207 protein-coding genes, 2 tRNA genes, 3 rRNA genes and 2 pseudogenes (2 of these 214 running past the window's edge) are annotated in these 230686 nt (G+C 67.3%); 133 read left to right on the forward strand and 81 right to left on the reverse strand.

The window, feature by feature from the left end:
* Positions 1-531: the final stretch of an acyl-CoA dehydrogenase family protein gene (locus DBO33_RS07025; protein WP_107654292.1), read on the forward strand. It extends 732 nt beyond the left edge of the window; 531 of the gene's 1263 nt are visible here — the last part of the coding sequence; its start codon lies off the left edge, out of view; the stop codon is at positions 529-531.
* A 127-nt stretch (positions 532-658) separates the two neighbouring features.
* Complete coding sequence (locus DBO33_RS07030; protein WP_107654293.1) at positions 659-1516, forward strand: alpha/beta fold hydrolase; 858 nt, start codon at positions 659-661, stop codon at positions 1514-1516.
* Between the two features lie 162 nt (positions 1517-1678).
* Here DBO33_RS07030 and DBO33_RS07035 read toward each other — a convergent pair whose 3' ends face one another.
* Complete coding sequence (locus DBO33_RS07035) at positions 1679-2464, reverse strand: hypothetical protein (protein WP_159080141.1); 786 nt, start codon at positions 2462-2464, stop codon at positions 1679-1681.
* 87 nt (positions 2465-2551) lie between these two features.
* Complete coding sequence (locus tag DBO33_RS07040) at positions 2552-3466, reverse strand: alpha/beta fold hydrolase (protein ID WP_107654295.1); 915 nt, start codon at positions 3464-3466, stop codon at positions 2552-2554.
* Positions 3467-3593: 127 nt separating this feature from the next.
* Between DBO33_RS07040 and DBO33_RS07045 the strand changes: the two genes are divergently transcribed.
* The 3 genes from DBO33_RS07045 to DBO33_RS07055 are packed head-to-tail and all read left to right on the forward strand — an operon-like array spanning position 3594 to position 5268.
* Complete coding sequence (locus tag DBO33_RS07045; protein WP_234391336.1) at positions 3594-4313, forward strand: exodeoxyribonuclease III; 720 nt, start codon at positions 3594-3596, stop codon at positions 4311-4313.
* Positions 4310-4783, forward strand: coding sequence for a ribonuclease domain-containing protein (locus tag DBO33_RS07050; RefSeq protein ID WP_107654297.1), 474 nt, complete (start codon positions 4310-4312; stop codon positions 4781-4783). Before DBO33_RS07045 ends, DBO33_RS07050 begins: the two co-directional genes overlap by 4 nt.
* Positions 4783-5268 carry a barstar family protein gene (locus DBO33_RS07055; RefSeq protein WP_107654298.1) on the forward strand — a complete coding sequence of 162 codons (486 nt, stop codon included), beginning with the start codon at positions 4783-4785 and terminating at the stop codon, positions 5266-5268. The genes DBO33_RS07050 and DBO33_RS07055 overlap by 1 nt, the downstream gene beginning before the upstream one ends.
* A 13-nt stretch (positions 5269-5281) precedes the next feature.
* Here DBO33_RS07055 and DBO33_RS07060 read toward each other — a convergent pair whose 3' ends face one another.
* Complete coding sequence (locus DBO33_RS07060; RefSeq protein WP_107660044.1) at positions 5282-5917, reverse strand: TetR/AcrR family transcriptional regulator; 636 nt, start codon at positions 5915-5917, stop codon at positions 5282-5284.
* Between the two features lie 165 nt (positions 5918-6082).
* Between DBO33_RS07060 and DBO33_RS07065 the strand changes: the two genes are divergently transcribed.
* The 3 genes from DBO33_RS07065 to yhjD are packed head-to-tail and all read left to right on the forward strand — an operon-like array spanning position 6083 to position 9138.
* Positions 6083-7015, forward strand: coding sequence for an oxygenase MpaB family protein (locus DBO33_RS07065; RefSeq protein ID WP_107654299.1), 933 nt, complete (start codon positions 6083-6085; stop codon positions 7013-7015).
* A 21-nt stretch (positions 7016-7036) separates the two neighbouring features.
* Positions 7037-8068, forward strand: a complete 1032-nt coding sequence (trpS, locus tag DBO33_RS07070; RefSeq protein WP_107654300.1) for a tryptophan--tRNA ligase — start codon at positions 7037-7039, stop codon at positions 8066-8068.
* 41 nt (positions 8069-8109) lie between these two features.
* Entirely contained in the window at positions 8110-9138 is a 1029-nt protein-coding gene (yhjD, locus tag DBO33_RS07075; protein WP_107654301.1) for an inner membrane protein YhjD, read from the forward strand.
* Between the two features lie 16 nt (positions 9139-9154).
* On the opposite strand, the gene DBO33_RS07080 is transcribed toward yhjD, so the two are convergent.
* On the reverse strand, positions 9155-10441 hold the full coding sequence (locus tag DBO33_RS07080) for a serine hydrolase (protein WP_107654302.1): 1287 nt from the start codon (positions 10439-10441) through the stop codon (positions 9155-9157).
* A gap of 121 nt (positions 10442-10562) precedes the next feature.
* On the opposite strand from DBO33_RS07080, the gene DBO33_RS07085 reads away from it, so the two are divergent.
* The gene (locus tag DBO33_RS07085; RefSeq protein WP_107654303.1) at positions 10563-12134 is read left to right on the forward strand and encodes a DHA2 family efflux MFS transporter permease subunit; all 1572 of its coding nucleotides are present in this window, start codon (positions 10563-10565) and stop codon (positions 12132-12134) included.
* Positions 12124-12741, forward strand: a complete 618-nt coding sequence (locus DBO33_RS07090; RefSeq protein ID WP_107654304.1) for an acyl-CoA-like ligand-binding transcription factor — start codon at positions 12124-12126, stop codon at positions 12739-12741. The genes DBO33_RS07085 and DBO33_RS07090 overlap by 11 nt, the downstream gene beginning before the upstream one ends.
* Before the next feature lie 7 nt (positions 12742-12748).
* Here DBO33_RS07090 and DBO33_RS07095 read toward each other — a convergent pair whose 3' ends face one another.
* Positions 12749-13648, reverse strand: coding sequence for a phenylalanine 4-monooxygenase (locus DBO33_RS07095; RefSeq protein WP_107654305.1), 900 nt, complete (start codon positions 13646-13648; stop codon positions 12749-12751).
* 346 nt (positions 13649-13994) lie between these two features.
* Between DBO33_RS07095 and DBO33_RS07100 the strand changes: the two genes are divergently transcribed.
* Positions 13995-14198, forward strand: coding sequence for a type II toxin-antitoxin system VapB family antitoxin (locus DBO33_RS07100; protein ID WP_107654306.1), 204 nt, complete (start codon positions 13995-13997; stop codon positions 14196-14198).
* Here DBO33_RS07100 and DBO33_RS07105 read toward each other — a convergent pair whose 3' ends face one another.
* A complete protein-coding gene (locus DBO33_RS07105; RefSeq protein WP_107654307.1) occupies positions 14199-15734 on the reverse strand; it encodes an alpha/beta hydrolase in 1536 nt (511 codons plus the stop codon).
* A gap of 161 nt (positions 15735-15895) precedes the next feature.
* Between DBO33_RS07105 and DBO33_RS07110 the strand changes: the two genes are divergently transcribed.
* Positions 15896-16594 (forward strand): JAB domain-containing protein, encoded by a 699-nt coding sequence (locus tag DBO33_RS07110; protein ID WP_107654308.1) that lies wholly within the window; start codon positions 15896-15898, stop codon positions 16592-16594.
* Positions 16595-16614: 20 nt separating this feature from the next.
* Here the strand turns inward: DBO33_RS07110 and DBO33_RS07115 are convergent, their stop codons facing one another.
* Positions 16615-17304 carry a TetR/AcrR family transcriptional regulator gene (locus tag DBO33_RS07115; RefSeq protein WP_107654309.1) on the reverse strand — a complete coding sequence of 230 codons (690 nt, stop codon included), beginning with the start codon at positions 17302-17304 and terminating at the stop codon, positions 16615-16617.
* A gap of 98 nt (positions 17305-17402) precedes the next feature.
* On the opposite strand from DBO33_RS07115, the gene DBO33_RS07120 reads away from it, so the two are divergent.
* On the forward strand, positions 17403-18107 hold the full coding sequence (locus DBO33_RS07120; RefSeq protein ID WP_107654310.1) for a DUF4386 domain-containing protein: 705 nt from the start codon (positions 17403-17405) through the stop codon (positions 18105-18107).
* Positions 18108-18170: 63 nt separating this feature from the next.
* Here DBO33_RS07120 and DBO33_RS07125 read toward each other — a convergent pair whose 3' ends face one another.
* Positions 18171-19823, reverse strand: coding sequence for an alkaline phosphatase D family protein (locus DBO33_RS07125; protein ID WP_107654311.1), 1653 nt, complete (start codon positions 19821-19823; stop codon positions 18171-18173).
* 154 nt (positions 19824-19977) lie between these two features.
* Between DBO33_RS07125 and DBO33_RS07130 the strand changes: the two genes are divergently transcribed.
* Positions 19978-20784, forward strand: coding sequence for an LLM class flavin-dependent oxidoreductase (locus DBO33_RS07130; RefSeq protein ID WP_107654312.1), 807 nt, complete (start codon positions 19978-19980; stop codon positions 20782-20784).
* Between the two features lie 96 nt (positions 20785-20880).
* Here DBO33_RS07130 and DBO33_RS44410 read toward each other — a convergent pair whose 3' ends face one another.
* On the reverse strand, positions 20881-21792 hold the full coding sequence (locus tag DBO33_RS44410) for a hypothetical protein (protein ID WP_107654313.1): 912 nt from the start codon (positions 21790-21792) through the stop codon (positions 20881-20883).
* Between the two features lie 172 nt (positions 21793-21964).
* Here DBO33_RS44410 and DBO33_RS07140 point away from each other — a divergent pair, with 172 nt between their 5' ends.
* Together DBO33_RS07140 and DBO33_RS07145 are read left to right on the forward strand one after the other, a co-directional pair.
* Positions 21965-22360, forward strand: a complete 396-nt coding sequence (locus DBO33_RS07140) for a PPOX class F420-dependent oxidoreductase (RefSeq protein WP_107654314.1) — start codon at positions 21965-21967, stop codon at positions 22358-22360.
* 106 nt (positions 22361-22466) lie between these two features.
* Positions 22467-24290, forward strand: coding sequence for a hypothetical protein (locus DBO33_RS07145; RefSeq protein WP_234390722.1), 1824 nt, complete (start codon positions 22467-22469; stop codon positions 24288-24290).
* 15 nt (positions 24291-24305) lie between these two features.
* On the opposite strand, the gene DBO33_RS07150 is transcribed toward DBO33_RS07145, so the two are convergent.
* From DBO33_RS07150 to sdhC, 5 genes are all read right to left on the reverse strand, one after another.
* On the reverse strand, positions 24306-25745 hold the full coding sequence (locus DBO33_RS07150) for an alpha/beta hydrolase (protein WP_234390723.1): 1440 nt from the start codon (positions 25743-25745) through the stop codon (positions 24306-24308).
* A gap of 273 nt (positions 25746-26018) precedes the next feature.
* Positions 26019-26792, reverse strand: coding sequence for a succinate dehydrogenase iron-sulfur subunit (locus DBO33_RS07155; RefSeq protein WP_107654316.1), 774 nt, complete (start codon positions 26790-26792; stop codon positions 26019-26021).
* Positions 26792-28543 carry a succinate dehydrogenase flavoprotein subunit gene (gene sdhA, locus DBO33_RS07160; protein WP_186818323.1) on the reverse strand — a complete coding sequence of 584 codons (1752 nt, stop codon included), beginning with the start codon at positions 28541-28543 and terminating at the stop codon, positions 26792-26794. Before sdhA ends, DBO33_RS07155 begins: the two co-directional genes overlap by 1 nt.
* Before the next feature lie 108 nt (positions 28544-28651).
* A complete protein-coding gene (locus tag DBO33_RS07165) occupies positions 28652-29083 on the reverse strand; it encodes a succinate dehydrogenase hydrophobic membrane anchor subunit (protein ID WP_107654318.1) in 432 nt (143 codons plus the stop codon).
* A 1-nt stretch (position 29084) separates the two neighbouring features.
* A complete protein-coding gene (gene sdhC / locus DBO33_RS07170; protein WP_107654319.1) occupies positions 29085-29483 on the reverse strand; it encodes a succinate dehydrogenase, cytochrome b556 subunit in 399 nt (132 codons plus the stop codon).
* A gap of 277 nt (positions 29484-29760) precedes the next feature.
* Between sdhC and DBO33_RS07175 the strand changes: the two genes are divergently transcribed.
* Positions 29761-30162, forward strand: coding sequence for a cytidine deaminase (locus tag DBO33_RS07175; protein WP_107654320.1), 402 nt, complete (start codon positions 29761-29763; stop codon positions 30160-30162).
* 12 nt (positions 30163-30174) lie between these two features.
* Here the strand turns inward: DBO33_RS07175 and DBO33_RS07180 are convergent, their stop codons facing one another.
* Positions 30175-30444, reverse strand: coding sequence for a hypothetical protein (locus tag DBO33_RS07180; protein WP_107654321.1), 270 nt, complete (start codon positions 30442-30444; stop codon positions 30175-30177).
* An 8-nt stretch (positions 30445-30452) separates the two neighbouring features.
* Entirely contained in the window at positions 30453-30692 is a 240-nt protein-coding gene (locus DBO33_RS07185; protein WP_107654322.1) for a hypothetical protein, read from the reverse strand.
* Between the two features lie 99 nt (positions 30693-30791).
* Here DBO33_RS07185 and DBO33_RS07190 point away from each other — a divergent pair, with 99 nt between their 5' ends.
* The 3 genes from DBO33_RS07190 to DBO33_RS07200 all read left to right on the forward strand — a co-directional run bounded on the left by DBO33_RS07190 (position 30792) and on the right by DBO33_RS07200 (position 34453).
* Positions 30792-32081 (forward strand): thymidine phosphorylase, encoded by a 1290-nt coding sequence (locus DBO33_RS07190; RefSeq protein ID WP_199856545.1) that lies wholly within the window; start codon positions 30792-30794, stop codon positions 32079-32081.
* Between the two features lie 387 nt (positions 32082-32468).
* Positions 32469-33566, forward strand: coding sequence for an adenosine deaminase (locus tag DBO33_RS07195; RefSeq protein ID WP_107654323.1), 1098 nt, complete (start codon positions 32469-32471; stop codon positions 33564-33566).
* 230 nt (positions 33567-33796) lie between these two features.
* The gene (locus DBO33_RS07200) at positions 33797-34453 is read left to right on the forward strand and encodes a hypothetical protein (RefSeq protein WP_107654324.1); all 657 of its coding nucleotides are present in this window, start codon (positions 33797-33799) and stop codon (positions 34451-34453) included.
* Positions 34454-34535: 82 nt separating this feature from the next.
* Here DBO33_RS07200 and DBO33_RS07205 read toward each other — a convergent pair whose 3' ends face one another.
* From DBO33_RS07205 to DBO33_RS07225, 5 genes are read right to left on the reverse strand one after another with little or no spacing between them, the layout of a single operon-like run.
* Positions 34536-35786: a primosomal protein gene (locus tag DBO33_RS07205; protein WP_107654325.1), complete on the reverse strand. Its 1251-nt coding sequence runs from the start codon at positions 35784-35786 to the stop codon at positions 34536-34538.
* 26 nt (positions 35787-35812) lie between these two features.
* Positions 35813-36160: a YbaB/EbfC family nucleoid-associated protein gene (locus DBO33_RS07210; RefSeq protein WP_107654326.1), complete on the reverse strand. Its 348-nt coding sequence runs from the start codon at positions 36158-36160 to the stop codon at positions 35813-35815.
* Positions 36157-36498: a hypothetical protein gene (locus tag DBO33_RS07215; protein ID WP_107654327.1), complete on the reverse strand. Its 342-nt coding sequence runs from the start codon at positions 36496-36498 to the stop codon at positions 36157-36159. The genes DBO33_RS07210 and DBO33_RS07215 overlap by 4 nt, the downstream gene beginning before the upstream one ends.
* Positions 36495-37610 carry an NlpC/P60 family protein gene (locus tag DBO33_RS07220; protein ID WP_107654328.1) on the reverse strand — a complete coding sequence of 372 codons (1116 nt, stop codon included), beginning with the start codon at positions 37608-37610 and terminating at the stop codon, positions 36495-36497. Before DBO33_RS07220 ends, DBO33_RS07215 begins: the two co-directional genes overlap by 4 nt.
* Before the next feature lie 4 nt (positions 37611-37614).
* Positions 37615-37938 (reverse strand): DUF2563 family protein, encoded by a 324-nt coding sequence (locus tag DBO33_RS07225; RefSeq protein WP_107660047.1) that lies wholly within the window; start codon positions 37936-37938, stop codon positions 37615-37617.
* A gap of 147 nt (positions 37939-38085) precedes the next feature.
* On the opposite strand from DBO33_RS07225, the gene upp reads away from it, so the two are divergent.
* Positions 38086-38709, forward strand: coding sequence for a uracil phosphoribosyltransferase (gene upp, locus DBO33_RS07230; RefSeq protein ID WP_107654329.1), 624 nt, complete (start codon positions 38086-38088; stop codon positions 38707-38709).
* Positions 38710-38836: 127 nt separating this feature from the next.
* Here the strand turns inward: upp and DBO33_RS07235 are convergent, their stop codons facing one another.
* From DBO33_RS07235 to DBO33_RS07245, 3 genes are read right to left on the reverse strand one after another with little or no spacing between them, the layout of a single operon-like run.
* Positions 38837-39061, reverse strand: a complete 225-nt coding sequence (locus DBO33_RS07235; protein WP_107660048.1) for a hypothetical protein — start codon at positions 39059-39061, stop codon at positions 38837-38839.
* 21 nt (positions 39062-39082) lie between these two features.
* Complete coding sequence (locus DBO33_RS07240; RefSeq protein WP_107654330.1) at positions 39083-40579, reverse strand: phospho-sugar mutase; 1497 nt, start codon at positions 40577-40579, stop codon at positions 39083-39085.
* Positions 40580-41359, reverse strand: coding sequence for a purine-nucleoside phosphorylase (locus tag DBO33_RS07245; RefSeq protein ID WP_107660049.1), 780 nt, complete (start codon positions 41357-41359; stop codon positions 40580-40582). It lies immediately after the preceding gene.
* A gap of 130 nt (positions 41360-41489) precedes the next feature.
* On the opposite strand from DBO33_RS07245, the gene DBO33_RS07250 reads away from it, so the two are divergent.
* The 3 genes from DBO33_RS07250 to DBO33_RS07260 all read left to right on the forward strand — a co-directional run bounded on the left by DBO33_RS07250 (position 41490) and on the right by DBO33_RS07260 (position 44839).
* Positions 41490-42194 (forward strand): enoyl-CoA hydratase-related protein, encoded by a 705-nt coding sequence (locus DBO33_RS07250; protein WP_107654331.1) that lies wholly within the window; start codon positions 41490-41492, stop codon positions 42192-42194.
* A 213-nt stretch (positions 42195-42407) separates the two neighbouring features.
* On the forward strand, positions 42408-43580 hold the full coding sequence (locus tag DBO33_RS07255) for a M20 family metallopeptidase (RefSeq protein WP_107660050.1): 1173 nt from the start codon (positions 42408-42410) through the stop codon (positions 43578-43580).
* 107 nt (positions 43581-43687) lie between these two features.
* On the forward strand, positions 43688-44839 hold the full coding sequence (locus DBO33_RS07260) for a M20 family metallopeptidase (protein WP_107660051.1): 1152 nt from the start codon (positions 43688-43690) through the stop codon (positions 44837-44839).
* Positions 44840-44894: 55 nt separating this feature from the next.
* Here the strand turns inward: DBO33_RS07260 and DBO33_RS07265 are convergent, their stop codons facing one another.
* Positions 44895-45368, reverse strand: a complete 474-nt coding sequence (locus DBO33_RS07265) for a gamma-glutamylcyclotransferase (RefSeq protein ID WP_107654332.1) — start codon at positions 45366-45368, stop codon at positions 44895-44897.
* Between the two features lie 359 nt (positions 45369-45727).
* On the opposite strand from DBO33_RS07265, the gene DBO33_RS07270 reads away from it, so the two are divergent.
* The 4 genes from DBO33_RS07270 to DBO33_RS07285 all read left to right on the forward strand — a co-directional run bounded on the left by DBO33_RS07270 (position 45728) and on the right by DBO33_RS07285 (position 50821).
* The gene (locus DBO33_RS07270; protein WP_107654333.1) at positions 45728-47131 is read left to right on the forward strand and encodes an NAD(P)H-quinone dehydrogenase; all 1404 of its coding nucleotides are present in this window, start codon (positions 45728-45730) and stop codon (positions 47129-47131) included.
* Between the two features lie 250 nt (positions 47132-47381).
* Positions 47382-48458, forward strand: coding sequence for a hypothetical protein (locus DBO33_RS07275; RefSeq protein WP_234390724.1), 1077 nt, complete (start codon positions 47382-47384; stop codon positions 48456-48458).
* 78 nt (positions 48459-48536) lie between these two features.
* Positions 48537-49553 (forward strand): hypothetical protein, encoded by a 1017-nt coding sequence (locus DBO33_RS07280; protein WP_107660053.1) that lies wholly within the window; start codon positions 48537-48539, stop codon positions 49551-49553.
* Positions 49554-49645: 92 nt separating this feature from the next.
* A complete protein-coding gene (locus DBO33_RS07285) occupies positions 49646-50821 on the forward strand; it encodes an aminotransferase-like domain-containing protein (protein WP_107654334.1) in 1176 nt (391 codons plus the stop codon).
* 4 nt (positions 50822-50825) lie between these two features.
* Here DBO33_RS07285 and glpK read toward each other — a convergent pair whose 3' ends face one another.
* Positions 50826-52325: a glycerol kinase GlpK gene (gene glpK, locus DBO33_RS07290; RefSeq protein ID WP_107654335.1), complete on the reverse strand. Its 1500-nt coding sequence runs from the start codon at positions 52323-52325 to the stop codon at positions 50826-50828.
* 323 nt (positions 52326-52648) lie between these two features.
* Between glpK and glpD the strand changes: the two genes are divergently transcribed.
* On the forward strand, positions 52649-54412 hold the full coding sequence (gene glpD, locus DBO33_RS07295; RefSeq protein ID WP_107654336.1) for a glycerol-3-phosphate dehydrogenase: 1764 nt from the start codon (positions 52649-52651) through the stop codon (positions 54410-54412).
* Positions 54413-54419: 7 nt separating this feature from the next.
* On the opposite strand, the gene DBO33_RS07300 is transcribed toward glpD, so the two are convergent.
* The 8 genes from DBO33_RS07300 to DBO33_RS07335 all read right to left on the reverse strand — a co-directional run bounded on the left by DBO33_RS07300 (position 54420) and on the right by DBO33_RS07335 (position 64668).
* A complete protein-coding gene (locus DBO33_RS07300; RefSeq protein ID WP_107654337.1) occupies positions 54420-55718 on the reverse strand; it encodes a sensor histidine kinase in 1299 nt (432 codons plus the stop codon).
* Positions 55715-56389, reverse strand: a complete 675-nt coding sequence (locus tag DBO33_RS07305; protein WP_107654338.1) for a response regulator transcription factor — start codon at positions 56387-56389, stop codon at positions 55715-55717. Before DBO33_RS07305 ends, DBO33_RS07300 begins: the two co-directional genes overlap by 4 nt.
* A gap of 64 nt (positions 56390-56453) precedes the next feature.
* Positions 56454-56675, reverse strand: a complete 222-nt coding sequence (locus DBO33_RS07310; protein ID WP_107654339.1) for a hypothetical protein — start codon at positions 56673-56675, stop codon at positions 56454-56456.
* 92 nt (positions 56676-56767) lie between these two features.
* Positions 56768-57337 carry a TetR/AcrR family transcriptional regulator gene (locus DBO33_RS07315; RefSeq protein WP_107660054.1) on the reverse strand — a complete coding sequence of 190 codons (570 nt, stop codon included), beginning with the start codon at positions 57335-57337 and terminating at the stop codon, positions 56768-56770.
* A gap of 98 nt (positions 57338-57435) precedes the next feature.
* Positions 57436-58797 carry a hydroxysqualene dehydroxylase HpnE gene (hpnE, locus tag DBO33_RS07320; protein WP_107654340.1) on the reverse strand — a complete coding sequence of 454 codons (1362 nt, stop codon included), beginning with the start codon at positions 58795-58797 and terminating at the stop codon, positions 57436-57438.
* A gap of 54 nt (positions 58798-58851) precedes the next feature.
* A complete protein-coding gene (locus DBO33_RS07325; protein ID WP_107654341.1) occupies positions 58852-59034 on the reverse strand; it encodes a hypothetical protein in 183 nt (60 codons plus the stop codon).
* 198 nt (positions 59035-59232) lie between these two features.
* Positions 59233-60015 (reverse strand): DNA-formamidopyrimidine glycosylase family protein, encoded by a 783-nt coding sequence (locus DBO33_RS07330; protein ID WP_107654342.1) that lies wholly within the window; start codon positions 60013-60015, stop codon positions 59233-59235.
* 18 nt (positions 60016-60033) lie between these two features.
* Positions 60034-64668, reverse strand: a complete 4635-nt coding sequence (locus DBO33_RS07335; protein WP_107654343.1) for an ATP-dependent helicase — start codon at positions 64666-64668, stop codon at positions 60034-60036.
* Between the two features lie 140 nt (positions 64669-64808).
* Between DBO33_RS07335 and DBO33_RS07340 the strand changes: the two genes are divergently transcribed.
* Positions 64809-65354, forward strand: a complete 546-nt coding sequence (locus tag DBO33_RS07340; RefSeq protein WP_107654344.1) for a histidine phosphatase family protein — start codon at positions 64809-64811, stop codon at positions 65352-65354.
* On the opposite strand, the gene DBO33_RS07345 is transcribed toward DBO33_RS07340, so the two are convergent.
* Positions 65344-65970 (reverse strand): TetR/AcrR family transcriptional regulator, encoded by a 627-nt coding sequence (locus tag DBO33_RS07345; RefSeq protein ID WP_107654345.1) that lies wholly within the window; start codon positions 65968-65970, stop codon positions 65344-65346. The genes DBO33_RS07340 and DBO33_RS07345 overlap by 11 nt on opposite strands.
* Positions 65971-66038: 68 nt before the next feature.
* Between DBO33_RS07345 and DBO33_RS07350 the strand changes: the two genes are divergently transcribed.
* Positions 66039-66986: a patatin-like phospholipase family protein gene (locus DBO33_RS07350; protein ID WP_107654346.1), complete on the forward strand. Its 948-nt coding sequence runs from the start codon at positions 66039-66041 to the stop codon at positions 66984-66986.
* A complete protein-coding gene (locus tag DBO33_RS07355) occupies positions 66983-67819 on the forward strand; it encodes an SDR family oxidoreductase (protein WP_107654347.1) in 837 nt (278 codons plus the stop codon). The genes DBO33_RS07350 and DBO33_RS07355 overlap by 4 nt, the downstream gene beginning before the upstream one ends.
* 61 nt (positions 67820-67880) lie before the next feature.
* Here the strand turns inward: DBO33_RS07355 and DBO33_RS07360 are convergent, their stop codons facing one another.
* Together DBO33_RS07360 and DBO33_RS07365 are read right to left on the reverse strand one after the other, a co-directional pair.
* Positions 67881-68714: a hypothetical protein gene (locus tag DBO33_RS07360; protein WP_159080142.1), complete on the reverse strand. Its 834-nt coding sequence runs from the start codon at positions 68712-68714 to the stop codon at positions 67881-67883.
* Positions 68715-68897: 183 nt separating this feature from the next.
* Positions 68898-70064: a lipase family protein gene (locus DBO33_RS07365; RefSeq protein WP_456093893.1), complete on the reverse strand. Its 1167-nt coding sequence runs from the start codon at positions 70062-70064 to the stop codon at positions 68898-68900.
* Positions 70065-70739: 675 nt separating this feature from the next.
* On the opposite strand from DBO33_RS07365, the gene DBO33_RS07370 reads away from it, so the two are divergent.
* From DBO33_RS07370 to DBO33_RS07415, 10 genes are all read left to right on the forward strand, one after another.
* Positions 70740-74213 (forward strand): indolepyruvate ferredoxin oxidoreductase family protein, encoded by a 3474-nt coding sequence (locus tag DBO33_RS07370; RefSeq protein WP_107654349.1) that lies wholly within the window; start codon positions 70740-70742, stop codon positions 74211-74213.
* A gap of 378 nt (positions 74214-74591) precedes the next feature.
* Entirely contained in the window at positions 74592-75350 is a 759-nt protein-coding gene (locus tag DBO33_RS07375) for a helix-turn-helix transcriptional regulator (RefSeq protein ID WP_107654350.1), read from the forward strand.
* Positions 75351-75520: 170 nt separating this feature from the next.
* On the forward strand, positions 75521-76237 hold the full coding sequence (locus tag DBO33_RS07380) for an ABC-2 family transporter permease (RefSeq protein ID WP_234390725.1): 717 nt from the start codon (positions 75521-75523) through the stop codon (positions 76235-76237).
* A 2-nt stretch (positions 76238-76239) separates the two neighbouring features.
* Positions 76240-76950 (forward strand): ABC transporter ATP-binding protein, encoded by a 711-nt coding sequence (locus DBO33_RS07385; protein ID WP_107654352.1) that lies wholly within the window; start codon positions 76240-76242, stop codon positions 76948-76950.
* A gap of 50 nt (positions 76951-77000) precedes the next feature.
* The gene (locus DBO33_RS07390; protein WP_107654353.1) at positions 77001-77570 is read left to right on the forward strand and encodes an RNA polymerase sigma factor; all 570 of its coding nucleotides are present in this window, start codon (positions 77001-77003) and stop codon (positions 77568-77570) included.
* Positions 77567-78457: a hypothetical protein gene (locus tag DBO33_RS07395; RefSeq protein WP_107654354.1), complete on the forward strand. Its 891-nt coding sequence runs from the start codon at positions 77567-77569 to the stop codon at positions 78455-78457. The genes DBO33_RS07390 and DBO33_RS07395 overlap by 4 nt, the downstream gene beginning before the upstream one ends.
* A 77-nt stretch (positions 78458-78534) precedes the next feature.
* Positions 78535-79077 carry a hypothetical protein gene (locus tag DBO33_RS07400; protein WP_107654355.1) on the forward strand — a complete coding sequence of 181 codons (543 nt, stop codon included), beginning with the start codon at positions 78535-78537 and terminating at the stop codon, positions 79075-79077.
* Positions 79074-79862, forward strand: coding sequence for a hypothetical protein (locus DBO33_RS07405; RefSeq protein ID WP_107654356.1), 789 nt, complete (start codon positions 79074-79076; stop codon positions 79860-79862). The genes DBO33_RS07400 and DBO33_RS07405 overlap by 4 nt, the downstream gene beginning before the upstream one ends.
* On the forward strand, positions 79859-80752 hold the full coding sequence (locus DBO33_RS07410; RefSeq protein WP_107654357.1) for an ABC transporter ATP-binding protein: 894 nt from the start codon (positions 79859-79861) through the stop codon (positions 80750-80752). Before DBO33_RS07405 ends, DBO33_RS07410 begins: the two co-directional genes overlap by 4 nt.
* 88 nt (positions 80753-80840) lie before the next feature.
* The gene (locus DBO33_RS07415) at positions 80841-81209 is read left to right on the forward strand and encodes a DUF2511 domain-containing protein (protein WP_107654358.1); all 369 of its coding nucleotides are present in this window, start codon (positions 80841-80843) and stop codon (positions 81207-81209) included.
* A 184-nt stretch (positions 81210-81393) separates the two neighbouring features.
* Here DBO33_RS07415 and DBO33_RS42605 read toward each other — a convergent pair whose 3' ends face one another.
* Complete coding sequence (locus tag DBO33_RS42605) at positions 81394-81651, reverse strand: hypothetical protein (protein ID WP_159080143.1); 258 nt, start codon at positions 81649-81651, stop codon at positions 81394-81396.
* A gap of 255 nt (positions 81652-81906) precedes the next feature.
* On the opposite strand from DBO33_RS42605, the gene DBO33_RS07420 reads away from it, so the two are divergent.
* Positions 81907-82539, forward strand: a complete 633-nt coding sequence (locus DBO33_RS07420; RefSeq protein WP_107654359.1) for a Clp protease N-terminal domain-containing protein — start codon at positions 81907-81909, stop codon at positions 82537-82539.
* A gap of 117 nt (positions 82540-82656) precedes the next feature.
* Here DBO33_RS07420 and DBO33_RS07425 read toward each other — a convergent pair.
* Positions 82657-82730, reverse strand: a tRNA-Met gene (locus DBO33_RS07425).
* 302 nt (positions 82731-83032) lie between these two features.
* Here DBO33_RS07425 and DBO33_RS07430 point away from each other — a divergent pair.
* The 4 genes from DBO33_RS07430 (at position 83033) to DBO33_RS07445 (ending at position 88639) form a co-directional block, all read left to right on the forward strand.
* Positions 83033-84736, forward strand: a complete 1704-nt coding sequence (locus DBO33_RS07430) for an MDR family MFS transporter (protein ID WP_107660056.1) — start codon at positions 83033-83035, stop codon at positions 84734-84736.
* Positions 84737-85176: 440 nt separating this feature from the next.
* Positions 85177-86001: an acyl-CoA thioesterase gene (locus DBO33_RS07435; protein ID WP_107654360.1), complete on the forward strand. Its 825-nt coding sequence runs from the start codon at positions 85177-85179 to the stop codon at positions 85999-86001.
* Entirely contained in the window at positions 86001-87389 is a 1389-nt protein-coding gene (locus DBO33_RS07440) for a hypothetical protein (RefSeq protein ID WP_107654361.1), read from the forward strand. Before DBO33_RS07435 ends, DBO33_RS07440 begins: the two co-directional genes overlap by 1 nt.
* Positions 87386-88639, forward strand: coding sequence for a cytochrome P450 family protein (locus DBO33_RS07445; protein WP_107654362.1), 1254 nt, complete (start codon positions 87386-87388; stop codon positions 88637-88639). The genes DBO33_RS07440 and DBO33_RS07445 overlap by 4 nt, the downstream gene beginning before the upstream one ends.
* A 53-nt stretch (positions 88640-88692) precedes the next feature.
* Here DBO33_RS07445 and amaB read toward each other — a convergent pair whose 3' ends face one another.
* Complete coding sequence (gene amaB / locus DBO33_RS07450) at positions 88693-90222, reverse strand: L-piperidine-6-carboxylate dehydrogenase (protein WP_107654363.1); 1530 nt, start codon at positions 90220-90222, stop codon at positions 88693-88695.
* A gap of 112 nt (positions 90223-90334) precedes the next feature.
* Here amaB and DBO33_RS07455 point away from each other — a divergent pair, with 112 nt between their 5' ends.
* Together DBO33_RS07455 and lat are read left to right on the forward strand one after the other, a co-directional pair.
* Entirely contained in the window at positions 90335-90787 is a 453-nt protein-coding gene (locus tag DBO33_RS07455; protein WP_040732134.1) for an Lrp/AsnC family transcriptional regulator, read from the forward strand.
* 63 nt (positions 90788-90850) lie between these two features.
* A complete protein-coding gene (gene lat, locus DBO33_RS07460; protein WP_107654364.1) occupies positions 90851-92185 on the forward strand; it encodes an L-lysine 6-transaminase in 1335 nt (444 codons plus the stop codon).
* Between the two features lie 83 nt (positions 92186-92268).
* Here the strand turns inward: lat and DBO33_RS07465 are convergent, their stop codons facing one another.
* Complete coding sequence (locus DBO33_RS07465; protein ID WP_107654365.1) at positions 92269-92613, reverse strand: hypothetical protein; 345 nt, start codon at positions 92611-92613, stop codon at positions 92269-92271.
* Positions 92613-93032: a DUF1707 SHOCT-like domain-containing protein gene (locus DBO33_RS07470; RefSeq protein WP_107654366.1), complete on the reverse strand. Its 420-nt coding sequence runs from the start codon at positions 93030-93032 to the stop codon at positions 92613-92615. Before DBO33_RS07470 ends, DBO33_RS07465 begins: the two co-directional genes overlap by 1 nt.
* Before the next feature lie 30 nt (positions 93033-93062).
* On the opposite strand from DBO33_RS07470, the gene DBO33_RS07475 reads away from it, so the two are divergent.
* Together DBO33_RS07475 and DBO33_RS07480 are read left to right on the forward strand one after the other, a co-directional pair.
* Positions 93063-94697, forward strand: coding sequence for a serine/threonine-protein kinase (locus DBO33_RS07475; protein ID WP_107654367.1), 1635 nt, complete (start codon positions 93063-93065; stop codon positions 94695-94697).
* Between the two features lie 217 nt (positions 94698-94914).
* The gene (locus DBO33_RS07480; RefSeq protein WP_107654368.1) at positions 94915-96624 is read left to right on the forward strand and encodes a serine/threonine-protein kinase; all 1710 of its coding nucleotides are present in this window, start codon (positions 94915-94917) and stop codon (positions 96622-96624) included.
* A gap of 76 nt (positions 96625-96700) precedes the next feature.
* Here DBO33_RS07480 and DBO33_RS07485 read toward each other — a convergent pair whose 3' ends face one another.
* From DBO33_RS07485 to DBO33_RS07495, 3 genes are all read right to left on the reverse strand, one after another.
* On the reverse strand, positions 96701-97639 hold the full coding sequence (locus DBO33_RS07485; RefSeq protein ID WP_234390726.1) for a patatin-like phospholipase family protein: 939 nt from the start codon (positions 97637-97639) through the stop codon (positions 96701-96703).
* 128 nt (positions 97640-97767) lie between these two features.
* On the reverse strand, positions 97768-99573 hold the full coding sequence (locus tag DBO33_RS07490; RefSeq protein ID WP_107654370.1) for an acetyl/propionyl/methylcrotonyl-CoA carboxylase subunit alpha: 1806 nt from the start codon (positions 99571-99573) through the stop codon (positions 97768-97770).
* 159 nt (positions 99574-99732) lie between these two features.
* Entirely contained in the window at positions 99733-100647 is a 915-nt protein-coding gene (locus DBO33_RS07495) for a sulfurtransferase (RefSeq protein ID WP_107654371.1), read from the reverse strand.
* 166 nt (positions 100648-100813) lie between these two features.
* Here DBO33_RS07495 and DBO33_RS07500 point away from each other — a divergent pair, with 166 nt between their 5' ends.
* A complete protein-coding gene (locus DBO33_RS07500) occupies positions 100814-101674 on the forward strand; it encodes a helix-turn-helix transcriptional regulator (protein WP_107654372.1) in 861 nt (286 codons plus the stop codon).
* Here the strand turns inward: DBO33_RS07500 and DBO33_RS07505 are convergent.
* The 3 genes from DBO33_RS07505 to DBO33_RS07515 form a co-directional block, all read right to left on the reverse strand.
* Complete coding sequence (locus tag DBO33_RS07505) at positions 101600-102232, reverse strand: Maf family protein (RefSeq protein WP_107654373.1); 633 nt, start codon at positions 102230-102232, stop codon at positions 101600-101602. The genes DBO33_RS07500 and DBO33_RS07505 overlap by 75 nt on opposite strands.
* Positions 102229-102567: an acyl-CoA carboxylase subunit epsilon gene (locus tag DBO33_RS07510; protein ID WP_107654374.1), complete on the reverse strand. Its 339-nt coding sequence runs from the start codon at positions 102565-102567 to the stop codon at positions 102229-102231. Before DBO33_RS07510 ends, DBO33_RS07505 begins: the two co-directional genes overlap by 4 nt.
* A gap of 161 nt (positions 102568-102728) precedes the next feature.
* The gene (locus DBO33_RS07515; protein ID WP_107654375.1) at positions 102729-104369 is read right to left on the reverse strand and encodes an acyl-CoA carboxylase subunit beta; all 1641 of its coding nucleotides are present in this window, start codon (positions 104367-104369) and stop codon (positions 102729-102731) included.
* A 207-nt stretch (positions 104370-104576) separates the two neighbouring features.
* On the opposite strand from DBO33_RS07515, the gene DBO33_RS07520 reads away from it, so the two are divergent.
* Complete coding sequence (locus DBO33_RS07520; RefSeq protein WP_107654376.1) at positions 104577-104762, forward strand: hypothetical protein; 186 nt, start codon at positions 104577-104579, stop codon at positions 104760-104762.
* Positions 104763-104813: 51 nt separating this feature from the next.
* The gene (locus tag DBO33_RS07525; protein WP_234390727.1) at positions 104814-105614 is read left to right on the forward strand and encodes a biotin--[acetyl-CoA-carboxylase] ligase; all 801 of its coding nucleotides are present in this window, start codon (positions 104814-104816) and stop codon (positions 105612-105614) included.
* 91 nt (positions 105615-105705) lie between these two features.
* Here DBO33_RS07525 and DBO33_RS07530 read toward each other — a convergent pair whose 3' ends face one another.
* Entirely contained in the window at positions 105706-106659 is a 954-nt protein-coding gene (locus DBO33_RS07530; protein WP_107654377.1) for an acyl-ACP desaturase, read from the reverse strand.
* A 219-nt stretch (positions 106660-106878) separates the two neighbouring features.
* Here DBO33_RS07530 and DBO33_RS07535 point away from each other — a divergent pair, with 219 nt between their 5' ends.
* The 3 genes from DBO33_RS07535 to DBO33_RS07545 are packed head-to-tail and all read left to right on the forward strand — an operon-like array spanning position 106879 to position 109420.
* Positions 106879-107424 (forward strand): PH domain-containing protein, encoded by a 546-nt coding sequence (locus tag DBO33_RS07535; RefSeq protein WP_107654378.1) that lies wholly within the window; start codon positions 106879-106881, stop codon positions 107422-107424.
* Between the two features lie 9 nt (positions 107425-107433).
* Positions 107434-108111, forward strand: coding sequence for a response regulator transcription factor (locus DBO33_RS07540; RefSeq protein WP_107654379.1), 678 nt, complete (start codon positions 107434-107436; stop codon positions 108109-108111).
* A 1-nt stretch (position 108112) separates the two neighbouring features.
* Complete coding sequence (locus DBO33_RS07545; RefSeq protein ID WP_107654380.1) at positions 108113-109420, forward strand: sensor histidine kinase; 1308 nt, start codon at positions 108113-108115, stop codon at positions 109418-109420.
* A 24-nt stretch (positions 109421-109444) separates the two neighbouring features.
* Here DBO33_RS07545 and DBO33_RS07550 read toward each other — a convergent pair.
* A pseudogene (locus DBO33_RS07550) lies at positions 109445-109969 on the reverse strand (GtrA family protein); the annotation flags it as partial.
* Between the two features lie 109 nt (positions 109970-110078).
* On the opposite strand from DBO33_RS07550, the gene DBO33_RS07555 reads away from it, so the two are divergent.
* The 4 genes from DBO33_RS07555 (at position 110079) to DBO33_RS07570 (ending at position 113876) form a co-directional block, all read left to right on the forward strand.
* Positions 110079-111302 carry a 5-(carboxyamino)imidazole ribonucleotide synthase gene (locus DBO33_RS07555; protein ID WP_107654382.1) on the forward strand — a complete coding sequence of 408 codons (1224 nt, stop codon included), beginning with the start codon at positions 110079-110081 and terminating at the stop codon, positions 111300-111302.
* 48 nt (positions 111303-111350) lie between these two features.
* Complete coding sequence (purE, locus tag DBO33_RS07560) at positions 111351-111851, forward strand: 5-(carboxyamino)imidazole ribonucleotide mutase (protein WP_107654383.1); 501 nt, start codon at positions 111351-111353, stop codon at positions 111849-111851.
* Positions 111852-111906: 55 nt separating this feature from the next.
* On the forward strand, positions 111907-112587 hold the full coding sequence (locus DBO33_RS07565) for a TetR family transcriptional regulator (RefSeq protein WP_107654384.1): 681 nt from the start codon (positions 111907-111909) through the stop codon (positions 112585-112587).
* A gap of 131 nt (positions 112588-112718) precedes the next feature.
* Positions 112719-113876, forward strand: a complete 1158-nt coding sequence (locus DBO33_RS07570; RefSeq protein WP_107654385.1) for an acyl-CoA dehydrogenase — start codon at positions 112719-112721, stop codon at positions 113874-113876.
* Positions 113877-113964: 88 nt separating this feature from the next.
* Here the strand turns inward: DBO33_RS07570 and DBO33_RS07575 are convergent, their stop codons facing one another.
* Both DBO33_RS07575 and DBO33_RS07580 read right to left on the reverse strand, forming a co-directional pair.
* Positions 113965-114249, reverse strand: coding sequence for a GNAT family N-acetyltransferase (locus tag DBO33_RS07575; RefSeq protein ID WP_107654386.1), 285 nt, complete (start codon positions 114247-114249; stop codon positions 113965-113967).
* Positions 114250-114290: 41 nt separating this feature from the next.
* Positions 114291-115649, reverse strand: a complete 1359-nt coding sequence (locus tag DBO33_RS07580) for an FAD-binding oxidoreductase (RefSeq protein WP_107654387.1) — start codon at positions 115647-115649, stop codon at positions 114291-114293.
* Between the two features lie 96 nt (positions 115650-115745).
* Between DBO33_RS07580 and DBO33_RS07585 the strand changes: the two genes are divergently transcribed.
* Positions 115746-116249, forward strand: coding sequence for a GtrA family protein (locus DBO33_RS07585; protein WP_234390728.1), 504 nt, complete (start codon positions 115746-115748; stop codon positions 116247-116249).
* Positions 116250-116295: 46 nt separating this feature from the next.
* On the opposite strand, the gene DBO33_RS07590 is transcribed toward DBO33_RS07585, so the two are convergent.
* From DBO33_RS07590 to DBO33_RS07600, 3 genes are read right to left on the reverse strand one after another with little or no spacing between them, the layout of a single operon-like run.
* Positions 116296-116949: a Type 1 glutamine amidotransferase-like domain-containing protein gene (locus DBO33_RS07590; protein ID WP_107654389.1), complete on the reverse strand. Its 654-nt coding sequence runs from the start codon at positions 116947-116949 to the stop codon at positions 116296-116298.
* 1 nt (position 116950) lies between these two features.
* Complete coding sequence (locus DBO33_RS07595; RefSeq protein ID WP_107654390.1) at positions 116951-117790, reverse strand: maleylpyruvate isomerase family mycothiol-dependent enzyme; 840 nt, start codon at positions 117788-117790, stop codon at positions 116951-116953.
* Complete coding sequence (locus DBO33_RS07600) at positions 117787-118278, reverse strand: HIT family protein (protein WP_107654391.1); 492 nt, start codon at positions 118276-118278, stop codon at positions 117787-117789. Before DBO33_RS07600 ends, DBO33_RS07595 begins: the two co-directional genes overlap by 4 nt.
* Before the next feature lie 406 nt (positions 118279-118684).
* Here DBO33_RS07600 and DBO33_RS07605 point away from each other — a divergent pair, with 406 nt between their 5' ends.
* From DBO33_RS07605 to DBO33_RS42610, 6 genes are all read left to right on the forward strand, one after another.
* Complete coding sequence (locus DBO33_RS07605; RefSeq protein ID WP_107654392.1) at positions 118685-119803, forward strand: Re/Si-specific NAD(P)(+) transhydrogenase subunit alpha; 1119 nt, start codon at positions 118685-118687, stop codon at positions 119801-119803.
* Entirely contained in the window at positions 119803-120117 is a 315-nt protein-coding gene (locus DBO33_RS07610; protein ID WP_107654393.1) for an NAD(P) transhydrogenase subunit alpha, read from the forward strand. The genes DBO33_RS07605 and DBO33_RS07610 overlap by 1 nt, the downstream gene beginning before the upstream one ends.
* Before the next feature lie 17 nt (positions 120118-120134).
* Positions 120135-121550, forward strand: a complete 1416-nt coding sequence (locus DBO33_RS07615) for an NAD(P)(+) transhydrogenase (Re/Si-specific) subunit beta (protein ID WP_107660058.1) — start codon at positions 120135-120137, stop codon at positions 121548-121550.
* 144 nt (positions 121551-121694) lie between these two features.
* Positions 121695-122285, forward strand: a complete 591-nt coding sequence (locus DBO33_RS07620; RefSeq protein WP_107654394.1) for an LppU/SCO3897 family protein — start codon at positions 121695-121697, stop codon at positions 122283-122285.
* A 90-nt stretch (positions 122286-122375) separates the two neighbouring features.
* Positions 122376-123503 (forward strand): DUF5925 domain-containing protein, encoded by a 1128-nt coding sequence (locus tag DBO33_RS07625; RefSeq protein WP_107654395.1) that lies wholly within the window; start codon positions 122376-122378, stop codon positions 123501-123503.
* A 112-nt stretch (positions 123504-123615) separates the two neighbouring features.
* Positions 123616-124395 (forward strand): LppU/SCO3897 family protein, encoded by a 780-nt coding sequence (locus DBO33_RS42610; RefSeq protein ID WP_159080144.1) that lies wholly within the window; start codon positions 123616-123618, stop codon positions 124393-124395.
* On the opposite strand, the gene DBO33_RS07635 is transcribed toward DBO33_RS42610, so the two are convergent.
* On the reverse strand, positions 124384-125670 hold the full coding sequence (locus DBO33_RS07635; RefSeq protein WP_234390729.1) for an MFS transporter: 1287 nt from the start codon (positions 125668-125670) through the stop codon (positions 124384-124386). The two genes, DBO33_RS42610 and DBO33_RS07635, sit on opposite strands and share 12 nt — an antisense overlap.
* Positions 125671-125855: 185 nt before the next feature.
* Entirely contained in the window at positions 125856-126701 is an 846-nt protein-coding gene (locus DBO33_RS07640; RefSeq protein ID WP_107654397.1) for an SDR family oxidoreductase, read from the reverse strand.
* An 81-nt stretch (positions 126702-126782) separates the two neighbouring features.
* Between DBO33_RS07640 and DBO33_RS07645 the strand changes: the two genes are divergently transcribed.
* Together DBO33_RS07645 and DBO33_RS07650 are read left to right on the forward strand one after the other, a co-directional pair.
* A complete protein-coding gene (locus tag DBO33_RS07645) occupies positions 126783-127736 on the forward strand; it encodes an AraC family transcriptional regulator (protein ID WP_107654398.1) in 954 nt (317 codons plus the stop codon).
* Between the two features lie 26 nt (positions 127737-127762).
* Positions 127763-128158: an acyl-CoA thioesterase gene (locus tag DBO33_RS07650; RefSeq protein WP_107660060.1), complete on the forward strand. Its 396-nt coding sequence runs from the start codon at positions 127763-127765 to the stop codon at positions 128156-128158.
* Positions 128159-128238: 80 nt separating this feature from the next.
* Here the strand turns inward: DBO33_RS07650 and DBO33_RS07655 are convergent, their stop codons facing one another.
* From DBO33_RS07655 to pdhA, 3 genes are read right to left on the reverse strand one after another with little or no spacing between them, the layout of a single operon-like run.
* On the reverse strand, positions 128239-129753 hold the full coding sequence (locus DBO33_RS07655; protein ID WP_107660061.1) for a dihydrolipoamide acetyltransferase family protein: 1515 nt from the start codon (positions 129751-129753) through the stop codon (positions 128239-128241).
* Between the two features lie 31 nt (positions 129754-129784).
* Positions 129785-130768, reverse strand: coding sequence for an alpha-ketoacid dehydrogenase subunit beta (locus tag DBO33_RS07660; RefSeq protein WP_107654399.1), 984 nt, complete (start codon positions 130766-130768; stop codon positions 129785-129787).
* Entirely contained in the window at positions 130765-131877 is a 1113-nt protein-coding gene (gene pdhA, locus DBO33_RS07665; RefSeq protein WP_107654400.1) for a pyruvate dehydrogenase (acetyl-transferring) E1 component subunit alpha, read from the reverse strand. The genes DBO33_RS07660 and pdhA overlap by 4 nt, the downstream gene beginning before the upstream one ends.
* Positions 131878-132011: 134 nt before the next feature.
* On the opposite strand from pdhA, the gene DBO33_RS07670 reads away from it, so the two are divergent.
* The 3 genes from DBO33_RS07670 to DBO33_RS07680 all read left to right on the forward strand — a co-directional run bounded on the left by DBO33_RS07670 (position 132012) and on the right by DBO33_RS07680 (position 134855).
* Positions 132012-132503, forward strand: coding sequence for an Lrp/AsnC family transcriptional regulator (locus DBO33_RS07670; RefSeq protein ID WP_107660062.1), 492 nt, complete (start codon positions 132012-132014; stop codon positions 132501-132503).
* A 39-nt stretch (positions 132504-132542) separates the two neighbouring features.
* Positions 132543-133349, forward strand: a complete 807-nt coding sequence (locus DBO33_RS07675; RefSeq protein ID WP_107654401.1) for an SDR family oxidoreductase — start codon at positions 132543-132545, stop codon at positions 133347-133349.
* A gap of 84 nt (positions 133350-133433) precedes the next feature.
* Entirely contained in the window at positions 133434-134855 is a 1422-nt protein-coding gene (locus tag DBO33_RS07680) for a uracil-xanthine permease family protein (protein WP_107654402.1), read from the forward strand.
* 82 nt (positions 134856-134937) lie between these two features.
* Here DBO33_RS07680 and DBO33_RS07685 read toward each other — a convergent pair whose 3' ends face one another.
* The gene (locus tag DBO33_RS07685; RefSeq protein ID WP_107654403.1) at positions 134938-136161 is read right to left on the reverse strand and encodes a benzoate/H(+) symporter BenE family transporter; all 1224 of its coding nucleotides are present in this window, start codon (positions 136159-136161) and stop codon (positions 134938-134940) included.
* A gap of 261 nt (positions 136162-136422) precedes the next feature.
* On the opposite strand from DBO33_RS07685, the gene DBO33_RS07690 reads away from it, so the two are divergent.
* Positions 136423-137241 (forward strand): sulfurtransferase, encoded by an 819-nt coding sequence (locus DBO33_RS07690; RefSeq protein WP_107654404.1) that lies wholly within the window; start codon positions 136423-136425, stop codon positions 137239-137241.
* Between the two features lie 2 nt (positions 137242-137243).
* On the opposite strand, the gene DBO33_RS07695 is transcribed toward DBO33_RS07690, so the two are convergent.
* Entirely contained in the window at positions 137244-137942 is a 699-nt protein-coding gene (locus DBO33_RS07695; RefSeq protein ID WP_107654405.1) for an HNH endonuclease family protein, read from the reverse strand.
* Between the two features lie 79 nt (positions 137943-138021).
* Complete coding sequence (locus tag DBO33_RS07700) at positions 138022-138384, reverse strand: hypothetical protein (protein WP_107654406.1); 363 nt, start codon at positions 138382-138384, stop codon at positions 138022-138024.
* Positions 138385-138499: 115 nt separating this feature from the next.
* Between DBO33_RS07700 and DBO33_RS07705 the strand changes: the two genes are divergently transcribed.
* Both DBO33_RS07705 and DBO33_RS07710 read left to right on the forward strand, forming a co-directional pair.
* A complete protein-coding gene (locus DBO33_RS07705; RefSeq protein WP_107654407.1) occupies positions 138500-141421 on the forward strand; it encodes a DEAD/DEAH box helicase in 2922 nt (973 codons plus the stop codon).
* Positions 141418-142185: an SWIM zinc finger family protein gene (locus DBO33_RS07710; protein WP_107654408.1), complete on the forward strand. Its 768-nt coding sequence runs from the start codon at positions 141418-141420 to the stop codon at positions 142183-142185. Before DBO33_RS07705 ends, DBO33_RS07710 begins: the two co-directional genes overlap by 4 nt.
* Positions 142186-142379: 194 nt before the next feature.
* On the opposite strand, the gene DBO33_RS07715 is transcribed toward DBO33_RS07710, so the two are convergent.
* Positions 142380-142853 (reverse strand): LIC_13387 family protein, encoded by a 474-nt coding sequence (locus DBO33_RS07715; protein ID WP_107654409.1) that lies wholly within the window; start codon positions 142851-142853, stop codon positions 142380-142382.
* Between the two features lie 67 nt (positions 142854-142920).
* Here DBO33_RS07715 and DBO33_RS07720 point away from each other — a divergent pair, with 67 nt between their 5' ends.
* Complete coding sequence (locus DBO33_RS07720; RefSeq protein WP_107654410.1) at positions 142921-143448, forward strand: TetR/AcrR family transcriptional regulator; 528 nt, start codon at positions 142921-142923, stop codon at positions 143446-143448.
* Between the two features lie 40 nt (positions 143449-143488).
* Complete coding sequence (locus tag DBO33_RS07725; protein ID WP_107654411.1) at positions 143489-144313, forward strand: helical backbone metal receptor; 825 nt, start codon at positions 143489-143491, stop codon at positions 144311-144313.
* Here the strand turns inward: DBO33_RS07725 and DBO33_RS07730 are convergent.
* Both DBO33_RS07730 and DBO33_RS07735 read right to left on the reverse strand, forming a co-directional pair.
* Positions 144298-144705 (reverse strand): DUF3224 domain-containing protein, encoded by a 408-nt coding sequence (locus DBO33_RS07730; protein ID WP_107654412.1) that lies wholly within the window; start codon positions 144703-144705, stop codon positions 144298-144300. The two genes, DBO33_RS07725 and DBO33_RS07730, sit on opposite strands and share 16 nt — an antisense overlap.
* Positions 144706-144746: 41 nt before the next feature.
* The gene (locus DBO33_RS07735) at positions 144747-146240 is read right to left on the reverse strand and encodes a flavin-containing monooxygenase (protein WP_107654413.1); all 1494 of its coding nucleotides are present in this window, start codon (positions 146238-146240) and stop codon (positions 144747-144749) included.
* A gap of 144 nt (positions 146241-146384) precedes the next feature.
* On the opposite strand from DBO33_RS07735, the gene DBO33_RS07740 reads away from it, so the two are divergent.
* Positions 146385-147041, forward strand: coding sequence for a TetR/AcrR family transcriptional regulator (locus DBO33_RS07740; protein ID WP_107654414.1), 657 nt, complete (start codon positions 146385-146387; stop codon positions 147039-147041).
* Between the two features lie 47 nt (positions 147042-147088).
* On the opposite strand, the gene DBO33_RS07745 is transcribed toward DBO33_RS07740, so the two are convergent.
* On the reverse strand, positions 147089-148171 hold the full coding sequence (locus DBO33_RS07745; protein ID WP_107654415.1) for an amidohydrolase family protein: 1083 nt from the start codon (positions 148169-148171) through the stop codon (positions 147089-147091).
* 148 nt (positions 148172-148319) lie between these two features.
* A complete protein-coding gene (icmF, locus tag DBO33_RS07750) occupies positions 148320-151538 on the reverse strand; it encodes a fused isobutyryl-CoA mutase/GTPase IcmF (RefSeq protein WP_107654416.1) in 3219 nt (1072 codons plus the stop codon).
* A gap of 234 nt (positions 151539-151772) precedes the next feature.
* On the opposite strand from icmF, the gene DBO33_RS07755 reads away from it, so the two are divergent.
* The 11 genes from DBO33_RS07755 (at position 151773) to DBO33_RS07805 (ending at position 162684) form a co-directional block, all read left to right on the forward strand.
* Positions 151773-152795, forward strand: coding sequence for a hypothetical protein (locus DBO33_RS07755; RefSeq protein ID WP_199856548.1), 1023 nt, complete (start codon positions 151773-151775; stop codon positions 152793-152795).
* The gene (locus tag DBO33_RS07765; RefSeq protein WP_107654417.1) at positions 152792-153835 is read left to right on the forward strand and encodes a hypothetical protein; all 1044 of its coding nucleotides are present in this window, start codon (positions 152792-152794) and stop codon (positions 153833-153835) included. Before DBO33_RS07755 ends, DBO33_RS07765 begins: the two co-directional genes overlap by 4 nt.
* A 44-nt stretch (positions 153836-153879) precedes the next feature.
* A complete protein-coding gene (locus DBO33_RS07770) occupies positions 153880-154695 on the forward strand; it encodes a hypothetical protein (protein ID WP_107654418.1) in 816 nt (271 codons plus the stop codon).
* Positions 154696-154717: 22 nt separating this feature from the next.
* Entirely contained in the window at positions 154718-155674 is a 957-nt protein-coding gene (locus DBO33_RS07775) for a hypothetical protein (protein ID WP_107654419.1), read from the forward strand.
* 63 nt (positions 155675-155737) lie between these two features.
* Positions 155738-156682, forward strand: a complete 945-nt coding sequence (locus tag DBO33_RS07780) for a DUF2157 domain-containing protein (RefSeq protein WP_107654420.1) — start codon at positions 155738-155740, stop codon at positions 156680-156682.
* 198 nt (positions 156683-156880) lie between these two features.
* Entirely contained in the window at positions 156881-158380 is a 1500-nt protein-coding gene (locus tag DBO33_RS07785; RefSeq protein ID WP_107654421.1) for a CoA-acylating methylmalonate-semialdehyde dehydrogenase, read from the forward strand.
* Positions 158381-158383: 3 nt separating this feature from the next.
* Entirely contained in the window at positions 158384-159523 is a 1140-nt protein-coding gene (locus DBO33_RS07790) for an acyl-CoA dehydrogenase family protein (RefSeq protein ID WP_107654422.1), read from the forward strand.
* Positions 159520-160581, forward strand: coding sequence for an enoyl-CoA hydratase/isomerase family protein (locus tag DBO33_RS07795; RefSeq protein ID WP_107654423.1), 1062 nt, complete (start codon positions 159520-159522; stop codon positions 160579-160581). The genes DBO33_RS07790 and DBO33_RS07795 overlap by 4 nt, the downstream gene beginning before the upstream one ends.
* On the forward strand, positions 160574-161473 hold the full coding sequence (gene mmsB / locus DBO33_RS07800; RefSeq protein ID WP_107654424.1) for a 3-hydroxyisobutyrate dehydrogenase: 900 nt from the start codon (positions 160574-160576) through the stop codon (positions 161471-161473). The genes DBO33_RS07795 and mmsB overlap by 8 nt, the downstream gene beginning before the upstream one ends.
* A gap of 76 nt (positions 161474-161549) precedes the next feature.
* On the forward strand, positions 161550-161735 hold the full coding sequence (locus tag DBO33_RS42615) for a DUF6374 family protein (protein ID WP_159080145.1): 186 nt from the start codon (positions 161550-161552) through the stop codon (positions 161733-161735).
* A gap of 121 nt (positions 161736-161856) precedes the next feature.
* On the forward strand, positions 161857-162684 hold the full coding sequence (locus DBO33_RS07805) for an enoyl-CoA hydratase (protein WP_325050701.1): 828 nt from the start codon (positions 161857-161859) through the stop codon (positions 162682-162684).
* Positions 162685-162725: 41 nt separating this feature from the next.
* Here DBO33_RS07805 and DBO33_RS07810 read toward each other — a convergent pair whose 3' ends face one another.
* Together DBO33_RS07810 and DBO33_RS07815 are read right to left on the reverse strand one after the other, a co-directional pair.
* Positions 162726-163784, reverse strand: coding sequence for an Hsp70 family protein (locus DBO33_RS07810; RefSeq protein ID WP_107654425.1), 1059 nt, complete (start codon positions 163782-163784; stop codon positions 162726-162728).
* Positions 163785-163910: 126 nt separating this feature from the next.
* Positions 163911-164462 (reverse strand): MarR family winged helix-turn-helix transcriptional regulator, encoded by a 552-nt coding sequence (locus DBO33_RS07815; protein ID WP_107660064.1) that lies wholly within the window; start codon positions 164460-164462, stop codon positions 163911-163913.
* Positions 164463-164632: 170 nt separating this feature from the next.
* On the opposite strand from DBO33_RS07815, the gene DBO33_RS07820 reads away from it, so the two are divergent.
* Positions 164633-164707 (forward strand) — tRNA-Cys (locus tag DBO33_RS07820).
* Positions 164708-164726: 19 nt separating this feature from the next.
* Here DBO33_RS07820 and DBO33_RS07825 read toward each other — a convergent pair.
* The 5 genes from DBO33_RS07825 to DBO33_RS07845 form a co-directional block, all read right to left on the reverse strand.
* Positions 164727-165788, reverse strand: coding sequence for an ABC transporter ATP-binding protein (locus DBO33_RS07825; protein ID WP_107654426.1), 1062 nt, complete (start codon positions 165786-165788; stop codon positions 164727-164729).
* The gene (locus tag DBO33_RS07830; RefSeq protein ID WP_107654427.1) at positions 165785-167338 is read right to left on the reverse strand and encodes an ABC transporter permease; all 1554 of its coding nucleotides are present in this window, start codon (positions 167336-167338) and stop codon (positions 165785-165787) included. Before DBO33_RS07830 ends, DBO33_RS07825 begins: the two co-directional genes overlap by 4 nt.
* A gap of 2 nt (positions 167339-167340) precedes the next feature.
* On the reverse strand, positions 167341-168360 hold the full coding sequence (locus DBO33_RS07835) for an iron ABC transporter substrate-binding protein (RefSeq protein ID WP_107654428.1): 1020 nt from the start codon (positions 168358-168360) through the stop codon (positions 167341-167343).
* A gap of 119 nt (positions 168361-168479) precedes the next feature.
* Entirely contained in the window at positions 168480-169901 is a 1422-nt protein-coding gene (locus tag DBO33_RS07840) for a metallophosphoesterase (RefSeq protein ID WP_107654429.1), read from the reverse strand.
* Positions 169902-169931: 30 nt separating this feature from the next.
* Positions 169932-170525: an Rv0361 family membrane protein gene (locus DBO33_RS07845; protein ID WP_107654430.1), complete on the reverse strand. Its 594-nt coding sequence runs from the start codon at positions 170523-170525 to the stop codon at positions 169932-169934.
* 182 nt (positions 170526-170707) lie between these two features.
* On the opposite strand from DBO33_RS07845, the gene DBO33_RS07850 reads away from it, so the two are divergent.
* From DBO33_RS07850 to DBO33_RS43875, 4 genes and pseudogenes are all read left to right on the forward strand, one after another.
* The gene (locus DBO33_RS07850) at positions 170708-171079 is read left to right on the forward strand and encodes a hypothetical protein (RefSeq protein WP_159080146.1); all 372 of its coding nucleotides are present in this window, start codon (positions 170708-170710) and stop codon (positions 171077-171079) included.
* A gap of 110 nt (positions 171080-171189) precedes the next feature.
* On the forward strand, positions 171190-172002 hold the full coding sequence (locus DBO33_RS07855) for a CPBP family intramembrane glutamic endopeptidase (RefSeq protein WP_234390730.1): 813 nt from the start codon (positions 171190-171192) through the stop codon (positions 172000-172002).
* A gap of 518 nt (positions 172003-172520) precedes the next feature.
* Entirely contained in the window at positions 172521-179933 is a 7413-nt protein-coding gene (locus tag DBO33_RS07860) for a type I polyketide synthase (protein ID WP_107654433.1), read from the forward strand.
* Between the two features lie 4 nt (positions 179934-179937).
* Positions 179938-180726: pseudogene (locus DBO33_RS43875) on the forward strand (SDR family oxidoreductase); the annotation flags it as partial.
* 206 nt (positions 180727-180932) lie between these two features.
* On the opposite strand, the gene DBO33_RS07870 reads toward DBO33_RS43875, so the two are convergent.
* Together DBO33_RS07870 and DBO33_RS07875 are read right to left on the reverse strand one after the other, a co-directional pair.
* On the reverse strand, positions 180933-181643 hold the full coding sequence (locus tag DBO33_RS07870; RefSeq protein ID WP_107654435.1) for a DUF305 domain-containing protein: 711 nt from the start codon (positions 181641-181643) through the stop codon (positions 180933-180935).
* Entirely contained in the window at positions 181643-182572 is a 930-nt protein-coding gene (locus DBO33_RS07875) for a DUF3105 domain-containing protein (RefSeq protein WP_107654436.1), read from the reverse strand. The genes DBO33_RS07870 and DBO33_RS07875 overlap by 1 nt, the downstream gene beginning before the upstream one ends.
* Positions 182573-182686: 114 nt before the next feature.
* Between DBO33_RS07875 and argS the strand changes: the two genes are divergently transcribed.
* From argS to DBO33_RS43880, 35 genes are all read left to right on the forward strand, one after another.
* Positions 182687-184345 (forward strand): arginine--tRNA ligase, encoded by a 1659-nt coding sequence (argS, locus tag DBO33_RS07880; protein WP_107654437.1) that lies wholly within the window; start codon positions 182687-182689, stop codon positions 184343-184345.
* Positions 184346-184468: 123 nt separating this feature from the next.
* The gene (lysA, locus tag DBO33_RS07885) at positions 184469-185890 is read left to right on the forward strand and encodes a diaminopimelate decarboxylase (protein ID WP_107654438.1); all 1422 of its coding nucleotides are present in this window, start codon (positions 184469-184471) and stop codon (positions 185888-185890) included.
* A complete protein-coding gene (locus DBO33_RS07890; RefSeq protein WP_107654439.1) occupies positions 185887-187239 on the forward strand; it encodes a homoserine dehydrogenase in 1353 nt (450 codons plus the stop codon). Before lysA ends, DBO33_RS07890 begins: the two co-directional genes overlap by 4 nt.
* Positions 187236-188330 carry a threonine synthase gene (gene thrC / locus DBO33_RS07895; RefSeq protein WP_107654440.1) on the forward strand — a complete coding sequence of 365 codons (1095 nt, stop codon included), beginning with the start codon at positions 187236-187238 and terminating at the stop codon, positions 188328-188330. Before DBO33_RS07890 ends, thrC begins: the two co-directional genes overlap by 4 nt.
* 49 nt (positions 188331-188379) lie before the next feature.
* Complete coding sequence (gene thrB, locus DBO33_RS07900; protein ID WP_107660065.1) at positions 188380-189345, forward strand: homoserine kinase; 966 nt, start codon at positions 188380-188382, stop codon at positions 189343-189345.
* Between the two features lie 287 nt (positions 189346-189632).
* Positions 189633-191777 carry a transcription termination factor Rho gene (gene rho, locus DBO33_RS07905; protein WP_107654441.1) on the forward strand — a complete coding sequence of 715 codons (2145 nt, stop codon included), beginning with the start codon at positions 189633-189635 and terminating at the stop codon, positions 191775-191777.
* 718 nt (positions 191778-192495) lie between these two features.
* Entirely contained in the window at positions 192496-192741 is a 246-nt protein-coding gene (gene rpmE, locus DBO33_RS07910; protein ID WP_107654442.1) for a 50S ribosomal protein L31, read from the forward strand.
* A 93-nt stretch (positions 192742-192834) separates the two neighbouring features.
* Entirely contained in the window at positions 192835-193905 is a 1071-nt protein-coding gene (prfA, locus tag DBO33_RS07915) for a peptide chain release factor 1 (RefSeq protein WP_107654443.1), read from the forward strand.
* A gap of 31 nt (positions 193906-193936) precedes the next feature.
* Positions 193937-194809, forward strand: a complete 873-nt coding sequence (gene prmC, locus DBO33_RS07920) for a peptide chain release factor N(5)-glutamine methyltransferase (RefSeq protein ID WP_107660066.1) — start codon at positions 193937-193939, stop codon at positions 194807-194809.
* Positions 194810-194889: 80 nt separating this feature from the next.
* Complete coding sequence (locus DBO33_RS07925) at positions 194890-195555, forward strand: L-threonylcarbamoyladenylate synthase (protein ID WP_107660067.1); 666 nt, start codon at positions 194890-194892, stop codon at positions 195553-195555.
* Between the two features lie 16 nt (positions 195556-195571).
* Positions 195572-196729: an MraY family glycosyltransferase gene (locus DBO33_RS07930; RefSeq protein WP_107654444.1), complete on the forward strand. Its 1158-nt coding sequence runs from the start codon at positions 195572-195574 to the stop codon at positions 196727-196729.
* A gap of 11 nt (positions 196730-196740) precedes the next feature.
* Entirely contained in the window at positions 196741-197199 is a 459-nt protein-coding gene (locus DBO33_RS07935) for a hypothetical protein (RefSeq protein ID WP_107654445.1), read from the forward strand.
* 249 nt (positions 197200-197448) lie between these two features.
* Positions 197449-198297 (forward strand): F0F1 ATP synthase subunit A, encoded by an 849-nt coding sequence (gene atpB / locus DBO33_RS07940; protein WP_199856549.1) that lies wholly within the window; start codon positions 197449-197451, stop codon positions 198295-198297.
* A 75-nt stretch (positions 198298-198372) separates the two neighbouring features.
* Positions 198373-198621: an ATP synthase F0 subunit C gene (locus tag DBO33_RS07945; protein WP_107654446.1), complete on the forward strand. Its 249-nt coding sequence runs from the start codon at positions 198373-198375 to the stop codon at positions 198619-198621.
* 5 nt (positions 198622-198626) lie between these two features.
* Positions 198627-199190: a F0F1 ATP synthase subunit B gene (locus DBO33_RS07950; protein WP_107654447.1), complete on the forward strand. Its 564-nt coding sequence runs from the start codon at positions 198627-198629 to the stop codon at positions 199188-199190.
* Between the two features lie 19 nt (positions 199191-199209).
* The gene (locus tag DBO33_RS07955) at positions 199210-200019 is read left to right on the forward strand and encodes a F0F1 ATP synthase subunit delta (RefSeq protein WP_107654448.1); all 810 of its coding nucleotides are present in this window, start codon (positions 199210-199212) and stop codon (positions 200017-200019) included.
* Positions 200020-200065: 46 nt separating this feature from the next.
* The gene (gene atpA, locus DBO33_RS07960; RefSeq protein ID WP_107654449.1) at positions 200066-201703 is read left to right on the forward strand and encodes a F0F1 ATP synthase subunit alpha; all 1638 of its coding nucleotides are present in this window, start codon (positions 200066-200068) and stop codon (positions 201701-201703) included.
* A 66-nt stretch (positions 201704-201769) separates the two neighbouring features.
* A complete protein-coding gene (locus tag DBO33_RS07965) occupies positions 201770-202741 on the forward strand; it encodes a F0F1 ATP synthase subunit gamma (RefSeq protein ID WP_107654450.1) in 972 nt (323 codons plus the stop codon).
* A gap of 16 nt (positions 202742-202757) precedes the next feature.
* A complete protein-coding gene (atpD, locus tag DBO33_RS07970; RefSeq protein ID WP_107654451.1) occupies positions 202758-204206 on the forward strand; it encodes a F0F1 ATP synthase subunit beta in 1449 nt (482 codons plus the stop codon).
* A 6-nt stretch (positions 204207-204212) separates the two neighbouring features.
* Positions 204213-204590, forward strand: coding sequence for a F0F1 ATP synthase subunit epsilon (locus DBO33_RS07975; RefSeq protein WP_107654452.1), 378 nt, complete (start codon positions 204213-204215; stop codon positions 204588-204590).
* Positions 204591-204784: 194 nt separating this feature from the next.
* Positions 204785-205201, forward strand: a complete 417-nt coding sequence (locus DBO33_RS07980; RefSeq protein ID WP_199856550.1) for a DUF2550 domain-containing protein — start codon at positions 204785-204787, stop codon at positions 205199-205201.
* Between the two features lie 65 nt (positions 205202-205266).
* Positions 205267-205848 (forward strand): cob(I)yrinic acid a,c-diamide adenosyltransferase, encoded by a 582-nt coding sequence (locus tag DBO33_RS07985; RefSeq protein ID WP_107654454.1) that lies wholly within the window; start codon positions 205267-205269, stop codon positions 205846-205848.
* 201 nt (positions 205849-206049) lie between these two features.
* Positions 206050-207309 carry a UDP-N-acetylglucosamine 1-carboxyvinyltransferase gene (gene murA / locus DBO33_RS07990; protein WP_107654455.1) on the forward strand — a complete coding sequence of 420 codons (1260 nt, stop codon included), beginning with the start codon at positions 206050-206052 and terminating at the stop codon, positions 207307-207309.
* A gap of 473 nt (positions 207310-207782) precedes the next feature.
* Positions 207783-209301: ribosomal RNA gene (locus tag DBO33_RS07995) — 16S ribosomal RNA — on the forward strand.
* 335 nt (positions 209302-209636) lie between these two features.
* A 23S ribosomal RNA gene (locus tag DBO33_RS08000) occupies positions 209637-212773 on the forward strand.
* A gap of 280 nt (positions 212774-213053) precedes the next feature.
* Positions 213054-213170: ribosomal RNA gene (gene rrf, locus DBO33_RS08005) — 5S ribosomal RNA — on the forward strand.
* Together the 16S, 23S and 5S rRNA genes form the textbook arrangement of a ribosomal RNA operon.
* Positions 213171-213668: 498 nt before the next feature.
* A complete protein-coding gene (locus DBO33_RS08010; protein WP_107654456.1) occupies positions 213669-214310 on the forward strand; it encodes a hypothetical protein in 642 nt (213 codons plus the stop codon).
* A 105-nt stretch (positions 214311-214415) separates the two neighbouring features.
* Positions 214416-216683, forward strand: a complete 2268-nt coding sequence (locus DBO33_RS08015; protein WP_159080147.1) for an MMPL family transporter — start codon at positions 214416-214418, stop codon at positions 216681-216683.
* Positions 216684-216729: 46 nt separating this feature from the next.
* Positions 216730-217815 (forward strand): fatty acid desaturase, encoded by a 1086-nt coding sequence (locus tag DBO33_RS08020; protein WP_107654458.1) that lies wholly within the window; start codon positions 216730-216732, stop codon positions 217813-217815.
* Positions 217812-218027: a rubredoxin gene (gene rd, locus DBO33_RS08025; protein ID WP_407670496.1), complete on the forward strand. Its 216-nt coding sequence runs from the start codon at positions 217812-217814 to the stop codon at positions 218025-218027. The genes DBO33_RS08020 and rd overlap by 4 nt, the downstream gene beginning before the upstream one ends.
* A 398-nt stretch (positions 218028-218425) precedes the next feature.
* Positions 218426-218872, forward strand: coding sequence for a hypothetical protein (locus DBO33_RS08030; RefSeq protein WP_159080148.1), 447 nt, complete (start codon positions 218426-218428; stop codon positions 218870-218872).
* 107 nt (positions 218873-218979) lie between these two features.
* A complete protein-coding gene (locus DBO33_RS08035) occupies positions 218980-221262 on the forward strand; it encodes an MMPL family transporter (protein WP_159080149.1) in 2283 nt (760 codons plus the stop codon).
* A 209-nt stretch (positions 221263-221471) separates the two neighbouring features.
* Complete coding sequence (locus DBO33_RS08040) at positions 221472-222188, forward strand: rhomboid-like protein (RefSeq protein WP_107654461.1); 717 nt, start codon at positions 221472-221474, stop codon at positions 222186-222188.
* Positions 222189-222257: 69 nt separating this feature from the next.
* Entirely contained in the window at positions 222258-222944 is a 687-nt protein-coding gene (gene nucS / locus DBO33_RS08045; protein WP_107654462.1) for an endonuclease NucS, read from the forward strand.
* Between the two features lie 232 nt (positions 222945-223176).
* Positions 223177-223485, forward strand: a complete 309-nt coding sequence (locus DBO33_RS43880; protein ID WP_107654463.1) for an ATP/GTP-binding protein — start codon at positions 223177-223179, stop codon at positions 223483-223485.
* 101 nt (positions 223486-223586) lie between these two features.
* Here the strand turns inward: DBO33_RS43880 and DBO33_RS08055 are convergent, their stop codons facing one another.
* The gene (locus tag DBO33_RS08055; protein ID WP_107660070.1) at positions 223587-224588 is read right to left on the reverse strand and encodes a coiled-coil domain-containing protein; all 1002 of its coding nucleotides are present in this window, start codon (positions 224586-224588) and stop codon (positions 223587-223589) included.
* 86 nt (positions 224589-224674) lie between these two features.
* Positions 224675-225136: a methylmalonyl-CoA epimerase gene (gene mce, locus DBO33_RS08060; protein ID WP_107654464.1), complete on the reverse strand. Its 462-nt coding sequence runs from the start codon at positions 225134-225136 to the stop codon at positions 224675-224677.
* Between the two features lie 109 nt (positions 225137-225245).
* Here mce and DBO33_RS08065 point away from each other — a divergent pair, with 109 nt between their 5' ends.
* From DBO33_RS08065 to DBO33_RS08075, 3 genes are all read left to right on the forward strand, one after another.
* Positions 225246-226424 (forward strand): acetyl-CoA C-acetyltransferase, encoded by a 1179-nt coding sequence (locus DBO33_RS08065; RefSeq protein ID WP_107654465.1) that lies wholly within the window; start codon positions 225246-225248, stop codon positions 226422-226424.
* Positions 226425-226559: 135 nt separating this feature from the next.
* The gene (locus DBO33_RS08070) at positions 226560-226937 is read left to right on the forward strand and encodes a DUF3817 domain-containing protein (RefSeq protein ID WP_107654466.1); all 378 of its coding nucleotides are present in this window, start codon (positions 226560-226562) and stop codon (positions 226935-226937) included.
* A 61-nt stretch (positions 226938-226998) separates the two neighbouring features.
* On the forward strand, positions 226999-227850 hold the full coding sequence (locus DBO33_RS08075; protein ID WP_107654467.1) for a tetratricopeptide repeat protein: 852 nt from the start codon (positions 226999-227001) through the stop codon (positions 227848-227850).
* Between the two features lie 122 nt (positions 227851-227972).
* Here DBO33_RS08075 and glgB read toward each other — a convergent pair whose 3' ends face one another.
* Both glgB and DBO33_RS08085 read right to left on the reverse strand, forming a co-directional pair.
* Positions 227973-230111, reverse strand: coding sequence for a 1,4-alpha-glucan branching protein GlgB (gene glgB / locus DBO33_RS08080; RefSeq protein WP_107660071.1), 2139 nt, complete (start codon positions 230109-230111; stop codon positions 227973-227975).
* Between the two features lie 14 nt (positions 230112-230125).
* On the reverse strand, positions 230126-230686 hold the 3' end of the coding sequence (locus tag DBO33_RS08085) for an alpha-1,4-glucan--maltose-1-phosphate maltosyltransferase (RefSeq protein ID WP_107654468.1). The gene runs 1440 nt beyond the window's last position; 561 of the gene's 2001 nt are visible here — the last part of the coding sequence; its start codon lies beyond the right edge, outside the window; it ends in the stop codon at positions 230126-230128.

Consider the following 230686-nt stretch of genomic DNA (forward strand, 5'->3'; position numbering starts at 1 on the left):
GGCGAGCTGTTCTTCGACAATGTTCGCCTCGGCAAGGACCGGCTGCTCGGCGAGACCGAGGAACACAAGGGTGGCGACGGCCGGGAGAGCGCCCGGTCCAGCTTCACCGCCGAACGCGTCGGCGTGGCCTTCATGGCGTTGGGCATCATCAACGAATGTCACCGGCTCTGCCTGGATTACGCCAAGAATCGCAAGCTCTGGGGCCAGGAGATCGGTCGTTTCCAGCTCGTCCAGCTCAAGCTGGCCAAGATGGAGATCGCCCGGATCAACGTGCAGAACATGGTGTTCAATACGCTGGAGCGGGGTCGCGCCGGTAAACCGCCGACGCTCGCCGAGGCGTCGGCCATGAAGCTCTACGCGTCCGAGGCAGCCACCGAGGTCGCCATGGAAGCGGTGCAGCTGTTCGGCGGTAACGGGTACATGACCGAGTACCGCGTGGAACAGCTTGCGCGCGACGCCAAGTCGCTGATGATCTACGCGGGCAGCAACGAGATCCAGGTGACGCACATCGCCAAGGGTCTGCTGGCGTAACGGTTTTCACCGAGTCCCGGGTGCGCTACAACGGCGTGCGCGCCCGGGATTTCTTGTCCTGCCTTCGAAACGCCGTTAGTCCTGCGCGCCTTGCGTTGGGTGCGTGCTCGTAAGGGGTGACCGGCCGATGATCACTGAAACCACCGCCCGCTACAACGACGTCGGCACCCGAGTGCTTTCCGTATCGGGGACCGGCACGCCCATTCTGCTGTTGCACGGTTACGCCGACAGCGCCGACACCTGGCGCGGCGTGCTCGCCGGCTTGGCGGCAGCGGGCCGTGCGGCCTTCGCCGTCGACCTGCCCGGCTTCGGGCTGGCGGACCAGCGCGCACCGGGGCCGTTGACGCCGCAGTTCGATGCCTTCGTGGACGCGATCATCGCGGAGCATGGTCCTTTGACTCTGGTTGGCAACTCTCTCGGTGCGGCAACCGCTTTGCATGCTGCCGCACGTCATCCGAGTGGGGCGGTCATCGCGGTGGTCACCCTCGACGAGCCACTGCTGGCCCGCCACTGGCTGGCCCGGGTGGGGCGGCTGCGCGAATACCGGCGGTTCTTTCGTCTGGTCGGATCGCTGCCGATCCCGGCCGCCCTGGTGCGCTGGGCGGTACGGCGCGCGGTAGCGCTGTTCGTCTATGGCCCAGGCATTGTCGCCGACTCTGAATTCCTCACCTCCGCAACACGTTCGGTTCCCGACATGGCCGCCGTCGCTGCCCGTGGTCGTGACGCCGTCCGCTACGCCCGCGAACACCCGTCCGGCCACACCGATCTCGTCCTCACCTGCCCCGTCCTCATCGTGCACGGCACCGAGGACCGCATCATCCCGTTGTCCGCCGGCCGCGCCCTGCACGCGTTGCTGCCCGGCAGCGAGTTCGTCGCACTCCCCGGTGTCGGCCACTGCCCACAACTCGATGTCCCCGACGAGGTCTGCCGACTGCTACTGGGATTTCCCCGCAGCAACAGCAAGCAGACCGACGTCGCATCCTGAGCTCAAGCACCCGACAGCGGCAACCGAGTCGAGTTGTCTCCGTGGCGGACCGGCCGCACCCGATGCCCGACGCAGCCCTTCCATTCCAGGTGAGCCAGCGCGGAGGCCTTCCCACTGTGCCGGCAACCAGCCGAGCGCCCATCGGCAGACCGACGTCCTGTCCTACCCACCAGCTACCCCGTCGACCTCATGCGGCACGAACTGCTGCTTGCGCAGTAGCTCCACCACCAGGTCGAGCGTCACCGAGTTCTGGTGCACCGCCGCCGTCAGCTGAACCATCTGATCTTCGAGTCGGCTCACTCGCACTATCAGGCCGTCCACTTTTTCTGTGAGGTCGTCGACTCGTCCCGTGAGCCCATCCACCTGCTCCGCCAGGCCATCGACGCGTTCCGTAAGCCCGTCCACCTGCCCCGTCAGGCCATCGACCCGTGCCGTGAGCCCGTCGAACCGTTCCGTGAGGCCATCCACTCGCCCCGTCAGACCGCCTACGCGTTCCGTGAGCCCATCCACTCGCCCGGCCAGGCCGTCGACGCCTTCCGTGAGCCCGTCCATTTGTCCTGTCAGGCCGTCGATTCGACCTGAGAGGCCGTCCACTCGGTCGGTCAAGACGTTTGTCCGCCCTGCTACACCGCCCACCACAACCTCGAGCGTCGCCAGCCGACTCACCGTCTCGTCGAGGATCTCCGAGTGCCGGCTCATAGCTGTCCCGACGTCTCCGAAGCCGGACTCCATGCCTTCCAAGCGATGCCCGTGCTGTCGTTGCGTGACCAGTAGTAGGCCGAACTGGCGTCCGCTGGTCTTCTCCAATCGGCGCAGCCGTTGGTCGACGCCGCGGGCTAGGCCGTTCGTACTCTTGACCTCTCGGTTGGTGTTGTTGGCCAGTTCGTACAGCCCGTCGACGTCGCCGCGAAGTTGATGCACCACGCGATCTACTGGTGTGCTCCCCATGCCTCGAACAGTAGGCCGCCGATCAAACCGGATCGAGGCCTATTGTCGATCTGTGGATAACTTCCTGACCTGTGGATATCCCGTGCCTCAGACCGCGCGGAGGCGGTTGCGGCTGGCGTAGACGTGCTCGGCGATGAGGGTCGCGATGCGGTCCGGCGCCTCGAGCATGGGCACGTGCCCGACGCCGTGCACGACGATGCGGTCGGCCGACTCGGGGAGTTCCTTCAGGTAGCGGCGGGCATAGACGCGGTTGGGGATGACGCGGTCGTACTCGGAGAGCAGTAATCGGACCGGCGTCTCCAGGGTGGACAGGTCGGCCTGCCCGGGACCGCGCATGCTGGTCACGACGAACGGCAGCATGGACGGGCAGTGCAGCGCGGCCATGATGGCGGTGGCGGCGTCACGCCGGGAGACCGCGGCGGCGTTCTTGCTCAAGAACAGCAGTGCGAAGCGCTGGGCGATCGGGTTGTTGACCGCGAAACCACCCAGCCGCTTGCCGATTTCGACGATCGGAACCAGCGACAGGAACTTCAGATTGCTGCGCAGCGAGGTGAGCGACGGTGCGTGCCAGCCCCCCGCCGGTGCGACGAGGGTGAGCGTGCGGGCCCGGCCGCGCCTGGCGAGTTCGACACCGACCCAGCCACCGAGCGAGTTGCCCGCGATATGGCAGGTGCGCCAGCCGAGGTCGTCGAGCTGATCCTCGATCCGGTCGGCCAGCAGGTGCACGTCGACCGACCAGCCGTCCACCCGCTCGCCGCCCCAGTGCCCCGCGAAGGCGGGCGCGTACACCTCGCACTGGCTCGCGAGCCGCGCCGCGGTCTGCTCCCAGCAGTGCGGCGACATCATGAAGCCGTGCAACAGGAGCAGCGGGTCACCGGAGCCCAGATGCAGGGCTTTGACGGCCTTCGGCAGCTCCGATTCGGGCTTGCTGGTGACCGGCTTGCGGGCGGCGCTGGTGGCGCGTTGCGCGGCGGCGGGGGACTTGGGGGTGTCGGACGACATGTCATCACTCTTTCCTGGACGGCGGTGTCCGAGGGAGTTCATCTGACCAGCATTGTACGGTCGTCCGGTGGCCTACATCATTTCGACTGTGAACGTAAATGGCGTCCGCGCGGCCGCGGGCAAAGGCATGCTGGCCTGGCTCGCCGCCACGGAGGCCGACATCGTCTGCGTCCAGGAGACGAGGGCCACCGACGAGCAGACCAGCGCGGCGCTGGCGCCCGCATTGGCCGAGGGCTGGTGCCTGGCGCATGCCGAGCCGGAGTCCAAGGGCAGAGCGGGCGTCGCGATCCTGTCCCGGCGTGCACCGGACGCGGTCCGAATCGGTTTCGGCAGTACCGAATTCGGCGCATCCGGCCGCTACCTGGAGGCGGACTTCGGTGACGTCACCGTCGCGAGTGTGTACGTGCACTCCGGTGACGCGGGTACGCCGCGCCAGGACGAAAAGTACCGGTACATGGCCGAACTCGGCGCCTATCTCACCGCACGCACCGGTGACTTCGTGGTGAGCGGCGACTGGAACATCGCGCACACCGAGCGGGACCTGAAGAATTGGAAAGGCAACTTGAAGTCCGCCGGTTTCCTGCCCGAGGAACGGGCCTGGATCGACGAACTGCTCGCCGCCGGCTACGTCGACGTGGTGCGCAAGCTGCATCCGGAGGTCGACGGCCCGTACAGCTGGTGGTCCTATCGCGGCCGCGCCTTCGACAACGACACCGGCTGGCGCATCGACTACCAACTCGCCCGCGGCGACCTCGCGGCGCGCGCCAAACAGGCCGTGGTGGACCGCGCCGCCGCCTACGACCAGCGCTGGTCCGATCATGCGCCGGTCACGGTGCAGTACCGATGAACTTGTCGCCGAAGGCCGTTCGCGCGCTGGCGGGTCTGGGCGCGGTGGTGCTCGCGCTGATCGTCGTCGCGGTGCTCGGGCTGCGCGATGGTGGCAACGACACCGCCACGACAACGGCCCGCCCCACCAGCAGCGCGCCCGCCGCGGGCACGCCACGGCCTGCGGAGGCGCCGGCCAGTCGCGCACCGGGCATACCCGACCGCGCCTACACCACCCTGCGCGAAATCGACGCGGGCCGCTGGCCTGATTCGGCGAACGCGCCGGGCACCAAGGGTGGCGACCGCTGGATGAATCGCGCGGGCACACTGGCCGCCAAAGACGCTGCGGGCAAAGCGATCACCTACCAGGAATGGGACGTCAATCCCAAGGAGCGCGGCCGGTCCAGGGATGCCGAACGCATCGTCACCGGCAGCGACGGATCGGCCTGGTACACCGGAGACCATTACGAGACCTTCACGAGGATGCGCTGATGTCCAAGGCAATGCCGTTGTCGCAGTTCTTATCTCGCCCCGTCGAGGTGGCCTCGCGCGCCCAGCAGGTGGCCGCGCCCGCCCTCGGCGCGGTCACCGTCGACGCCGCCGAACTGAGCGGACTGCGCTACCGCGCGCCGTCCGGTTACCTGGTCCGCGAGCTACGCGGCGCGAAAATGCAGACCGTCGCGCGGGTGTTCGACGAGGTCGCCGCCGCCCTCCAGTTCCCGTACTACTTCGGCGAGAACAAGGACGCCTTCGACGAATGCCTGCGTGACCTGGACGATTTCGTCGGTGAGGGTGCGGGATACGTTGTCGTGCTCCGCGATTCGGCCCACCTGCTGGCCGACGAACCGGCCGAGCGGGCCTGGTTCGCCGAGGCGATGCGCGACTGTGCCGACCACTGGGCGCGCAAGGGCATCGCGTTTCGTGTTGTCCTGCAAGGCGAAACGACGGGACTGCAGGACGTTTCGCTGGAACTCTGACCCGGGCGCGGCGTCACGCCAATCGGCGCGCCAGATCCTCGCCGAGCAGCACGAACACGTCGGTGGTGTGCTCGATCAGCTCGTCGCGGGTCAGCGGCAACTCGCCCTGTAGCCAGGCGGTGAGGGTCTGCACCAGGCCGCCGACGAGGTAGTTGGCCCGGAAGTCGATCGCCGGATCCGAGTCCGGGTCGTCGATTCCGTAGAAGTCGATGCCCTCGGCCGCGACCATGCGCGCGAACACCCGGACGGTTTCGGTGGTGCGGGCGCGCAATTCCGGCGTCGCCATGCCCGCGACCAAAGCGACCTTGGCCTTGCGTGGGTCGTCGGTGAGCAGGTGGATGCCCGCGGCGATCGCGGCACGCGCGGTACTCCTGGAGTCCTTCGGCGCGGTGCCGACCGCCGCGACGATCGCCAGCGCGAGTTCCTCGGCGATCGCGTCTATGAGCGCCGTCAGCACCGCATCGCGGCTGTCGAAGCTCTCGTAGTAGTACCGCTCGTTGAGCCCGGCTTGGGCACACAGTCCCGACACGGTCAGCTTGGCGAGCCCCTGGGTCCCGATGATCTCCAGCGCCGCCTCCAACAGTGCCGCGCGCCGTTGCGCCCGGCGTTCCTCCGCGGAGACCCCGCCGTAGGTCCGCTGCGCTGGCACGGAATCGCCAGGCCCCCGCGTCGCCCGACCGCCGCCCTTCACGGAATCGCTTCGCGATGTAGTCACGACACCGATTCTGGCACGCCTCAATTCTGGCAGAGAGTATTGCCAGAATGGGAAATCTGGCGGATGCTATTGCCAGATGCTCTCGACGAGGAGGCAGTGATGTCCGAGCCCGGCTACTTCAGCGACCACTCGATGGCCCGGCGGGTGATGAGCAAGCGCGCGGTCGGCCTGACCTATGGCCAGCGCGCCCTGGTCATCGGTGCTGTTCATCCGCTGCTCTACGTCGGCACGGCGGAGAACACCGAGCATCGGATGACCCCGTACACCCGGCTCTCGCTCACCGGCCACCTGTTCGAGGCGGTGTTCCTCGGCAGCAAGGCCGAGGCGGACCGGGCGCTGGCGTTCACCACGAAGAAGCACACCAAGGTGCGCGGCACGCTGCCCGAGGACGCGGGGGCGCACCATCCCGCGGGCACCGGCTACTCCGCGCTGGACCCGCACCTGATGTACATGACCATGGCGTTCACCTTCGACTCCGCCGAGGTGATGTACGACCTGCTGGTCCGCCCCATGACCGACGGCGAGCGCGAGGGCCTCTATCAGGACTACGTGCGCTGGGCGGAGCTGTTCGGCATGCCCGTCGAAGCGGCGCCGGCCAGTTACCCCGAGTTCCGCGCGTCCTTCGACGCCTACCTCGCCTCCGACGAACTGTTCCTCACCGACGAGGCGCGGCTGGTCGGCTCCTACCTGGCCGGGCAGCGCGTGCCGTATCCGCAGCGGATGCCGCTGCACCAGGTCACCTCGGCCTTCTTCCTGCTGGTGCAGGGCAGCCTGCCGCCGCGGATCCGGCAGATGTACGGGATGCGCTGGGGGCGCACCGACCAGATCGCCTATCGGGCGCTTGCACAGGCCGTGCGCACCGCACATCTGGCGCCGCCGTTGGTGCCTCCGGTGCTGCGCGGCACCCTGGCCGGGCCTAGTGCCCCGGTCTACAAGCTGGTCTCGCGGCGCGAACACCAGCTCGTCGACGCCGGACGGCCGAGCATGCCGGGTGTGGATCCCCGAAACTGGGTGGAGCGAAATACCGCTTGAAGGGCATGAAAAGATCGGGGTATGTCCGTTCCTGCAGAAACCCCGGCCGCTGAACGCAAGCAGCGGGTCCTGTCCGGGATCCAGCCCACCGGCACCTCGTTCCACCTCGGCAACTACCTTGGGGCGCTGCAGTACTGGGTGACCATGCAGGACGACTACGACGCGCTGTACTTCATCCCGAACCTGCACGCGATCACCGTGCCGCAGGACCCGAAGGCGCTGCGGGCGCAGACCAGGGCCGCCGTGGCGCAGCTGCTCGCCATCGGCATCGACCCCAAGAAGTCGACGCTGTTCGTGCAGAGCCAGGTGCCCGAGCACGCCGAGCTGGCCTGGGTGCTCAGCTGCATCACCGGTTTCGGTGAGGCCAGCCGGATGACCCAGTTCAAGGACAAGTCGGTCAAGCAGGGTTCGGAGAACGCGTCGGTCGGGCTGTTCACCTATCCGGTGCTGATGGCGTCGGACATCCTGCTCTATCGCCCGCATCAGGTGCCGGTCGGCGAGGACCAGCGCCAGCATCTGGAGCTGACCCGAAATCTGGCGCAACGCTTCAACACCCGATTCAAGAAGACGTTCGTGGTGCCGGAGGCGCACATCGTCAAGGGCACCGCCAAGATCTACGACCTGCAGGATCCGACCTCGAAGATGAGCAAGTCCGCCGCCTCCGACGCGGGCCTGATCAACCTGCTCGACGATCCGAAGATCAGCGCCAAGCGGATCCGCTCGGCCGTCACCGACACCGAGCGCGAGATCCGCTACGACCCGGAGCAGAAGCCGGGCGTGAGCAACCTGCTGGTGATCCTGAGTTCGCTGACCGGCAACCCGATCGTGACGCTCGAACAGGATTACGCGGGCAAGGGTTACGGTGATCTGAAAGCCGACGTCGCCGACGCGCTGGTCGAATTTGTCACGCCATTGCAGGCGAAGGTGCAAGAGTATTTGTCGGATCAGGGCGAACTCGACCGTATCCTCGCCGCCGGTGCCGAGCGCGCGCGAGAGATCGCCGGCAACACCCTCGCACAGGTATACGACCGCATGGGCCTGCTGGCCCGGTAGCGGTCGGGCGCCTGCGAGATCTCTCCTGAAGGGGCGAACAGGTGCAGGTGATCGACAACATCAAGGCGTGGCTCGAACGGCGAATCCAGGCCCGGCCATGGCTGGACCATCTGGTGCGCGCGGGCGGGCGGTATCAGCGGCAGCGTGGCGACTACTACGCGGCGGGCATCACGTATTTCACCGTGCTGTCGCTGTTTCCGCTGCTGATGGTCGCCTTCGCGGTCGCGGGTTTCGTGCTGTCGAGCCACCCGGAGTTGCTCGGTGAGCTACAGACCAAGATCGTGGACAACATTCCGGGTTCGCTCGGCACCCAGCTGAACGATCTCGTCGACCAGGCCGTCGACTCGCGCGGCACCGTCGGCATCCTCGGCCTGCTCGCGGGGTTCTATACCGGCCTCGGCTGGATGGCGAACCTGCGCGCGGCGCTGACCGAGCAGTGGGAGCAGAAGAGCGAGGAGCAGAACTGGTTCCTGGCCAAGCTGTCCGACCTCGGCGCGCTGCTCGGCCTCGGCCTGGCCTTCGTTGTCTCCCTGGGCCTTTCCGCGCTCGGCTCCAGCACCCTCGGCGCCCGGTTGCTGGTCAGCCTCGGGCTCTCGCACCTGCCCGGCGCGCGTTTCCTGCTGGCCATCGTGTCGATCTTTCTCGGCTTTCTCGCCTCCTGGGCGGTGTTCGCCTGGATCATCGCCCGCCTGCCGCGCGAACCGGTCACCCTGGCCAGCGCCGCCAAGGCCGCCGCGCTCGCCGCCGTCGTCTTCGAGATCTTCAAGTTCGTCGCGTCGATCTATCTGCAAACGGTGCTGAGCAGCCCGGCGGGCGCCGCCTTCGGCTCGATCATCGGTCTGATGGTCTTCAGCTACGTCACCTACCGCATCATCCTGTTCGCCACGGCCTGGGCCGCCACCGCCTCGGACAACGAACCCGAAGCGGATATCCCCGCACCGCCCGCCGCCGTCATCAGCCCGCGCACGTCGGTCCGCGAACTCTCCGTCGGCGCGGGCGCGACCTTCTTCGGTGCGGGAGCCCTTGCCGCGCTTGCCCTCTCGCTGCTGCGTCGACCACGCGGTCGCTGACCCGACGTCGGCGTAGTCAGCGCCGCCGGTTCATCCGGCGCGCACCGAGCAGCAGGGCGAGCACCAGAATGACGCCGCCGACGACCCACACGGTGCGGTCGTCGCCATGGTCCTCGTCGGCCAGCGGCTGCGTCTCCTGCTCCTTGGGTGGCGGGGAGGCAAGGGTCGCACCAACTTTCGGTTGCTTGCGGTTCGGGTCGGGGAGTTTGCCGACCGACGTGCCACGGGGTAGTGCGAAGCCGTAGTCGAGCAGGCGGGCCGCCTGATCCGAGGGGCGCAGCGGGCGCACGTCGGCTTTGAGCAGGGTGACCACCAGTCGGCGGCCGTCGCGTTCGGCGGCGGCGACGAAGGTCTGCCTGGCGTCGTCGGTGAACCCGGTCTTGCCGCCGATGGCGCCGTCGTAGTCGTAGAGCAGGTGGTTGTCGTTGCCGATCGGGAAGCCGGGATGGTCCTTGTCGCCCTCGATCTTCGGGTTGGCGGGGTAGCCGGGGAAGTCCACCTGTTCGGTGTGGATGAGCTCGGCGAACAGCGGGATGGTCATGGCCTCGCGGAACAGCACCGACAGGTCGTAGGCCGAGGTGCTCATGCCGGGGCCGTCGAGGCCGGAGGGGGTGGCCGTGCGAGTGTCCAAGGCTCCCAGCGATTTAGCGAGCTCGTTCATCTTCGCCACCGTGGCCGCCTCGCCGCCCAGCTGGTTAGCGATGGCATGAGCCGCGTCATTGCCGGAGGCCATGATCAGGCCCTGCATGAGCTGGCGGTTGGTGTAGCGGCCGCCGGGCCCGATGCCGACCCGGGTGCCATCCGCGTTCGCATCGTCCTGGGTGCCGATGACCACCTTGTTCAAATCCAGTGTGCGCAGGGCGATCGTGGCGAGCAGCACCTTGATGGTGCTGGCGGGCCGGGAGCGGCCGTGTGGGTCCTTGGCCACCAGCACCTCGCCGGAGTCCAGGTCCGCCACCTGCCAGGCGGTCGCCGAAATGTCCTGCGGCACAGCGGGTGCGCCCTTGGGTAGCACCAGGCCGCATTCACCCAGCCGGCCACCGCCGACCGGCGGCGTCGGGATGGGCAGCGCGGTGGGCGTCGGCTCCCCGGGCGCCGGGACCTCGGACTCGTCGACCGGCGCGGGCGGGCGCGTTTTCTGCGGGCAGCCGTCGGTGTTCGGGGTGCTGAACGGCGTCGTCGTCGGACTCGACGACGGCGCGGCGAACGACGGTGTGGCGGCCGAGCCCGCGATCACGGCCACTGCGGCCAGTGCGGAACCGAGGCGAAGTGTGGCGCGGCGGCGCGAGTCCCGGATCTTCATCGTTCGCGAGCCTAGCGATTTCGCGGCGAGTCGGCCGCGCACGCGCCGAAGCAGGGTATTGACAGCAACTACTAAATGAGAGTCACTGTCAAAAAGTAGTTACTATCAATTTGGAGGGGTCATGAAGACCGACTCGACTCGTCGCTGGCTCGCGCTCGGCGCGCTGTCGGTGGCGATGCTGACCATCGGGCTCGACGTCACGGTGCTCACCGTGGCGCTGCCGACACTCGCCGTCGACCTGAATGCGAATACCGCTGCGCTGCAATGGTTCAGCAGCGCGTACACGTTGGCGCTGGCCGGTGTGATGCTGCCCGCCGGTGCGCTCGGCGATCGCTACGGGCGCAAGAAATTCCTGCTCGTCGCGCTACTCGTCTTCGGTGCCGCGTCACTCGCCTGCGCGTTCGCCGCCTCGGCCGGTCAGTTGATCGCCGCACGGGTGGTGCTCGGCATCGCGGCCGCGGCGATGATTCCGCTGTCCATGTCCGTACTGCCGTCGCTGTTTCCGGAGCAGGCGGCCCGGCAGCGCGCGCTCACCATCTGGATCACCTCGACCGCGATCGGCCTGCCGCTCGGTCCGATCGTCGGTGGCTGGCTGCTGCGGAACTTCTGGTGGGGGTCGGTGTTCCTGATCAATGTGCCGATGGTGATCATCGGTGCGCTGGCCGTTTTCGCGCTGGTCCCGGAGTCGCGCAGCGAGAACAGATTCCGCGTCGATGTGCCCGGCGTATTGCTGTCGGCGGCCGGAATGCTCGGGCTCACTTACGGATTCATCCGGATCGGTGAGTACGGCTGGGGCAACGGGCTCGGCTGGGCCATCGTCGTGGCCGGCCTGCTGCTGCTCGGCGCCTTCGTGGGCTGGCAGCGCAGGACGACGCATCCGCTGGTCGATCTCAGCCTGTTCGAGTCTGCCGGATTCCGCTGGGGCACCGCACTTTCCATCATCGTCAACTTCGCGATGTTCGGCATGTTCTTCACCGCGCCGCAGTATTTCCAAGCGGTGCTCGGCACGGACGCACTCGGCAGCGGCCTGCGCCTGCTGCCGCTGATCGGCGGGTTGATCGTCGGCAGCAGGATCGTCGACCGGGCGTTGCCGAAACTGGGGACCAGGGTGATGCTCGGACTGGGCTTCGCTCTGCTGGCGGGTGCGCTCGCACTGGGCGCGCTGACCTCGGTGGACAGCGGCTACGGCTTCACCGCGCTGTGGACCACCCTGCTCGGCGTGGGTATGGGTCTGGCAATGCCGACCGCCATGGGGCTGGCGATGGGTGAGCTCACCGAGGAACGTTCCGGCTCCGGTTCCGCGTTGATCCAGGCGCTGCGCCAGGCGGGCGGCACCATCGGCGTCGCGATCCTCGGCACCGTGCTGGCCACGCGGTACCGCTCGGAGCTCGGCTCGCTGAACCGCGATCCGATCTCCGACGGCGTGAACGCGGGTGTCGCGGTGGCGCACCAGCTGGGTGACTCGGCGATGCTGCATCAGGTGCAGAGCGCGTTCGTCGGTGGCATGGCCGCGATGCTCTGGGTCTGCGCCGCGCTGTGTGCGGTAGCGGCTGCGATCGCCGTTGTTTTCCTGCGCGCGAAGCAACCTGTCGAGGTGGCTGCGGCGGGCCCGGTTCCGGCCGTTGAGCGGCTCGACGGCGGACGTGGCGGCGTCGAGGGAACCGATACGTCAGAATCGACGCATGTCGGTTGACTTGTCCGGAGAAGAACCAGCCGTGCGCGGCCTGCGTGAGCGGAAGAAGGAGCGGACCCGCCGGACGATTCGACTGGAAGCGTTCCGGCTGTTCCGCGAGCAAGGGTACGGCGAGACCACCGTCGAGCAGATCGCGGCGGCGGCGGAGGTCTCGCCGAGCACGTTCTTTCGCTACTTCCCGACCAAGGAACAGCTGGTGCTCGCCGACGACCTCGATCCGGTACTGATCGAGGCATTCCGGGCGCAACCGCCCGACCTCGCACCGCTGACCGCCTTCCGCCATGCGATGGCGGCGGTTTTCGCGGAGTTACCCGCCGAACAGCAGGCTTTCGAACAGGAACGTCAGGCGCTGATCTACCACGTGCCCGAGTTGCGGTCGGCCATCGGACTGGAGATGGAACGCAACATCGACATGGTGTCCGCCGTCATGGCCGAACGGGTCGGCGGCACACCCGACGATTTCGACATCCGGGTCCTGGCGGGCGCGCTGACCGGCGCGGGGCTCGCGATCGCGCGCATCACGCCGTTGAATCTCGACAATGTCGGCCGGATGCTGGATCTGCTGGAGGCCGGGCTGCCGCTGGGCCAGGACCGAGCAGGCAGCTAGGCCGAACCTACTGCGCCCCAGCGGCACTCGAATGCCGCAGCCGGTCCGGCGTCTCGTCGTCCATCGCCGCGAAGAATCCGCCGATCACGTCCTCGATCTCGGCGATCGACTCGGCGCAGTACAGAATCGGCTGGTAGTGGGTGATGTCGTAGACCGCGGTGCCCATCGCGGCGACGTCGAGCGGGCGCAGGTCGGCCTGGCGGAACTCCTCGATCTCGCCGTAGGAGGACAGCAATCCGGCCCCGTAGCAGCGGACCTCGCCTTCCTCCCGGACCACGCCGAACTCCATGGAGAACCAGAAGACATTCGCGAGGAACTTCAGCGCGGGCTCGGTCTCCAGCCGCCCGACCGCCGCGCCGACCGCCTCGTAGATGGCGGCGAAGCGCGGACTGGCGATCTGATTGGCGTGCCCGATGATCTCGTGGATGGCATCGGGCTCCGGGGTGTACAGCGGCGCCGAATGATGCCGGATGTACTGGGTGGAGTGGAAGGTCCGATCCGCGAACGAACCGAAGAACTGGCGCAGCGGCACCAAACCGGCCGCCGGGGCGTAGCGGAATCCACTCAGCGGCACCAGCGCCGCCGAGACCTCGTCCAACTGGGGGATGTGGTCCGTGGGTAGCGCGAGGCGCGCCGAGGCCGCCAGCACCTCGGTGCAGGCATAGGTCTGGTGCTTGCGGGCCAGTTCGGCCGAGGCGATGCGCCAGACCTGCTGTTCCTCGTCGGTATAGGCGATCTGCGGAACGGGTTTACCCGGTGCGTAATCGAGCGCGAGCGCGGCGATGTCATTGCGACGGGCCCGGTAGTCCGAGTCGTGCACACCCGGGTGCTCGTCGCTCAGGTGGACGGTCACATCGCCGTCGCCGGACCGGGTCACCGGTGAGTACAGCTGAGCTTCGGTGAACATACCTCGATGCAAGCACCGCTCGGGCCCGGCGACAACAAAAGGCCGCGCAGCTTGGCAAAGTGTCTAGCTGGCCCCGCTGTGCTGCGCACTTACCGGCATCGGGCGGCGGATTCGGGCGACGAGCTGACCAGTGCCCGTCGGCGGCCGTACACGCCGCGTCCGGCCCGCGCCGGCGACGATGCCAAGTGTGTGCGGAGCGTGCTGTGACGGCCCGGTGATAGCCGCCGAACATGCTGTGGCCGAGAAATTCTCGTGGTGGGGGCGGTCGATCCGGCGAACTCTGCACGATTTGCCAGACATGAGCGAGCGGAATAGCGCAAAATGGCGAATGTACGAAGGAGGACGCATGAAATCCGTGCGGATCGATCTCGACCAGAAGTTGCTCGCCGCCGCGGCCGCCGTGATGGGCACCTCGACGAGCAACGCCACGATCAACGAGGCACTGCGCCGGATCGTCGTGCACGAGCGTCAGCTGCGCCATCTCGAAAAGCTGGCCGCCACCGCATTGTTCGCCCTGCCGCGCCCGGAAGTCGTGGTTGTGGACGGATAGTCAGCGACGCACGGCCGGGCAGCGCAGGTCATCGGCCGGCGGTGTCAGGTCGATCAGATACTTCAGTACCGGCTCGTCGACGCAGGCGATGCCCTCCAACGCGGCACCGTGCTGGGTGCCGTCATAGGTGATCAGCGCCGCGCCAAGGGTTTTGGCGAGCGTGACACCACCCGCGTACGGGGTCGCCGGATCGCCGGTCGCCGCGACGACCACCAGTTTCGGCAGGCCCGCCGCGTTGGGCACGTGCGGTTGAGTGGTCGGCGGGACCGGCCAGAACGCGCAGGCGTCCAGGGGAGCCGTGTCGGTGGGCAGGCCATCGTCGAAAGCCGGGGCGGCGGCGCGGGATCGGCGATCGATATCGGCCGCGACGGCCCGGTCGGTCACCCGGACCTCCTCCAGGCAGAGCACCGCCCGGTGCACGTCGTCGGAGGAGGCTTGTTCATAGGCTCCGGCGTCTCCGAGCAGCGCGTCACCACGGCCCCTGGCGAGTTCGGCCAAACCCTGGGTGAGGCTCGGCCAGGACGTGGGGTGGTAGAGCGAGGCGATCGTCGCGGTGACGACGGCGCCGTAGTCGAGCCCACGGCGATCGGCGGTGACGATCGGTCGCTGGATCAGCGGGTTCACCAGATTGCGATAGACCTCGTTCGCCTTCTGCGGGTCGGTGCCGAGCGGGCAGTCCGGCGCCTTGGCGCAGTCGGCGGCGTAGGCGTCGAACGCCTGCTGGAAACCGGCGGCGGTGATCACCGGATCGCCGATGTTCGTGGTGGGATCGACCGGTGCGTCCAGGACCATCGCGCGCACCCGATCCGGAAACAGCTCGGCGTAGGTCGAACCGAGGCGGGTGCCGTAGGACCCGCCGAAGTAGGTCAGTTTCTGCTCGCCGAGCGCGGCCCGCACGACGTCCAGATCGCGGGCGACGTCACCGGTGCCGACATGCCCGAGCAGCGTCAGCCCGGTCCGCCGCGCGCACGAGTTGGCGTATTCCTCGTTCTCCTCTTCGATCTGGTCGATCTCCGCGAGCGGGTCGGTCCGGCCCAGCACCCGCTGCGCCGTCCGGAATTCGGCGTCCGAACGGCAGGTGACGTGCGGGGTCGAGGCGCCGAGCCCGCGCACGTCCATCCCGATCACGTCGAAACGCTCGGCCACCGGCGACTTCGACAGGGCCAGCGGCAGACTCAGCCCCGGCGCGCCGGGCCCGCCGGGGTTGGTCACCAGCGACGCGACCTTGGTGCCGGTGGCGCGCAGCCGGGAGATCGCGATCCGCGCGGTCTCGCCGTCCGGCCTGCCGTAGTCGATCGGCACCGTCACCCGCGCGCATTCGATGCCTGCCGCGCCGAGCTCGGCGCCGCCCTGATAGCCCTCGCACGAGCCCCGCGCCAGGGTTTGCTGGTAGTACCGATCAAGGGTGGGGGCGGGCGGCGCGACGGGGTCCTGGTCGGCGGTGCAGGCCGTCGCCAGCAGCGCGAGCGCGGCGATCAGCACGGCCGGCGGCGTGACGCGCGTCGATGCCGCGGTTCCTTTGCGCGGTGTGAACATTCATTGCCCCTGTACTCGTTCGACGCACTCAGTCTGCCCGACGGACGCCGATGTGCAATCGGCAGGATCGGACAACTCGGGCGCCCCCGCGTCCGTGGCCGACATGTCGGTAGGGCCTGGCAGACTCCGTGACACTGTCGCCGTGACCAAGGGGTGGAACGATGCCGGTCTCTCTCCTCGATGTACCCGTCGAGCAACGGCCACGCGAGCGCCTGCTCGCCCTCGGCCCGCAGTCGCTCAGCGATGTCGAATTGCTGGCCTTGCTGTTACGGCACGGCAGGCCCGGCGCCAGCGCGCTGGACCTCGCGGTGGAGCTGCTCGTCGAACACGGCGGGCTGGCCGGATTGGCGGCGGCCAGGCCCGAAGAGTTGTCCCGTCGGGCCGGCGTCGGCGTGGCGAAGGCCGCGGCCGTCATCGCCGCGTTCCACCTCGGCGCCCGCGCCCGCGGCGGCACCGACACCCTGCCTCGGCTCGGCGACGCGGCGGATGTCGCCGCGGCGGCCCGCCCCCTGTTCACCGGCGCCCGCGTCGAGCGGCTACTCGTGCTGGTCTGTGACGCCCAGAACCAGTTGCGGCAGAAGGTATTCGTCGCCGAGGGCGCCGTCGACCAGGTGGCGGTCCCGGTCCGCGAAATCCTGAACACCGTGCTGCGCCACGACGGCCGCGCTTTCGCCGTCGTGCACAACCACCCCTCCGGCGATCCGACCCCCAGCCTCGACGACCGCCGCGCCAGCACCCTGCTCGCCGAAGCTGCCCGCACCGTCGGCCTCCGCTTTCTCGATCACGTGGTGATCGCGGGCGAGGACTGGGCCAGCGCGCCGACCCTCACCCTCGGGCACCGCCCTGGAAATACGGGCTGATCGCCGCGGGCGAGGCGGTCTCACGCGGTAGAACTCCAGCCCTGCCGCCATAGCCGCTCGAAACCGTCCAGTAGCAGGTCGAGGGCGAATTCGAACTCGAACTGATCGTCACAGCCCGGACCGACCACGGACTGGTCGTCGTGTGCGGCCCGGGCCGCGATCTCGGCGATGTGCGGATATCTGGACGACAGGTCGTGCAACGGGGCGGCTTGCGTCTGCGGGTCCGGGCTCGGTGCGGTGTCGAACAGTTCCTGGGTGAAGCCGAACGCACGGCTGCCCAGTGTGTGCATCACGTGATGGGTCAGGTCGACGGAGAGGCCGCCCGCCCGGAACATCCCGATCATCGAATCCAGGTACGCCAGTACGGCCGGGGTCGGTGCCGGGCGGGACTCGATCACCCGGGACGCCCACGGGTGCCGCTGAAGGGTGCGCCGCGCCACCAGGATTCGCCGCCGCACCGCGGGCTTCCAGTCGAGCCCGGCCTCGGGTGGCCCGATCTCCGCGACGAGCAGATCGACCATGCCGTCGAGCAACTCGTCCTTGTTCGCGACGTGTTTGTACAGCGCCATCGGCACGACGCCGAGTTCCTGCGCGAGGTTGCGCATGCTCAGGGTGTCGATGCCCGCCGCGTCGGCGAGCGCGACGGCGGCGCGCAGCACGCGCTCTCTGTTCAGCGGGGTGCGGGGTACGGCGGTGTCCCGGTTGGCCATTCAGCGCTCTCCTCTTGACGAGTGTACAGCGTACACCTTAGGGTTCTCGACAGAAGAGGTGTACGTCGTACACCTCGGTGTGCAGTGGAGGAGTCCCCATGAACTCGATGAGAACGACGGCGGTGGTCGCGGGTGTGCTCTTCCTGATCACCGAGGTCGCTGCGGTGGCCGCCCTGCTGCTGTATCAGCCGGTGCTGTCCGATGCGAATTACGTTGTCGGCGCAGGCTCAGACGGTCGAGTGCTGCTGGGTGGGCTGCTCGAACTGGTCCTCGTCGCGGCCGTCATCGGCACCGCGACCGCGCTGTATCCGGTGCTGGAGCGGCACGGCAAAAGCTTGGCGCTCGGCTATCTATGCGCTCGGCTGCTCGAGGGTGCTGTCATCGCCGTAGGCACCGTGAGCGTGCTGTCGGTCGTGACATTGCGCAGAGATAGTGCGGGCATCGATGATCCAGCACTGATCACCGTGAGCAAAGCCCTTGTCGCCGTCCATGATTGGACCTTCTTGCTCGGGCCGAACTTCATCCTCGGTGCGAACAGTCTGTTGCTGGCCACCCTGATGTACCGCTCCCGGCTGGTGCCACGGCCCATCGCCGTCCTCGGGTTGATCGGTGGCCCGCTCATCTGCCTGTCGGCGACCGCCGTGCTGTTCGGGCTCTACGACCAGCTCTCCGCATGGGGATCCGTCGCCGCGCTGCCCGTCTTCGCGTGGGAGGTGAGCCTGGCGGTCTACCTGATCGGCAAGGGGTTCGGACGGTCTGCGGGCGACACCCAGCCGGTGGCACGCCAGCTGGCTACCGCGTGAAACTCCTTGGCTCAGTAGGCATTGAGTTCCGGTACAAGCTACTGCCGTAGCCGAATGCCACGGTTATCGCGGACCGTTGTCCGGCGGGCTCGCCGTGACACCGGGGTCGGGTGGCTGAGACGAGCTGTCCGACTCCGAGGCCTGCGTGACGCCCGGAATCCCGTCCTGCACCACGAAACTGGCGCGCGTGTGGATGGGGGCGCCTGGGCGGCGAATGTAGGGGACGACCCGGAAGTCGTTGCGCCACAGGGTGTGGTCCAATTCGACGCGGACATAGCCGCGTTGGGAGTTGAAGAATTTCAGGTCGGGGTTGGCGGCGAGGAGGTTGCGGCCGGATTCGGTCATGTCGGCACCGTCGCCGCCGCTGGAGATCGACGTTCCGATGAATTCCGATGCCACGACGGGGGATCGGGGGTCGGCGAAGTCTCGGCGCAGATCGGCCGCGTGGTTCTGGTGGCGGTCGCCGGTGATCACGACGAGGTTGGCCACGTTGCGGTCGGCGGCGGCGCCGAGTACGGCGTTGCGGTCGGCGACGTATCCGTCCCAGGAGTCGGTGCCGACGGCGGTGACCGGGCCGGCGTCCTGGTCGGACTGGCCCATCGATACCTGGTTGCCGATGATCTGCCAGCGGGCCGGCGAGGTGGTGAAACCGTCGATCAGCCAATCGCGTTGCCGTGCACCCAATATCGTGCGATCGGCAGCGAACCGGTCGGTGCAGTCGATGACGGTGTTGCCGTCGCCGCAGGCCTGCTTGTCCCGGTATTGCCGGGTATCGAGCATGGTGATCTGGGCCAGGTCACCGAAGCCGTAGCGGCGGTGCAGGTGCATGCTCGGCCCGGCGGGCAGCTGGGCGATGCGCAGCGGTTGGTGTTCGTACATGGCTTGCAAGGCAGCGGCTTTGCGTCGGCGGAACACCGCCGGGATTCGATAGATGTCGAAACCGAGTCCCGGTGCCTCGCCCGCCCAGTTGTTGTCGATCTCGTGATCGTCCATGGTGACCAGCCAGGGAAAGGCGGCGTGCGCGGCCCGCAGCGGTTCGTCGGCTTTGGTCTGGGCGTACCGCAGCCGATAGCCGGCCAGGTCAACGGCTTCGGCTTGCAGATGGGGTTCCATCGACATCCCCGCACGGCCGCGATTCCAGCCACGTTCGTAGATGTAATCACCGAGATGCACCACCAGATCGAGGTCTTCGTCGCTCATGTGCTGGTACGCGGTGTAGTAACCGGAACTCCAGGACTGGCACGAGGCGAAGGCGAACCGCATCCGTGCGGTGGGCTGCCCCGGCTGCGGTGCGGTACGTGTTCGCCCGACCGGCGAGAGCACCGACCCGGCCCGAAACCGATAGAAGTACCAGCGATCCGGCGCCAGCCCGGTGACCTCCGGGTGCACGCTGTGCGCCAATTCGCGCGTCGCGACCGCGGTCCCGCGCGTCACCACCTGCCGGAAGTTCTCGTCATGCGCGACTTCGTATTCCACGGTCACCGGCCGTAACGGCATGCCGCCCAGCCCATCCGGCGCGAGCGGGTCCGGTGCGAGCCGCGTCCACAACACCACCCCGTCGGCCGTCGGTTCCCCCGACGCGACACCGAGACTGAATGGATCATCGGACCAGCGCGGCACCCGGAACGGCCCGCTACTGGCCGCCGCGGCACCCACCAGCACCGCAGCCGACCCGGCACCCCCGAATCTCAACAGTTGCCGTCGCGACAGACCCATACGTCAGGGTATATCGGCGGGCGGGGTGGCCGATCACCATCGTCGGATTCGATGAGCGTTTGCGACATGACCGTGAGCCAACAGGCCATTGGGACGCTCACTGTCGGCCCGTAGCGTGGCATACACCAGCCGATAGCGAGTGATTGGACGAAAGATGACCATCGAAATCGGGGTAATTCTGCCCACCTCCGCCCCTGATCCCGCACAGCCGATCCTGGGGGATGTGCGGGCGAGTGCCCGTCTCGCCGAAGAGCTCGGCCTCGATTCGATCTGGTCCACCGATCATCTGGTGGCGAGCGCGCCGATGCTGGACAGCACCGTCACGCTGGCCACCGCCGCTGCGGTCACCGAGCGCATCGGTATCGGCTTCAATGTCATGCTGCTGGCACTGCGTCCGGTCGCCTGGGCCGCCAAACAGATCAGTACCCTGCAACAGCTGTCCGGCAACCGGCTCGTGGTCGGTGTCGGCACCGGGAATCCGGCGCACGGCGACATCGGGTGGCGCGCGGCGGGTGCCTCTTACGCCGACCGTGGCCGGCGCACCGACGGGGCGTTGCGGGTGCTGCCCGGGCTCGTCACCGGACAGCCGACCGTGTTGGACGACGGGCTGGAGGTGACCCTCGCGCCCGGTTCGGTGCTGCCGCCGGTTCTGGTGGCGGGCAACAGTGTCCGGGCGCGGCGCAGGGCAGCTACGTACGCCGACGGATGGATCACCATCCAATCGGATCTGGAGCAGTTGACCAAAGACGTTGCCGAGCTGCAGGAGTTCGCCGCACAGCGCGAACGCGCGCCGCTGTCGGTCGCCGCCGTGGTTCCGGGGTTGCCCTCGGATGTCGACGAGGCGGCCGCCCAGCTGTCCGCCTTCGCGGCGCGGGGCGTAGGGCGAGCGATTCTTGTTCCGACCGGACCAGAATGGCAGCGGGACTACGAGTTCGCCGCGAAAGTTCGTGCGGCGCTGTAGATCCGCGGTTACTTCTGGAAAGCCGAAGGCCGCCGACATCTTTCGGCGCGGACGGCCTTCGCCTTCAGTGCGAAAGGGCGAGGTGAGCTGGGGCGCTCAGCGTTCTGAACCACGTCGTGGCGGTGGCGTCGAAGTTCGCTGCCCAACAGGTCCGGTCGCTGGCCCCAACTTCAGCGGGCGGTATCCGGATGCCGTTGATTCGGTGCCCGCCGAAGTGTCGTCCTTGTCGGCTTTTTCGCCCGCGACGGGAGACGCGGCACTGAGCGAGGCCATTCCCGCACTGCCGGTGGCGATTCCGGCGGCGACACCCGCGCCGAGCGCGACGCCGAACGGGACGGCCGCGACGCTACCGGTGCCCGCCATCGCACTGCCGGTGCCCGCCATCGCGGCGAAGGGTGCTGCGGCCGCGCCTGCACCGGCCAGGCTCGCGCTACCGGTGCCCGCGGCCGCGCTGCCCGCGCCGAGCACGGCCAGCGGGGTGCCGAGTCCGCCGGTGGCGACGCTGCCGGAGGCGCCTGCCGCGGCGCTGCCGGTGCCGAGCAGTGCGGCGCCCGCACCGAGGACCACCCCGAGGGGTGCGAGGGCGGCGCTGCCGGTGCCTGCGGCCGCGCTGCCGGTGCCGAGGAAGGCGGCCCAAGGTGCGGCGGCGACGCTGCCGGTCCCCAGGGCCGCGCTGCCGGTGCCGATCAGGGCGGCAAGGCCGAGTCCGAATGCCGCGCCACCGGTGCCGAGTGGGCCCGCGGTGTCGACGAGCCCCGGAAACAGCACGGAGTTGAGCACCGTGCGGCGGGGGCCCGCGGTGTCGACGAGCCCTGGAAGCAACACGGAGTTGAGCACTGTGCGGCGGGGGCTCGGAGCGTGTGTCGTGACGACCGCCGAGGTCGCGTAGGCCGCGATCGAATGCTGGTGCGGCACGGTGCTGGTCGGGGCCGACGCGGTGGCCGCCGCCGCGACGAGCGCGGGGCAGGTCAGCATGGTGGTGGCGATCGCCGTTCGGAGCACGTACATGGGTTGAGCGCCTTCCTCCCGGGCCTGCGCACGACGGCGTCGTGGCGTGGCCGACGATGTGTCCGGCGAGCACGTTCAAGATCAACCTACCGGCAACCTTCCGGGATTGATGGCACATTGCTATCGCAAAGACGGCGAGCCGGTTGTCCGGCGCGCCGTTACTGTCCAGGGCATGGGAATCACGCTCAGCGACGCCACCATCGCCCTGCTCGACGGCAAGAACTACGCGGTACTGGCCACGCTCAACGCCGACGGCAGTCCGCAGACCTCCACGATGTGGGTGCTGCGCGACGGTGACGACCTGCTGTTCTCCACCCTGGAAGGCAGGCTCAAGCACCGCAACATGCTGCGCGACCCACGGGTCAGCGTCACCGTGCTCGACTTCGCCGACGGCCAGAACTACGTCGAGCTGCGCGGCCGGGCCACCATCACCCACGACGACGACCTCCGGGTCGGCCACCGGCTGTCGTGGAAGTACGACGGAAAGGACCACGACGAGCCCGCGCCGGGTCAGGTCCGGGTCGCGGTCCGCGTCGAGATCGACAAGGCGACCGGGTACGCAGCCTGACAACGGCGCCGCCGTTGGGCATGGTCGACACGCCATCAGACGCTGTGTCGAAGTCCTGTCCGGCGCCTCCGGCCGGACTTCGATCCAGGGCCTAGGGTGAGTCGGCATGGACACCGCCGCGATCGCGCCGACGAGGGTTGTGCCCATCGAGCGTTCGACGGTGCCGCCGGTTCGGCGTCGGCCCGGGCGCGTGCCACCCGTTGTCGCCGCGGCGGGATGTTTGATCCTGCTGCAACTCGCGCTGCGCGGTTGGGTGGCGGGCAGCGGCTACTTCTACTGGGACGACCTCATCCTGGTCGGCCGGGCGGGCCGATATCCGCTGCTCTCGGCGGACCTGCTGTTGCACGACCACGACGGGCATTTCATGCCGCTCGCCTTCGCCACCGCCTGGGTGGTGACGAAGGTGGCGCCCTTCGTCTGGGCCGTGCCGGTGATTTCGCTGCTGGTGTGGCAGCTCGCGGTGTCGCTGGCGATGCTCCGCGTGTTGTGGATCCTGCTCGGCGCCCGATGGGTGCTGCTCGTACCGCTCACGTTCTATCTGTTCTCACCGGTGACGTTGCCTGCGTTCGCCTGGTGGGCGGCCGCGTTGAACGCGCTGCCACTGCAATTCGCACTCGCCTGGGTCATCGGGGACGCGCTGCTCCTGATGCGCACCGGGCGCCACCGCTACGCCTGGTCCGGGATCGTCGTGCTCGCGGTGGCGTTGTTGTTTTTCGAGAAGTCGGTGATCGTCCCGTTCGTCGCCTTCGCCGTCGCGGTGCTCGCCCACTACGTCGACGGGCGGGAATCCGTTCGCGTGGTGCTGCGGCGTGGCCTGCGATTGTGGGTGGGTTCGGGCCTGGTGTTGCTCTGTTGGCTGGCCGGGTATCTGGCGGTGGTCGGTGTTTCCGGGGTGCACAACAACCCGCAGGGCATGCGCGACTGGCTGCCCAATACGACCTCGCTCGGTGTGGTGCCCGCACTGATCGGCGGACCGTGGCGCTGGGAGCGTTGGTTGCCCGCCGCGCCGTGGGCCGATCCGCCGAGTGGAGCGGTGATCGCGGCGTGGGTGGTGCTGATTTCGTTGGTGGCCCTGTCGATTCGGGTACGCCGCCGGGTCTGGCCGGTCTGGCTGCTCGCCGCTGGGTATGTGCTGCTGATGCAGTTGCCCGTGGCGCTTGTTCGCGGCGGCCCGAACACCGCGGCCGAACTCATGCAGTCGCTGCGTTACTTCGCCGACCTCGGCGTGACATTGGCAGTCCTGGGTGCATTGATACTGCGGGCGAGTCCGCGCGGCAGCACGCGCCTCGGCCCGCGTTTCGCAATTCCGCTGGTGGTGCTGTTCGTCGTGAGCAGTCTGTGCTCCACCTACACCTTCGTCCGATCCTGGCGCCCCAGCCCGGCCAAAACCTATGTCACCAACGTGAAGTCGGCCCTCGAGCACTGGGACGGCGTGCCACTGCTGGAACAGGAAGTCCCCTGGGACGTCCTGAATCCGCTGGCCTACCCGCAAAACCTGACCAGCCAGGTCCTCGCACCCCTCACCGCACCGGGCACCTTCGCCGACTCGACCCCGTACCTGCGCATGATCACCGACAGCGGCACCCTCGTCGAGGCACAGGTCTGGTGGAACCGCCACATCATCCCCGGCCCGGACCCCCACTGCGGCTACCGAATCGAGGGCGGCGCCAAAGTCCCTATTCCACTCGACGGCCCCATGCTCGAGCACGAATGGACCGCCCAACTCAACTACCTCGCCAGCCGAGACGGGCAACTGGCCGTAGCTTTCGAACACGGCAAAACCGTCGCCGTCCCGGTCCGTCAAGGACTCAACACCGTCTTCGTCCGACTGGTAGGCAGCGGCTCGGCCCTCCAAATCTCCTCCCGCACAGAGCACCTCGTCGCCTGCCTGGGTTCCGGACCGGTCGGCGTCGCCTCCTACGACAACTAGGGAGATGGGCCTGCCTCAGTTACCTCCGCAGGTGATGTCCGCGGGCGGGACCAAGTCGATCAGATACGTCAGTACCGGGCCGTCGATGCACGAGTTGCCCTGCAACGCGGCACCGTGCACGAAACCGGTGTTGGTGATCAGTGCGGCGCCGAGATATTCGGCCAGGTTGCGTCCGCCTGCGTAGGCAGTGGCCGGATCGCCGGTCGTCGCCACGACCACGGTCTTCGGCAAGCCGGATACCGCAGGCACATGGGGCTGAGAGGTCGGTGGTACCGGCCAGAAGGCGCAGAAGTTCAACGGTGCCTGGCCGGTGCCGGGGCCGTCGAAGAAGGCCGGCGCGGCTTCGCGGGCCCGGCGGTCGGCGGCAGCGGCGGCGGCTCGATCGTTATGCCGAAACCCATCGAGGCACTTCACCGCGTTGTGCAGGTCGGTGTCGGCAACGTCTGCCCACTTGTCCGCAACGGTCAGCAAGGTGTCGCCGCGTCCCTGCGCCAGCTCGGCCAGACCCTTCGTCAGCACCGGCCAGGTCTGCTCGCTGTACAACAAACCGGTCACCGCTTCGAGCGCGTCAGGATAGGCGAGCCCGCGCGGATCGGCGGTGGCCGCGGGTCGCTTGATCAAGGGGTTGAGCAGGTTTCGCAGTCCGGTTGTCGCCTCAGCGCCGAGTGGGCAGCCCGGGTGCTCGGCGCAGTCGGCCGCGTAGGCCTCGAATGCTCGCTGAAAGCCCGCCACTGCGTACCGAGGATCGAGGAAGTCCGCCGCAGGGTCCATAGCCGCGTCCAGGACCATCGCACGCACCTGATTCGGAAACATCTCCGCGATGGCTGCGCCGATCTTGCTGCCATAGGAGCCCCCGAAGTAGGTCAGCTTCTCGTCACCGAGCACGGCGCGGATGACGTCGAAATCGTGGGCCACCTCTCTGGTTCCGACGTGGCCGAGCAATTCGAGGCCGGTGCGTTGCACACACTTCGCGGCATAGTCGGCGTGCTCCCATTCGGTCTGCGCGATACCCGTCGGTGACGTGTCGATATCGAGGTCTTGTCGCTGTGCCTGAGATTCCTCGGGAGTCAGGCACTCCACCTTCGGGGTCGATGCGCCGAGTCCGCGCACGTCGACCCCGATGACATCGAACCGTTGCGCCAACGCGGACTTTTCGGCCAGCCGGCGCGGAAAAGCCAGTCCTGCGGCGCCCGGCCCACCCGGATTGGTCAGCACCGAGGCGACGCGCGCACCGCCGGCCCGCAGCCGCGAGATCGCGATCCGAGCGGTAGGTCCGTCGGGCCTGTCGTAATCGATGGGCACGGTTACCCGCGCGCACTCGATCCCCGCGGCAGTCAACCCCGCACCGCCCGCGTACTCGTCACACGAACCCCACTCCAGCGACTGCTTGTAGAACCGGTCCAACTCCGGATTCGAGGCGGCATGGACCGCACCGCCGCCGGTGACGACGAGCATCGCGGCGACCACACCGACCCGAATCGAAGCTCGTGCCGATCGGCTGCTTCCGCTGGGCCAGCTGAACATTCATACCCCTGTCGACTCGACCGCGGCGTACCGGATCGATCACGCCAGAAACGTATTCGTCGCGCAGCGACCGCTGGATGAGTGCGGACTCACGATCGAGGAGATCTCGGTGCCATTTGGTTGGCAGGCGTCAGTCGAGGTGTGCGCTAACGACGAAGGCCGTCCGCATCTTTCGATGCGGACGGCCTTCGGGTGCCGGGAAGGTCAGCGGGCGAACAGGAGTGCGCGCTTGACTTCTTGGATGGCCTTGGTGACCTCGATGCCGCGGGGGCAGGCGTCGGTGCAGTTGAAGGTGGTGCGGCAGCGCCAGACACCTTCGACGTCGTTGAGGATGTCGAGGCGTTCGCGGGCGCCTTCGTCGCGGCTGTCGAAGATGAAGCGGTGGGCGTTCACGATCGCGGCCGGGCCGAAGTAGCTGCCGTCGCTCCAGTACACGGGGCAGGAGGTGGTGCAGCAGGCGCACAGGATGCACTTGGTGGTGTCGTCGAAGCGGGCACGGTCGGCCTGGCTCTGGATGCGCTCGCGGGTCGGCTCGTTACCCGAGGTCATCAGGTACGGCTTCACGGCACGGAACGCGTCGAAGAACGGCTCCATGTTCACCACGAGGTCCTTCTCCACGGGCAGGCCGCGGATCGGCTCGACCGAGATGGTGATGGACTTGCCGCCCTTGGGCAGCATGTCCTTCATCAGCACCTTGCAGGCCAGCCGGTTCACGCCGTTGATCCGCATCGCGTCGGAGCCACACACACCGTGCGCGCAGGAGCGCCGGAAGGTGAGTGTGCCATCGAGGTAGGACTTGATGTAGATGAGCACGTTGAGGAAACGGTCGGTCGGCAGGACCGGCACCTGGAACGACTCCCAGTGCGCGCCCTTGTCGTCCTCCGGATTGAACCGGGCGACCTTGACGGTGATCATCACCGAGCCCTCGGGAACCGGGGCGGGATTGGCCGGGGGTGTCTTCTCGAGTACGGCAGTCATCAGTACTTACGCTCCATCGGCTCGTAACGGGTCTGCACCACCGGCTTGAAGTCGAGGCGGATATCCGAGATGAGATCCGGGCTCTCCTTGTAGGCCATCGTGTGCCGCATGAAGTTCACGTCGTCGCGGTCCGGGTAGTCCTCGCGGGCGTGGCCGCCGCGCGATTCCTTACGGTTGAGCGCACCGACGACGGTGACCTCGGCCAGCTCGAGCAGGAAGCCGAGCTCGACGGCCTCGAGCAGGTCGCTGTTGTAGCGCTTGCCCTTGTCCTGCACCGTGATCCGGCTGTAGCGCTCCTTGAGCACGTGGATATCGGTGAGGGCTTGCTTGAGGGTGTCCTCGGTGCGGAACACGGCGGCGTTCATGTCCATCGTGTACTGCAGCTCGGTGCGGATGTCGGCCACCCGCTCGTTGCCGTGGTCGGACAGGATCAGCGCCAGCCAGTCCTGCACCATGCGCGCCGGCTGCTCCGGCATCTCCACGAACTCGGTGCGGTGCGCGTACTCAGCGGCGGCGATACCCGCGCGGCGGCCGAACACGTTGATGTCGAGCAGCGAGTTGGTGCCGAGGCGGTTGGAGCCGTGCACCGAGACGCACGCGCACTCACCGGCCGCGTAGAGGCCGGGCACCACGTCGGTGTTGTTGCGCAGCACCTCACCGCGGATCTTGGTGGGGATGCCACCCATCACGTAGTGGCAGGTCGGCATGACCGGAACCAGCTCGGTCACCGGGTCCACACCGAGGTAGGTGCGGGCGAACTCGGTGATGTCGGGCAGCTTCTCCTCGAGCACGTCCGCGCCGAGGTGGGTCACGTCGATGTAGACGTAGTCCTTGTTCGGTCCGGCGCCGCGGCCCTCGAGCACCTCGAGCACCATCGAGCGGGCGACGATGTCACGCGGCGCGAGGTCCTTGATGGTGGGGGCGTAGCGCTCCATGAACCGTTCGCCGCTGGCGTTGCGCAGGATGCCGCCCTCGCCGCGGACCGCCTCGGAGATGAGGATGCCGAGCCCGGCCAGACCTGTCGGATGGAACTGGTGGAACTCCATGTCCTCCAGCGGCAGACCCTTGCGGAATACGATCGCCATACCGTCGCCGGTCAGCGTGTGCGCGTTGGAGGTGGTCTTGTACATCCGGCCCGAGCCGCCGGTGGCGAACACGATCGACTTCGCGTGGAAGACGTGGATGTCGCCGGTGGCCAGCTCATAGGCGACCACGCCGGTCGCGACCTGACCGCGGTCGGTCTCGCTCATCACCAGGTCGAGCACGTAGAACTCGTTGTAGAACTCCACGTCGTGCTTGACGCAGTTCTGGTACAGCGTCTGCAGGATCATGTGGCCGGTGCGGTCGGCGGCGTAACACGCGCGGCGCACCGGCGCTTTGCCGTGGTCGCGAGTGTGCCCACCGAAGCGGCGCTGGTCGATCTTGCCCTCGGGCGTCCGGTTGAACGGCAGGCCCATCTTCTCCAGGTCCATCACCGCGTCGATGGCCTCCTTGGCCATGATCTCCGCGGCATCCTGGTCGACCAGGTAGTCGCCACCCTTGACGGTGTCGAAGGTGTGCCATTCCCAGTTGTCTTCTTCGACATTCGCCAGTGCGGCGCACATGCCACCCTGCGCCGCGCCGGTGTGGCTGCGGGTCGGGTAGAGCTTGGTCAGGACGGCGGTGCGCGCCCGGGGCCCTGCCTCGATCGCCGCGCGCATGCCGGCGCCACCGGCACCGACGATCACGACGTCGTAGCGATGCTCCTGAATCCGCGATTCACTCATGCCTGCACCTCGCTCCGCTCAGTTCCGGCATGTGTGAAACACGCTGTGTCGATGATTCGTTCGCTGCGCTCACTCATGGGAAGTGGCCTGTTCCTAACTGATGTTGGGGTCGAAGGTGAAGATGACGTAGGTGCCGACGGCCAGGATCAGGATCATCGAGATGGCCAGCAGCGTGTTCAGCCAGAATCGAGTCGAGTCCTTGCGGGAGTAGTCCGCGATCACCGTGCGCAGGCCGTTGCCGCCGTGCAGCTGGGCCAGCCAGAGCATGGACAGGTCCCACAGCTGCCAGAACGGGCTGGCCCAGCGGCCGGCGACGAAGCCGAAGTTGAGCCGCTTCACGCCGCCGTCGAGCAGCAGCATGATCGACATGTGGCCGAGCACCAGAATGATCAGCAGCAGGCCGGAGAAGCGCATGAACAGCCACGCGTACTTCTCGAAATTGTTGTTCGCGCGGGCACGTGGCGAGCGCGGCGAGTCCAAGCTGGCCGGTCGGTCATACGACTTACCGAGAACAGGTGCGCTCATGTCAGTGCTCCGTGAACAAGTAGAAGAACATGCGCCCGATCGCGGGCGCGGCCACCACGAACACCACCGCGAGAACGACCCACAGCATCACGCGCTGGTACTTCGGGCCCTTGGCCCAGAAGTCGATCAGGATCACGCGCACGCCGTTGAATCCGTGGAACAGGACGCAGACGACCAATCCCATTTCCATCAGCGCGACGATGGGGCTCTTGTAGGTCTCGATGGCCCGGTTGTAGGTGTCCGGGCTGACCCGGACCAGCGCGGTATCCAAGACGTGCACGAAGAGGAAGAAGAAGATGGTGACACCGGTGATCCGGTGCAGCGCCCAGGACCACATGCCAGGGTCGCCTCGGTACAGCGTCTTCCGCTTCGGCTGTGCCGGAGCTTCTATCGTGGTCATAGAGTGCGGTGCCTCCAACGTCGTTGATGGACCCGGTTCATTGATCCGAGGCCGGCTGCGTTGGGCGCAAATGCCCAGGTGGCTGCGCTGCGGCCCGCTGCCGGGAACCTGAACCGATCTGTTCTGGACTCTAATCCTCTAGGTTTGCCGGAACTAATTCGGCGTGCCGTGCGTTGCGCTACAGTCTGGCGGGTTAGGTTTACCTTTCTTGATGCGTGAAGGGTTCCTGCGAGGGCCCCGCACGGCCTGGTTCGGCTTGCTCCAGAAGAGGTTCCCGATGTCGCAAATCGACTGGAAATCCCTGCACGACAACGCGATTCAAGTTATGCGCAACGCCTATGCGCCGTACTCGCGGTTTCCGGTCGGTGCGGCGGCTCTCAGCACCGACGGCCGAATTGTGAGCGGGTGCAATGTGGAAAATGTCTCATATGGTTTGGGCCTGTGTGCCGAATGTGTACTCGTCGGTAACTTGCATTCGGGTGGGGGTGGTCGGTTGCTGGCCATCTCGGTCACCGATTCCCGCGGCGAAATTCTGATGCCCTGCGGGCGCTGCCGCCAACTCCTCTACGAACACGGTGGGCCCGACCTCCTGGTCGACCACAAGGACGGACCCGTTCCGCTCCGCGACTTACTGCCCCATGCCTTCGGCCCCGACGACCTGGACGCCGGTCAGGTGTGACCGGCGCAGGCTTCAGCAATCCGCGTCGATAATCGCGTCGATCTCGGTTTCGGTGGCGCGAGCCACCGGCGGGAACTCGATCGGGGGAATCCCCAGCCGTTCCATGATCAGGGTAAAAGCTCGACTCACGCTGTTGGCGTGGTCGATCAGCCTGCCGGTCTCGATCCGGCAGCCCGTAGTACTTCTGGTGAGCTGGTAGAGCGACTCGCTGTGGGTGTCTTCGATGTCGGTGACCCGTGTCTCGAGCATCGCCAGGCGGTGTTCGACGTGTATGGATGTCATCGTCGGCCTCAGCAGTCCGCGTCGAGTGCCGCGTCGACTTCGGCTGCGGTGGCGGTGGTGATCTCCGCGACGCGGTTCGGCGGGATACCGATGTGCTCCAAGAGAAGCGCGAAGCTGCGTTTCTGCACGATCCTGACTTCGCAGACCTCCCGCTTCAGGTCGTACAGCGCGTCGCCGTGCGTCTCCTCGATGTCGGCGACGCGCGCTTCGAGCTTCCCCACGCGCCGGTCGATGTGTACGGATGTCATTGATGCCCCCTAGCCCCTCGAAAGATTGATGCGGTGAGGCTATCGAACCTGTCCGACAAGAACCAGACTTGGCAGCGTTCTCATGCCAGACTGGCGAATGTGACGGCACTGGACGCGGTTTCGATCATCACGACCAAGCGGGACGGCGGCGAGCTGTCGGACGCGCAGATCGACTGGGTGGTCGATGGTTTCACCCGGGGGGCGGTGGCGGACGAGCAGATGTCGGCGCTGGCGATGGCGATCGTGTGGCGCGGGATGACGCGGCGGGAGACGGCGCGCTGGACCGGCGCGATGATCGCGTCGGGCAGTCGGCTGGACTTCACCGATCTGCCGCGCCCGACCGTCGACAAACACTCGACCGGCGGGGTGGGGGACAAGATCACGCTGCCGCTGGCGCCGCTGGTCGCGGCGTGCGGCGCCGCGGTTCCGCAGCTGTCGGGGCGCGGGCTCGGGCACACCGGTGGCACGCTCGACAAGCTGGAGGCCATTCGGGGTTGGCAGGCCGACGTCTCGGTGCCGCGCATGCGCGAGATCCTGGCCGACCCCGCGATCGGCGCGGTGGTGTGCGCGGCGGGCGCCGATCTCGCACCGGCCGACAAGCGGCTCTACGCGCTGCGTGACGTCACCGGCACGGTCGAATCCATTCCGCTGATCGCCAGCTCGATCATGAGCAAGAAGATCGCCGAGGGCACCGCGGCACTGGTGCTGGATGTGAAGGTCGGCGCGGGCGCCTTCCTGAAAACGCTCGACGGTGCCCGCGAATTGGCAACGGCCATGGTCGAATTGGGCACTGATGCCGGGGTGCGAACGGTGGCGCTGCTCACCGCGATGGACACCCCGCTCGGCCGCACCGCGGGCAACGCCCTGGAGGTCGCCGAGTCGGTCGAGGTGCTGGCCGGCGGCGGACCCGCCGACATCGTCGAGCTCACCATCACGCTGGCCCGCGAGATGGTCGCCCTCGCGGGCCTGGACACCGACCCCGCCGACGTGCTCGCCGACGGCCGGGCAATGGATCAGTGGCGCGCGATGGTCCGCGCCCAGGGCGGCGACCCCGACGCGCCGCTGCCGACGGCGCGGCACACCGAGGTCGTGCGGGCCGAGCGCGACGGCGTGCTGACCCGCCTCGATGCGATGGGTGTCGGCATCGCCGCATGGCGTCTCGGTGCGGGCCGGGCCCGGCAGGGCGATCCGGTTCAGGCCGGGGCCGGCATCGAAATGCATGCCAAGCCAGGCGATTCGGTGACCACGGGCCAACCGCTGCTGACCTTGCACACCGATACACCGGAGGCTTTCGCCGGTGCCCTGGCCGCGTTGCAGGACGCCTTCGCCGTTGGTGAGTCCGCCGAAAAACCCTCCACTCCACTGGTACTCGGACGCATCGACGCCTGACCGCTGAGTGGCATACGAATTTGCTTGCTGTGCAGCGTTTCCGGTTGCTGCTGATCGACGGTGGCATACCGCGCCGTGTGCCGTGGTCATGCAAATCAAGGCACGCTGGGCGGCAAACGAGTGCAAATCCTTGCGGTGCGCCGAGCCCAAGGAAGTAGCTGCGGTCGCACGTGAATTGGTGTGCGGCGCAGATCGTCGGCGATCTCACGTGCCGGTACCAGCGTGTGTTCTGTGCCGCACACAACCGTTGTTATCGGAGGTCGGCCGGGTATGCGGCGAGGGCAGTTGGTGTCCAGCTATGGGACGGCGCAGGGTAGGTCGGCAACGAGATGGTTGCCACTTCGGCAGTCTGGTGCCGTTCCGGCGCGGTGCGGCTACCGTCGTTACATGACTGGACCGACCGCATTGACCCTTGCCTCGATCCGCCAGGCGCCAAAAGCGCTGCTGCACGACCACCTCGACGGTGGTCTACGGCCTGCCACGGTGCTGGAGCTGGCCGCCGAGTGCGGTTACGAGGACCTACCCGCCAACGATGAGGTAGCGCTTGCCAACTGGTTCCGGGACGCGGCCGACAGTGGCTCGCTGGAGCTGTACCTCGAGACCTTCGCGCACACCGTCGCCGTCATGCAGACGCCGGAGGGCCTGCGCCGGGTCGCCCGGGAATGCGCGGAGGACCTGTCCGCCGACGGCGTGGTGTACGCCGAGGTGCGCTTCGCCCCCGAACAACACCTGGAACGGGGACTGACGCTCGACGAGGTGGTGGAACACACCCTGGCGGGTTTCCGCGAGGGCGAGGCGGCGGCCGCGGCGGCCGGACGGCCGATCGTGGTCACCTGCCTGCTCACCGCCATGCGGCACGCGGCACGCTCGCGCGAGATCGCCGAACTCACTGTGCGCTTCCGCGACCGGGGCGTCGGCGGCTTCGACATCGCGGGCGCGGAGGCCGGGTACCCGCCCAGCAGGCACCTCGACGCCTTCGAATACATGCGAGCCAACAGCGCGCACTTCACCATTCACGCGGGTGAGGCGTTCGGCTTGCCGTCGATCCACGAGGCGCTGGCCTTCTGCGGCTGTGATCGGCTCGGCCACGGCGTGCGGATCACCGACGACATCAGCGTGCCCGGTGCGATCGAGGACGCGCGCCTGGGCCTCGTCGCGAATTACGTGCGCGACATGCGTATTCCGCTCGAGTTGTGTCCGTCGTCGAACGTGCAGACCGGCGCGGTGCCCTCGCTGGACAAGCACCCGTTCGACCTGCTGGCCCGGCTGCGCTTCCGCGTCACGGTGAACACCGACAACCGTTTGATGAGCGACACCACCATGAGCCAGGAGATGCTCAAGCTCTCCGACACCTTCGGCTACGGCTGGACCGATCTGGAGCGCTTCACCATCAACGCGATGAAGTCGGCGTTCATCCCGTTCCCGGAGCGGCTGCGCATCATCGACGACATCATCAAGCCCGGCTACGCGGTGCTGCTCGGATAGCCAAGGGACGCAACAGAGCCCGACCCTGTGCCAGGGGGAACTGGTGGTGTGCTCACTCGGGCGATGCCGTCACCAGTTCCCCCTCGGCCGGGCATGCGACCGCTCGGCGGGTCGACGAGGGGCGTTCGGCGAGGGTCTGGGGTGAGAACGTCGGCGGTGCGGACGTTCCCGCTCTGGTGGTGATGGGGGCGCGCGGGTGGCTGTGCACCGGTTCGCTAGCGTGGCGAACTATGGCGACATTGCGGATCCCCAGTCGGTTCAACGGCCCGCCCGACTCCGGCAACGGCGGCTACGTGGGTGGACTGCTGGCCGAGCAGCACGGGGATGCCGCGGTCACGGTGATCCTGCGCAGCCCGCCGCCGCTGGACAAGCCGCTCGAAGTGCGTGCGGGGGAGTTGTACGACGGCGACACCTTGCTCGCGGAATCCCGAGTTGGCGAATTCGACCGGGACGCACCGTCATCCGTCCCCTTCGCGACCGCGGCCGAGGCGGCGAGCTCCTACCGGAGCAACGAGATGTTCGCGTCCTGCTTCGTCTGCGGCAGCGGTCGCCCGGACGGGCTGCGCATCGAGGCCGGCGCGGTCGGTGATGGCCTGGTGGCGGCACCGTGGATCCCCGACGACTCGCTCCCGCTCGGTCACGCCGTGCTGTGGGCCGCGATGGACTGCCCCGGCGGCTGGTCGCTGCCCGACATGTTCGACCGCCCCGCCCTGCTCGGGTCCATGACCGCCGCCGTGCACGACCTCCCGGAGGTCGGCGAACAGTGCGTCGTCGTCGGCCAGAGCCACGGCGAACAGGGCCGCAAAGCCTTCTCCTCGACCGCCGTCTACGGCTCCGACAACCGCCTACTGGGCCGGGCGGAGCAGATCTGGATCCGCCTGAAGTAAGACCCACCGCCGGTCGCCCACCCCCACTTCCGGTGCACCTAAGTCTGGCCTGAATACCCGGAGAGGCGGAACAGCGTGCCTCCTACTGCGGGTTCAGCCGGGATTCGAAGTTGCGCTCCAGTTCCCGCCAGGACTGCGCTTCCGCGGCGAACGGCGGGTTGGGCGCCATCCGGTTGGGGTCCGGGTTGAGCAGGTACGAGACGTACCAGCCGAGCGGATTGGACTGGGCCAGTGCCTGTTCCACGACGTCGTCGCCCGCGTAGTCGGAGGCGTCGGTGAACAGTTCGACCGCGAGGTCGAGCTGCTCGATGTCGACGGCTTCCGGTCCTTCGGCGAGGTCGTCGGCGAGGCCGGGCAGCACGTAGACGTTTTCGTCGCTGACCTCGACCTCGAGCGAACCGTCCACCGCGGCGGTCTGCACGTCGGTGAAGGTGCTGACCCGGGCGAGGTCGTGTTCGTGGTCGTCGGCCAGGTACCTGGCCAGTGCGCGCTCGGAGTTGAACACCGTGATGGCGTTGTCGGAGCCGAGGAAGATCGGCTCGTCGTCGAGGTAACAGCGCAGCGTGAAGTAGGTGCCGTCGGAGGTGATGATCTTGACCGGGTCGATGCCGACCTCGTGCCAGAACGTCTCGTCCTCGTCTTCTTCGTCCTCGTCGTCCGCGTCGAGGTCGACGGGTTCGAACTCGTCTTCTTCGTTGTCCGCGGCGTCGTCGGCGTCGACCACGTTCTCCTCGGCGGCCAGCAGTTCGGCCTCCGCGACGGAGACGGCTTCCGCGTCGACCTCGGGGGTGTGCACGACGGAGTCGATGGCGTCGAGCACGCTGTCCCAGCCCTTGGCGATGGCGGCGCCGATCTGGTCCCAGAGTTCCTCGCCGTCGCGCCCGATGAACGCGTTCACGCCGCCGGGCAGCGCGCCGAGGACCGGGTGCGACCCGAAGAACTTGGTCACCGTCTCTAGCTCGCACACCTCGCCGATGTTGCGCACCATGCTGAGGGTGTCTTCGAGCTCGGCGATGGTGTCCACGTCGGGGTCACCCGCGGCCAGTTCGGGCACCGCGACCAGATCGAAGGAGAAGTTCTCCTCCGGCTCCAGTTCGACCGCCGACAGCGCGACGACGACCTTCCATGCCGGATGCTCGACGAGGTCGTTGTCGGAGTTGGTCCGGATGAACGCGGCCAGCTCCGCAACGGTCTCGAAACCGTAGAGGGAGTCCTCGTGTCCGAGGAACGCCTCCCACTCGTCGTCACCGTCTCGCCAGCGCGGTGCCCACAGGGTGACGAGATCGCCGTCGGTCAGGCCGAGCTCGATCGGGACGATGTCTCCAGAAGCCATGAGCGGAAGCCTATCGACCTTCCGCGTCAGGCACTATCCGGCCCGCCCCCAACGGTTCCTTGGGCGTCGTTCGCCGCGGGAACGAATGACTCGTTCAGTGTCGCAACGACCTTCGAGCGCTGGTTGCCCGCGTCCTCGGCGGCCTGCCGGCAAGCCCAGACGATCAGCTGTCCGACCTCGGCGGGTGGCAGCGAGGTGACCGTCTCGGCGAGGCTCAATGCGACGAGCGCGCCGTCGCTGTCGACCTCGACGGTGACCGTGCCATCCTCGGTGGTGTGCCGCCCGCGCACCTGCTTGAGGCCGTACAGCGCGGCCTCGAGTGCTTCCAGCTTCTGCGTCGCGTTAGCGACGAGCGCGTCCATCTCCGCACTCATACTGGCCTCATCCAGGTCGTAGGTCCGGTGTCCGCGTCGTCGATCCGGTCCAGCTCGTCCACCGCCGCCTGGCGGGTGGGCAGGCCGAGCCGGTCCAGGATGTCGGCGGGCATGCCTGCCTCGGCGAGCAGCTCGCGGCGGCGCGCCTTCGCGGCGACGGTGGAGCGCTTGGTGAGCCGCATGATCTCGTTCGCGAGAGATTGTGCGCCGTAGCGGTATTCGCTGCGCTCGAACTTGATCTCCACCGGCATGCCCTGATCGGTGGCCCGCACTGAGATGGTGCCGGAGCGATTGGTGCTGGCCGCGACCGTGACGTTGGGAACCTGCGGTTGAGTCATGACGTCGGCCTGTAGAAGCCGTAGAAGCCCATCCCTGAGTTCTCCGTTCGAATCGAGCTGATCTGGACCGGGTCGCCGGCCTCGACGAATTGACCGTTGCCGATCACCATCGCGACATGGCCATCCCAGATGGCCAGATCGCCGGGCATCAGGTCGCCGGGGGAGACCGAGGTGCCGGTGGCCTGCTCGGCGGCCAGGCGCGGCAACTCCACGCCCGCCTCGCCGTAGGCGAATTTGGTCAGCCCGCTGCAGTCCAGGCCGGCGCCGGGGGTATTGCCGCCCCACACGTACGGCGTGCCGACCGCGCTGATCGCCGAGCGCACCGCGGTCGCCGCCTTCTCGTTCGGCGCCTCGACGGTGCTGCCGTCGGGCAGCGTGATCTTCACGCCGGTGCCGTCGGGCATGCCCGAGGAGCCGGTGTTGGGTGTGCCCGACGGGCTCGGTGTGGCGGACTTGGTGCCGACCGTCGTCGAGTTGGTGGTCGAGGGCATCGCGGTGCTCATCAGGCTGCTGGCCATCGAACCGACACCGCTCAACGCGCTGGTCGCGGTCGAAGCCAGCTGCTGCGCGCCCGCGGTGGAGGTGGCCGTGCCCGCGAGCGACGGAGTGGGCGGCGGCGGGGTGAGTTCGGACATCGACGCGGTGTGCGTGCCGAGTTCGTTCTGCACCCGGCCGACCACGTTGAGCGCCTGGCCCAAATGGTCGATCGCGGAGCCGACGATCATCGTCAGGCCCGCGGGGGTGGCCAGGGCCGGGCCCGCGCTCGCCGCGGTGTTCACGAACGACTGGGCGATGCCCGCGAGGTCTTTCTGACCCGTTTCGACCTCGGCCGCAGCCTGATTCACCACGGTTGCCATGTCGTTGCCGCGGTCGGAAATGGTGGCGGCGGAGGTCTGCACCCGCAGCGCCTTCGAGGTGGCGGCGTCGGCGGCCTGGCCGTCCCACGCGGTGTTCATGCCGTTGATGCTGTCGCGGCCCATCTGGTGGATCTGATCCACCACGCTCGACGTGCTGCGCAGCGCGTCGGAGGGGCCGCCGGTGGGCAGCACGCCGGAGCCGAAGCTGGAAAGCAGGTCGAATATCGGCTTGGCCAGTGCGTTGATATCGATCACAGGCTCAGCCGTCCAATTCGGTGGCCACGGTCCGCAGCGCTCCCGCGTTGTTCAGGTCCGTCTCGGTGAGCACCGTCGCCGCGCCGGTGGCCGCGCCACCCATGCTGGCGAGTACCGCCGACAGCTGGCCGATCGAGGCGACATGTCCCGCGTGCGCGGCGGCGTAGGCGGCCATGAAATCACCACCGATCAACCCCATGATCGGGCCGAGCAGCGCGGGCTCGGCCGCCACGGCGCCGGCACCGGCCGTAGCCATCTCCCCGGCCATCACATGGGCGGTCGCGCCGTAGGCTGCGATGCCCTCGGTGTCCGCCGACATCTTCCGCATCAGAGCTTCCCCCATCTGTTGTTCCCAGGCAGAGTACGTCATTCACTTGGTTCGACGCGCCCTCTTCCCGTTCGGTTCCCACCGATCCGAAAAAACTTTCGGGTAGAGCGTCGGCGGCGGACCCACCGGTCACTTTATCGTTCCCTCATGCGCACTCACACCGTGGACCATCCGCTCGCCGCTGCCTTGTTGACCACGATGCGAGACGAGCGCACCGACAATTCCGCCTTCCGCGCCGCGCTGCGCGACCTCACCAGGATCCTCATCTACGAGGCGCTGCGGGAGGCGCCGGTGCGGCGGTTCGAGATCAGCACGCCGGTGGCGGTGACAGAGGGCGCGCGACTGGCGCAACCGCCGCTGCTGGTGCCGGTGCTGCGGGCCGGCCTCGGCATGGTCGACGTGGCCGCCGAGCTGATTCCGGACGCCCGAATCGGCTTCGTCGGCATCGCCCGCGACGAGGACACCCACGAGCCCGTCCCGTACATGGAGTCGCTGCCCGCCGACCTGGCCGGACTCCCGGTCTACGTGCTCGATCCGATGCTGGCCACCGGCGGCTCGATGCGGCACACCCTCGAACTCCTGGTCGCCCACGGCGCCACCGACATCACCGCGGTCTGCGTCGTCGCGGCACCGGAAGGGGTTGCCGCACTGACCGATTCGGGCCACCCGGTGCGCCTGGTCACCGCCGCCGTGGACGCGGGCCTGAACGAGCACGCCTACATCGTCCCCGGTCTCGGCGACGCGGGCGATCGCCAGTTCGGCCCGCGCTAGGCCCCGTGTCGAAGTCCCATCCAGCCCCCGGATGCCTCCGGCCGGACTTCGACACCGGGCCTGGGCCGCCGGTGTCACTCCGCTCGGTGTTGCCGGGTGCCCGGCCCGGTGCGCCGCGCGCGTGAGTTCACCCGTCCTGGGCTCGGGTGAACAGCTCGAGGTGGAAGCAGTCCTTGCATCGATAGGCATCGACCAGCCAGTGCGCGCGGCCGGTCCGTTTCGCGCCCCAGAAGCCGATCTCCAACGGTCCTTCGACCCAGCGGGCATGGCCGCGTGAACTGTCGCCGGAGTCCTCGATGAAGCCGGGCATCATGCCCTCGCTGCCGCAGTGGGTACAGTGCATCGCCGTCATCATCTGATGATGACGGCTGGGTCAGAGCCCCCGGCAGTAATCGCGCAATGCGGAAAGGTGTTGTCCCGCAGTTGTCCTGGCAGCGGGCAGTTCGGCAGGCGCCGCGACCGGGGTGACCACCTCTAGATAGCACTTGAGTTTCGGCTCGGTGCCCGACGGCCGGATCACGACGCGCGCGCCGCTGCCCTCGAAAACGAGGGCGTCCGTGCGCATCCGGCCGCGCACCTGGAGCTGGTCGGTGTACTTGACCGGCTCGCCCGCGATCTGGTCCGGCGGGTTCGCGCGCAACCGGGCGACCCCGTCCGCGGCGGCCGCCGCCGAATCCAGCCGCAGCGACACCTGATCGGTGCTGTGCAGGCCGAATTCCAGGGCGTAGTCGTCGAGTTGGTCGGTCAGGGTGCGGCCCGCCGCCTTCAGGCGGGCGACCAGGTCTGCGGTCAGCACGGCGGCCGAGATGCCGTCCTTATCGCGCACGGCCGCCGGGTCGACGCAGTGGCCGATCGCCTCCTCGTAGGCATAGACCAGGCCGTCGCCCGCGCGGGCCAGCCATTTGAAGCCGGTGAGCGTTTCGGCGTAGCGGGCGCCGCGGGCCGGGGCGAGCTTGGACAGCAGCCGCGACGACACGATCGTGGTGGCCACCAGCGCGTCCGGCGGTGCGGTGCGCAGCACGCAGTCGCCGAGCAGCACGCCGGTCTCGTCACCGCGCAACATTCGCCAGGTGTTGTCCGGCAGCGGAATTCCGACGGCACAGCGGTCCGCGTCGGGGTCGACCGCAATCGCGACATCCGCGCCGACCCGTACGGCGAGGGCGAGCAGCAGATCGGTGGCGCCGGGTTCCTCGGGATTGGGGAACGCGACCGTCGGGAAGTCGGGATCGGGCTCGAACTGCTCCTCGACCACGTGCACGTCGGTGAATCCCGCTGCGGCGAGCGCCTGCACCACCAGCTGACCGCCGACTCCGTGCAGCGGCGTCAGCGCGATCCGGATCGCGGCCCGCGCACCCGCGCCGCCGAGCACCGAGGGCAGCGAGGACACCCGGTTCAGGTAACGCTGCACGATGTCGTCGTCCGCCGGGGTTACCGGGGTGCGGGCGACGGGTTCGGTGACCGCGTCGATGCACTTCTCGATCTCGGTGTCCGCGGGGGCCAGCAGCTGCGAGCCGCCGTCGAGGTAGACCTTGTAGCCGTTGTCGGTGGCCGGATTGTGTGAGGCGGTGATCTGCACGCCCGCGACCGCACCGAGCTCGCGCACCGCGTACGCGACCACCGGCGTCGGCAGCGGACCGGGCAGCAAGGTCACCGGAAAACCCGCCGCGGCAAAGATTTCCGCCGTCGCGGTGGCGAATTCGGCGGACCCGTGCCGCGCGTCGCGTCCCACGACCACCGCGCCACCACCAAGGCACCGCCCGCGCAGCCACTCGACGAGTCCGGCGGTGGCCCTGGTCACCGTCGTCACGTTCATGCCGTCCGGGCCGTCCTGCAGCGGGCCACGCAGGCCGGCGGTGCCGAAGCGCAGCATCTACACCCGTTCCAGCACGCCGCGCAGCAGCTTGCCCAATCGTGGTGCGGCCGCGTGACCTTCGGCCAGCACCTCGGCGTGCGACAGATGCCCGCCGGTGACGCCGGCGGCCAGATTGGTGACCAGGGAGATGCCGAGCACCCGGGCACCGAGCGCGCGACAGGCGATCGCCTCCAGCACCGTCGACATGCCGACCAGGTCGGCGCCCAGGGTGCGCAGCATCCGGATCTCGGCCGGGGTCTCGTACTGCGGCCCGGTCAGGCCCGCATACACGCCCTCGGTCAGGGTGGGGGCGATTTCTTGTGCCAGGGCGCGCAATTCGGGATCCCACGCGTCGACGAGGTCGACGAAGGTGGCGCCGGTCAGCGGGGTCCGGGGGGTGAGGTTCAAGTGATCGTTGATCAGCGCCGGCTCGCCGACCCGCAGCCCCTCGCGGATACCGCCCGCGGCGTTGGTGAGCAGCACGATCTCGGCGCCCGCCGCGACGGCCGCGGCAACCGGGTGCACCACCTCAGCGGGCTGGTAGCCCTCGTACAGGTGCTGGCGGCCCATCAGCAGCAGCGTGGGTGTGGCACCCACGGCGACCGAGTGGATCATGCCGACGTGCCCCTGCGCACTCGGCGTCCCGAAGCCGGGCAGCTCCGGCATCGGCACGGACGCGACGGGGGTGCCGATCTCCGCGGCCGCCTCCTGCCAGCCCGAGCCGAGCACCACCGCAACCCGGTGACGCGGCACTCCAGTACGTTCGGCGATCGCCTCGGCGGCCTGTTCGGCAAGCATGATCGTCACGATAGTCCGCCCGACCCGGGCTTGCGGGTGCGCTCGCACAACCCACGGCGGCATTCCGCCGACGCTCCGGGATAGCTACCCGCGAGTAGGGGTGGTGCCGGGTGCCGGATATTCTGCACCTATGCCGTATCTGGAACGTGAAGGGGAAGTGTTCGTCCTGTACCTCGGAAACGAGGGGCAGACCGACAGCGAGAACCGCTTTCACCCGGACTGGATCGACGAGTTCCACGCTGTGCTGGACAAGGTCGAGAGCTCCGAGGGTCCCGCCGCGCTGGTCACCGTGGCGACCGGCAAGTTCTACACCAACGGCCTGGACACCGACTGGCTGTTCGCCAACCTGCAGGACTCGCACGGCTACCTGGACCGTGTGCACTCGCTCTACACCCGGTTGCTGACGTTCCCGATGCCGACGGTCGCCGCGATCAACGGCCACGCGTTCGGGGCGGGCGCCATGCTGGCCACCTCGCACGACTTCCGGGTGATGCGCGCCGATCGCGGCTTCTACTGCCTGCCCGAGGTGCACCTGGGCATGCCGTTCACCGTGGGCATGAACGCCCTGCTGACCCAGCGGCTGTCCAACCAGGTCTGCGTGCAGGCGATGACCACCGGCTACCGCTACCCGGCCGACGAGGCGATCGCCGCGGGCATCGTGGACGGCAAGGCCGACGCGGAGTCGTTGCTGGCGACCGCGGTGGCCAAGGCCGCGGCATTGGCGAGCAACCGCAAGCCGAACCTGCCGGTGATCAAGCGCGCGCTGCACGCCGAGGCGCTGGCGGGTCTGTCCGTGCCGACCACGCCGGAGAACCTGGCCTTCGCCACCGGTTAATCCCGCGGCGGCCGGCGGACACGGCGGTGTCCCTCGGCGGAGCGTGGCGTACTGAACTGCGGGAACGCCACGGCGACCCGCTGCGCCGGGCGCGACCGAACCGGCATGACTTCGCTCGGTTTGCGGCGCAGTGCAACACTGTGTGCCATGCCACCACCGCGCAGCGGGCACCAGGAATCGCGCAGCGACTACGACGTCGCGCGCGCCGATGCCATGCAGCTGTCGGACGCGGCGATCAAGGCCGCGGTCGACCAGCTGATTGATCTTTCGCACTCGATCCACGCCGAGCCGGAGCTCGCGTTCGAGGAGACGCGCAGCGTCGCCAAGACCATCGCGCCGCTCGTCGAGCGCGGCTTCGAGGTCGAGACCGGCGTGGCCGAATTGCCGACCGCGTTTCGCGCGAGCTTCGGTAGCGGGCCGTTGACCGTCGGCATCTGCGCTGAGTACGACGCGCTGCCCGGGATGGGACATGCCTGCGGGCACAACATCATTGCCGCCTCATCGGTCGGTGCCGCGCTGGGACTCGCCGACGTGGCCGACGCGCTCGGGCTGACCGTGCTGGTGCTCGGCACGCCCGCCGAGGAGAGCGGCGGCGGCAAGGTGCTGATGCTGGAGCGCGGCGTCTTCGACGACGTGGCGATGGCGATGATGGTGCATCCCGGCCCGCTCGACATCGTCGGCGCACGCTCGCTGGCGATGGCCGATCTGGCCATCACCTTCCACGGCCGGGAGGCACACGCCAGCGCCGCGCCGGAACTCGGCCGCAACGCGGGCGACGCGGTCACCGTCACGCAGGTAGCTCTTGGATTGCTGAGACAGCATCTCCAGCCTGGCCAGCAACTCCACGGTATAGTCGGCGATGGTGGCGTAGCCCCGAACATCGTGCCCGGACGTGCGGAACTGCTGTATTACCTACGCGCAGTCGACTCCGTATCCCTCGACAATCTGATGCAACGAGCGTCAGCGTGTTTCGAGGCCGGCGCCCTTGCGACCGGCTGCACCCAGGAAATCCGGACTGTCGCGCCGACATATACCGAGCTGACGCCCGATCCGGCGTTACTGTTTGCCTACCGCGAGCAGATAACCCGATTGGGGCGAGTGCCGATCGCACCCGAGCTTGAGGCACAGCGGCCGCTCGGAAGCACGGACATGGGCAACGTCACCAATGTCATTCCTGGCATCCATCCGGTTATCGGAATTGATGCCGGTGGTGCGGCGACGCACCAGCCCGACTTCGCCGCGGCGAGTGTCAACGCCTCGGCGGATCGTGCGGTGGTCGATGGTGCGCTGGCTCTCGCGCGTACCGCGATCACCGCTGCCGGCGATGAAGAACACAGGGACAGGTTGTTGCAACGGCTCGTTCAACGACAGGAGGATTTTCGGTGAGCACTACCGGCCGTTCGGCCGAGCGGGCGTCGGGCACGGATACGGGTGCGTGTGCACTTGCAGAGGGCCCCGACCTCGTCGCATTGTCGAACACCGTGGGGACGGGACTGGGATCGGTCGAGGGCTGGCTGGCCGAGCACGCGGTCGACCTCGTCCAGTGGCGGCGGCACATCCACGCCAACCCGGAACTTTCCCGCACCGAGTTCGCTACCACCGAATTCATCTCCTCCTGGCTGATCAAGGCGGGCCCGACCCCGCAGCCCCTGCCCGGCGGCACCGGCCTCATCTGTGGCATCGGGCCGGAGGGCCCGCGCATCGGCCTGCGCGCCGACATGGACGCGCTGCCGCTGCAGGAGTTCACCGGCTTGAGCTTTGCCTCCACCGTGCCCGGCGTCTCGCACGCCTGCGGGCACGACGCGCACACCACGATCCTGCTCGGCACCGCGCTCGCGCTGGCCGAGGTGCCCGAGCTGCCGGTCGGCGTGCGCCTGGTCTTCCAGCCCGCCGAGGAGGTCATGCCCGGCGGCGCGATCGACGTGGTCGCCACCGGCGCGATGGAGGGTGTGGAGCGGATCTTCGCGCTGCACTGCGATCCGCGCCTGGAGGTGGGCCGGGTCGGCATCCGGGTCGGCGCGATCACCTCGGCCGCCGACACCGTCGAACTGGTGCTGGACTCGCCGGGCGGGCACACCTCGCGCCCGCATCTCACCAGCGATCTGGTCTATGCCATCGGCACCGTGATCACCGGGCTGCCCGGCCTGCTCAGCCGGCGCATCGACCCGCGCACCAGCACCGTGATGGTGTGGGGTGCGGTCAGTGCGGGCAAGGCGCCCAACGCGATTCCGCAGACCGGCATGCTCACCGGCACCGTGCGGACCGGCGATCACGCGACCTGGTCGCTGCTGGAGCCGATGGTGCGCGAGATCGTGGACGGTCTGCTCGCCCCCACCGGCGTGCGGTACCAGCTGAACTACCGTCGCGGCGTGCCGCCGGTGGTCAACGACGAGCAGTCCACCCGGATGTTCGAGGACGCGATCCGCAAGCTCGGGCCGGACGCGCTGGCCGACACCATGCAATCCGGTGGCGGCGAAGACTTCTCGTGGTACCTGGAGGAGGTGCCCGGCGCGATGGCGCGCCTGGGCGTCTGGTCCGGGCACGGCGAGCAGCTGGACCTGCACCAGCCGACGTTCGACATCGACGAGCGCGCGCTCGCGGTCGGCGTGCGGGTGCTGACGAATATCGTGCTGAACGCACGCTGAGCTGAGCGATACCGCGACGTGGTCGGCCTTCGGGCCGGCCACGTCGTCTCGTTTGTCAGCCGAAGTTGCCCGGGCCGACGTTGCGGCTGTTGCGGGTGCGCAGGGAATGTACGTAATCCTCGGGCGCACCGGCCTTTTCGGCCGCGTCGGCGATCACGCCGATATAGCGGGCCGAGGGCAGGCCGCCCTCGTACGCGTCGAGCACGTACAACCAGGCCAGCGTCGGGTCGGCGCTGCTCTCACTGCGGGTGACGCGCAGTCGGATCTTCTTGTGGATGCCGAAGTCCGAGCCCTCCCATCGATCGAGTCGCTGCTCGTCTTCGGGCGACACGTCGTAGAGCACGACGAAAACGCGGGAACCGGGCTCCTCGACGACCGTCGCCAGTGGTCCTTCCCAGCCGATGTCGTCACCAGCGAAGGTGAGCCGCCAGCCCTCCAACCAGCCCGTTCCGGACATAGGCGAGTGCGGACAGCGCTCGAGCATCTGGGTTGAGTCCATGTTGGACCCATAGGCGGCGTAGATCGGCACCAGAGAAGGGTAGCCAATAACATCCGAGGATCGACTCCATCCCGGCCAGATGCGGTGTTCCGGTCGCGCGTTCCGGGCGCGGCGGCGGGTGTGGACGGGCATCGCGTAGCGATTCCGTGGGGGGCGGCGGCCGGGCTGCTTGTTCTACACATCTGACGCTGCCGACGAAGGCTTCGGTGGAGGTCTCGTTGGTCGCCGAGTCTTTTAAAAAACGTTTAGGCGCTCTTCTCTGTGGGGAATCACGAGCTTTTGGTCCAGTCTCTGTGCCCGCTNTGGCCGGGCGGCGGGTGGGCAGACCTCGCCCGATAACGTTGACAGGTACCGGAGATCCCGGTGCGCAACCAAGAGCGGAGGTATCCATGACCCGCATAGCGATCATCGGTGGCGGACCGGCCGGCTACGAGGCGGCGCTGGTGGCGGCCCAGCACGGTGCGTCGGTGACGCTGATCGATAGCGACGGCATCGGCGGGGCATGTGTGCTCTGGGATTGTGTCCCTTCGAAAACCTTCATCGCCTCCACCGGCGTGCGCACCGACCTGCGCCGCGCCCGCGATCTCGGGATCACCCTCGATCCGAACCAGGCGAAGGTGCAACTGGCCGAGGTGAACGGCCGCGTCAAGGCGCTGGCGCTGGCCCAGTCCTCCGACATCAGGTCCAAGCTGCAGACCGTCGGCGTCACCGTGCTGGCCGGTCGCGCGGAGCTGACCGACACGTCTACCGGCCTTGCCGCGCATCACGTGCGGGCCGTGCTGGCCGACGGCACCGAGACGACCATCGAGGCCGAAGTTGTGTTGATCGCCACTGGCGCGAGCCCGCGCGTGTTGCCGGGCGCCGAGCCGGACGGTGAGCGCATCCTGAACTGGCGTCAGCTCTACGACTTGGAAGAGCTGCCGGAGACCCTGGTGGTGGTCGGCTCCGGTGTCACCGGTGCCGAATTCGTGTCCGCCTACACCGAAATGGGCGTGCGGGTGCGGCTGGTCTCCAGTCGCGACCGGGTGCTGCCCGGCGAGGACGCCGACGCCGCCCTCGTGCTGGAGGACGCGCTCGCCGAACGCGGTGTCGAGCTGGTGAAGCACGCACGCGCGGACGCGGTGGAGCGCACCGCCGAGGGCGTGGTGGTCAAGTTGTCCGACGGCCGGACCGTCGCCGGGACGCATGCGCTGATGACCGTCGGCTCCACGCCGAACACCGACGGTCTCGGATTGGAACGGGTCGGTATCGAACTCGACCGCGGCGGCTACCTGCGGGTGGACCGCGTTTCGCGGACCTCCGTACCCGGCATCTACGCCGCGGGCGACTGCACCGGCCTGCTGCCGCTGGCCTCGGTGGCCGCGATGCAGGGCCGCATCGCGATGTACCACGCGCTCGGCGAGGGCGTCAGTCCGATCCGGTTGAAGACCGTGGCGTCCGCGGTGTTCACCCGCCCGGAGATCGCCACCGTCGGCGTGAGCCAGACCGCGATCGACAACGGTGAGACGCCGGCCCGCACGGTGATGCTGCCGCTGAACACCAACCCGAGGGCCAAGATGTCGGGCCTGCGCCGGGGTTTCGTGAAGATCTTCTGCCGCCCGGCCACCGGCGTGGTCATCGGTGGTGTGGTGGTGGCGCCGATCGCGTCGGAGCTCATCCTGCCGATCGCGCTCGCCGTGCAGAACAACCTGACCGTCAACGACCTGGCCCAGACCTTCTCGGTGTACCCCTCGCTGACCGGCTCGGTGACCGAAGCCGCACGCCAGTTGATGCGCCACGACGACCTGGACTGAATGGTCTTGCGGTTCAGCCGCGTTCGTGCAGTGTGAAGTTTTCATTCACATTGCCCATCAGGCCTACATATGGTTCACTTCCCGCAGAGATGCGATCGGCGGGCGGTCGCGTGGTTCGGTGTTCGGGGGGATGGATCGTTCCCAGTCGAAACGTCGAATGACCTTCGCGTCGTTCGACGACCGGGCGTCTCGTCAGAGACAACTGAGTGCGACCGAACACAGGTCGCACCCGGGAAAGGGAATGCGAAAAGTGAAACATCGTAAGCCGAGTCGGGCGCAGCGAGCGATGGCGAGCACCTCGTTGCCACTGGCCGCCGCGGCCGCGGTGGCCTCTCTCTTGGCGGCGCCGGCGGGGGCAGCTCCCAATGATCCGACCATTCCACCCACCACCGCGCCGCCGAGCCCCGCTCCGGCGCAGCCAGGGGTGAACGAGGCACCGCCGAGCCCCGATACCACCAAGCCGGATCCGAACAAGCCGGATCCGAACAAGCCGCAGGGTCCGAGCCAGCCGGGTGTCACCACGCCGGGCCAGCCGGGGGTCAATACGCCGGATCCGGTCATGCCGAATCCGAACAAGGATCCGCGGCTGGCGCAGCCGACCCAGCCGGGTGTCACCACCCCGCGGATCGCGCCGCTGCCGGTGCCGGGTCAGTCCGGCCAGCAGGGGCAGGCCCAGCCCGCGGTGACGCCGGATACCCCGGACGGCGAGCAGACGCCGGCCCAGCCCGGCACCACGCCGCAGCAGCCGGGTACGCCGAACACGCCGCCGCGCACCCAGAACACCCCGGGTAGCGACGAGAACACCCAGGCACAGCAGCCCGAGACGCTGGTTCAGCCGCAGCAGCCCCGCTGGCAGGCCCCGCGACTGGAAGAGGCCCCGCCCGCACCCGTCGTCGAGATGACCGGTCCGCACCAGGAGATCGGTGCGAACATCGACGGTGGCGCGCTGCTGCCGGGCCACGTGGCCAACACCCATCACTTCAACAACGAGTCGGGTTACGTCGGCACCATCGGGTACCGCACCCCGGCCGGTGCCGGTGAGGCCGGTGTGTCGGTCGAATACGTCGACACCAACACCGTCAAGGTGACCACCTACACCGGTGGTGTCGGCCTGACCGACAACAAGACGGTCTCCGTCTTCGACACCACCCAGGCCAACCTGGCCAAGGCGGCCGTCGAGAACTGGATCAAGGAACAGCCGGGCGGCGCCGCGGCACTCGAAGCGGCCGCGCAAGTTAAGCTTCCGCTGCAGCCGGGCGATCTGGCTCCGCAAACGGTCGAAGTGGGTGGCGTGACCACCCAGTGGGGTGGTTCACTCCAGTACTGAGACGACTGGGGTTGATTCGACGGGTGGGGCGGTCGTTCGCGACCGCCCCACACGTGTGTCTTGGGGAAAGGATTGGGTGTGACCTCCGACGGTGATCCGAGGGAGAACGAATCCGACGACCAGTCCGCGTCGGATTTCGGACCTCCGGTGGGTGAATTCGGCCCGCCTGTCTCAGAATTCGGTCCGCCCGTCTCCGAATTCGGCCCGCCGATGGGGGATACCGGTCCGCGCTGGCAGGTGCCGGAGCAGACCGCCGACCATCCCGAGCTGGTGTGGCGGCCCGCCGCCGACGCGGGGCCGACACCGCCGCCGCAGTACCGTGCGCCTGATTCCGCGGCGGTCGCCGAGCCGCCGCCGGGACCGCCCGCGCCGCCTCGGGTACCGCCCGCCGATCGCGAGCAGCCCGCGCGAGCTGCCGGGGACCCGGACAAGGACTCGTGGTGGAACCGCCCGACCGATACGGGCAGCGTGCCGAAACCGCCTCCGTTGAGCGCGCCGGGACTGTCCTGGGCGGATGATCCGATCGCGAAGCGGTTGGCGCCGACCGCGCCGGTCGTGGCGCCGCCGACGCCGCGGAGTTCCGGTTCGCATACCGGTCGCAACGTGGTCGCAGGCATCCTGGCACTCGTCATCCTGGTGGGATTGACGGTGACGGTGATCATGGTGTCCCGGAACAGCGCTGACAGCCCCACACCGCCGGTCGCGAGCACCACCCCGGTGCTGAGTTGTCCGACCACCAAGGACGGCAAGGTGACCCTCGGCAACGGCAGCGGCGACACCGCCAGCGGAGCAGGCGCGATCCTCGGCTTCCAGTACGCCTTCTATGTCGAGCGCAGCGGTGAGCGCGCCCGCAAGTTCGTCGCCGACGACGCGCTGAACGTGTCTCCCGCGGCGTCCATTCAGAAGGGCATCGATGACGAGGTTCCCATCGGTACCAGGCATTGCATGCGCATCCTCGAACTGACACCGGGAACCTACGAGGTGGATCTGCAGGAGTTCCGGCCGGACGAGACCAAGCGGCTCTACAAGCAGACCATCACCACGGTGGAGCGTGACGGCAGGCATCTGCTGTATACGATCGATGAGCGCCAATAGTTCTCAAATATTGAGATATTGGTTTCATATCTTGGTCACCCATATGCGACAGTGGAATCTCGCGTAACTCGGCGTTCCGTTCGGAGGTTCCCATGTCGCCGACCATTCCACCGCTCGCGGCCAAGCTCGGCGGACTGCAGAGCTCGGCAATCCGTGACCTGCTGAAGCTCACCGCGCGCGCCGAGATCATCGGCTTGGCCGGTGGGTTGCCGGATGCGGAACTGATGCCGCGCGAGCGGATCGCGGCTGCCGCGGATACGGCGCTCAGCAGCGCGGGCTGCCTGCAATACACCGAGTCGCCCGGCTGGCGACCGTTGCGCGCGGTGCTCACCGAGCGGGAGTCTTTGCGGCTCGGTAGGTCGGTGACCATCGACGAGGTGTTCGTGACCCATGGCTCACAGCAGGCACTTTCGCTGCTGGCCGAGGTGCTGTTGGATCCCGGCGCGCTGGTCGTCGTCGAGGATCCGGCGTATGTCGGTGCGCTGCAAGTGTTTCGGGCCGCCGGTGCGCGAATCGTCGCGGTGCCGCTGGATGCCGAGGGCATGCGCACCGACGCGCTCGCCGACCTGCTCGCCCGTGGCGAACGCCCGGCCCTGGTGCACACGGTGAGCAACTTCCACAACCCGGGCGGGGTGACGATGAGCCCGCGGCGTCGCGCCGAACTCGCCGAACTCGCTGACGCACATGGTTTCTGGGTGATCGAGGATGATCCGTACGGCGAGCTGTGGTTCGACAACCCGCCGCCCGCACCCGTGGCAACCTACTCCCGCAACGTGATTCGGCTGTCGAGCGCCTCCAAGATACTGGCGCCCTCGCTGCGCGTTGGCTGGATGGTCGCACCGGACCCCGTGTGCCGCGCCGTGGAACTGCTGAAACAAGGTGCGGACCTATGCGGTTCGGCGCTGACCCAGCAGATCGCCGCCGACCTGCTCGCCGACGAGACCTGGCTGTCCGCCCACGTCGACCACGTGCGCACGGTCTACGGCGAGCGCGCCAAGTCGCTGGTGCACGCGGTGCGCACCCGCTTCGGCGACCGCGTGCGCTGCACCGACGCCACCGGCGGCATGTTCGTCTGGGCCGACTTCACCGACGACACCGACACCCAGGCGCTGCTCCCGCGTGCCCTCGAGGCAGGCGTCGCCTACGTCCCCGGCTCCGCCTTCGCCGTCGACGGTGGCTACCGCAACTCGCTGCGCATGTGCTTCACCACCTCCGACAGCGCCACGCTGACCGAGGCAGTGGACCGACTGGCCCGCGCCGCGCGGTAGCGGGTCAGTCCGCCCAGTTGTAGGTGCGTTCGACGGCCTTGTTCCAGGACTTCCAGTGTTCGTCGCGGTCTTCGGCGGACATGGTCGGCTGCCACGTCTTATCGGCCGCCCAGTTCTCCCGGATGTCGTCGGTGCCGGACCAGTAGTCGACCGCGAGGCCGGCCGCGTAGGCGGCACCGAGGGCGGTGGTTTCGTTGACGACCGGGCGCACCACGGGCACGTCGAGGATGTCGGACTGGAACTGCATGAGCAGGTCGTTGCTGACCATGCCGCCGTCCACCTTCAGCGTGGTCAGTTCGAGGTCGAGCTGCTCGGATTCGGCGTCGGCGCGCATGGCGTCGACCACCTCGCCGGTTTGAAAAGCGGTGGACTCCAGCACGGCTCGGGCCAGGTGGGCCTTGTTGACGTAGCGGGTGAGCCCGGCGATCACGCCGCGGGCGTCGGGTCGCCAGCGTGGCGCGAACAGCCCGGAGAAGGCGGGCACGATGTAGGCGCCGCCGTTGTCCTCGACGCTGCGGGCCAGCGGCTCGATCTCGTCGGCCGAGGAGATGATGCCGAGATTGTCCCGGAACCATTGCACCAGTGAGCCGGTGACCGCGATCGACCCCTCCAGCGCGTACACGGCGGGCTCGTCGCCGAGCTGATAGCAGACGGTGGTGAGCAGGCCGTGCTTGCTGACCACGGGCGTGGTCCCGGTGTTGAGCAGCATGAAATTGCCGGTGCCGTAGGTGTTCTTGGCTTCGCCGGGGGACAGGCAGGCCTGGCCGAAGGTGGCGGCCTGCTGGTCGCCGAGGATGCCCGCGACCGGAATCCCTTGCAGCGGACCGGAGCTGATCTCCGCGTACACCTCCGAGGAACTGCGGATCTCCGGCAGCATCGACTCCGGCACCCCGAACTCCGCGCAGATCTCCGAATCCCATTGGCGCATATTCAGATCCATCAGCATGGTGCGCGACGCGTTGGTCACGTCGGTGATGTGCTCACCGGTCAGGTTCCACAGCACCCAGCTGTCCATGGTGCCGAAGCACAGCTCGCCCGCCTCGGCCCGTTTGCGCGCACCGTCGACATTGTCCAGAATCCAGCGCAGCTTCGGCCCGGCGAAGTAGGTGGACAGCGGCAGGCCGGTGCGCTCCTGATAGCGGGTCGGCCCGATATCGCCGCCGAGTTCGGTGGTCAGCCGGTCGGTGCGGGTGTCCTGCCAGACGATGGCATGGTGAATCGGCTTGCCGGTGGACCGATCCCACACCACGGTGGTCTCGCGCTGGTTGGTGACGCCGACCGCCGCGATGTCGTCTTTGCTGAGTTTTTGCTGCTTCAGCACCTCACCCAGCACGAATTCGGTGTTCTCCCAGATGGTTTCGGCGTCGTGCTCGACCCAGCCCCGGCGTGGAAAGATCTGTTCGTGTTCCCGCTGGGCCACGCCGACGACGCGCCCCTGCCGATCGAAAACGATGCAGCGACTCGAAGTCGTGCCCTGGTCGATGGCGGCCACATAGCGACGCATTCGTGCAGGTTACTAAACACCGAGCGCGCTGTGTCCGATTGCGGCCACGCGGGTCCTCGATGGTCACGCCGGCTTCCCGGCGTCGGGCTCGGGGCGGATTGCCCGCCGGGCCCGCCGCTGCGCCGGGCTGTGGATCACATGGCCGCCCGCGCCCCGCTCGATTAGGGTCGAGAGCAGTTACCGACGAGTAGCGCTCAACGACACGAGCGACGCCGTGGTCGAAGAGATCCGTGGCACCTGGCATAGCCTGTAGCAAGAGCGGCTCGATCGAATGCGCGAACAAGACCACTACGTCGTCGACAACGCGGCTGGAGGAGTCGAGCATGACCAAGAAACCGGAGTCCCAGTTCCTCGGTCCGGAGCAGCGCGGGACGGCCTGGGAGCGGTTCGGCAAGGACCATTTCGACGTGGTCGTCATCGGCGGCGGCGTGGTCGGCGCGGGTATCGCGCTCGACGCGGCCACCCGCGGGCTGAAGGTCGCGCTGGTCGAGGCGCGTGACCTCGCCTCCGGCACGTCGAGCCGGTCGTCGAAGATGTTCCACGGTGGCCTGCGCTATCTGGAGCAGTTGGAGTTCGGCCTGGTCCGCGAGGCGCTGAAGGAACGCGAGCTCGCACTGTCCGCGCTCGCGCCGCACCTGGTGAAACCGCTGCGCTTCCTCTATCCGCTCACCCATCGCGCGTGGGAGCGGCCGTACGTCGCGGCGGGGCTGATGCTCTACGACACCATGGGCGGTGCCAAATCCGTTCCGGGCCAGCGCCATCTCACCCGGATGGGCGCACTGCGGCTGGCTCCCGGCCTCAAGCGCAGCGCGCTGATCGGCGGCGTCAGCTACTACGACACCGTCGTCGACGACGCCAGGCACACCATGACCGTGGCCCGCACCGCCGCGCACTACGGCGCGGTGATCCGCACCTCCACCCAGGTCGTCGGCTTCCTGCGCGAGGCCGACCGGGTGGTCGGCGTGCAGGTGCGCGACAGCGAGGACGGCCGCACCGCCGACATCCGCGCGCACGTGGTGATCAACTCGACCGGCGTGTGGACCGACGAGGTGCAGGCACTGGCGCATCAGCGCGGCCGTTTCCACGTCCGGGCCTCGAAGGGCGTGCACATCGTGGTGCCGCGCGATCGCATCGTGAGCGACGCCGCGATCATCCTGCGCACCCCGACTTCGGTGCTGTTCGTCATCCCCTGGGGCACCCACTGGATCATCGGCACCACCGATACCGACTGGAACCTCGACCTCGCCCATCCGGCGGCGACCAAGGCCGACATCGACTATCTGCTGGACCGGGTCAACGACGTGCTGGTCACTCCGCTCACCCACGCCGACATCGACGGCGTCTACGCAGGCCTGCGCCCGCTGCTGGCGGGGGAGAGCGACGAGACCTCGAAGCTGTCCCGCGAGCACGCCGTCGCCCGGGTCGCGCCCGGCCTGGTCAGCATCGCGGGCGGCAAGTACACCACCTATCGGGTGATGGCCTACGACGCCGTCGACGAAGCGGCACAGGACATTCCGGCCCGGGTGTCGCCGTCGATCACCGAGAAGGTGCCGCTGCTCGGCGCCGACGGCTACTTCGCGCTGGTCAACCAGACGGTGCAGCTGGCCGAGGCGTACGGCGTGCACCCGTACCGGATCAAGCACCTGCTCGATCGGTACGGCTCGCTCATCGACGAGGTGCTGGCGCTGGCGGACGGCAAACCCGAACTGCTGCAGCCCATTACCGAGGCGCCGTCGTACCTGCAGGTGGAGGCCGTGTACGCGGCCGCCGCCGAGGGCGCGCTGCACCTGGACGACATCCTGGCCCGGCGCACCCGCATCTCCATCGAATACCCGGACCGCGGCGCCGACTGCGCCGAGCAGGTGGCTCGCCTCGTCGCGCCGGTCCTCGGCTGGGACGAAGCCGAAATCGAGCGGGAGATAACGACTTACCGCGCACGCGTCGAGGCCGAGATCCGTTCGCAGACCCAGCCCGACGACGACTCCGCCGATGCGCTGCGCATCGCCGCCCCCGAACCGCGCCCCGAGATTCTGGAGCCGGTGCCGGTGGACGGCGTGCACAAGGCTGTGCGGCAACCGAATCGGTAGCGTCGGCTCAGGAGAGGCCGAGTGTGGGCGGCGGCAGTGCGATGGTCGCGATGGCGCCGCCGCCCGGTGCGGGCTCCATTGTCGCGGTGCCGCCGTGTAATTCGGCGATCCAGGCGACCAGCGCCAGCCCGATGCCGCTGCCCCGCCCCCCGGTGACGCCGCGCGCGAACGGATTGCTCGACAGCTGTGGGTGCAGCCCCGCGCCGTGGTCGCGCACGCTGACCCGACCCTGCGCAACGTGCACTTCTACCGGAGCGTCGGGGTTGATCGCACCGTGCGTGATCGCATTCTCGATGAGGTTACGCACCGCGAGGCTCAGCAGGCTCGGGTCGCCGACGACGACCGTCGGTTCGCTCTGCACGACGACATTCGCCTTGAACTCCTCGACCACCGACTCGGTGAGCTGATCGAGCAGCAACTGCACCCGCTCCATCGTCGTCACCCCCGCCTGCATTCGGGCCCGCGCGAGCAGGCCGGTGACGATCCGCTCCATCCGGGTCCCCAGCGCGCCCGCGTCGGCCAGTGCGCGCTCCACCTCGTGCGGACTGCGTCGGCGCGGCGCGGTGACCAGCCCCAAAGTAGTGAGTGGCGTACGCAATTCGTGGGCGGCGTCACCGAGGAAGCGTTCCTGCTCCTCGACGAGCAGCAGCGCCTGGCGCATGCTGCGGCCCGAAAGCGCGTGGGCGGCAAGGGCGGACAGGGTGACGAGCGTCAGTCCGCCGACCACGAGCGCCCAGAGCAGCACCGCCCGGTCCCGATCCACCAGTCCCGGATTGGTGCCCGCGACGACGACTGCCTCCGTTTTGGTGTCCTCCCAGAAGACCGGCGTCGCCGCGAGCCGCACCGGCCGGCCCGCGCTGTCGTAGCCGTCCTGGAATACGGTCTCGCCCGCGCGCACGGCATCGTCGGCCAGCGCCGCCACACCGGTGGTCGGTGGCAGCCAGGACCGCAGGTGCCCATAGATTTCCCGCCAGTGCCCGGTGTCGTCGTTCGTGACGATCAGGACCGCGGTCTCGCCGTTGGCCAGATCGTCCTTCTCCACCAACTCGAGATCGATGACCTGGTCGTCGGGGTTGAATTCGACGCTGCGCCAGAGACCGGTGACCACTCGGTCCAGGCTGTCGTCGATGGCATTGTGCCGCGAGCGTGCGTCAATGATGGCCGCGAGCACGCCGAGAATGATCAGACAGGTCGCGGTGATCACGGTGATGAGGGCGGTCAGCAGCCGGCGGGTGCGGCGCAGCCTGGCCACGGCGGGCAGTACGCCCGCGGCGCGACCGGACAACGCCGATGCCGTGGGAATCAACGTGCGAATGAGTCACTTCCGATCATGAAGCCGGTGCCGCGCACGGTCTCGATCACCTGCGGCGGCCCGAGCTTGCGGCGCAGCTGCGCGATCACGGCGTCCACCACATTCGAGGCGGGCTCGGCCATCTCGTCCCAGCAGCACTCGATGAGCTCGCTGCGCGAGACCACGTTGCCCGCGCGGGTGGCGAGCAGCTCGAGCACCGCGAACTCCTTCGGGGTCAGCGACCGCAGGATGCCCGCGCGCTGCACCCGGCGGCGCGGCAGGTCGATGTCGATATCGCCGAGCACGAGGCGCGCGGGCGCCGGATGTTCGCGTCGGCGGCTCAGCGCGCGCACCCTGGCGGCCAGTTCCGGCATCGCGAACGGTTTGACCAGGTAGTCGTCGGCGCCGTGCTCGAAACCGGCGATGCGATCGGCGAGGCCGTCGCGTGCGGTGAGCATCAGCACCGGCACCCGCTGGCCCGCGGCGCGCTGGACGGCGACCAGTTGCAGTCCGTCGCCGTCGGGCAGGCCGCGATCGACGATGAGGACGTCGTAGGTGTTGATGGAGATCTTCAGGTCGGCGTCGGCGAGGTGGTGGGCGAGGTCGACGGCGAAGCCCGCCGAACGCAGCCCGGCCGCGACTTCGTTTCCCAGACCTTCGTCGTCCTCGACCACCAGCACACGCACGAGATCAGAGAGTATGCCATTTCAGATCGGGCCGATCCGGCACACCGGACCGGCCCGGCCGGGATCAGTTGGTGGAGTAGTACAGATCCCATTCACCGGTGGGGGTCTGCTGGCATTGCCACCACGTCCAGTCCGGATGCGCGGGTGCGTCGGAGCCATCCGCCCGGCACGCGGCTTCGGTGCCGTAGGTGCCTACGTAGATCGTCTCCGCTGTGGCCACCGCCGACCCTCCGGCGACGAGGCCGGCCGAAAGTGCAACGGCCGCAAGCAAAGTGCTGAACTTCATCTGTTTCCTCTCTCCCCGGCGCGAGATCCGCGCCTTGGTGAAAGAAAACCAAGTTGTTCGTGAGATTTTCGTGAGGGCGCCGACGCCGCAGGTCAGCGGGGTGCTTCCAGCCGTACCGCCCAGCCGACGAGCGAGCGAAGGTAGCGCAGCACCATCTCGTCCGGATAGGTCGCCGGATCGGTGAGGTGCAGCCGGGCCAGTTCTTCCATGGCCGCCAACAGGATTCGTTCGGTCGGTCCTTCCGGGTCGACGGTGACGCCCGCGTAGCGGGATAGGTGGCGCGCGCCGATCGCCCGGGCGTAGGACCGGCCGAGTTCGAGCCGATCGCGCAGATCGGGCGGGCCGCCGTCCGGTGGGCTGAGCATGATCCGCCAACTGGTCGGCGCCGCATGTAGATAGGCGAGGATGCCGCGGCCGACCTGATCCACGTCGACGGCGTCGGACCAGTCGACGCTGCCGACCCCGGCCAGCGCGATCTCGGACTCGCGGTCGAGCAGCGCGGTCATCAGCCCGGACAGGTCGGTGAACTGCTGATACACCAGGGCGCGGGCGACCTGGGACTCGCGCGCCACCCGATCGATGGTGACCGCGCCGAAACCGTCGGCGGCGACGATGTCGCGCGCGACATCCAGCAGCTGAGCCCGCCGGTCGGCCGCCGACATCCGGCGTTTGGGGGTCGGTCGATCGACCGCGGGCTCGGCGGTCGTCGACGTACCTGTTCGGCGTTTGGCGACGTGGTCGGACGTGGTGCGATCCGTGCTCACCGCACAGACGGTAGCGCAAGCAGCAGATCGACCGCCTGCGCCGCGCTCTGTACTGCGCTTTCCATGGTCGCCGACCAGTCGGTGGCGGTCCAGTCGCCCGCGAGTACCAGCGTCGGCACCGAGGTGCGTTGCCCGGGTCGCAGCGCGTGCGTGCCGACCACCTGTGAGAAAGTAGCCTTCGGCATCCGAACCACATGTCCCTGAACAACTTTCGCTTCCCTGGCGGCGGGATAGTAGCGGCGCAGCAGGTCGATTTGCTCGGCGACGATCTCCTCGTTGGTCTTGTGGATCTGTTCGTAGGCGCCGCTGGTGGTCAGGCAGTACAGCCAGGCCTGATCGGTGCGGCGACCGGTCATCCGCTGGCGGTCGAAGACCTCATCGATCACGCCGGTGCCGCCGATCAACGCCTCGAACTCGGCCGTGGTGCCCAGCGGGCGATCCAGATACAGGTTGGTGCTGACGATCGGCGTATAGCCCAATTTGTCTGCGGCAGCATAGAGTTCGGCGTGCTCGGGCAGGTCGTCGAGCAGGCCGTTGATGTTGGAGTTGGGCACGGCGCACACCACCGCGTCCGCCGGGACGGTGGTGCCGTCGGCCAGCGCCACCCCGGTGACCCGGCCGTCGGCGATATTGATGCGCCGGGCCACCGCGCGATGCTTGACCTCGACCCCATGTCGCGCAAAGACTTTCAGCGCACCGGTGATGAACAGCGTGTCCAGGTCGGTGGTGGGGTAACCGATGGTGGCCGGGCGCCGGTGCTTGATGCCGAGGCGGATGCCGGTGGCCATCACGTCTGCGAGCACCTTCGCCGATTCCTGCTGCACCGGTTCGGCGGCGACCCCGAGCGCCAGCCAATCCCACAGGGCCTCACGGGCTTTCGCGGGCATGCCGATGCGGTTGAACCACTGCTCGGTGGTCAGGTCGGGCAGGTCGGCGGGCTGGTGCAGGCATTGCCAGCCGAGCCGGAGGGTCGCCACGGTGGCGCGGGCCCGCTCGAGCAGACTGGCGTCGGGGTGCGCCCCGGACAGGGTGCGCAGCGCGCCGAATCCCTTGGTGCTCATGGTGGCGCTGCGGCCGTCGGGCCAGCGCAGGGTGGCCCGCTCCGGGAAGGCGACGTACTGCCGGGTGCCGATGCTGGTGAGATACCGGAACAGGTGATCGTAGCCGCTGGCGATCACGTGCTGGCCGTTGTCCGGCGGGTCGTCGACCACATCCACCTTCATGGCGTGGGTGCGGCCGCCGAGCCGGCCGCGCCGTTCCAGCAGGGTGACGTTCTTGCCTGCCTGGGCCAGCCAGACCGCGGCCGCGAGGCCGGCCAGTCCGCCGCCGATGACCACGTATTGCCGTGGATCGTTCATGCCGCACTCCTCATTAACTTACAACTTGCAAGTTAGGTGGGTGCGGTCAGTTCGTCAAGGGCGCGGCGACACCGAGGAGATCGGCGGGTGCGGCGCCCGCGGCGTATCGGTGGGCGAACTCGGATGGAGCAGAAGGTAACTGAACAGCGCGGTGGCCAGAGTCGCCAGCGCGGCGAAGAAGAGGCGCGAGGCGATCGCGAGCAGTGGTCGTCTGCTCGATCTCGATACCGTCGTCATGGCCTGCTCCTGTGCTGTGTCGTGACTGCCGCGGAGATAGTCGTGCCGAGCGCGCCGATCATTAGCAACTGAGTGGCAAATTACAGTGGTCGACGGGTGATAGCCGGTGGGCACGCCGAGCACTTCGTTCGATTGCACAGTTGATTCGGTGCGGCGAACCAACCGGCTTGGTCCGGTGGCGGACTTTCCGCGCCGGACCTAACTGCCGGGAACCGGCTGGCAGCGGGGGCAGAAGTAGATGCCGCGTTCGCGGTAGGCGATGCGGTCCGACGCGGGCGCGGGATCGCCGAGCAGCGCCCTGGCGATGGGTGTGCCACACCGTTGGCATGGGCGGTGGGTGCGACCGTAGATCAGTTCACGCCGCGGTGGTTTGCGCACCGCCTCGGTCAGCACCCGGTGTGCCTCGTGCACCAGCGCGAGCAGGTCGGGGACGTCGGCGACCGGGGTCACCGGGTGGACGCGGCGCAGGAAACAGATCTCGCTGCGGAAGACGTTGCCGATGCCGGCCAGGTTCCGCTGGTCCAGCAGCGCGACGCCGATCGGCTGGTCCGGGTAGCGCTCCAACCGTCGCACCGCCTCGGCCACGTCCCAATCCGGGCCGAGCAGGTCGGGACCGAGGTGGTCGATGATCCGGTGTTCGTCACCGACCCGCACCACTTCTACCTTGCCGAGGGAGAATCCGACGGCCTCGACCTCGGCCGTGCGCAGCACCAACCGCGCCGTCACCCGGGGTTTCGTCCAGCGCTGGCCGCAGTGGAAGATGCGCCAGGTGCCCTCCATCTTGAGATGGGTGTGGATGCTTACGGTCGGCGTCCGGATGAAGAGGTGCTTGCCGTAGCTGCCGACGCTCTCCACCACCTGGTCCCGCAGGTCGACGGTCGCATAGCGCGGCACGCGGAAGTCGCTGCCGGTCAACGTCTTCCCCTCCAGCGCCGCGCGCAGACGTGCCGCGGCCAGGTAGACGGTGTCACCCTCGGGCATGCCGCATTCCGGGCTGCGTCATGGGCGGCTCCGGAGGCGGAGGCCGCGCGGGGTCGCGGAGAAGCCCGCTTCGCTGAGGAAGCCCGCGAAGGTATTGCCGTGCACGGTTTCCCCGTCCACCCGATCGATGACCAGGGAATCGACGCGGCGGGTGTGCACTAGGTCGGCCAGGGCTTGGGCGGCGGACTGGCGGGCGTTCGGATCCTCGGTGAAGGTGAGCAAGGTCTTGCCGCCGCGTTCGAGGTAGAGCACCAGGTCACCGTCGACGAGGACGACCAGCGCACCGGCCTTGCGACCGGGTCGGTGTCCGCCGTCGCCGTCACCCTTCGGCCAGCTCAGCGCGGCGCCATAGGGATTGGCCGGGTCGGTGGCCGCCAGCGCGAGTGCCTTCCCGGTCTGCGGTCGGGTGTCGCCGGGACGACTGCGCTCGTTGTCGAATGATCGCAGCCGATCCACCACGTCCGTGGTGGAGAACTGGGCGCCGCCGAGTGAATCGATGAAATACCCACGGCGACACCGCCCCCGGTCCTCGAACTCGGTGAGCACCCGATACATCAGCGCGAAACCGCCGGGCACGCCCTCGTTCTGCACCGAGCCTCGGGTCAGCACGCCGTACCGCTCCAGCAGCATGTCCGCCGTTGCGTGCGCCCGAACCGTGTTGTCGGACACCCGCTCCGGCAGCAGCGACCAGCGCCCCGCCACCGCGGGCGGACCGGACCGCGTCGGCATGCTCGGGCGTGGCAGGTAAGCCCGGCCGCGTGGTGCCCGGCGTGGTGTGCGATGGGCGGTACTGGTCCGCGTGGTACCCGACAGCATCGCGCGCACCGGCGCGAACGTATCGCCGGAAACCATCCCGGCCCAGACCAATTCCCACAGTGCGGACGCCACCTGAGTGTCGTCGAGCAAACCGCTGGCATCGGACAGTTGCCGGAAGAAATAGGCGCCGCCGCCCTGTGGCACTGGGGCGAGTTTCGGGTTCGAAGCCGGCTTCCGCACGCTCGCTGTGTCTTCCATGGCGGCCGCACCGGAACTCGGTGGGTCGAGCGGTATCGGCTCCGGCGACTCGGCCGGCGGTGTCCACGGTACGAGGGACGCGCCGAGTGCGGTGAGCAGCCGGAGCTGCACCTCGGACAGCTCGATGTCATCGGGCGGCGCCAGCGTGAACGGGGCCTGGTCGGTCAGGTGGAGTGCGACCCAGCCGTCCTTGGCGGTGATCGACCCGTGGCCGGACCAGATCACCTCGCCAGTCGCCATCAGTTCGTCGAGCATGGCGGGGGAGTAGTCACGGACCCGAGCGGGCAGCACGAGCGACTCCCAGGCCGAGGCCGGAATCGGCACGCCCGCAAGCTGTTCCACCACGGTCGCGACGCCGTCGACGCCGCGCAGCTCGCCGGTGCCGATGTGCTGCCAGGACGGGAGGAAGCGGCCGAAGGTGGCCGTCGAGACCGGCTCGACCTCGTGCCTCGCGGCGGCCAGAGAGCGGCGGCGCAACCGGCGCAGCACCTGCGCGTCGCACCATTCCGAGCCTGCCGCGCCGGGCGTGAATTCGCCCTCCACGATGCGCTTTTCGGTGATCAGCCGGTGCAGTGCGGTGGCCACGACGGCGGTGCCGAGGCCGAAGCGCGCGGCCACCGCCTCGGTACTGAACGGGCCGTGCGTGCGGGCGAACCGGCCCACCAGATCACCGAGCGGATCGGCGACCGGCTCGATGAAGGCGGCGGGCGTGCCGATCGGCAGTGGCACACCCAGCGCGTCGCGCAGCCGGGACGCGTCCTCCACGGCCACCCACCAGCGGCGGTTCGCGAACGAAACCTCCAGGGCACGACGGGCTTTCACCAGTTCGGCGAACCATGGCGCCGGATCGTCGGTGCAGCGTTCGGCGGCCTCGTCGGCGGTGAGCGGGCCGAGCAGGCGCAGCAGGTCGGCCAGCCCCTCGGCGTCGCGGGCGTGTCGTTCCGGGGTGAGCCGCTGCAGTTCCCGCTCGGTCTGCTCGAGCACCGCGGCGTCGAGCAGCTCGCGCAGTTCCACCCGGCCGAGCAGTTCGGCGAGCAGGCTGGAGTCGAGCGACAGTGCGGCGGCGCGGCGTTCGGCCAGCGGGCTGTCGCCGTCGTACATGAACTGGCCGATGTAGTCGAACAGCAAGGCGTTCGCGAACGGCGAGGGTGTCGCCGTCTCCACCTCGACCAGCCGCAGCTGGCGGCGCGCCACCCGGCTGAGCAGGTCACGCAGCGACGGCAAATCGTAGACGTCGCGCAAACATTCGCGCACCGTCTCCAGCAGAATCGGGAAATCGGGAAACTTGCGCGCCACGTCGAGCAGCTGCGCCGATCGTTGCCGCTGCTGCCACAGCGGCGCTCGCTTGCCCGGATCACGGCGCGGCAGCAGCAGCGCCCGCGCCGCGCACTCGCGGAAGCGGGAGGCGAAAAGCGAGGAGCCGCCGACCTGTTCGGTGACGATGTCGTCGATCTCGTCGGGCTCGAAGACGAACAGTTCGGCGCCGGGTGGATCGTCGGTGGTGTCCGGCAGCCGCACCACGATGCCGTCGTCGGAGGCGTTCGGCGCGGCGTCCACGCCGAACCGTTCGCGCAGCCGTGCCCCGACGGCCAAGGCCCACGGCGCGTGCACCGGCAGCCCGTACGGCGAGTGCAGCACCAGCCGCCAGTCGCCCAGCTCGTCCCGGAACCGCTCGACCACCAGCGTTTTATCGGTGGGCAGATGTCCGGTCGCGGTGCGTTGCTCGTCGAGCAGGGCACCGAGGTTCGCGGTCGCGAAGGCGTCCAGTCCGGCTGCCGCGGTGAGCTTGTCCAGGTTCTCCGGGTGCTGGCCGACCTTGCGCACGAACTCACCGAGCGCCCCGCCGAGTTCGGCGGGGCGGCCCAAGCCGTCGCCGTGCCAGAACGGCAGCCGCCCCGGTTGCCCGAACGCGGGTGTCACCAGTACCCGGTCGAAGGTGATCTCCTCGATGCGCCAGCTCGTCGCGCCCAGCGCGAACACATCACCGACCCGCGACTCGTAGACCATCTCCTCGTCGAGTTCGCCTACCCGCGAGGCCTTTTCACCCACCATGTAGACCGCGAAGAGGCCACGGTCCGGAATTGCGCCGCCGGAGGTCACCGCGAGCCGCTGCGCACCGGGGCGTCCGGTGAGCGTGCCCGCGTCCCGATCCCACACCAGTCGCGGTCGCAGCTCGGCGAACTCGTCCGAGGGATACCGTCCGGCCAGCAGGTCCAGCACCGACTCGTAGGCTGAGCGTGGCAGCGCCGCGTAACTGCCGGTGCCGCGGACGATGTCGAACCAGGCGTCGACGTCGATCGGTTCCAGCGCGCACGCGGCCACGGTCTGCTGCGCCAGGATGTCCAGGGGGTGCGCCGGGATCTGGATCGACTCGATCTGCCCGGCGGTCATCCGCTGCGAGGCCACCGCGCAGTGGATGACATCGGTGCGGTGCTTCGGGAACAGCACGCCGCGCGAGATCTCGCCGACCTGATGCCCGGCCCGCCCGATCCGCTGCAATCCGCTCGCGACCGAGGGCGGCGCCTCCACCTGTACCACCAGATCGACGGCGCCCATATCGATCCCGAGTTCGAGGCTGCTGGTCGCGACGACGCAGCGCAGTCGCCCGCTCTTCAGATCGTCCTCGATGAGCGCGCGCTGCTCCTTGCTCACCGAGCCGTGGTGCGCCCTGGCGAGCAGCGGGCTAGCACCGTGCACCACCTCGGTCGACGCCCCGAGCTGGGCGGGCGGCTTGTGCTCGGTCTCCACCGGCTCGCCGAGCCGGGCCGCATAGGTTTCGTTGAGGCGCGCGGTCAGCCGCTCGGCCAGCCTGCGCGAATTCGCGAACACGATCGAGGACTGGTGTTCCAGCACCAGATCCACGATGGCCTCGTCCACGTGCGGCCAGATCGAGCCGGGCTGGTCGGAGTCGCCGGGTTCGGTCATGTCGGCCACCGGTACCCGGACGGACAGGTCGAAGGTCTTCGGCGCGGGCGGCGAGACGATGGTGATCGGGGCGTTGCCGACCAGGAACCGGCCGACCTCGTCCGGCGGTCGCACGGTCGCCGACAAGCCGATCCGTTGCGCGGGTCGCTCGGTGAGCAGATCCATCCGGGCCAGCGACAGCGCCAGATGCGCACCACGCTTGGAACCGGCGATCGCGTGCACCTCGTCCACGATCACCGTGCCCACATTGCGCAGCGTCTCCTTGGCCGCGGAGGTGAGCATGAGGAACAGCGACTCGGGCGTGGTGATCAGAATGTCCGGCGGTGTGCGCTGCATCGTGCGGCGTTCGGACGTGCTGGTATCCCCGGACCGGACGCCCACGGTGATCGCGGGCGGATCCAGCCCGAGCCGCTTCGCGGTTTGCGTCACACCCACCAGCGGCGCCCGCAGATTGCGCTCCACATCCACCGCGAGCGCCTTGAGCGGCGACACATACAGCACCGAGGTGCCTGCCCGCTCGGCCCTTTGCTCCCGAGTGGCCAGCTGATCGATCGCCCACAGGAACGCCGACAACGTCTTACCTGACCCGGTCGGCGCGATCACCAGGGTGTGCTCACCCGCCGCGATCGCCGCCCATGCACCCAGCTGAGCGGCCGTCGGCGCCGGGAACGCGCCGTCGAACCACTCTTGAGTAGCGGGGGAGAACTGAGCCATGGCTTCAGTGTGCACCGAGGCACCGACAAGCAAGCCAGGGTCGCCGATGGCGAGGCGACCTGGGCCGAACGACACTCCAATCTGGCGTGAATTCCTGGAGAGGCGGAACAGCCGTATGCGCATAGCCGTACGCTTCGTGCGTGCAAAAGGTGCTCAGACTCGACCTTGTCAGTCATGGCATGACCGAGGCGATGCGGAAGGCACGTTTTCCAGTCGACGAATCGCTGACCGAAGCCGGCCGCCGGGCTATCAAAGGGTGCACTCCGCTTGCCGCGCCGCGGGTGCTCACCGGACCCGAGCGCCGGACGGTCGAGACGGCGGCGCTGTTAGGGCTGCCCGGCGATGAGGACACCCGACTACGCGACCTCGATGCGGGGGCGTGGCGCGGCGGGGCGCTGATGTCGGTGCCCCAGGACGAGCTCTACGCGTGGCTCACCGACCCGATGTTCCGCGGCCACGGCGGTGAATCCGTGGTGGACGTGATCGAGCGGACCAGGTATTGGATGGCCGAGATCGCGTCGGAGGGGGAGTCCACCATCGCCGTCACCCACCCCGCGGTCATTCGCGCGGCTCTGCTGGTGACCCTGGACGCACCACCGAAATCCTTCTGGCGGATCGACATCCCACCGGGCAGCGTCACCCGACTGCACTATCGCGGCGAATGGACCCTGCACTTCACGGCGTGACCGCGCTCTTCGCGGCGAGCGGTCCCGCGCCGAGCGTGACGAGCAGCCGGACGGCATCGGTGATCAATCTGGCCGGAATCGACGGATCGATGGCGCGCTGCATACCGAGGCCGATGCCCATGCTGAGAATCCCGGTCGCGGCATCCTCGGCGGGCACCGGCAGTTCGATCCCCACCGTGTCGGCCAGTGTCTGCACCTGTACCGCCACCGCGCCGCGCACCATGCCGAGGCTCGACACCAGCGCCGCCTGCAACGCGGGATCGTCGCGGGAGACGGTCGCGAACTCGAATTCGAGCATGGTCCAGCCGACATCGCCGACGGTCCGCTCGGCCCACTCCTGAAACCGCTCGAGCTGTTCCTCGAAGCTGTCACCCGCCGCGAGCAGATCGGTCACCTCGGCGAATTTGGTCGCGTGGATGAGTTCGATCACCTCGAGGCCGAGCTCCTTCTTGGTGCGGAAGTTCGAGTAGACCGCGCCCTTGGAGTAGCCGGCCTCCTCGGCCACCCGCTCCAAACTGGTGCTCGCGTAGCCGTCGGCCAGGAAGAGGTCGCGTGCCGTGGCGATCAGGTCAGCGCGGGTGCGGGCCTGGCTCTCGGACCGGGTCAGACGTGCCATGCCGTAATTCTACGTACCGTCGGATTTCGGATACCGCGGGTATTTGAGTTCTGCTAGTGTCTAGAACCATGGGTAACAACAACGGGTCGCAACGCCGCGGCCTGGCCATCGGTTGCGGTGGCACGCTCGGCGCCGCCTGGATCGTCGCGGCGCTGGCCGCGGTGCGAGACGCGCTCGACTGGGATCCCCGCGAGGCCGATGTGCTGATCGGGACCTCCGCGGGTGCGGAGTACGTAACCATGCTCGGCAGCGGCGTTTCGGTGGACGAGCTGGTCGCCATGCAAGAGGGCACCTCCACGAATCCGATCCTGTTGGCGCACATGCGGTCAGGCCCCGGGCGGTTTCCGCCGATTCCGCGCCTTCGGCTCGGTTCGGTACGACTTCCACTGCGCCGCACCGACTCCGGGCAAGCACTGCTCACCGCGGGTAGCGGACTGATGCCGGTCGGCGGGGGTGACGCGAGCTGGTTGCAGCAGCTCGCCGAGCGGCTGAATCCCGGTCGTTCCTGGGTGCAGCATCCGGCGACCTGGTTGGTGAGCATGGATTACGCGACGGGAGAACGGGTTCCGTTCGGGGCGCCCGACGCACCGGCCGCGCCGCTCGAAGCGGCGTTGCGCGCTTCGTGGGCGGTACCCGGCTGGTTGCCGCCGGTACCCATCGCCGGACGCCGCTTCATCGACGGTGGCGCGGGTTCGACGGCCTCGGTGGACCTGTTGATTCCGCAGCAGCTGGACGAGGTCGTCGTGCTCGCCCCCATGGCCTCGACCGGGAAACTTCCCGCGACCAGTGCCGGGCACTTCTTCGAACGGCAGCTGCGAAACCGGATGAGCGCCAAGCTCGATGCCGAGATCGCCCAGCTGCAAGCGAGCGGAACCAAGGTTCTGCGCCTCGACGCCACCGCCGACGATCTCGCGGTGATGGGCCCCAACTTCATGGACGCCCGCCGCCGCATCGACACCTTCCAGCACACCCTGCGCCGCACCCGCCGCACGCTCGAGCAAGGAGCCTTCGCATGAGAATTCTCGGTCACGGTTACCCCGACTTCGATCTGAAGGGCGCCCGCGTCCTCATCACCGGCGCCGGCCGCGGCATCGGTCAGTCCACCGCGGAACTGTTCGCGGCCAAGGGATCCGAGGTGGTGATCGCCGACGTCGACACCGTCGCCGCCGAAACCGCCGCGGCCGCGATCGACGCGCAGGCGTACGAGCTCGACGTGCGCTCACGCGGCCAGTGGGACAAGGTGATCGCCGACCTCGGTCGCGTCGACATCCTGGTCAACAATGCCGGAGTCATGCCGGCCGGCCCGTTCCTCGACGAGCCGGATGTGGTCGGCCAGGCCACGATGGACATCAATGTCTGGGGTCTCATCCACGGCATGCGCGCCGTCGCCCCCGGCATGATCGAGCGCGGCCACGGCCACATCGTCAACGTGGCCTCGCTGGCAGGCAAGATCCCCGTCGCGGGCCTCGCCGTCTACAACGCGAGCAAGTTCGCCGCCGTAGGCCTTTCCGCCGCAACACGTTTGGAGTTCGCCCCGCAGGGCGTCAGCGTCAGCTGCGTCCTGCCGTCGGCCGTGCGCACCCGCCTCTCCTCCGGCCTCACTCTCGGCCACGGCATGCCCACCGTCGACCCCGAAGACGTCGCCGCCGCCATCGCCCGCACCGTCACCACCCGCAAGGCCGAAGTAGCCGTCCCCAACTACCTCGCCCCCATCGACCTGGCCCTGGCCGCCGCCCCCGAACGCGCCGTCCGCCTCGTCCGCCGCCTCTTCGACGGCGACCGCGCCCTGCACCCCGCCGACGAAAAGACCCGCGCCGCATACGAAGACCAGGTCCGCTCCATCAGCTGACCCCGACGCCGCACGTAAAGTGGACCCGGAGTGCAACTCCGGGCCACCCATCATCCCTGATTCAGTCGCCGTCTTTCGCCGCCGTCTCAGCAGCTCGCTTCCGTTGCCATTCTTCGAATCCCGCGATGTAGGCGCGGTGTTCCTCGGCGACCGGCCCGCTGGGCGGGATGCGGTACCACCACCAGTTCAATCCGTCTTTGACGCGCCCTCCTTTCCAGGCGACCCAGCGGTCGGTGTTGTCCACGGTGAACGAGGTGTAGAGGCGATCGTATTCGGCGAGCCAACTATCCACTGCCGGACGAATGCCGTCGCTCAACTCCGGCAGCAGGCTTTCGATTGCGTCACGGAATCCGAGCAGGTAGGTGAGGTCACCGATCTTCCTGGCGTTCCATGCGTCCAGTGAGCGGGTGGCGTTGATCTCCATGTCCAGGACGCCGCTCGCCCACGGCAGCAGCAGCCAATCGAACGATCGTGCCGGGAAACTGGGGCGCTCATATTCGAGCGATTCCAGTTCGCGCAGGGTCTCGTCGCTGACCGTGCTGAAAGCGTCGAAACCGGGAAGGCCGCCCGCGATAATTGCAAAGGGAGGACCGACAGGCAGAGCCTCCCGGACGACGAGTCCTGCAATCGCTCCGTCGCGATTGTTGACGTACTTGCCGTGCCGAACCGGAAGGTTGAAAATCGACAGGACCTCGCAGATCTCGGCGTACTCTTCCGGCGTGATCGGTATGCGACCCTGCACGAGTCCGGCCACGAGCCCCTCTGTAAGCAGGCCCCATTCGCCTCCCATGAGGAACTCACGATCCCACTTTTGGTGATGGGCAGGCCTTCGATCGGACAGGCGATCCAACAGGTCAGCGAGTCGATCATGCAATTCCATCTCTTTTCGGGCCACCGTGAAGTCCTTCCTCGACGCGCCAAATCTTCGTACGCTCTTGCCAGACCGGCTCGAAAATCTGGATTTGTGAACCCGAGTCGGAACTCGGTGGAACCCGCAGGTCGTGGCGAAAAATCAGCCCGCACAACGACTGTGGGCCCCGCCTCGGGGGAGGCGGGGCCCACAATCGCTAGTAATGGGTCAGCAGCTGGTGGGGGCCGGGTCGCCGCGGAAGCGGGCTTCCACGTAGTTCCAGGCGTCGGCGAAACCGGCGACGGCCGTGGTCATGTGTTCGGCGATCTCGTAGGTGTGGAAATCGACGGGGGCGCCGGCTTTGCAGTAGCGGTCGGCGACTTCGGCGACGGGTGGGTAGAAGGTTAGTTCGTCGAAGCGGCCCTGCCAGAGGAAGGTGGGCACGGTGGGGATGCCGTCGAAGTGACGCAAGCTGTTCTCGCGCAGTACTTCTCGGGCTACCGGGCTGTCCATCAGGCTCTTCGACGCGGCCATCTGTTCGGCGTTGCGGAAGGCGCCGTGGAAGAGCAGGAACCGGCGGCACGCGTCGTGGGTGAATTCGCGGAACCAGAGGCCGTTTTCGTTGAGTTGGTCCGAGATCGGCAGCTTCTCTGGGTATTCCCGCTCGAGGCCCATGGCGGCGGCGAAGGCCAAGCCGAAGCCGGGGTGCGGGGCGAAGCCGAGCGACAGCGCCATCTCCTCGAGGTCGGCGGGGATACCGCCTGCGACAGCGGCCGCCAGCTTCAAATCGGGGGCGTAGGTGGGCTGTAGTGCGGCGGCCCAGGCGGTGGCCATGCCGCCGCCCGAGTAACCAGCCAGCGCGACCGGTGAATCGCCGAGACCGAGCTCGGCCACCTTCTGCACGGCCCGGACGCTGTCCAGCGTCATCATGCCGCTGAGCCTGGCCGCACCGTAGGCGGAGGTGGGGCCGAGGTAGTCGGGCAGCGACACCGCCCAGCCGCGACCGATCGGCAGCATGGCGCCGACGGCGTCCTGGAGTTCGCCGTTGAACAGTGACCGCGACGGGTTGCACTGGGTGCCAAGGGAATTGATCAGCGCCTGGTAGGAGACGAGCGGCGGGTTCTTGACGCCGTTCGGCAGCAGGACGGTGGTGACTCCCATGACCGGCTTGTTCATCGAGTTGGTGGACCGGAACGCGACCTGCCATCCCGTGGTGCCCACGTACGGGCCGGTGTCGATCTTGCGGACGCGGACGACGTCGCCCGGTCGCAGCGCCGCCAGCTCGGCCGGCGGGGTATAGAACACATCCGGATCCGGTGTGGGATAGAGCGGTTGGGCGTTGACGGGTAGGCCGAGCAGGCCGACCGAGACGACGCTCAACAACAGGATCGCGATCCTGAACGGGACTCTGTGCACGGTTTTCCTTCGAATTCTCGGCCGTGACCGACTCGCCGACCCCGACAACGCCTCGGCAACTCGGACGGACCACCACTGCAAGGGAAAGCGCGGCGAACGTCGTCGTTCGCCAGGCCGACGGATAGCAATAACCCACAGCCGAACCGAAGGTCGGACCGGCACACCACCTTTCGGCTCAACGACTACAGGCGGCCGCGGTCGGCGGCACCATCCGCAGCGAACGTAGCGCTAAGCATGCCGTCGCGCGCAACCGGGTCCGGCATATTGGACAATTCACAACGCGCTACCTGTGCATTTGACCAAGGTCACTGCCGACCGCAAGCGCTGAACCGCCTGTAATAGCAGGTCGCTCTCGCCACTCGGTCCCGGCCCGTACCGCACGGTCCGTCGAGTGGGACATCACGGAGCCGCCACTCGATGTTTGCCGCCGCCTGGTCCCGTTCGCCGGAACGCTGCGATTCGGCGTCCGGTGGTGGAGGTCACAGCAAACCTCACATCGTGCATAGTGTGTGCCCATTCACACGCAGTGAAATTGCGCAGTCTGCTCAACTTTATCGACGCCTATTGTTCATTTCGCGCTTCGAAGGCAGGCTATCGGCATCAAGTGCTCAACTAGGAAGGCGCCCGATCGGCGCCGACCGGACGGGTGGATGTATGACCGAGCTCGCCGATCACGATCTGATTCCGGCGCCGTATGACCTTGCCGACCGCTACCGGGTCGGCGCAGGCACCGTTGTCCTGACTGGGGTCCAAGCGATCGCGCGTCAATTGGTGGAGCAGCACGTGCGCGACCTGCGCGCCGGGCGCCGGGTCGGCACATTCGTGTCGGGCTATCAGGGCAGTCCGCTCGGCGGCGTGGACAAGATGCTGGCCGGGATGCCCGACGTGCTTTCCGAGCACGACATTTCGTTCGTCCCTGGCCTGAACGAGGAGCTCGCCGCTACCTCGGTGTGGGGCAGCCAGGCGGACCTGCCCAAGGGCGCCGCCACGCACGACGGCGTCGTCGGCGTCTGGTACGGCAAGGGCCCCGGCCTGGACCGGGCAACGGACGCGCTGCGGCACGCGAACATGTACGGGGCCAACGCCAGCGGCGGGGTGCTGCTGCTGGTCGGCGACGACCCGGCCTCGAAGTCCTCGACCGTGCCCGCCGTCAGCGAGCGCTCGCTGGCCGCCATGAACATCCCGGTTCTGTTCCCGCGTAACGCCCGCGAGATCATCACGATGGGCCTGCACGGCGTCGCGCTGTCGCGGGCGTCGGGTTGCCTTGTCGCGCTGAAGATCGTGGCCGATGTCGCCGACGGCGCCTGGTCGGTCGACGGCGACGCGGGCGACATCGAGATCATCGTTCCCGAGATCACCTGGGAGGGCAGGCCCTTCCGCTACCTGCAGCGCCCGATGGCCGCGCCGACGGACAGCGTGATCGCCGAGGCGGACCTGTACGGCCCGCGCTGGGAAGTGGTCAAGGCCTACAGCACGCTCAACGACCTCGACGTCATCGAGCTGAACCCGCCGCACGCCACCATCGGAATCGCGGCCACCGGAACGACTTTCGACGCCGTCCGGCAGGCACTGATCGACCTCGGCGTGGACGACGACGCGCTGATGCGCGCCGGTGTCCGGCTGCTGCGCATCGGCATGCCGTTTCCCATTGCGCCCGACCGTGTCCGGCAGTTCGCGAAGGGCCTCACCCGCCTGGTGGTCGTCGAAGACAAGACCGCCTTCATCGAGACCCAGATCCGGGAGATCCTCTACGGCACGGCCGACGCGCCGGAGATCATCGGCAAGCGCGACGCCGCCGGTCGCCCGCTGTTCAGCCAGGACGGTGAACTCACCACCGGCCGGATCACCAAGCCGCTCAGCCGGGCCCTCAACGGCTTCCTGGAGATGAAACGGCCGCTGCCCCAGCCACTGTCGCTGGCGGTACTGCCCGCCAAGCGCGCCGCCTACTTCTGCAGCGGCTGCCCGCACAACCGGTCCACCGCGGTTCCGGAGGGCTCGCTGGCCGGTGGCGGCATCGGCTGCCACACCATGGTGACCATGTCGGGCCGGGAGGACAGTCAGGTCACCGGCCTCACCCAGATGGGTGGCGAGGGCGCGCAGTGGATCGGCCAGGCGCCGTTCACCGATGTGCCGCACCTGTTCCAGAACATCGGCGACGGAACGTTTTTCCACTCCGGGCAGCTGGCCGTGCAGGCGTGCGTCGCCGCCGGGGTGAACATCACCTACAAGCTGCTCTACAACGACGTCGTCGCGATGACCGGTGCGCAGGACGCCGAAGGCGCGCTCGCGGTGCCGAAGCTGACGCACAAGCTCACCACCGAGGGCGTCGCGCAGATCATCATCTGCGCCGACGAGCCGAAGAAGTACCGCAAGCGCGATCTCGCCCCCGGCACCAAGCTGTGGCACCGGGATCGGCTCGACGAGGCCCAGCGCACCCTGCGTGAGGTGCCGGGCGTCACCGTGCTCATCTACGACCAGCATTGCGCCGCCGACGCGCGCCGCCAGCGCAAGCGCGGCACCCTGCCGGTCCGCACCACGCGGGTCGTCATCAACGAGGCGGTGTGCGAGGGCTGTGGCGACTGCGGCGTCAAGAGCAACTGCCTGTCGGTACAGCCGGTGGACACCGAGTTCGGTCGCAAGACCCGGATCGATCAGACCTCCTGCAACACCGACTACAGCTGCCTCGACGGTGACTGCCCGTCCTTCGTCACGGTCGAGCTGCCGGATCCGGCAAAGGCCAAGAAGCGCAAGGTGATGCAGCGGCCCGCGCCGCCGGTGCTGCCCGATCTGCCGGTGTCCGCGCCGGCGACTACGCAGAACGTCTTCCTGGCGGGCATCGGTGGCACCGGCATCGTCACGGTGAACCAGGTGCTGGCCACCGCCGCGCTGCGGGCCGGCTACGAGGTGGCGAGCCTGGACCAGATCGGCCTGAGCCAGAAGGCCGGACCGGTCGTCTCGCACCTGCGGTTCGCCACCGGCGAACTGGAGCCCGCGAACCGGCTCACCCCGGGTTCGGCGGACTGCATCGTCGCCTTCGACCTGCTGACCGCCACCGACAACAAGAATCTGGCCTACGGCTCGAAGGCGCACACCCTGTCGGTCGCGTCCACCAGCAAGACCCCGACCGGGGACATGGTGTACGACAAGTCCGTTCAGTACCCGGAGACCCCCGCGCTGCTGACCCGGCTGGCGCAGGCCTCGCGCGAGGTGCGCTCCTTCGACGCGCTCGGTGCGGCCGAGGTGCTGTTCGGCAATACCGCCGCCGCCAACTTCCTCATGGTCGGCGCCGCCTACCAGCTCGGCGGCCTGCGGCTGCCCGCGGCGGCGATCGAGGAGGCCATCGAGATCAACGGTGTCGCGGTGAACGCCAACATCGCGGCGTTCCGCTGGGGCCGGGTCGCGGTCGCCCGCCCGGACGACTTCGCCGCGGCCGTCGGCCGTACCCAGCCGAAGAAGGCCGAAATCCAGGTCCCGGCAGACCTTTTCGAAGGCCTGACCGCGACGGGCGAGACCAAGCGGCTCGTCGAACTGCGTGCCGCGGAGCTGATCGGCTTCCAGGGCGTGCGCGTCGCCCGCGACTATGTGCGTACCGTGCAACACATTTGGGACGCACAGCTGCGGGTCACCGGGCGCACCGAGTTCAGCGAAGAGGTGGCCAAGGGGCTGTACAAGTTCACCGCCTACAAGGACGAGTACGAGGTGGCCCGCCGCCTCACCGATCCGGCCTTCCTGGACGACGTCGCGGGTCAGCTGCCCGAAGGAGCGAACCTCACCTACAAGCTGCACCCGCCGGTGCTGCGGGCGATGGGCCGCAAGAAGAAGATCGGCATCGGACCGCGCGGGCACTTCACGCTGAAGGTGCTGGCCAAGGGAAAGCGGCTGCGCGGCACCAAGTTCGACCCCTTCGGCTACGCCCACGTCCGCCGGGTCGAGCGCACCCTGCTCGCCCACTACACCGAGATGGTGACGACCCTCGCGGACACGCTCGACGAGGCGGGCTACGACCGCGCAGTACAGGCCGCGGCCCTCGCCGACACCGTGCGTGGCTACGAGGACATCAAGCTCGCGAACGTGGAGCTCTACCGAAACAGCCTGCGCGACCTCGGCATCGAGCCGCCGCAGGTGTAGCCCATCAGCGTGGTCTGGGCAGTAGACCGCGCGCCTGGTCGAGCGTATAGGCCACGCTCCCGGGCACATGGGAAGCGGCCCGCAACCTCTGGTTGCGGGCCGCTTCTGCTTTGCGCAGGTGATGCGGGGTTTGCAAAAGTATTGGCCCGGAATGGAACCGATCGGGCGTTCGCCGCGTCCAAGGAAGGTAACGAGCAAAGACAGGAGTGATCGACGGTCCCCGGAACGGCGGCCGTAGCAGACCATGGCGGGGATTCGGAGGGGATCCGCGGCTTCATCGGCCGACCGGCATGGCTGGACGAGACCGCACCGCACCGGGTGCGGAATCCAGGATCAGGTGCGCCGTACGGTGCACCCATCGAAGTAGTGGGGGTTTCCATGAACGCTGTGCAACTGTGCCGGGACACCGAAGAAGTGACCAGGTCCAACGCGTTCGTCCATCCGAGTCTGCGCGAATATATGGATCCGACGAACGGGCCGTGCGGGACGCTGTTCGCCGCGTCGTTCCGGCTCGAGTTCGCCGACTACGACCAGCTCGCCGCGCGCCGGGACGTCGAGGGCGCGCCGATCGTGCTGCCGGTCAACACCGAGTATCAGGCCGAAAACCTGCGGTCGATCCGGGCCGCCCATGCCATGGGCCTGATCGTCGCGGTCACCAACGATGTCACCGGTCACGCAACGTATTTCGCGATCCGGGCCGGCGCCAACTTCGTGATCAACATCGCGATCGCCGTCGAGCGACAAGCCGAGATACTCCGTGCGCAGCTGTTCGACCAGCAGGGTGCACGGCCCGAGAAGCCGAGCCCGCCGGTGTTCGGCACCGTACCGAACCGGGGTGCGAACAGCCCGCAGACGGAGCCCGCCCGTGCGCGTGCGGCCACCCAGCCCGTCGCGCGGGTACCACGGTCGCGCACGCCGGACCGTCGAGCCGAGTTGGACGAATTCGATGCCCGGCTGCTGCACATGCTGCGCACCTCGATGACCGTCGCCGAGATCGCCAGGCACAACTACCTGTCGGAGCGGTCGATGTACCGGCGCATCCGCGCGCTGTACAACACCCTCGGCGTGCGCAACCGCGCCGAACTGGCGGAGAGCCGCGCCGCCGCCCGCCCACCGATGACCGTGCTGCGCAGCTGAACGGCGGCGGCAACGTGCCGTGAACCGCTCCGTGGTCGGAGGCTACGAACTCGAGGAGACCAGCCGACTCGAGGAGCGATATGGCCACTACCGCAGCACATCTTGGGTCGGACATACGTGCGAAAGACCGACCATCCCTGTGGACTGTCACTGTCACCGAACTATCGAGAATGCGCCGGGGCTTCACCGGCTGGTTCGTCGTCGTCGGACCCGCCGCCATCACCGTTCCGCTGTATCCGATGTCGCTGGCCTCGCCGGAGGGGCGGTCCGGCCATACCTGGACGGTGTTTCGCGATGTCGCACTGGAAGGGTGGGGGATTCTCATTCCGATGATGGCCGCGCTCTTGGCGGCGCTCTCGGTGCGGGCAGACCTGGACGCGAGGCGGCTGCTGTTCTCCTATGCGGTGCCGCGCACCAGGTTCCTGCTCGGTAAGTATTTCGCGCTGGCCGTGCTGTCGGCGGTGTCGACGACGCTGCTCGGGGTGCTGCTGTGTTGCGGTGCGGCGTTGCACGGCAGGCTCGGCAGTGGCTTCACCACGATCGCTGCCGCCTGTTTTCTGCCGTGGCTGGCCGGATTGGGCTGTACCGCAGTGACTCTGGTCATCTCGATGGTGTGGGGCCTCGGTCCGACCATCGCGGTCGGTGTGCTCGGCATGATGAGCGGGATGCTCATCGCGGACAAGAGTTGGTGGATGGCGGTGCCGTTCGCCTGGCCGATGCGCGTCATCCTGCCGTTGGCCGGGATCGGGCCCAATGGTGTTCCGCTGCCCGAGGGCAGCCCGATCAGGGACAGCGGCGTCATATTGCCCGCCATCGTGCTGTCGATCGGGCTCGCGGTGCTGGTTCTCGCGGCCGGCTCGATACACCTGCGGCGCAAGGAGATCTGAGCATGTACGCACTGGAAGTGACACGGCTGCACAAGCATTACGGCAAGCATCGTGCGCTCGACGGTGTCGACCTGTCGGTCCGCGCGGGGGAGGTCTACGGGCTGCTCGGTCCGAACGGCGCGGGTAAATCCACTGTGCTCAAGACCGTGCTCGGTTTGCAGCGGCCGAACGAGGGCAGCATCAAGCTGTTCGGACAACCCTTCGACCGTACCCAGCTGGTAGCTGTCGGTGCGTTGATCGAGACCCCCGGGTTGTGGCCGCAGTTGGATGCGTCGGCGCACCTGCGTATCCACGCGAAGTTGCGCGGGGTTCCTGCGGAGTGGATCGACGACGCGCTGGCCGCTGTGCAATTGACGGAGGTCCGCAACCGCAAGGTGCGTGAGCTGTCGCTCGGTATGCGCTGGCGGCTCGGCATCGCCCTCGCGCTGCTGGCCCGGCCGAAGTTGCTGCTGCTCGATGAACCGACGAACGGCCTCGATCCGGTGGGCATCCGGGAGATGCGGGGAATCATTCGCTCCCTGGCGGCCGACGGCACAACGATCCTGCTCTCCAGTCACCAGCTGTCGGAGATAGCCCAGGTGTGCGACCGGGTCGGGGTACTGGTCGCAGGTCAGACACGCTACGAAGGCACCCTCCATGGCCTTGCGGGCGACGGTGGCATCGAGGAGGGCTTCTTTCGCATCCTCGACGCCGGTGGCTCGCGAATACGCTGACATGCGATCCGGGTTGAACCGTTCGGTGCCCGCCCGCTACACACCAGGGTGTGGAGACGGACGAAGCGCTGCTGGCCGCGGTGGCCAGGGGAGATCAGGCGGGCTTGCGTGCGCTCTACGAGCGGCATGCGCCCGCGATGCTGCGGGTGGTGCGCCGGATGACGACGCAGAGCGGCGTCGCCGAGGAGATCCTGCAGGAGACCTGGCTGGCTGTCTGGCGGTCGGCGGGCAGCTTCCGCGGCGAGTCGTCCGCGCGCGGCTGGCTGTTCGGTGTCGCCAAACGCCAAGCGCACAACCAGCTGCGGAAGTCCGTGCTCGCCACGGTCGATCTCGAAGACACCCCGGAGATCTGCGATGAGACCGGCACCGTCGAGGACGTCGTCCTCGCCAACGCCGCCCGTGCCGACCTGGCTGCGGCCGTTCGCGACCTACCCGAGCATCTGCGCGACGTGCTGCTGCTCGTGCTCGTCGACGACCTGGCCTACCCGGACGTCGCGGCGATCCTCGACATTCCGGTCGGCACGGTGAAGAGCCGAATGTCGCACGCGCGCAAGCGACTCGCGCTTGCGCTGGCCGGGACCACCGCCGACCTGTCCACCGGAAACGGAGGCGAGAAATGAATTACATCGGCCCCCACCTCGCGGACGACCAGCTGGTCGGCCGGCGAGACGATGCCACCCGCCTGCACCTGACTGCTTGCGCCGACTGTCGTGCACGCGCCGAGAGTTGGCAGCACCTGGCAGTCGCGGCGCGGCAGGTTTCCGCGGAACTCGAGGGAACGATCCGCACACCCTCCTTCGACAGTTTGCTCGGCGACGCCGTCGGGATGCCCTGGGCCACAGCGGAAGTAGCCGCACGGCCAGGTCGGCGGGGTTCGCTCCTGGTCGCCGCTGCGCTGGTGCGAACCCAGCTGCGGTTTTTGCCGCGAGCACTGGTTCCGCTGAGCGTGCTGGGGTTCCTGTGCTGCCTGCTCTTGGCCGTATTCATCAAGCAAAGTGCCACTGCACCCACGGTGTTCGGGCTCGGGGTTACCCTTTTGTTCCAGCTGGGTACGTTGGCGGCCTGTCTGCCGCGGGCCGACCCGCGGCTGGAGTTGTTCAGCACGTTGCCGATTCCGCCCGCGGTGGTGTTCGCGTGCCGGCTTGCGGTGGTTCTTTTTGCCGACACCGCGCTCGCGCTGCTCGCCTCGATGCTGGCGAGTGAGTTCGGTGCGACGGCCGACTTTCCCGCCATGGTCGCGGGCTGGCTCGGGCCGGCGATGTTCGCCTCGGCGGTCGGGATCGTGTGCGCTGTCTGGCGTTCCGCGCAGGTAGGGGCGGTAGCGGGGGGTGTGGTGTGGCTGCTCGGCGCCGCGGCGTCCTCGGCGACCGGTCCGGTGCATCGGGTCGGTGCGTTGCTCGAACCGCTGTGGTCCACCTCGGTGGCGACCTTGCTGATCGCCGCGCTGCTGCTCGTCGTCGCGGTGGTCGGGATGCGCAGGCCTCGGTACAGCGTGGTGGCTGGATGAACCGGCCGGTACGAACTCGCTACCTCGGTGCAGTTAATCCGATCTGGCGGTATGAAATTCGGCGTTGTGGTCGGGAGGTGCTTGCGCTGCCGCCCCCGCTGGCTGCTGCCCTCGGCGTTGCGTTGATCGCACTCGACGGCGGTCCGGCCGCACAGGTCGCGGCGGTCGATACCGTGCCATTGGCGGCTGGGCTGGCGGCCGCGGCGGCACTGGGCGGGGAGCGGATGATCGAAGTGCAGTTGACGGTGCGGACGCCGTATCGGCTGACCGTCGTGCGTCGTATCGCGCTGGTCCTGGTCTCGGCGTGTGGTGCGGTGGTGGTGCTCGGTCTGCTCGGACGGCGGGTGGTGCCGGACAGTGCGGGCGTGCTGCTGACGGGCAATATCGTCTTCGCGTTGGCGTTGATCGGTCTCGCGACGTACGCCGTCGTCGAGTTTCGTTCCACCGCGGGTGCTTCGGTGGTCGTCATCACCGCGTGGCTGGCGAAATTGCTGGTACTGGATCAGTTTGGCGTTTTCGCCGAGGCGTTCGTGCTGCTGACGGTCGCGGCATTGTGCGCATGGCTCGCGGCACTGCGGGTTACCGACAGCGAAGCGCAGTTGCGCGGAGTACGCGGATGAGGGGCGTGCTCGGTGCGACCATTCATTATGAAGCGCTGTTGGTCCTGCGGCACCGGGTGGTGTGGTTGTCGCTGATTCCGCTGTGCGCCTTGATCATGCTGCTCGGCGGCTTTCCCCAGGGACGCGATCGGACCGACGAGATAGCCGCGATCGGGGACACCGCCCTGCTCATCAATTTTCTCGGCTCGGCCGGTGTTGCGGTTGTGCTCGCGGATCGGCTTGCCGCGCAACGCAGGCCGGGATTGCGCGAGCTGTTCGCCGCAACACCGGCCGACGGGCGCACCAGGTCGGTCGGCCTCGTGCTCGGGCCGTGGCTGGTCGCCTCGGTACCCGGCGCGCTGGTTCTGCTGGTGATGGGCCTGTGGTCGGCGATCAGCTCAGGTGGGCCGGCGCCGTTGGCAGCGGCGGTGATCGGGCTGGTCACCATTGTGGCGCCGGGCTCGCTGTTGCTCACGGTGCTCGCCAATGTCGCGAGTCTGCTGCTGCCCAGCGTGGTCGTCCGGGTGCTGGTCGTGCCGTGCTGGTACTGGGCGACGCTGCTGACACCGCTCGTGCCGATCCCGACCGTGACCGGGACGGTGCTGTCACCACTGGGCGGGTATCAGGCGGCGCAATGGCTGAATGTCACGTTGCCCCAACAGGACGGCGGCTGGCTGCATCCGCCGGCCGGTGCCGGCTATGCCGCTCTCGCACTTGCGCTCACCCTCGTGACGACGGCGCTCGCCTTTCTGGCCGGCCACGAGCTGCTGGCCCGGAGTCGTTGCGCGGAAATGGAGTTCGGATGACAATCACGCTGCGCAAGCTGACCAAGATCTATCGCAAGCCCGACGCCGCGCTGCGCGACATCGATCTGACCGTGACCGAGGGGATGACCGGGCTGCTCGGGACGAACGGCGCGGGCAAGACCACGCTGCTGCGGATCCTGACCGGAACGCTCGAGCCGACCTCCGGCACGGTGACGGTGTGCGGGCACGACATGGCCACCACCGCCGGACGGACCGAGGTGAAGCGGCTGCTCGGCTACCTACCGCAGGAACTCGCGCTCTATCCCGATCTCACCGGACGCGAATTCCTCGACTACGTCGCCCTCCTCAAAGGTATCGATGACAAACGCACCCGGCGCTCGCAGATCGAAAGTCTGCTGGACCGAGTGGGGCTGGATTCGGTTGGCAGGCAACGGATCGGGCGGTACTCCGGCGGCATGAAACGCCGGCTCGGCATCGCGCAAACTCTGCTGGGCGACCCGAAGCTGATCATCGTCGACGAGCCGACGGCGGGACTCGATCCCGAGGAACGGATTCGCTTCCGCACCCTGCTCGGCCAACTCGGCGGCGACCGCATCGTCCTACTGTCGACCCACATCCTCGACGACGTAGCGCACAGCTGTCAGCAGGCGGCGGTGCTCACCGAGGGCACGCTGGCCTATCACGGCACCACGGCCGGGCTGGTCGCCATGGCACAGGGGCAGACCCATCTGGTGCGTACCGATGTCGAACCGCGCGGCGATTTCACCGTCGTCAATGTGACGAGCACCGTCGAGGGCACCGAGTATCGGGTGGTCGGGCCGATACCGCCGCCCGAATCACGTCCGGTGCCACCGACATTGGACGACGGTTACATGGCGCTACTGCGTGCCTCCCGAGCGGCTGGCCGGTGCGAACCGACGACGTCGTGAACCGGAACCCGGCAGTCCGCAACGTAATCGGTAGACGGATACCGAGGTTGCTGGAGGAAAGATGGTTTCGATGGTTCGAGGATTGCTCATGACCGGTGTCGCGTGCGGCGGCGCACTGCTGATCAGCGCGTGCGGCGGCGGTGCCGGGCCGAAGTCGCCCGCACAGCCGACCCCGGTGCCGCTACCGGAACCGACCTCCAGCAGTCAGCCCGTTGCGAGCGAAACCCTCGGCTACCTATGGCCGTTCACCATCGATCGCGGCACCATCGAATGCCGCGTCGGCGACCAAGCCGTATTCGTAGCTCCGGACGGCAAGCCCTACGCCCTGAACGACAATGCCGAACAAGCAGGAGTGTCCAGCATCGAACCATTGCGCGCCGACGGTTCCGATGGCGACAAGATAAGTCTCGGCGCCGTGCGCAGCAGAACGCTGCAGTTGTGCAAGTTCGCGGGATAGTGGGTTCACTTTTCAGCAGAATGATATGCATCGGTCCCCTGATGCCAGTGGTTCGACACCTGCGTTTGCTGGCAGCGTCTGGCTGCGGTAGTGCGGCTGTGTGACTCCGACGGACGTCGGAGTCACACAGCTGAACCAATGGGTCACTACCAGCTGGCGGGCTGGTCAGCCTTTGGAACCACGATCAGTTCGTGGGGACCCACACAAAGGAACCACCGAGAGGTTTGCATTCGTGGAATGCGCCTTGCAGCCAAACGATCTTACCGTCCAGATTGGGCGGGCAAAACATCTCGACCGCGTCGAACGACCCAGGCGCGTACTGTGCGGAAACTGCGGCCGGTGCCGGAGTTACCGCATCGGCGGACGCCTGTGCAGGCAGTCCGAGCATCGTTGCCCCGGCGGCAATTCCAGCGATCGCGGCAGCAAAACGTATCTTGTTCATGGGTGCATAACTTTCTTTGTGATGTCGACGCGTATTCGGTGTCGATCTGAAGCGACATTAACAGCGCGGTATGCCGAGCGGTGTGTGTCGAGGCTGCCAAAGCTATTGCGGCAGCGCAAGATAGGTGTTGGCAGTATCGCGCTGACAGCTCGACTGTCATATTCCTGCCAGAGATGGGATCAGCGTCTGACATATTTATGACGGAACCGCCATTGTGTATTGCGGGGGTACGGCTGATCCGTGCACCATGAATAGATGGATCTGCTCAATATCGGGGCCGATGAGGCGTTGCGCCTGAATCATGGCTGGATCGGCCCGGAGCACACACTGCTGGGTGTGCTGCGCGGCGACAGCAACGATGTGGCGCGGCAGGCCCTCGAGCAGGCCGGCATCGACGCGGTGACCGTCGAAACACGGCTGAGGGCAATCGATTCCGGTGCGACAGTGGACGGGCTGAGCCCTAATCCCCGCTGGCACACGGTCCGTGGCCGCGCTGAAGGTATCGCCTACGGATTGGGAGCTACCGAGCCGGACACAGTGCACTTCCTGCTCGCTGTTCTGTGGGATAGCAGGCGCTGGTTGTTGCCCGACACCTCCGAAGCAACGCGCGCGGCGATCGTTGCTGCACTGAGCAGTCTCGGTGTTGAACTGCCGCGAGCCCCATTGCCCGAACTCGAGCCCTCGGTCCGAATGGCCACTTATGTCGAATTTCCTCGGCGAGCGACCGACGATGTCATTGCGCTGCTCGTGGCGCGTCACCCGCCAGGAAGCGGGCCCCAGTGGGGTTTCAACTACAAGAACGACGAAATCGCTTGGGCCCGTGCGGAGACCGGGATCGACCTGCACGGGATCGTCGAGGAAGCGCTCGCGCGAATAGCTGGGAAGTAGTCTGGCTCGCCCCGGGGCCAATGGCGTCGACCGCATCGGGGCCGGCGGGTGCGATGCTCTCTCGCCTCCGGCAACGAAAACGGCCCGAAACCTTGTGGTTTCGGGCCGTATCTTTTGTAGCGGGGACAGGATTTGAACCTGCGACCTCTGGGTTATGAGCCCAGCGAGCTACCGAGCTGCTCCACCCCGCGTTGGGTGTCTCCAACCTTACACACTGCGGGTCCGGATGCGAAAACGCCTGGTGGCGCGGGTCGTCTGGGTGTGGCGCGCAGGGGAAGGCGGGTAGCGACGGTTCCTTGCTGACTATGGTGTGGATCACAGTTAGCTGGTGAGGGAGATAGACATCACTCCTCGTTTCCCGAATCGTGACCGAGGTTTATCGTTGCTGGTTCGTGATGCTGAGTTCGTGGGCGCAAGGTCGCCGCGGTCCGGGGATGGGAATGACCGCAGTTTCGACAACTGATGCGTGATTTTCTGATTTCAGGAGTTGCTGATGGCGCTGACCCATCGCGGACATCGGACCGAGCGAGTAGACGCGGCCCCGGTATCGCACAGTCCGGCAGGATTTACCCATCGGCAGGTGCTGGTCATCCTGAGCGGCCTGGTCCTCGGCATGTTCATGGCGGCGCTGGATCAGACGATCACCGCGACCGCCGTGCGGACCATCGCCGATGACCTGTCCGGCTACTCGTTGCAGGCGTGGGTCACCACGGCCTACTTGATCACCGCGACATTGACGACGCCCCTGTACGGCAAATTGTCGGATATGTACGGCCGCAGGCCATTTCTGCTCGCGGCCATCGTGATATTCGTGGGCGGCTCGCTGCTGTGCACGGTGGCGCAGTCGATGTATCAGCTTGCGGTGTTCCGGGCTGTGCAGGGTGTGGGTGCGGGCGGGCTGATGTCGCTCGCCTCGGCCATCCTCGGCGACATTGTGAGTCCGCGCGAAAGAGCCAAGTATCAAGGGCATTTCCTGGCGACCTGGGCGACGGCCAGTGTGATCGGCCCGGTACTCGGCGGCCTCTTCGCGAGTCAGCACGCCATTCTCGGGATCACCGGCTGGCGCTGGGTGTTCTTGATCAACGTTCCGGTCGGGCTGGTCGCGCTGGTGGTGGTGTATCGCGTGGTCCGGATGCCGAGGAGCAGTCCAGCCAGCGGCCGGGTCGATTGGCTCGGGACCGCGGCCTTCGCCATCGGCATCACGCCGTTGCTGATCGTCGCGGAGCAAGGCCGAAGTTGGGGATGGACCAGTGTGGGCGCGGTGGCCTGCTATCTGATCGGCGCGGTCGGGCTGATCGCGTTCGTCGGTATCGAGGCAAAGATGGGGGACGCGGCGTTGATTCCGTTGCGGCTCTTCCGGAATCGGACCTTCGCGCTCGGTGTCGCGATCGCGCTGGTGGTCGGTGCGTCGCTGTTCGGCGGCATCATCTTGGTCCCGCAGTACTTACAGGTCGTGCGCGGGGCCAGTCCGATCGCCGCGGGTCTGCAGTTGTTGCCGATGGTCGGTGGCCTGATGGTGGGCTCGATCGTGTCCAATCGGCTCATCACGCGGACCGGCCGGTACCGGGCGTTCCCGATTATCGGTACGGCGACGGTCGCGGTCGGCCTGTTCCTGTTCCACTATCTGACGCCGGAAACGCCACTGTGGCGAACCATGATCTTCATGGCGGTCACCGGGTTCGGACTGGGAAATCTGTTGCAGCCCATTACTTTGGCCATCCAGAACGCCGCCGCGCCCAAGGATATGGGCGTATCGAGCGCGGCCGCCACCTTCTTCCGTCAGGTCGGCGGCACGCTCGGCGTCGCGGCATTGCTGTCGACGCTGTTCGGCCTGCTGCCGACCAAGGTGACCGCCGCGATCGAAGCGGCGTCGACCCAGCCGGCGTATCAGCAGGCCGTGCTGGCCGGTTTGCACAGCGGTAATCCTGCCGATGTGGCCTTCGCACAGGGGCTGGTCCACCACGATCCGGCCGCGGTGCAGAAGGTGCTCGATGACAGTTCGGTCATTCAGCAACTGAACCCGACGCTGGCGGGTCCATTGCAGACCGGCTTCGCCGAAGCCATGTCGACGGTGTACCTGGCGGCCGCCGTGCTCGCGCTGGTCGCCTTGGTGATGGTGCTGTTCTGGAAGGAGATCCCGCTGCGGGAATCCGGTGGGGTCGAGTCATCCGGCGCCGAGGGCGGCATTCAGAAATAGCAGAACCGGCAGGAATCGGACAATCCATGCGCGATTGTTAACTGTCCATTAAATGCTGGCAATTCTCAGAAAGTACTGTGCCGACCATTGTTGGTAAACGGATAGTAAATCGCTTCTCGGCATCCGCTCGCGGTAATCGACGCATGGCGACGTCTTGTGGTGGGCGTCGGCGGCCGGGGCAGCTGGAATCTGAATGTTGTGATACTTGCTGGTCGGCGGCGTTTTGCGAGTAGATATGGGCGGTTCGTACCCTTGGTGATCGAAGGTATTCCGTAAAGACACTTCTGCTCACTGTGAAATGGATTACAGCCCCCTTGAATTAGATTAACCAGAGGTTCACTGTGTCTGGTACGAGGTGTCACACGATGATTTATCCGAGCTCCATCTGCACGGGTGCATCGCCAGCACTGTTTGGGATCTCTGAAGCGAAGGTTTTGCCCATGGTTGAGTTACTCGACGCGATGGCGGTGGAGCAGATCGACACGAACTTCTTTCGTGGCAAGCTGCAGCACCGCACCGCGCTGGTTCGGACATTCGGCGGCGAAGTGGCGGCACGAGCGCTGGCGGCGGGATCGGCGGGCATGCCCGCCGGATTCAAGGTTCATTCGATACACGGATACTTCGTCCGGTCGACCGCGTCGGAGATTCCGATCGACTATCTGGTCGACACCGTCAAACACGGCCGGTCGTTCGCGGTTCGCCGCATCCGGGCGGTGCAGCACGGGCGGGAGACCTTCTTGATGGTCGCCTCGTTCCACGTCGGCGACCGCGGTGTGCGGCACGCCGACGCGTGCCCCGAGGCGCCGGACCCGGAACAGCTGGCCCGGATCGGCGTGGGCGACGCGGGCAACGAGTGGGAAGGCTGGGACATCCGCCCCGTGCCCGATTCCACGATCGGCGCTGCACGCCAACAGGTTTGGCTTCGCTACACCGGCGAACTGCCCGACTGCCCGGTGACGCACAGTTGCGCGCTGACCTACGCCAGCGACATGACACTGCTGGGCGCCGCCGTCGCGCCACACCCGGGCATCGCCATTCAGACTGCGGCGCTGGACTATTCGATCTGGTTCATGCGGTCCTACCGCGTCGACGACTGGCTGCTGTATGACGAGATATCACCGTCGGCAGGCGCCGGTCGCGCGTTCACTCAGGGCCGGATCTTCAGTCGCACCGGCGATTTGGTGGCCATGGTTGCTCAGGAGCGGATGCTGCGGCTGGCCGAGCCGGGCTTCGGCCACAGCCTCGTCGATCGGGCGGCTTCCTGATGGCCCCCGTGTACGTCGGTCTCACCGACAAGGCGTTCCTGCGACTGCACCACGGCTACGGCGCACCGGTCATCAGCCAGACGGTGACGGTGCTGGCCAACCGGCTCACCGAGGACGAGCTGGGCGAGATGTACGCCCAGCTGCGCTCCGGCCCGTTCATGCGGCGGGTGCGCCGCCCGCGGGTGCCCTTCGCCCGCTGGCGCTGGGTACTGGCGGATACCGCCTTGCCGTTGCACCTGGAGCATGCCGCGATCGACGACGCCGACGCGCTGGCCTGGGCCGGTGACGAAGCGCAGTATCCGCTCGACCCGGAGCGGGGCTACGGGTGGCGGCTGTCGGCGGTGCCGACGCGGTCCGGCGGCATGGTCCTGTCCTGTATCGCCTCGCACGCCATCGCCGACGGTCACGCGGGACTGATGGCGGCCATCGGACTCGTGCAGCCCGAGCTCGCCACCACGGAGGGCCTGACCGACGCCGTCACCTTCCGCGACGACCTGAAGGACGGCACGCGCCGCAGCATAACCGTTGTGCGCGAGGTGGTTTCGGAAGCGCGCCGAGCGCGCCGGGATCCGTCCCATCGCAAGGCGATCCGCCGAGCACTGTCCGGTCGCTGCGCGACGCGGCAGTCCACGCCGCTCGGCTGGCGTGAAGGCTCGGTGATCGCCACGTTCGACGCGGCCCGGTGGAAGGATCTCGCGGCCCAGCGCGGCGGCACCTCCAACACGCTGTATCTGGCGCTGGTCGCTGATCTGCTGCGGCACTGCGGGCTGGTCGGCGAGGCAGGCCCGCTGGTGTTGATGACCGCCGTGCGGATTCTGCGTGAGCAGGACCAGATCGACTCGAATTCCTTTGCCCGCGTGCCGATCGTGGTGCAGCGGGAGTGGCTGGATCAGTTCGACCTCGCGCCGTTGCGCGCGGCCAGCAAGGCAGGCTTCGGGTCGGTGCACGGGGTCGGGGCCGGCGGGATCTCGCGCCCGCGGAACATGCCGCCCGAACTGGTCGATGTGCTGCCGGAGGGCGTGGTCGAACGGCTCGTCGATACCCCGCCGATCACCGTCGGAATGTGTTCGAACATGGGCGTATTGGACCCGTTCGTGCCGACCGTGGTGCGCCACGGCGCGACGCCGACGATGTTCGTGATGCGCGGCGTCTTCCAGGGCATCGACACCGAGCAGGCCGGTCAGCAGCCGATCGCGCTGGCCACCTGGCTCTCGGAGTTCGACGGGAAGATCCAGTGGGTGCTGGAGAGCATCAAACCCGAAATGGCGCATACCGACGAGGAATTGGGCTTTCTGGCGCGGCTGGTCGCCGAGTCCTGGGGCTTGGATCCGCTGCACGTCAGCAGTGGTGGTGGCAGTACCAGCAAGTCAGCGAGGGAGTTCTCATGACCAAGCCGTTGATCAAACTGGGCACCGAGTTCGTCTACAACCCACACCCGGTGTACGACGAGCTGCGCGAACAAGGGCCGATCCACCACGTGCTGCTGCCGAACGGGCTGACCTCCTGGCTGGTGGTCGACTATCAGCTCGCCCGCGCGGTACTCGCCGACGACCGGATCAAGAAGGGTGCGGCCGCCCTCGCACCGATCACGACGCGGCTGCGCCCAGGCGATACGTACACGACGATGAGCACCGACCTGTGGGAACACATGCTCAGCTCCGACCCGCCGGACCACACTCGCCTGCGCAGGCTGGTGACCAAGGGCTTCACCGCGCGCACCGTGGAGCAGTTGCACCCGCGCATCGATGCGCTCGCCGATCAGCTGCTCGACGAGATGGCGGGCAAGTCCGAAGTCGACTTGATCGACGGCTACGCGCTGCCGATTCCGATGACGGTGATCTGCGAACTGTTCGGCGTGCCTGCGGCGGATCGGGCGCGGTTCCGGGAGTTGTCCACCACGATGACAGCGTCGTCGGCCGAGAATGCCGAAGACCAACAGGCCCTGGCGAATTCGCCGTTCTATGCCACAGCGGCCGAGCGCGGGGCCGCGAGTATCGAGCTGGCCACGTACCTGATCGGGCTGGTCGCGGAGCGATCGAAGGACCTCGGCGAGGATCTGTTGTCCCAGCTGATCATGGCCAACCACGAGGGGGACAAGCTCAGCGACCGGGAACTGATCGCCATGCTGTTCCTGATCCTGGTGGCGGGCCACGAAACAACGGTCAACCTGATCGGCAACGGCCTCTACGCGATGCTGCGCGACCGCGTGCTGTACGAGGAGCTCACGCACGCGCCGGAGCGGATTCCCGCCGCCATCGAGGAGTTCCTGCGCCACGAGGGACCCGTTCACCTGGCCACCCTGCGCTACACCGCCGAGCCGGTCACGTTGGCGGGCATCGACATTCCGGCCGAGGAGCTGGTGTCGGTGTCGCTGGCCGCGGCCGATCACGACCCGGGCCAGTTCGTGGACCCGCACGCCCTCGAGATCGGCAAGACCGGCCAGCGCAAAGGCGGCCACCTGGCCTTCGGGCACGGCATCCACTACTGCGTCGGCGCCCCGCTGGCGCGGTTGGAGGCGAAGGTCGCGTTCGAGAAGATCCTGGCTCGTTATCCGAACATGAAGATGGCCGACGAGGTGCAGTGGCGGCCGAGCACCTTTCTGCGCGGCCTGCAAACGCTGCCGACCGTCATCGACTGAGCAAAACGACGAAGGCCCGGCTCCACGGAGCCGGGCCTCGTGTCGGCTAGGGATCAGCCGAACTTGATGCCTTGCGCCAGTGGCAGTTCGGCGGAGTAGTTGATGGTGTTGGTGGCCCGGCGCATGTACGCCTTCCACGAATCCGAACCGGATTCGCGGCCACCGCCGGTCTGCTTCTCACCGCCGAACGCGCCGCCGATCTCGGCACCGGAGGTACCGATATTGACGTTGGCGATGCCGCAGTCGGAGCCGTCGGCGGCCAGGAAACGCTCGGCCTCGCGCTGATCGCTGGTGAAGACGGCCGACGAGAGTCCCTGCGGCACCTCGTTGTGCATGGCGATCGCACTGTCGAAGTCGTGATAGGTCAGCACGTAGAGGATCGGCGCGAAGGTCTCCTCACGCACGACCGCGGTCTGGGCGGGCATCCGCACGATCGCCGGACGCACGTAGTAGGCGTCGTCGCCGAAGCCGTCGACTCGTTCACCGCCGCAGATCAATTCGCCGCCGTCGGCGAGCGCCTTGTCCAGTGCGGCCCGCATGCCCGCGTAGGCCCGGCCATCGATCAGCGGTCCGACCAGCACCCCGTCTTCCAGCGGATTGCCGACGCGCAGTTGCTGATACGCGCTCTCGATCCGCTCGACCAGCGGTCCGACCACGTCGGCGTGCGCGATCAACCGGCGCAGGGTGGTACACCGCTGGCCCGCCGTGCCCGCCGCGGCGAACACGATGCCGCGCGCCGCGAGCTCCAAATCCGCTGAGGGCGTGACGATCGCGCCGTTGTTGCCGCCCAGCTCCAGCAGGCAGCGGCCGAACCGCTCGGCCACCCGCGGTGCCACGATCCGGCCCATCCGGACCGAGCCGGTCGCGCTGACCAGCGCCACCCGCTCGTCGTCCACCAGGCGGGCGCCCACGTCCGCCGCGCCCTGAATCAGTTGGTGCACTTCGGGATCCGCGCCGACGTCCGTCGCGGCGCGCCGCAGCAGGGTGTGGCAGGCGAGCGCGGTCAGCGGCGTCGTCTCCGACGGCTTCCACACCACGGTGTCACCGCAGACCAGCGCGATCGCGGTGTTCCACGCCCATACGGCCACCGGGAAGTTGAACGCCGAGATGACCCCGACGACCCCCAGCGGATGCCACGTCTCCATCAACCGGTGGCCGGGCCGCTCCGAAGGCATCGTCTGCCCGTAGAGCTGGCGCGAGAGGCCGATCGCGAATTCGCAGACGTCGATCATCTCCTGCACCTCGCCCGCGGCCTCGGCGCCGATCTTGCCCGCCTCCAGTGTGACCAGCTCGGCGAGTTCGCTCTTGTGCGTGGTCAGCAGCTCGGCCAGCCTGCGCACCACCGCCGCGCGGACCGGCGCGGGCACGGTGCGCCACGCGCCGAATGCCGTGGCCGCCCGTGCGATCGCGGCATCGACCTCATCCATCGAGCTCGATTGCAGGGTCATCAGCTGTGCGCCGGTGATCGGGCTGCGGGCGGGCAGATCGCCGGATTCCGGGGGCGTTACGCCGAGTCCGCGCAGCACCGCTGCCGCGCGCTCCGCGAGTTCCCGAGTGGTCTGATCGCCGAGTACATCTGTCATCTGTTGCTCCGCCGTACCTTTCGGCCGCATTGCGGCATATCTGTCCCATGTCTTGGGAGGATCGGGGTGAGGTTCCTGCCACGAGCGGGGTCGCCTGGGTTAGTCTCCGCTGATGGCGGATACACCTGCACGACCTGCACTCGACGACATCGATCGCCTGCTGATTCGGGAACTGATGGCCGATGGACGCGCCACGCTGTCGAATCTGGCCGAGAAGGCGAGCCTGTCGGTGTCCGCCGTGCAATCGCGGGTGCGCAGGCTGGAAGCGCGCGGGGTGATCCGCGGCTACACGGCGCACGTCGACCCGGAGGCACTCGGCCAGCTGTTGTCGGCATTCGTCGCGATCACTCCTCTCGACCCGTCGCAGCCCGATGACGCCCCGGCCGTATTGCAGCACATCCCCGGGATCGAGGCGTGCCATTCGGTGGCCGGTGACGAGAGCTATGTCCTGCTGGTGCGGGTGGCCTCACCACGGCACCTCGAGCAGCTGCTGCAGGAGATCAGAGCGACCGCCAACGTCAGGACCCGAAGCACCATCATCTTGCAGACATTCTATGACAGGTAGCTGTTACGTGTAATTAATCCGCTTTCCTGTACAGAAACCGTAAATTTTCGTATCCTCGGTGGCGTGACCATCGAACTGGAACGCACCCGCCCGGCGGTCACCCCCGCCGCCCGGGTGCACGAGATCTTGTCGGCCAGCATCCTCGCCGATGGCTTCGACTTGGTGCTGGACCTACAACAGTCCCGCGGCTGCAAGCTCGTCGATGAACGTGACGGCAGCTCCTATCTGGACATGTTCGGCTTCTTCGCGTCCAACGCACTGGGGATGAACCACCCCGCGCTGGCCGAGGACGCGGAGTTCCGCGAACAGCTGGTGACCGCCGCGCTCAACAAGCCGAGCAACTCCGACATCTACACCGTCGAGATGGCCCGCTTCGTGGAGACGTTCGTGCGGGTGCTCGGCGATCGGCGGCTGCCGCACCTGTTCTTCATCGACGGTGGCGGGCTCGCCGTGGAGAACGCGCTGAAGATCGCGTTCGACTGGAAGAGCAGGCACAACGAAAGCAACGGCCGCGCACCGGAACTCGGCACCAAGGTGCTGCACCTGACCGGCGCCTTCCACGGCCGCACCGGCTACACCATGTCGCTCACCAACACCGACCCGGTGAAGACCGCCAGGTTCCCCAAGTTCGATTGGCCGCGCATCGACTCGCCGTACCTGAGCGAGGATCACGACATCGACGCGGCCGAAGCCCGCGCGCTGGACCAGGCCCGCCGCGCGTTCGCCGAAAACCCGCACGACATCGCGTGTTTCATCGCCGAGCCGATCCAGGGCGAGGGTGGCGACCGGCACCTGCGTCCGGAGTTCCTGCAGGCGATGCAGCAGCTGTGTCACGAGAACGACGCGCTGTTCGTGCTGGACGAGGTGCAGACCGGCGTCGGCATGACCGGAACCACCTGGGCCTACCAGCAACTCGGCGTGCAGCCCGACATCATCGCGTTCGGCAAGAAGACCCAGGTGTGCGGTGTGATGGCGGGTGGGCGCGTCGACGAGGTGCCCGACAACGTGTTCGTGGTCAACTCCCGGATCAACTCGACCTGGGGCGGCAACCTCACCGACATGGTGCGGGTCCGGCGCATCCTCGAGGTGCTGGAGCAGGACTCGCTCATCGAACGGTCGCGGGCCCTCGGCGCGCATCTGCTCGATCGGCTGCAGATCCTCGCCGCACAGCATCCGAGCATCAGCGAACCGCGGGGACGTGGGCTGATGTGCGCGGTGACGGTGGCGTCGGCGCAGTTGCGCGACGAGGTGGTCACCGCGTTGCGCGAACGCGAGCATGTGCTGATCCTCGGCACGGGTGAGCGGGGAATCCGCTTCCGGCCGCCGCTGACCGTCAGCGCTGCCGAATTGGATGCCGCGGTCGACGCGCTCGATCGGGTGATCGCCGGCTTCGAGTAGGGCGACGCCGCTTATTGCGACTATGCGCGGGCAGCCGGGATCTTTCCGGCTACCCGCGCATTGCTGTTGGTATCGGTAGTTGATCAGTCGGTGGTGGGGCGCAGGCCCAGGGCGCCCTCGACGAATCGGCGGACGCTGGTCAGGCCGGCTTCGAGGGCCGGTTCGTATCCTGCTCGCGCCCAGCCGGTGAGTTCGGCGGTGCCGTCGCCGAGGGGTCTGGCGCCGACCTCGGCGACCATCTCCGCGGTGGTCGGTTCGCAAACCGCCCAGGAGAAGTGGGATTCCTCGGCCCACCCGGCGGTGCGCAGCGCGACGTAGCCGGGGTCGGTGATGCCGCCCTCGGCCAAGGCGGGCCGATCGTCGATCCGGTCGTCGGCGCGCAGTGCGCGCAGATACCAAGTCCCCGCGTTGATTTCGATGGGTTCCATCAGGAGTCCCTGCGGCGGTCGCGACCTCGGCCGTGCTCACCGTGCCAGCCGTGACCGCTGTGCCCGCTGCCGAACAGCAGAGCGCCCATCAGTGGAATCGCCAGGAACCACAGCCAACTGCCGGTGGTGAAGAACAGGATGACCGCCAGGATCGGGACGACCGCCATCGCCCGTTCCGGCCAGCCGGCCAGGAAACCGGACTTCGACTCGGCAGGCACCGCAGCGGCTTTGACGAGCGGATCCGGCAGATCCGCGAAAACCGGTGTGATGTCGCCACGGGTGACGGCGGCCGCGATCACCGCGCTGCGCTCGTCGAATTCCGCGACGCTGAGCCGCCCGGCTGCGAAATGATCGGACAAACGCCGCATAGCGTCTTCACGCTCTGCGGTGCCGATACGGATTTCGGGTAGCTCCTCCATGAGGAGAAGGCTAGCGGGAGGTTCAGCACCATGGGTGAGACGTGGTTCGGCCACTATCGCCTCGATCGATTGCTCGGCAGCGGTGGCACCGGACAGGTGTGGCTCGCGCACGACAGCAGTGCCGATCGTGTGGTCGCATTGAAGGTGTTGTCCGCCTCGGTGGCGGCCGACCCGAAATACCGGCAGCGGTTCACCAGGGAGGCGCGGCTGGCGGCCCAGGTGCGCGGGCCGCATCTCGCGGCGATCCACTCCTTCGGCGAGCTCGACGGTCAGCTCTATCTCGACATGGAGTACATCGAAGGCACCGACCTCGCCACCGTGCTCCGGTGTGAGGGGCCGATGGCGCCCGCGCGGGCGGTGCGGATCGTGGTGCAGGTCGCAGAGGCCCTCGATGCCGCGCACCGGGCCGGGATGGTGCATCGCGACGTCAAACCGTCCAACATCATGCTCGATGCCGCCGGGGTCGCGCATCTGATCGACTTCGGTACGGCGTATCGGGTCGACCAGCCCGCGATCACCACGAGCAGCAATGTGGTCGGCACGCTGGCCTACATGGCGCCGGAACGTTTCTCGGGTGCTGGGGACGCTCGCTCCGACCAGTATTCGCTGGCCTGCGTGCTCTATGAATGCCTCACCGCGCGAAGGCCTTTCGGCAATGCCGATGCCGCACAGTCGCTGATGGCGCATTTGATGACGGACCCGCCGCTCGCCGCCGACTTCAATCACGCGGTGCCCGCCGGATTGGACGCCGTCATCGCGCGCGGCATGGCGAAGGTGCCGGAGCAACGGTGCGCCAGCGCAGGGGAATTGGCGTCGGCCGCGTATGCCGCGATCACCGGGCTCGATGTGCCGACGGTGCAGACCTCCGCTGCGGCGTTTTCGACATCTGCTCTGCCGGAGCCGATTCGAGCAGCTGATGTGCCTGCGACACTGCCACTGAGTCGTGCTTCGGGTCAGCGTGACTCGGCCCGAGCGGGGATGGGTGCGGGAGCTGCGGCACAAGGGGTTCCGTGGTCGGGGCGGTTCGGTGGTTCAGTCGGGGACGGTGGTGTGCGGGCGGGCATCGTTGCGGGCGAGGGTGTTTCGCGGCAGCGGGCGGCTGCTGAATCGTTGCGTGGAGACGCGGCAGGGCGTAGCGCCGGTTCGGCCGGGCACGGACCCGGTTCGCAAGAGGACGGTTCGCGGCAGACGATGCGATCGCGCGTCGCGGCGGGTGCTTTGGTGGTGCTTCTCGTGGCGGTGGGGATGGCGCTGTGGCTGGGGCGGCCCGGTGGGCCCGGAAAAGACTCGGCCGCACCGACGTCCGTGCCGACCGCAACTGCCGGGCCATCAGCTACGGCGCCCGCGCAGACCCTGCCCCCGGCCGCAGCGAATTCTCCGGCGCCGGTTCCCGCACCGTCCGTCACCGTTCCGGTTGCCTGGCAACCGTGCGATCCCACCGTCGATGTGCCCGGACTCGCCAAGGACGGCACGCTGCTGCACTGCGTCGGCACCGCCGACCGCGCCGCGAACTGGATGCCCGCGATGCCCGCGGCCGAGAAGCCGAAGCAGGACACGCCCAAGCCGAAGCAGGACACCGCTAAGCCGGGTCACGGCGACGAGTCCAGCGGAAACTCGGGTAACGGCAATGGCAATGGGCGGGGCAAGCCTGGCAACGGTCGGTAGGAGGGTCATGTCCCGTTGGCGGGTTGCTGAGCTTCGCAATGTCCGGCGGGTGTTGTTGAGGACACACTGGCCGGGTCGGCGGGGTGGGGTTAGGCTCCGAAGGAGGTTGGGTTCTGCGGTGTTCGCGGTGTGAGCTGGTGGTTTTCAGCGATACCTCGGGTTGATCGGAGGCCGGCGGGCCGGGCCTGGACAAGTCGACGGTGACTGGAGGTTCGCAATGGGGGAGGTGCGATTCGGGGGATATCGGCTGGAGCGTCTGCTCGGCAAAGGCGGGATGGGTCAGGTCTGGCTGGCCTACGACGACGCGAATGCACGCTGGGTGGCGTTGAAGCTCTTGCCGACCGAGCTTGCCGCGGATGCGGGGTATCGCAGGCGATTCGAGCGCGAGGCCGAGGTGGTGGCCAAGTTGCGGGATCCGCGTATTCCGCGGATCCATCGGTTCGGGGAGATCGACGGTCGGCTGTTCATCGACATGGAGTTCGTCGAGGGCCGCGATCTGGCGAGCACGATCGCCGCGGGGGCCCTGGCGCCCGCCGCAGCCGTCGGCATCGTCGCACAGGTGGCGGCCGCGCTCGACGTGGCGCACCGGGCCGGGCTGGTACACCGTGATGTCAAGCCGTCCAACATCGTCGTGCACGCCAGTGGCTTCGCCTATCTGATCGATTTCGGCATCGCACACGGCATCGGCCAGACCGCGGTCACCACCACCGGTTTGGCGATCGGCACCCTGGCCTACATGGCGCCGGAACGGTTCACCGGAAAGGCGGACGCCCGCTCCGACGTGTACTCGCTCGCCTGCGTCCTCTACGAATGCCTCACCGGCTGCCGCCCCTACGGCGACACCGACCCCGCCCAGCAGATGCACGCCCACCTGATGACCGACCCACCCCACGCCGCATCCCGCAACGCCGCCGTCCCCGCCACCCTGGACGCCGTCATCAGCCGCGGCATGGCCAAGAACCCCGCCGATCGTTATGCCACCGCAGGGGATTTCGCCGCCGCCGCCCATGCGGGCCTCGGCACCCAACTCCCTGCTCCCGCCCGTCCGTCGAAGTCGCTGGCGACGACCAAAGTGCTGCCGACTCCTGGCCCCGCACCTACTCGGGTAGCGACCCGGCTCGAGACGCTGGCTCCGAGTTATGCACGGCCGCAGCCGAATTCGCTAGTGGACCTCGGTCGTCCCGGGCAGCAGTCCCGTCCGATGGTCCCGCAGCAGCGGTACCCGGTCGGGTATGGGCGACGAGTCTTCCCTGCTCCGGCGAAACCGCCCAAGTCGCAGCGGTATTCGGGTACTCGCCGACGGCCGTCGGCTGGTCCGGTGCGGCGGCCGCGGCGTAAGCGGGGCGGTGTGTTGTCGAAGGTGATCGGCGCGCTGGTCGTCGTCTTTCTGACGCCGTTCATGCTGGCGGCGGGGTGTGTCGCGTTGCTGGCGTCGGCCGGCCGGGTCGGCGACTCGGGTGGGTCCGGTGCGCCGCCGCCGACCGCGATGGCGGAGGAGAACCCGGCGCCACCGCCCGAACAGCCCGAGTCGGTGGGGCTCGCGGCCGCGGGTACTCCGGTGCGGGACGGGAAGTTCGAGTTCGTGGTGCGCGATGTCGATACCGATGTCCGTCGAGTGGGTCTACAGGCGGCGTCGGGTTCGTTCGTGATCGTCACGCTCGAGATCCGCAACATCTCCGCCGAGCCGAAGCGGTTCCTGCCCTTCGGGCAGCGCCTGTTCGACACCCAGGGCACCCCGTTCGACCACAACGCCACCGCCACCATGTGGCAATCCGCCCAGCACGGCTACGGCTACTCGTTCGAGCTGACACCGGGCCAATCGGCAACCACCCAACTGGTTTTCGACGTACCCGCCGAAACGACCCCGACCCACCTCGAGCTACACGACTTCGTCCTCTCCAACGGCGTCGCTGTACGGCTGGATTAGCCCACACCCGGCCGGGCTTCGTCCACGGATCGACCGCGCCGTAGGTCGCGCGCTCGGTCAGGCGGCGTGCGAAGGGTCAGGCGACGCGGGCGTTGTCGGAGAGCGCCGTGTGGACAGCGTTGCGGCCAATCGTGAGCGCCTCGGCGAGCAGGGTGGTGTCGCGGGCGGCGCTGTCGATGTCCGGTGAGCCGAGGGGCGGATGGATCTGCAGGACGGCGTCACCGAGTTCGGCGAGAGCGCGGTCCTCTATGGCCTGCTGGTGCGGGCGTTGTATCCAGGCGCGGTAGGCACCGGGCGCGGTGGCGCGCAGATACCCGCCGCCGACAACACGGTGCAGCAGTGAGGCGGGCGGGCGCTGTTCGTCGATGCGACGGGTGCGCAGGACGAGTGCATGCGTGGCACCGCTGCGAACAGCGGTGCGGATGGGGACGGTTTCGGTAAGACCACCGTCGAAGTAGTGCGATCCGCCGAGCGGGACCGGCGGTCCGGCGAGGATCGGCAACCCCGCGGAGGCGCGCAGCGCGCGCATCAGGGTGCGCTTGTCCACGATGTACGGGTGCAGGTCCACCGCGCGGCCGGTGCGGATGTCGGTGGCGATGGGGTGAAAGGTGGTGGGGTTGGCCAGAATCGCCGGGAAATCCATCGGCTCGATCCCGTCGTAGACCTGATGCACCAGGTAGCGCAGGTCGAAGGCGGGCCGCCCGCGCAGCAGCCTGGCCGGGTCGATGGCGCGGCGCATGATCGCCGGATCGGTCCAGGAGCGCATGCCCGCGACGGCGCGTCCACCCAGCAGCCAGGCGCCGTTGATCGCGCCCGCCGAGGTGCCATAGACGGCGTCGAAAACCGCGCCGAGGCCCAGTTCCTCGATGGCCGACACCATGCCGCTCGAGTAGACCCCGCGACTGCCGCCACCCTCGACGACGAGCACCAGCCGATTTCCGTCGGCCCGAGTACCTGCCGCGCGGCGCGCGTGGATCACCGCCGCGACGGCGGAGACACTCGGCGTACTGGTCACCGGACCACGATACGACAGAGCGGGCGCGGACGTCATGGTCCAGCGCCCGCCCGAAGCGGTATTCGCCCTGCGTTTACGCGAGCACTACCTGGTCGTATCGGCTCGGCGCGCGCCGAACCGACTCGACCTCACTTGATCTCGGCGAGCACCGTGCCCTGGGTGATCGCGGCGCCCGCCTCGACGGACAGTCCGGTGACCACACCCGCCTTGTGCGCGTTGACCGGGTTCTCCATCTTCATGGCCTCGAGCACCACGATCAGGTCGCCCGCCTCGACGGACTGGCCCTCTTCGACGGCCACCTTCACGACGGTGCCCTGCATGGGCGCGGTGACGGCGTCACCGGAGGCGGCACCGCCGGCCGCGCCGCCACGCTTGCGCGGCTTGGGCTTCTTACGGATCACACCGGCGCCGTTGCCCGCGGCGGCGACAGCGCCACCACCGAGGCTGAACTGGCCGGGCAGCGAGACCTCGACGCGACGGCCGCCGACCTCGACGACCACCTTCTGCCGGGGCAGGTCCTCGTCGTCCTCGTCGGCCGGGGCACCGCCGGTGAACGGCTCGACGGTGTTGGTCCACTCGTTCTCGATCCACTTGGTGTAGACGTCGAACTTGCTGCCGTCACCGATGAACGCGGGGTCCTCGACGATCGCCCGGTGGAACGGGATGACCGTGGCCAGCCCGTCGACCTCGAACTCGGCCAGCGCGCGCCGGGCCCGCTCGAGCGCCTGGGTGCGGTTCTCGCCGGTGACGATCAGCTTGGCCAGCATCGAGTCGAACTGACCGCCGATCACGCTGCCTTCCACCACACCGGAGTCCACGCGCACGCCGGGGCCGCTGGGCTCGCGGTACACCGTGACCGGGCCGGGCGCGGGCAGGAAGCCGCGACCGGCGTCCTCACCGTTGATCCGGAACTCGAACGAGTGACCGCGCGGGGTCGGGTCCTCGGTGATGGTCAGTTCTTCGCCGTTGGCGATGCGGAACTGCTGGCGCACCAGGTCGATACCCGCGGTCTCCTCGGTGACCGGGTGCTCGACCTGCAGCCGGGTGTTCACCTCGAGGAACGACACCGTCTCGCCCTGCACCAGGTATTCGACCGTGCCCGCGCCGTAGTAACCGGCTTCCCGGCAGATCGCCTTCGCGGAGGCGTGGATCTTCGCGCGCACCTCGTCGGACAGGAACGGCGCGGGCGCCTCCTCGACGAGCTTCTGGAAGCGGCGCTGCAGCGAGCAGTCGCGGGTACCGGCGACCACCACGTTGCCGTGCTGGTCGGCGATGACCTGCGCCTCGACGTGGCGGGCCTTGTCCAGGTACTGCTCGACGAAGCATTCGCCGCGACCGAACGCGGCGGTCGCCTCGCGGGTGGCCGAATCGAACAGCTCGGGGATCTCCTCGATGGTGTGCGCGACCTTCATGCCGCGGCCACCGCCACCGAAGGCGGCCTTGATCGCGACCGGCACGCCGTATTCCTTGGCGAAGGCGACGACCTCGTCGGCGTTCTTCACCGGGTCCTTGGTGCCCGCGGCCATCGGAGCCTTGGCGCGCTCGGCGATGTGCCGGGCGGTGACCTTGTCGCCGAGGTCGCGGATGGACTGCGGCGAGGGGCCGATCCAGATGAGCCCCGCGTCGATGACGGCCTGGGCGAAGTCGGCGTTCTCGGAGAGGAATCCGTAGCCGGGGTGGATGGCGTCGGCGCCGGAGCGCGACGCGGCATCGAGGATCTTGTCGAAGACAAGGTACGACTCGGCGGAGGTCTGGCCGCCGAGGGCGAACGCCTCGTCGGCGAGCTTCACGAAGGGGGCATCGGCATCCGGCTCCGCGTATACCGCGACGCTGCCGAGGCCCGCGTCCTTGGCAGCCCGGATAACGCGCACGGCGATCTCGCCTCGGTTAGCTACGAGTACCTTCGTGATCCGTGCGCTGGCATGGCTGGGCACTGAGCCTCCTGTGTGCAATCTTTGGTCGCCCCGTGGTCGACGAAACTACGTCTCGGGCGAGTGTAGGCAGTCTGCCAACAGACGGCGCACTCGGCCAGTCCTACTCATCAGTAGGTCGTGGATCACACTCGCCCTGTCATGCGGAAAGGCGTGCGTGCGCTACCTGCCGCGGCTACGGCGTGCGGTACCGGCCGGTGCCGCACCGGGTTCAGTCCCCTTGGCGATCGGCATGCGCACCGAGTTGCCCCACTCGGTCCACGAGCCGTCGTAGTTACGGACGGTGTCGAACCCGAGCAGATAGGTCAGCACGAACCAGGTGTGGCTGGAACGTTCGCCGACCCGGCTGTAGACGATCAGATCGTCCGCGGCGCCCAGCGCGCCGTAGATCGCGTCCAGCTCGGCGCGGGAGCGGAAGCGGCCGTCGTTGTTGAACGCCTCGGTCCACGGAATGTTCGCGGCGGTGGGGATGTGCCCGCCACGCAATGCCGCGTCCTCGGGATTGATCGGCGGCTGGATTAACTCGCCGGAGTATTCCTCCGGCGAACGCACGTCGATCAGCGGTTTGCCGAGGTGGGCGAGGACGTCCTCGCGGAACGCCCGCACGGTGCTGTCGTCGCGGGTGACGGCCGGATAATCACTGGGGGTGAGGTGCGGGGTGTCGAAGGTGGTGTCGCGTTCCTCGGAAATCCAGGCGCCGCGACCGCCGTCCAGCAACCGCACATCCTGGTGTCCGAACAAAGTGAAAACCCACAATGTGTGCGCCGCCTGCGCGTTGCCCCGGTCCCCGTAGATGACCACGGTATCGTCTCGCTCGATTCCCTTGGCGCGCATCAACTCGGTGAATCGGGCACCGTCGATGTAGTCACGAGTGACCGGATCGTTCAGATCGCCCCGCCAATCGATCTTGATCGCGCCGGGAACATGCCCGATGTCATAGAGCAATATGTCCTCGTTGGACTCGACGATCTTGAGTCCCGACGTGCCGATGTTTGCCGACAGCCACTCTGTGGTTACTAGTCGGTGAGGATGTGCGTAAGAACCGAATGAGGGATGTGGGTCCGGAGCAGCGGGCACGATGTGGGTCCTTCACGCGTGGTAGACGGTAGTTTCTACGGTTCGGGTCTCACAGCGATGGTATGTGTGAGGCGTTAGTGACTCTCGTTTCAGATCACAAATCGGCTGAATGAGCGAATAAATCGCACCTGCATCCGATAAAGTCTCCCGGGAGGAGGGGTGAGCTATGTCCGATTCTTGGCCGCGGCGGCGACTGCTCGCGATCCTACGTGGCGCCAGCGAGCCTCTCGACGCCCAGGAACTGGCCAGAATCACCGGACAACACGTCACCACGGTTCGGTTTCATCTGGACGTGCTCACCCGGGAATCCCTGGTGCGGCAATTTCAGCAACCGCCCCGCGGTCGCGGACGTCCGCGCATCGGTTACAGCGCGGTGCAGCGATCGGTCGGTTATCAGGAACTCGCGCAGGTGCTCGCCGATCAACTCGGCCCCGATCCGCGCCGGCGGTCCGAGGCGGCCATCGCGGCAGGCCGGGCCTGGGGCGCGAAACTGGACGCCGGTGACCATCGGGTCGAGTCGCTGGAGGACGCCAAAGACGTCACTATGACGCTGCTTTCGGAGCTCGGCTTCGCGCCGGAACGCGATCCGAACGAGACCGCCGAGCAGGCGCTGATCCGGTTGACCGCCTGCCCGCTGCGGGAACTCGCGCGCACCCACTCCGAGGTGGTGTGCGGTGTGCACCTGGGCCTGATCAAAGAGGTCTTGGACCGCAACGGCGCACGCGGCGACGTGAATGTGCGCCTGCACCCGTTCGTCGAGCCGGAACTGTGTGTGGTCCGGCTGGAGATGCTGGCGCGGCGCGAACAGGACACGCGCCGGGAGACGGAACTGCGTCGCGATACCGAACTGCGCCGGGAGACGGAACTGCGGCGCGAGCCGGACAACCGCGAGGTCGCCACGGTGCCCGCGGTCGGCGACACCGGCGGCTCGGAGCCGCTGATCGCGCCGCCGTCAGCCGGCCGGGTGGCCCCACAGCTGCGTAACGGCGACCCCAACGTCGCCAAGCAGTCGGCGCAGCAGTGGTAGCCCGATGCCGATCACGCTCGACGGATCGCCGTCGATGCGGTCGACGAACCAGCCGCCGAGCCCGTCGAGGGTGAACGCGCCCGCCACCTGGAGCGGTTCGCCGGTGGCGATGTAGGCGTCCAGCTCGTCGGGCTCCGGCTTGGCGAAATGCACTGTGGTGGAGCTACAGTCGATCGCTTCGGCGGTGATGCGGCCGTCCTGGAGGCGGAGGACGCAGTGCCCGGTCACCAAATCGGCGCTGCGCCCGGCCATTTCGCCCCAGCGGGCCCTGGCCACCTCGGCGGTGTGCGGCTTGCCCTGTAGCTCGCCGTCCACCAGCAGCATCGAATCACAGCCGACGACAACACAATCGGCGGCTAGTTCGGGGATCGTCGCGGCGACCGCCGCGGCTTTTGCCCTGGCCAGTTCGACTACGACAACGTCGGGCGCGGTGCCCTCGGGCAGCGCGGCCGCGATCGCGTCCTCGTCCACGTCGGACACCCGGACGATCGGGTCGATGCCCGCCGAGCGCAGGACTTCCCGGCGGGCCGGGGAGGCGGAGGCGAGGACGAACTTCACCCGCGCAGGTGCGACAGCTGCGGGAAGGCGTAGGGGGAGAACGGGGAGGTGCCCCGGTGCATGAAGGTGGGGCGGCCCCACATGTCCGGCGGGCCGGACGGGCCGGCCGCGCTGGCGTTCGCTGCCGCGGTCAGCACGCAGACCAGCGCCGCGAGCTCCTCGTCGCTCGGGTTGCCCTTCACGACGGTGAAGAACGGCTTGGCCGCCTCGGCCGCGGACTCGGTCGCCGCTGCCCCGTCGACGTTGTGCGCCGCCTCGACCTCGGCGTCGAGCGAGCCGACGGTCAGGTCCAGTTCGGCGGCGGTCAAAACATCTTCTTCTGCCACGGTCGTCACAGTGCCAGATCCTCTCTTTGCCTGATCAGGCGTGTTCCCTGATGCGAAACCAGCGGACGGGTGATGCGATCACCCTCGGATCCACTCATTGCGTCTCTGTAACCAGTGTGCGCGGCATACCGAGGGTATCGCTGTACCCCAACCGGGTGTTGCGGTCTGAATCACAGCGGAATGTTGCCGTGCTTCTTCGGAGGCAGAGTTACCATCTTGCGCTCCAGCAACCGCAGCGCCGAGACGATCTGGCCGCGGGTGTGCGAGGGCGGGATGACCGCGTCCACGTATCCGCGCTCGGCGGCGACGTAGGGGTTCACCAAGGTGTCCTCGTACTCGTTCTGCAGCTGCAGCCGCAGCGCATCGACGTCTTCGCCGCCGTTCGCGGCCTCTTGCAGCTGCTTGCGGTAGACGAAACCGACGGCGCCCGAGGCACCCATCACGGCGATCTGCGCGGTCGGCCAGGCCAGGTTCACATCGGCACCCATGTGCTTGGAACCCATCACGTCGTAGGCGCCGCCGTAGGCCTTGCGAGTGATGACCGTGATCTTTCCCACAGTCGCCTCGCCGTAGGCGTAGAGCAGCTTAGCGCCGCGCCGGATGATGCCGTTGTACTCCTGGCCGGTGCCGGGCAGGAAGCCGGGCACGTCGACCAGGGTGAGGATCGGAATGTTGAACGCGTCGCAGGTGCGCACGAACCGTGCGGCCTTCTCCGAGGCGTCGATGTCGAGGCAGCCGGCGAACTGGGTCGGCTGGTTGGCCACGATGCCGACGCTGCGGCCGTCGATCCGCCCGAAGCCGACGATGATGTTCATCGCGCGCTCGGCCTGCACCTCGAGGAACTCGTCGTCGTCGAGCAGGCGACGGATCACCTCGTGCATGTCGTAGGGCTGGTTCGGCGAGTCCGGGATGATCGAGTCCAGCTCGCGGTCCTCGTCGGTGAGCGAGTCCTCGATCGCGCCTTCGATCGGGTCGGTGGCCGGGAAGCGCGGCGCCTCGGCGCGGTTGTTGCTCGGCAGGTAGGACAGCAGGTCCTTGACGTAGTCGAGCGCGTCCTGTTCACCGGAGGCCACGTAGTGCGCGACACCGGATTTCACCATGTGCGTGTGCGCGCCGCCGAGGTCCTCCATGGTGACGTCCTCGCCGGTGACCGTCTTGATGACGTCGGGGCCGGTGACGAACATCTGGCTGGTCCCGTCGACCATCACCACGAAGTCGGTGAGCGCGGGGGAGTACACGTGCCCGCCCGCGGCCGGGCCCATGATCAGCGAGATCTGCGGGATCACGCCGGAGGCCTGGATGTTGCGGTGGAAGATCTCGCCGTAGAGGCCGAGCGAGACGACACCCTCCTGGATGCGCGCGCCCGCGCCCTCGTTGATGCCGACCAGCGGACGGCCGGTCTTGAGCGCCAGATCCATCACCTTGACGATCTTCTCGCCGTAGACCTCGCCGAGGCTGCCGCCGAACACGGTGACGTCCTGGCTGAAGATGCAGATATCGCGACCGTCGATGGTGCCGTAGCCGGTCACCACGCCGTCGCCGAGCGGCCGGTTCTTGTCCAGGCCGAAGTTCACGCTGCGGTGCCGCGCGAGTGCGTCGAGTTCGACGAAGGAACCCTCGTCCAGCAGGGCCAGGATGCGCTCACGGGCAGTCATCTTGCCCTTGGCGTGCACCTTGTCGACCGCGGCCTCACCCATCGGGTGCTGCGCCTCTTCCAGCCGATTCCGCAGGTCAGCCAGCTTCCCGGCGGTGGTGTGGATGTCGGGGGCGCCCGCCGGATCTTGCGCGGACTGCTGCTGGACACTCGTCATGGCTCCGGAGTGTAACCAGTAGCAGTGCTTCCCACTAACCCAGTAGGGGCTACCGGTGGGTAAAAAAGCGCAGCTAGATCGCCTTGTGGTAGCGCGATTCCAGGTGTTTTGGCGCGTTTGCGCCGGTAGAAAATCGGTATCGCCCGCCATGGCGTCCAGTTAGCCTGGAGGAGTCCAGTTTTCGTGCTCAGGGGGAGGAGCCCAGATATGTGGGAATGGAGCAAGACCGTCGCGGAATACGCGGCCGCGGCGTCATGGACGAGCTGGCACGAGTTCGAAACCGAGCCGACGATAGTCGACCCGGATTTCCGGACCGAGTCGGCGCCCAGCGACGCTGAGGGCGTCGACGGTGCGGCCCGCGCACCGAGTATCGACTACATGCTCGTCGGTTAGTCGTCTCCGACCTTGTCGGGCCGGCTACCCCGCACCAAGTAGCCTGCCCGTGTGACCAGGTCCCCTTTGGCTGCGGAGCAGTTGCGACGCAGTCTCATCGAATCGCCCGAGCTGTCGTTCTTCCGCCACATCGAGGTGGTGGAGTCGACCGGGTCCACCAACGCGGACCTGATTGCCCGAGCCGGCGAACCGGACGCCGATCGCGCGGTACTCCTTGCAGAGGCGCAGGAGCAAGGGCGTGGCCGACACGCACGCACGTGGGTCAGCCCACCGCGAGCCCAGATCTCGATGTCGCTGCTGGTGCGGCTGCCCGGGATCGAGCCCGCGGTGCTCGGCTGGCTGCCGTTGCTCACCGGCGTCGCCGTGGTGGACGCACTGCGCACGACGGCCGGTGTCGCCGCGAACCTCAAGTGGCCCAACGATGTGCTGATCGATGGCCGCAAAGTGGCGGGCATCCTGGCTGAGGTCGCGTCGGGCAGCGAGGTACCGGCGGTGGTCGTCGGCGTGGGGCTGAACGTCAGCCTCACCGAGGCGGAACTGCCGGTGCCGCATGCCATTTCGCTCACCGTGGCCGGGGCCGAGGTGACCGACCGGACGCTGATCGTGCAGTCGATGCTGACCGAATTCGCCCGCCGTTTCACCGCGTGGCGCGACGCCGGTTGGCAGACGGCCGACCTCGCCGCCGCCTACCGGGAGCGATGCGCGACGCTGGGCGCCGAGGTGCGCGCCGAGCTGCCCGGCGGTCAGACGTTGACCGGCATCGCCACCGATATCGACGACGCGGGCCGGCTGTTGATCGGCGACAAGCCGGTCTCTGCGGGCGACGTCACCCACCTGCGCGCCGGCTACTGACTTCTCGAAAACCGAACAGCCGCACAAGTTCTGACTCTCCGCATGGGTATCGCGGTGCGGAAAGCCGGAAGCTGTGCGGCTGTTCGAGCCGTCAGGCGGGCTGCAACGCCGCCTTCGCCGCTTCCCTGGCGAACATGCGGTCGCGCTGCTCCTCGAACTTCAGCACGTCCTGCTCCAGCTTCTCGATGAACACCCCGAGTTCCTCGCGCGCCTGCTCACCGCGCGGCCCGAAGTCGTTGCGTTCGAAGATGTTCCAGTGCTTGAGCACCGGCGCCACCACATCCTCGAGGTGCTGGCGCAGGTCGTAGATGCCGTGTTTGGCCATCAGCACGCCGTTGCGGCGGAAGTTGGGCATGCCCGCGCCGGGCATGATGAAGTGGGTCAGGATCTTCGTGATCGCCATCATCGCCTGATCGGGCGCCAGGTCGATGCCCGCGCCGCACATGTTGCGGTAGAAGATCATGTGCAGATTCTCGTCGGCGGCGATGCGCTGCAGCATGCGGTCGGCGATCGGGTCGTCACAGACCTTGCCGGTATTGCGGTGGCTGACCCGGGTGGCCAGCTCCTGGAACGTCACGTAGGTAACGCTCTCCAGGAATCCGCCCCAGTTGTCCGGCGCCGAAACGCCATTGGTCATGTGGATCATCCTGGCCTGCTCCAGGGCCACCGGATCGACGCCGCGGGTGACCACCAGGTAGTCGCGGATGGCGATGCCGTGCCGGTTCTCCTCGGCGGTCCAGCGGCCCACCCAGGTACCCCACGCGCCGTCCTGCGAGAAGTTCTCGGCGATCTCGCGGTGGTAGGAGGGCAGGTTGTCCTCGGTGAGCAGGTTGGTGATCATCGCGACCTTGGCGACCTCGCTCAGTCTCGACTGCTCCGGTGCCCAGTCCTGCCCACCCATTGCGGCGAAGTTACGACCCTCGTCCCACGGGATGTAATCGTGCGGGTGCCATTCCCGCGCCAGCGAAAGGTGCCGGTTGAGATTCTGTTCGGCCACCGGCTGGAGTTCGGTCAGGATCTCCAGCTGAGTCAGGTCCTTGGTCACACATGCCTCCGAGGTCGTTGTTCGTCGACGTTGTTCGAGCAGAGCTGGTTACGGACAGAGCTACGAGCCAGATCGAGCGGAGAACTCCACAGCTGAGAGCGTTGACGCGAGCGAACGCTCGCGGCCGCGCGGGTGCGACACACGCAGGCAGACGATTGTGCAGCATGACGCGGTTCGGTGTCCGGCATTTCGGCATCTTCACGCGGTAGTGTTCCGGCCATGGGGTATCCGGAGGACGTACTCGCGCCGGAAGAGCAGCTGATCCTGCATCGTCATCCGCACTGGAAGATGCTGTTCTGGCCGATCGTGACTTTGATCGTCGCCACCGCGCTCGCGGGTTTCGCAGGGGGCATCGCCTCGCGTAAAGCCGAGGGGACCGCACGGACGACGCTGCTGATCGCGGTGCTCGTCATCTGGCTGGTCATCATCGTATGGCGTTGTGTCGTACCGGTTCTCAGTTGGAAGACGACGCATTTCATCATCACCGAACGGCGCGTGCTGGTGCGGCAGGGCGTGCTCACGCACACCGGCATCGACATTCCGATGAGTCGCATCTCGAGCGTGCAGTTCCGGCACGGGCTGTTCGACCGGATGCTCGGCACCGGCACGCTGATCATCGAATCGTCGTCCTCCGAACCGCTCGAGTTCGACGACATCCCGGCGGTGCAAAAGGTGCACGCGCTGCTGTACCACCAGGTATTCGATGTCGAACAGAGCGACAACGGGCGCGGCGCGCGCTGGGACGAGCGCGGCGACTACCGTTAACCTGGTCAAATGACGGCCGTACTGCTAGCAGAAGACGACGGGGCGATCGCCGCGCCGTTGTCGCGCGCACTGGGGCGCGAGGGGTACTCGGTCACCGTCGAGCGCTTCGGCCCCGCCGTGCTGGAGCGGGCCCTGGAGGGCCATCACGATCTGCTCATCCTCGACCTCGGCCTGCCCGGCATGGACGGGCTCGAGGTCTGCCGCCAGGTCCGGGCCCGCGGCGCCGACCTGGCGGTGCTGATGCTCACCGCGCGTACCGACGAGGTCGATTTCGTGGTCGGGTTGGACGCGGGCGCCGACGACTACGTCGGCAAGCCGTTCCGGCTCGCCGAGCTGCTCGCCCGGGTGCGGGCGTTGTTGCGGCGCAGCGGCATCGGCGACGACACGGTGGAGGTCGGCGGTATCCGGCTGGAGCCCGCGGCGCGCCGGGTGCTGGTGAACGGCATCGAGATCGGCCTGGCGAACAAGGAATACGAGTTGCTGAAGGTGCTGATCGACCGCGCGGGCCAGGTGGTGCCGCGCGAGACGATCCTGCGCGAGGTCTGGGGCGACGCCGAGCTGCGCGGCTCCAAGACGCTGGATATGCACATGTCCTGGCTGCGTCGCAAGATCGGCGACGAGGGGCCGATGGCCGAACGGCGCATCGTCACGGTGCGCGGTGTCGGGTTCCGGCTGAATACCGACTGACGTGCGGCGCAGAATCCTGCGGTCCATGCTCACCGTGCTGACGCTCACCACGGTGGTGCTCGGGGTGCCGCTGATCTACACGGCCTGGCTGTGGGTGGAGGACATCACCCGCGACGATTTGCAGGGCAAACTGGAGCGGATCGCCGCGGCGATCATCGTCCAGGAACACGGCGACGGCATGGTGCTCGGCGAGCTCGACACCCGCGCGGTGGAACCGTTGCTACCGCAGGACGGCAAGCTCACCATCATCTATCCGGCGCCGCACGACAACGCCTCGCGCGCGGACGTCGGCGCGGACCAGGTGACCGACCCCCTGGTCGAGTCGCTGTCCATGGGCACCAAGGGCTCGCTGCGCCTGGAGGTGCCCTCGGCGCCGATGCACGCACGGCAGCGCCAGGCCGTCGGCGTGGTGGCGCTGGCGGTGCTGGCCTCGCTCGGCGCCGCCGTCTCGGTCGCGGTGATCACCGCGCGCCGGGTCGCCGATCCGCTGCGCGATGTGGCGGCCAGGGCCGCCCGGCTGGCGATGGGCGATTTCCGGCCGGACCCGCGCAGGCACGGCATCTCCGAACTCGATCGCGTCTCCGACGTGCTCGACTCGGCCACCGTCGAGATCGCCGGGCGGCTCCAGCGCGAGCACGCCCTGGTCGCCGACGTCTCGCATCAGCTGCGCAGCCGGCTCACCGCGGTGCGGTTGCGGCTGGACGAGTTGTCCACCCACGCCGATCCCGAGGTGGTGCACGAGGCGGAGGAGGCGATGGCGCAGGTCGATCGGCTCACCGAGGCCATCGACGATCTGGTCCGCGCCTCCCGCGACGAGGACGCCGCCGATCTCGACCCGGTGCCGGTGATGGCGGAGCTGCGCGGCGTGGTCGCCGAGTGGACGCATCCGTTCGCCGAGAAGGGCCGGGCGCTGACCCTCACCGGGGACGAGTCGTTGCTGGCGCCGATCACCGGTTCGCGACTGCGCGAGGCGGTCGCGGTGCTGGTGGACAACGCGCTGATGCACGGCGGCGGAACCTGCACGGTATCGGTGCGCACGGTGCGTCCCGGGGTCGATCGAGATCCGCTGGTGTGTGTGGAGGTCGCCGACGAGGGTGACGGGGTGCGCGACGAACTCGCGCCGCACATCTTCGATCGAGGATTCTCCGCGGGTGGCTCGACCGGGGTGGGGCTGGCGCTGGCGCGGGCGCTGGTGGAGGCCGACGGCGGGCGGCTCGAGTTGCAGCGGCGCAGGCCCGCGTTGTTCGCGGTGTTCCTCGGTTCGTCGGCGTATCGCACGCAGAACGCGGTGGCTACCGAGCCGCGCTGAGCGGACCGCTCAGTTGCGGCCGAATTCCTCTTCGACCAGGTCTTCGAATTCGGCGGCGATCTCGTTCATCTCGTCGGGGAATACCCAGCGGCGCATCGCCCAGAATCGGAATGCCATCTGCAGCAGGTTGCCGATGATGAAGGCGCTGATGAAGTCCGCGATGTTCTCGACGGTGAAGCTGACATCGGGCTGGCGCAGATCGAAGACGTAACTCGAGATCCACAGCGGAATGAACGCGAGCACCACACCGACGCCGCTGACTCCGAAGAACAGCAAGGCCTCGTGATGCCGTTCGCGACCGCCCCGGTTCCGGAACGACCATTCGCGATTCAGGATGTAGGACGCGATAACCGCGATGACACCGGAGATAATCTTCGCGGTGACCGGCTTCTCGGAAAGCACCGTCCATTTCAGGGCATAGAAGATGCCGCTATCGATCACAAAGGTTGTCGCACCGACGATGGCGAACTTGATCAGTTCCCGATGCCGGAGCGCGATCCTTGCGACAGGCCTGGGAAGGACGCTCACCACGTCGTCGACGAATGACACGGGGCCGAGTGTACCGCTAGCCGGTGGTCTCGCTTCGGGTCGTCCAACCGCTGGGGACTACCGCCGGACACCGTTGCGCGGCTCCCGCGCGAGGGCATTTCCGCCGGTTATGACAATATTGTCCGACGTGAGTACCGGCCGGTCCTTTGATCCCTCTGCTATGCCCACCGTCACAATGATCGGCGGTGGCCAGTTGGCGCGCATGACGCATCAGGCGGCCATCGCGCTCGGCCAGCGGCTGCGTGTCCTCGCCGAGCACCCGGACGACCCGGCCGCCCAGGTCAGCCCCGAGATCGTGTTCGGCAGTCACACCGATCTGGCCGCACTGCGCAAGGCGGCCGTCGGGTCGCACGCGCTGACCTTCGACCACGAGGGCGTGCCGACCGAGCACCTCGAGGCGCTGGTCGCCGAGGGCGTGAACGTGCAGCCGCCGCCGGAGGCCCTGGTCTTCGCGCAGGACAAGCTGGCCATGCGGGTCAAGCTGTCCGAGCTCGGTCTGCCGGTGCCCGCGTTCGCGCCGGTGACGACCGTCGAGGAGGCGGTGCGGTTCGGCGACGAGCAGGGCTGGCGGATCGTGCTCAAAGCGGTGCGTGGCGGTTACGACGGCCGCGGCGTGTGGATGCCGGAGTCGGCCGACGCGGCCGCCACGATCGTGGCCGATCAGCTCGCGCACGGCGTGCAACTGCTCGCCGAGGCGAAGGTGGATCTGAAGCGCGAACTCTCGGCGATGGTGGCGCGCTCGCCGTTCGGGCAGGCCGCGACCTGGCCGGTGGTGCAGACCGTGCAGCGCAACGGGCAGTGCGCCGTGGTGATCGCGCCTGCGCCGGATCTCGACGACGACCTGGCCGCGGCCGCGGAGACACTGGCACTGAACCTGGCCAGAGAGCTCGGTGTGGTCGGCGCGATGGCGGTGGAGCTGTTCGAAACCCACGACGGCAAGCTGCTGGTGAACGAGCTGGCGATGCGCCCGCACAACTCCGGGCACTGGGGCATGGACGGCGCCCGCACCGGCCAGTTCGAGCAGCACCTGCGCGCGGTCCTGGATTACCCGCTCGGCGACACCAGCCCGCTGGCCCCCGTCACGGTGATGGCCAATATCCTCGGCGCGGCCGAGGCGCCGGCCATGTCGATGGACGAGCGCCTGCACCATCTGTTCGCGCGCATGCCCGACGCCAAGGTGCACATGTACGGCAAGGGTGAACGCCCCGACCGCAAGATCGGGCACATCAACATCCTCGGTGACGACGTCGCCGCGGTGCGGGAAAAGGCTGAGCGAGCGGCACATTGGATGTCGCACGCGGTATGGACCGACGGATGGGATCCGCACCAGTGAGCGTGGTGCGCGAATCGATCTGGCAGACAAGCGAAGTGAGGCGCACGCATGAGTAACCCGCAGGTCGGCCTGATCATGGGCAGCGATTCGGACTGGCCGACCATGGAAGCCGCCGCGGAAGCGCTGGCGGAGTTCGGCATTCGCTTCGAGGTCGGCGTCGTCTCGGCGCACCGCACGCCGCAGCGCATGCTCGACTACGCGCGCGAAGCCGCCGACCGCGGCCTTCAGGTCATCATCGCGGGCGCGGGCGGTGCCGCCCATCTGCCCGGCATGGTCGCCTCCGCCACCCCGCTGCCCGTCATCGGCGTCCCCGTCCCCCTCAAATACCTCGACGGCATGGACTCCTTGCTGTCCATCGTTCAGATGCCCGCAGGCGTCCCGGTGGCCACCGTGTCCATCGGTGGCGCCCGCAACGCAGGCCTGCTCGCGGTCCGCATCCTCGCCGCCCACGACCCGGACCTGCGCGCCCGCATGGTGCAGTTCCAAGCCGGGCTGGAGAAGATGGTCCTCGAAAAAGACCAGGCGCTGCGCAGCAAACTCCTCGGCTGACCCGGAAACACCTCGGGTACATAAACCCGCGTGCCCGGCTCGCTACGGTGAGCGGGTGACTACTGGTGACATCCGCCCGCGCAGCGGGGACGACAACACGCGGTTCCGGCTGACCGTGGTCGATCAGGCGTTGCGGTTGTTCGCTGAGCAGGGGTACGAGGCGACCACGGTCGAGGAGATCGCGGAGGCGGCGGGGATTTCCCGGCGGACGTTCTTCCGGCAGTTCCGCTCGAAAGAGGACGTGATCTTCGCCGATCACGAGTCGCAGCTGGCGCAGGCGGCGGAGTTTCTCGCCGCGCACGGGGGAGACCCGTGGGAGACCGTGTGCGAGGCGGTGGTGCAGGTCTTCGAGCGGTTCACCCAGTGGCGGGAGATCGCGGCGCGGCGGTATCAGGTGGTGCGGCGGGTGCCCGCGCTGCGCGAACGCGAGATCGTGACCGTGTTCCGCTACGAGCGGTTGTTCACCGACTACCTGCGCGATCGGCTGCCCGAGGAGCCTGATCTGGCGCGGGTGCAGTACACAGCTGCGGTGACCGCCACACACAACTATCTGCTGCGGCGCATGGTGCGCGGGGAATCGGACGCGGGCGCGGCGGATCTGCGCGTCGAACTGGCCGCGATTCCCCGCGGGGTGCGGCGACTCGCCGCCGATGAGCTGGTGGTCGCGGTGTTTCCCCGCGATACCCCACCCCGGCAGGTCGCCGACCTGGTAGCTCGCAAACTCGGTAGTCTCTGATCTAGGTCAGTGCGACCAATCTGACACTGGGTGCCATGGAGTATCCGCACGTTGCGGCCTGTCCTGGGCGTATACTTCAGAATGGTGTGGCACTGAGTGCCGACGTGTACCGACGACCAGGAGTGAGCCCCATGGCGGGAAACCCCGATTTCGACCTGTTCAAGCTCGAGGACTTCCACGACGAACTGCGTGCGGCCATCCGCGGGCTGGCGGAGAAGGAGATCGCTCCGCACGCCAAGGACGTCGACGGTAACTCCCGCTTCCCCGAGGAGGCGCTGACCGCGCTCAACGCGGCGGGCTTCAACGCGGTGCACGTGCCGGAGGCCTACGGCGGCCAGGGCGCCGACTCGGTGGCCACCTGCATCGTGATCGAAGAGGTCGCCCGCGTCTGCGGCTCCTCCTCGCTCATCCCCGCCGTGAACAAGCTCGGCACCATGGGGCTGATCCTCAACGGCTCCGAGGAACTCAAGCAGCAGGTGTTGCCGGACATCGTCAACGGCGAGATGGCCTCCTACGCGCTGTCCGAGCGCGAGGCCGGTTCCGACGCCGCAGGCATGCGCACCCGCGCGAAGCAAGAGGGCGACGACTGGATCCTCAACGGCTCCAAGTGCTGGATCACCAACGGCGGCAAGTCTTCCTGGTACACCGTGATGGCGGTGACCGATGCGGACAAGGGCGCCAACGGTATTTCGGCGTTCCTGGTGCACAAGGACGACGAGGGTTTCGTGGTCGGCCCGCTCGAGCACAAGCTCGGCATCAAGGGATCGCCTACGGCGGAACTGTATTTCGAGAACTGCCGGGTGCCGGGTGACCGCATCGTCGGCGAGCCGGGCACCGGTTTCAAGACCGCGCTGCAGACCCTGGACCACACCCGCCCGACCATCGGCGCGCAGGCCGTCGGCCTCGCGCAGGGCGCGCTCGACGCGGCCATCGCCTACACCAAGGACCGCAAGCAGTTCGGCAAGGCGATCGCCGACTTCCAGAACACCCAGTTCATGCTCGCCGATATGGCGATGAAGATCGAGGCCGCCCGCCTCATGGTCTACACCTCGGCGGCGCGCGCCGAGCGCGGCGAGAAGAACCTCGGTTTCATCTCCGCCGCCGCCAAGTGTTTCGCCTCCGATGTCGCCATGGAGGTGACCACCAACGCCGTGCAGCTGTTCGGTGGCGCGGGCTACACCACCGATTTCCCGGTGGAGCGGATGATGCGCGATGCGAAGATCACGCAGATCTACGAGGGCACCAACCAGATTCAGCGTCTGGTCATGTCGCGCGCGCTGCTGCGCTGAGCGATTCGACAACAGGAAAGGCGGTGCCGAGATTCGTTCTCGGCACCGCCTTTTCGCTGCCGAGAGCGGCGGGGAAGGTGATCTACTCCTAGCCGACCAGGTCGGCGTATTCTCGGTGCTCCTCGATGTACTTCTCGACGTACCAGCAGGTGGGGATGACGGAGTAGCCGTTGTCGCGCGAATCTTTCAGCGCGTATTCGACCACCTGGGCGGCGACGCCGCGGCCGCGGAATTCGGGGAAGGTCATCGTGTGGTGGAAATCGCGGACCTTCGGGTCGTCACGCTGGGCGTAGTCGGCGTAGCCGGCCAGGGTGTCGTCGAGATAGATCTCGAAACGAGTATCGGCGACATTGTGCTCGAGCCTGGTGGTCATGATCTTGTCGAACTCCTTCGCGGCCGGAAATGTTCCATGGACTAGAGAATTGCGCCTGGATTGAGAATGCCGTGCGGGTCGAGCGCGTCCTTGATGCGGTGGGTCAGGGCCATCACGTCCGCGCCGAGCTGATCGGGCAGCCACGCCTTTTTCAGCCGCCCGACGCCGTGCTCGCCGGTAATGGTGCCGCCGAGCGCGATCGCCAGGTCCATGATCTCGCCGAACGCGCGGTGCGCGCGCTCGGTCATGGCGGCGTCGGCCGGGTCGTGCACGATCAGCGGGTGGGTGTTGCCGTCCCCGGCATGCGCGATCACCGACACCAGCACGTCGTTGCGCGCGGCGATCTCGGCGACACCGGTCACCAGGTCGCCGAGCCGGGGCAGCGGCACTCCGACGTCCTCGAGCAGCAGCGTGCCCAGCTTCTCCACCGCCGGAATCGCGAAACGCCGTGCGGCGGTGAAGGCTTCGCCTTCCTCGGGGTCTTCGGTGTGGAAAACCTCGGCCGCACCGGCTTTTTCACACGCGGCGACCATGATCTCGGCTTCCCGCTTCGCGAACTCGCCCGGCGCGTCCGAGCGGGCGACCAGCAGGCCCGCGGCACTGCGATCCAACCCCATCCGCAGCTCGTCCTCGACCGCATTGATGGAGACCGAATCCATGAACTCCAGCATGGCGGGCCGTAATTCGGCGGTGATCGCGAGGATCGCGTCGATGGCGGCGGTCAAGGTCGCGAAGGTCGCGACCACCGTGGTCTGCGGTGGTTGCGCGGGCAGCAGCCGCAGCGTCAGTTCGGTGATGACGCCGAGGGTGCCTTCGCTGCCGACGAAAAGCTTGGTCAGCGACAGCCCGGCCGAGTCCTTGAGTCGCGGCCCGCCGAGCCGCACTACCGTGCCGTCGGCGAGTACCACCTCCATACCGAGCACGTAATCGGTTGTCACGCCGTACTTCACGCAGCACAGACCGCCCGCGTTGGTCGCGGCATTGCCGCCGATCGAGCAGATCTCGAACGACGAGGGGTCGGGTGGATACCAGAGCCCGTGCTCGGCGACCGCGCGCTTCACCTCGGCGTTCAACAGGCCGGGCTGCACCACCGCTGTCCGGGTCACCAGGTCGACGGTGCTCGCCCGCATCCGCTCGGTACTCAGCACGAGGCCGCCGTCGACCGCCGTGGCACCGCCGGACAGGCCGGAACCCGCACCGCGCGGCACCACCGGCACCTTGTGCGTATGCGCCCAGCGCAGCGTCGCGGCGACATCGTCGGTGCTGGTAGCGCGCACCACGGCGAGCGGCGTGCCCGCGTCGGGATCACGGGCCCAGTCCTGCCGGTAACTGCCGAGCAGGTCGGGATCGGTGACGACCGCGCCGTCTGGGAGCGCGTCGATCAGGTCATGCAGGTCCACGACTCCACGCTAGCTGGCGCGGGCGGTAGCGCCGAGCACCTGGCGGGTTTGCCGTTTGATCATCTGACGGACATCTGCCGCTGGCAGGCTGGCCGCGTGCACGAGCTGGCGAGAACCACCGACACCCTCGCGGACCGGTTCACCCGATGGTGTGAAGCGGTGGTCGCGCGCTTGCCGTGGGGTCTGAACACTCTGGTCCCCGCGACGTTCCTCGGCTTCGCGCTGATCAACAGCTTCACCTTCGCCGTCGACCTGGTACTGCTCACCATCTTTCACGGTTGGTGGGGCCTGCCGGTGTGGCTGTCGGTCACCATCGCCTACGTGTGCGCATTCGGGCTCAGCTTCGTGCTCAACCGCACCTTCAATTTCCATTCGCACGCACCGGTCGGCAGGCAGGCCGCCGTGTACGGGGTGGTCGTCGCGATCAACTACGTCGCCTTCATCCTCGGTGTCGGCAGCGGCCTCACCGCGCTGGGCCTGGAGTACCACCTGGCCAGGCTGCTGGCCGGCGGCTGCGAGGCCGTCTACATGTACAGCGCGATGCGCTGGGTCGTGTTCCGCCGCGACCCGAAATCCGACCTTGCACCGCACGCCACGTGAGGTCCTGGCGTCATAGGTGTTGGCGACGAGCAGCGGCTGTGGTCGTTCAGGACGCCGCTCGACTGATCAGCACCTCGGTACGCTCGCCGTCGACGACGATGGCGTCGTCGTCGGTGAGCGCCCAGTGCGGGATGCCTTCCGTGCGATAGAACTCCGCGAGCAGGGCGCACTGGCCGGCCGGGTCGGTGGGGGAGTCGATGTGCGGCACGATCCGGCGGCCGACCAAACCCAGTCCCTCCCAGAGCGGTTCGATGCCGCACGCCGACACGACCTCGGCGGGATCGTCCGCGGACTCCAGCCCATGCAGATCAGGGGTCATTACACAGGCGCCCGCGCTGTAGCCCGCGTACACCAGCGTGTCCGCGGCGAGCAGCCGGGGCAGCACGAGATCGGCGCCGCTGCGGGCGAATTGGGCCCGCAGCACGAAGGTATTGCCGCCGCGCACCCAGATCATCGGGAACCCGGCCAGCGTCCGCTCCAACTCCTCGGGGCGCCCGACGAAGTCACGCAGGTCGACGGTCTCGGGCTGGTAGCCCAGCTTGCGCAGCGGCACCACATCACTGGTGACCGCTGCCTCCCACGCGTCGGGCCAGGCGTCACAGGCGTTGGGGATCAACGCGACTCGCCCCGGCTCGCCGACCAGCGCTGCGAGCCGATCGTAGTGCGCCCCGAACCGGTAGCTGGACAGGAAGAGTCGCATCTCAGATGGTGAAGGCGAGGTTGTGCACCAGCCGCTGCCCGAGCTCCGTGTCGCCGGTGATGGTGATCGCGTCGAGGTGCTCGTCCGCGCTCGTGCGTCCGCCGCCGAGCCGGACGAAAACCTCGGAGGGCAGCGCGATCTCGACCGTGGCGGGCTCGTCGAACGCGTCCACGTAACCCGCACGACCCGCCACCTGGATGTGCAGAGTTCGGGCCAGCGACCCGGTCAGCGTGAAGGTGATCCGCGAACCTTCCGGCGCCCCACCCTTTTTCACCACGACGCGCGGCACACTGCCGAGGAACTCGGTGAACGCCAGCTCGCCGCGTCGCCCGCCTTCATCGACCCGCACGCCGAGCGCGTCGGCGATGTCGAGTTCGTGCATCCAGCAGTCGAACAGCCGCACCCGCATGAACCGGCCGTAGCTGACCTGCCCGATCGGCGACTGGGTCTGCGCCTGCCACTCCTGCTCACCCATGGCGGCCAGGGCCTTGCGCCTGCGGTCGACGACCTCGCGGAACTCGGCCAGCAGCCGAGGACCGGACAGCGGCCGCAGCCGGTCCACCCAGATCTCGTTGAGCACGCCGGTCTCGTTGCGGATGTGCGGCAGCGTGCGCACATCGGTCTTCACCGTGGTCGGGTCGTGCGGCGGCGGCCGCTCGCCGAGCAGCCACGACTCGGTGCCGACGACATGGGCGACCACGTCGAACACGCTCCAGCCCGGCAGCGATGTCGGTGTGCGCCACTGGGTTTCGTCGAGGTCGGTGACCAGCGCGGCGATCGCGTCCCACTGTTCGGACAACCGGGCGGGCAGCTCGGTCCGGTCCAGGGTCGGGTCGGTCATTCCTGCGCTCCTTCTTCCGGGCGTTCCATCCCCAGTTTCCCATTGCGGCCCGGCTTTTCATCGCGCTCCAGCGCCGCGATCCCCGCCTGGATGGCGGCCGCGGTGGACTCCGCGTCGTGCGGGCGGCGCAGCACCACCCCGGCGGCGAAGCGGAACTTGTCGCCGTGCTTGCGCGGGATCACGTGCAGGTGCACGTGCGCGACGGTCTGAAAGGCGGCGGTACCGTCGTTGAGCAGCAGGTTCGCGCCGTCGGCGGCGAGGGTGCTGCGCCGCACGGCCAGCGCGAGCCGGTGCCCGGCGCGGAACACGTACGCGCCGAGCTCGGCGTCGAGATCCTCCAGCTCGGCGGCGTGCTGTTTCGGCACCACCAGCATGTGGCCGCGGGCAATGGGCCGGATATCGAGGAAGGCGCAGAGGGTGTCGTCTTCGTACACCTTCGTTGCCGGGGCCTCGCCTGCCACGATGCGGCAGAAGACGCAGTCGTTCACAACGCTGGACCTTACGGCGTACGAGCGGTGTGGAACACCCCAGTCGGCGAATCGCCCATGACGCGCGTCACTCTGCGCGCCCGCGAGCACGCCCTGACCTGCTGTCGAACCCCCGGGTAAGTAATGGACCTGCGGGTTCGCTCTTGTCGCGATCACCTGAAGCGACAACCATCAGTACCGGCGCTCATCCGATCAGCCGAACGCGCGGGAGGTGACCACGTTGTCCGCAGCACATTCGACAATCCGGCAAACCGGTGGAATCCGGCATGATCTTGTGACGGGCGTCTCAGCGGGTTGCACAAAGCGCCGGGTACAGTTGCGAGGATTTGGGCGACCTTACTCTGAAGTAACATCGTCCGGCCGTCCATCTGATGCCTGAAGCTCAGCACGAGAAGGAACTGACATAGTGGAGACAACGCAGAGCGTAGGCGCCGAGTCGCCGCGCGGCGCGCGTGTCGGAGTCGTTCGCGAGTCCAACGCGGGCGAACGACGTGTCGCATTGGTGCCGAAGATCATTCCGTCCCTGCTGAAGCAGGGTGTGCAGGTGGTGGTCGAGTCCGGTGCCGGGCTCGGCGCGCTCATTCCCGACAGCGCCTACGAAGCGGCAGGCGCGACGATCGGCGATCCGTGGTCGGCCGAGGTGATCGTCAAGGTCGCGCCGCCCAGCGACGCCGAGGTGGCCAAGCTTTCCGACGGCCAGACCCTGATCGGCTTCCTTGCCCCGCGCAACGCGGAGAACCAGATCGGCAAGCTGAAATCCGCTGGCGTGCAAGCCTTCGCGGTGGAGGCGATCCCGCGCATCTCGCGCGCCCAGGTGCTGGACGCGCTGTCGTCCCAGGCCAACGTCGCCGGTTACAAGGCCGTGCTGCTCGCGGCGTCGGAGTCGACCCGCTTCTTCCCGATGCTCACCACCGCGGCGGGCACCGTGAAGCCGGCGACCGTGCTGGTGCTCGGCGTCGGCGTGGCCGGCCTGCAGGCGCTGGCCACCGCCAAGCGACTCGGCGGCCGCACCACCGGCTACGACGTGCGGCCCGAGGTCGCCGATCAGGTGCGGTCGGTCGGTGCGCAGTGGCTCGACCTCGGCATCGACGCGGCTGGTGAGGGCGGGTACGCCCGCGAGCTCACCGATGAGGAGAAGGCCAAACAGCAGCAGGCGTTGGAAGACGCGATCAAGGGCTTCGACGTGGTGATCACCACCGCGTTGGTGCCGGGGCGTCCCGCGCCGCGACTGGTCACCGCCGCCGCGGTCGAGGGCATGAAGCCCGGCAGCGTGATCGTCGACCTGGCGGGGGAGACCGGCGGCAACTGCGAGCTCACCGAACCCGGCGAGGTCGTGGTCAAGCACGAGGTCACCATCGCCTCGCCGTTGAACCTGCCAGCCACCATGCCCGAGCACGCCTCCGAGCTGTACTCGAAGAACATTTCGGCACTGCTGGAACTGATGCTGGTCGACGGGAAGCTCGCGCCCGACTTCAGTGATCAGGTCCTCGCGGATTCCTGCGTCACACGTGAGGTGGAAGCCTGATGTACACCGAACTTCTCGCGAACATCGCGATCCTGGTGCTTTCCGGGTTCGTGGGATTCGCCGTTATTTCCAAGGTTCCGAACACTCTGCACACCCCACTCATGTCGGGTACCAACGCCATTCACGGCATCGTCGTGCTCGGCGCGCTGGTCACCCTCGGTAACGTGCAGGATCCGTCGATCCTGACCCAGATCATCCTGTTCGTCGCCGTCGTCTTCGGAACCCTGAACGTCATCGGTGGTTTCGTGGTGACCGACCGCATGCTCGGGATGTTCAAGGGCAAAAAAGCAGCCCCGGTGAAGGCGGAGAAGTGATGCATACCTTCGACAATGTGACCTACCTGGTCAACGGGCTCTACATCATCGCCTTCGGCATGTTCATCTACGGCCTGATGGGCCTGACCGGGCCGAAGACCGCGGTGCGCGGCAACCTGATCGCCGCGGTCGGCATGTTCATCGCCGTCGTCGCGACCCTGATCTCGGTGCGGCACACCAGCAACTGGATCCTGATCATCGCCGGCCTGGTGGTCGGTATCGCGCTCGGCGTGCCGCCGGCCAAGTTCACCAAGATGACCGCCATGCCGCAGCTGGTCGCCGCGTTCAACGGCGTCGGCGGTGGCACGGTCGCGCTCATCGCGTGGTCGGAATTCATCAACAGCCAAGGGTTTTCGCACTTCGACGAAGAGCCCACCGTGCACATCGTGGTCGGCTCGCTGTTCGCCGCGATCATCGGTTCGATCTCGTTCTGGGGCTCGCTGATCGCGTTCGGCAAGCTGCAGGAGATCCTGCCCGGTCGCCCGATCGGTCTCGGCAAGTTGCAGCAGCCGCTGAACCTGCTGCTGCTGATCGGCGCCATCGCGGCGGCGGTGGTGATCGGCATCGGCGCCACCAACGACGGTGTCTCCCAGCTGTGGATGATCGCGGTGCTCGTGCTGGCCGGTGTGCTCGGCCTCGCGGTCGTGCTGCCGATCGGTGGCGCGGACATGCCCGTGGTCATCTCGCTGCTCAACGCGCTCACCGGATTGTCGGCCGCCGCAGCGGGTTTGGCGCTGAACAACACCGCGATGATCGTGGCGGGCATGATCGTCGGCGCGTCCGGCACCATCCTCACCAACCTGATGGCCAAGGCGATGAACCGGTCCATCCCGGCCATCGTGGCGGGCGGATTCGGTGGCGGCGGAACGGCTCCCGGTGCGGGCGGCGACGGCGAGGCCAAGCAGGCCAAGGCCACCTCGGCCGCGGACGCCGCGATCCAGATGGCCTACGCCAACCAGGTCATCGTGGTGCCCGGCTACGGCATGGCCGTCGCGCAGGCGCAGCATGCGGTCAAGGAGATGGCGGCGCTGCTCGAAGCCAAGGGCGTCGAGGTCAAGTACGCCATCCACCCGGTCGCGGGTCGCATGCCCGGTCACATGAACGTGCTCCTGGCCGAGGCCGAGGTCTCCTACGACGCGCTCAAGGAGATGGACGACATCAACGGTGAGTTCTCCCGCACCGACGTCGCCCTGGTCATCGGCGCCAACGACGTCACCAACCCGGCCGCCCGCGAGGACGCCAGCAGCCCCATCTACGGCATGCCGGTGCTCAACGTCGACCAGGCCAAGAGCGTCATCGTGCTCAAGCGCTCGATGAACTCCGGCTTCGCGGGCATCGACAATCCGCTCTTCTACGCCGACCACACCTCCATGCTGTTCGGCGACGCGAAGAAGTCCGTCGGTGCGGTCACCGAGGAGCTGAAAGCGCTGTAGGACCGGCGGTTTCACCGCAGCTGCCCGCGGTTCACCGCGCGCACACAAGGTTTCACCCGAACGGCCCTCCGTCGATCCCGGCGGAGGGCCGTTCGTCGGTACTGGGATAGATTCTGCCGAGACGATTCGAGGAGAACCCACACAATGTCGCAGGGCTATTGGCTGCCTACCGAACCCGGCTACGGCGCAACGGCTCTCGGTGTTCCGCCGACGCCGCCAGGCAAGAAGCGGGGGCGAGTGGTCCGGATCGGCATCGTCGCCGCGCTCGTCGTCGGCGTCGCGGCGTGCCTGGTCATCGGCTTCTGGGGCAGCATGACCTCGGCGCCCGACGACGACCCGATCGCCGCGGGCGATTGCGCGAAGGTATGGGGCACCACCAGCGACGCCGACCTGGAGAAGGTCGATTGCGTTGACCCGCAGGCCAATTACCGGGTGGCGGTGCGGGTGGACAATGCCACCGACGCCTGCCCCAGCGGTGATTACGCTTACTACCAGCGTGCTGGACTCGACGGCTACCGGCTGTGCCTCACCCTGAACGCCGCCGAAGGCGAGTGCTTCGAGGACCTGCCCGGGTCGATCAGCCGGAAGGCGGACTGTGCTCTCGGTAAGTATCGGGCGGGCAAAATCGTTCGGGGCACGACGGATCGCATGACGTGCGGAACGGACACCACCGCGGAGTGGGCCCTGGTCTATTCGACGCCGGAGCGGTTGACAATCTGCATGCGGAAGCTGTGACAGTGATCGCCCGCGATTTAATTTGCTGGACACGGCGGCTCGGTAACCACGATCATGCTCGGAGTGTCCGCACGTAATGAGCCTCTTCGGTTGATCGACCCGAGTGAGCCCTCGGCCGATCCCGCCGAGCGGCTGCCGTGGGCTGTCACCGTCGACTCCGCCTACTCCACCCGCGATACGATCGATGCCCTCGCGGTGAGTCCGTTCCTGCGCGGCGATCAGCCGTTCGCGCACATCGCACGGTTCGAGCGGATCAACCCCGAAGCGCTGCTGCGCCCCGCGCACGGCCGGGTGGTGCGCTCGGTGCAGGACGACGACAGCAGTGCGGCCCTGGTGGTCGGCGCGGGCTGGTCGTTGCGCGCGATCCGGTGGTCGGGTGGGTCGGCGATGGTCGAGGTCACCGCCGAGACCGACGAACTGGCCGCCGCGGTGCTCGCCGAGTCGATCAAAGGCGCGGCCGCGCAGCCCGAGGTGGGCGAGACCATCGAGATGGGCTTCTGGCACATGAGTGGCCATGGGCCGCAGCGTCGTGGGCACAGCATCTCGGCGCCGGAGTGGTCCGCGATCCGCGGCAACTACCCCGGTGCCGTCGCGGGCGCCTTGGACCGGCTGATGGCATTGACCGCAGCGGATGTGCGCGGCCGCCTGGTGTTGCTGCACGGACCGCCGGGGACCGGAAAGACCACCGCGCTGCGGGCGCTCGCGCGGGCGTGGGCGCCGTGGTGCCAGTTCGACTGCGTGCTCGATCCCGAGGTGATGTTCGGCAAGCCGGGCTACCTGATGGACGTGGCGGCGGGCGTCGACGGCGACGACGAGACCAAACGCTGGCGCATGCTGGTGCTGGAGGACTGCGACGAGCTGATCCGGGGCGAGGCGAAAGAGACGGCGGGGCAGGGCCTTTCGCGACTGCTCAACCTGACCGACGGGATGCTCGGCCAGGGCAGGGATGTCCTGGTCGCGATCACCACCAACGAGGATCTGTCCCGGCTGCACCCGGCGGTCACCCGGCCGGGCCGTTGTCTGGCGCAGCTCGAAGTCGGCCGGCTGTCGCCCGCCGAGTCGGCGGCCTGGCTCGCCAAGGAACGGCATCCCGATACCCCGGCCGATGCCGCCTGCCCGGACGGTGCGACCTTGGCGGAATTGGTGGCGTTGCGCGACGGGGACACCCGGATTCAATCGGTCCGGGAAGATCCCAGGAATTCCGGTCTTTACCTGTGATGCGTTAGGCGCTCGTTACCGAGCGCACAGATTCTCGGGTTATCCGCTAGATTCTGGGAGTTCGTTCGCCGGCACACGGTGAAATTGCTTGAACCCTGGGGAGGGGAAATCCATGACCACGCCACCGCCCAACTATCACAATCCAGGACAGGGTTACGGCGGCCCGCCGGGTTATCCGGGAGCGCCGGGCGGCGCACCGGGTTATCCGCCGCCGCAGCCGGGCTACGGTCCGGCCTATCCGCCGCCGCAGGGGTTTCCCCCACCCAACAATGGGTTTGCGCCGCCGCAGGGTTTCCCACCGCCCGGCAACGGTTTTCCGCCGCCGGGCTTTCCGCCGCCCGGTCAGCCCGGTTTCCCGCCCGGTCCACCGCCGCAGCGTCCACGCGGTCGCAGCGGTCTCAGCAAGGTGATCGCCTTCATCACAGTATTCGTGGTGGCCGGACTCGTCGTGTTCGGTATTCGGACCGTGCTCGCCGCCGATGGCGACAAGGTCGACGTCGGCGAGTGCGCGAAACTGTCGGGATCGACGTACAAGGCCGAGTTCGCCACCAAGAATTGCTCGGACGCCGAAGCGAATTATGTCGTGGCGCAACGCATCGACGGTGCCGACAAAGACTGCCCCACCAAGCAATACGCCAGCTATTACCAGACCGGCCGGAATGGGTACACGCTCTGCCTTCGCCTCAATGTGAAGGAAGGCGACTGCATCGAGAGCGGCGTTCTCTCCGCCAGTACCAAGGTCGCCTGCACGAGCACGGCCGACTTCAAAATCGGGCGCATCATCCGTGGCAGCGCGGATAAATCCGCGTGTGGCGCGACGTCCACGGAGGACGAGGCCATCGTCTACCCGAAACCGGACCCGCTCACGCTGTGCCTGGTGTCACCGACGTAGCCGGTCGGTCGGCTCCGGCGCGACGACTCCGGCATAACGGCAGCACACCAGCACCGCGATCAGCGGAACGGCCAGCGCGGCGGTCAGCGGGATCACCGCGGTGAGCCAGCCGATCACCGCGGGGCCGGCGAGCAGGCCCAGGTAGCCGATACTGAAAACCCGGGACATGTCGGTCGCGGCCTTGTCGGAGCCGAGATTGCCTGCCGCGGTGAAGATCTGGGGGACGCTGCCGGACAGGCCGAGACCCATCAGCGCCCAGCCGGACAGGGTCAGCGGGATCCATGGGGAAACCATGATCAGGGCGAGGCCGAGTGCGGAGAGCAGCATGCCGTAGCGGACCACGGCGACCCGGCCGAAGACGCCGCTCACCCGATCGGCGGCCAGTCGGCCTGCGGTCATCGTGACGGAGAAGGCGCCGAAGGCCAGGGCCGCGGTGGCCGCGTCGGCGCCGAGATGTTCGCGGAGTTGCAGCGTGCTCCAGTCGCCGGCCACGCCCTCGGCGAGCAGGACTGAGAATGCGATCACGGCGAGGGCCAGTACTTTTCGTCTGTGCTCGCGCTGGTCGTGCTCAGCGTCCGACTGGCCGGACTGGGTGTCCTTCGCGACGGGCGGGTCGAGCTCGGCCGTGTGCGGCAAGTAGTCGCCGACGGTCTCGTTGAGGATCGGTGAATCGGTAGCGCGTTCCGCCGCCCGTGCCGTATCGGTGTCGCGGAGCAGTCGCGGCAGCACCGCAAGGGTCAGTGCCACGCCGCCGATAGCCGCCAACCCCAACGTCATTCGCATGTCCCAACCGGCCCGCAGGGTCGCCGCGCCGAGCAGCGAACCGAGCAACCCGCCACCGGAGAACAGTGCATGGAACGCCCCCATGATCGGGCGCCCGTACGCCCGTTCCACGTGCACCGCTTGGGTATTCATCGACACGTCCAGCGCGCCGTTGCCGAAACCGAAGCAGGCCAACGCGATCGCCAGGCTGATCGGACCGGTCGCAAGTCCCGGCCCGATCACCGCCGCCGACATGATGATCGCGGCGGCGGCAACCAGTGTCCGGCTACCGAACCGGTCCGCGAGCGGGCCGGTGATGCGCATGCCCACGATGCCGGCCCCGGCCATCAGCAGGATGAACATCCCCAGCGTCGACTTCGCGACACCAGTGCGATCGGTGATCAGTGGAATATGCACGACCCACATGGCCAGCAGGAACCCGTTCAAGCCGAACACCGTGAACACGGCGACGCGGGCCACGCGGGTCGGTCGATCGGCCGTCGGAGTCAGCACAGTTTCGACGGTACCGATCACAGTGCGGTGTTTGCCCACCCCCTCGGTATCGACAAGAGGCCGTCCCCACCGCGCGGCATCCGGGGCGAGACATCGTCGGCCCGCCGGTCCGGAAACCGGATCGCGACGCTGCGATCCGGTTCCACGGGGTTGTCTGCACAGCCTCTACCTCTTTCAACCATGCACTAGCCCTGGATGTTCCAGATTCCCGTCGCGGCTGTCTCCCGTGCGTACTCGGTGAAATCCTTGGCCTCCCGGCCCAGAGCGCGGCGCACACCGTCCGCGGTCTTCGCGTTCCGGCCGTCCAGGATCGTGCCGAACAGGTAGTCGAGCAGGCTCACCGCATCGGCGGGCACCTGGTATTCGGTCAGGGCCGCAACGAAATCCGTGCGGGAGACCGGGATGAACGCGATCTCGCGCCCGGTCGCCGCGGCGATCTCCGCGACGGCTTCGGCGAAGGTCAGTGCGCGCGGACCGGTCAGTTCGTAGACCTCGCCCTGATGCCCGTCCTCGGTGAGCGCGCGCACCGCGACCTCGGCGATGTCGTCGGCGTGCACGAACGGTTCCGGCACATCGCCATTGGGCATCGCGACCTCCCCGGCCAGGATGTAGTCGTTGAACGCGCCCTCGCTGAAGTTCTGTGCGAAGAAACTGCACCGCACGATGGTCCATTCGAGGCCGGATTCCTGCACGATCTCCTCGCACTCCACCGCCTCCGGCTCGCCGCGGCCGGACAGCAGCACGAGCCGGCGCACCCCGCTCTGCACCGCCGCGGCGGTGAACGCGCGGATCGCGTCGGGCGCGCCGGGCACCGCGAGATCGGGCTGGTAGGCGACGTAGACGGTGTGCACGCCGGCCAGCGCCGCGGGCCAGGTCGCGCGGTCCTCCCAGCTGAACGGGGTGTCCGCCGAGCGTGAGCCGATCCGGACCGGGTGGCCCGCCTGGGTGAGTCGAGTCGCGACCCGGCTGCCGGTCTTGCCGGTGCCGCCGGTGACGAGGATGCGGTGCTGGTTTGTGGTGCTGTTTGTCATGGTTGAAGTACACCGTGCGCAGCCGAGACGAAACATAGTTCAGCGGCTCACAACCATGCGTCATCGTCTACTCTTGGGGGCGTGGATGCGCTTGCCAGTCTGCTCGAAGGCCCACGTGCCCGAGGCGCCTTTCTGATGTGCTCGTTGCTGAAACCGCCGTGGTCGCTGCGCATTCAGGACGAGGCCCCGCTCGCCGTGGTGTCGATGGTGCGCGGCGATGCCTGGGTCATGCTGGACAAGCACAAGCCGCGGCAGTTGAGCGAAGGCGATGTCGCGATCTTCCGCGGGCCCGATCACTACACCGTCGCCGACGACCCGGCCACCGAGCCGCAGGTGATCATCCATCCGGGCAATGTGACAAAGACGCCCGACGGCGAAATCCTCTGCGAGACATTGAGTCTCGGCGTACGCCAGTGGGGCACCGACGCCGACGGCGCGACCATGATCGTCACCGGCACCTACGAGTCGGCGGGCGCGGCCAGCCAGCGCCTGCTGCGCGCGCTGCCGCCGCTCATCGTGCTGCAGCGCGGCGACTTCGACACCCGGCTGCTCGACATCCTGGTCGACGAGGCCGTCAAGGACGAGCCCGCGCAAGGGGCCGTGCTCGACCGGCTGCTGGACATGGTGCTGATCGCCGCGCTGCGCGCCTGGTTCGCGCGAAACGACGCGCCCGCCTGGTACCACGCCTACAGCGACCCGCTGGTCGGCAAGGCGCTGCGGCTGCTGCAACACAATCCGGCGCACGGCTGGACCGTGGCCGGCCTGGCCGAGGCGGTCGGGGTGTCCAGGGCCGCGCTGGCCCGCCGCTTCACCGACCTGGTCGGCGAGCCACCCATGTCTTTCCTCACCGAATGGCGGCTCGCGCTGGCCGCCGACCTGCTCGCCGAATCCGACGCCACCATCGAAGCCATTGCCCGCCAGGTCGGTTACGGCAGCGCCTTCGCCCTGAGCACCGCCTTCAAACGCCAGTTCGGCGTCAGCCCGCGCGACCACCGGCAGGGCGCCGCCCCGGCTGAGCTATCGTCGGCCGGGTGACGCAGCAGTATCCGGTCCTCTGGCCGATGCCGACCCGCTGGGCGGACAACGACCACTACGGCCACGTGAACAACGTGACGTACTACTCGTACTTCGACACCGCGGTCAACGCGTGGCTGATGCACGCCACCGGCACCGACATCCGCGAGCTGCCCGCCCTCGGCGTCGTCGCGCAGACCTCCTGCCAATACGTCGGCTCCCTGAGTTTCCCGGACCAGCTGCAGATCGGCCTGCGCATCTCCCGCCTCGGCCGCTCCAGCATCACCTACGACCTGGCCATCTTCCGCGAGGTCGACAACGACCTCGAACTAGCCGCCACCGGCACCTTCGTCCACGTCTACGTAGACGCCGAAACCCGCAAACCCGTAGAGATCCCCGCCGTAATCCGCACCGCCGCCACCACCCTCGTCACCGACGCCTAACCCCCGAGCCGCACACTTTCTGATTTCCCGCACACGAAATCGCATGCGATTCGATATGCGGGAAATCAGAAGGTGTGCGGCTAGATCCGGCTCAGCAGGGTGAGCGGATCCTCGAGCAGGCTCGCGACGGTGGCGAGGAAGCGGGAGGCGAGTTCGCCGTCGATCATGCGGTGATCGAAGCTGATGCCGAGGGTGGTGACCGAGCGGATCGCGAGTTCGTCGCGGAACACCCACGGCCGCTTGCGGATCGAGCCCAGGCACAGGATGGCCGCCTCGCCGGGGTTGACCAGCGGCACGCCGGTGTCCACGCCGAACACTCCCACATTGGTGATGGTGAAGGTGCCGCCGCGCAGGTCGGCCGGGCTCGCGCCGCCCGATCGCGCGGTCTCGGCCAGCCAGCCGATCTCCCGGGTGAGGTCGCGCAGGCTCAGCGAGTGCGCGTCCTTGATGTTGGGCACCAGCAGGCCGCGCTCGGTGGCCACCGCTAACCCGAGGTTCACGTAGTGCTTGGTGACGATCTCCTGATTCGCCTCGTCCCAGTAGGTGTTGATGCCGGGGAACTCCCGCAAGGCGGCCAGCGCCGATTTCGCGACCAGCGCGAGCGGGGTAAGCGTCAGCCCGGCAAAGGCTTTGGTGCTGCGCAGGTGGTCGATCAGCTCCATCGAGGCGGTGCAGTCGAGGGTGACGAAGGTGCTCGCCTGCGGGATGGTGCGGGCACTCGTCACCATGGCCGCCGCCGTGCGCTTGCGGACGCCGCTGATCGGTGTGCGAACCTCACGGGCCGGCTCGCCGTTATCGGTGGCGGCAGCCGGCTGCGGTGGACGCGCCGATGTGCGCGGTTGCGATACCGGGACCGCACCGCGTACGTCCTCGACGGTGACCGCACCGCCGGGCCCGGAGCCCGCGACGAACCACAGATCGATACCCAATTCGCGCGCCAGCTTGCGGGCGGCAGGCGTGGCAGCGGCCCTTGTGGTGGTCAGTTGCGGCCTGGTGCCGTCCGATAAGGCCTCTGCGGCATCGTCTTCGGAGTCCCGCGCATCATCGGTCGTGGTATCCCGCGATTGCGCGTCAACCGATTCGGTCGAATCTGCTGGCGCGTCAACGGATTCGCCCTCCGGCGCAACCTCTTGCCGATTCTCCGCTGGCGCACCGTTCGGACCTTGCCGCGAATCCGCCTCTGGGACAGCGGCAACGGGCCGACGGCGCCTCGACACCGCTTCACCCTCCGGCCCATAACCCACCAGCACCGCCGTCCGGCCCGCACCGGGTGCGTCGCTCGACACCTCGGCACCGTTCGCGCCTGCCTGCTCCGGCGCGGCGTCCGCCTCGTCGTTCTGCACGCGGATCAACGGCGCCCCGACGAGCACCGTCTCCCCCGGTTGCGCGAGCAACTCCACCACCCGCCCGGCGAACGGCGACGGCAGCGCGACCACCGCCTTCGCCGTCTCCACCTCGGCGATGGTCTGATTCAGTTCCACCGCGTCGCCGACCTCGACCGACCAGGACACCAATTCGGCGTCGGCCAGCCCTTCGCCTAGGTCGGGGAGCCGGAATTCCAGGACGTTGCCCGGCTGGCTGTCGCGATCTTCCACGTGCACACCTTTCACTACGGGTGGACCGGCGTCAGGCGGCGAGGGTTCGATCGACCGCGGCGAGGATGCGGTCCGGGTCGGGCAGGTGGAACTTTTCGAGCTTGGCCGGGGGATACGGAATGTCGAACCCGCCGACGCGCAACACCGGCGCCTCCAAGTGGTAGAAGCAGCGTTCGGTGATCCGCGCGGCGATCTCCGCGCCGAGCCCGGCGAAAACGGGGGCCTCATGGGTGATGACCAGCCTGCCGGTCTTGGTCACCGACTCCTCGATGGTGTCGAAATCGATCGGCGAGAGACTACGCAGATCGATCACCTCCAGCGAATGTCCCTCTTCACCAGCGATTTTCGCGGCGGACAGCGCGGTGGCCACGGTGCCGCCGTAGGCGACGACGGTGGCGTCGGTGCCGGTGGCGCACACCCTGGCGCGGTCGGCCGGCAGCGCACCGTCGCGGTCGAGTGCGAGGAAGTCGACGTCGGCCTTGTCCCAGTAGCGCCGCTTGGGTTCGAAGAAGATCACCGGGTCGTCCAGCGCGATCGCTTGGCGGATCATCAGATACGCGTCGGCGGGGTTGCTCGGCGTCATCACCCGCAGCCCCGCGGTGTGCGCGAAATAGGCTTCCGGTGATTCCGAATGATGCTCCACCGAACCGATGCCGCCGCCGAACGGAATGCGAATCGTGATGGGCGCGTGCACCTTTCCCTGCGTCCGGTAGTGGATCTTGGCCACGTGCGAGACGATCTGGTCGAAGGCGGGGTAGACGAACCCGTCGAACTGGATTTCACACACCGGCCGGTAGCCGCGCAGCGCCATGCCGAAAGCCGTTCCCACGATGCCGGATTCGGCCAGCGGCGTGTCGATGACCCGGTTGTTGCCGAAGTCCTTCTGTAAGGCGTCGGTCACCCGGAAGACGCCGCCGAGGCGGCCGATGTCCTCGCCCATGAGCACGACCTTGGGGTCGTCCTCCAGTGCGCGACGCAGTCCGGTGTTCAGCGCGCCTGCGAAAGTAGTGATCACGAAGGGACTCCTTCCGGTCTCGCGGCAGCCTCGCTGGGATCGCCAGCCAAGTACTGCGCGTACTCCCGTCGCTCCTCGGTGATGAGCGCATGCGGGGTGGCATAGACATGCTCGAACAGGTCCATCGGCCCGGGGTTCGGCATCTCGATGGTGGAGGTGCGCACCTGCCGGGCGACCTCGTCGGCGCGCTCGGCGACCTCGCGCTGGAACGGGTAGTCGAACAGCGACTCGCGCTCCAGCAGCCTGCGTAGCCGGTCGATCGGATCGCGGCGGGCCCACTGCTCGGTCTCCGCGGACGAGCGGTAGCGGGTGGGGTCGTCGGCGGTGGTGTGCGGGCCCATGCGGTAGGTGAGCGCCTCGATGAAGGACGGGCCGCCGCCGGAGCGGGCGCGCGCCACGGCCTGCCGCGTCACGGCCAGCACCGCGAGCACGTCGTTGCCGTCGACCTGCACGCCGGGGATGCCGTAACCGTAGGACCGCCGCACGATCGGCGTCTGACTCTGCACCCGGACCGGCTCGCTGATCGCCCAGTGATTGTTCTGGCACAGGAACACCACCGGCGCGCTCCAGCTCGCGGCGAAACCGAGCGCCTCGGCGATGTCGCCCTGGCTGCTCGCGCCGTCGCCGAAGTAGGCGATGGTCGCGATCTCGGCGCCGTCCAGGTGCGCGGCGTAGGCATAACCGGTGGCGTGCAAGCCCTGCGAGCCGACGATGATGTTCGGGTTGGTCATGTTGACCGCGTTCGGATCCCAGCAGGAGTGCGCGACGCCGCGCCACAACCGGGTGATCTCGGTGGGGTGCACGCCGCGGCAGTAGGCGACGGCGGCCTCGCGGTAACTACAGAACACGTAGTCGTCCGGGTGCAGGGCGTGCGCGGAACCGACCTGAGTGGCCTCTTGGCCGAGCAGCGGAGCCCATAGGCCGAGCTGACCCTGCCGCTGCAAGGCGGTCGCCTCGGTGTCGATGCGGCGGGTGACCACCATGTCCTGATAGAGCGCACGTAGCTGTTCGGGCCCGACGTCGGCGACCAGTGCCGCGTGCTCTCGATCGAGCACACGGCGACCGTCGGGCTGGACCAATTGAACCGGGTACTCGATCTTGTCTGGCATCGTGACCGCCTCCTCATCAGGCAGGTGTGCTCTACCTCACAGCATCCACGATAATGCGATGTGCGCAAGTGATCGACACGCGAATACGCATAATGCTCAATTCTTACCGGCGCGCCGATGTCATACTGCGTCGTATGACCAGAGAAAACGTCGACGTGACCTTGGACGCCACCGACGCCAGACTCTTGCTGGAACTGGTCGCCAACCCGAGAGCCACCGGCGTCGAACTGGCCGCGCGGCTCGGACTGTCACGCAATACCGTGCAGGCGCGGTTGTCGCGCTGGGAGGCGGGCGGGGTGCTCGGCAGTTTCGAGCGCCGGGTGCAGCCGCGCGCACTGGGCTATCCGCTGGCCGCGTTCGTCGCGGTGGTCGTCGATCAGCACCAATTGGACTCCGTCGTAGACGAACTCGCCGAGGTGCCCGAGGTGACCGAGGTGTGCGGCATGACCGGGCTCACCGATCTGACGGTGCGGGTGGTCGCCAGGGACGCCGACGACCTGTACCGAATCGCCGGTCAGATATTGAAGATTCCCGGCGTGGAGCGCACCAATATGGCGTTGGTGATGCGGGAGCTGGTCGGCCCGCGCACCGCGCCGCTGCTGCATCGACTATCGCGGGGCAACTAACCGCACGCGAGCCGGTGTGACCCCCGCTAGGGTGCGGGAATGGAGATTTCGGGCAAGGTTGCGATAGTCACGGGGGCCGGCGCGGGAATCGGTGCGGCCTTGGCACGCAGGCTGGTTGCCGACGGAGCGCGTGTGGTGCTCGCCGACCTCGATGCCGACTCGGTGACCCAGGTTGCCGAGTCCCTCGGTGCCGCTGCGGTCGCGGTCGGCGGGGACGTCGCCGACGACCAGGTGATCCGCGGACTGATCGATCGCGCCGAGGCCGAATTCGGCCCAGTGGACCTCTATTTCGCGAATGCGGGCATCGCCGGTGGTGCGGGGCTGGACAGCACCGACGCCCAGTGGTCGGCGGCGCTGGAGGTCAATGTGCTCGCCCATGTCCGCGCCGCTCGACTGCTGGTACCCGGCTGGCTGGCGCGCGGCACCGGCTACTTCGTGTCCACCGCGTCGGCAGCGGGCCTGCTCACCCAACTCGGCTCCGCGCCCTACTCGGTGTCCAAGCACGCCGCCGTCGGATTCGCCGAGTGGCTCTCGGTCACCTACGGCGACAAGGGCATTCGAGTCAGCTGCGTCTGCCCGATGGGCGTGGACACCCAACTCCTGCACACCGGCTTCGTCCCCGGGGAGCACGCTGCGGACGCCGAACTCGCCGTGAAAGCCGTGAAAACCGCTGGGGCAGTGCTCTCCCCGGACCAGGTCGCCGAAATCATCGTCACCGGCGTCGCGGCCGAGCACTTCCTCATCCTGCCGCACCCCGAGGTACTGAAGATGTACCGCCACAAGGGCACCGACTACGACCGCTGGCTGGACGGCATGCGCCGCTTCCAAGCCGCCCTGCAAGGCTGAGCCGCCCGAGCGTTCAGGTGTGATGTCACGCGGGGGAAACATTGCGGGCGCTCGACGTAAAGAAGACCGGCTAGTTCTATAGGTATGGCAGAGGGAACCCATGCCGTCGATACCAGGTTGCCGTTCGGGCGGCAGCTCACCTTCGGCGTCCAGCACGTGCTGATCATGTACACCGGCTGTATCACGGTGCCGCTGGTGTTCGGGGCGGCCGCCGGGCTCGACCGGGCCACTATCGGCCTGCTGATCAGCGCGGATCTGCTGATCGCGGGGGTGATCACGCTGGTGCAGAGCCTCGGGGTCGGCAAGCTCGCGGGTGCGCGGCTGCCCATCATCTGCGGTGCCACCTTCATCGGCCTCGATCCGATGATTCTGATCGCCAAGGAGTACGGGCTCCCGGCGGTGTACGGGTCGATGATGATCGGTGGTGTGGTCGGCGTGGCGCTGGCGGTGCCGTTCGCCCGCCTGGTGCGGTTCTTTCCGCCGCTGGTCACCGGGACCGTGCTCACCGTGGTCGGTGTCTCGCTGATCGGGGTGGCCGGTGGGTTGATCATCGGCAATGATGCGAAGTCGCCTACGTTCGCCGCGCCGTCGCATATCGGTCTCGCGGCCGTCGTCTTCCTGATCGCCGTCGGTTTCCTGTGCCTCGGCCGCGGCATGGTCGCCCAGCTCGGGGTGCTGATCGGCTTGGTGGTCGGCATTGCCATCGCGATCCCGATGGGCCTGATCGACACCGACGGTATCGCGGGGGCCGACTGGGTGGGTCCGCCGAAACCGTTCCACTTCGGCGCGCCGGAGTTCCCGATCACCGGGGTGGTCGCGATGAGCGTGGTGATGGCGGTGGTGTTCGCGGAGTCGACGGCGAGCATGCTGGCGATCAGTGAGATCACCGGAAAACCGATCGGCAAGGGCGATTTGGCCCGCGGGCTGGTCGGTGACGGACTGTCCGGCGGGCTCGGCGGGGTGTTCACCTCTTTCGTGGACACGATCTTCAACCAGAATGTCGGGGCCGTCGCGGCAACCCGGGTCTTCAGCCGCTACGTCACCGCCACCAGCGGGGTCATCCTGGTGGTGCTCGGGCTGATGCCGCGCTTCGGCGCGATCGTGGCCGCGATTCCCGAACCGGTGGTCGGCGGGGTCGGGCTGGTGCTGTTCGCCACCATTGCGATCGTCGGCATCGACACCCTGCGTAAAGCGGATCTCGCCGACCGGGTCAACGCCACCATCGTCGCCACCGCACTCGGCGTCGGACTGCTGCCGGTCATGGCGAAGGACATGTTCGTCCATTTCCCCTCCGCCGCCCAGATCCTGCTCACCAGCGGCATAACCCTGGGCGCCGCAACATCATTCACCCTCAACGTGCTCTTCAACCACACCAGGCTCGGCGTATTCGCCCGAGGCAAAACCGAAGCCGCCGCACCTCAGGCCGGCACCGAACCCTCGGCCACCCCCGAACCTCCAGCCATCGCCGAACCACGCCACGACATGCCCTCCCCGGCTCCCGCCTGACGGCGACCGCCGTGAGTGGCACACCACGGAGACCCTTCTCGACGTTTGCCACCACCATGTGCCACTCGCCGAGTGCGGACTGTCAGGTGCGGTGACTGAGGACCTTGCGAACTACCAGTCCCGCGATAAGTGCCCAGAAAGCGGCGCCGACACCGAGGAAACCGACACCGGATGCGGCGATCAAGAAGGTGACGATGCCTGCTTCGCGATGTTTTTCGGAGGCGAGCGCGCCGGTCAACGCGGCCGCCAGCGTGGCCAGCAAGGCAAGGCCCGCAACGGTTTCCAGCACTCCCTTCGGTGCGGTGGCGATGAAGGTAACCAGAGCCGCTGAGCCCAGAGCAAGCACCAGATAAATAGCGCCCGCGGTGAAGGCTGCGGTCCACCGCTTCTTCGGATCGGGATGGGCCGAGGGCGCAGCCGAGAGTGCGGCACTGATCGCGGCCAGATTGATGGCGTGACCACCCGCGGGCGCGCCGACAATGGTGCCGATTCCGGTAACGGTCATGGCCGCCCGCCACGGAATCTGGTAGTCGAAGGATTTCATCACCGCGGTCCCCGGAATGTTCTGCGACGCCATGGTGACGATGTACAGCGGGATCGCCACACCGATCATCGCCTGCCAATTCCAGTGCGGCAGTGTCAGTTCCACCGATGGCACCATCGCGGCGAAGTCGAGATGCTTGTGCTGCACCGCGATACTGATGCCCGACCCGATCGCCGCCGTGGCGAACGCCGCGATCACCGCCCACCGTTTGGCCACCCGTTGCAGTACCAGCCACACCAGGATCACCGGCACCACCACCGCCGGACTGGACCGTATCGCCTGCACCGGTGCCAGGCACAGCGGCAGCAGCACCCCGGCCAGCATGGCCTGCGCGATCTCCACCGGGATCGCGGCGACCAGATTCCCCAGCCGCTGCCACAGGCCGGTGATCACGATCAACACCCCCGCGATCACGAACGCACCGACCGCGGCGGGCCAGCCGCCGACCACCGCACCCGTGCTCGCCAGCAGCGCGGCGCCGGGCGTGGACCAGGCCAGCGTGATCGGCATCCGATACCGGTAACTCAACAGCATCATGCCGATCGCCTGCGTCACGCAGACCGCGAGCAGTCCCGACGCCGCCTGTGCCGCGTTCGCACCTACTGCGGTCAGTCCGCTGAGCACCACGGCGAACGCGCTGGTGAAACCCACCAGTGCGGTGACCGCGCCGGCACCGAGTGGCTGGGCGAGCCCCACCTTCGGAACCGCAGGCTCTGTGTCCAGCTCGGCGGGTGCCTCGGTGGCCGGGGAAAGGTTCGACATTGTGGCGATACTGCCGGTAACTGGACTGCTCCGTCACGGGCCAGTCGGCCGAAACTGGACCGAATTGCCGAACAGTCGCCACTAGGCCCTGTGCCGACGTCCCATCCGGCCGGACTTCGGCACAGGGCCTACGACGACACGCCGTACCCGCGCCGTCCTACCGGTGAGTAGCGCTGGGGTGCAGCCACATTGCCCAGTTCAGATGCGTAGTCTGAGGGGTATTCGGTGCGCGAGGGTGCGATTACTGGACTAGGAGCTGGGTTGAGCGCGGTACTGATCTCGCCGGAAGAGCTTCGGGAAGTGTTGTCGGACAAGCGGGTTCGCCTGCTGGATGTTCGATGGGCGCTGGGGGACCCGGACGGCCCGCAACATTATCTGAACGGCCACATCCCCGGCGCGGTGTTCGTCGACATGGAAACCGAGCTGGCCGCGCCGCCGTCGCCCACCCGCGGCAGGCACCCGCTGCCGGATATCGGGCAGCTGCAGAAGTGTGCGCGCAGTTGGGGCATCTGCCAGGACGATCCGGTGGTCGTCTACGACGCGACCGGCGGCATGGCGGCCGCCCGCGCCTGGTGGCTGCTGCGCTGGGCGGGCATCGCCGACGTGCGCATCCTCGACGGTGGACTGCCCGGCTGGACCAACGCGGGCGGCGAACTCGCCACCGGCACCGAACCGGACCCGGAACCCGGCGATGTCGAGCTCAGCCCGGGCCACCTGAAGGTCATCGATGCCGACGCGGCCGCCCGCTGGCGCGGCGTGCTGCTCGACGCCCGCGCGGGCGAGCGCTACCGCGGCGAGGTCGAGCCGATCGATCCGCGCGCAGGGCACATCCCCGGCGCCATCAGCGCCCCCACCGCCGAAAACCTGGACGCCAACGGACATTTCCGCGACCCGGCCGAATTGCGTGACCGCTTCGCCGGATTCACCGCCGAACCGGTCGCGGTGTACTGCGGCTCCGGCGTCACCGCGGCCCACCAGGTGGCGGCGCTGGCCGTCGTCGGCATCGACGCGGCGCTGTATCCGGGTTCCTGGTCGCAGTGGTCGAACGACCCGAAGCGGCCCGTCGCGACCGGCAGCTGAGCTCAGGGACAGGTCCGCGCGACACCCTGCAACGCCATGTTGTCGGCCGCGGTCAACGGTAGGTCGTAGCGCGCGGCGGCGGCGAGGTACTTGCCCGCGAAGAAGCAGTGGTTGGCGCGGGCCGGTGGCAGCCACTCGGCGGGCGTCTTGTCGCCCTTGGCCTGGTTGGTGCGTCCCTCGGTGGCGAGCAGGTTGACCTCGACGTCGTTGGCGAAGCGGACGCGGCGCTCCAGCGGCCAGTGGGCGGCACCCAGATCCCACGCGGCGGCCAGCGAGTACACGTGGTCGATCTGCACGTCGTTGGCGTCGGCCTTGTCGAAGCGGATCTGCTTGCCGGTGTACGGGTCGTTCAAGAGGCCGCCGACGACCACGCAGTCGCGGGTGCCCGGCCGGAAACGCACCTCGGCGAGCTGCAACGCCAGCACGTTGTTGCGGGTGTCGCAGCCGTCGTGCCCGCCGGGGGCGTCGTTGTCGTCGGTCCAGGCGGGCCCGAACACGCAGCCCTGTCCCGGTTTGCAGCCACGGTCGTAACCGCCGGGGTGCGGCCGGTCCGGCACCACCCGCACGGCGGCGAGCAGCTGCTCCAACTCCACCCGCGTCGGACTGCCGGGCGCGGGCGCAACCGGCGCCACGCCGAGCTGGTCGCAGCCGACGGCGCACAGCACGACGAGCACGCCGAGCAGCCAACGCCGAAGGTCCATGGCGCCAGCTGTACACGGATGGACCGACATTCGTAGAACCCGTAGCGAGAGCAGTTGTCAGGAACGGCGCAGAACAACCTCACAACCAGGCGCGGGCGAGCAGGTCGTCGTCGGCGACCTCGCTTGCCCGCGGTGGGAACCGGGTGGCCGAAATCGACTCGGCGTTCGCGCCGTCGTGCCCGATCAGCCACGAGCCGCCGCGCTCCTCGCACTCGGCGAGCTTGGCGAAGGTGGCGAGCAGGAAGGTGATGGCCTCGTTCGGGTCGAGGGTTCGGGCCAGGCGCTGTGATTCACCGGGGCGGGACAGGTCCAGCCACACGCCTGACTGACCGTCGAGCCGCATGCCGACCATCTTCTCGGCGTTGATGAAGGTGAATTTGCGCCGCTCCCACGGCGTCGTCGGCGTGAAGCTCTGCTCGAGTACCTGGAGCAGAATCGTCATGATTGCCTCCGTTGACCAGCGGATATTCAAGTATGTTCCGCCGCGCCGCAGAAAGCCAGAGCACCGCGATCGCGGTGGGTGCGCCGGTGTCGGACCCACCTGCTTGGATGGGCTGATGCTGCACGGTCTGTGGTCGCCGGGCTCCGGGTTGCTGCTCTGGCACGACGCCCCCCTCGCCGCGCTGCCCGACCCGTTGGGCAGCGTCTTGAGCGCGTCGAAATTCCGGCACCGGGCAGACGTGCTGGTCATCGAGCCGGACGGCACGGCGACCGAGCAGGTCCGCGCGCACGCGATGGCGCCCGCGGCCGCGGCGGCGGCGTTGCGGCAGCGACTTCCGGCCGAGGCGGTGGCCGGCGATCTGCGTTTCCTCGCACACGTCGCGCGCGGCGTCGAACGCTGGGTCCGGGCCGGGCGGATCGTGCCGGAACTGCGCCGCGCCGACGGCCAGTGGTGGGTGCGCTGGCGTCTGGTCGGCGGCGAGCGGCAGCGCGCCTGGCTGGCCGAGTTGGCGGTGGCCATGCCCGCCGCGCTGCGGGTGGCCGGCCGGCCCAACGCGGTGCTCGACGATCTGGTCACCGAGCTCACCGACCCGATCGCCCGATCCATGATCGACCAGTCCGACTCGGTGCATCCGCTGGTCGACGCGCTCGTGCGCGACATCCCTCTGGACGCGGGCAGCTACCGGGTGGCCGAGACGCTGGAGCACTGGCGGGCCACCCTGACCGGCGACGAGCCGGAACTGGTGCTGCGCCTGCTGGAGCCGGACGGCGACCTCGGCACCACCGACGAATCGGTGGCGCTGTGGCGGCTGGAGGTCTGCCTGCGTATCGACGGAGAAGCGCCGAACCCTGTTCAATTGCAAGGTGATCCGGATCTGCTCCGGGTCGCCGTCGAGCAGCTCGGCGAGGCGCAGCGGGCGTACCCCCGGCTGCGCGACCTGCCGAGCGATCCGCGCTCGATGGACCTGCTGCTGCCGACCGAGGTCGTCGTCGACCTGGTCGAGCACGGCGCGCACGCCCTGCAGGCCGCCGGCGTTCGACTGCTGCTGCCGCGCGCCTGGAACGTCAGCGCCCCGACCATGCGGCTGCGCGTGGAGAGTGCGGTGCCCGCCGCCGAAAGCACCGTCGGCATGCCGGGACTCGTCTCCTACCGCTGGGAACTCGCGCTCGGCGACACCGTGCTGACCAAGGCGGAGATGGAGCGGCTGGTCCGCAGCAAGTCGGATCTGGTGCAGCTGCGCGGTGATTGGGTGCAAGCCGACCACAAGGTGCTGGCCGCCGCCGCCCGCTACGTGGCCGCGCACACCGACACCTCCGAGATCACCTTCGCCGACCTGATCGGCGAACTCGCGGGCGGCCGGGTGGAGCAGGTACCGGTCACCGAGGTCACCGCCACCGGGTGGGCCGCCGACATCCTGGATCGCACCCGCGAACTCGAGCCGATCGCCCCGCCGGTCGGACTGAAGGCGCAGCTCCGGCCCTACCAGGAACGCGGTCTTGCGTGGCTGGTCACCATGAGCCGTATGGGTTTCGGCGCGATCCTGGCCGACGACATGGGGCTCGGCAAGACCGTTCAGGTGCTCGCGTTGCTGGTGCACGAGCGCGAGGCGGCGAACGCGCGGGACCCGCGGACTACGAAGCCGAGCCGCAAGTCGACCGCGGCGAAGGCAGCGGATGGCGCGGTGGTGCTGTCGCTGGCTGCCGCGCGGCGACGCAAGGCCGCCGGCGATTCCGGCGGTGGTATGCCGGGGCCCACGCTGCTGGTGTGCCCGATGTCGGTGGTCGGCAACTGGCAGCGCGAGACCGAGCGTTTCGCCCCGGACCTGCGCGTGTGGGTGCACCACGGGGTCGGCCGGCGCTCCGGTGCGGAGCTCGACGCTGCGGTGGCCGAGTCCGATCTGGTGATCACCACCTACTCGCTGCTCGCGCGAGACCTCGACGAGCTGAAGCGGCAGACTTGGGACCGGATCGTGCTCGACGAGGCGCAGCACATCAAGAACGCGGCGACCAGGCAGTCGCGTGCGGCGCGTTCGCTGCCCGCGCGACATCGGCTGGCGCTCACCGGAACTCCGGTGGAGAACCGGCTGGAAGAACTGCGCTCGATCATGGACTTCGCGGTGCCGAAGGTGCTCGGCAGCCCGCAGACGTTCCGCGCCCGCTTCGCCGTGCCCATCGAACGCGAGCGGGACGAGAACGCCATCAGCAGGCTGCGGATGATCACCCAGCCGTTCGTGCTGCGCCGGGTGAAGACCGACCCGGCGGTGATCACCGATCTGCCGGACAAACTGGAGATGACGGTGCGCGCCAACCTGACCGTCGAGCAGGCCGCGCTGTACCAGGCGGTGGTCGACGACATGCTGGCCAAGATCAAGGACGCGAAAGGCATGGCGCGCAAGGGCGCCGTGCTCAGCGCGCTGACCAGGCTCAAGCAGGTGTGCAACCATCCGGCGCACTTCCTCGGCGACGGCTCCGGGGTGCTGCACCGCGGCAGCCATCGCTCCGGCAAACTCGCGCTGGTGGAGGACGTGCTGGACGCGGTGCTCGCCGACGGCGAGAAAGCGTTGCTGTTCACCCAGTTCCGCGAGTTCGGCGAGCTCATCGCGCCCTACCTGGTCGAGCGCTTCGGCACGGAGGTGCCGTTCCTGCACGGCGGGGTGCCCAAGCAGCGGCGCGACAGCATGGTCACCCGGTTCCAAGAGCCCGCGGGTCCGCCATTGATGTTGTTGTCGCTCAAGGCCGGTGGCACCGGGCTGAACCTGACCGCGGCCAATCATGTGGTGCACCTGGACCGCTGGTGGAATCCGGCGGTGGAGAACCAGGCCACCGACCGTGCGTACCGGATCGGGCAGCAGCGCAATGTGCAGGTGCGCAAGCTGGTCTGCGTCGACACCATCGAAGAGCGGATCGACGAAATGATCAACGGCAAAAGACAACTCGCCGATCTGGCCGTCGGTGCGGGGGAGAACTGGATCACCGAGTTGAGCACCGATGATCTGCGCGAGCTGTTCACGCTCGGGGCGGAGGCGGTCGGCGAATGAGTCCGTACATCGACTACAGCGAGTTCGGTAAGCGCCGTCCGGTGCGCGGCGGGGTCGAGGCGCGCAGCCGCCGTGGCGGTTTCGGGCGCACCTGGTGGGGCAAGGCGCTGATCGACGCGGTCGAGCAGATGGCCGACGCCGGGCGCATGTCGCGCGGGCGCACCTACGCGCGGGCCGGGCAGGTGGTGAGCTACCGAATCGAGCCGGGCGCGGTGACCGCGGAGGTGCAGGGCAGTCAGCCGCGTCCGTTCACCGCGGTGTTCACCGTCCGTCCGCTGCGCGAGGAGGAGATCGAGCTGCTCATCGAGACCATCCGCGACGCGCCGGGCATGCTCGCCGAGATCGCCTCCGGCGCACTGCCGACCGCGCTCGGCCCGCTGCTGCTGCCGACCACGGCCGCCGACCTGGACTTCACCTGTAGCTGCCCCGACCCGGGCTGGCCGTGCAAGCACGTCGCCGCGGTCTGCTACCTGCTCGCCGAACGGCTCGACGAGCGGCCCCGCGAGATCCTCGCGCTGCGCGGCCTCGACCTGGACACGCTCATCGGTGGTATCGAACGTGACCTGCGCGCCGTCGATTCCGACGATCCCTACGGCAACGAGGCTGTGCTGCCGGATCTACCCAAGATCGAATTCCGGCCGGCCCCCGACGATCTGGATCCGTTGCTGCTGCGCAAGGCGATGCGGATGACCTCGGCCGAGGAACCGATCGCCGCGGCGGGTCTGCGTGAGCTCACCGCGCTGTATCAAATGTTCGACAGCTGAGCGAGTTTGGTGAGCATCCGGCGTCGGGGCTTGCGGTTGCCTCCGGACTTTTCGGGGCGGGATCTGGTCCGGTTGCACGGGACCGGGACTTCCCGACACCGGATGCCTCACCAAGTCTGCGCGCATCGCCTCGGTCCCGGAACTGCCCGAGGGTTGCCCAGCCGCTGCCACTGCGGCCGTACCCGGGGCAGTGCTCAGGCCGTCCGACGATTCCCGCCGACCAACACCGCGACGAAGCACAGCGCGGCGAGCCCGGAGACCACGATGGCGGGTTCGGGGAAGTAGAGGCAGGCGATCCAGAATGTGCCGCCCGCCGCTGCCACGCAGACGCCGTTGAACAGCGACCATCGGGTGATCAGGCCTGGTGCACCGTGCGCCGCGGCGATCGCCAGCAGGCCGAAAAGCAGGCCGAGGAAGCCCATTCCGACGCTGTAGCCGGTGTTCAGGTCGAAGACGGAGAGCTGTCTGCCGCCGTCGAACATCGATCCGGTGACCTGCGCGGACATCACGTTGACGACCTCTTCGGCGGGACCGTCGTCGCCGTTGAAAACGTGTACCACCAGCAGATGGGCCAGGCCGACCAGACCGAGCAAGGTGGATCCGGCGAAATGGACCGGCGTAGCCCAGCGGACGGGCTGACTGGTGGACGAGGGTGTTATCGCGGTCATCGCGACCTCCGTAACTCGTGCCAACGTTCTGGAAACAGAACAAAACTTATGTTATAGGCTGGGCGCTATGGCAGGCAAGAGTTCGTGGCTGGAATCCGGGCTGGTGATCCTAGGTACGGCGGGCCCTGCCGGGCTCACGATCGACAAGCTGGTGGCGGCGACCGGGCTGAGTACCGGGTCGTTCTATCACCACTTTTCGAGCATGGGCGGATACAAAGCGGCGCTGCTCGAGCACTTCGAGGAGGTGCAGACGACGCGCTATCTGCGTGAGGTGACGGCGGCCGCCCAACTCGATGCCAGGGAAAAGCTGGACCTGCTCTTGGATCTGGTGTTGCGGGACGAGGGGCCGGCCACGTTGGAAACGGCGATACGCTCGTGGGCGATCGACGATCCGCTCGCGGCCGAAGTCAAGGAGCGCATCGATGCGGCTCGGCTGGACTTCCTGCGAACTCTGCTGGGGGAGAGTGGATATGGTGCGGACGACGCGCGGCAGCTCGCGCAGTTGCTCTATCTGCTGGTACTCGGCGCGGGCAGCATGATCCCCGCGGTGTCGCCGGAGGAACTGCGAGTGCTGGCTCGGCGGGTGTTGACGTGAGTGCGCGGCGAATGTCGCTTCTGGTGCTGGGTGGCCCTTCGTGAGCGGCGAGTCGACCGGCGCCGGAAGGACAAGGGCGGCAACGCTTACCGACGATCTAGGCACTGCGGTGGAAATTGCCCGCCCGCCCCGGCGGGTAGTGTCGCTGGTGCCCTCGTTGACCGAGGCCGTCGCGGTTTCCTGTCCGGAGATTCTGCTCGCCGCGACCGAATGGTGCACGCACCCAGCCGATCTCGCCGTCGAACGGGTACGCGGTACCAAGAACCCGAATGTACGCCGCATCATCGAACTCGCACCTGATCTGGTGCTGTGCAATATGGAAGAGAACCGGCAGATCGATGTCGGCCGACTGCGCACGGCCGGAATTCCGGTGTGGGTGACCAGAATCGAAACCGTGGACGAGGCACTCACCTCGCTGGCGCGCCTGTTCACCGGTGCCCTCGGTGTCGATGTCCCGCCTTGGCTCACCACGGCCGAATCCGTCTGGGCGCCACCGCCGCCCACCCCACCGCGCAATGCGGTGATCCCCATCTGGCGCAATCCGTGGATGGCGGTGGGCCGCAACACTTTCACCGGCGATCTGGCGGCCCGCCTCGGGCTGCGCCTGGTGCACGCCGACCGCCCGGACCGCTACCCTCGCCTCACCGAGGACGAGTTGTCCACCGGCATCGAGCTCGCCGTGCTACCCGACGAGCCGTACGTCTTCACCAGAGCCGATGGCCCCGACGCGTTCCCGGGCATCCCGGTGGCGCTGGTCGAGGGCCGCAGCCTCACCTGGTACGGCCCATCCTTGGCCACCGCGCGGGAAACCCTCACCCGGCAACTGGCGGCGACCTTCCTCGGCGGAGCTCAGCCGAGCTCGTAGTCGAACCAGATGTGGTGCCTGCCGTCCGCGTCCACGCTCAGGCCGCCGGTGCCGGTGATGCCCGCCAGGGCGCCGGTGCCGCTGGTGGGGACGATGGTGAAGAACTCGGCGGTCCGGTCGGTGCCCGAGGTCGTCGCCGAATGGGCGAAGTTGAAGCTGCCTGCGTTGCCGTTCAGCGCACCCTCGAACGACTCCATCGCCACGTAGGTTCCGGTCCCGCTGTCCTGATCGAAGGCCGCAGTGAACAGGGTTGCCGCGCGGCCGGTGATCTCGCCTTCGAATTCCTTCACGATATGCGCGACGCCGACCGGCAGCGCGGTGCCGATGGGCGGATCGGGGACCACCTCGGTCGGGACGAACGAGGTGACGGAGAAGGTGCCGGTGGCTTTCATGCGCGCGATCGTAGCGACGGGCACCGACAATTCTCCGGCCGCTACGCCGACGTCGCGAACCGGTAATCGGACAGGTCGAAATGCCCACTGCGCCAGGCAGCCTCGACCGTGGTCGACGGCCGCAACGGCACATCGCCGTGCTTGTCGAAGTAGTAGCTGTTGGACACCGCGCAGCTGTCCTGCCAGAACACCTGTCCACCGCGCCGGTCGAGCATCTCCTGGAAGAAGCGGTCGTTGGCCTCGCGGGTGACCTCGACGATCGTCGCGTTGCCCGCGCGGGCGTGCCGCAGGCAGCGCAGGATGTGCCTGGTCTGGTTCTCGATCAGCGCGAAGTAGGACGAGCCGTTGTAGCCGTACGGTCCGATGATGGAGAAGAAGTTCGGGAAGCCGGGCACGCTCACGCCCTCATAGGCCTGCAGCCGGTTCTCGTCCCACCACTTCTCCAGGTCCAGCCCGCCGATGCCGCGCAGGTCGTAAGTCGGCATGTTGCCGGATTCCATCACCTTGAAGCCGGTCGCCAGAATCAGTACGTCGACCGGGTAGTCGGTGCCGCTGGCCGTGCGCACGCCGGTGCTGGTGATCTGTTCGATCGGGTCGGTCTCCAGCACCACATTGTCGCGGTTGAACGTGGCCAGATAGTCGTTCGAGAAGCTCGGTCGCTTGCAGCCCAATGCGTAACGCGGCGTGAGCTTTTCGCGGATCGCCGGATCGTGCACCTGGTTGCAGAGGTGGGTGAGGCCCGCGCGTTCGCCGAGCGCGGCCGTCGGCAACTTCGTGTGATAGTGCGCGGCGATCGGGAAGGTGATCTCCACATAGGTCTGGCTGATCAATCGGGTCAGCGACCGGGCGCCGGGCACCCGCAGTGCCCACTGCACCGGTTTGGGCAGCGGCAGATCCAGTCGAGGCAGACACCAGATGGGCGTGCGCTGGAATACGACGAGCTGCTCGACCTCCGGCGCGGTCTCCGGAATCACCTGTACCGCAGACGCTCCCGTGCCGATGATCGCGACTCGCTTGCCGCGCAGGTCTTGCTGGTGGTCCCAGCGCGAGGTGTGCATGGTGACGCCGGCGAAGTCGTCGACTCCCGGGATCTCGGGCAGTTTGGGCCGGGTCAGCACGCCGGTGGCGCTGATGACGAAGCGCGCGGTCAGCTCGTCACCGCTCGCGGTGTGCAGCCGCCAGCGGCAGCCGTCCTCGTCGAACTCGGCCTCGGTGATGGTGGTATCGAACCGGATTCGTGGTCGCAGCTGGTACTTGTCCACGCACGATTCGGCATACGCCTTCAGCTCCCGCCCCGGCGCGTAGGTCCGGGACCAGCTGGCGCGCTGCTCGAAGGAGAACTGATAGCTGAACGACGGAATGTCCACGGCGATACCGGGATAGGTGTTCCAGTGCCAGGTGCCGCCGACGCCGTCGGCCTCGTCGACGATGAGGAAGTCGTCGAATCCGGCCTCCTGCAACTTGATCGCGGCGCCGATTCCGGAGAATCCCGCCCCCACGATGATCACCTCATGGTCGATCCCGGTGCCGTTCATGACCCCGCCTCGCCGGTGCTCGGTTCCCTCATACCGACAGGGTTCTGCGTCACGATTCGCTCGGTCATGCCACCTCCATGTGCCACGAAGCCAATTGGCCGCACGTGCCACCAATTAGGCGCGCGGTCCGGTAGTTTGTCAACCATGACCCTGCGCGTACCGGCCCGGACCTGGGGTGGGCGCACCGCCGAGCAGCGGAGCGCCGAACGACGCGCGCGGCTGATCGATGCGGCCCTCGACATCTGGCTCGAAAACGGTTGGGCGGCCGTGACAATGCGCGGCGTCTGCCAGCGCACCGCACTCAACGACCGCTACTTTTACGAGCATTTCGCCGACCGCGACGCCTTGCTCGGCGTTGCCTGGGACGCCGTATGCACCGAGGTCTTCGCCGACCTGGCCGCGATCGTCACCGAACACGGCGCGCAACCCCCACTGGACATCCTGCGCGCGGCCGTGACCCGCGCGGTGCGCCTGCAATCCGACGACAACGGACGCGCCCGCATCCTCTTGGCCGACCACGCCGGCAGCGCCGTGCTCGAGCAGCGCCGCAAAACCATGCTCACCGACGCCACCGACCTGCTCGTCGCCACATCAAGTCCATACCTGCGCCTGGACGCCGACGAGCTCGAGTTCCGGATGAGCACCCTCGTCGGCATCGGCGGTTTCATCGAACTGCTCACCGCGTGGCGCACCGGCACGATGAACATCGACGGCAACCACATCATCGACCATGTCTGCCGTCTCGGCGCCTTGCTCGGTACGCAGTATCTGCCTGCGAACCTGATTCCTGATGCGGGATAAGGCTTTTTACTGCAGGTCGGTCAGGCTGTCGAGTTCAGCAAGGTGCGTTACGCGGCCGGGGCATTGATGCGATAGACGCGCCGCGCGGTATTCCGGAAGATGTGTTCCAGCTCCGGCTGACCGCCACCGTGCCCGGTGACCGCGGTGGCGACCGCTTCGATGCTGTCGGCGATGGTGGTAATCGGTTTGTCCACCGGGAAATTCGAGCCCCAGATCAGCCGGTCCGCGCCGAATGTGTCGAGCGCGTGCTCTATCAGCGGGTGAATACGGTCCACCAGCACCGGAACCGGGGTGGTCGTGCCGCGGGGCGGCACCGGATGTCCGAGGACCGGCATCATCAGCCCGCTCACCTTCGCAACCACATTCGGCTGTTCGGCGAGCGCGGACAGGTCGTCGCGCCAGCGCAGGAACAGTGCCCGCCGCACACTCGGGTTCGCTCCAGTGTGCTTGCCGACCGGCCCGAAAAGCCCTGCGGGAGTGGCGAGGTGGTTGAGCACGATCTGCACCTCGGGGAACCGCGCGGCCAGCGCCGTCACATCCGGCAGCGCATGCGAGTACACCCAGGCCTCGAAGCAGAGATCGCGCTCGGCCAGCAGCCCGAAGCCGTTCAGGAACTCCTTGGTGGTGAGCGCGCCCGCGTGCGGGGCATAGGGCAGCACATCCGGGTCGGGATGGTGTGCCACGTGCGCGCGCATGCCGCGCACCAGGGGTGCGGCGGCGAGGTGCGCGTCGAGCAGGGCCGCGAAGTCGGGTGCCGCGGGATCGGCACACCCGAGAATCGCACCGAGCTCGGGATTGTCGCCGCCGAATGGCAGCCGAGCCACCCACGCCGTCTCCTCGGCTTCGGCCAGCGCGCCCTTCCCGGTCCAGGCCACCTCGATATGCACGACCGCGTCGATCGGCTCGGTACCGGCATCCGCGCGATAATCCGCGGGCAGATATGGCCGGGCGAAAGCGGTCGGATCCCCGATGAATTCGCGATTCCGACGTGGCGCGAGACGTTTGGCGAGATCGATCGGTACCGGCAATATCCGCAGCAACCGCGCCGTCGAACTGAAGACGCGCGGTGTAGTGAACGGATCCCACTGGTGGATATGCGCGTCGATGATCCGAATACCCGGAAGACTCATATCCGTCGTCCCAACCGCACCGATGGCCCTGACCCGGCGATTGTCACACGCTGCCGCCGTGCCGGACCCGAATTCAGCGGGATCCGTACGTGCGGGGCGGCTTTGCTGTACGTCGCCGTTCAATGCGGGCGACTCCTGGGCACCCAGCTCAGACGTTGCGGCGGTATTGGCCGCCGACGGTGAAAAACGTGTCGGTGATCTGCTGCAGGGTGCAGACGCGGGCGGCGTCCATGAGTACCTCGAAGATGTTGTCGTCGGTGCGGGCGACGGCTTCCAGGCGGGCCAGGGCGGCGTGCGCGGGGTCGCGGTGCCGGTGCTGGAATTCGCGGACCCGGTTCAGCTGGGACTGCTTCTCGGCCTCGGTGCCGCGGGCCAGCTCGATGTCGTGTTTCGGCTCGCCGTGCGGGTTGCGGAAGGTGTTGACGCCGATGATGGGCAGCGAGCCGTCGTGCTTGCGGTGCTCGTACCGCATGGACTCGTCCTGGATCTTGCCGCGCTGATAGCCGGTTTCCATCGCGCCGAGCACGCCGCCGCGCTCGCTGATCCGGTCGAACTCCGAGAGCACCGCCTCTTCCACCAGGTCGGTGAGCTCATCGATGAGAAAACTGCCCTGCAGCGGGTTTTCGTTCACCGCGACGCCCCACTCGCGGTTGATGATCAGCTGAATGGCCAGCGCGCGGCGCACCGACTCCTCGGTGGGGGTGGTCACCGCCTCGTCGTAGGCGTTGGTGTGCAGGCTGTTGCAGTTGTCGTAGATGGCGATCAGCGCCTGCAGGGTGGTGCGAATGTCGTTGAAGCTCATCTCCTGTGCGTGCAGCGAACGGCCGGAGGTCTGGATGTGGTACTTCAGCTTCTGCGAACGATCGTTGGCGCCGTACCGATCACGCATGGCGATGGCCCAGATGCGGCGGGCGACCCGGCCGATCACCGAGTACTCGGGATCCATGCCGTTGGAGAAGAAGAACGACAGGTTCGGCGCGAAGTCATCGATCTTCATCCCGCGCGCGAGATACGCCTCCACATAGGTGAATCCGTTGGCGAGGGTGAAGGCGAGCTGGCTGATCGGGTTCGCGCCTGCTTCGGCGATGTGATATCCGGAGATGGAGACCGAGTAGAAATTGCGAACACCGTTGCGCACGAACCATTCCTGGATATCGGCCATCATGCGCAGGCTGAACTCGGTGGAGAAGATGCAGGTGTTCTGGCCCTGATCCTCTTTGAGGATGTCGGCCTGCACCGTGCCGCGCACCGTCGCCAAGGTCTTCGCCCGGATATCGGCGGCCTCGTCGGCGGTCGGCCGGCGTCCCTCGGCGGCCGAGAAGCGTTCCAGCGCTTGGTCTATCGCGGTATTGAGGAAGTAGGCCAGGATGGTGGGGGCGGGCCCGTTGATGGTCATCGACACCGAGGTCGTCGGCGCGGTCAGGTCGAAACCGTCGTACAGCGCCTGCATGTCGTCGAGCGACGCGATCGAGACGCCGGAGGTGCCGACCTTGCCGTAGATGTCGGGGCGTTCGGCGGGATCGTGGCCGTAGAGGGTGACCGAGTCGAACGCGGTGGACAGCCTTTTCGCGTCGGCATGCTCGCTGAGCACCTTGAAGCGCCGGTTGGTGCGGAACGGGTCGCCTTCACCGGCGAACATCCTGGCCGGGTCCTCGTTGTCCCGCTTGAACGGGAAGACGCCTGCGGTGAACGGGAAGCGACCGGGCAGGTTCTCCGCACGCAGGAAACGCAGCAGCTCACCGTGATCGGTGAACCGAGGCAATGCGACCCGCGGAATCGAGTTGCCGGACAAAGTCTCCCGGCGCAGCGGGGTACGGATCTCGCGGTCGCGCACCCGCACCACCTGCTCGTCGCCGCGGTAGGACTCGGCGAGCGCGGGCCACTCGGCGAGCAGCGCGGCGTTGTCGGCGGTCAGCTCGGCACGCGCGGTCGCGGCCAAGTCGGCGACGGCCTGATCGTCGGGCAGTTCGGCGGCGACCTGTTCGATACGTTGAACCCGCTGTGCCGCAACGACTTGCGCGGCGGTGTTCGCATGGTAGTCGCGAACCGTCTCGGCGATCTCGGCCAGGTAGCGCACCCGGGCGGGCGGGATGATCTGCGCGAACCGGGTGGACACGCGGGTGTTCACCCGGGGCAGCGCCCCTTGCTCCAGCCGCAGGCCGCGTTCGGCCAGCAGCCCGGCCAGGTGCTGGTACAGCGCCGTGACACCGTCGTCGTTGAAAGTCGCCGCGCTGGTGCCGAATACCGGCATATCCTCCGGTGCCGCGCTGAAATCCGCGCGATTGCGAATGAGCTGGCGGGACACGTCCCGCAACGCGTCGGCCGCGCCACGGCGCTCGAACTTGTTGATCGCTACCACATCCGCGAAATCCAGCATGTCGATCTTTTCGAGCTGGGAGGCGGCGCCGAACTCCGGAGTCATCACATACATGGACACGTCGACGTAGTCGGTCACCGCGGCGTCACCCTGGCCGATGCCCGGCGTCTCCAAGATCACCAGGTCGTATCCCGCTGCCTTGCAGGCGGTCACGATCAGGCCGATATTGTCCGGCAGTTCGCGCCCGCCCCTGGTGGCCAGCGAACGGAAGAAGATGTGGTCGCCGTCGAGGGCGTTCATCCGGATGCGGTCGCCGAGCAGCGCACCGCCGCCGCGGCGCCGGGTCGGATCGACCGCGAGAATCGCGACGCGCAGCTTGTCCTGCTGGTCCGACCGGAGCCTGCGCACCAATTCATCGGTGAGCGAGGACTTTCCGGAGCCACCCGTACCGGTGATGCCGAGTACCGGCACGGTGCGCGCGGCGGCGGCCTGGGTCAAGGTCTGCCGGTCGCTGTCGGTCAGGGTGTCCTGCTGGATACAGGTGATAGCGCGGGCCAGGGCGGCGCGCTCGCCGGCCAGCACCGCGTCCAGTACCGGTGGTTCGGTGGCGAGGTCGATATCGCAGGCGCGGATCAGCTGATTGATCATGCCGGGCAAGCCGAGTCGCTGTCCGTCCTCGGGGGAGAAAATCGTGACGCCGCATTCGGCGAGCCGCGCGATTTCCTCGGCGACGATCACGCCGCCGCCACCACCGAATATCCGGACGTGTTCCGCCCCGGCCTTTTTCAGCGCGTCGGCGAGATATTCGAAGTATTCGACATGACCGCCCTGATACGAACTGATCGCCACGCCTTGCGCGTCCTCGGTGAGCACCGCGTCCACCACTTCGCTGACGGCGCGGTTGTGACCGAGGTGAATCACCTCCGCGCCCTGCGCCTGCAGGATGCGCCGCATGATGTTGATCGCCGCGTCGTGCCCGTCGAACAGCGCGGCGGCGGTCACGAAACGGACGGGGTTGCTCGGCGTATGAAGCGCGCTGCTGTCGGCCACGGGAGTCCTCCGGCGAGTCCAGTTGGCGCCCGATACTAGGACGTCAAACTAATCCTACGGTGATGCCCATCACAGCGCCAGGTGCCACCCGGCCGGTCGATTCGACAAAGTTGGCTGCGGGGTTGCGCTCACCGTGAATGCAAAGGGCGACAGCGGGCCGCGCGCCGAGTTCCGATGGGACGCGATGCCCTAAATCCGAAATCCATCTGCACAAATCCACCAAAAGGACGATCCATGGGACGGAACTCTTATCGGCGCACCGCCGCGGTAGCCGCCCTCGGCCTGTCGATAGTGGCCGCGCCGTACGCACACGCCGAACCCGCACCGCTCAACGGTCTGTTCGCGCTGGCCCCCGGCGTCTGCTCGGGCGGCGCGGTAACCGGCAGCTTCTTCCGGATGATCCTGCCGACCGGCGACGCGGGCGGTCCCTACCTGGCCAACAGCGACTCGGCCTGCAGCGACCAGACGGTGACCACGCTGTCCGCGGGCAGCGACGGCGGCCTGGTCAGCGGGAGTTATCAGCCGCAGCCCGCCGTGGCGTTCGACGGTGCGGGCAATGCTCAGTCCGGCCGGGTCACCACGCCGGTCCGCTTCTACGGCGTAGATTTCGCCACCGCGACCAACCCCACCGACCCGCAGACCGGCGGTGGTACCGCGGTGCCGCAGTTGTTCTCCGATGGTGGGCAACTCTCCGGTGATCTGAGCAGTCTCGGGGTCACCTGGAACAACCAGGTGTTCAACCAGGGTGCGCCGAAACCGGGCGGCGGGCTGCCGGGCAAGACCAGTCCGGTGCGCGGCACCATCGATGGCGCGGGCAATTTCGTGATCGAGTGGACGAGTCAGATCGTCGGCGGTCCGTTCAACAACTTCACCGGGTTGTGGCATCTGGCCGGTCAGTATCGCGGCGGCAGTGTGCCGCAGGCGGCACCGGCGGCCGCACCGATCGCCGCTGCGCCCGGTGCTCCTGGGGCTGCTCCTGCGGCACCGGCGCCCGGTGCTCCTGCGGCGGCTGCTCCACCTGTTGCCGGAGCGCCGGCTGCTCCTGCTGCCGGAGCTCAGCCTCCGGTCGACGCCGCGGTGCCGGTGGCCCAGGCACAACCCGCGCGCACCGATCCGGTGCTCGCCTCGAAGACCGTCGAGGTCCCGCGCGGACAGCACGCTCCGGCGTGGGTGGTGCCGACGCTGTTCGTGGTCGCGGTCGCGGCGGCCGGGGTGTTCTTCAACGCGGACCGGATCGTCCGTCGGCAACGGCAGTGACCACCGTGTCGGGGCTGCCCGCCTATTCGGCGTTCGTCTCGAATCCCGAGGCCGCACCGCCGCGGCCGTTGCGGCGCTGGCCGTTCGTGCTGCTCATCGTGCTCGGCGCGCTGCTGGTCCTCGCCCCGATCGGCACCGGCATGTTTCCGCGAGCGGTCAAGGGGGAGGCGATGATCGACGCGTTCGAGCCCTACATGACGCGGTCGAGCATCGACGGCTACCGCCACGACCTGCAGGTGCTCGACGACGCCCGGACGAACGTCATCACGCTCCAGCAGCGCGGACAGCAGCCGGGCAGCTATGCGCGCGTCGACCAGTTCGTCCGCGACTACCCGGAGATCCTTTACCACATGTCCGGGATGATCGGCGCGATAGACGACAATCGGCACAACTACGAAAAGCTCGCCGCAGTACCACCTTTCGGCACCTTGCCGTGGCTGCTCGCGTTGCCCGGCGCGATTCTCGTCGGCGCCGGGGTGTTCGGCTTCCGTCGCGCGCAGCAGGGTAAGCAGGCGCTGGTCTGGCGCTCGACCGCGGCGCTCGCCGCCCTCGGGCTGATCGCGGTGCCGCTACTCGGCGGCCTGTTCCCGGCCTCGCCCGCGGCGCAACCGCTGCTCAACGACCTGGGCCCGATCCTCACCCACGACGAGGTCCGAAAGTTGCAGGGCTACTTCGTCACTCTTGTCGCGGCCGACGGCGAGCTCAACAGCCGATACACCGCGGACGTCCGGACGGCCCACCCGGAGGCCGACCTCACCGGCATCACCACCCTCGAAACCCGGTGGCAGCCAATGACTTCGCGCTTCGCCGCCCTCATCGGCGCGATGAACGACAACGTCCGAAACTTCGACGCCGTTGTCGCGCTGAACGACTCGACCCGCCCGCTCGGTTTCGGCGCGTTCCGTGGGCTGGGTTTCTGCTATCTGGTGCCGGGCATTTTCGCGCTCGCCGCCGCGGTGGAGGGCATTCGGCTGCCGGGGCGCGTGCCGGCCAAGCGCGCGGCACTGCGACCGAATCCCATTGGTGGTGCCCGGAAATGAGAACGCGAGCCACTAGGCCGCCTGAACCTAGGAGGGGATCCGGTATGCGCGCACGCAAGATGATCGCCGCGACGGTGCTGGCCGCACTGGCGTTGGTGGTGTCCGGCTGTTCCGGCAGCGATGACGCGCCGACGTCGAGTGGGCCCGAGCCGCTGGTCGGATTGCTGCGCTTCACACCGGGTTCGGTGTCCGGTGACAGCGTCGCCGGAACCTGGTTCCGGATGGTGCAGCCGGGCGGCACGCCGGAGAAGGGCCCCTACATGCCCAATGGCGATTCCCCTGCGCAGGGCGGGTCGACCACCTTGCTCGAACCGGGCACGGCCGGCGGCCTGCGCATCGGCGGATACCAGAGCGAACCGAAGCCCGGTTTCGCACAGGGGAATTCGCTGTCCGCGTCGATCACCAAGCCGACCAAGTTCTTCGCCGTCGAGTTCGGCATCTCCACCAACCCGGTGGACCCGCAGACCCAGCGCCGGGTGCCGCCGCCGACGGTGACGAACGACGGCGGCAAGCTGACCGCCGACGTGTCCGCCTGGGCCGCCTCCTGGAACGACCAGGAGTTCAATCAGGGCGCGCCGAAGCCGCCGGAGAAGCAGGACGCCCAGGTGGCGGGCGCCGAACAGGTGCAGAAGGTGTGGGACTGGGTCGCCAAGCAATGGTTCGACAAACCCACCGCCGATGCCGCCCAGGGTCCCTCGGCCACCGGCACCTACGACGCGAAGACCCGCAAGTTCACCCTGCAGTGGACCAGCCTCATCGTCGGCGGCCCGTTCAACGGGTTCACCGGCGTCTGGCACCTGGAGGGCGTGTTCGAACCCGCCGCGGCCGCACCGAATTCGCCTGCGGCACCGGTCAAATAGACATCAGAAGGAGTACGGTCCGATGAGTTCTCGCACGACGACCCGGCCTGCGCTCGCCGGTGCCCTCCGCGCGGTGGCCGCGCTGACGGTCATCGGCAGCGCCGTCGCGGTCACCGCGCTGACGGTCAACCAGGATGACGAGGTCACCAGCGTGGTGATCACCCAGGAACAACCGGCCGCTGCCGCGCGATCCGCCGCGCCCTCGGCTCCGGCGGGGAGCTCGGCGCCGCAGGCACCCGCGCCGGGTGCGCCGGCCGCACCAGCTCCCGGCGGGCCGGCACCCGCCGCGTCGGTGCCGCTCGGAGCGGGCGGTGCGCCCGCCGTCGTCGCCATCAATCCTGGTGCGGGCGCTGCGAATACGGGCGCTGCGAATGCCGGTGCGCCGAACGGCTCTGTCCCGCTGGGCGCGCCGAACAGCTCGGTCCCGCTGGGTGGTGCGCCGAACAGTTCCGTTCCGCTCGGCGGCGCGGGCGGTGCGAACCCGTTCGCGGCCGCCCCGCTCCCGGCACAGCCCGCGTGCCCGCTCGGCTGGCCCGCGCCGAAGCAGCAGGGTGGTCTCGCCTCGCTGATCGGACTGGCTCCGCTGGCGGGCCCGTTCTCCTCGGAAGCCTTCGCGCTCGGCTCGGTCTACCAGCCGATCTTGCAGCTGGCGGGCCCGGTGCTCGCCGAGGTCGCCCCGGTCCTCGCGCGGTACCAGCCGGCGATCGACCCGTTCATCACCCAGGTGCAAGGCGTGGAAGCGGTTGTCCTGCAAGCAATCCTGCCGTACTACGGCCCCTACCGCGATCAGCTGATCGCCGCCGAGGGCGAACTCGCCAAGGTGCTGGCACCCATCCTCACCCGCGCCTACAACAGCGAGATCGCCTCCTGCTTCGTGGCCTGGCAAGGTCAGATCATCGACCAGGCAAAGGGTGGCCACATCACCGTGGCCTCGCTCGCGCATCCCGGCACCGTGGTGGAGCTCGGCCCCGAATCCTGACCAGGCCACGCGTCGAATCGACGATCTCCGGTGGGTGGGGCGAGGGCCGGACATAATGGGGCGATGGCGACACACCAGAGGTTGGCTGTGCGGAAGCTGGTCGAGCAGGGTGTGCTGACCGAGGCGCAGTTCGAGGCAGTGATGGGCGCGCTGGCCGCGCACGAGCCGCGGCCGCGCGGGAAGATCCTCGCGGAGATCGCGGCGTACATCGGTGCCGGGTTGGTGTTCTGCGGCATCGCACTGGTGATCGGGGCGTCGTGGGACGATCTCGCGCGCGGTGCGCAAGTGGCCCTGCTGATCGCGGTATCGGTCGGGCTCGTCCTGGGCGCGATTGCCGTGGTCGGTGGGCCGTCGAAATTGTTCGACAGGGATCCGCACGGCTCGCGGATTCGGCTCGCCGGGGCTTTGCTGGCGCTCGCCGCTGGGTCGGTGACGGGGGCGGTGGGCACCGCGCTGGACGACGGCTCCGCCGACGCGGGGTCGTGGGCGGCGCTCGCCGGACTGGTCGCTGCCGTGCTCGGTTATATCGCTGTTCCGTCGGTGATCGGCATGCTCGCCTGCGGCATCTTCAGCGCGTCGGCCATCCCGGTGGCGCTCGATGAGATGTTCGGCGTCGGCGACCTCTGGGTGGGCTTCGGCATGCTCGTGGTCGGCGGAATATGGTTCGCGCTCAGCAGGATCGGCGCGTTCGTCGAAACCTGGCTGGGGTACGCGATCGCGGTCGGGATCGCACTGGTCGGCGCGATCGTCGTCGATTCGGACCATCGGCCGTGGGCGTTCTTGCTCAGCGTGCTGGTGGCTGCCGTCTGCTTCGTATTGTTCGCGCAGCAGCGTTCGACGGTGCTCGTGATCGGCGGCGGTCTCGCGGTCGCCCTGGCGACCGGTCAGGCGGTGACGCAGTGGACCGACAGCGTCCTCACCGTAGCGGTCGCTGTGCTCGCGATCGGGGCTGTTGCTCTCGGCGTCGGCTCGTACGTACTCACCAGGTCGCCGAAGTCGTCGGACTAGACCGGCCAGCTGGATCCGCTCCTCGAGTTTTCTCACCTCACGCACTGAAACCCCTGGTAGAACGAGTACTCCAAGGAGCTGGGGCTACTTCCGCACAACGTGGGATGAATCACACTCGCTAGATACATGGACGTCCAACTATAGGATGACCGCATACCGCGCTGCGGTGTCACGGTCGGCTACCAGAACAGGACTGGCATGGTTCGCGAACTCACTCACTTCATCGGCGGGCAACACGTCGCGGGTACCTCCGGCAACTTCGGTGACGTCTTCGACCCGAATCTCGGCCAGGTGCAGGCACGGGTGCCGCTGGCGAGCACGGCCGAGGTGCAGGCCGTCATCGCGAACGCCGAAGCGGCGCAGCCGGTGTGGGCCGCGTTCAACCCGCAGAAGCGGGCGCGGGTGCTGATGCGGTTCCTGACGCTGGTGCAGGACGAGATGGATTCGCTCGCCGCACTGCTCTCCTCGGAGCACGGCAAGACCATCGCCGACGCGAAGGGCGATATCCAGCGCGGCCTCGAGGTGATCGAGTTCGCCGTCGGCGCGCCACACCTGCTCAAGGGTGAGTACACCGAGAGCGCGGGCACCGGCATCGACGTCTACTCGATGCGTCAGCCGCTCGGCGTCGTCGCGGGCATCACCCCGTTCAACTTCCCGGCCATGATCCCGCTGTGGAAGGCGGGCCCGGCGCTGGCCACCGGAAACGCGTTCGTGCTCAAGCCCTCCGAGCGCGACCCCTCGGTGCCGCTGCGGCTGGCCGAGCTGTTCCTCGAGGCCGGCCTGCCGCCCGGGGTGTTCAACGTGGTGCACGGCGACAAGGTGGCCGTCGACGCGCTGCTGCACGACCCGAGGATCAAGGCCGTCGGCTTCGTCGGCTCCACCCCGATCGCGCAGTACATCTACGAGACCGCGACCGCGAACGGCAAGCGCGCCCAGTGCTTCGGCGGTGCCAAGAACCACGCGATCGTCATGCCGGACGCCGACCTCGACGACGTCGCCGACCAGTTGATCGGCGCCGGTTACGGTTCCGCGGGCGAGCGCTGCATGGCCATCTCGGTGGCCGTGCCGGTCGGCGAGGAGACCGCGGATCGCCTGCTGGCCAAGCTCACCGAGCGGGTACACAAGCTCAACATCGGCCGCTCCGACGATCCCGGCGCCGACTACGGCCCGCTCGTCGGCAAGGACGGCGTGGACCGGGTGCACAACTACGTCCAGATCGGCATCGATGAGGGGGCCGAGCTGGTGGTCGACGGCCGCGGCGTGACCGTCGAGGGCGCCGAGGACGGATACTTCGTCGGCGCAACACTTTTCGACAAAGTCACTCCCGAGATGCGGATCTACAAGGAAGAGATCTTCGGTCCGGTGCTGACCGTGGTCCGGGCCAAGGACTACGAGGAAGGCCTGCGCCTGGCCAACGAGCACGAATACGGCAACGGCGTCGCGATTTTCACCCGCGACGGCGACACCGCCCGCGACTTCGCCGCTCGCGTGCAGGTGGGCATGGTCGGCATCAATGTCCCGATCCCGGTGCCGATCGCATACTACACCTTCGGCGGCTGGAAGCGCTCGGGCTTCGGCGATCTGAACCAGCACGGCCCGGACTCGTTCCGCTTCTACACCAAGACCAAGACCGTCACGCAGCGCTGGCCTTCCGGCATGAAGGAAAGCAATGCGTTTGTCATCCCGACGATGGACTGACGAATGTTCATCCTCGACGACGACGAGAAAGCGATCAGCGATACCGCCCGTGGCTTCGCCGACGAGTTCCTCGCGCCGAACGCGCTGGAATGGGATGAGCAGAAACACTTTCCGGTCGATGTGCTGCGCAAGGCGGGCCCGCTCGGCCTCGGCGGCATCTACGTTCAGGAGGACGTAGGCGGCTCGGGTCTGCGCAGGCTCGACGCCGTGCGCATCTTCGAGCAGCTCGCCACCGGGTGCCCGGCCATCGCGGCCTACATCTCGATCCACAACATGGCGACCTGGATGATCGACAGCTACGGCGACGACGCCCAGCGCCATCGCTGGCTGCCGCGGCTGACGTCGATGGAACTGCTGGCGAGCTACGCGCTGACCGAGCCCGGCGTCGGCTCGGACGCGGCGGCCTTGAGCACCAAGGCCGTCCGCGACGGCGACGACTACATCTTCAACGGCGCAAAACAATTCATCTCCGGCGCGGGCGCCACCGACGTGTACGTGGTCATGGCCCGCACCGGAAGCGCGGGCGCGCGCGGTATTTCGGCGTTCATCGTGCCCGCCGATACGCCGGGCCTCTCCTTCGGCGCCAACGAGCGAAAGATGGGCTGGCACGCCCAGCCCACCCGGCAGGTGATCTTCGAAGACGCCAGGGTTCCGGCGGCCAACCTGCTCGGTGCCGAGGGCGACGGCTTCCGCATCGCGATGAACGGCCTCAACGGCGGACGGCTGAACATCGCCGCCTGCTCGGTCGGCGGCGCGCAGGCGGCACTGGACAAGACGGTGCCGTATCTGGCGCAGCGCAGCGCGTTCGGCGCACCGCTGCTGAAGAACGATGCGTTGCGGTTCCAGCTCGCCGATATGCGGACCGAATTGGAGGCCGCCCGCACCTTGCTGTGGCGGGCCGCGGCGGCACTCGACGTCGACGCGCCGGACAAGGTCGAGTTGTGCGCCATGGCAAAACGATTCGCCACCGACGCGGGCTTCGAGGTCGCCAACAAGGCGCTGCAACTGCACGGCGGCTACGGTTACCTGGCCGAATACGGCCTGGAGAAGATCGTCCGGGATCTGCGGGTACACCAGATCCTCGAAGGCACCAACGAAATCATGCGGGTGGTCGTCGCCCGCGCGGTGGTAGGAGCGGCATGACCAGCGAACCGGAAGTTCTGCTCGAAAAGCGCGATGGGCTCGGGCTCATCACCCTGAACCGGCCCAAGGCCATCAACGCGCTGAATCATTCGATGGCGCTGGCGATCAGCGAGGCGCTGCACGCCTGGGCCGCCGACGACGCGGTCCGCACCGTGGTCGTCACCGGTGCGGGGGAGCGCGGCCTGTGCGCGGGCGGCGACATCGTGGCCATCCACACCGACGCGACCGGCGGTGCGGCGGGCGCGGATTCGCCGACCGGGCGTTTCTGGCGCGACGAGTACGTGCTCAACGCACTGATCGGCCGCTACCCGAAGCCCTATGTGGTGGTGATGGACGGCATCGTCATGGGCGGCGGCGTCGGCCTGTCCGGCCACGGCAGTCACCGGATCGTCACCGAGCGGTCCAAGATCGGCATGCCGGAGGTCGGTATCGGTTTCATCCCGGATGTCGGTGGCACGTATCTGCTTTCGCGCACGCCCGGCGAGCTCGGCACGCACGTCGCGCTCACCACGGCCCGGATGAACGCGGGCGACGCCATCGCGGCCGGCTTCGCCGACTACTACATCACCTCCGAACACCTTCCGGCGCTGCTGGATACGCTGCGCACCGAGACGGCCGAGATCGCGATCGCCAAGTTCGCCTCGGCCGCACCGGCTTCCGGCCTGCTCGCCCAGCAGGACTGGATCGACGCCTGCTACAGCGCCGACACCGTCGAGGAGATCGTGGCCCGCCTGCAAGCGTACGACGCACCGGAAGCGGCCAAGGCCGCCGCCGACATCCTCACGAAATCGCCGGTCGCGCTGAAGGTCACACTGCGATCGTTGCGTTCGGCGCGGTCCGCGCCGAACCTGGAGACGGTGCTGAACGAGGAGTACCGGGTCTCCATCGCGGCGTTGTCCTCGGCCGATCTGGTGGAGGGCATCCGCGCGCAGGTGATCGACAAGGACCGCAACCCGCAGTGGTCGCCGGCGACGCTCGCCGACGTCACCACCGCACAGGTCGACGCATACTTCGCCGAATTGGGCGATCAGGAACTGGGTTTGGTGAGCAATGACTGAAAAGATCGGATTCCTCGGACTCGGCCACATGGGTGCGCCGATGGCGGCGAACCTCGTCAAAGCCGGATATGAAGTGCTGGCCTATGATCCCGTGCCCGCGGCGCAGGAGCAGGCCGTCAAGGACGGCGCCACCGTGGTGGGTACGGCGGCGGAGGCGGCGGACGCCGGTGTGGTGATCACCATGCTGCCCAACGGAAAACTCGTCCTCGACGTGTACGCCGAACTGCTGCCTGCCGCCAAGCCCGGCACCCTGTTCATCGACTGCTCCACCATCGACGTCGCCGACGCGAAGTCGGCCGCGGTGCTCGCCATCGGCGCGGGCCATCGCGCACTGGACGCCCCGGTGTCCGGCGGGGTCGCGGGCGCGGCGGCGGGCACGCTGACCTTCATGGTCGGCGGCGGGGCCGAGGACTTCGCCGACGCACTGCCGGTGCTCGAGGTGATGGGCGGCAAGGTGGTGCACTGCGGCGGCTCCGGCGTCGGCCAGGCCGCCAAGATCTGCAACAACATGCTGCTCGGCATCTCGATGATCGGCCTGTCCGAAGCCCTGGTGCTCGGCGAGAAGCTCGGCCTGACGCACCAGTCCTTCTTCGACGTCGTCTCCACCGCGTCCGGCCAGAGCTGGGCGCTGACCAGCTACTGCCCGGTCCCGGGCCCGGTGCCGGCCAGCCCGGCCAACAACGACTACCAGCCGGGTTTCGCCACCGCCCTGATGAACAAGGATCTCGGTCTGGCCGCGAACGCGTTGCGCGAGAACGGCATCGACGGTCAGCTCGGTCTGCTCGCCGCGGAGATCTACAACCGGTTCAACGAGTCGTCCGGCGGCCGTGACTTCTCGGCCATCGTCACCGAGATCCGGGAACGCAGCATCGGCCCGAACACGGACGCCTGAGGCCGCATCGCACCGACTCCGACGCGAAGGTTGACACGTCTCGAACATGCGTTCGACTCGAGGTATTGTTCGGGCCGTGTCTCCACTTTCCCGCCAAGACTGGGCCAGGATGAACCTCGAACAGGTCCGTGACCAGCTGCTCGACGCGGCCGCGTTCGGCAAGTACCTGCCGCCCGAGCAGCTCGAGCACGCGGCCGGGAAGATCGCCGAGGGGCTGCGGGTCTATCAAGAATTGATCAGCGATCCGCGCTCGCCCGGATAGTGGATTGCCTTGTGCGGCAACAACTTCAAATGAAAACCTGGACGCTGTGGGAGGGGCGGAAAACCCGCCTCCTGTATCGTCACCGATATTCCTGACCATTCGAACTAGAAGGTGCCTAACGATGGATGCATCGCGTAGCGATTCGATGGGGGGCGGCGGTCGGGCGACGGGCGGGCCCGACTTCGAGACGATTCTGCTGGAGCGCAAAGGCCGGGTCGGCTGGATCACGCTGAACCGCCCGAAGGCGCTCAACGCACTCAATGCCCAGGTCCTCGACGACGTCATCGCCGCGCTGGACGAACTGGAGCGCGACGACGAGGTCGGAGCAGTGGTAATCACCGGCTCGGAGCGCGCGTTCGCGGCCGGCGCCGACATCAAGGAAATGCAGCCGAAGTCGTATATGGACATGTTCCTCAACGACTACTTCGCGCGCTGGGACCGGCTCGCCCAGTTCCGCAAGCCGACCATCGCCGCGGTGGCCGGATACGCCCTCGGCGGCGGCTGTGAACTGGCCATGATCTGCGACATCCTGATCGCGGCCGACACCGCGAAGTTCGGGCAGCCGGAGATCAAACTCGGCGTCATCCCCGGCATCGGCGGCTCGCAGCGGCTCACCCGCGCGGTCGGCAAGGCCAAGGCGATGGATCTCGTGCTCACCGGTCGCAATATGGACGCGGAGGAGGCCGAGCGCGCCGGACTGGTGTCGCGCATCGTGCCCGCCGCCGACCTGCTCGACACCGCGCTCGAGGTCGCCGAGACGATCGCCTCGATGTCCCTGCCGGTCACCATGATCGCGAAGGAGTCGGTCAACCGTTCCTTCGAAACCACCCTCGCCGAGGGCCTGCGCTTCGAACGACGAGTGTTCCACTCGCTCTTCGCCATCGACGATCAGAAGGAAGGCATGACCGCCTTCGTCGAGAAGCGTCCCGCGAAGTTCACCAACCGCTGATCCGTGTTCGCCCGGCAGAATAGTTATCCACTTAGCCGGGCCTAGCCGAAGCTCGACGACGACGGTCCGACGATGTCCATCGGCGTCGGCGGGACACCGTGGGTGGGTTCGGCCGAAGAGTTGTCCATGGCAAGGATTCCCGCGATCGTCGCGCCGAGCGCCGCGGTCACCGCGACCGCGGCGATCAGCTTGCGGCGGTCCACCGTACCGTGCGCCAGCGACGCGGACAGCGCCGCACCCGCCCGCACGCGCGGCATGCGCACGTCGCCGCTGTGCCGCTCCGCGGCGAGTAACACCGCGCCGCGGGCCGAGACGTAGTCGGGTTCCGGGTCGTAGATGATCGGCAGGTCGATCAGCTCCGCGAGCTCCTCGCGGATGCTCGGGCTGCGCGTGCAGCCGCCGAGCAGCACCATCGCGTCGGGCTGTACGCCGCTCTCCTCGATGAGCTGACGCACGAACGAGGCCGAGTGATGGATGCTCGCCGCGCACAATTCGGCCAGGTCACTGCGGGTGACCACCTCGCGGTCGCCGGAGATGGGGTCGATCGCGGTGACCACCCGCTCGCTGCTCAGCGCCTCCCGATGTCTGCGGCTGGTCAGCTTGTCGGTGAGCACGCCGCCGCGGGCGAGCTGCCAGCGCAGCAGCGCGTCGTAGCCGTCGCCGCCCAGCACCGTGCTGCGTTTACCGGCCAGGATGGTGTCGTTGCGGCAGTCGGCGTGCGTGATGGTCAGCCCGGATGTGCCGAGGTCGTAGAGCAGTACCGTGCCCTCGTCCGGCAACTGGCCGGTGAAGCGCAGGTAGCGCAGTTGGGCAAGCGGTTCGTCGACGATGGTGAGGCGATTGCGGCCCACGAGGGTCCGGATGGCGTCGGCATGCATGGTGCAGCGGCAGGTCACCGCGGTTCCGGTGACCAATTCGTCGCGCCGGTCGGCGGCGCCGCGCATCTGCCGGATGGCCTCGAAAACGGGTTCTTCGACGCCGCCACCGGCGCGCCGCGGCACCTCGCAGCGGTCGATCGGCGGGAGGTGCGGCTGATCGGAATGTGTCAGCATCGCGCGCGCGCCACCAGCGCCCGCCGATACCCCCAAGACCAGCACCATGGTTTACATGGTGAACCCTTTTGCGCCCGCTGCCAAGGCGACGGGGCGGAAAATTCGCTAGTTGGATGCCGGACCGTTACCGCCTGGTCGATCAGGGGGTGTATTGAACCGTCCAGTACGTCCGGCTCATTCGGGTCGGTTCGTGGACCAGCGGGCTTGCTCGCCGCCGGTGTCGAAGTCGCCTGCGGCGTGTCGGAATTCCGCCAGTAACTGCAGCAGCGTGTGCAGCCGATCCGGTGCGAGGCCGGGCAGCGCGAACACTTTCGTGTTGAGTTCCTCGGTCGCCTGCGCGACCAATTCCCTTCCGGCGGCGGTGATCTCGATCAAGGTCGCGCGCCGGTCGGTGGGGTGCGGTACCCGCTCGACCAGCTTCGCCGCCTCCAGCCGGTCCACCGTATTGGTCACGCTGGTCGGGTGCACCTGCAGCCGGGCGCTGGCCTTGGCCATCGGCAGCGCGCCGGTCTTGCTGAAGCTCAGCAGCATGAGCAGTTCGTACCGGGAGAAGGTCAAACCGGTTGGTTTCAGCGCCTCGTCCACCCGGGCCATCACGATTTGCTGGGCACGTACCAGCGAGGTCACCGCGGCCATACCGTCGGCCACGTCCCCCCAGCCGTGGTCGACCCACTGGCGATGGGCCTCCTCGATCGGGTCGAGCGGGAGCGGGCGTGGCCGAGACATGGTCCGATCATTCCATGCGTGCTCGGAATCAGGCCGCATGCTCGGAATCGAGGGCGGTGCAGGCGCGCTGCTTCGAATCAGGCCAGTGCTTCGAATCAGGCCGCTGCTTCGAATCAGGCTGAGCGCAACGGTGTGTCCGGGAGTTCGCGCACGGCACACTCAATCGTGAGGCGGGCGTGGCTGAGTGGTTGAGGCAACGGTCTGCAAAGCCGTTTACGCGGGTTCAATTCCCGCCGCTCGCTCCATCGGGGTTCGAGGGTCGCCTCAGGCGGCAACGCTCGGTTCGGCATATGCCACAGCCGAACCGAGCACCTCGAGCCGTACGCGCCGGCCTGCGGCAGGCGCCGCCACACTGGCCCGGCGCACCCGCACCGCGGCACTGCGGCCGTCCAGTGCGATGGTGAGCATCACGTCGGCACCGCGGAATTCGACATCCCGTACCACCCCGCTGTCCGGCTCACCTGCCGAAACTTCGTGGGCGACAAGCTGTTCCGGGCGAACCATGATGGTGACCTGACCGGTCGGCGCGCCATGCTGCACGGGAATCCGGCCGAGCACGCACTTCGCCACGTCGCCGTCCACCACCGCGTCGAGCAGCACGCAGTCACCGAGGAAGCGCGCGGTGAACAGGTCCTTCGGCGCGGCGTAGACCTCTTCCGGCGCGCCGACCTGGGTGAACCGGCCGTCGCGCATCACCGCGACCTGCTCGGCGAAGCACAGCGCCTCCTCCTGATCGTGGGTGACCAGGATGCTGGTCATGCCCGCCGCGCGCAGGGTGTCGGCGACGGCCTGCCTGGTGGTGGCGCGCAGGCCGGCATCGAGTGCGCTGAACGGCTCGTCCAGCAGCATCACGTCGGGCTTGCGGGCCAGGGCGCGAGCGAGGGCGACGCGCTGCTGCTGCCCGCCGGAGAGTTGATGCGGGCGGCGCTCGGCGTAGGACGGATCCAGCGAGACCATGTCGAGCAGTTCGTCGACGCGGTGCTTGCCGTTGCGCCGGCCGTAGAATCCGCCGCGCAGTCCGTAGGCGATGTTCTGGCCGACGGTCAGATGCGGGAACAGCGCGCCGTCCTGCGCGACATACCCGATGTTGCGCCGTTGGGGCGGTACCGAGAACCTATCGCGGGCAACGGTTTCCGAGCCGATCGCGACCGAACCCGCGTCCGGTGCCTCGAACCCGGCGATCACCCGCAGCAGCGTGGTCTTGCCGCAGCCGGAGGAGCCGACCACCGCGGTCGAGGTCCGGTCCGGCACCTCGAGGGTGATCCCACCGAGCACCCGATGGTGGCCGAAGGTCTTCGACACCTCGGCAACGACGAGCTCACTCATATTCCGGCCGCCTTCCGCGATTGGGTGAACAGCAGATAGGTCACCGGCACCGCCGCGACGATCATGATCAGGGCGTAGGGCGCGGCGGCCGCGTAATCCAATTCGCCGGACAGCGACCAGAATCGCATGGCCAGCGTGCGAGTTCCGTTGGGCGCCAGCAGCAGTGTCGCGGTCAGCTCGGTCGCGACGGCGACGAAGACCAGCGCACCGGCGGCGGCCGCGGCGGGGGCGGTGAGCCGCAGGGTGATTCGGGCGAAGGTGACCGGACCGGACTTGCCGAGCGACCGGGACACCTCTTCCAGCCCGATCGGCACTTGCGCGAGCCCGGCCCGCACGCTGACCAGCGCACGGGGCAGGAACAGCAGCACGTAGGCGGCGACCACCATGGTCGCCGTCTGGTAGAGCGGGGGAGCCCAGCGGATGGTCACCGTCACCATGGCGAGCGCGATGACGATGCCCGGCAGTGAACTGGTGATGTAGTTGGCGCCCTCCACCATTCGGGCGAACACCGAGGTGGAGCGCACCGCGATCCAGGCGACCGGGAAGGCGCACAGCGTGGTGAGCAGCGCGGCCACCGCGGCCAGCGCGATGGTTTGCCCGAGCGCCTCGCCGAGCTCGGTGAAGTCCCATACCTGAGCGCCGCCGATGCGCAGCCAGCGTCCGATGGTCCACAGCGGAACGCCCAGCGCACCAGCGGTCACCAGGGCGAGCGCGGCCAGCACCGGAATCGTGCTCGCGCCGAGGCGGATCGGTGCGGCTGCGCGCGGTGCGCCGCTGCCGATCCTGGCGTAGCGGCTGCGGCCGCGCACCGCCGCCTCACTCGCCAGCAGCACCAGACAGCAGAGCACGAGTACACCCGCGAGCATGCTGCCCGCGGGGCCGGCGAAGCTGGACTGGTACTGCTCGAAGATCGCGGTGGTGAAGGTGTCGAAGCGGACCATGACGAACGCGCCGTACTCGGCGAGCAGGTGCAAGGCGATGAGCAGTGCACCGCCGAGAATGGCCAACCGCAACTGCGGCAATACGATTCGCGCGAACACCGCCACCGGCCCCGACCCGAGCGCCCGCGCGGACTCCTCCACCGCGGGATCGAGGCGGCGCAGCGTGGCCGCCGCGGGCAGATACACCAGCGGGAAGTACGACATGGTGGAGATGACCACCCCGGCCGAGAGACCGTGCATGGTGGGGAAGGCGCTGACCCAGGCGTAGCTGTTCACGAACGCGGGAACCGCCAGCGGCGCCGCGAATATCGGCCCCCACCATGCCTTTCCGGGCACATCGGTGCGTTCGACCACCCAGGCGAGGCCGACGCCGAGCACCACGCAGATCGGCACGGTGCACACCACCAGGCCGACCGTATTACGCAGCAGCTGACCGACTCTGGGGCGGAACACCAGGTCCGCGGCCTGGCCCGGTCCGGTGGCGAAGATCTCGGACACGATGTAGCCCAGCGGCACGAACGTCGCCGCCACCAGCAGCAGGGCGACGGTCGTGACGAAGGGTCCGGGTCGACCGACCTGGGACGAGGCGACAGCGGTCCGGACGGCCACGGCTAGAGCAGGCCCGCCTCGGTCATCAGCGCGGTGACCTTCTTGGCGTCCAGCTTGGACGGATCGACCGGGGGCGCCTGCAGGTCGGCCAGCGGCGGCAGCGCCGGGTTGGCGGCCACATCGCTGGCGACCGGGTACTCCATCGAGTCGCCGTCGCGCAGCACCTCCTGGCCCGCCTTACCGGTGATGAACGCCAGGAACTTCTGGGCCGGCTCCTGCTTCTTGCTCGACTTCAGCACGCCGCCACCGGAGATGCTGACGAAGGCGCCCGGGTCCTGCTTCTTGAAGTAGTGCAGCGCGGTGTGGCTGCTGCTCTCCTTGGTCTTGGCCTGGTCGCGGTACCAGTAGTAGTGGTAGATCACGCCGCCGTCGGGGTTGCCCGCGTCGACCGCCTTCATGGTGGCCACGTTGTTCGGGAACGGCGTCGCGTTCTCCTTCATGCCCTTCAGCCAGGCACGGGTCGCGTCCTCACCCTTCAGCGCGAGCAGGGCGGCCACGATGGCTTGGAAGTCGGCGCCCGAAACGCCCGCGCCCCAGCGCCCTTTCCATTGCGGCTGCGCGAGGTCGAGCAGCGAGGCGGGCAGCTGGTCGGCCGCCACCTTGTCCTTGTTGTAGACGAAAACCGTTGAGCGCGCGGCGACTCCGGTCCATTTGCCGGTGGACGGGCGGAACTGCGCGGGCACCTGATCCAGCGTCGCCTTGTCCACGTCGGCGAACAGACCCGCGTTCTCGACCAGTGCCATGGCGGGGGAATTCTCGGTGAGGAATACGTCGGCGGGCGAGGCGGCGCCTTCGGCGACGAGTTGGTTGCCCAGCGCGGTGTCACCGCCCTGCCGGAGCGTGACCTTGATACCGGTCTCTTTAGTGAATGCCGCTACCCATTCCTTGGTGAGCGATTCGTGCTGTGCGTTGTAGACCGTGATCTCTTGAGTGTCATCCGACGAATTCGAGCATGCCTGCAGGCCGAGCGCCGCTACCGTGACGGCCAGTACTCCGGAGATCGTTTTCCATCCGACAGGCATCGCTTCGGTCCTTCCGCTGGAATCCCTCATGTTGATGAGGCTTACCTAAGCAACATACCGCGTCCGACGTGCGCGGATGATATCGGTCCGGCAGCGGCGTTTCCGGAATTTCCAGCCGGTCAGCGCAGGCCCGAGAAATCCCGCAGGACAACGTGATTACGGTCGGCGGTGGTGCCGAGCGTGTAATCCGGGAGTAGGCCGAAGTATTCGGACCTGGTGGTCGCGCTCCAGCGGCGCGCCGCGTCCGTGCGGGTTTTGTAGAAGTTGAGCATGTAACCGCCCTCGTACAGGCGGAGCAGGCTGTAACCGCCCGGATATTCCTTCACCGCGGCCACTTCCAGGAATTCCACGGCGCAGGCGGTGTCGGGGCGGGTGCGGCGATTTCGGTGGGTATGTCCGCTGTGGTGCAGGAAAACGCCGGGGGAGCGGGTGTACAGGGCTTGGAGTTCGGCGCTATCGCGGCCATTGAGGACGAATCCCGGTCCCGCCAGATTGGTGAAACCCGATTCGACGGTGACCGGGTGGTGGCCGAAGACCAGGGTGGGGCGGTCGGGGTCGGCGCGCAGTCGCTCGGCGAGCAGGTCGAATTGTGGTCGGTCGATGGTGCCGCCGGAGCCGTCGAGTTCGCTGGTGTCCAGGCCGAGCAGGCGCAGGCCGCCGGTCTCGTGCTCGATCAGCTGCTGGCGCGGGAGGAACGCCTCGGCCCAGCAGTCGTGGTGGTCGGCGGGTGCGGGCAGGCAGCTCGCGTAAGCCGGGCCGATGTGGGGGCGATCGTGGTTGCCGCGCACGACGAAGTAGTCGGTACCGAGTGCACCCCAGCTGTCGAGATGGGCACGCACGGCGCGCGAATCTTTCGGCGAGGCCTCGTTGGTGAGGTCGCCCGCGATCAGTAGCCGCTCGGCGCCGCGGTCCGGCCGGCGCAGATCGTCGAGCAGGGCGGCCAGCATCACCTCGGGATACGGCGGGATGTCCTGACGGACGCCGGGCGGCACGTTGGCGACCAGCAGGCCACTGACCTCCTCGCCGTAGTGCACGTCGTTGGCGAGGGCGAGGGTTTGCAGTGGTCGGCCGGGCGGCGGCACCAATGTGGTGAATTCGCCGGTGGATTCGGGAGTTCCGGGGCTGAGAGTGGTCAAGGAGAGCGCGGGGATCGCGCGCACGCCGTGGGACCACGCCTCGAAACGGTAGGTGCGGCCGGGTTCGAGGCCGTCGATTTCGGCGTAGTGGAACGGTGTCGGCCGCGGGTCGGCGTGCACGGGAACCGGGGCGCGAGCCGAATCAGCGGGTGTCAGAAGAACTTCCGCGTCGGCGTCCACCGGTGTCAGTCGTCCGGCGGCATCGGGCGTCACCGTTGTCCAGGTGATGATCACCGAGCGGTCGGTGATCGTGACGACCTCCAGGTCGGTGGCGATCAGCGGATGCGGTTGGGCCCGAGCCGAACTCGGGCGCGTGAAGGGTAGGAGGGTGGCAAGGCCGATGGCGCCGAGCACGGTTCGCCTGGACGGGCCGCAGCACGAGGTGCCTGCGGTCCGTTCGCCCATGCCGCCGTCACTCATCGGCGCGGCGCGGGGTCAATTCTTGGGCGAGCTCGCGGAGCAGACCTTCCACTTACCGTCTTCCTTCTTCAGGTGCTCGGTGGTGCTCGTATCGGTGTCGGGGGCCTGACCCGGCACCTCCAGGGTGAGTGTGCCGAGAATGTGCGCGGTCGCGACCGCACCGTCGATCGCGACATTTTCGATCTTATCGATGTTCACCGCGACCGTCGCCGACTCGAACTCCTGCTTCTGCTCCTCGGGCAGCGCGTCGAACTCGGCCCGGTCCGCCGCGCACGCCTTGGCCGCGGCCGCCCGGAAGCCCTCGGACTCCAGCGTGTCGTAGAAGTCGTGGATGGCCACCTCGATCCGCTTGTCATCGGAGGCGAGCGGGCCCTTGCCCTGCGCCGTCAGCACGGCGCCCAGCACCACCGCGCCACCGAGGGCGAGCAGTACCACCGCCACCAGTGCGACGATCAGGCCGATCTTGCTCTTCCGGGACGGCTGAGCGCCGGCCGGCGGCGGATAGCCGGCCCGTGGGTCACCCGGCGGTGGCGGATAGGAGGTGGGCTCCTCGGGCTGCTGCGGATACTGCGGTTCCTGCGGCGGTTGCCCGCCCGGCGGATAAGTCATCGTCTCGCCTCCGTCAGCCCCCTTCGGCTTCCTCGAAGGTTACGGCAAGCGTGCGCCCGGTCGAATGAAAAAAAGGCGCTGACCGTGGCATCGCGTGTCCTGTACCGGGCGGACGGTCGGCCGACCTATATTTGCCGAGTGCGGATGACCGCCCACATTTGTTCGTGCAGAGGGAGATTCGAATGCGCAGATTGATCGGCATGTCCGTTTTCGGCGTGGGTTTGCTGGCGATCGCGCAGGGTGCGGGAATCGCCGGAGCCGACCCAGCGCCTGCCGGGCAGGGCGTGTTGCGGGTGCAGGCGGCGACCACCGGTGCCGAACCGGCCGCTGTCGCGGGCGCGCAAATCGGTGTCACCACCTGCGCCGCGGGCCCGATCCTCACCACCTTGACCACCGGGCCCGACGGCACCGCCGCCACTAACCTCGCACCTGGTTGCTATCTGGCCCAGTTCACCTCGGTTTCGGGTTGCGAACCGAAAAGCACGACCTCGGTCAAGGTGGACGTTATTCCGGACGCCACGCAGACCGCCGCCTTCCAATTCAGCTGCGCCTGAACGACGCACGACGGCTTTACCGCGCGTCCGCAGTGGTAATGGAATCGCGAGTTCGGGAGTCACCATTTCGTAGGATGTGCACCGCCTGAAGTGCGGGATACGGTCGTGACGTGGCTTTTTTCGCGAGCTCCGAGGATGGTCGCCCTGCGTTGGTGGTCAGGTCGGTCATAGTTTTCGTCGCGGTGACGGTCTGGTGGCTGGTGCTGTATCGCGGGGCGGACCTGGTGTTCGGCGCGGAGTACGGCCGAGGCCGTCATGTGGCGGCTGCGGTCGGTGCGACGCTGGGTACGGTGCCGTTGATCTATGCGACGCGCCGGTTCCTCGATCGCCGGCCGTGGTCCGGGCTGGGATTGTCGTCGATCGGACGCGGTTGGCGCCCTTTCCTTTTCGGTGCCGCATGCTGGGGTATTCCCGCTCTTTTGTCCGCGGCCGTGATGATCTCGCTCGGCTGGGCCGAACTCACCGTGCGTGCGCCGGTGCCGCAGACCTTGTCGGCGATCCTCGCACTGCTCGCACTGGTACTGCTGTACGAGGCCTTTCCCGAAGAACTCATCTTCCGCGGATATTTCTTCGCCAACCTCCGCGAACGCTGGCCCACCGCCGCCACCGTCCTCGGCCAAGCGGCACTGTTCACCGCATGGGGAGTCCTGATCGGCGCGGCAGGCTCCCTCGACCGAGCCCTGTTCTTCTTTGCATTCTCCGCTGTGCAGGGCGCACTGCGCGCCACCACCGGAAACGTGTGGGCCTGCATAGGATTTCACACCACCTTCCAAGTGACCACACAGTTCCTCGCCGGCAAATGGGACTACATAGACCTCGACGACCCCGACATGGCAGTCATCGGCTTGGCATTCGGCGTCATCCCGTTCACCAGCACGGCACTACTGCTGTGGCTGTATGCGCGGAAGCAGCGGCAGAGCTGATCGCCGCGGCATAACCGGCTACCCGGCGAGTCGGTCGATTGCTCAGCTTCGAGCCGTTATCGGTTCCCATCCGAGCGTGCTTCGGCAACGAATAGCAGTATGCGGGTGCCTTGCCTGTCAGGCAGTGAAATAGGTTGCGACACTATGCAATTGGCGAATCCGGGGGCTTGCGCCCGATGATTCCGATCGGTAGATTCGCGGTCGAGCTCTTCCAGAGCTGAAGCGAGGCCACAGGGGGCAACGCGGCTCCACCGCACCGCTCCGTTCTCTCGATATCGCACGTGACGACGACTGCCGAGGCGCTCGGTAGCCGTCGATGACACAGCTCAACGGCCTCGCGGTATTCGGATTCGCCCGCGCAGTGGCGTCGATCGTTGCCGCCACCGTGCCCGGCTTGTTGTCAGATGCAGATTCGACCCGCTGAACCGTCGCTGTCCAGGTGTCGGCTGTTCAGGGGTCGCCACCGATCGTCGAGATGACCACTGCCCCGCCTTCCGGGGGCCGGAGAAGGAGAACGTATGTCGGGGTTCGGCGCGTCCAAGCACGGCGAGGACATCGCGGTCGTCGGCGTGGGCCTGCGACTGCCGGGTGGCATCGCCGACCTCGACGGTTTGTGGGCAATGCTGTCCGCCGGACGCGATGTCGTCACCGAGATTCCGGCAGATCGGTTCGACGCAGGCCGGATCGTCACGCCCGGTGGTCGCAGGCCAGGCAAGAGCTACACCGCTGCGGCGGGCATGCTGACCGGGGTGGACATCGCGGCGTTCGACGCGCGGTTCTTCGGCATCTCACCGCGCGAAGCCGGCCGGATGGACCCGCAGCAGCGGATCCTGCTGGAGCTGGCGATGGAGGCGCTCGACGACGCCGCTGTCGATATGCGCGAGCTGTCCGGTTCGGATACCGGTGTCTTCATCGGTATTTCGGAGATCGGTTACGCCACCCAGCAGAACGACTGGCGAAACATCGACGCCTACACCAATTCCGGGCTCGCGCTGTCGATCGCGGCGAACCGTATCTCGCACTTCTTCGACTTCCGTGGGCCGAGCATGGCCATCGACACGGCGTGTTCCTCGGCGATGGTGGCGCTGCACCAAGCCTGCCAAGCCCTGCGGTTCGGTGAGGGGCGGGTCATGCTCGCGGGCGGCATGAGCGTCCTGCTCAGCCCGTTCACCACCGTCGGCTTCGCGCAGGCCTCGATGCTGTCGCCGACCGGCCGGTGCCGGGCGTTCTCGGCCGATGCCGACGGGTATGTGCGCGCCGAGGGCGGCGGCCTCGTGGTCTTGAAACGGTTGGCCGACGCCATCGCCGACGGCGACCGAGTGCACGCGGTGATCCGGGGCACCGGGGTCAACTGCGACGGTCGCACTCCTGGCCTCGCGCTGCCCAGCGCCACCGCGCAGGAAGCCTTGCTGCACAAGGTGTACGCCATGGCCGGGGTCGAGCCGCACCAGGTCGGCTACGTCGAAGCGCACGGTACCGGCACACCGGCGGGCGATCCGGTCGAGTGCGCCGCGCTCGGTCGTGCGCTCGGCATGCCCCGGTCCGCCGGGCCCGCCCTGCCGATCGGTTCGGTCAAGACCAACCTCGGACACCTGGAAGCTGCCTCGGGCATGGCGGGACTGCTGAAAGCCATTCTGGTGCTGCGCCATCGAGTGATCCCGGCGTCGCTGCACGCCACGCCGCTCAATCCGGCGATCGATTTCGACGGACTGCGCCTGGCTCCGGTCCGCGAGAACACACCGCTGGACAGCGCCGGACCCGCCGTGGTCGGCGTCAACTCCTTCGGCTTCGGCGGGGCGAACGCGCACGCGGTGCTCGCCGAAGCGCCACAGCGCCCACTGGCCGTGCGGCTGGCGGGCCGGCCGTTGCCCATCGTGGTCTCGGGGCGCTCGGCGGACGCGGTCACCGAAGCCGCCCGACTGCTCGGCGCGCAACTGGCCGATACGACGGCGGAACAGTTCTACGACGCTTGCTACACCCTCACTCGGCGGCGCACCCGCCATTGGGATCGGGTAGCGGTACTCGCCACCGACGGCCCGTCCGCCGCGGCCCGGCTGCGCGCGATCGCCGAGGGCACGGTGGACATCAACCAGCGCGCGTCCGAGACGGCGCGCGGCCAGGTCGCTTTCGTCTTCTCCGGCAACGGTTCCCAGTGGGCGGGCATGGCGGCCGACCTGCTGGCCGACCCGGTGTTCGGTGCGGTCATCGCGGCAGTGGACGCCCGGCTGCGGCCGTGCCTCGGCTGGTCCGTCGCCGACGAACTGTGCGCGCCGCTCGAACGGTCCAGGATGTCCGCGACCGAGGTCGCTCAGCCCGCGTTGTTCGCCGTGCAGCTCGGCCTCGCCGAAATGCTGCGCGACAAGGGCATCGTGCCCGCGGCCGTGGTGGGTCACAGTGTGGGTGAGGTCGCGGCGGCCTATCTGGCGGGCGCGCTCGATCTGGACGCGGCGTGCCTGGTCATCGCCGAACGCAGTGCCGCCCAGGCCAAAACGGCGGGGCGCGGGCGGATGGCCGCGGTCGGCCTGTCGGCGGCGGAGATCGCGCACGAGTTGGACGGACTGCCTGACGTGGAGCTCGCCGGCATCAACTCGCGCAAGGACGTCACGGTCAGCGGTGACAGTGCTGCGGTCACCGAACTGGGCACCCGGCTTGCCGCCCGCGAGATCTTCTTTCGTGAACTCGAACTGGATTACCCGTTCCACAGCAAGGCCATGGACGACCTGCAGGACACCGTGCGCGCAGGCCTGGCCGACCTCGCCCCCGGCGCAACGCGGATCCCGTTGATATCCACGGTGACGGGAACCGAAATTCCCGGCACCGAACTCGGCGCCGAATACTGGTGGCGCAACGTGCGCGAACCCGTGTTGTTCGCCCAGGCCGTCGAGGAGCTGATCACGCGGGGATTCGACATCTTCGTCGAGATCGGCCCGCATCCGGTACTGCGCGGCTATCTGCGGCGGCTGACCGCGGCCGCCGAGCCACCCACCGCCGTGGTGCCCACCCTGCTTCGATCCGCCGAGGGTGCGCGGGCGGTCGACGCCACCGTCGAGCGGTTGCTGGAGGCCGGTGCCGCACTCGACTCGGCGCGCTACTTCCCTGATACCGGCCTGGTGGTGGATCTGCCGCGCTATCCGTGGCAGCGCGAACGGCATTGGCAGGGCAGCCCGGAGTCGAGCTTCCGCAACGGCGGCGACGGCACGATCGACCATCCGCTGCTCGGCGAACGTCTCACCGTGCTCGAGCCCACCTGGCGCGATGTCGTCGAACCCACCCGGGTGCCGTGGCTGACCGACCATCGGGTCGGCGGTGCCGTCGTCATGCCCGCGAGCGCCTTCCTGGAGATGGCCCTGGCCGCGGGCCGCCGCGTGCACGACGCGGCGGTCGAGGTCACCGATCTGCAGATCACCCACGCGCTGGTGCTCGCCCAGGACGACGATGGCCCGCCGGTCAGCCTGCAGGTGTCACTGTCGGAAACCAGTGGCGCCGTCCGGATCGCCAGCCGGGTCGAGGGCATGTCGGAGTGGCAGGCCAATGCCACCGGCCGGGTCCGGCGCCTGTGGCATCCGCAACCCGCACCCATCGACATCGCCGGCGAGCGCGCGACCTTGACCGAAAAGGTCAGTGGCGCAGAGCATTACGCCGCTACCGCGGCTGTCGGTCTCGACTACGGTCCGGCGTTCCGAGTGCTGGAGGAGCTGACAGTCGGCCAAGACCACGTGCTGGCCGCTTACCGTCTCGACGCGGCGCAGTCCGGCTACGAGGTGCACCCGGCGCTGCTGGACGGTGCGCTGCAAGCGGGCGCCCCGCTGCTCGCCGCCGCTCGCCACGTCTTCCTGCCGCACGCCGTGGGGATCACCCATCGCTGGTTCCAGCCGCCGGCCAGCGGGTGCATCCTGGTCCGATCGCGCGTCAGACACCAGGACTATGTGCGCTGGGACATCACGATCACCGATGTGGACGGCGCCGTCGCGATGGAACTGCGGGACGTGTGGTTGCGCCGGTTCGACGCGGCGCTCGGCGATCCGGTGGACCAGCACGTGTGTGTGCTGCGGGCGGCGCCGTACGAAGAGGCGCCCATGACGGGTACGCCCATGCCGGTCGCGGGCGAACTCGCAGCGGCCACCGAGCAACGGCTGCAATCCGCCGAGACACTGCTGGAAACACCCACGAACCTGATGAGGACAACCGAAACCCTCACCCATCACGCTGTCGCGGCCCTGACCCAATTGCTGCCCACGCCTACGGCATTCGCCGAAGAAGACGCGCTGGCGGCAGGAATGCTGCCGAAATACGCGGGACTGTTCGACCTGCTGCTGACGATGGCCTGTGCGTACGGCCTGGCCGAGCCGATGGGCGAAAAGCGCTGGCGCTGGACCGGTGTGGCCGCACCGGAGCCGCTGCTGCGCTGTTGGCTGGCGGAGGTCCCCGAGTGCGCGCCCGCGGCGGCACTCGGTACCTATGCCGCGCGGCGCCTTCCGGAATTCTTGTGCGGCCGCGCGGACCCGATGCAAGAAATCGTCCTCGACGGCGGGTCGTTGCTCGAGCAGTACTACGACGTCAGCCCGGATACCCGGTACCACAACGAGATACTGCGCGCAGCGCTGAGCGAGATCGTGCTGGGCTGGCCAGAGGATCGCCCGCTGCGGGTGCTCGAGGTCGGCGCCGGGACCGGTGCCACCACCGCGGCCCTTCTGCCGTTGCTGCCACCGGAGCGAACGCATTACCTGTTCACCGACGCGAGCACGTCCTTCTTCACCAAGGCGCAGAAGCGCTTCGCCGCCTACGACTTCGTCGAGTACCAGCAACTCGACCTCGACGAGGAACTGGCCGCGCACGGCTTCTCCGACTGCGCCTTCGATCTCATCGTCGCGTCGAACGCGCTGCACACGGCCGCCGACCTGGCGTGCTCGATGCGGTCGCTCGGCCGCCTGCTCGCGGCGGGTGGACTGCTGCTGGCCAGCGAACGGCACGACCCACAGCCCTTGGCGCTGCCGTTCGGCGTGCTGGACAGTTTCTGGGGCTTCACCGACACCGCACTGCGGACGCATTCGCCGCTGCTGTCGCGCGAGCAGTGGCCGGCGTTGCTGCGTCGCTGCGGCTTCGCCGACGTGCGGCAGCTGGGCAGCGAACAGGAACCGCTGCGCAGCTCGTCCTCGGTCATCCTCGCCACCAGGACTGCCGAGACAGCGCTCGGCGCGGCCCTGCCACCGGCTCCGCTGGGTAGCCGGTGGATCCTGCTCGCCGAGGACGACACCGAACTCGAGTTCGCCGCATCGCTGGCCGAGCGATTGCACGAGGCGGGCAGCAGCTCGGTGCACACGATCGCGGCGAGTGAGCTGATCGATGGATGGTTGCCTGCCGTCGCCGAGAACGATTCGGTGCGGGTGGTTTTCCTGCTTTCGGCCGCGACGTCGAATGAACAACCCGGCCCGGTCGCGACGACCCATCGGACACTGCGGCGCGTCGCCGTCCTGCGCGCCGTCGCCGCGGGCCTCGGGGACCTGCCGTCCACCGTGCAGACCCGGTGCTGCCTGGTCACCCGGCCGACCGGCGCGATGCCCGCGCCGGAGCGGGCGGAGGTTCCCGAAGACGCTGCGGTGTGGGGCGCCGCCCGGTCGCTGGCCAACGAGCAGCCCGCGCTGGGACTCACCCGGGTGTCACTCGCACGCGGCTCGGAACTGACCGAAACCGCCGACCTGCTGGCCCGCGAGCTGCTCACCCCCACCGACGAGGACGAGGTAGTGCTCACTCCCGCAGGCAGATTCGTGCCTCGGGTGGTTGCGGCCGTACCCGAGCTGACCATGGTTGCCGCGGACAATCCGCAGCCCTACCGGCTCGCACTGCACAATCCCGGTCTGTCGTGTGAATTCTCTTGGCAGCCCTCAGTTCCGAAGCAGGCAGGTCCGCAGGAGGTGGTCATTGCGGTCCGGGCCGCGGCACTCAACTACCGCGACGTGCTGCAGGCGGTCGGCATGCTGCCGCCCGAAGCGATCGATGGCACCTTCGCCGCGCAGGGACTCGGTTTCGAGTGTGCCGGGGTGATCGCCGAGGTCGGTGCGCAGGTGCGCGACCTCCGGCCGGGGGACCGCGTGTACGGTCTGGCCCCCGCCGCGCTGGCGGCCCAGGTGGTGACTGCCGCTGAGAACGTCGGCCGGATTCCCGACGGCATGTCCTTCACCGGAGCCGCGACCCTCCCGGTGGCCGCGTCCACCGTGTACTACGCCCTGGAAACGCTGGCCAGGCTGGTGCCGGGTGAGGTGCTGCTGGTGCACGGCGGGGCGGGTGGCGTCGGGTTGGCCGCCGTCCGGTACGCCGAGCAACTCGGCGTGACGGTCATCGCCACCGCCGGGTCGGCGATCAAACGTGAGTTCCTCCGGTCGCTGGGCGTCCAGCACGTCTTCGATTCCCGCAGTATGGCTTTCGTCGCCGAGGTCGAGGCCGCCACCGGCGGGCGTGGGGTGGATGTGGTGCTCAATTCCCTTGCAGGGGAGGCCCTGCACCGCAGCCTCGAACTGTTGCGCCCGCACGGCCGGTTCGTGGAACTGGGCAAGCGGGACATCATCGAGAACAGTCCGCTGTTGCTGCGCGCCTTGCAGCGCAACATCAGCGTCTTCTGCGTCGACCTGAGCACCATGGACAGCGACCATCCGGTTCTCGGCCAGGTCGAGTTCCGGACCGTCGCCGAACAGATCTCGTCGCAGGCGTACCCGCCGCTGCCGCACACGGTCTACCCCGCAGCCCGGATCGGTGAAGCCTTCCGGCTGCTGCAGCATTCGCGGCACATCGGCAAGGTGGTCGTGTCATTCGAGGCCGAGGTCCCGGTGGAACGCATGCCGGCGCCGGTGCGGCTCGATCCGGACGCGACCTACCTGGTCACCGGCGGATCGAGTGGCCTCGGTGCGGCGACGGCGCGCTGGCTCGCCGATCGCGGCGCGCGTCAGCTAGCGCTGACGAGTCGCAGCGGGCCGGCGGCGCCGGAAGCGGCGAAGCTCATCGACGAGTTCGCCACCCGCGGGGTCACGGTCACCGCCTATGCCGCCGATGTCACAGACCTGGACGCCATGCGAGCGGTATTCGCAGCCATCGATGCGACGGGACACCCGGTGCGCGGTCTGGTGCATGCCGCGATGCGGCTCGACGACGCGCCACTCGCCGAACTCGACGACACCCGATTCGCCACTGCGTTGGCCCCCAAGATGCAGGGTGCGCTGACCTTGGCCGAACTCGTCGAGGAACGCCCGCTGGACTTCTTCGTGCTGTTCTCGTCCGTCGCTGCCATGGCCGGGCAGCTCGGGCAGGCGAATTACGTTGCGGGCAACCTGTTCATGGAGGCCTTCGCACGACATCGGTTGCGCAACGGACTGACCGGGCAAGCGGTCGCGTGGGGCGCCATCGGCGATGTCGGCCATGTCGCTCGCACCGGCCTGGCCGACCGGTTGTCCGGATTCGGGATGTTGGCGATCACCGCCGAGGAGGCGATGACCGGTCTCGAGCAGCTGCTCGGCTCCGAACGCAACGGTGTGTCCGTCGCCAGAATCGACTGGGATCGGATGACGACCCTGCTTCCCGGCCTGTTGACGCCGCGTTTCGCGCGCGTGCGGCCGCCGGCCATCCACGGGATGGGACAGGGCAAGAGCGAATTCCTCCGGGAACTGGCGGCGGCCACGCCGGAGGAAGCTCAGGAGCTGGTCCAACAGGCCATGATCGGGCTGGTCGCCCACGTCATGCAGACCACGCCGGACCGGATCGATCCGCACCGGCAGCTGGATCAGCTCGGACTGGACTCGCTGATGGCCGCGGAACTGCTTGCGGCGATCCGGCACCAATTGGGGTGCGAGCTTTCGGTCATGGATGTCGCACGGGGCGGGTCGCTCGCCCAACTGAGCCGCGTCGTACTCGCCGCGGCGAAACCGAGCAGGACAGGGAGCTGAGCAGATGGGCACACCGACGATCGCCGTCACCGGTGCCACCGGATTTCTCGGTGTGCACCTCGTGCGGGAGTTGCTGCGGGAGCACGCCGCACTGACCGTGCTCGCGCGCGCCGAACCGGTCTCCGTGCTGAACCGGATCGGCGGGTTCCTGCGGTTGACCGGTGCCGGTCCCGACATCCTCGACCACCTCGCCGAGCGAATCCGGGTGGTGCGAGCGGACCTGGCCGAACCCCGATTCGGGTTGCCGGAGCAGCGTTTCCAGGAGCTGGCCGACGAGCTGGACGTGATCTGGCACTGTGCGGGGGACACCACGATCGGCGCAGCGCTCGACCAATTGCGCCGGACCAATGTCACCGGTACCCGCCACGTCCTGGAACTGGCCGAGGCGGGCGCGCGGTCCCCGCTGCTCTATCACGTCAGCAGCATCGCCGTCGCGGGAGCCAGACGACACGGGACGATGCCGGAAGAACTGCTCGATGACACCTGCGGTTTCGAAAATCATTACGAGCGAACCAAATACGAGGCCGAGGTCATGGTCCGCGCGTGGGCGGCGCAACAGGCCAGACCGGTCGTGGTGTTCCGCCCGAGCATCCTGGTCACCGACCTGCCCCGCCACGCCGAACTCCCGCTGCACACACTCACTCTCGTCGCCGAGGCCTTGGAGAGCGGCATGTCCAGGTTCGGCATGTCCGATAGCGCACCCGCGCAGCGACTCCCGGTCCGGGTCCCCGGCGCCACCACCGCATCGCTGAACCTTGTCCCTGTCGACTACGCCGCCGCCACGATGGCCCGCCTCGCCCAACGGGAGCCGTCCGGCGGGATCGACACGTATCACATTGTCCACCAACGAAATACCCTGGTCACCGACCTACTGTCCACTTTCGAACGCACCTACCCGTTCGACCTCCACCTGGTCTCCCGACCCCCCACCGACGAATCCCCGATAGAAGCCGCCCTCCAAGCCCAAACCGCCTTCGCCGGCTACGCCCGCCACCACCNTCAGCTTTGCGGGAGGGGAGTGGCGCCGCGGGCGGTGAGCATGGTGGTGATGAGTTGGGCTTCGCCGCGCTGGGTTTTGTCCATGGTCTCGGCGAGGGTGCGTACGGCGGTGGTTTCGGCGTGCGCGGCGGCGTACTGGATCATCGGCAGACCGCCCTGGTGATGGCGCAGCATGAGTTGCAGGAAGCGGGTGTCGAGCTCGGGGCCGGTGGCTTGGCGGAGGGCGGCGAGGTCGGCGGGGGTGGCCATGCCGGGCATGGTGGGCATGGGGCCGGTCGCGGCCGCAGTGGTGCCGTTGTGTCCGTGACCGGTCGGCTGCTCGTGCATCCAGCCCATGTAACCGTCGATACTCTGCGCGGGCTCGCCCCACAGCTGGAGCCAGCCCTGCATGCGACCGACCTGGTTCTGCTGGGTGGTCATGATGTCGTAGGCGAGGCGGCGCACGTCGGTGTCGGTGGAGCGGACCAGCACGACGCCGGCCATCTCGACGGCCTGCGCGTGGTGGGCCGACATGTCCTGGTTGAAGCCGACGTCGACGGTGCCGGGGTCCGGTTCGGACGAGCCGTCGAGCGGCAGTCGAATCAATGTGCCGAGCGCGACGCCGATCAGGATGGCGCCGATCAGGCCGAGGACGAGCAGTGCGGTGCGCTGGCGACGGACCTGCGCACCGAGGCCGGACTCGGTGGAGTCCGGCTCGACATCGGCGGCCACTAGCTCCCGGCCCCCGGCGCGGGAGCGGGCTGACCGGGCGCAGGTTGACCGGGCACAGGCTGCCCCGGTCGCGGCGCTCCGGGCACCGGCGCGCCGGGCAGACCCGGCAGTCCGGGAACGCCGGGCACGCCCGGCAATCCACCGGGCATCTCCGACGGATCCGGCTGCAATCCCTTGCCATCCATCGGCACCGCGTCCGGTCCGGGCGGCGTCGGGTCGAACGGCGGCGGATTGTCGGTGTCGAACGCGATGGTCGAGCAGTCCGCGCCGACCTCCGGGTACGTGTAGTTGTTCAGGCGCAGTGCCGTGATGAACTGGCCGACGCGCTTGTCCTGCGCGCTGTCCAGCTTGAGCTGATGCCCCCAGGACTGCAGCGACACCGGGGTGTCCAAACCGGGATACGGCGACATGAGCGAGTACGGCTTGCCCTGCACCTTGCTCTTCAGCGAGTCCAGACCGGCGGCGTCGACCTTGTCCGGGTTGTAGGTGATCCACACCGCGCCGTGCTCGAGCGAGTGCACCGCGTTCTCCATCCGGATCGGCTTGTCGTAGACGACGCCGGTGCAGGTGGCCCAGGAGGCGTCGTGCGGTCCGCCGAACGCGGGGCTCTGGTCGTAGGCCACCCGCTGGTTGGGGCCGATGTGCAGCCCGGCCGGGTATTCCTTCTTGACCACGCCTTCGATCGAGTCCGAGGGGTCTTTGCGCTCTGCGCTGGGGGTGTACTTCTCCAGGCTGGCCTTCTCCTGGTACTTGGGTACCAGGCTGTAGGCGAGCGCACCGATGAGTGCGATGATGACTACGGCCGCGCCGATGGCCAGCCAGGGGATCTGACGATTCTTCTTGGGAAGTTGTCCTCGGCCGCCCCCTTTATGGGAGCCGGATAACTTGGCGGCGGCTTTGGCCGATTTGGCGCTGGGACTGCTCGGCATCGCTCGTTGTGCTCTCTCGACGTGATGGATCCGCGGGCTGCTGTGGGTTGCGGACGGTTCCGGCGCAGTGCCCACTCGAGGTGTACACCCGCCAAGACCATAGGATAGAGACTCGTGACTCCAGCTGACCTTGCAGATCTCCTTCGCGCTACTGCGGCGAAGGTGCTTGTCGAACGCGGACTGGACCCCGCGGTACTCCCCGACGAGGTCACTGTCGAGCGCCCCCGCAACCCTGAACACGGTGACTATGCCACGAATGTGGCGATGAAGGTCGCGAAAAAGGCAGGTACGAATCCGCGAGATCTGGCGGCCTGGCTCGCCGACGCGCTGAGCTCCACCGATGAGGTGGCCTCCGCCGAGGTGGCGGGCCCCGGCTTCCTGAACATCCGGCTCGCCGCGTCCGCGCAGGGCGCGATCATCGAGCAGGTGCTCGCCGCCGGGACCGCCTACGGCAGCTCGGAGCTGCTGAAGGGCAGCCGGATCAACCTGGAGTTCGTCTCCGCCAACCCGACCGGTCCGGTGCATCTCGGTGGCACCCGGTGGGCCGCGGTCGGCGACGCGCTCGGCCGGATCCTGGCCACCCAGGGCGCCGAGGTGGTGCGCGAGTACTACTTCAACGATCACGGCGCGCAGATCGAGCGGTTCGCCAGGTCGCTGGTCGCGGCGGCCACCGGCGCGCCGACCCCGGACGACGGCTACGCGGGCGCCTACATCGGCGAGATCGCGAGCACGATCGTGGCCGCACACCCGGAGGCGCTGTCGCTGCCGGAGGACGAGCGGCAGGAACTGTTCCGGGCCGAGGGCGTCGAGCTGATGTTCGCGCAGATTCGGCAGTCGCTGCACGAGTTCGGCACCGACTTCGATGTCTTCTTCAACGAGAGCTCGCTGTTCGAGTCGGGCGCGGTCGAGCAGGCCGTGGCGAAGCTGACCGAATCCGGCGATCTTTATGAAAAAGACGGCGCCTGGTGGATCGCCAGTTCCGAATACGGCGACGATCAGGATCGTGTTGTCATCAAAAGCGACGGCAAGCCCGCTTATGTCGCCGGCGATATCGCCTACTTCCAGAACAAGCGGGCCCGCGGTTTCGATCTCTGTATTTACATGCTCGGTGCCGACCACCACGGTTATATCGGCCGGTTGAAAGCGATCGCGTCGGTCTCCGGCGAAGATCCGGCGACCGTCGAGGTGTTGATCGGGCAGATGGTGAATCTGCTCAAAGACGGTGTCGCCCTGAAAATGAGCAAGCGCGCGGGCACCGTGGTCACCCTCGAGGATTTGGTCGAGGCGATCGGCGTCGACGCCGGTCGGTACTCGCTGGTGCGCTCCTCGGTGAACTCCAGCATCGACATCGACCTGGACCTGTGGACCAGCCAGAGCAGCGAGAACCCGGTCTATTACGTGCAATACGCGCACGCGCGGACCGCGTCGATCGCGCGCAATGCCGCCGAGTTCGAATACGACAAGGTGACCCCGGATCTCGCGCTGCTGACCTCGGACGAGGAGGGCGAACTCATCCGCACCCTCGGCGAGTACCCACGGGTGGTGACCAGCGCCGCGAGCCTGCGTGAGCCGCATCGGGTCGCGCGGTACCTGGAGGAGCTGGCCGGTACCTACCACCGCTTCCAGACCAACAAGAACCTGCGCGTGCTGCCGCTGGGCGACGACCCCGTCAGCCCCACCAACGCCGCCCGGCTGGTGCTGGTCAACGCGACCCGTCAGGTCCTCGCGAACGGCCTCGCCCTGCTCGGCGTCAGCGCACCGGAGCGCATGTGAACGGGCACAAGGACTTTCAGACGAGCGCCAGGGAGGAACTGTCGTGAGCGAGCGTAGCGAGCGAACCGAGTATGCAGCTGCCTGCGCACTCGTGACGGAGCCGAGCGTCAGCGAGGTGGAGTCGTGAGTGCGCACCCCGCCGGGCCTCGCCATGCCGAGATCCCGCACGCCCCCAATCTGCCGGAGCGCCCCCGCGATTCGCAGCAGATGATCGATCTGCCCGCGAACGTCTGGCCGCGCAACGCCGCTCGCGACGACGACGGCGTGGTGCGGCTGGCCGGTGTGCCGGTGCACGAGCTGGCCGCCGAATTCGGCACCCCGCTGTTCGTGGTCGACGAGGACGACTTCCGTTCGCGCTGCCGCGACATGGTGCGCGCGTTCGGCACCAACGCGCGAGTTCATTACGCGTCCAAGGCTTTCCTGTGCGGCGAAATCGCCCGCTGGATTCGTGACGAGGGTCTGTCGCTGGACGTCTGCTCCGGTGGCGAGCTCGCGGTGGCCCTGCACGCAGGCTTCCCCGCTGAGCGAATTGCCTTGCACGGCAACAACAAATCCGCGACCGAACTCGAGGCCGCGGTGGCCGCCGGTGTCGGCCACGTGGTGGTCGACTCGCTGATCGAGATCGAACGCCTCGAAGCCATCGCGGGCCGCGCCGGGGTGGTGCAGGACGTACTGGTCCGCGTCACCGTCGGCGTGGAAGCCCATACGCACGAATACATTTCGACCGCGCACGAGGATCAGAAGTTCGGCTTCTCGATCGCCGGTGGCGACGCCATGGAGGCGCTCGCTCGCGTCTTCGACGCGGACAACCTGCGCCTGGTCGGCCTGCACAGCCACATCGGTTCGCAGATCTTCGAGATCGACGGCTTCGAGATCGCCGCGCGCCGCATGCTGCGGTTGCTGCACGACGCCGTGGAGAAGTTCGGCGTCGACCGCACCTCGCAGATCTCGACGCTGGATCTCGGTGGCGGGCTTGGTATTTCGTACTTGCCGAGCGATGACCCGCCGCCGCTGGACGATTTCGCCGCGAAGGTGCTCGACCTGGTCGCCGCCGAGGCGGTCGCCATCGGCCTGCCGCAGCCGAAGATCGCGGTGGAGCCCGGCCGCGCCATCGCCGGGCCCGGCACGGTCACCCTGTACGAGGTCGGCACCATCAAGGACGTCTCCCTCGACGGTGGCCTGCGCAGGCGCTACATCAGCGTCGACGGCGGCATGAGCGACAACATTCGCCCGGCGCTGTATCAGGCCGACTACGACTGCCGCCTGGTCTCCCGCTCCTCCGAGGCCGCCCCCGTGGTCGCGCGCGTCGTCGGAAAGCATTGCGAGAGTGGCGATATCGTCATCCGCGATACCTGGATGCCCGCCGATGTCGGCCCCGGCGATCTGGTCGCCGTCGCCGCGACCGGTGCGTACTGCTACTCGATGTCCAGCCGATACAACCAGCTGACCCGCCCTGCGGTCGTCGCGGTGCGTGACGGACAACCGCGACTCATTCTGCGCCGGGAAACGGTGGCGGACCTGCTCAGCTTGGAGGTTGATTCATGACGGATCTCGCTCGGAACACCTGGGGGAGAGATCAGCCGATCGGCGTCGCGGTCCTCGGCATGGGCAATGTCGGCACCGAGGTCGTGCGGATTCTGCGTGACCATTCCGAGGACCTGCGCTCCCGCGTCGGTGCGCCGGTAGTGCTGCGCGGCGTCGCCGTGCGCAATCCGGACAACGATCGAGGCCTGCCCGCGCACCTGCTGACCACCGACGCCGACGCCCTGGTCGCCCGCGACGACGTCGACATCGTGGTCGAGGTGATCGGCGGCATCGACCCGCCGCGGCGCCTCATCCTGGCCGCGCTGAACGCGGGCAAATCCGTGGTGACCGCGAACAAGGCGCTGCTGGCCGACTACACCGGCGAACTCGCCGCGGCCGCCGAACGCAACCGCGCCGATCTCTACTTCGAGGCCGCAGTCGCGGGTGCCACCCCGGTGGTCCGCCCGCTGATCCAGTCGCTGGCCGGTGACCGCGTCAACCGGGTCGTCGGCATCGTCAACGGCACCACCAACTTCATCCTCTCCGCGATGGACGAGACCGGCGCCGACTACGAGGTCACCCTCAAAGAGGCCACCCGCCTCGGTTACGCGGAGGCCGACCCGACCGCCGACGTGGAGGGCTACGACGCCGCCGCCAAGGCCGCCATCCTGGCCTCGCTCGCGTTCCACACCCGGGTGACCGCCGCCGACGTCTTCCGCGAGGGCATCTCCAAGATCAGCGCCGAGGACCTGGAGACCGCGTCCGCGCTGAACTGCACGGTCAAGCTGCTCGCTATCTGCGAGCGGGTCGCCGCGGGTCCGGGCGAGCCGACCGTGGCCGAGGGCGGCAAGGAGCGCGTCTCGGTGCGCGTCTACCCGGCGCTCGTGCCGCGCAAACACCCGCTGGCCGCGGTGAGCGGCGCCTTCAACGCGGTCGTCGTCGAGGCGGAGAACGCGGGCAGGCTGATGTTCTACGGGCAGGGCGCCGGCGGCGCACCGACCGCCTCCGCGGTGCTCGGCGATCTGGTGATGGCCGCGCGCAACAAGTTCTACGGTGGCCGCGCTCCGGGCGAATCGGTTTATGCTGAGCTACCGATCGCGCCGATCGGCGATACACCCACCCGCTACCACGTGAACCTGCAGGTAGCGGACCGCCCCGGGGTCCTGGCCGCGGTGGCGGGTGAATTCGCCAAGCACGGGGTGAGCATTTCGACCGTCCGCCAAGAGGGGCACGGCACGGGTGCTCGCTTGGTCGTGGTTACCCACCACGCCGTGGAATCAGCGCTCGCGGACACCGTTGCCGCTTTGGCGGAGATGGAATCCGTCACTTCGATTACCAGCGTTCTTAGATTGGAAGGCACCGAAGAATGAGTACGACTGGCGTGGCGCCGCAAGCAGGAGTGCACTCCCGCTGGCCGGGTCTGATCGCGGCCTACCGCGACCGGATCGCGGGTGCGGCCGAGTGGGAGCCGGTCACCCTGTACGAGGGCGGTACGCCGCTGGTGCCCGCACCGCATCTGTCCGAATTGACCGGATGTGATGTATATCTCAAGGTCGAGGGGCTGAACCCGACCGGCTCGTTCAAGGACCGCGGCATGACCGTGGCGATCACCGACGCCAAGTACCAGGGCCAGCGGGCGGTGCTGTGCGCCTCCACCGGCAACACCTCGGCATCCGCGGCGGCCTACGCGACCCGGGCAGGCATGACCTGTGCCGTGCTGATCCCGCAGGGCAAGATCGCCATGGGCAAGCTGGCGCAGGCGGTCATGCTGGGCGCCAAGATCATTCAGGTGGACGGCAACTTCGATGACTGCCTGGAGCTGGCGCGCAAGGTCACCTCGGACTTCCCGAGCATCGGCCTGGTGAACTCGGTGAACCCGGCCCGCATCGAGGGGCAGAAGACCGCGTCGTTCGAGATCTGCGATGTGCTCGGCAAGGCGCCGGACGTGCATGCACTGCCGGTGGGCAACGCGGGCAACATCACCGCGTACTGGCGCGGCTATCGCGAGTACTACGCCGACGGCATCACCACCCAGCTGCCGCGCATGCTCGGCGTGCAGGCCGCGGGGGCCGCGCCGCTGGTCAACGGCGCCCCGGTGAGCAACCCGGAGACCATCGCGACGGCCATCCGGATCGGCGCACCCGCGTCCTGGAACGGCGCGATGGCGGCCAAGGAGGAGTCGGGTGGCGCCTTCCGCGCCGCCACCGACGACGAGATCCTGGAGGCCTACCGTCTGATCGCGGCGACCGAGGGCGTATTCGTCGAGCCCGCGTCGGCGGCCAGCGTCGCGGGCCTGCTCGCCGCGCACAAGGAGGGCTGGCTGGACTCCGGCCTGACCGTCGTGTGCACCGTCACCGGCAACGGACTCAAGGACCCGGACACCGCGCTGCTGGGAATGCCGCAGGTCCAGGCGATTCCGGTCGACCCGGTCGCGGTCGCCGCCGAACTAGAGCTGGCCTGAGTTGGATTCGCGCGACGGCCAACTGTCGGTGCGGCCACGGACCGCCAGCATGAATCGCACGCTGCCCGCCGGTCTTTCGGTGACCGCGCGGGTGCCCGCGTCCAGCGCGAACCTCGGTCCCGGGTTCGATTCGCTCGGCATGGCATTGGGGATCTACGACGAGATCGACGTGCGCACTACCGATTCCGGGCTCACCATCCGGGTCGAGGGTGAGGGCGCCGACGACGTCCCCTGGGGCCCTTCGCATCTCGTGGTGCGCGCGATCGAGCGCGGACTCGAGTCGGCGGGGGTCTGGGCGGACGGGCTCGAGGTGGTGTGCCGCAACGTGATTCCGCATTCGCGCGGGCTCGGTTCCTCGGCCTCGGCCGTGGTGGGCGGGCTGGCCGCAGGCTGCGCCATCGCGGCGAAGTTCGATCCGGCGCTGGCCACCTCCGCTGACCAATTGGTGCAGCTCGCAGCGGAATTCGAAGGTCATCCGGACAACGCGGCGGCCAGCGTGCTCGGCGGCATCGTGGTGTCCTGGACCGAGACCGATCGCGCCGCCGACATCGGCCGGGACGGGGTGCCGGTGGCCGAGCATCACGGCCGGGTCTACCGGGCCGTGCGGCTGGACGCGCATCCGTCGCTGCGGCCGATCGTGCTCATCCCGGAGGAACGCTCCTCGACCGCGCACACCAGGGGTTTGCTGCCCGAGGTGGTGCCGCACGGCGACGCCGCGTTCAACGTCAGCCGGGCCGCGCTGGCGGTGGTCGCGCTGACCCAGCGGCCCGACCTGCTGATGCCCGCGACCGCTGACCGGTTGCATCAGGCTCAGCGCGCACCCGCACTACCGCTGACCACCAGCTGGATTTCCCGGCTGCGGGCGGCGGGTATCGCGGCTACCGTCTCGGGGGCGGGTCCGACCGTACTGGCCCTCGGTACCAGCGAATTCCCTGCCGAACTCCGTGAACTCGCGGCGATCGACGGGTTGCGCGTCGTCGAACCAGGACTGGCCGATGGAGTCCTGATCGACTGACGGCGCGTCTGGCTTGCCGAGATTCCCAATGGGCAGCTATCCTGAGCGAGTCCGTACATCGTGCGCATCAGACGCCGGTGCTTCATCAGGGCAATCGCTCCAGCAGGCTCCAGGCTCGAGCCTCCAGGCCATGGGGGTGCTGCGTAGCTGCGCAACTGGAATGATCTCTCCCACCTCACACCACCGGTGGCGAAGCGGACGGACGCATCCGAGTCCGGCAGAATGCCCGGACTGCGGGACGAACCCTCGAAACAGCACACGGCAATCGGGGGAAGGAAAGGATTTCCGTGACAGATACGGACCTGCTCGCGACACCCGGGGTGGAATCCAACCCAACATCTCCGGGGGACCGCGAAAGTGACTCCGGACAGATTTCGAAGATGAGCGAACAAACCGACGTCGCACGATCGGGGCTGACTGGAATGTTGTTGCCGCAGTTGCGCGCGCTCGCGGGGGAGCTCGGTATCCGAGGCACCTCCGGAATGCGCAAAGGCGATTTGATCGCCGCCATCAAGGAAAATCAGGCCGGAAAACCGGTTAAGGGTGAAAAGCCCGAAGGGGGACAGGCCAAGTCCGCGGTTTCCGCCAAGGCCGATACACCCGATAATTCGGAAGCGCCGGCCAGTCGGCCTGCGTCCGCTCGGGCAGAGCAGGGCACCCTCGACGTGGCGACCGCCCCGGCGAAGGAGACTCCGGTCGCCGAGGCAGCTGCCCCGGTGAAGGAATCCGCTCCCGCGAACTCGGCCCCGGCCGAGGCCCCCGCGGCCGGCACGGCCGAGTCCACCGAGGATTCCGGCCGTGAGGCTGGTCAGCGTGGTCGTGGTCGGCAGCGGCGCGGCCGTGACCAGGCGCGATCCGGCGGCGGCGAGACCGCGACGGCCGATGCGCGTGGTGACGAGCCGAAGCAGGATGCCGAACAGGGCGAGCGGCGCCGTGAGCGCAACCAGTCGGGCGAGCGCAATCAGGGCGAGCGCAACCAGTCCGGTGAGCGCAATCAGGAGCGCGGTCAGTCGGGCGAGCGCAATCAGGGTGAGCGCGGCCAGTCGGGCGAGCGTGGTCAGGGTGAGCGCGGCCAGTCCGGTGAGCGCAACAACCAGAACGGCAACGGCGGCAGCAACGCCGGCGGCCGGAACAACGACCGCAACAACGCGCGCAACAACAACGACGACGACGAAGAAGGCGGTCGCGGCAGGCGGGGACGCCGATTCCGCGAGCGGCGTCGTGGTCGTGACCGCGAGCCGGGCACCGGTGGCGGCGAGGCCCGCGAGCTCGAGATCCGCGAAGACGACGTATTGCAGCCGGTCGCGGGCATCCTCGACGTGCTGGACAACTACGCCTTCGTGCGGACCTCCGGTTACCTGGCCGGCCCGAACGACGTCTACGTCTCGATGAACCTGGTCCGCAAGAACGGCCTGCGCCGCGGTGACGCGATCACCGGTGCGGTGCGCGCCCCGCGCGACGGCGAGCAGAGCAACCAGCGCCAGAAGTTCGATCCGCTGGTGCGGCTCGACACGGTCAACGGTGGTGAGGTCGAGGCGGCCAAGCGGCGCCCCGAGTTCAGCAAGCTCACCCCGCTGTACCCGAATCAGCGGCTGCGGCTGGAGACTCAGCCCAACAAGCTGACCACTCGCGTCATCGACCTGATCATGCCGATCGGTAAGGGCCAGCGCGCCCTGATCGTCTCGCCGCCGAAGGCCGGTAAGACGACGATCATGCAGGACATCGCGAACGCCATCGCCATCAACAACCCTGAGGTCTACCTCATGGTCGTGCTGGTCGACGAGCGTCCGGAAGAGGTCACCGACATGCAGCGTTCGGTGAAGGGTGAGGTCATCGCCTCCACCTTCGACCGGCCGCCGTCAGACCACACCTCGGTCGCCGAGCTCGCCATCGAGCGGGCCAAGCGACTGGTGGAGATGGGCAAAGACGTTGTGGTGCTGCTCGACTCGATCACTCGATTGGGCCGCGCGTACAACAACTCCTCGCCCGCCTCGGGTCGAATCCTGTCCGGTGGTGTCGATTCCACCGCGCTGTACCCGCCCAAGCGGTTCCTCGGCGCGGCGCGCAATATCGAGAACGGTGGCTCGCTCACCATTATCGCGACCGCGATGGTGGAGACCGGTTCGACCGGTGACACCGTCATCTTCGAGGAATTCAAGGGCACCGGTAACGCGGAGCTCAAGCTGGACCGCAAGATCGCGGAACGGCGTGTGTTCCCCGCGGTGGACGTCAACCCGTCCGGCACTCGTAAGGACGAGCTACTGCTCAACCCCGACGAGGCCGCGGTGCTGCACAAGCTGCGCCGCGTACTGTCCGGCCTGGACTCGCACCAGGCGATCGATCTGCTGATCGACCGTCTGAAGAAGTCCAAGAACAACCTGGAGTTCCTGATGCAGGTCAGCAAGACCGCGCCGGGCGCTCTGGACGAGTAGGTTCGCCAGTTGTCTTGCCGAAAGGGCCTCGCTACCGCGGGGCCCTTTCGGCGTTTGCGGGCAGAAGAACATGAGACCGATGATCGCCGCGCCGCTGATCATGAAACCCAGAATGATCGCCGAGGTGCCCACCGCACTCCCCTCCGGAGCGGTGTTCGGAGCCTCGTAATAGACGGCGATTTCCGGTGCGGCCGTGGTCGTGGTGTCCGGAAGGGCACACCAGCCGACCACGACAGCGAGAATCAACAGACCGAAAATCGCCGACGCGACTCGGATGCTCACAAGTTCTCCCTTCGGGTCACGGCACGCCACTGTGCGGCTTCGAGCGTTCAAACGCTCCTTACGCCTCGAGCGCCGCTCCCGCGAGCGCTCCTGCGGCCTCGAACGTTCGCTGTCACGAGCGCCCTGTGCTGAGGTCTCAAACTCTATGAACGAAACTGTTCGCATTCCTGAGTAGCCGACTACCCGTCTTCAGGCTTCCTGAGACAGCGGCAAAGCGCGTGCCCGGACTTCCTTGGGCGGTGGCGTCAGGGGGAGTACCTAGGGCGGGAACAAACCACTTGCCGGGGGCGTTTTGGGAGCGTAGGGACTGTTCTGGCATACTGAACGGTCGTTGCGTCTGCTCTGTTTCGAGCAGAGCTCCCGCCTAGTCGGCTCCGGTTCACGTTCCCGCGATTCCCGCGCGAGCGACCCGGCGGCCAATATCGAGAGGACACCCATGAAGGCAGGAATCCACCCGACGTATGTCGACACCACGGTCGTCTGTGGTTGCGGCAATACCTTCCAGACTCGCAGCACCAAGGAGTCCGGACACATCAACGTCGAGGTCTGCTCGCAGTGCCACCCGTTCTACACGGGCAAGCAGAAGATCCTCGACACCGGCGGCCGCGTGGCCCGCTTCGAGGCTCGCTACGGCAAGCGCGCGGGCAAGAAGGCCGACGCGGACGACGCCGCAGCCAAGTAGCTTCCTCGCCGACGCCCGGTCCTGCTCAGCAGGCCGGGCGTCGGTGTTTTGTATGGCGTCCTTTCAAAAGGGAAATCAGAAAGAGGAAGCATCGTGACGCAACCGTCCGCGATCGACGACATTCTGGCCGAGCACGCCGGGCTGGAGACGCAGCTGTCCGATCCGGCGCTGCACGACGATCCCGGCGCCGCGCGCCGGGTCGGTAAACGATTCGCCGAGCTCGCGCCGATCATGGCCACCTACACCAAGCTGAAGTCCGCGCGCGACGATCTCGCCGCCGCGCAGGAACTCGCCGCCGACGACGCGTCCTTCGCCGCCGAGGTGCCCGAGCTGGAGCGCCAGGTCGCCGAGCTGGAGCAGACCCTCGCGGATCTGCTCGCCCCGCGCGACCCGCACGACGGCGACGACGTGGTGCTCGAGGTGAAATCCGGTGAGGGCGGCGAGGAATCGGCGCTGTTCGCCGCCGACCTGGCCCGCATGTACGTCCGCTACGCCGAGCGGCACGGCTGGAAGGTCGAGATCCTCGGCGTCACCGTGTCCGACCTGGGTGGGTACAAGGACGCGACGCTGTCGATCAAGAGCCGCGACGCCGCGCGCGACGGCGTCTGGTCGCGCTTCAAGTTCGAGGGTGGCGTGCATCGGGTGCAGCGCGTCCCGGTGACCGAATCACAGGGCCGGATCCATACCTCGGCCGCCGGTGTCCTGATCTATCCGGAGCCCGACGAGGTGGAAGCGGTGCAGATCGACGAGACCGACCTGCGCATCGACGTGTACCGGTCCTCGGGCAAGGGCGGCCAGGGCGTCAACACCACCGACTCCGCCGTGCGCATCACCCACCTGCCCTCCGGCATCGTGGTGACCTGTCAGAACGAGCGGTCCCAGCTGCAGAACAAGGCGCGCGCCATGCAGGTGCTCGCCGCGCGGCTGCAGGCGCTCGCCGAGGAGCAGGCCGACCAGGAAGCGGCGGCCGGCCGGGCCAGCCAGATCCGCACGGTGGACCGCTCCGAACGCATCCGCACCTACAACTTCCCGGAGAACCGGATCGCCGATCACCGCATCGGGTTCAAGGCGCACAACCTGGATGCCGTGCTGGACGGCGACATGGACGCCCTGCTCGACGCGCTCGGCAAGGCGGATCGTGAAGCCCGAATGGCAGCGGAGTAAACAGGTTTCGGGCAGAGTCGAGCACATGTCCATGACCCGTGTAGCGCTGCGCCCCGCCGTCAACGATGCCATCGAGACGCTGCAGGCGGCCGGGGTGCCCAGTCCGCGCGCCGACGCCGAGCACCTCGCCGCGCATGTGCTCGGGGTCGAGCGCAGCAGGCTGATGATGACACCGCTCATCGGGCCGGACCAGTTGACCGAGTATTCCGCGCTGGTCGACCGGCGCGCGCAGCGAATTCCGTTGCAGCACTTGACCGGAACCGTGGCGATGGGCGAGATCGATCTCGCGGTCGGTCCCGGCGTCTTCGTGCCGCGCCCGGAGACGGAGCTGCTGTTCGCCTGGGCGCTGGCGCAACTCGAGGCGCTGCCGCACGATCACGCGCCGATCGTCGTCGACCTGTGCACCGGCTCCGGCGCGCTGGCCCTGGCCATCGCGCACGCGCGCCCCGACGCCGATGTCCGTGCGGTGGAACTCGATCCGGGTGCCCTGCACTGGGCCCGCCGCAACGCCGATCAGTGCATCGACAACGGTGACACCGCGATCACCCTGTACGCCGACGACGTCACCGATGCGAACCTGCTGGCCGAACTCAACGGCCGGGTGGACCTCGTGGTGGCCAACCCGCCCTACATTCCGGACGGCGCGCCGCTGGATCCCGAAGTCGCCGACCATGATCCGCACCTCGCCCTCTTCGGCGGCCCCGATGGCCTGGACGTCATCCGCGGCATGATCCCCACCATCACGCGTCTGCTGCGCAGCGGCGGCGCCACCGCGATCGAGCACGACGACTCCAACGGCTCGGACCTCGCCGCGCTCCTGGGCAAACAAGGTGAGTTCACCGACATCGTCGAGCACCCGGACCTCGCGGGAAAGCCGCGCTTCGTCGCCGCGACCAGAACCTGACGCGGGCTAAATCCTGAAGTCGCGGAGTGGCGGGGGAGCGGATGGTGGCTCCTACTGGTCGCCGTGACAGGATGATCGTCGTGAGTACCGTCTACGACTGCGCGGATCCCGACACGCGCGCCGCCGGACTGACCGCAGCCACCAGCGCCCTGAAGTCCGGGCGACTCGTCGTGCTGCCCACCGACACGCTCTACGGCCTGGCGGCCGACGCTTTCGATGCCACCGCCGTGAGCGAGCTGCTCGCGGCCAAGCGCCGTGGCCGGGACATGCCGGTGCCGGTCCTGGTCGGCTCCTGGCACACCATCGACGGCCTGGTGTTCTCGGTGCGCCCGCAGGCGCGCGAGCTGATCCGGGCGTTCTGGCCCGGCGGCCTGAGTCTCGTTGTGCAGCAAGCCCCTTCGCTCGCCTGGGACCTCGGCGATACCCGCGGCACGGTGATGCTGCGGATGCCGCTGCACCCGGTCGCGCTGGAGCTGCTGCGCGAGGTCGGCCCGCTCGCGGTCTCCAGCGCCAACGTCTCCGGCCAGCCGCCCGCCAAGACCGCCGCCGAAGGCCGCGACCAGCTGGGTGAGCTCGTCGGCGTCTACCTCGACGGCGGCCCCGCCGACCACGCCGTCGCCTCCACCATCATCGACCTGACCGCCGACCAGCCGCGCATCCTGCGCGAGGGCGCGGTCCCCATCGGCGACATCGCCGACGTGCTCGGTATGTCGCCGGAGGCGCTGACCAGCGCCGCCACCCGATGAGCGGTGGGTGCCGCGGATGACCGGTTCGGGTGCCGTCGTTCCCCTGCGGGAGCTACTGCTCGTACTGCTCATCTCCGCGGTCGTCACCTTCCTGGCCACTGGCGGAATCCGGGTGCTCGCCATCGGGTTCGGCGCCGTTGCGGTGCCGCGCGAACGTGACGTGCACGTCAAGCCGATTCCCCGGATGGGTGGTGTCGGCATCTACGTCGGGGTGGTGGCGGCAATGCTGTTCGCCCACCAACTGCCCGCGCTGCGCAACGGTTTCGATTACAGCCCGAACATCCCCCTCGCGGTGCTGGTCGGGAGCACGATCATTGTCGCGGTCGGCATCGTCGACGACCGCTGGGGCCTCGACGCGCTGACGAAGTTCGCCGGACAGGTGACCGCAGCGGGTGTGATGGCTGTCATGGGTTTGAGCTGGTACAGCATCTACAACCCGTTCAACAACACCACGGTCTTTCTGGACGCGCTGCAAGGCGGTCTGATCACCGTGGGGGTCACCGTGACCCTGGTGAATGCGATGAACTTCGTCGACGGACTCGACGGACTCGCGGCCGGTTTGGGTCTGATCGCCGCGGTCGCGGTGTTCGTGTTCGCGCTCGGCTTGATGAACGATCAGGGCGGCTCGGTCGACACCTACCCGCCCGCCCTGCTTGCCGCCGCGTTGGCCGGCGCCTGTCTCGGGTTCCTGCCGCACAATTTCCAGCCCGCGCGAATATTCATGGGCGATTCCGGCTCGATGCTGATCGGCCTGGTGCTGGCCGCGGTGTCCACCAGCGCGTCGGGCCGCATCCCGCTGCAGGGTTTCGGCACCCGCGACATCGTCGGTCTGCTCTCGCCGCTGCTGCTGGTCGGTGCGGTGATGTTCATTCCGGTGCTGGATCTGGTGCTGGCGATCGTCCGGCGGGTGCGGGCCGGTGTGAGCTTCTCCACTCCGGACAAGATGCACCTGCACCACCGGTTGCTGCAGATCGGGCACTCGCATCGGCGCGTGGTGCTGCTCATCTACTTGTGGGTCGGGATCCTCGCGTTCGGCGCGGTCGGCACGGCGCTGATGAACCTCACTCTCGTCGTCTTGCTGGTGGCAGGCGGACTGGTCTTCGCCCTCGTCGTGACGGCCATTCCGGGCCTGCGCCGCGGGGAGGCCGCAGAGGACGGACCACCCGCCGGGTAAGGTTCGCGAATGTGAGCTTCACTCCTACGCCCGTTCCCGGTCCCGACGCCCCGCTGAAGGCGGCGCTGCGCTACGGCTTGATCGGGCTCGGCGTGCTGGTCGTGCTGTCCGTCGCGATCGGTGCCGCGGCCGCGGGTCTGCCCGGCCTGTGGGGTGCGCTGATCGGCTCGGCGATCGGCGGCGGCTTCATCCTGACCACTGCCGCGGTGGTGTTGTTCGGCGCGAAATTGCCGCCGACCACGGCGGGCATGGTGATGCTCGGCAGCTGGGTCGGCAAAATGCTGGTGGCCCTTTTGGTCATAGCAATACTGAATCAATTCGATTTTTATGACCGAATGGTCCTTTTTCTTACCGTGATCGGCGCGCTGGTCATCGTGCTCGGGGCCGAGACGTATGGCGTTGTCCGGCAGCGCGTTCCGTACGTGACGGTGCCCGATACGGCGCCGGATTCGCCCCCTCGGGAAGATTGATCCCCACCCACCTACACGCTGTCGTAGATAACTTGGTAAAGTGTTGGTAAGCAAGCAACCAAGCGAGGGGGGATCGCCAAGATCCCTCCGAGTGCCGCTATGCTTACTGCCGTGCCGGGCTCTGAGGGTTCCGGTTCTGCATGTCGACGATGTCGCCGACACACGTACAGACGCCAGGTGGAATCAAAACCCGCCGCACAGCTGCTGACGAACTTCGAGCCGACCTGAGTCGACCCAAATTGATCGTCAATGTCCGATCGAACCGTGGGATCAACCGAACCCACGGCCCGAACACGGGAGAGAACGCTGAGCGTCACCACTTTGGCGGGCGAGTTCCACGCGCCATCGCTGTCCGACTTCTTCCCTCCAGCGCTGCTGTTCGAGGGTACGCCGTTCGAAATCGATCGTTTGATGGGTATCCGGCTCCTGATGACGGCGGTGCTGGTGATCGTGATGGTCCTCGCATTCCGGAATCCCCGCATCGTCCCGCGCGGGCTGCAGAACGTCGCCGAAACCGGTCTCGTCTTCGTCAAGGAACAGATTTCCGACGAAGTTCTGGGTAAGGAATCCGGCCGCAAGTTCTTCCCGCTCATCGCGACGGTCTTCTTCACGGTCCTGTTTCTGAACTTCTCCGGCATCATTCCCGGGTTGAACATCTCCTCGAACGCCCGAATCGGCATGCCGCTGGTACTGGCCGCTGTGGCGTACATCGCGTTCAACTACGTGGGTATCAAGAAGTACGGATTCCTCAAGTACATGCGCAGCAGCATCGTGGTGCCGAATGTGCCGCCTGCCCTGCATCTGCTGCTGATTCCCATCGAGTTCCTCTCGACGTTCATCCTGCGTCCGTTCACCCTGATGGTCCGACTCATGGCCAACATGCTGGCCGGACATATCATGTTGGTGTTGTTCTTCAGCGCTACCTGGTTCTTCCTGTTCGACGCCGCTGCCTGGATGAAGGTGTTCTCGCCGTTCTCGCTCGCGGCCGGCCTGGGCTTCACGCTCTTCGAGATGTTGGTCATCTTCCTGCAGGCCTATGTGTTTGCGCTGCTGACCGCCGTTTACATCGGACTCGCGCAAAACGCGGATTCACACTGACCTGCCTGACTTACCGGAAAACCTGCTACACCTCGCCGACCGGCGGGTGTGCAACAGAAAGGGAATGGAAGACTCATGAGCCTCGCGTACCTGGCCCAGGAAGCCGCAACCACCTCTGAGAAGGTCAAGGGATACGGCGCCATCGGCTTCGGTCTGGCGGCTATCGGCCCCGGCATCGGCGTCGGCATCGTCGTCGGTAAGGCCATCGAAGGCATCGCCCGTCAGCCCGAGCTGCAGGGCCAGATCCGGACCACCATGTTCCTCGGCATCGCGTTCACCGAGGCGCTTGCCCTGATCGGCCTCGTCGCCGGCTTCATCTTCTGATTCCGATGAACGAGTTCTCTGTTCTCGCAGCGGAAAGCGGAGAGGATGTGAATCCTCTTATCCCCGAGACGTACGACATCGTGTGGTCGATTGTCTGCGTCGCGATCATCGCGGTCCTCTTCTACAAGTACGTGATCCCGCGTCTGATGAAGACGCTCGACGAGCGCACCGACAAGATCGAAGGCGGCATCAAGCGCGCCGAGATCGCTCAAGAAGAGGCCCAGCTCACGCTGCAGCAGTACCAGCAGCAGCTGGCCGAAGCCCGGCTCGAGGCCGCACGCATCCGTGAGGAAGCGCGCACCCAGGGCCAGCAGATCCTCGCGCAGATGCGCGCGGACGCACAGGCCGAAAGTGACCGCATCGTCGCCGCGGGTCACAGCCAGCTGGAAGCACAGCGCCAGCAGATCCTGACCGAACTGCGCACCGAACTCGGCCACACGGCCGTAGATTTGGCCGAAAAGATTATCGGGCAGTCGGTTTCGGACGAAGCTAAGCAGGCGGCGTCGATCGAGCGGTTCCTGACCGAACTCGACGACGAGTCGAAAGCCGGCATCGGGGTCGGAAGGTAGCGACGCGAAAGTGAGAAGCATGTACGCAGCGAGCCGCGAGGCCTGCGCCCGGTCTCGGGAGGCGCTCAGGGCCGCTCTGACCGGAAGCGACAGTGTCGCGGCAACGACGGGGTCCGAACTGTTCGCCGTTGTCGCCGTGCTGGACGACCAGCGTTCGCTGCGTGTTGCGCTCGCGGACGTGTCGGTGCCCGGCTCGGCCAGGGCCGAGCTCAGTGAGCGGGTCTTCAACGGAAAGGTCAGCCCGGCCACCTTGGCCGTGCTGACCACCGCGGTGGCCCAGGACTGGTCCCGGACCGCCGACCTGGTCGACACCCTGGTGTTGCTCGGGCAAGAGGCGTTGCTGGAGTCGGCGGCCGACAGTGGCCGGCTCGACGCGGTCGAGGACGAGCTGTTCCGGCTCGGCCGGATCATCAGCGACAACCCCGAGCTGGAGCAGGCCCTTTCCGACCGGACGAAGCCGGCCGAGGCCAAGCGGGAACTGGTCGATCGCCTGCTCACCGGCAAGACCGAATCCATCACCCTAACCCTGGCTGAGCAAGTGGTGACCAGGCAGAAGACGGCAGTCGGGGTGGCATTCGACGAACTGTCCGACCTGGCCGCGGCCCGCCGCGACCAGATCGTGGCGCACGTGCGCGCGGCGATCGAACTGTCGGCGCAGCAGCGCGAGCGGCTCGCCGCCTCGCTGCATCGCATCTACGGCAAGCCGGTCCAGGTGCACGTCCAGGTCGACCCGAGTCTGCTGAGCGGGCTCGTCGTACACGTCGGCGACGACGTCATCGACGGCAGCGCCATCGGCCGACTGGAACGGCTGCGTCGGTCCCTGACCTGACGTCCCCCCACCCCCCGACATTCGACACAGCGAGAGCAGGAAGAACATGGCGGAGCTGACGATCTCCTCCGACGAGATCCGTAGCGCGATCGAGAGCTACACGCAGAGCTACACCCCCGAGACCTCCATCGAAGAAGTCGGTGTGGTCACCGACACCAGCGACGGCATCGCGCATGTCAGCGGCCTGCCCTCGGCGATGGCCAACGAACTGCTCGAGTTCCCGGGTGGCGTGCTCGGCGTGGCGCTGAACCTCGAGGACCGCTCGATCGGTGCGGTCATCCTCGGCGAGTACGCCGACCTCGAAGAGGGCCAGCAGGTCCGCCGGACCGGCGACGTGCTCTCCGTCCCGGTGGGCGACAACTTCCTCGGCCGCGTGATCGACCCGCTCGGCCACCCGATCGACGGCCTCGGCGAGATCGAGGCCGAAGAGCGCCGCGTGCTCGAGCTGCAGGCCGCGACCGTGCTGGAGCGTCAGCCGGTCGAGGAGCCGCTGGCCACCGGCATCACCGCCATCGACGCGCTGACCGCGATCGGCCGTGGCCAGCGTCAGCTGATCATCGGCGACCGCAAGACCGGCAAGACCGCGGTCTGCATCGACGCGATCCTGGCGCAGAAGGCGAACTGGGACTCGGGCGACCCGGCCAAGCAGGTGCGCTGCATCTACGTGGCCATCGGCCAGAAAGGTTCCACCATCGCGGGCGTCAAGACCGCGCTGGAGGCCCGTGGCGCGCTGGAGTACACCACCATCGTCGCGGCCCCCGCGTCGGACTCGGCCGGCTTCAAATGGCTTGCGCCGTACACCGGTTCGGCCCTCGGTCAGCACTGGATGTACCAGGGCAAGCACGTCCTCATCGTGTTCGACGACCTGACCAAGCAGGCCGAGGCGTACCGCGCCATCTCGCTGCTGCTGCGTCGCCCGCCGGGCCGCGAGGCGTACCCGGGTGACGTCTTCTACCTGCACTCGCGTCTGCTGGAGCGTTGCGCCAAGCTGTCCGACGAGATGGGCGCCGGCTCGATGACCGGTCTGCCGATCATCGAGACCAAGGCCAACGACATCTCGGCGTTCATCCCGACCAACGTGATCTCGATCACCGACGGTCAGGTGTTCCTCGAGTCCGACCTGTTCAACAAGGGTGTGCGCCCGGCGATCAACGTCGGTACCTCGGTCTCCCGTGTCGGTGGCGCGGCCCAGACCAAGGGCATGAAGAAGGTCGCCGGTTCGCTGCGTCTGGAAATGGCGCAGTTCCGCGAGCTGGAGGCGTTCTCCGCCTTCGCCTCCGACCTCGATGCCGCGTCGCTGGCGCAGCTCGAGCGTGGCGCCCGCTGGGTCGAGCTGCTCAAGCAGGACCAGTACTCGCCGGTTCCGGTCGAGAACCAGATCGTCTCGATCTTCCTGGTCGACGCCGGCTACTACGACTCCGTTCCGGTCGCCGACATCCGTCGCTTCAACAACGAGCTGCTCGAGCACCTGCACCGGGTTGCGGGCGACGCGTTCAAGTCGATCGAGGGCGGCAAGGTCCTCAAGGACGAGGCGGCCGACCAGATCAAGTCGGAGACCGACAAGTTCAAGCAGGGCTTCCTCGCCTCCGACGGCAGCCGTGTGGTGAACGAGGCCGAGGCGGCCGATCTCGAGCACGAAGAGGTCGAGACGCTGTCGGTCACCCGCAAGCACGTCGAGAAGTGACCCAGGTTCGGGACTGATGCGAGTTATTCGTGGTACCGATACGAATGAAGGGAGTGTGAACCGCTGATGGCAAGTTTGCGTGAATTGCGCTCCCGCATTCGTGGTGTGAATTCGATCAAGAAGATCACCAAGGCCCAGGAGCTGATCGCGACCTCGCGAATCTCCAAGGCACAGGCCAGGGTTGCCGCCGCCAAGCCGTACGCCGAGGAGATCACCAAGGTCCTCGGCGAACTGGCGAACGCGTCGCAGAACCTGACCCACCCACTGCTGACCGAGCGCGCCGAGCCGCGCCGGGCGGCGGTGCTGGTGATCACCAGTGACAGCGGCATGGCCGGTGGCTACAACTCGAACGTGCTCAAGCGGGCCGAAGAGTTGATGCACACGCTGCGTGGCGAGGGCAAAGAGCCGGTGATCTACGTGATGGGCAGTAAGGGCATCACGTACTACACCTTCCGTAACCGTCCGCTGGTCGCCGCGTGGCACGGGTTCTCGCAGCAGCCGAAGTACACCGATGCCTCGGAGGCGTGCCACCACCTGGTGGACGCCTTCATGGCAGGCGCTGACGGCCAGGTGCCCGCTCCGGACGGATCGGGCGAGATCGCAGGCGTCGACGAGCTGCACATCGTGTACACGCGGTTCGTGTCGATGTTGACGCAGACCCCGGAGGTGCGCCGGTTGGCGCCGATCCAGGTCAGCTATGTCGACGAGAACTTCGACATGGGTGAGGACTTCGTCTCCGATTCGCCCACGGCGGATGTACACGCGCAGTACGAGTTCGAGCCCGACGCCGATGTGCTGCTGGCGGCCCTGCTGCCCAAGTACATCAATACGCGTATCTACTCATCGTTGCTCGAGGCAGCGGCATCCGAGTCCGCGGCTCGGCGCACCGCAATGAAGGCAGCCACCGATAACGCCAACGAACTTGCCACGGATCTTTCCCGGCAGGCGAACTCGGTGCGGCAGGCCCAGATCACGCAGGAAATCAGCGAAATTGTCGGCGGCGTAAACGCGCTGGCTTCGAGCTCGGACCGCGACTAAGCGCAGGAAGAGAAAAATGACCGCAGCAGTCACGCAAGACAACACGAGTCGGACCGGCGCAGACTCAGGTCGCGTCGTCCGAGTCATCGGCCCCGTCGTCGACGTCGAGTTCCCCCGGGGCTCGATTCCCGAACTGTTCAACGCGTTGCACGCCGAGATCGAACTGACCTCGGTGGCAAAGACCCTGACCCTCGAGGTCGCCCAGCACCTCGGCGACGGCATCGTGCGCTGCATCTCCATGCAGCCCACCGACGGCCTGGTCCGTAGCGCCCCCGTCACCGACAGCGGCAAGCCGATCTCGGTGCCGGTCGGCGACGTCGTCAAGGGCCACGTCTTCAACGCGCTCGGCGACTGCCTGGACAGCCCGGGTCTCGGCCGCGACGGCGAGCAGTGGGGCATCCACCGCAAGCCCCCGTCATTCGACCAGCTCGAGGGTAAGACCGAGATCCTGGAGACGGGCATCAAGGTCATCGACCTGCTCACCCCGTACGTGAAGGGTGGCAAGATCGGCCTGTTCGGTGGCGCCGGTGTCGGCAAGACCGTGCTCATCCAGGAGATGATCACCCGTATCGCGCGGGAGTTCTCCGGCACCTCGGTGTTCGCCGGTGTCGGCGAGCGCACCCGTGAGGGCACCGACCTCCGCCTGGAAATGGAAGAGATGGGCGTCCTCCCGGACACCGCCCTCGTCTTCGGCCAGATGGACGAGCCGCCGGGCACCCGTATGCGCGTCGCCCTCTCGGCCCTCACCATGGCCGAGTACTTCCGGGACGTGCAGCACCAGGACGTGCTGCTGTTCATCGACAACATCTTCCGGTTCACCCAGGCCGGTTCCGAGGTGTCGACGCTGCTCGGCCGCATGCCTTCGGCCGTCGGTTACCAGCCGACCCTCGCGGACGAGATGGGTGAGCTCCAGGAGCGCATCACCTCGACCCGTGGCCGGTCGATCACCTCGCTGCAGGCGATCTACGTGCCCGCCGACGACTACACCGACCCGGCGCCGGCCACCACCTTCGCCCACCTCGATGCGACGACCGAGCTTTCCCGCCCGATCTCGCAGAAGGGCATCTACCCGGCCGTCGACCCGCTGACCTCGACCTCCCGCATCCTGGAGGCCTCGATCGTCGGCGACCGGCACTTCGCCGTTGCCAACGAGGTGAAGCGGATCCTGCAGAAGTACAAGGAACTGCAGGACATCATCGCCATCCTCGGCATGGACGAGCTCTCCGAAGAGGACAAGGTCCTCGTCGGTCGCGCCCGTCGCCTGGAGAAGTTCCTCGGCCAGAACTTCATCGTGGCCGAGAAGTTCACCGGTCAGGTCGGTTCGGTGGTTCCGCTGGAGCAGACCATCGACGACTTCGACCGGGTCTGCAAGGGCGAGTTCGACCACTTCCCGGAGCAGGCGTTCAACAGCTGCGGTGGCCTCGACGATGTCGAGGCGGCCGCGAAGAAGATCGCCGGAAAGTAGTCACCGATGTCGGAAATGTCAGTTGACCTGGTCGCCGTCGAACGACGGCTCTGGGCCGGGCAAGCGACGTTCGTCAGCGCGCAGACCACCGAGGGCCAGATCGGCATCATGCCGGGTCACGAGCCGCTACTCGGCCAGCTGGTCGAGGGCGGCACGGTGGCCATCGTCTCCACCGAGGGTGAGCGCATCGTCGCTGCGGTGCACGGCGGCTTCTTCTCCGTGACCGCCAGCACGGTCCGGATCCTGGCCGAGTCCGCGGAGTTCGCGGACGAGGTGGATGTCGAGGCGGCACGGCGCGTGCTGGCCGACTCGGCGGCCAGCGAAGAGGATCAGCTCGCGGCGCAGGCTCAGGTCCGCGCGGCGGAGCAGGCTGCGAACGCGTAAGCGACAACCGGATATTCGAGCACGAGACTGTCGGCGGCGAAGAGACCTTCGCCGCCGACAGTCGTCTTCACACCTCTTGCGGTCGTCTTAATACACGGCCCCCCAGTTTGTAAACTTGGTGTCGTGGTTGAATGACCGCGGGGTGTCGACGACACGGCGACAGAGCGAAGGGACGAACTGCATTGCAGACCGGGATGGTTCTCCTGATCATTCTGGTGCTCACGCTCGTGTTCTTGGCCCTGGCCTCGACCTATCGCCTGATCATGTTGCGGCGCGGCGGAACCGCCGCACTGTTGCGCGTATTGCCCGCCCGCGGTGGTCAGGGATGGCGGCACGGCCTGCTGCGATATGACGAAGACCGAATGGTCTTTTTTAAGCTGACCAGCCTGAAACTCGGCCCCGACTGCACAATTCACCGTCAGGGCATCGAGATCGGCGACCGCCGCGGACCCGTCGGCGACGAATTCGACATCATGAGCGACGACATCGCGGTGATCGCTGTGGCCGGTCGGGAGGGCAGTTTCGAACTCGCCCTGGATCGGGCCTCGCGGACCGCGTTTCTGTCCTGGGTGGAGTCTCGCCCGTCGGACCGTACCCGCCGAATGCGTTGATCCCGTCCGCGCACATCGCTGTGCGGCACCGGGCTCAGGAAGGCGGGGGAGCTAGGGTTGGTCCTGTGAGTGTTCATCTGACGCGGATCTATACGCGCACCGGCGATGACGGGACCACTGGTCTCAGCGACTTCTCGCGGGTGGCGAAGACCGATCCTCGGCTGGTCGCGTACGCCGATTGCGATGAGACGAACGCCGCAATCGGGGTGGCGATCGCGCTCGGGCAGCCGGAAGAGCAGTTGCGTGCGGTGCTGCTGCAGATACAGAACGATCTGTTCGATGCGGGCGCCGATCTGTCTACCCCCGTTGTCGCGGAGCCGAAGTATGCGCCGCTGCGCATCACCCAGCCCTACATCGACCGGCTCGAAGGCTGGTGCGATGAGTTCAATGCTGAACTGCCGGCACTGAATTCGTTCATTCTGCCGGGTGGCACCGCACTGGCGGCACTGCTGCACACGGCGCGCACCGTCGCCCGTCGCGCGGAACGTTCCGCCTGGGCCGCGATCGAGACACACCCGGACGACACGAATGTTTTGCCGGCCAAATACCTGAACCGGCTGTCGGATCTGCTGTTCATCCTGAGCCGCGTGGCCAATCCCGGCGGCGATATCCTGTGGAAGCCCGGCGGAACCAGGTCGAGCACCTGATAATGCTCGAGACGCGAGGACTCATGTCCTCGAGTTCATGGGTTACACCCCGGGTAGACCCAGAACTCAGACCGGCACCCGACCGCCGGCCCGCAACCGAACTACCGTGGCACCCACTAGTGCGCTGAATACCCGGAGTGGCGGAACAGTGCCGCAACTATCCTTGCACCCAACAGTGCGCCGAATACGCGGAGAGGCGGCATGGAACGGTTTTTGGTTACCGGCGGGAACAGACTCGTCGGTGAAGTCGCGGTGGGGGGCGCCAAGAACAGCGTCCTCAAGCTGATGGCCGCTGCCTTGCTGGCCGAGGGCACCACCACGATCACGAACTGCCCGGACATTCTCGACGTGCCGCTGATGGGTGACGTGCTGCGCGGCCTCGGCTGCGACGTCGCGATCGATGGCGGGGTGGTCACCATCGACACCCCCGCAGAACCGAAGTACCACGCGGACTTTCCCGCGGTGACGCAGTTCCGTGCGTCGGTGTGTGTGCTCGGGCCGCTGATGGCGCGCTGCAAACGGGCGGTCGTCGCGCTGCCCGGCGGTGACGCGATCGGCTCCCGTCCGCTGGACATGCACCAGGCCGGCCTGCGGTTGCTCGGCGCGACCAGCGAGATCGAGCACGGCTGCGTGGTCGCGCGGGCCGACGAGCTGCAGGGCGCCAAGATTCGGCTCGACTTCCCCTCGGTGGGTGCGACCGAGAACATCCTGATGGCGGCCGTGCTCGCCGAGGGCGAGACGGTGATCGACAACGCCGCGCGCGAACCCGACATCGTCGACCTGTGCAACATGCTCGTGCAGATGGGTGCGCGGATCACCGGTGCCGGCACCTCGGTGCTCACGGTGCAGGGCGTCAAGCGGTTGTCGCCGACTACCCATCGCGTGATCGGCGACCGCATCGTCGCGGCGACCTGGGGCATCGCCGCCGCAATGACCATGGGTGACGTCCGGGTCACCGGGGTCAATCCGAAGCATCTGTCGCTGGTGCTGGACAAGTTGCGTTCGGCGGGCGCGCGGATCTCGTTCGAGCAGGACGGTTTCCGTGTCGTGCAGGCCGAGCGGCCGCGCGCGGTGAACTTCTCCACCCTGCCGTTCCCCGGATTCCCCACCGATCTGCAGCCGATGGCCATCGGGCTCGCCGCGATCGCCGACGGCACCTCGATGATCACCGAGAACGTCTTCGAGGCGCGCTTCCGTTTCGTGGAGGAGATGATCCGGCTCGGCGCCGATGCGCGGACCGATGGTCATCACGCGGTGGTGCGCGGTATTCCGCGGTTGTCGAGTGCGCCGGTGTGGTCCTCCGACATTCGGGCGGGCGCCGGCTTGGTACTCGCCGGTCTGGTTGCCGACGGAACCACCGAGGTGCACGACGTCTTCCACATCGACCGGGGTTACCCGAATTTCGTCGAGCAACTGCAGGCGTTGGGCGGCGAAGTGAAGCGGGTCGGCGCGGCCGAATGAAGCGTTAGCGCCGAAAACCCTTCCTGACCAGGCGATTTGACATCGTGCACGCAGACACGTAACTTTATTCGAGTCAGAGCGACACGGACACCGACCCGGAGCCGAGAAGCCAGCGGAAACGCTGAGCGAAGGCCAGGGACACGAGGTAGTACGAGGAGCGCCTGACGCTCACACTAGCTTGACTGAGACCCCGATTTGGTTCTGGGGGAGCGGCTGAGCTAAGCTGGATAAGTTGCCTCACGGACGAACCGGTTAGCGCCGGGGATGAAGTGTGTGCGTGTGTTCTTTGAGAACTCAATAGTGTGTCGATGAATGTCAGTGCCAATTATTTAATTGGTTCCGGCTTCTCATACCCCCCGGTTGAGAGGTCGGACATTTAGTCAGCAAATCTTTTTGCTGGCGTTTTGTTTTGCTAGGTTTTCGGACTCTAGTTATTCTTCTGATTAGCCTCTTCGGAGGTTGGTTGAGAGTCTTCAACGGAGAGTTTGATCCTGGCTCAGGACGAACGCTGGCGGCGTGCTTAACACATGCAAGTCGAGCGGTAAGGCCCTTCGGGGTACACGAGCGGCGAACGGGTGAGTAACACGTGGGTGATCTGCCTCGCACTTCGGGATAAGCCTGGGAAACTGGGTCTAATACCGGATATGACCTTCCAGTGCATGCTGGTGGGTGGAAAGATTTATCGGTGCGAGATGGGCCCGCGGCCTATCAGCTTGTTGGCGGGGTAACGGCCCACCAAGGCGACGACGGGTAGCCGACCTGAGAGGGTGACCGGCCACACTGGGACTGAGACACGGCCCAGACTCCTACGGGAGGCAGCAGTGGGGAATATTGCACAATGGGCGAAAGCCTGATGCAGCGACGCCGCGTGAGGGATGACGGCCTTCGGGTTGTAAACCTCTTTCGACAGGGACGAAGCGAAAGTGACGGTACCTGTAGAAGAAGCACCGGCCAACTACGTGCCAGCAGCCGCGGTAATACGTAGGGTGCGAGCGTTGTCCGGAATTACTGGGCGTAAAGAGCTTGTAGGCGGTCTGTCGCGTCTTCTGTGAAAACTTGGGGCTCAACCTTAAGCTTGCAGGCGATACGGGCAGACTAGAGTACTTCAGGGGAGACTGGAATTCCTGGTGTAGCGGTGAAATGCGCAGATATCAGGAGGAACACCGGTGGCGAAGGCGGGTCTCTGGGAAGTAACTGACGCTGAGAAGCGAAAGCGTGGGTAGCGAACAGGATTAGATACCCTGGTAGTCCACGCCGTAAACGGTGGGTACTAGGTGTGGGTTTCCTTCCACGGGATCCGTGCCGTAGCTAACGCATTAAGTACCCCGCCTGGGGAGTACGGCCGCAAGGCTAAAACTCAAAGGAATTGACGGGGGCCCGCACAAGCGGCGGAGCATGTGGATTAATTCGATGCAACGCGAAGAACCTTACCTGGGTTTGACATACACCGGAAACCTGCAGAGATGTAGGCCCCCTTGTGGTCGGTGTACAGGTGGTGCATGGCTGTCGTCAGCTCGTGTCGTGAGATGTTGGGTTAAGTCCCGCAACGAGCGCAACCCTTGTCCTGTGTTGCCAGCGCGTAATGGCGGGGACTCGCAGGAGACTGCCGGGGTCAACTCGGAGGAAGGTGGGGACGACGTCAAGTCATCATGCCCCTTATGTCCAGGGCTTCACACATGCTACAATGGCCGGTACAGAGGGCTGCGATACCGTGAGGTGGAGCGAATCCCTTAAAGCCGGTCTCAGTTCGGATCGGGGTCTGCAACTCGACCCCGTGAAGTTGGAGTCGCTAGTAATCGCAGATCAGCAACGCTGCGGTGAATACGTTCCCGGGCCTTGTACACACCGCCCGTCACGTCATGAAAGTCGGTAACACCCGAAGCCGGTGGCCTAACCCCTTGTGGGAGGGAGCCGTCGAAGGTGGGATTGGCGATTGGGACGAAGTCGTAACAAGGTAGCCGTACCGGAAGGTGCGGCTGGATCACCTCCTTTCTAAGGAGCACATCTCCACGGACACCCACACAGGTGGGATGTTAAACGTCTTGTGGCAGAGACCGTTTCGGATGCATACGTCATCCGGCGGACGCTCATGGGTGGAACACTGACTGACTCTTCTCGCGTATCAATCGGTCGTCATGACTGGTTGGCGAGGGGATATATCGGCACACTGTTGGGTCCTGAGAGAACACGCGAGTGTTTCTCTGGGCAAGATAACGACAAGGCTGGATCTTCAGTCATACCGCAGGGGTTTCCTCTGGCTGGTGCTGAGTATGGGTTTGGCTTTGTGTGTTGTTTGAGAACTGCACAGTGGACGCGAGCATCTTTGTTAGTAAGTGTTTAAGAGCGTACGGTGGATGCCTTGGCACCAGGAGCCGATGAAGGACGTAGGAGGCTGCGATAAGCCTCGGGGAGCTGTCAACCGAGCTGAGATCCGAGGATTTCCGAATGGGGAAACCCAGCACGAGTGATGTCGTGTTACCCGCATCTGAATATATAGGGTGTGTGGAGGGAACGTGGGGAAGTGAAACATCTCAGTACCCACAGGAAGAGAAAACAATTGTGATTCCGTGAGTAGTGGCGAGCGAAAGCGGATGAGGCTAAACCATGTACATGTGATACCCGGCAGGGGTTGTGTATGTGGGGTAGTGGGGCTCATTTTCCTATCACTGCCGTGGTAGGCGGGAGTCAGAAACCGTTGTGTTAGTCGAAGTGGTCTGGAACGGCCTGTCGTAGAGGGTGAGAATCCCGTAGACGAAAACTCAACGGCTCTCGTAGTGAGTACCCGAGTAGCAGCGGGCCCGTGAAATCTGCTGTGAATCTGCCGGGACCACCCGGTAAGCCTGAATACTCCCTGGTGACCGATAGCGGACTAGTACCGTGAGGGAAAGGTGAAAAGTACCCCGGGAGGGGAGTGAAATAGTACCTGAAACCGTGCGCTTACAATCCGTCAAAGCCTGCGAGTCGTTTGGTCGACTGTGGGTGATGGCGTGCCTTTTGAAGAATGAGCCTGCGAGTTAGTGGCATGTGGCGAGGTTAACCCGTGTGGGGTAGCCGTAGCGAAAGCGAGTCCGAATAGGGCGATCCAGTCGCATGTTCTAGACCCGAAGCGGAGTGATCTACCCATGGCCAGGGTGAAGCGACGGTAAGACGTCGTGGAGGCCCGAACCCACTTAGGTTGAAAACTGAGGGGATGAGCTGTGGGTAGGGGTGAAAGGCCAATCAAACTCCGTGATAGCTGGTTCTCCCCGAAATGCATTTAGGTGCAGCGTCACGTGTTTCACGCCGGAGGTAGAGCTACTGGATGGTCTAGGGGGCCTACAAGCTTACCGAAATCAGCCAAACTCCGAATGCCGGTGTGTGAGAGCGTGGCAGTGAGACTGCGGGGGATAAGCTTCGTAGTCGAGAGGGAAACAGCCCAGATCGCCGGCTAAGGCCCCTAAGCGTGTACTAAGTGGAAAAGGATGTGAAGTCGCGAAGACAACCAGGAGGTTGGCTTAGAAGCAGCCACCCTTGAAAGAGTGCGTAATAGCTCACTGGTCAAGTGATTTTGCGCCGACAATGTAGCGGGGCTCAAGTACACCGCCGAAGCCGCGGCATTCACACAATACGTCCGCCACTCTCTACGGGGGGTGGTGCAGCGGTGTGGATGGGTAGGGGAGCGTCCTATAGCCATGGAAGCAGCAGGGTGACCTAGTTGTGGAGGCTATGGGAGTGAGAATGCAGGCATGAGTAGCGAAAGACGAGTGAGAAACTCGTCCGCCGAATGACCAAGGGTTCCTGGGCCAGGTTAATCCGCCCAGGGTGAGTCGGGACCTAAGGCGAGGCCGACAGGCGTAGTCGATGGACAACGGGTTGATATTCCCGTACCCGTGTATCCGCGCCCATGATGAATCAGTTGTGCTAAGTGTCCAAAACCTCCGAGAAGACCTTCGGGTCTCGAGTGAGGGGCTGCACATGACCCCGGCTGGTAGTAGTCAAGCGATGGGGTGACGCAGGAAGGTAGCTGGGCCAGTCAGTGGTTGTACTGGTGTAAGCCTGTAGGGCGTCCGGTAGGCAAATCCGCCGGACATGTAGCCTGAGAGGTGATGCGTAGCCGATTGAGGCGAATTCAGTGATCCTATGCTGCCGAGAAAAGCCTCTAGTGAGTTGGTACACGGCCCGTACCCCAAACCGACACAGGTGGTCAGGTAGAGAATACTAAGGCGATCGAGAGAACTGTGGTTAAGGAACTCGGCAAAATGCCCCCGTAACTTCGGGAGAAGGGGGACCATTTCTGGTGACGGAATTTACTTCCTGAGCTGGGGGTGGTCGCAGAGACCAGTGAGAAGCGACTGTTTACTAAAAACACAGGTCCGTGCGAAGTCGTAAGACGATGTATACGGACTGACGCCTGCCCGGTGCCGGAAGGTTAAGAGGACCGGTTAGCGCCTTCGGGTGCGAAGCTGAGAATTTAAGCCCCGGTAAACGGCGGTGGTAACTATAACCATCCTAAGGTAGCGAAATTCCTTGTCGGGTAAGTTCCGACCTGCACGAATGGCGTAACGACTTCTCAGCTGTCTCAACCACAGACTCGGCGAAATTGCATTACGAGTAAAGATGCTCGTTACGCGCGGCAGGACGAAAAGACCCCGGGACCTTCACTATAGCTTGGTATTGGTGTTCGGTACGGTTTGTGTAGGATAGGTGGGAGACTGTGAAGCGGGCACGCCAGTGTTCGTGGAGTCATCGTTGAAATACCACTCTGATCGTATTGGACTTCTAACCTCGGACCATGATCTGGTTCAGGGACAGTGCCTGGTGGGTAGTTTAACTGGGGCGGTTGCCTCCTAAAATGTAACGGAGGCGCCCAAAGGTTCCCTCAGCCTGGTTGGCAATCAGGTGTCGAGTGCAAGTGCACAAGGGAGCTTGACTGTGAGAGCGACAGCTCGAACAGGGCCGAAAGCCGGCAGTAGTGATCTGGCACCGGCCAGCGGCAGCGGGGTCACCCGACGGATAAACGGTGCCCCGGGGATAACTGGCTGATCTTCCCCCAGATTCCATATCGACGGGATGGTTTGGCATCTCGCTGTCTGCTCGTCGCATCCTGGGGCTGGAGTAGGTCCCAAGGGTTGGGCTGTTCGCCCATTAAAGCGGCACGCGAGCTGGGTTTAGAACGTCGTGAGACAGTTCGGTCTCTATCCGCCGCGCGCGTCAGAAACTTGAGGAAGGCTGTCCCTAGTACGAGAGGACCGGGACGGACGAACCTCTGGTGTGCCAGTTGTTCCGCCAGGAGCACCGCTGGTTAGCTACGTTCGGAAGGGATAACCGCTGAAAGCATCTAAGCGGGAAGCCTGTTCCAAGATGAGGTTTCTCACCACCTTCGAGTGGTTAAGGCCCCCCACAGACCATGGGGTTGATAGGCCAGAACTGGAAGCCCGGTAACGGGTGTAGGTGACTGGTACTAATCGGCCGAGGACTTACCAACAAAGAAGCTACGCGTCCACTGTGCAGTATCTGAAACAACACACGACACCGTGTNCAGACCATGGGGTTGATAGGCCAGAACTGGAAGCCCGGTAACGGGTGTAGGTGACTGGTACTAATCGGCCGAGGACTTACCAACAAAGAAGCTACGCGTCCACTGTGCAGTATCTGAAACAACACACAGACACTGCAGCAGACACCAACGTCTGCGAACCCCCACCTTTGGTGGTGTTTCGCTGGCGTCCTGTGTCAGCGCTGCTGTGTGGATAGTTTCATAGAGTTACGGCGGCCATAGCGGCAGGGAAACGCCCGGTCCCATTCCGAACCCGGAAGCTAAGCCTGCCAGCGCCGATGGTACTGCACTCGACAGGGTGTGGGAGAGTAGGACACCGCCGGAACATCATTCACGAAAGCCCCCCAGCTCACGCTGGGGGGCTTTCGTCGTTTCCAGACCACCCCGCCACAAGGACCACCCCGCTAGGGCGAAAAGCCGCACCCTCTCTCGGGACTCGCACCCACTACGGGGGCTAGAGCCAGTGCGGATCCCGAGAAAGTGTGCGGCTGCGGCTTCGGCTGTTGCTTCCGGTCTGCACGCGGCAGAACTGCCGGCTCGATGTGCGAGGGTTCAGTCCGACGCACCCGGACGCACCGACCGACCTAAACGGTCTGGACTATCGACCGACAGGCCGATCCTCTTGTGCGCAAACAATTTTGCCGAATTCCTTCCATCCAGATGCGCTACGGCGACGAATGCTAGATGACCATTCCGGATGGTAGGTTCTGCCCGCAGTCCAATTCTTCACCAGACTCTCGCAGGATCGTGACAACCCCCGCCCGGCTGAATCGCCGGCCGGGGGCCTGGTTCGTTGGTCTCACAGTCGATGGGAAGGTTTGCGATGGCAATTGAAACGACGAAGGAATCCAGTTCGGCAGATGTGGTCGGGGGTCGCCGCGGGATGACCCGGCACGTTGGTCTTGTCGCAGCAGGGCTGATGGCTGTGGCCGCTCTCGGTTACACAGTTGTCGATGCCCCAGGCTCCTCGGCACAAGGCGACGACGCGCAAAAGGAAGCCCCGAATGAGCCTTGTGCCAATGGCAAAGGCTCGGTCACCATCTCCAAGGACGGATCCGGCTTCAAAGCTACCGCCAAGGGTGAATTCCCGGGTGAGTGCGCCGGCAACGGTAGCGGTAGTGCAACGGACATCAGCGCTGAGCCCAGTGACGATGGCAAAGCCTGCGTTATCAAGACCTCGAAGCTCAAGGGTAAGGGAAAAGAGGACGAAGACGATGATGGGAATGGCAAAAAGGACGAGATAGAAATCGAGAACGGGACGGTGACGATTACCCTCCAATTGGACGGAAAGACCGGAAAATTGGATGCCAAGGTCAAGTCAGGACCCGAAGGCCCTGACGCCGACGATATTTTCGCGGCGAAAGCCAAGATCAACAACCACGGCGTAACGTCCTGCGACAGCGTCCCGACCGGCGATTTCACAGTGACCGATATTGATACCACTCAGTCCGAGGCGCCGGAGTAGATATACGGTTCCGTCGGCTCGGTAATGATCGTGCTTTTCGCCGCGTCGCGCCGGCAACCGTCGACGCGACGCGGTAAGCCGCAGAAGTCATTCGAAGGGGGGCGTGTGTCTGTTGGGCGTGGGGATCCGCTTGTGCGCTTGGCGGTGCTGATGGTCCGGTATCGGGGCAGGGTGTTCGCGGGGTGGCTGGTCGCCGCAGTTATCGGCCTCATCGGCCTGCCGTACCTGCTGGGATCGGCGTCTTCCCCGACGATCGAGGTCTCCGGCTCGGAGTCGCAACGGGCCGGGACGCTGATCAGTGCTGGTCTGCCGTCATTCGGTAATGACCAGATGATCGCGGTGCTGCATTCGCCGATGCACAGCTCAACAGGCTCGACCTTCGATGCGGCGATCAACGCCGCGATCGCCGCGTTGGGTCCGATGGACGGCGTCGACGGCATGGTGTTGCTGCCGAGGGTCGGCGATGCCCGTCCGGTACAGGTCCTGACCGAGACCCTCGAACCGCTGCGCCCGCTGTTCCACGACGAGCACACGGCGTATCTGCTTGTCGGGATGTCCGGCGACGACCGGCTACGGCAGAACCGAGTACCGGAGCAGCAGGCTGTGATCGACGAGGCAACCCGGGCCGCGTCGGACGGCGCGGTGCGTGCCTATCTGCTCGGGGGGACGGCATTCGGCCAGGCGGTGCAGGAAGCCGAGATATCCGATCTGATGCGCATCGAGTTGGTCGCGGTGCCTGCCGCGATACTTGTGCTGTTGGTGGGTCTGCGCGCACCGGTCGCGGCGCTGGTGCCGGTGGTGATCGCTGCCGCATCCGTGCTCTCCACCCTGGGCCTGTTCGCATTGATCCGGGATATCTTTCCGGTCGACGGCATGTTGCTGATCGGGGTGAACGCCATCGGACTCGGCATCGGCATCGATTACGCGTTGTTCGTAATGAACCGCTACCGCGAAGAATTGGCGAAGGGTGCCGACCCGCTGGCGGCCGTCCGGGCGGCATCGGCTACCACTGGACGGACGGTGGTCTACTCCGCACTTATTTTGTTGTTTGCCTGCGTGAGCCTGTTTCTGGTCCGCTGGCATATTTTCGCCGTTGCCGCGGTCGGAACCATGACCGTTATCGCGATAACCGCGGTGGCCTCGGTTTCCTTGCTGCCCGCCGTGTTGATAGCCCTCACGAAGTGGCTCGAATGGCGGCCCCGGTGGATATCGCGTCTGGGGCGGCGTCGGCTCGGCGAGCACGGAGATACCGCAGGACGACTGACCCGCTGGGCCAACCACCTGATGCGCCACCCATGGCTGTACGCGATCGCGGTGACCGCCGGTCTACTGCTGGCGGCAGTGCCGACACCCAACATGACGCTCGGATTCGACTCGGAAGCCCGAGCATTGGCCGATACTCCGGTCCTCACCGGATTCGCCATCACCGACCGAGACGCTCCCGGCATTGGGGCAACGGTGACAATCCTGCTGAGCCGACCTGCTGATTCTGCCGAACCGAACGTCGAGCCTCTCCTCGCCGCCCTGCGTGCGGATCCGGAAGTGGCCGCAGTGTCGAAGCTGGACAATGGGGTGGATCTCACTGCGGTGCTCGCCGTCCCCGAGCACCTACCGACCTCGCAGAACGTCGTCGATCTGGTGCGACGGATTCGTACCGATATCGCTCCGGCCTACGCACCGCTCGGTCTCCCGGTGACTGTCGGTGGTCCTAGCGCACTCATCAGCGACATCCTCACCGAGACATCGACCAAGCTGTGGTGGGTGGTCGGCTGGGTGCTGGCTCTGATGTTCGCGGTGCTCGTCGTCGTGCTCCGCAGCCTCATCCTGCCGTTGAAAGCGATTCTGATGAGCTTGCTGGCCACGGGAGCGTCCTTTGGACTGACCGTGCTGGTATTCCAACGTGATGTGAGTGACCAAGCGTCTGGCTTGGCCAATCAAGGTCTGATCTGGCCGCAGGTGCCGTTGATCGTGTTCGTCGTACTGTTCGGATTGTCGACTGACTACGAATTGTTCCTCGTTCGCCGGATCCAGGAGGAGTATCTCGCCACCGGCGACAACCGCCGGTCGGTTGCCGTCGGGCTGCAGAGCACCGCACGGTCGATCACGCTGGCCGCGGTGATTCTCGCGGTCGGGTTCGGCAGCTTGCTTGTCTCGCAGATCAACGGCCTCAAGTCATTCGGCTTCGCGATCGCCGTCGCTCTGATCATCGATGCCACTTTGATACGGCTGATCCTGGTGCCGGCGTTGATGCAGATTATGGGGCGGTGGAACTGGTGGTTTCCTTCGTGGCCCGGATTCTGCCGCAGCGGGTCGTCTGCCGAAGGGGCGAGCGAACGAACCGAAGAAGTTCCTGCCACGGTTGCCGCTCGTTGAGCGAGGCGTGGCATCCCTTATCCCGCAATCCATTACAGGAGACATCATGCGACTCGCGACTCGCCTGCCCGGCGAACGCAGCCTCGCCGAGGACGACGCGGATCGGATCTCGTCGATTCGGGAACAGATAATGCTCGTCGGTGACCGTTGGCGGACAAGGCATCCGTGGATCGGTAGTCACCAGGACGCGATCGGAATGACGATCTTCGTGGCGGCGATTCTGGGGGTGCTGGGGGATGCCGCACTGTATGCGGTAGGCGTGTTGCCTTGGTGGGTGACGATCGTGGTGACCGCGTTCTGGTTGTCGTTGCTGCACGAACTCGAGCACGACCTCATCCACTCGATGTACTTCCGCACGAACAAGTGGGTGCACAACGCAATGATCTTGGGGGTGTGGGTGTTTCGGCCGAGCACCATCAACCCGTGGGTCCGCCGTCGTCTGCATCTGCACCATCACGAGGTGTCGGGTACCGACTCCGATCTCGAGGAACGCGGCATCACCAATGGCCAGCGGTGGGGCGGGCATCGTCTGCTCAGTCTGTTGGACACCATGCTGGGGATCTACACCAGGCCGTTTCGTACGCATCGAATAGTCAACGAGTATGTGGCGCGTGCGGCACGCGACGCCGCTGATGCCCGCTTCCTGGCGGTGACGGTTCCGCTGGGCTATTTCCCGCTGGGCGCAATACATTACGGGCTGTGGCACATCGCGATCGGGGTGCACGTCTACGAGCTGTTCGGCGGAAGCGTCCCGCACAATGCCGCATATGATGCCATGAACTTCCTGGCGATTACCCTGTTGGCCCCCAACGCGATTCGTACCTTCTGCCTGCATTTCGTCAGCTCGAACCTGCACTACTACGGCGATGTCGAAGCGCACAACGTTCTGCAACAGACGCAGGTCTGGACGGCGAAGTGGTTGTGGCCGATGCAGGCACTGTGCTTCAACTTCGGTGGCACACACGCCATTCACCACTTCTTGGTCCGCGATCCGTTCTATGTGCGCGAGGCGATCAGGCGGGACTGTCAGGTGATCTTGCGCGAACGCGGCGTTCGATTCAACGACTTCGGCACTTTCCGCCGCGGCAACCGGTTCTCGCTCGGGTCCTTGGCCGGACCGGTCGAACCGTGACCGGCGGCGAAGCGCGGACGGCGCAGGGCAGGAAGGCCAATGATATTGCCGCACTGTGGATCTGCGTGACCTGCGGGGCGATCTACGATCCTGCCGAAGGTGATCCGGATGGCGGGATCGCGCCGGGCACCCCATTCGCCGACATCCCCGACGGATGGGTGTGCCCGGTGTGTGGCGCTCGCAAGGAAGACTTCATCCCGTTCGAGGGGTGATCCGGGGCGGGAGCAGCAGGGCACGGTCGAGTAGTCGCGTGGCCGCGCCGATCGTTTCCATCCAGATGGACTACGGCAACGAATGCTAGGTGCTTGGCACAGGTGGAGAGGTTTATTCGCAATTCGATTCTTCACCGATTCTGAGCGGATCGTGACGGCTTCGTCCCCAGGGCTATCCAAGCACGGGCGAAGCCCAGATATCCGAAACGTCGACGGAAAGGTTTGCGATGTCAATCAAACGATCAACGGGCTCTCGGAATTTCGTGCTTCTCGCCGCAGGTGTACTGGTCGCGTCCGCACTGGGCTATGGAGCTGTCTCGGCACCTAGTTCCAGTGCAGAGGGGGAATCGAGCGCACGCGAAGACCTCACCTGTGCGGGGGGTAAGGGTGGCATCACGGTGGCCAACAATGAAAAGGGCATCCCCGTCGGGACGGCCTCCTTCGACGGCGGGTTCACCAAGAAGGCCGGTGCTGCCGACAGTAAATGCCTGGAAGACACGCTGCAAGACCTCGGCCCCTCGGGGAAAATCAGTATCGCGAAAAAGGGAGACGGCTGTGAGTTGTCGGCGAATGTCGACGAGGCCGACGATGTGAAAGTCCCGGTTACAGAAAATGGCTCGAACACTACCGAGGAGTTGCAGACCGGGAAGTTCACCGCCTCCGCCCCGCTGAATAGCGCGAAATGGACAGCACACGCGGTCGTTGATGCCGTGGATTCAGACGGTGAGCCGGCCACCGTGACTATCGATGGGGATGTGCAGGGGATGAAGATGACCGATTGCACAACCGTGCCGGAAGGGGATTTCAAGGTCACGAACATCGTTGCCACGATGAAGGGTAAGTAAGGATTCGTCAGGCAGCCGCGTCGCAAAGATCCGGTTTTGCCGCGTTGCGTGGACCACTGTCTGCGCAACGCTCGGCACCGGCCACATCGTTGATTGAGGGGTGGAGTGTGACCATCGGTCGCAAGGATGTAGTGGCACGATTGGCAGTGCGAATGGCGCGGCATCGCCGCCGGGTATTCGCGGGCTGGCTGATCGCTGTAGTTGTCGGGCTGCTCGCTCTACCCCACCTGATCGACTCACTGGTGTCACCACCCGTCGAAGTCTCTGGCTCCGAATCACAAAAGGCTGCCGCAGTCCTCGCAGATGGCTTGCCATCGTTGGGTAACGACACGATGATCGCGGTACTGCATTCAGCGGACTACACATCAACAGACCCGGTATTTCGCAAGTCGATCAGTGCTGCCATCCGCGCACTCGGACGTCAGGACGGCGTCGACGGCGCGATGGTGTTTCCGCTCGCTGGGGAGACGGAGCCCTCGTCGGTCATGGCCGACACGCTGGAACCGTTGCGCCCACTGTTCCACGACGAGCACACCGCCTATCTCCTTGTCGGAACCTCCGGTTCGGATCGTGAACGTCAGGATCGGGTGCCGGCGCAGCAGGCTGCGGTGGATCAAGCCACCCAGGCCGCGTCCGACGGTGCGGTGCGCACCTATCTGGTCGGAGTGTCGCCGTTCGGTCAGCAGATGCAGGAGACCGAGATCGACGATCTGTTGCGCATCGAGCTCGTCGCGGTGCCGGCCGCAATCCTTCTGTTGTTCTTGGGGTTGCGTGCGCCGGTCGCCGCACTGGTGCCTGCGGGGCTGGCCGGTGCGGCGGTGGTAGTCACCTTGGGGCTGTTCTCCGCCTTGACCGAGGTGTTCCCGGTCGACGGCATGCTGATGGTCGGCGTGAACGCGCTGGGCCTCGGTATCGGCATCGACTACGCGTTGTTCGTGACCAACCGGTTCCGGGAGGAGTTGGCGGCGGGCGCCGACCCGGAACAGGCGATCGCGACCGCGGCGGGCACCGCGGGACGCACGGTGATGTACTCCGGATTGATCCTGGTCGTGGCATCGGTGAGCCTCTTTCTGGTGCGCTGGCACATCTTCATTCAGGCTGCGGTGGGTGCCGTGGTAGTCAGCACGGTCGCCCTGATTGCCTCGATGACCTTGCTGCCCGCCGCTTTGATGTCGCTGGCCCGGTGGATCGAGTGGCGGCCCCGCTGGCTGGCTCCCCGTGCTCCGCGTATCGAGCGTGCGTCCGACGGTCGCGGCTGGCTGGCGCGCTGGGCCGAGCATCTGATGCGTCATCCTTGGCCGTATGCCGTAGCGGTGATTGCGGGTCTGCTGTTGGCGGCGATGCCGTTGCCTCGGATGGAGCTCGGTATCAACCTGGAACGCCATGCACTGGAAGGCACGCCGGATCGGATCGGTCACGAGTACGTGGACGAAGACGTGCCGGGTTTGACGGCTGCGGTCTTCGTTCTGCTGAAACGTCAGGCCGACTCGGCCGAGCCGGACACCCAGCCATTGCTAGCCGCTCTGCGCGCGGATCCCGAAGTCGCTGCGGCCAGTCCGATCGAGAACGGTGTCGACCTCACCGCTGTGCTCGTCATTCCGCGACATTCGCCGGACTCACCGGCGGTGGTCCGGATGGTCGAGCGGATACGTTCGGAGATCGTGCCCGCGGCGGCGCCGCCCGGCGTGCCGGTGCTGGTCGGTGGGTCCAGCGCTCTGGTCACCGATCTCCTCACCGAGACCTCGACGAAACTGTGGTGGGTGGTCGGCGCGGTGCTGGCACTGATGTTCGCGATGCTGACGCTCGTGCTGCGCAGCCTGCTGCTACCGCTGAAGGCCATTCTGATGAGCCTGCTGGCGACCACCGCGGCACTCGGGCTGACCGTGCTGCTGTTCCAAGGCAGCGGCGGTGACGAGGTGTCGGCCTCGGTGCACCCCGGGCTGATCTGGCCGCAGATCCCGTTGATCGTGTTCGTCCTGTTGTTCGGCCTGTCCACCGACTACGAGCTGTTCCTCGTGCGCCGGATCCAGGAGGAGTACAAAGCTTCCGGGGACAACCGGAGCTCGGTCGCGATCGGCCTGCAACGCACCGCGCGCTCGATCTCATTGGCCGCCGCGATCCTTGCCGTGGCATTCGGCAGCTTGCTGGTCTCCGACATCAGCGGCCTGCGCGTGTTCGGCTTTGCCATCGCCTTCGCCTTGATCATCGACGCGACTGTGATCCGGCTCGTGCTGGTACCCGCGTTGATGCAGATCATGGGTCGCTGGAACTGGTGGTTCCCCTCGTTCGGCCGACCGGCGGACAACGACCGAGGCGGGCCGCCGCCGGAGGTGCACAACCCGGCCGAACAGATATCGGAGGCGGTGCCTGCCTTGTCCCCGCGTGCCTGAACAGCTGGTAGACGGCAGGAGGTCACGGTGTGGGCACCCGCGTCTGTACCGTGGTCTCACCCGGCCGTAACCGACAGGTTGTGGCACAGTAGGGCACCGCTCGTCGTACACCGGCGAACAGTTTCGCAGCAATCTCACAGGGAATACCCGGCTCGAGCCCAGCACCGGCCTCGATCATGGCGAAGTACCGCAGGACAACGGAGGTGTGCATGGCCGTCGCGACGACCACGGACGACCGGACGACGGTCGTCGGTTCTCGTTGGTGGCGACCGAGGGTGCCCGCGACCGTCGGCTATCTGTCCGCGCTGGTCATCGTCACGTCGATCTTCTCGGCGCTGAGCGATTCGGCGCAGTCGAAGGTGGTGCTGCACGCCAGCACCAACCTGCACAACCTGTTGCAAGGCCGGGTCGTCACGCTGCTGTCGAGTGCGCTGGTGATCGGTGATGTCGGCACCGCGTGGTTGATCATGCCGCTGCTGGCCTGCCTGCTTGCACTCGCGGAGCTGCGCTTCGGCGCGCTGCACATGGTGCGCGTCTTCCTGGCCGGGCACATCGGCGCGACGCTGCTCGTCGCGGCGGGGCTTTGGGTGGCGGTCGAGTTCGACTGGATGCCCGCCAGTGTGCGCTGGAGCGAGGACGTCGGTATCAGCTACGGCGCGATGGCTTTGATCGGCGCGCTGGTCTTCGTCGTACCGAGCAGACTGCGGATCGCCTGGGCCACAGTGTGGTTCACGGCCGCCGTGGCCGGCGTGCTGCTCGGCCAGAACTTCACCAGCGCCGGACATCTGCTGGCTTTCTGCATCGGCTCGGGCGTCGGCTACGGCATGATCCGGACCAAAACGCCGGTCACTCGGCGGTTCACCAGGGTGGAGCGGGCACTGCTCGGCACCAGCATGATCCTCGCCGCCGCCGTGCTCTTCGGCTGACCGGTAAGGGCCCGCGAGTCGAGGCGGCCTGACGTCCACGGCCGTCCGCTGGTCACCTAGAGTGCTTGGGTGCGCCTAGTGATTGCTCGCTGTCAGGTCGACTACGTAGGGCGACTCACCGCCCATCTCGCGATGGCCCGCCGCTTGCTGATGGTGAAAGCCGACGGCTCGGTCCTCGTGCATTCCGACGGCGGTTCGTACAAACCGCTGAACTGGATGAGCCCGCCGTGCTGGCTGGAAGAGCGCGGTGCCGCCGATATTCCCGAGGGCGCGAAAGCCCTCTGGGTCGTCACCAATAAGGCAGGCGAAGAACTCCGCATCACCATCGAGGACATCGAGCACGACTCCGTGCACGAGCTCGGGGTGGACCCGGGTCTGGTGAAAGACGGTGTGGAGGCCCATCTTCAGGTGCTGCTCGCCGAGCACGTGACGACGCTCGGCCCCGGCTACAGCCTGATCCGGCGCGAGTACATGACCGCGATCGGACCGGTGGACCTGCTGTGCCGGGACGCGGACGGTGCCACCGTCGCGGTCGAGATCAAGCGTCGTGGCGAGATCGACGGTGTCGAACAGTTGACCCGCTATCTCGAACTGCTGAATCGCGATCCGCTGCTCGCGCCGGTGGCGGGTGTCTTCGCCGCGCAGCAGATCAAGCCGCAGGCTCGGACGCTGGCCGAAGATCGCGGAATCCGCTGTCACGTACTGGATTACGACGCTCTGCGCGGTACCGAAAGCACCGAGTTCCGTTTGTTCTGATTGGACGGGATTCTCGGCCCAAGACATCACCCAGGTTCTCAGCAGTCGGGGCGACACAGCCGAGGGCACAGTTAGCCCGTCTGACAAACAGCCGGTGGTTGCTCGGTGGGTGTGCAGGGTCGGTTCGGTGCGACACCCCCGCCGCCTCGGTATGTCCGAATCATCCCGAGATGACTGCCACCGGTCCAGTCGGGCTGAACGACGCCTCTGCGCGAGTAATAGGCTGGCTGGCATGCCTCGTCGGAAACCGCGCGCAGACGGTCACACGGGCCGCTCGCGGACGGGCGGCGCGCCGCTCGGTGATGTCTTCGGCCGGACCGAGGCGGGGCCGGGCGGGGATGAGACCTATGTTGTTCGCACCATCCCTGGTGCGCGGGCGGTGAAGGTGTATCGCTGCCCGGGGTGTGACCATGAGATCGCGCTGGGGGTTGCGCACATCGTCGCGTGGGCTGCCGATGGTGGTGAGGACGATCGCAGGCATTGGCATCGCGGTTGCTGGAATGGGCGGCAGACGCGGGGGATCACGCGTCGCTGGTCGTGAGCCCCAGCGACCCTGGGAATTAGGAAGGCCGCCCCGGTGAAGGGGCGGCCTTGGTGTGAATTCGGTTGGGTTACTGCGTTAGTCGCCGCTTGGCCCGCCGATTAGTTGCTGATGTCGGCGTTCTCGCGCTCCTCGTCGACGATGTCATCCTCTTCCGAGGCGACCTCGGGGATGGCCTTGCGGCTGGAACCGGAGACCTGCTTGGTGTTGTTGCTGATCGACTTGCGCTGATCCGGAACACCGTCCAGCAGTTCGCTTTCCCGGTTGACCGCGGCGAGCATCGCGGGCACCGAGTCGAGCTGGCCGCGGATGCCGAGCAGCTGGGCGAGCACGCGTCCACGCAGCACGCGCATCTCCTCGGCCAGTTCCTTCGCGTGCGCGATCTTGCGCTCGGAGGTCTGGGTCGCGGAGGTGATGAGGCGGTTGGCCTCGTCGGTCGCGTCCTTGATCCGCTGTGCGGCCTCGGCGCGACTGGTGGCCTCCAGCTCCTCCATGGCGCGGGTGAGCTTGGTGCGCCGCTCCGCCATGGTGACCTCGAAGTCCTGCTGGGTCGCCTTGCGCTTGGCGTCGGCTTCCTTGCCGAGGCGGTCGGCCTCGGCCTGGGCCGCCTCGATGATCTTGGCGGATTCAGTGCGCGCGTTTGCCAGGGTCTGCTCGAACTCGATCTCGAGCGCCTCGCGCTTTTCCTTGGTTTCGGCCAGCAACGACTCGTACTTGCCACGCATCTCGGTGGCCTGCTGCTCCGCGATCGACACCATCTCCGCAGCCTCGGCCTGGGCCAGGGCCCGAACCTCGGAGGCCTCGTCGGAGGCCAGCCGCAGCATGCGGGAGATGCGGTCGGACATGCCTTCCGCGGTGGTGGGCGGCACCGAGAGTCGGTCGACCTCCTTGCGGAGCTCGTCGATCTCGTCACGCGCATCCTCGAGCTGGCTCGCGAGGTTACGGGCTTGTGCCGCAGCAGCATCCCGGTCGGTAGCGGTGACCCTTAGTTCGGCGTCGAAGCGGTCGAAGTAGTTGCGTACCTCGTCTTGCGCATAACCCTTGCGCACAACGGTGAAGGGCAGTGCAACGAAGCGATTGCGATCGGACTCAGGTGACGACATGGCACACAAACTACAGCCTACAGAGACCTGATGGTGACTCGACCGCGAATGTGATTCCGAAGAGTTTTGCCCGCCCGATCTTGATACTAGTGCGTAACATTCGCGTTCGGCTCGACCAACTCGATCAGCACACCGCCAGCATCCTTCGGATGGATGAAATTGATGCGGGAATCCGCTGTTCCAGGCCTTGGCGCCTCGTACAGCAAACGCAGGCCCCGCGCGCGCAGGTGCGCGGAGACGGCATCGATGTCGGTGACCCGGTAGGCCAGTTGCTGCAGGCCCGCGCCGTTACGGTCGATGAACTTAGCGATGGTCGACTCCTCGTTGAGCGGAGCCAGCAACTGCAGGGCAGTCCCGCGGTCGGGGGCGCCGGGCAGTGACAGCATCGCCTCGTGCACGCCCTGGGCGTCGTTGACCTCGCGGTGGGTCTCGATCATGCCCAGATTCTCGGCATACCAGGCAACCGCGACATCCAGGTCGGGCACGGCGACACCGACGTGATCGATGGCGACGACGTAGTCCGCGGGGATGAAATCGGACGAATCCATAACGTTGCTCACTACTCGAAGGTAGCCGCTACCTGCGTACCGGCAACTCGGGCGTAGCGGTTACCGTGGAGTACGGAACTCTGCGAAACCTAGATAGCGAGGCTCAGTCGTGACTTCTTCCGTGATCGTCTCCGGCGCACGCACCCCGGTCGGTCGCCTGCTCGGCGGCCTCAAGGACTTCAGCGGTTCCGACCTGGGCGGCTTCGCCATCAAGGCCGCGCTGGAAAAGGGCGGCGTCGCGCCGGAGCAGGTCGACTACGTGATCATGGGCCAGGTGCTCACCGCGGGCGCGGGCCAGATCCCGGCCAGGCAGGCGGCCGCGGCCGCGGGCATTCCGATGGACGTGCCCGCGCTCACCGTCAACAAGGTGTGTTTGTCCGGTATCAACGCAATCGCGTTGGCGGACCAGCTGATCCGGGCCGGCGAGTACGAGATCGTGGTCGCGGGTGGCCAGGAGTCGATGAGCCAGGCCCCGCACCTGCTGGAGAAGAGCCGCGAGGGCTTCAAGTACGGCGACGTGACGCTGCGTGACCACATGGCCTACGACGGCCTGCACGACATCTTCACCGACCAGCCGATGGGCGCGCTGACCGAACAGCGCAACGACACCGAGCCGGTCAGCCGGGAAGACCAGGACGCGTTCGCCGCGGCCTCGCACCAGCGCGCGGCCGAGGCATGGAAGAACGGCGTCTTCGACGACGAGGTGGTCCCGGTCTCGGTGCCGCAGCGCAAGGGCGACCCGCTGCTGGTCGCCGCCGACGAGGGCATCCGCGCCGACACCACGGCGGAGTCGCTGGCCAAGCTGCGTCCCGCGTTCCGCAAGGACGGCACGATCACCGCGGGCACCGCCTCGCAGATCTCCGACGGCGCCGCCGCGGTCGTGGTGATGAGCAAGGCCAAGGCCGAGGAGCTGGGCCTGAGCTGGATCGCCGAGATCGGCGCCGCGGGCGTGGTCGCGGGCCCGGATTCGACGCTGCAGGACCAGCCTGCCAACGCCATCGCGAAGGCCTGTGCGCGCGAGGGCATTTCGCCCGCCGACCTGGATCTGGTGGAGATCAACGAGGCGTTCGCGGCGGTCGGTGTCGCCTCGACCCGCAAGCTGGGCATCGATCCGGCGAAGGTGAACGTCAACGGTGGCGCGATCGCGATCGGGCACCCGCTGGGCATGTCCGGTGCGCGCATCCTGCTGCACCTGGTGCTGGAGCTGAAGCGCCGCGGTGGTGGCGTCGGTGCCGCCGCGCTGTGCGGTGGCGGCGGTCAGGGTGACGCCCTGATTGTCCGGGTCTAGTTCTGCCGCAAGCGAGTTCGTCGTCGGCCCCCGCGCAGGTGCGCGGGGGCCGCGTCGTCTGCGGGCCCGGACGGCGGGCGGCGGCGGCCGAATGTGACCCGTCGCACTACGACACGTCGTAGTGCATCCGGCACAATGGTGCGCATGGGCAATGTCTTCGACCTGAGCACCGTCGCGAAGCGGTTTCGTTTCATCGCGGTGCTCGAGGCGATCTCGTGGGTTTTTCTGATCGTCGGCATGGTGTTCAAGCGCCTCCCCGAGCCGGTGCTGTGGCCGGTGAAGGTGTTCGGCATGACGCACGGCATCATCTTCGTGCTTTTCGTGATCCTCGCCATCGTGACCGCGCGCGAGCTCGGCTGGAACGCGAAGACCACCGTGCTCGCGCTGCTTTCCAGCCTCCCGCCGTTCTTCACCGTGCTGTTCGAGATCTGGGCGGTCCGCTCGGGCAAGCTCGGTGAACTGAGCAACGCGAATTCTGCCGGATCCGGGGCTCCGGCCGCCGCCACGTCGTGACAAACTGGAAACCGTGACTCGACCTGCTGCACGCCGTCCTACGCCAGCCGCTGTCGCCGCCATGTCCGGGGCAGTTGATCTCTCCGGTTTGAAGCAACCGCCCGCCGGTGCACCCGGTGCCGCCGGTGGCGGCGACTACGCGGTGAACGAGGCGAACTTCGAGACCAAGGTGCTACGCCGTTCGGTGCAGGTGCCGGTGGTCGTCGCGCTGTACTCGCAACGCAGTCCGGGCAGTGTCGAGCTGGTCCGCACGCTGGAGCGGTTGGTCGGCGAGGCGAACGGCGCCTGGGACCTGGCCACCGTCGAGGCCGAGGCCAATATGCGGATCGCGCAGGCGTTCGGGGTGCAGGGCATCCCGACCGTCATCGCGGTCGCGGGCGGCCAGCCGCTGGCCGACTTCCAGGGCGCCCAGCCGGAGCCGCAGGTTCGGCAGTGGCTCAGCGCGGTCATCGACGCGGTGGCGGGCAAGCTGCCCGGCGGCGAGGAGCCGCAGGAGGCGCCCGAGGACCCCCGCTTCGTCGCCGCGGAGACGGCGCTGGAGCAGGGCGACCTGGCCGGCGCCGAGGCCGCCTACGAAGCGATCATCGCCGCGGAACCGGGCAACGAGGAAGCCAAGGGCGCGCTGCGCCAGCTGCGGTTCCTCGGCCGCGCGCAGAACATCCCGGCCTCGGCGATCGCGACCGCCGACGCCGACCCGGGCAATGTGGACGCCGCGCTCGACGCCGCCGACGTGGAGATGCTCGACCAGCAGCCGGAGGCCGCGTTCGATCGCCTGATCGCGGTCGTCAAGCGTTCCGCGGGCGACGACCGCACCAAGGCTCGTACCCGCCTGCTCGAACTCTTCGAATTGTTCGATCAGGCCGAGCCGTTCGTGGTCGCGGCTCGTCGCAAGCTGGCTGCCGCGCTGTACTAGCTCGGCCGGCGGCGCATCTCGGCAACGCAACTCGCCCCGTCATCCCGGATCGAATCGGGTGGCGGGGCGCTGTCGTCGCAATCGCGGAGCCGAACGGATCTGGCGGTCGACCTGACGGAATGTCAGCTGTCCGGGGCCAGCCAGACGGCGCTGTTGGGGGCCAGCGCGATCGTCGCCGAGGCCGGCCGGCCGTGCCATCCTTCGTCAGTGGCCTTGACAGCACCCAGGTTTCCGATGCCCGATCCGCCGTAGTCGGCCGCGTCGGTGTTCAGGATCTCGGTCCACTGTCCGGCGAACGGCAGGCCCACCCGGTACTCACCGTGCACCGAACCGGAGAAGTTGTACACGCACGCCACCACGGACCCGTCCGAGCCGTAGCGCAGGAACGCAAGCACATTGTTCGCCTGGTCGTTCGCCTCGATCCACGAGTAACCGCCCGGGGTGATGTCCTGGCTCCACAGCGCGGGCCGGGCGCGGTACACCGTGTTGAGGTCCCGCACGGCCGCCGTGATCCCTTGATGCAGTGGGTTGTCCAGCTCCGCCCAGTCCAGCCCGCGATCGTGCGACCACTCGCGGAACTGGCCGAAATCCTGGCCCATGAACAGCACTTGCTTGCCGGGGTGCCCCCACATGTAGGCCAGCAAGGCCCGCACGCCCGCGGCCTTGGCGAAGTCGTCGCCGGGCATCCTGGTCCACAGCGTGCCCTTGCCGTGCACCACCTCGTCGTGGCTGATCGGCAGCACGAAATTCTCGCTCCACGCGTACACCAGCGAGAAGGTGATCTCGTTGTGGTGCCAGGAGCGGTGGATCGGGTCGCGCTGCAGGAAGCCGAGGGTGTCGTGCATCCAGCCCATGTTCCATTTCATGGTGAAGCCGAGGCCGCCGACGTCGGTGCCGCGGGTGACGCCCGGCCAGCTGGTGGACTCTTCGGCGATGGTGACGACACCGGGATGATGGCGGTGCACGGTGTTGTTGAGGTCCTGCAGGAAGTCGACGGCCTCCAGGTTTTCCCGGCCGCCGTACACGTTGGGCTCCCAACCCCCTTCGGGGCGTGAGTAATCCAGGTACAGCATGGAGGCGACGGCGTCGACGCGCAGCCCGTCGATGTGGAACTCCTCGATCCAGTAGCGCGCGTTGGCCACCAGGAAGTTGCGCACCTCGTGCCGACCGAAGTCGAAAACGTACGTGCCCCAGTCCAGTTGCTCGCCGCGGCGCGGGTCGGCGTGCTCGTAGAGCGGGGTGCCGTCGAAGCGGGCCAGTGCCCATTCGTCGCGCGGGAAGTGCGCGGGCACCCAGTCGAGCAGCACGCCGATGCCCGCTCGGTGCAGCCGATCGACGAAGGCACGGAAGTCGTCCGGGGTGCCGAAGCGCGCGGTGGGCGCGTAGTACGAGGTGACCTGATAGCCCCAGGAGCCGCCGAAGGGATGCTCGGCGATGGGCAGCAGTTCGATGTGGGTGTATCCGCAGGCCTGCATGTAATCGGCCAGCTGGTCGGCCAATTCGCGATAACCGAGGCCGGGCCGCCAGGAGCCGAGGTGCACTTCGTAGACGCTCATCGGCGCCTGGTTGGGGTCGGTGCTCGCGCGGGTGTCCAGCCAGGCCTGGTCGTCCCAGACGTAGTGGCTCTCGGTGACCACCGACGCGGTGGCGGGCGGGAGTTCGGTGGCGAAGGCCATCGGGTCGGCGTGGTCGACCGTGCGGCCGTCCGCGCCGTGCACCCGGAACTTGTACTTCGTGCCCGGCCCGACACCGGGCACGAACACCTCCCACACGCCGGACGATCCGAGCGCGCGCATCGGCGCGGTGTTCCCGCTCCAGCCGTCGAAATCGCCGATCACGGTGACGCCGCGCGCATTCGGCGCCCACACCGCGAACGAGGTCCCGTCCACCTCGCCGTCGAGCGTCGTGTAGCGGCGCGGGTGCGCGCCGAGCACGTCCCACAGTCGTTCGTGGCGGCCCTCGCCGATCAGGTGCAGGTCGAGTTCACCGACCGTCGGCAGGAAGCGGTAGCCGTCGGCGGAGAGAATGGTGCGGCCGCCCGGGTAGGTGGTGACGATGCGGTAGTCCATCACCTCGGGGTAGGGGACGACGGCGGCGAAGATGCCGTGCCCCAACGACTTCAGTGCGTGGTCGGCGCCGCCGATGCGGACGGTGACCGACTCCGCGTGCGGGCGCAGCACGCTGATCTCGGTGCCGTCCGGGTGCGGGTGCGCGCCGAGCACGGTGTGCGGGTCGCCGTGGGTGCCCGCGGCCAGCAGCATCAGGTCCCGGCGTTTCACAGCGTGCTCCGGTAGGCGAGTTCGGTGCGCGCCTGCTGCGCGACCGGCGGCAGGGTGAGGATGTGCGCGACCGAGTTCGCCGGGTCGAGGCGCACGTAATTCGTTTGCGCCCAGTGGTATTCCTCGCCGCTGACCTCGTCGTACACCACCGGGTGGTCGTGCCATTCGCGGCCGATGGCGGGCAAGTCGAGCGACACCATGCCCCACTCGGCGGCGAACGGGTTCAGGTTCACCACCACGAGCACGGCGTCGCCGCTGATCGGATCGATCTTGGAGTAGGCGATCAGCGAGTCGTTGTCGACGTGGTGAAAGTGGATGCAGCGCAACTGTTGCAGCGCCGGGTGCGCGCGGCGGATCTCGTTGAGCCGAGTGATCCACGGCTCCAACGATTCCCCGCGGGCCAGGGCCTCGGCGAACGGGCGCGGGCGCAGCTCGTACTTCTCCGAATCCAGGTATTCCTCGCTGCCCGGTCGCACCGCCTGATGCTCGAACAGCTCGTAGCCGGAGTACATGCCCCAGCTCGGTGCGAGGGTCGCGGCGAGCACCGCGCGGATGGC

The sequence above is a fragment of the Nocardia suismassiliense genome, assembly GCF_900269665.1.
Classification (GTDB): Bacteria; Actinomycetota; Actinomycetes; order Mycobacteriales; family Mycobacteriaceae; genus Nocardia; species Nocardia suismassiliense.

Bases quoted from the DNA above. Each gene is read 5' to 3' on its own strand.
- DBO33_RS07105 (WP_107654307.1), bottom strand. From the start codon at position 15,734: ATGTTCACACCGCGCAAAGGAACCGCGGCATCGACGCGCGTCACGCCG.
- DBO33_RS07975 (WP_107654452.1), top strand. From the start codon at position 204,213: ATGTCGGAAATGTCAGTTGACCTGGTCGCCGTCGAACGACGGCTCTGG.
- DBO33_RS07515 (WP_107654375.1), bottom strand. From the start codon at position 104,369: ATGACGAGTGTCCAGCAGCAGTCCGCGCAAGATCCGGCGGGCGCCCCC.
- DBO33_RS07235 (WP_107660048.1), bottom strand. From the start codon at position 39,061: ATGACGGCGATGCACTGTACCCACTGCGGCAGCGAGGGCATGATGCCC.
- DBO33_RS07285 (WP_107654334.1), top strand. From the start codon at position 49,646: ATGTCGCCGACCATTCCACCGCTCGCGGCCAAGCTCGGCGGACTGCAG.
- trpS (WP_107654300.1), top strand. From the start codon at position 7,037: ATGTCCGTTCCTGCAGAAACCCCGGCCGCTGAACGCAAGCAGCGGGTC.
- DBO33_RS07470 (WP_107654366.1), bottom strand. From the start codon at position 93,032: ATGGAGGAGCTACCCGAAATCCGTATCGGCACCGCAGAGCGTGAAGAC.
- DBO33_RS07100 (WP_107654306.1), top strand. From the start codon at position 13,995: ATGAAATCCGTGCGGATCGATCTCGACCAGAAGTTGCTCGCCGCCGCG.
- DBO33_RS07755 (WP_199856548.1), top strand. From the start codon at position 151,773: ATGGGACGGAACTCTTATCGGCGCACCGCCGCGGTAGCCGCCCTCGGC.
- DBO33_RS07700 (WP_107654406.1), bottom strand. From the start codon at position 138,384: ATGACGATTCTGCTCCAGGTACTCGAGCAGAGCTTCACGCCGACGACG.
- DBO33_RS07845 (WP_107654430.1), bottom strand. From the start codon at position 170,525: ATGACTTATCCGCCGGGCGGGCAACCGCCGCAGGAACCGCAGTATCCG.
- DBO33_RS07345 (WP_107654345.1), bottom strand. From the start codon at position 65,970: ATGGCACGTCTGACCCGGTCCGAGAGCCAGGCCCGCACCCGCGCTGAC.
- DBO33_RS07540 (WP_107654379.1), top strand. From the start codon at position 107,434: ATGACGGCCGTACTGCTAGCAGAAGACGACGGGGCGATCGCCGCGCCG.
- DBO33_RS07335 (WP_107654343.1), bottom strand. From the start codon at position 64,668: ATGGCTCAGTTCTCCCCCGCTACTCAAGAGTGGTTCGACGGCGCGTTC.
- DBO33_RS07250 (WP_107654331.1), top strand. From the start codon at position 41,490: ATGCCGTATCTGGAACGTGAAGGGGAAGTGTTCGTCCTGTACCTCGGA.
- DBO33_RS07410 (WP_107654357.1), top strand. From the start codon at position 79,859: ATGACAATCACGCTGCGCAAGCTGACCAAGATCTATCGCAAGCCCGAC.
- DBO33_RS07310 (WP_107654339.1), bottom strand. From the start codon at position 56,675: ATGAAGTTCAGCACTTTGCTTGCGGCCGTTGCACTTTCGGCCGGCCTC.
- DBO33_RS07380 (WP_234390725.1), top strand. From the start codon at position 75,521: ATGCGCCGGGGCTTCACCGGCTGGTTCGTCGTCGTCGGACCCGCCGCC.
- DBO33_RS08040 (WP_107654461.1), top strand. From the start codon at position 221,472: ATGGCCGTCGCGACGACCACGGACGACCGGACGACGGTCGTCGGTTCT.
- DBO33_RS07695 (WP_107654405.1), bottom strand. From the start codon at position 137,942: ATGGACCTTCGGCGTTGGCTGCTCGGCGTGCTCGTCGTGCTGTGCGCC.
- DBO33_RS07680 (WP_107654402.1), top strand. From the start codon at position 133,434: ATGGCAGAGGGAACCCATGCCGTCGATACCAGGTTGCCGTTCGGGCGG.
- DBO33_RS07480 (WP_107654368.1), top strand. From the start codon at position 94,915: ATGGGGGAGGTGCGATTCGGGGGATATCGGCTGGAGCGTCTGCTCGGC.
- upp (WP_107654329.1), top strand. From the start codon at position 38,086: ATGCGCACTCACACCGTGGACCATCCGCTCGCCGCTGCCTTGTTGACC.
- DBO33_RS07120 (WP_107654310.1), top strand. From the start codon at position 17,403: ATGAACTCGATGAGAACGACGGCGGTGGTCGCGGGTGTGCTCTTCCTG.
- DBO33_RS07245 (WP_107660049.1), bottom strand. From the start codon at position 41,359: ATGCTTGCCGAACAGGCCGCCGAGGCGATCGCCGAACGTACTGGAGTG.
- DBO33_RS07375 (WP_107654350.1), top strand. From the start codon at position 74,592: ATGAACGCTGTGCAACTGTGCCGGGACACCGAAGAAGTGACCAGGTCC.
- DBO33_RS07445 (WP_107654362.1), top strand. From the start codon at position 87,386: ATGACCAAGCCGTTGATCAAACTGGGCACCGAGTTCGTCTACAACCCA.
- DBO33_RS07155 (WP_107654316.1), bottom strand. From the start codon at position 26,792: ATGACTGCCGTACTCGAGAAGACACCCCCGGCCAATCCCGCCCCGGTT.
- DBO33_RS43880 (WP_107654463.1), top strand. From the start codon at position 223,177: ATGCCTCGTCGGAAACCGCGCGCAGACGGTCACACGGGCCGCTCGCGG.
- DBO33_RS07040 (WP_107654295.1), bottom strand. From the start codon at position 3,466: ATGTCGTCCGACACCCCCAAGTCCCCCGCCGCCGCGCAACGCGCCACC.
- DBO33_RS07440 (WP_107654361.1), top strand. From the start codon at position 86,001: ATGGCCCCCGTGTACGTCGGTCTCACCGACAAGGCGTTCCTGCGACTG.
- DBO33_RS07945 (WP_107654446.1), top strand. From the start codon at position 198,373: ATGAGCCTCGCGTACCTGGCCCAGGAAGCCGCAACCACCTCTGAGAAG.
- DBO33_RS07215 (WP_107654327.1), bottom strand. From the start codon at position 36,498: ATGACTCAACCGCAGGTTCCCAACGTCACGGTCGCGGCCAGCACCAAT.
- DBO33_RS07465 (WP_107654365.1), bottom strand. From the start codon at position 92,613: ATGGAACCCATCGAAATCAACGCGGGGACTTGGTATCTGCGCGCACTG.
- DBO33_RS07085 (WP_107654303.1), top strand. From the start codon at position 10,563: ATGAAGACCGACTCGACTCGTCGCTGGCTCGCGCTCGGCGCGCTGTCG.
- DBO33_RS07395 (WP_107654354.1), top strand. From the start codon at position 77,567: ATGAATTACATCGGCCCCCACCTCGCGGACGACCAGCTGGTCGGCCGG.
- DBO33_RS08020 (WP_107654458.1), top strand. From the start codon at position 216,730: ATGCGACTCGCGACTCGCCTGCCCGGCGAACGCAGCCTCGCCGAGGAC.
- DBO33_RS07125 (WP_107654311.1), bottom strand. From the start codon at position 19,823: ATGGGTCTGTCGCGACGGCAACTGTTGAGATTCGGGGGTGCCGGGTCG.
- DBO33_RS07055 (WP_107654298.1), top strand. From the start codon at position 4,783: ATGTCCAAGGCAATGCCGTTGTCGCAGTTCTTATCTCGCCCCGTCGAG.
- DBO33_RS07930 (WP_107654444.1), top strand. From the start codon at position 195,572: ATGACCGGTTCGGGTGCCGTCGTTCCCCTGCGGGAGCTACTGCTCGTA.
- DBO33_RS07740 (WP_107654414.1), top strand. From the start codon at position 146,385: ATGACCCTGCGCGTACCGGCCCGGACCTGGGGTGGGCGCACCGCCGAG.
- DBO33_RS07095 (WP_107654305.1), bottom strand. From the start codon at position 13,648: ATGTTCACCGAAGCTCAGCTGTACTCACCGGTGACCCGGTCCGGCGAC.
- DBO33_RS08070 (WP_107654466.1), top strand. From the start codon at position 226,560: ATGGTGCGCATGGGCAATGTCTTCGACCTGAGCACCGTCGCGAAGCGG.
- DBO33_RS07035 (WP_159080141.1), bottom strand. From the start codon at position 2,464: ATGGGGAGCACACCAGTAGATCGCGTGGTGCATCAACTTCGCGGCGAC.
- DBO33_RS07575 (WP_107654386.1), bottom strand. From the start codon at position 114,249: ATGACCACCAGGCTCGAGCACAATGTCGCCGATACTCGTTTCGAGATC.
- DBO33_RS07475 (WP_107654367.1), top strand. From the start codon at position 93,063: ATGGGTGAGACGTGGTTCGGCCACTATCGCCTCGATCGATTGCTCGGC.
- atpB (WP_199856549.1), top strand. From the start codon at position 197,449: ATGTCCGATCGAACCGTGGGATCAACCGAACCCACGGCCCGAACACGG.
- DBO33_RS07110 (WP_107654308.1), top strand. From the start codon at position 15,896: ATGCCGGTCTCTCTCCTCGATGTACCCGTCGAGCAACGGCCACGCGAG.
- DBO33_RS07045 (WP_234391336.1), top strand. From the start codon at position 3,594: ATGCTGGCCTGGCTCGCCGCCACGGAGGCCGACATCGTCTGCGTCCAG.
- atpD (WP_107654451.1), top strand. From the start codon at position 202,758: ATGACCGCAGCAGTCACGCAAGACAACACGAGTCGGACCGGCGCAGAC.
- DBO33_RS07500 (WP_107654372.1), top strand. From the start codon at position 100,814: ATGTCCGATTCTTGGCCGCGGCGGCGACTGCTCGCGATCCTACGTGGC.
- DBO33_RS07715 (WP_107654409.1), bottom strand. From the start codon at position 142,853: ATGACCGCGATAACACCCTCGTCCACCAGTCAGCCCGTCCGCTGGGCT.
- DBO33_RS07140 (WP_107654314.1), top strand. From the start codon at position 21,965: ATGGGAATCACGCTCAGCGACGCCACCATCGCCCTGCTCGACGGCAAG.
- DBO33_RS07810 (WP_107654425.1), bottom strand. From the start codon at position 163,784: ATGGTGCTGGTCTTGGGGGTATCGGCGGGCGCTGGTGGCGCGCGCGCG.
- DBO33_RS07350 (WP_107654346.1), top strand. From the start codon at position 66,039: ATGGGTAACAACAACGGGTCGCAACGCCGCGGCCTGGCCATCGGTTGC.
- DBO33_RS07455 (WP_040732134.1), top strand. From the start codon at position 90,335: ATGGCGGATACACCTGCACGACCTGCACTCGACGACATCGATCGCCTG.
- atpA (WP_107654449.1), top strand. From the start codon at position 200,066: ATGGCGGAGCTGACGATCTCCTCCGACGAGATCCGTAGCGCGATCGAG.
- DBO33_RS07165 (WP_107654318.1), bottom strand. From the start codon at position 29,083: ATGAGCGCACCTGTTCTCGGTAAGTCGTATGACCGACCGGCCAGCTTG.
- DBO33_RS07890 (WP_107654439.1), top strand. From the start codon at position 185,887: ATGACGGATCTCGCTCGGAACACCTGGGGGAGAGATCAGCCGATCGGC.
- murA (WP_107654455.1), top strand. From the start codon at position 206,050: ATGGAACGGTTTTTGGTTACCGGCGGGAACAGACTCGTCGGTGAAGTC.
- DBO33_RS07875 (WP_107654436.1), bottom strand. From the start codon at position 182,572: ATGCCGAGCAGTCCCAGCGCCAAATCGGCCAAAGCCGCCGCCAAGTTA.
- DBO33_RS07850 (WP_159080146.1), top strand. From the start codon at position 170,708: ATGCGCAGATTGATCGGCATGTCCGTTTTCGGCGTGGGTTTGCTGGCG.
- DBO33_RS07405 (WP_107654356.1), top strand. From the start codon at position 79,074: ATGAGGGGCGTGCTCGGTGCGACCATTCATTATGAAGCGCTGTTGGTC.
- DBO33_RS07255 (WP_107660050.1), top strand. From the start codon at position 42,408: ATGCAGCTGTCGGACGCGGCGATCAAGGCCGCGGTCGACCAGCTGATT.
- DBO33_RS42610 (WP_159080144.1), top strand. From the start codon at position 123,616: ATGACCACGCCACCGCCCAACTATCACAATCCAGGACAGGGTTACGGC.
- DBO33_RS07640 (WP_107654397.1), bottom strand. From the start codon at position 126,701: ATGACAAACAGCACCACAAACCAGCACCGCATCCTCGTCACCGGCGGC.
- DBO33_RS07785 (WP_107654421.1), top strand. From the start codon at position 156,881: ATGGTTCGCGAACTCACTCACTTCATCGGCGGGCAACACGTCGCGGGT.
- DBO33_RS07710 (WP_107654408.1), top strand. From the start codon at position 141,418: ATGAGTCCGTACATCGACTACAGCGAGTTCGGTAAGCGCCGTCCGGTG.
- mce (WP_107654464.1), bottom strand. From the start codon at position 225,136: ATGGATTCGTCCGATTTCATCCCCGCGGACTACGTCGTCGCCATCGAT.
- hpnE (WP_107654340.1), bottom strand. From the start codon at position 58,797: ATGAACGATCCACGGCAATACGTGGTCATCGGCGGCGGACTGGCCGGC.
- DBO33_RS07965 (WP_107654450.1), top strand. From the start codon at position 201,770: ATGGCAAGTTTGCGTGAATTGCGCTCCCGCATTCGTGGTGTGAATTCG.
- DBO33_RS07050 (WP_107654297.1), top strand. From the start codon at position 4,310: ATGAACTTGTCGCCGAAGGCCGTTCGCGCGCTGGCGGGTCTGGGCGCG.
- DBO33_RS07205 (WP_107654325.1), bottom strand. From the start codon at position 35,786: ATGGCTTCTGGAGACATCGTCCCGATCGAGCTCGGCCTGACCGACGGC.
- DBO33_RS07225 (WP_107660047.1), bottom strand. From the start codon at position 37,938: ATGCGGAAGATGTCGGCGGACACCGAGGGCATCGCAGCCTACGGCGCG.
- DBO33_RS08075 (WP_107654467.1), top strand. From the start codon at position 226,999: ATGTCCGGGGCAGTTGATCTCTCCGGTTTGAAGCAACCGCCCGCCGGT.
- DBO33_RS07115 (WP_107654309.1), bottom strand. From the start codon at position 17,304: ATGGCCAACCGGGACACCGCCGTACCCCGCACCCCGCTGAACAGAGAG.
- DBO33_RS07595 (WP_107654390.1), bottom strand. From the start codon at position 117,790: ATGACCGACCCGACCCTGGACCGGACCGAGCTGCCCGCCCGGTTGTCC.
- DBO33_RS07570 (WP_107654385.1), top strand. From the start codon at position 112,719: ATGGCGGGAAACCCCGATTTCGACCTGTTCAAGCTCGAGGACTTCCAC.
- DBO33_RS07030 (WP_107654293.1), top strand. From the start codon at position 659: ATGATCACTGAAACCACCGCCCGCTACAACGACGTCGGCACCCGAGTG.
- DBO33_RS07315 (WP_107660054.1), bottom strand. From the start codon at position 57,337: ATGTCGGCGGCCGACCGGCGGGCTCAGCTGCTGGATGTCGCGCGCGAC.
- DBO33_RS07175 (WP_107654320.1), top strand. From the start codon at position 29,761: ATGTCGCAAATCGACTGGAAATCCCTGCACGACAACGCGATTCAAGTT.
- glpK (WP_107654335.1), bottom strand. From the start codon at position 52,325: ATGCGTCGCTATGTGGCCGCCATCGACCAGGGCACGACTTCGAGTCGC.
- DBO33_RS07065 (WP_107654299.1), top strand. From the start codon at position 6,083: ATGTCCGAGCCCGGCTACTTCAGCGACCACTCGATGGCCCGGCGGGTG.
- DBO33_RS44410 (WP_107654313.1), bottom strand. From the start codon at position 21,792: ATGTACGTGCTCCGAACGGCGATCGCCACCACCATGCTGACCTGCCCC.
- DBO33_RS07780 (WP_107654420.1), top strand. From the start codon at position 155,738: ATGGCGACACACCAGAGGTTGGCTGTGCGGAAGCTGGTCGAGCAGGGT.
- glpD (WP_107654336.1), top strand. From the start codon at position 52,649: ATGACCAAGAAACCGGAGTCCCAGTTCCTCGGTCCGGAGCAGCGCGGG.
- DBO33_RS07650 (WP_107660060.1), top strand. From the start codon at position 127,763: ATGCCGACCCGCTGGGCGGACAACGACCACTACGGCCACGTGAACAAC.
- DBO33_RS07775 (WP_107654419.1), top strand. From the start codon at position 154,718: ATGAGTTCTCGCACGACGACCCGGCCTGCGCTCGCCGGTGCCCTCCGC.
- DBO33_RS07520 (WP_107654376.1), top strand. From the start codon at position 104,577: ATGTGGGAATGGAGCAAGACCGTCGCGGAATACGCGGCCGCGGCGTCA.
- DBO33_RS07720 (WP_107654410.1), top strand. From the start codon at position 142,921: ATGGCAGGCAAGAGTTCGTGGCTGGAATCCGGGCTGGTGATCCTAGGT.
- DBO33_RS07735 (WP_107654413.1), bottom strand. From the start codon at position 146,240: ATGAACGGCACCGGGATCGACCATGAGGTGATCATCGTGGGGGCGGGA.
- DBO33_RS07745 (WP_107654415.1), bottom strand. From the start codon at position 148,171: ATGAGTCTTCCGGGTATTCGGATCATCGACGCGCATATCCACCAGTGG.
- DBO33_RS07825 (WP_107654426.1), bottom strand. From the start codon at position 165,788: ATGAGTGAGCTCGTCGTTGCCGAGGTGTCGAAGACCTTCGGCCACCAT.
- DBO33_RS07195 (WP_107654323.1), top strand. From the start codon at position 32,469: ATGACTGGACCGACCGCATTGACCCTTGCCTCGATCCGCCAGGCGCCA.
- DBO33_RS07430 (WP_107660056.1), top strand. From the start codon at position 83,033: ATGGCGCTGACCCATCGCGGACATCGGACCGAGCGAGTAGACGCGGCC.
- DBO33_RS07330 (WP_107654342.1), bottom strand. From the start codon at position 60,015: ATGCCCGAGGGTGACACCGTCTACCTGGCCGCGGCACGTCTGCGCGCG.
- DBO33_RS07840 (WP_107654429.1), bottom strand. From the start codon at position 169,901: ATGGGCGAACGGACCGCAGGCACCTCGTGCTGCGGCCCGTCCAGGCGA.
- DBO33_RS07370 (WP_107654349.1), top strand. From the start codon at position 70,740: ATGACCGAGCTCGCCGATCACGATCTGATTCCGGCGCCGTATGACCTT.
- DBO33_RS07355 (WP_107654347.1), top strand. From the start codon at position 66,983: ATGAGAATTCTCGGTCACGGTTACCCCGACTTCGATCTGAAGGGCGCC.
- DBO33_RS07815 (WP_107660064.1), bottom strand. From the start codon at position 164,462: ATGTCTCGGCCACGCCCGCTCCCGCTCGACCCGATCGAGGAGGCCCAT.
- DBO33_RS07080 (WP_107654302.1), bottom strand. From the start codon at position 10,441: ATGAAGATCCGGGACTCGCGCCGCCGCGCCACACTTCGCCTCGGTTCC.
- DBO33_RS07555 (WP_107654382.1), top strand. From the start codon at position 110,079: ATGACAATATTGTCCGACGTGAGTACCGGCCGGTCCTTTGATCCCTCT.
- DBO33_RS07270 (WP_107654333.1), top strand. From the start codon at position 45,728: ATGACCCGCATAGCGATCATCGGTGGCGGACCGGCCGGCTACGAGGCG.
- DBO33_RS07420 (WP_107654359.1), top strand. From the start codon at position 81,907: ATGGATCTGCTCAATATCGGGGCCGATGAGGCGTTGCGCCTGAATCAT.
- DBO33_RS07670 (WP_107660062.1), top strand. From the start codon at position 132,012: ATGACCAGAGAAAACGTCGACGTGACCTTGGACGCCACCGACGCCAGA.
- DBO33_RS42605 (WP_159080143.1), bottom strand. From the start codon at position 81,651: ATGAACAAGATACGTTTTGCTGCCGCGATCGCTGGAATTGCCGCCGGG.
- thrC (WP_107654440.1), top strand. From the start codon at position 187,236: ATGAGTACGACTGGCGTGGCGCCGCAAGCAGGAGTGCACTCCCGCTGG.
- DBO33_RS07860 (WP_107654433.1), top strand. From the start codon at position 172,521: ATGTCGGGGTTCGGCGCGTCCAAGCACGGCGAGGACATCGCGGTCGTC.
- DBO33_RS07790 (WP_107654422.1), top strand. From the start codon at position 158,384: ATGTTCATCCTCGACGACGACGAGAAAGCGATCAGCGATACCGCCCGT.
- DBO33_RS07620 (WP_107654394.1), top strand. From the start codon at position 121,695: ATGTCGCAGGGCTATTGGCTGCCTACCGAACCCGGCTACGGCGCAACG.
- mmsB (WP_107654424.1), top strand. From the start codon at position 160,574: ATGACTGAAAAGATCGGATTCCTCGGACTCGGCCACATGGGTGCGCCG.
- DBO33_RS07415 (WP_107654358.1), top strand. From the start codon at position 80,841: ATGACCGGTGTCGCGTGCGGCGGCGCACTGCTGATCAGCGCGTGCGGC.
- DBO33_RS07795 (WP_107654423.1), top strand. From the start codon at position 159,520: ATGACCAGCGAACCGGAAGTTCTGCTCGAAAAGCGCGATGGGCTCGGG.
- DBO33_RS07240 (WP_107654330.1), bottom strand. From the start codon at position 40,579: ATGCTGCGCTTCGGCACCGCCGGCCTGCGTGGCCCGCTGCAGGACGGC.
- DBO33_RS07955 (WP_107654448.1), top strand. From the start codon at position 199,210: ATGTACGCAGCGAGCCGCGAGGCCTGCGCCCGGTCTCGGGAGGCGCTC.
- thrB (WP_107660065.1), top strand. From the start codon at position 188,380: ATGAATCGCACGCTGCCCGCCGGTCTTTCGGTGACCGCGCGGGTGCCC.
- DBO33_RS07385 (WP_107654352.1), top strand. From the start codon at position 76,240: ATGTACGCACTGGAAGTGACACGGCTGCACAAGCATTACGGCAAGCAT.
- purE (WP_107654383.1), top strand. From the start codon at position 111,351: ATGAGTAACCCGCAGGTCGGCCTGATCATGGGCAGCGATTCGGACTGG.
- amaB (WP_107654363.1), bottom strand. From the start codon at position 90,222: ATGACAGATGTACTCGGCGATCAGACCACTCGGGAACTCGCGGAGCGC.
- DBO33_RS07730 (WP_107654412.1), bottom strand. From the start codon at position 144,705: ATGAAAGCCACCGGCACCTTCTCCGTCACCTCGTTCGTCCCGACCGAG.
- prmC (WP_107660066.1), top strand. From the start codon at position 193,937: ATGACCCGTGTAGCGCTGCGCCCCGCCGTCAACGATGCCATCGAGACG.
- pdhA (WP_107654400.1), bottom strand. From the start codon at position 131,877: ATGCCAGACAAGATCGAGTACCCGGTTCAATTGGTCCAGCCCGACGGT.
- DBO33_RS07145 (WP_234390722.1), top strand. From the start codon at position 22,467: ATGGACACCGCCGCGATCGCGCCGACGAGGGTTGTGCCCATCGAGCGT.
- DBO33_RS07325 (WP_107654341.1), bottom strand. From the start codon at position 59,034: ATGACGACGGTATCGAGATCGAGCAGACGACCACTGCTCGCGATCGCC.
- DBO33_RS07770 (WP_107654418.1), top strand. From the start codon at position 153,880: ATGCGCGCACGCAAGATGATCGCCGCGACGGTGCTGGCCGCACTGGCG.
- sdhC (WP_107654319.1), bottom strand. From the start codon at position 29,483: ATGACCACGATAGAAGCTCCGGCACAGCCGAAGCGGAAGACGCTGTAC.
- DBO33_RS08010 (WP_107654456.1), top strand. From the start codon at position 213,669: ATGGCAATTGAAACGACGAAGGAATCCAGTTCGGCAGATGTGGTCGGG.
- DBO33_RS07535 (WP_107654378.1), top strand. From the start codon at position 106,879: ATGGGGTATCCGGAGGACGTACTCGCGCCGGAAGAGCAGCTGATCCTG.
- DBO33_RS07590 (WP_107654389.1), bottom strand. From the start codon at position 116,949: ATGCGACTCTTCCTGTCCAGCTACCGGTTCGGGGCGCACTACGATCGG.
- DBO33_RS07685 (WP_107654403.1), bottom strand. From the start codon at position 136,161: ATGTCGAACCTTTCCCCGGCCACCGAGGCACCCGCCGAGCTGGACACA.
- DBO33_RS07610 (WP_107654393.1), top strand. From the start codon at position 119,803: ATGTACACCGAACTTCTCGCGAACATCGCGATCCTGGTGCTTTCCGGG.
- DBO33_RS07435 (WP_107654360.1), top strand. From the start codon at position 85,177: ATGGTTGAGTTACTCGACGCGATGGCGGTGGAGCAGATCGACACGAAC.
- DBO33_RS07835 (WP_107654428.1), bottom strand. From the start codon at position 168,360: ATGCCTGTCGGATGGAAAACGATCTCCGGAGTACTGGCCGTCACGGTA.
- DBO33_RS07210 (WP_107654326.1), bottom strand. From the start codon at position 36,160: ATGAGTGCGGAGATGGACGCGCTCGTCGCTAACGCGACGCAGAAGCTG.
- DBO33_RS07090 (WP_107654304.1), top strand. From the start codon at position 12,124: ATGTCGGTTGACTTGTCCGGAGAAGAACCAGCCGTGCGCGGCCTGCGT.
- DBO33_RS07200 (WP_107654324.1), top strand. From the start codon at position 33,797: ATGGCGACATTGCGGATCCCCAGTCGGTTCAACGGCCCGCCCGACTCC.
- DBO33_RS07805 (WP_325050701.1), top strand. From the start codon at position 161,857: ATGGATGCATCGCGTAGCGATTCGATGGGGGGCGGCGGTCGGGCGACG.
- DBO33_RS07185 (WP_107654322.1), bottom strand. From the start codon at position 30,692: ATGACATCCGTACACATCGACCGGCGCGTGGGGAAGCTCGAAGCGCGC.
- DBO33_RS07675 (WP_107654401.1), top strand. From the start codon at position 132,543: ATGGAGATTTCGGGCAAGGTTGCGATAGTCACGGGGGCCGGCGCGGGA.
- DBO33_RS07705 (WP_107654407.1), top strand. From the start codon at position 138,500: ATGCTGCACGGTCTGTGGTCGCCGGGCTCCGGGTTGCTGCTCTGGCAC.
- DBO33_RS07130 (WP_107654312.1), top strand. From the start codon at position 19,978: ATGACCATCGAAATCGGGGTAATTCTGCCCACCTCCGCCCCTGATCCC.
- rpmE (WP_107654442.1), top strand. From the start codon at position 192,496: ATGAAGGCAGGAATCCACCCGACGTATGTCGACACCACGGTCGTCTGT.
- DBO33_RS08055 (WP_107660070.1), bottom strand. From the start codon at position 224,588: ATGTCGTCACCTGAGTCCGATCGCAATCGCTTCGTTGCACTGCCCTTC.
- glgB (WP_107660071.1), bottom strand. From the start codon at position 230,111: ATGCTGCTGGCCGCGGGCACCCACGGCGACCCGCACACCGTGCTCGGC.
- DBO33_RS07180 (WP_107654321.1), bottom strand. From the start codon at position 30,444: ATGACATCCATACACGTCGAACACCGCCTGGCGATGCTCGAGACACGG.
- DBO33_RS07950 (WP_107654447.1), top strand. From the start codon at position 198,627: ATGAACGAGTTCTCTGTTCTCGCAGCGGAAAGCGGAGAGGATGTGAAT.
- DBO33_RS07980 (WP_199856550.1), top strand. From the start codon at position 204,785: ATGGTTCTCCTGATCATTCTGGTGCTCACGCTCGTGTTCTTGGCCCTG.
- DBO33_RS07150 (WP_234390723.1), bottom strand. From the start codon at position 25,745: ATGCTCGTCGTCACCGGCGGCGGTGCGGTCCATGCCGCCTCGAATCCG.